This is a genomic window from Maledivibacter halophilus, assembly GCF_900167445.1.
GTDB lineage: Bacteria > Bacillota > Clostridia > Peptostreptococcales > Caminicellaceae > Maledivibacter > Maledivibacter halophilus.
Genome location: NZ_FUZT01000001.1, coordinates 546,666 through 765,202 on the forward strand (window position 1 = coordinate 546,666; position 218,537 = coordinate 765,202).

The 218,537-nt window shown below is 30.4% G+C and carries 190 protein-coding genes and 4 riboswitches (1 of these 194 only partly in view); of the genes, 148 read left to right on the forward strand and 42 right to left on the reverse strand.

Annotation, left to right across the window (positions count from 1 at the left end; translation table 11 throughout):
* The 3 genes in view from B5X81_RS02520 to B5X81_RS02530 are tightly spaced (at most 2 nt apart) and all read left to right on the forward strand, a layout consistent with a single transcriptional unit that may run on beyond the window.
* Positions 1 to 92, forward strand: partial view of a cupin domain-containing protein gene (locus B5X81_RS02520; RefSeq protein WP_079489115.1) — the 3' end only. It extends 235 nt beyond the left edge of the window; only the last 92 of its 327 coding nucleotides appear in the window; its start codon lies off the left edge, out of view; the stop codon is at positions 90 to 92.
* A 2-nt stretch (positions 93 to 94) separates the two neighbouring features.
* Positions 95 to 577, forward strand: coding sequence for a permease (locus B5X81_RS02525; protein WP_079489116.1), 483 nt, complete (start codon positions 95 to 97; stop codon positions 575 to 577).
* Positions 574 to 1,299: a permease gene (locus B5X81_RS02530; protein ID WP_079489118.1), complete on the forward strand. Its 726-nt coding sequence runs from the start codon at positions 574 to 576 to the stop codon at positions 1,297 to 1,299. Before B5X81_RS02525 ends, B5X81_RS02530 begins: the two co-directional genes overlap by 4 nt.
* Positions 1,300 to 1,309: 10 nt before the next feature.
* Here B5X81_RS02530 and B5X81_RS02535 read toward each other — a convergent pair whose 3' ends face one another.
* From B5X81_RS02535 to B5X81_RS02565, 7 genes are all read right to left on the reverse strand, one after another.
* Positions 1,310 to 2,701: an ABC transporter permease gene (locus B5X81_RS02535; RefSeq protein WP_079489119.1), complete on the reverse strand. Its 1,392-nt coding sequence runs from the start codon at positions 2,699 to 2,701 to the stop codon at positions 1,310 to 1,312.
* Positions 2,702 to 2,706: 5 nt separating this feature from the next.
* Positions 2,707 to 3,984 (reverse strand): efflux RND transporter periplasmic adaptor subunit, encoded by a 1,278-nt coding sequence (locus B5X81_RS02540; protein ID WP_079489121.1) that lies wholly within the window; start codon positions 3,982 to 3,984, stop codon positions 2,707 to 2,709.
* Positions 3,985 to 4,042: 58 nt separating this feature from the next.
* The gene (locus B5X81_RS02545) at positions 4,043 to 4,924 is read right to left on the reverse strand and encodes a carbohydrate ABC transporter permease (RefSeq protein ID WP_079489122.1); all 882 of its coding nucleotides are present in this window, start codon (positions 4,922 to 4,924) and stop codon (positions 4,043 to 4,045) included.
* 52 nt (positions 4,925 to 4,976) lie between these two features.
* Positions 4,977 to 5,837 carry a carbohydrate ABC transporter permease gene (locus B5X81_RS02550; RefSeq protein ID WP_079489124.1) on the reverse strand — a complete coding sequence of 287 codons (861 nt, stop codon included), beginning with the start codon at positions 5,835 to 5,837 and terminating at the stop codon, positions 4,977 to 4,979.
* Between the two features lie 18 nt (positions 5,838 to 5,855).
* Positions 5,856 to 9,197: an extracellular solute-binding protein gene (locus B5X81_RS02555; RefSeq protein ID WP_079489125.1), complete on the reverse strand. Its 3,342-nt coding sequence runs from the start codon at positions 9,195 to 9,197 to the stop codon at positions 5,856 to 5,858.
* Positions 9,194 to 9,583 (reverse strand): BlaI/MecI/CopY family transcriptional regulator, encoded by a 390-nt coding sequence (locus B5X81_RS02560; RefSeq protein ID WP_079489127.1) that lies wholly within the window; start codon positions 9,581 to 9,583, stop codon positions 9,194 to 9,196. The genes B5X81_RS02555 and B5X81_RS02560 overlap by 4 nt, the downstream gene beginning before the upstream one ends.
* 124 nt (positions 9,584 to 9,707) lie before the next feature.
* On the reverse strand, positions 9,708 to 13,052 hold the full coding sequence (locus tag B5X81_RS02565; protein WP_079489128.1) for an extracellular solute-binding protein: 3,345 nt from the start codon (positions 13,050 to 13,052) through the stop codon (positions 9,708 to 9,710).
* 388 nt (positions 13,053 to 13,440) lie between these two features.
* Here B5X81_RS02565 and B5X81_RS02570 point away from each other — a divergent pair, with 388 nt between their 5' ends.
* The 6 genes from B5X81_RS02570 to B5X81_RS02595 all read left to right on the forward strand — a co-directional run bounded on the left by B5X81_RS02570 (position 13,441) and on the right by B5X81_RS02595 (position 19,404).
* A complete protein-coding gene (locus B5X81_RS02570; RefSeq protein ID WP_079489130.1) occupies positions 13,441 to 14,496 on the forward strand; it encodes a DmpA family aminopeptidase in 1,056 nt (351 codons plus the stop codon).
* A gap of 169 nt (positions 14,497 to 14,665) precedes the next feature.
* The gene (galE, locus tag B5X81_RS02575) at positions 14,666 to 15,652 is read left to right on the forward strand and encodes a UDP-glucose 4-epimerase GalE (protein ID WP_079489131.1); all 987 of its coding nucleotides are present in this window, start codon (positions 14,666 to 14,668) and stop codon (positions 15,650 to 15,652) included.
* 150 nt (positions 15,653 to 15,802) lie between these two features.
* A complete protein-coding gene (locus B5X81_RS02580; protein WP_079489133.1) occupies positions 15,803 to 16,723 on the forward strand; it encodes an ABC transporter ATP-binding protein in 921 nt (306 codons plus the stop codon).
* On the forward strand, positions 16,716 to 17,450 hold the full coding sequence (locus tag B5X81_RS02585) for an ABC transporter permease (protein WP_170917244.1): 735 nt from the start codon (positions 16,716 to 16,718) through the stop codon (positions 17,448 to 17,450). Before B5X81_RS02580 ends, B5X81_RS02585 begins: the two co-directional genes overlap by 8 nt.
* Positions 17,451 to 17,480: 30 nt before the next feature.
* A complete protein-coding gene (locus tag B5X81_RS02590) occupies positions 17,481 to 18,350 on the forward strand; it encodes a YihY/virulence factor BrkB family protein (RefSeq protein ID WP_079489136.1) in 870 nt (289 codons plus the stop codon).
* 799 nt (positions 18,351 to 19,149) lie between these two features.
* Positions 19,150 to 19,404, forward strand: a complete 255-nt coding sequence (locus B5X81_RS02595; RefSeq protein ID WP_079489137.1) for a hypothetical protein — start codon at positions 19,150 to 19,152, stop codon at positions 19,402 to 19,404.
* A gap of 34 nt (positions 19,405 to 19,438) precedes the next feature.
* On the opposite strand, the gene B5X81_RS02600 is transcribed toward B5X81_RS02595, so the two are convergent.
* Positions 19,439 to 21,139 carry an ABC-ATPase domain-containing protein gene (locus B5X81_RS02600; RefSeq protein ID WP_079489139.1) on the reverse strand — a complete coding sequence of 567 codons (1,701 nt, stop codon included), beginning with the start codon at positions 21,137 to 21,139 and terminating at the stop codon, positions 19,439 to 19,441.
* A gap of 103 nt (positions 21,140 to 21,242) precedes the next feature.
* On the reverse strand, positions 21,243 to 21,647 hold the full coding sequence (locus tag B5X81_RS02605) for a hypothetical protein (protein ID WP_079489140.1): 405 nt from the start codon (positions 21,645 to 21,647) through the stop codon (positions 21,243 to 21,245).
* Positions 21,648 to 21,921: 274 nt separating this feature from the next.
* On the opposite strand from B5X81_RS02605, the gene B5X81_RS02610 reads away from it, so the two are divergent.
* From B5X81_RS02610 to B5X81_RS28315, 21 genes are all read left to right on the forward strand, one after another.
* Positions 21,922 to 26,811: a nicotinate-nicotinamide nucleotide adenylyltransferase gene (locus B5X81_RS02610; RefSeq protein ID WP_079489142.1), complete on the forward strand. Its 4,890-nt coding sequence runs from the start codon at positions 21,922 to 21,924 to the stop codon at positions 26,809 to 26,811.
* A 13-nt stretch (positions 26,812 to 26,824) separates the two neighbouring features.
* Positions 26,825 to 28,069, forward strand: coding sequence for a Rossmann-fold NAD(P)-binding domain-containing protein (locus tag B5X81_RS02615; protein WP_079489143.1), 1,245 nt, complete (start codon positions 26,825 to 26,827; stop codon positions 28,067 to 28,069).
* Positions 28,066 to 29,115 (forward strand): flavodoxin family protein, encoded by a 1,050-nt coding sequence (locus tag B5X81_RS02620; RefSeq protein ID WP_079489145.1) that lies wholly within the window; start codon positions 28,066 to 28,068, stop codon positions 29,113 to 29,115. Before B5X81_RS02615 ends, B5X81_RS02620 begins: the two co-directional genes overlap by 4 nt.
* A gap of 139 nt (positions 29,116 to 29,254) precedes the next feature.
* Complete coding sequence (locus tag B5X81_RS02625) at positions 29,255 to 30,214, forward strand: SH3 domain-containing protein (protein ID WP_079489146.1); 960 nt, start codon at positions 29,255 to 29,257, stop codon at positions 30,212 to 30,214.
* 245 nt (positions 30,215 to 30,459) lie between these two features.
* Positions 30,460 to 30,927: a hypothetical protein gene (locus B5X81_RS02630; protein ID WP_139380227.1), complete on the forward strand. Its 468-nt coding sequence runs from the start codon at positions 30,460 to 30,462 to the stop codon at positions 30,925 to 30,927.
* A gap of 12 nt (positions 30,928 to 30,939) precedes the next feature.
* Positions 30,940 to 31,812 carry a sensor histidine kinase gene (locus tag B5X81_RS02635; protein ID WP_079489150.1) on the forward strand — a complete coding sequence of 291 codons (873 nt, stop codon included), beginning with the start codon at positions 30,940 to 30,942 and terminating at the stop codon, positions 31,810 to 31,812.
* Positions 31,796 to 32,404, forward strand: coding sequence for an accessory gene regulator ArgB-like protein (locus B5X81_RS02640; RefSeq protein ID WP_079489151.1), 609 nt, complete (start codon positions 31,796 to 31,798; stop codon positions 32,402 to 32,404). The genes B5X81_RS02635 and B5X81_RS02640 overlap by 17 nt, the downstream gene beginning before the upstream one ends.
* A gap of 16 nt (positions 32,405 to 32,420) precedes the next feature.
* The gene (locus B5X81_RS02645) at positions 32,421 to 32,561 is read left to right on the forward strand and encodes a cyclic lactone autoinducer peptide (RefSeq protein WP_079489153.1); all 141 of its coding nucleotides are present in this window, start codon (positions 32,421 to 32,423) and stop codon (positions 32,559 to 32,561) included.
* Between the two features lie 230 nt (positions 32,562 to 32,791).
* The gene (locus tag B5X81_RS02650; protein WP_079489154.1) at positions 32,792 to 33,166 is read left to right on the forward strand and encodes a LytR/AlgR family response regulator transcription factor; all 375 of its coding nucleotides are present in this window, start codon (positions 32,792 to 32,794) and stop codon (positions 33,164 to 33,166) included.
* Between the two features lie 339 nt (positions 33,167 to 33,505).
* A complete protein-coding gene (locus B5X81_RS02655) occupies positions 33,506 to 34,597 on the forward strand; it encodes a plasmid pRiA4b ORF-3 family protein (RefSeq protein WP_079489156.1) in 1,092 nt (363 codons plus the stop codon).
* A gap of 432 nt (positions 34,598 to 35,029) precedes the next feature.
* Entirely contained in the window at positions 35,030 to 35,965 is a 936-nt protein-coding gene (locus tag B5X81_RS02660) for a hypothetical protein (RefSeq protein WP_079489157.1), read from the forward strand.
* 184 nt (positions 35,966 to 36,149) lie between these two features.
* Positions 36,150 to 36,746, forward strand: a complete 597-nt coding sequence (locus B5X81_RS02665) for a DUF6199 family natural product biosynthesis protein (RefSeq protein ID WP_079489159.1) — start codon at positions 36,150 to 36,152, stop codon at positions 36,744 to 36,746.
* An 84-nt stretch (positions 36,747 to 36,830) separates the two neighbouring features.
* Entirely contained in the window at positions 36,831 to 37,634 is an 804-nt protein-coding gene (locus tag B5X81_RS02670; RefSeq protein WP_079489160.1) for an REP-associated tyrosine transposase, read from the forward strand.
* A 37-nt stretch (positions 37,635 to 37,671) separates the two neighbouring features.
* Positions 37,672 to 38,817, forward strand: a complete 1,146-nt coding sequence (locus B5X81_RS02675) for a M23 family metallopeptidase (protein WP_079489162.1) — start codon at positions 37,672 to 37,674, stop codon at positions 38,815 to 38,817.
* Positions 38,818 to 38,878: 61 nt separating this feature from the next.
* Positions 38,879 to 39,058, forward strand: coding sequence for a hypothetical protein (locus tag B5X81_RS27705; RefSeq protein WP_079489163.1), 180 nt, complete (start codon positions 38,879 to 38,881; stop codon positions 39,056 to 39,058).
* 107 nt (positions 39,059 to 39,165) lie between these two features.
* Positions 39,166 to 39,789 (forward strand): hypothetical protein, encoded by a 624-nt coding sequence (locus B5X81_RS02685; RefSeq protein ID WP_139380228.1) that lies wholly within the window; start codon positions 39,166 to 39,168, stop codon positions 39,787 to 39,789.
* A gap of 432 nt (positions 39,790 to 40,221) precedes the next feature.
* The gene (locus tag B5X81_RS02690) at positions 40,222 to 41,304 is read left to right on the forward strand and encodes a D-alanine--D-alanine ligase family protein (RefSeq protein WP_079489166.1); all 1,083 of its coding nucleotides are present in this window, start codon (positions 40,222 to 40,224) and stop codon (positions 41,302 to 41,304) included.
* Positions 41,301 to 42,695 carry a UDP-N-acetylmuramoyl-tripeptide--D-alanyl-D-alanine ligase gene (locus B5X81_RS02695; RefSeq protein WP_079489168.1) on the forward strand — a complete coding sequence of 465 codons (1,395 nt, stop codon included), beginning with the start codon at positions 41,301 to 41,303 and terminating at the stop codon, positions 42,693 to 42,695. Before B5X81_RS02690 ends, B5X81_RS02695 begins: the two co-directional genes overlap by 4 nt.
* Before the next feature lie 98 nt (positions 42,696 to 42,793).
* Entirely contained in the window at positions 42,794 to 43,501 is a 708-nt protein-coding gene (locus tag B5X81_RS02700; RefSeq protein ID WP_079489169.1) for a response regulator transcription factor, read from the forward strand.
* Positions 43,491 to 44,597, forward strand: coding sequence for a sensor histidine kinase (locus B5X81_RS02705; RefSeq protein ID WP_079489171.1), 1,107 nt, complete (start codon positions 43,491 to 43,493; stop codon positions 44,595 to 44,597). Before B5X81_RS02700 ends, B5X81_RS02705 begins: the two co-directional genes overlap by 11 nt.
* Before the next feature lie 80 nt (positions 44,598 to 44,677).
* Positions 44,678 to 44,800: a hypothetical protein gene (locus B5X81_RS28315; protein WP_280175240.1), complete on the forward strand. Its 123-nt coding sequence runs from the start codon at positions 44,678 to 44,680 to the stop codon at positions 44,798 to 44,800.
* A 120-nt stretch (positions 44,801 to 44,920) separates the two neighbouring features.
* On the opposite strand, the gene B5X81_RS02710 is transcribed toward B5X81_RS28315, so the two are convergent.
* Positions 44,921 to 46,213, reverse strand: a complete 1,293-nt coding sequence (locus tag B5X81_RS02710) for an aminotransferase class V-fold PLP-dependent enzyme (RefSeq protein ID WP_079489173.1) — start codon at positions 46,211 to 46,213, stop codon at positions 44,921 to 44,923.
* A gap of 30 nt (positions 46,214 to 46,243) precedes the next feature.
* On the reverse strand, positions 46,244 to 47,431 hold the full coding sequence (locus B5X81_RS02715) for a dicarboxylate/amino acid:cation symporter (RefSeq protein ID WP_244281991.1): 1,188 nt from the start codon (positions 47,429 to 47,431) through the stop codon (positions 46,244 to 46,246).
* A 255-nt stretch (positions 47,432 to 47,686) separates the two neighbouring features.
* Here B5X81_RS02715 and B5X81_RS02720 point away from each other — a divergent pair, with 255 nt between their 5' ends.
* A complete protein-coding gene (locus B5X81_RS02720) occupies positions 47,687 to 48,586 on the forward strand; it encodes a LysR family transcriptional regulator (RefSeq protein WP_079489176.1) in 900 nt (299 codons plus the stop codon).
* 813 nt (positions 48,587 to 49,399) lie between these two features.
* On the opposite strand, the gene B5X81_RS02730 is transcribed toward B5X81_RS02720, so the two are convergent.
* The 4 genes from B5X81_RS02730 to B5X81_RS02745 all read right to left on the reverse strand — a co-directional run bounded on the left by B5X81_RS02730 (position 49,400) and on the right by B5X81_RS02745 (position 52,371).
* Positions 49,400 to 50,128: an amino acid ABC transporter ATP-binding protein gene (locus B5X81_RS02730; protein ID WP_170917269.1), complete on the reverse strand. Its 729-nt coding sequence runs from the start codon at positions 50,126 to 50,128 to the stop codon at positions 49,400 to 49,402.
* Positions 50,129 to 50,157: 29 nt separating this feature from the next.
* Positions 50,158 to 50,820, reverse strand: a complete 663-nt coding sequence (locus tag B5X81_RS02735; protein ID WP_244281979.1) for an amino acid ABC transporter permease — start codon at positions 50,818 to 50,820, stop codon at positions 50,158 to 50,160.
* 155 nt (positions 50,821 to 50,975) lie between these two features.
* On the reverse strand, positions 50,976 to 51,806 hold the full coding sequence (locus tag B5X81_RS02740) for a substrate-binding periplasmic protein (protein ID WP_079489180.1): 831 nt from the start codon (positions 51,804 to 51,806) through the stop codon (positions 50,976 to 50,978).
* Positions 51,793 to 52,371, reverse strand: coding sequence for a CD3072 family TudS-related putative desulfidase (locus B5X81_RS02745; protein WP_079489182.1), 579 nt, complete (start codon positions 52,369 to 52,371; stop codon positions 51,793 to 51,795). Before B5X81_RS02745 ends, B5X81_RS02740 begins: the two co-directional genes overlap by 14 nt.
* Before the next feature lie 259 nt (positions 52,372 to 52,630).
* Between B5X81_RS02745 and B5X81_RS02750 the strand changes: the two genes are divergently transcribed.
* The 21 genes from B5X81_RS02750 to B5X81_RS02845 all read left to right on the forward strand — a co-directional run bounded on the left by B5X81_RS02750 (position 52,631) and on the right by B5X81_RS02845 (position 78,351).
* A complete protein-coding gene (locus B5X81_RS02750) occupies positions 52,631 to 53,929 on the forward strand; it encodes a sensor histidine kinase (protein WP_079489183.1) in 1,299 nt (432 codons plus the stop codon).
* Between the two features lie 66 nt (positions 53,930 to 53,995).
* Positions 53,996 to 54,841, forward strand: a complete 846-nt coding sequence (locus B5X81_RS02755; protein ID WP_079489185.1) for a DNA-binding domain-containing protein — start codon at positions 53,996 to 53,998, stop codon at positions 54,839 to 54,841.
* Positions 54,842 to 55,000: 159 nt separating this feature from the next.
* Positions 55,001 to 56,656 (forward strand): Na+/H+ antiporter NhaC family protein, encoded by a 1,656-nt coding sequence (locus B5X81_RS02760; protein ID WP_079489186.1) that lies wholly within the window; start codon positions 55,001 to 55,003, stop codon positions 56,654 to 56,656.
* Between the two features lie 571 nt (positions 56,657 to 57,227).
* Positions 57,228 to 58,313: an iron-containing alcohol dehydrogenase family protein gene (locus B5X81_RS02765; protein ID WP_079489188.1), complete on the forward strand. Its 1,086-nt coding sequence runs from the start codon at positions 57,228 to 57,230 to the stop codon at positions 58,311 to 58,313.
* 144 nt (positions 58,314 to 58,457) lie between these two features.
* Positions 58,458 to 59,828 (forward strand): YjiH family protein, encoded by a 1,371-nt coding sequence (locus tag B5X81_RS02770; protein WP_079489189.1) that lies wholly within the window; start codon positions 58,458 to 58,460, stop codon positions 59,826 to 59,828.
* A 159-nt stretch (positions 59,829 to 59,987) separates the two neighbouring features.
* The gene (locus B5X81_RS02775) at positions 59,988 to 61,151 is read left to right on the forward strand and encodes a pyridoxal phosphate-dependent aminotransferase (RefSeq protein ID WP_079489191.1); all 1,164 of its coding nucleotides are present in this window, start codon (positions 59,988 to 59,990) and stop codon (positions 61,149 to 61,151) included.
* Positions 61,152 to 61,378: 227 nt separating this feature from the next.
* On the forward strand, positions 61,379 to 61,507 hold the full coding sequence (locus B5X81_RS28320) for a hypothetical protein (protein ID WP_280175241.1): 129 nt from the start codon (positions 61,379 to 61,381) through the stop codon (positions 61,505 to 61,507).
* Between the two features lie 4 nt (positions 61,508 to 61,511).
* Positions 61,512 to 62,975 carry a sodium:solute symporter family protein gene (locus B5X81_RS02780; RefSeq protein WP_079489192.1) on the forward strand — a complete coding sequence of 488 codons (1,464 nt, stop codon included), beginning with the start codon at positions 61,512 to 61,514 and terminating at the stop codon, positions 62,973 to 62,975.
* A gap of 151 nt (positions 62,976 to 63,126) precedes the next feature.
* Positions 63,127 to 64,914 carry a sensor histidine kinase gene (locus B5X81_RS02785; protein ID WP_079489194.1) on the forward strand — a complete coding sequence of 596 codons (1,788 nt, stop codon included), beginning with the start codon at positions 63,127 to 63,129 and terminating at the stop codon, positions 64,912 to 64,914.
* Positions 64,889 to 66,271: a sigma-54-dependent transcriptional regulator gene (locus B5X81_RS02790; RefSeq protein WP_079489195.1), complete on the forward strand. Its 1,383-nt coding sequence runs from the start codon at positions 64,889 to 64,891 to the stop codon at positions 66,269 to 66,271. The genes B5X81_RS02785 and B5X81_RS02790 overlap by 26 nt, the downstream gene beginning before the upstream one ends.
* A 168-nt stretch (positions 66,272 to 66,439) precedes the next feature.
* A complete protein-coding gene (locus B5X81_RS02795; RefSeq protein WP_079489197.1) occupies positions 66,440 to 67,678 on the forward strand; it encodes an Nramp family divalent metal transporter in 1,239 nt (412 codons plus the stop codon).
* Between the two features lie 78 nt (positions 67,679 to 67,756).
* Positions 67,757 to 68,548 (forward strand): putative hydro-lyase, encoded by a 792-nt coding sequence (locus B5X81_RS02800; RefSeq protein ID WP_079489581.1) that lies wholly within the window; start codon positions 67,757 to 67,759, stop codon positions 68,546 to 68,548.
* Positions 68,549 to 68,605: 57 nt separating this feature from the next.
* Positions 68,606 to 69,373, forward strand: a complete 768-nt coding sequence (locus B5X81_RS02805) for a LamB/YcsF family protein (protein WP_079489198.1) — start codon at positions 68,606 to 68,608, stop codon at positions 69,371 to 69,373.
* A 73-nt stretch (positions 69,374 to 69,446) separates the two neighbouring features.
* Entirely contained in the window at positions 69,447 to 70,226 is a 780-nt protein-coding gene (pxpB, locus tag B5X81_RS02810) for a 5-oxoprolinase subunit PxpB (protein ID WP_330397323.1), read from the forward strand.
* A gap of 1 nt (position 70,227) precedes the next feature.
* Positions 70,228 to 71,268, forward strand: a complete 1,041-nt coding sequence (locus B5X81_RS02815; RefSeq protein ID WP_079489201.1) for a 5-oxoprolinase subunit C family protein — start codon at positions 70,228 to 70,230, stop codon at positions 71,266 to 71,268.
* Positions 71,269 to 71,350: 82 nt separating this feature from the next.
* Positions 71,351 to 71,455, forward strand: a riboswitch (SAM riboswitch).
* A gap of 85 nt (positions 71,456 to 71,540) precedes the next feature.
* A riboswitch (SAM riboswitch) is annotated at positions 71,541 to 71,644 on the forward strand.
* A 349-nt stretch (positions 71,645 to 71,993) separates the two neighbouring features.
* Positions 71,994 to 73,163 carry a homocysteine biosynthesis protein gene (locus B5X81_RS02820; protein ID WP_079489203.1) on the forward strand — a complete coding sequence of 390 codons (1,170 nt, stop codon included), beginning with the start codon at positions 71,994 to 71,996 and terminating at the stop codon, positions 73,161 to 73,163.
* Between the two features lie 4 nt (positions 73,164 to 73,167).
* Positions 73,168 to 73,569, forward strand: coding sequence for an NIL domain-containing protein (locus B5X81_RS02825; protein WP_079489204.1), 402 nt, complete (start codon positions 73,168 to 73,170; stop codon positions 73,567 to 73,569).
* A gap of 25 nt (positions 73,570 to 73,594) precedes the next feature.
* A complete protein-coding gene (locus tag B5X81_RS02830) occupies positions 73,595 to 74,317 on the forward strand; it encodes a UPF0280 family protein (RefSeq protein WP_079489206.1) in 723 nt (240 codons plus the stop codon).
* A gap of 81 nt (positions 74,318 to 74,398) precedes the next feature.
* Positions 74,399 to 75,295 carry a methylenetetrahydrofolate reductase [NAD(P)H] gene (gene metF, locus B5X81_RS02835; RefSeq protein WP_079489207.1) on the forward strand — a complete coding sequence of 299 codons (897 nt, stop codon included), beginning with the start codon at positions 74,399 to 74,401 and terminating at the stop codon, positions 75,293 to 75,295.
* Positions 75,279 to 76,010 (forward strand): vitamin B12 dependent-methionine synthase activation domain-containing protein, encoded by a 732-nt coding sequence (locus B5X81_RS02840; RefSeq protein WP_208984965.1) that lies wholly within the window; start codon positions 75,279 to 75,281, stop codon positions 76,008 to 76,010. Before metF ends, B5X81_RS02840 begins: the two co-directional genes overlap by 17 nt.
* A complete protein-coding gene (locus B5X81_RS02845; RefSeq protein WP_079489209.1) occupies positions 75,982 to 78,351 on the forward strand; it encodes a homocysteine S-methyltransferase family protein in 2,370 nt (789 codons plus the stop codon). Before B5X81_RS02840 ends, B5X81_RS02845 begins: the two co-directional genes overlap by 29 nt.
* 334 nt (positions 78,352 to 78,685) lie before the next feature.
* On the opposite strand, the gene B5X81_RS02850 is transcribed toward B5X81_RS02845, so the two are convergent.
* A complete protein-coding gene (locus B5X81_RS02850; protein ID WP_079489210.1) occupies positions 78,686 to 79,882 on the reverse strand; it encodes a tRNA-queuosine alpha-mannosyltransferase domain-containing protein in 1,197 nt (398 codons plus the stop codon).
* A 638-nt stretch (positions 79,883 to 80,520) separates the two neighbouring features.
* Between B5X81_RS02850 and B5X81_RS02855 the strand changes: the two genes are divergently transcribed.
* The 13 genes from B5X81_RS02855 to B5X81_RS02915 all read left to right on the forward strand — a co-directional run bounded on the left by B5X81_RS02855 (position 80,521) and on the right by B5X81_RS02915 (position 97,013).
* Positions 80,521 to 81,348: an endonuclease VIII gene (locus tag B5X81_RS02855; protein ID WP_079489212.1), complete on the forward strand. Its 828-nt coding sequence runs from the start codon at positions 80,521 to 80,523 to the stop codon at positions 81,346 to 81,348.
* 589 nt (positions 81,349 to 81,937) lie between these two features.
* On the forward strand, positions 81,938 to 82,165 hold the full coding sequence (locus tag B5X81_RS02860) for a hypothetical protein (protein WP_079489213.1): 228 nt from the start codon (positions 81,938 to 81,940) through the stop codon (positions 82,163 to 82,165).
* A gap of 332 nt (positions 82,166 to 82,497) precedes the next feature.
* Positions 82,498 to 83,667, forward strand: a complete 1,170-nt coding sequence (locus B5X81_RS02865; protein ID WP_139380229.1) for a glycosyl hydrolase — start codon at positions 82,498 to 82,500, stop codon at positions 83,665 to 83,667.
* Positions 83,668 to 83,753: 86 nt separating this feature from the next.
* Complete coding sequence (locus B5X81_RS02870) at positions 83,754 to 86,870, forward strand: sialate O-acetylesterase (protein ID WP_079489215.1); 3,117 nt, start codon at positions 83,754 to 83,756, stop codon at positions 86,868 to 86,870.
* Between the two features lie 467 nt (positions 86,871 to 87,337).
* Positions 87,338 to 88,738, forward strand: a complete 1,401-nt coding sequence (locus B5X81_RS02875) for a PTS mannitol transporter subunit IICB (protein ID WP_079489216.1) — start codon at positions 87,338 to 87,340, stop codon at positions 88,736 to 88,738.
* A gap of 210 nt (positions 88,739 to 88,948) precedes the next feature.
* Positions 88,949 to 91,105 carry a BglG family transcription antiterminator gene (locus B5X81_RS02880; protein WP_079489218.1) on the forward strand — a complete coding sequence of 719 codons (2,157 nt, stop codon included), beginning with the start codon at positions 88,949 to 88,951 and terminating at the stop codon, positions 91,103 to 91,105.
* Positions 91,106 to 91,130: 25 nt separating this feature from the next.
* Entirely contained in the window at positions 91,131 to 91,769 is a 639-nt protein-coding gene (locus B5X81_RS02885; protein WP_079489586.1) for a PTS sugar transporter subunit IIA, read from the forward strand.
* Between the two features lie 19 nt (positions 91,770 to 91,788).
* A complete protein-coding gene (gene pfkB, locus B5X81_RS02890; RefSeq protein WP_079489219.1) occupies positions 91,789 to 92,745 on the forward strand; it encodes a 1-phosphofructokinase in 957 nt (318 codons plus the stop codon).
* Complete coding sequence (locus B5X81_RS02895) at positions 92,735 to 93,988, forward strand: zinc-binding dehydrogenase (RefSeq protein ID WP_079489221.1); 1,254 nt, start codon at positions 92,735 to 92,737, stop codon at positions 93,986 to 93,988. The genes pfkB and B5X81_RS02895 overlap by 11 nt, the downstream gene beginning before the upstream one ends.
* Positions 93,989 to 94,371: 383 nt before the next feature.
* A complete protein-coding gene (locus B5X81_RS02900) occupies positions 94,372 to 94,689 on the forward strand; it encodes an ArsR/SmtB family transcription factor (RefSeq protein ID WP_079489222.1) in 318 nt (105 codons plus the stop codon).
* 26 nt (positions 94,690 to 94,715) lie between these two features.
* Positions 94,716 to 95,777, forward strand: a complete 1,062-nt coding sequence (gene arsB / locus B5X81_RS02905) for an ACR3 family arsenite efflux transporter (protein ID WP_079489224.1) — start codon at positions 94,716 to 94,718, stop codon at positions 95,775 to 95,777.
* Between the two features lie 120 nt (positions 95,778 to 95,897).
* The gene (locus B5X81_RS02910) at positions 95,898 to 96,299 is read left to right on the forward strand and encodes an arsenate reductase ArsC (protein WP_079489225.1); all 402 of its coding nucleotides are present in this window, start codon (positions 95,898 to 95,900) and stop codon (positions 96,297 to 96,299) included.
* A gap of 291 nt (positions 96,300 to 96,590) precedes the next feature.
* Complete coding sequence (locus tag B5X81_RS02915) at positions 96,591 to 97,013, forward strand: hypothetical protein (RefSeq protein WP_079489227.1); 423 nt, start codon at positions 96,591 to 96,593, stop codon at positions 97,011 to 97,013.
* 36 nt (positions 97,014 to 97,049) lie between these two features.
* On the opposite strand, the gene B5X81_RS02920 is transcribed toward B5X81_RS02915, so the two are convergent.
* The 4 genes from B5X81_RS02920 to B5X81_RS02935 all read right to left on the reverse strand — a co-directional run bounded on the left by B5X81_RS02920 (position 97,050) and on the right by B5X81_RS02935 (position 100,832).
* Positions 97,050 to 98,459: a DUF6179 domain-containing protein gene (locus B5X81_RS02920; RefSeq protein WP_079489228.1), complete on the reverse strand. Its 1,410-nt coding sequence runs from the start codon at positions 98,457 to 98,459 to the stop codon at positions 97,050 to 97,052.
* Between the two features lie 27 nt (positions 98,460 to 98,486).
* Positions 98,487 to 98,918, reverse strand: a complete 432-nt coding sequence (locus B5X81_RS02925; RefSeq protein WP_079489230.1) for a DUF6323 family protein — start codon at positions 98,916 to 98,918, stop codon at positions 98,487 to 98,489.
* A gap of 188 nt (positions 98,919 to 99,106) precedes the next feature.
* A complete protein-coding gene (gene prfH / locus B5X81_RS02930) occupies positions 99,107 to 99,721 on the reverse strand; it encodes a peptide chain release factor H (RefSeq protein WP_079489231.1) in 615 nt (204 codons plus the stop codon).
* Between the two features lie 4 nt (positions 99,722 to 99,725).
* Positions 99,726 to 100,832, reverse strand: a complete 1,107-nt coding sequence (locus B5X81_RS02935) for an RNA ligase RtcB family protein (RefSeq protein ID WP_079489233.1) — start codon at positions 100,830 to 100,832, stop codon at positions 99,726 to 99,728.
* A 461-nt stretch (positions 100,833 to 101,293) separates the two neighbouring features.
* Here B5X81_RS02935 and B5X81_RS02940 point away from each other — a divergent pair, with 461 nt between their 5' ends.
* The 6 genes from B5X81_RS02940 to B5X81_RS02965 all read left to right on the forward strand — a co-directional run bounded on the left by B5X81_RS02940 (position 101,294) and on the right by B5X81_RS02965 (position 107,856).
* Positions 101,294 to 101,710 carry a hypothetical protein gene (locus B5X81_RS02940; RefSeq protein ID WP_079489234.1) on the forward strand — a complete coding sequence of 139 codons (417 nt, stop codon included), beginning with the start codon at positions 101,294 to 101,296 and terminating at the stop codon, positions 101,708 to 101,710.
* Between the two features lie 365 nt (positions 101,711 to 102,075).
* Positions 102,076 to 102,894 (forward strand): methyl-accepting chemotaxis protein, encoded by an 819-nt coding sequence (locus B5X81_RS02945; protein ID WP_170917246.1) that lies wholly within the window; start codon positions 102,076 to 102,078, stop codon positions 102,892 to 102,894.
* A 374-nt stretch (positions 102,895 to 103,268) separates the two neighbouring features.
* A complete protein-coding gene (locus tag B5X81_RS02950) occupies positions 103,269 to 103,943 on the forward strand; it encodes a response regulator transcription factor (RefSeq protein WP_079489237.1) in 675 nt (224 codons plus the stop codon).
* A complete protein-coding gene (locus tag B5X81_RS02955) occupies positions 103,940 to 104,974 on the forward strand; it encodes a sensor histidine kinase (RefSeq protein WP_079489239.1) in 1,035 nt (344 codons plus the stop codon). The genes B5X81_RS02950 and B5X81_RS02955 overlap by 4 nt, the downstream gene beginning before the upstream one ends.
* A gap of 159 nt (positions 104,975 to 105,133) precedes the next feature.
* Entirely contained in the window at positions 105,134 to 105,886 is a 753-nt protein-coding gene (locus B5X81_RS02960) for an ABC transporter ATP-binding protein (RefSeq protein ID WP_079489240.1), read from the forward strand.
* Between the two features lie 2 nt (positions 105,887 to 105,888).
* The gene (locus tag B5X81_RS02965; RefSeq protein ID WP_079489242.1) at positions 105,889 to 107,856 is read left to right on the forward strand and encodes an ABC transporter permease; all 1,968 of its coding nucleotides are present in this window, start codon (positions 105,889 to 105,891) and stop codon (positions 107,854 to 107,856) included.
* Positions 107,857 to 107,916: 60 nt separating this feature from the next.
* Here the strand turns inward: B5X81_RS02965 and B5X81_RS02970 are convergent, their stop codons facing one another.
* Together B5X81_RS02970 and B5X81_RS02975 are read right to left on the reverse strand one after the other, a co-directional pair.
* A complete protein-coding gene (locus B5X81_RS02970; protein WP_079489243.1) occupies positions 107,917 to 108,780 on the reverse strand; it encodes a DUF3307 domain-containing protein in 864 nt (287 codons plus the stop codon).
* Positions 108,781 to 109,119: 339 nt separating this feature from the next.
* The gene (locus B5X81_RS02975) at positions 109,120 to 109,749 is read right to left on the reverse strand and encodes a SatD family protein (RefSeq protein WP_079489245.1); all 630 of its coding nucleotides are present in this window, start codon (positions 109,747 to 109,749) and stop codon (positions 109,120 to 109,122) included.
* A 420-nt stretch (positions 109,750 to 110,169) separates the two neighbouring features.
* On the opposite strand from B5X81_RS02975, the gene B5X81_RS02980 reads away from it, so the two are divergent.
* Positions 110,170 to 111,111, forward strand: a complete 942-nt coding sequence (locus tag B5X81_RS02980; RefSeq protein ID WP_170917248.1) for a M23 family metallopeptidase — start codon at positions 110,170 to 110,172, stop codon at positions 111,109 to 111,111.
* Positions 111,112 to 111,174: 63 nt separating this feature from the next.
* Here the strand turns inward: B5X81_RS02980 and B5X81_RS02985 are convergent, their stop codons facing one another.
* On the reverse strand, positions 111,175 to 112,005 hold the full coding sequence (locus B5X81_RS02985; protein ID WP_079489248.1) for a nitrilase-related carbon-nitrogen hydrolase: 831 nt from the start codon (positions 112,003 to 112,005) through the stop codon (positions 111,175 to 111,177).
* A gap of 320 nt (positions 112,006 to 112,325) precedes the next feature.
* Between B5X81_RS02985 and B5X81_RS02990 the strand changes: the two genes are divergently transcribed.
* Entirely contained in the window at positions 112,326 to 113,408 is a 1,083-nt protein-coding gene (locus B5X81_RS02990) for a GGDEF domain-containing protein (RefSeq protein ID WP_079489249.1), read from the forward strand.
* Between the two features lie 70 nt (positions 113,409 to 113,478).
* Positions 113,479 to 115,029: a glutamate synthase-related protein gene (locus tag B5X81_RS02995; protein ID WP_079489587.1), complete on the forward strand. Its 1,551-nt coding sequence runs from the start codon at positions 113,479 to 113,481 to the stop codon at positions 115,027 to 115,029.
* Positions 115,030 to 115,377: 348 nt separating this feature from the next.
* On the opposite strand, the gene B5X81_RS03000 is transcribed toward B5X81_RS02995, so the two are convergent.
* A complete protein-coding gene (locus tag B5X81_RS03000) occupies positions 115,378 to 115,836 on the reverse strand; it encodes a helix-turn-helix domain-containing protein (RefSeq protein WP_079489251.1) in 459 nt (152 codons plus the stop codon).
* 411 nt (positions 115,837 to 116,247) lie between these two features.
* Here B5X81_RS03000 and B5X81_RS03005 point away from each other — a divergent pair, with 411 nt between their 5' ends.
* The 3 genes from B5X81_RS03005 to B5X81_RS03015 all read left to right on the forward strand — a co-directional run bounded on the left by B5X81_RS03005 (position 116,248) and on the right by B5X81_RS03015 (position 117,636).
* On the forward strand, positions 116,248 to 116,421 hold the full coding sequence (locus B5X81_RS03005) for an aspartyl-phosphate phosphatase Spo0E family protein (protein WP_079489252.1): 174 nt from the start codon (positions 116,248 to 116,250) through the stop codon (positions 116,419 to 116,421).
* Between the two features lie 144 nt (positions 116,422 to 116,565).
* Positions 116,566 to 116,976: a Fur family transcriptional regulator gene (locus B5X81_RS03010; protein WP_079489254.1), complete on the forward strand. Its 411-nt coding sequence runs from the start codon at positions 116,566 to 116,568 to the stop codon at positions 116,974 to 116,976.
* A gap of 108 nt (positions 116,977 to 117,084) precedes the next feature.
* Positions 117,085 to 117,636, forward strand: coding sequence for an NADH peroxidase (locus tag B5X81_RS03015; protein WP_079489255.1), 552 nt, complete (start codon positions 117,085 to 117,087; stop codon positions 117,634 to 117,636).
* A gap of 209 nt (positions 117,637 to 117,845) precedes the next feature.
* Here B5X81_RS03015 and ade read toward each other — a convergent pair whose 3' ends face one another.
* Complete coding sequence (gene ade / locus B5X81_RS03020; protein WP_079489257.1) at positions 117,846 to 119,639, reverse strand: adenine deaminase; 1,794 nt, start codon at positions 119,637 to 119,639, stop codon at positions 117,846 to 117,848.
* 30 nt (positions 119,640 to 119,669) lie between these two features.
* A riboswitch (purine riboswitch) is annotated at positions 119,670 to 119,770 on the reverse strand.
* 261 nt (positions 119,771 to 120,031) lie between these two features.
* Here ade and B5X81_RS03025 point away from each other — a divergent pair.
* From B5X81_RS03025 to B5X81_RS03035, 3 genes are all read left to right on the forward strand, one after another.
* Positions 120,032 to 120,466 carry a hypothetical protein gene (locus B5X81_RS03025; protein ID WP_079489258.1) on the forward strand — a complete coding sequence of 145 codons (435 nt, stop codon included), beginning with the start codon at positions 120,032 to 120,034 and terminating at the stop codon, positions 120,464 to 120,466.
* A gap of 253 nt (positions 120,467 to 120,719) precedes the next feature.
* On the forward strand, positions 120,720 to 121,856 hold the full coding sequence (locus B5X81_RS03030) for a stalk domain-containing protein (RefSeq protein ID WP_244281983.1): 1,137 nt from the start codon (positions 120,720 to 120,722) through the stop codon (positions 121,854 to 121,856).
* A 76-nt stretch (positions 121,857 to 121,932) separates the two neighbouring features.
* Positions 121,933 to 122,145 (forward strand): DUF948 domain-containing protein, encoded by a 213-nt coding sequence (locus B5X81_RS03035; protein ID WP_079489260.1) that lies wholly within the window; start codon positions 121,933 to 121,935, stop codon positions 122,143 to 122,145.
* Positions 122,146 to 122,262: 117 nt separating this feature from the next.
* Here B5X81_RS03035 and B5X81_RS03040 read toward each other — a convergent pair whose 3' ends face one another.
* Positions 122,263 to 123,567, reverse strand: a complete 1,305-nt coding sequence (locus B5X81_RS03040; protein WP_079489261.1) for a histidine--tRNA ligase — start codon at positions 123,565 to 123,567, stop codon at positions 122,263 to 122,265.
* A gap of 438 nt (positions 123,568 to 124,005) precedes the next feature.
* Here B5X81_RS03040 and lepB point away from each other — a divergent pair, with 438 nt between their 5' ends.
* Together lepB and B5X81_RS03050 are read left to right on the forward strand one after the other, a co-directional pair.
* Positions 124,006 to 124,524 (forward strand): signal peptidase I, encoded by a 519-nt coding sequence (lepB, locus tag B5X81_RS03045; RefSeq protein ID WP_079489263.1) that lies wholly within the window; start codon positions 124,006 to 124,008, stop codon positions 124,522 to 124,524.
* A 264-nt stretch (positions 124,525 to 124,788) separates the two neighbouring features.
* Complete coding sequence (locus B5X81_RS03050; protein ID WP_079489264.1) at positions 124,789 to 125,652, forward strand: methionyl aminopeptidase; 864 nt, start codon at positions 124,789 to 124,791, stop codon at positions 125,650 to 125,652.
* Positions 125,653 to 126,263: 611 nt separating this feature from the next.
* Here the strand turns inward: B5X81_RS03050 and B5X81_RS03055 are convergent.
* Positions 126,264 to 128,099, reverse strand: a complete 1,836-nt coding sequence (locus B5X81_RS03055) for a hypothetical protein (protein ID WP_079489266.1) — start codon at positions 128,097 to 128,099, stop codon at positions 126,264 to 126,266.
* A gap of 319 nt (positions 128,100 to 128,418) precedes the next feature.
* Between B5X81_RS03055 and B5X81_RS03060 the strand changes: the two genes are divergently transcribed.
* From B5X81_RS03060 to B5X81_RS03085, 6 genes are all read left to right on the forward strand, one after another.
* Entirely contained in the window at positions 128,419 to 129,672 is a 1,254-nt protein-coding gene (locus B5X81_RS03060; RefSeq protein ID WP_170917249.1) for a metallophosphoesterase family protein, read from the forward strand.
* Positions 129,662 to 132,358 (forward strand): AAA family ATPase, encoded by a 2,697-nt coding sequence (locus B5X81_RS03065; protein WP_079489269.1) that lies wholly within the window; start codon positions 129,662 to 129,664, stop codon positions 132,356 to 132,358. The genes B5X81_RS03060 and B5X81_RS03065 overlap by 11 nt, the downstream gene beginning before the upstream one ends.
* 213 nt (positions 132,359 to 132,571) lie before the next feature.
* Entirely contained in the window at positions 132,572 to 132,892 is a 321-nt protein-coding gene (locus tag B5X81_RS03070) for a hypothetical protein (RefSeq protein ID WP_079489270.1), read from the forward strand.
* Between the two features lie 384 nt (positions 132,893 to 133,276).
* Entirely contained in the window at positions 133,277 to 133,978 is a 702-nt protein-coding gene (locus B5X81_RS03075; protein ID WP_079489272.1) for an ABC transporter ATP-binding protein, read from the forward strand.
* The gene (locus B5X81_RS03080) at positions 133,978 to 135,660 is read left to right on the forward strand and encodes an efflux RND transporter periplasmic adaptor subunit (protein ID WP_079489273.1); all 1,683 of its coding nucleotides are present in this window, start codon (positions 133,978 to 133,980) and stop codon (positions 135,658 to 135,660) included. Before B5X81_RS03075 ends, B5X81_RS03080 begins: the two co-directional genes overlap by 1 nt.
* A 33-nt stretch (positions 135,661 to 135,693) precedes the next feature.
* A complete protein-coding gene (locus B5X81_RS03085; protein ID WP_079489275.1) occupies positions 135,694 to 137,049 on the forward strand; it encodes an ABC transporter permease in 1,356 nt (451 codons plus the stop codon).
* A 124-nt stretch (positions 137,050 to 137,173) separates the two neighbouring features.
* Here the strand turns inward: B5X81_RS03085 and B5X81_RS03090 are convergent, their stop codons facing one another.
* From B5X81_RS03090 to B5X81_RS03100, 3 genes are all read right to left on the reverse strand, one after another.
* Entirely contained in the window at positions 137,174 to 137,611 is a 438-nt protein-coding gene (locus B5X81_RS03090; RefSeq protein WP_079489277.1) for a DUF2935 domain-containing protein, read from the reverse strand.
* Positions 137,612 to 137,627: 16 nt separating this feature from the next.
* The gene (locus B5X81_RS03095; protein WP_079489278.1) at positions 137,628 to 137,999 is read right to left on the reverse strand and encodes an ABC transporter permease; all 372 of its coding nucleotides are present in this window, start codon (positions 137,997 to 137,999) and stop codon (positions 137,628 to 137,630) included.
* 139 nt (positions 138,000 to 138,138) lie between these two features.
* Positions 138,139 to 139,557 carry a recombinase family protein gene (locus B5X81_RS03100; protein WP_079489280.1) on the reverse strand — a complete coding sequence of 473 codons (1,419 nt, stop codon included), beginning with the start codon at positions 139,555 to 139,557 and terminating at the stop codon, positions 138,139 to 138,141.
* A gap of 439 nt (positions 139,558 to 139,996) precedes the next feature.
* Here B5X81_RS03100 and B5X81_RS03105 point away from each other — a divergent pair, with 439 nt between their 5' ends.
* Positions 139,997 to 141,094 carry a M24 family metallopeptidase gene (locus B5X81_RS03105; protein WP_079489281.1) on the forward strand — a complete coding sequence of 366 codons (1,098 nt, stop codon included), beginning with the start codon at positions 139,997 to 139,999 and terminating at the stop codon, positions 141,092 to 141,094.
* A gap of 37 nt (positions 141,095 to 141,131) precedes the next feature.
* Complete coding sequence (locus tag B5X81_RS03110; RefSeq protein WP_079489283.1) at positions 141,132 to 142,529, forward strand: sodium:solute symporter family protein; 1,398 nt, start codon at positions 141,132 to 141,134, stop codon at positions 142,527 to 142,529.
* A 71-nt stretch (positions 142,530 to 142,600) separates the two neighbouring features.
* Here B5X81_RS03110 and B5X81_RS03115 read toward each other — a convergent pair whose 3' ends face one another.
* The gene (locus B5X81_RS03115) at positions 142,601 to 142,819 is read right to left on the reverse strand and encodes a PF20097 family protein (RefSeq protein WP_079489284.1); all 219 of its coding nucleotides are present in this window, start codon (positions 142,817 to 142,819) and stop codon (positions 142,601 to 142,603) included.
* A gap of 215 nt (positions 142,820 to 143,034) precedes the next feature.
* Between B5X81_RS03115 and B5X81_RS03120 the strand changes: the two genes are divergently transcribed.
* The 4 genes from B5X81_RS03120 to B5X81_RS03135 all read left to right on the forward strand — a co-directional run bounded on the left by B5X81_RS03120 (position 143,035) and on the right by B5X81_RS03135 (position 148,753).
* Complete coding sequence (locus tag B5X81_RS03120; RefSeq protein WP_079489286.1) at positions 143,035 to 144,750, forward strand: LytS/YhcK type 5TM receptor domain-containing protein; 1,716 nt, start codon at positions 143,035 to 143,037, stop codon at positions 144,748 to 144,750.
* Positions 144,743 to 145,483 carry a LytR/AlgR family response regulator transcription factor gene (locus B5X81_RS03125; RefSeq protein WP_079489287.1) on the forward strand — a complete coding sequence of 247 codons (741 nt, stop codon included), beginning with the start codon at positions 144,743 to 144,745 and terminating at the stop codon, positions 145,481 to 145,483. Before B5X81_RS03120 ends, B5X81_RS03125 begins: the two co-directional genes overlap by 8 nt.
* 172 nt (positions 145,484 to 145,655) lie before the next feature.
* Entirely contained in the window at positions 145,656 to 146,657 is a 1,002-nt protein-coding gene (locus B5X81_RS03130; protein WP_079489289.1) for a TAXI family TRAP transporter solute-binding subunit, read from the forward strand.
* A gap of 128 nt (positions 146,658 to 146,785) precedes the next feature.
* The gene (locus B5X81_RS03135; RefSeq protein WP_079489290.1) at positions 146,786 to 148,753 is read left to right on the forward strand and encodes a TRAP transporter permease; all 1,968 of its coding nucleotides are present in this window, start codon (positions 146,786 to 146,788) and stop codon (positions 148,751 to 148,753) included.
* Positions 148,754 to 148,779: 26 nt separating this feature from the next.
* Here B5X81_RS03135 and B5X81_RS03140 read toward each other — a convergent pair whose 3' ends face one another.
* From B5X81_RS03140 to B5X81_RS26960, 3 genes are all read right to left on the reverse strand, one after another.
* Positions 148,780 to 149,292 (reverse strand): DUF1850 domain-containing protein, encoded by a 513-nt coding sequence (locus B5X81_RS03140; protein ID WP_079489292.1) that lies wholly within the window; start codon positions 149,290 to 149,292, stop codon positions 148,780 to 148,782.
* A 173-nt stretch (positions 149,293 to 149,465) separates the two neighbouring features.
* Positions 149,466 to 149,933 carry an ABC transporter permease gene (locus B5X81_RS03145; protein ID WP_079489293.1) on the reverse strand — a complete coding sequence of 156 codons (468 nt, stop codon included), beginning with the start codon at positions 149,931 to 149,933 and terminating at the stop codon, positions 149,466 to 149,468.
* Positions 149,926 to 150,093, reverse strand: a complete 168-nt coding sequence (locus B5X81_RS26960; RefSeq protein WP_208984966.1) for a hypothetical protein — start codon at positions 150,091 to 150,093, stop codon at positions 149,926 to 149,928. Before B5X81_RS26960 ends, B5X81_RS03145 begins: the two co-directional genes overlap by 8 nt.
* 420 nt (positions 150,094 to 150,513) lie before the next feature.
* Between B5X81_RS26960 and B5X81_RS03150 the strand changes: the two genes are divergently transcribed.
* From B5X81_RS03150 to B5X81_RS03160, 3 genes are all read left to right on the forward strand, one after another.
* Positions 150,514 to 151,413 (forward strand): FMN-binding protein, encoded by a 900-nt coding sequence (locus B5X81_RS03150; protein ID WP_079489295.1) that lies wholly within the window; start codon positions 150,514 to 150,516, stop codon positions 151,411 to 151,413.
* 133 nt (positions 151,414 to 151,546) lie between these two features.
* Entirely contained in the window at positions 151,547 to 152,611 is a 1,065-nt protein-coding gene (locus B5X81_RS03155) for an FAD:protein FMN transferase (protein WP_079489296.1), read from the forward strand.
* 101 nt (positions 152,612 to 152,712) lie between these two features.
* Positions 152,713 to 152,988 (forward strand): DUF3243 domain-containing protein, encoded by a 276-nt coding sequence (locus B5X81_RS03160; RefSeq protein ID WP_208984967.1) that lies wholly within the window; start codon positions 152,713 to 152,715, stop codon positions 152,986 to 152,988.
* Positions 152,989 to 153,125: 137 nt separating this feature from the next.
* Here B5X81_RS03160 and B5X81_RS03165 read toward each other — a convergent pair whose 3' ends face one another.
* Complete coding sequence (locus tag B5X81_RS03165) at positions 153,126 to 154,079, reverse strand: ABC transporter substrate-binding protein (protein ID WP_079489298.1); 954 nt, start codon at positions 154,077 to 154,079, stop codon at positions 153,126 to 153,128.
* 402 nt (positions 154,080 to 154,481) lie between these two features.
* Between B5X81_RS03165 and B5X81_RS03170 the strand changes: the two genes are divergently transcribed.
* The 17 genes from B5X81_RS03170 to B5X81_RS03250 all read left to right on the forward strand — a co-directional run bounded on the left by B5X81_RS03170 (position 154,482) and on the right by B5X81_RS03250 (position 174,430).
* Positions 154,482 to 156,404 carry an NAD(P)/FAD-dependent oxidoreductase gene (locus B5X81_RS03170; protein ID WP_079489299.1) on the forward strand — a complete coding sequence of 641 codons (1,923 nt, stop codon included), beginning with the start codon at positions 154,482 to 154,484 and terminating at the stop codon, positions 156,402 to 156,404.
* Positions 156,405 to 156,751: 347 nt separating this feature from the next.
* Positions 156,752 to 157,291, forward strand: coding sequence for a Gx transporter family protein (locus B5X81_RS03175; RefSeq protein ID WP_079489301.1), 540 nt, complete (start codon positions 156,752 to 156,754; stop codon positions 157,289 to 157,291).
* Positions 157,292 to 157,349: 58 nt separating this feature from the next.
* Positions 157,350 to 158,321 (forward strand): polyprenyl synthetase family protein, encoded by a 972-nt coding sequence (locus B5X81_RS03180; protein ID WP_079489303.1) that lies wholly within the window; start codon positions 157,350 to 157,352, stop codon positions 158,319 to 158,321.
* A 24-nt stretch (positions 158,322 to 158,345) separates the two neighbouring features.
* The gene (locus B5X81_RS03185) at positions 158,346 to 159,785 is read left to right on the forward strand and encodes a menaquinone biosynthesis decarboxylase (protein WP_079489304.1); all 1,440 of its coding nucleotides are present in this window, start codon (positions 158,346 to 158,348) and stop codon (positions 159,783 to 159,785) included.
* Positions 159,772 to 160,626, forward strand: coding sequence for a UbiA-like polyprenyltransferase (locus B5X81_RS03190; protein ID WP_079489306.1), 855 nt, complete (start codon positions 159,772 to 159,774; stop codon positions 160,624 to 160,626). Before B5X81_RS03185 ends, B5X81_RS03190 begins: the two co-directional genes overlap by 14 nt.
* Positions 160,627 to 160,642: 16 nt before the next feature.
* Positions 160,643 to 161,224, forward strand: coding sequence for a UbiX family flavin prenyltransferase (locus B5X81_RS03195; RefSeq protein ID WP_079489307.1), 582 nt, complete (start codon positions 160,643 to 160,645; stop codon positions 161,222 to 161,224).
* Positions 161,225 to 161,242: 18 nt separating this feature from the next.
* Positions 161,243 to 162,010, forward strand: a complete 768-nt coding sequence (locus B5X81_RS03200; RefSeq protein WP_079489309.1) for an ABC transporter ATP-binding protein — start codon at positions 161,243 to 161,245, stop codon at positions 162,008 to 162,010.
* Positions 161,991 to 162,737, forward strand: coding sequence for an ABC transporter permease (locus tag B5X81_RS03205; protein WP_079489310.1), 747 nt, complete (start codon positions 161,991 to 161,993; stop codon positions 162,735 to 162,737). The genes B5X81_RS03200 and B5X81_RS03205 overlap by 20 nt, the downstream gene beginning before the upstream one ends.
* Before the next feature lie 53 nt (positions 162,738 to 162,790).
* Positions 162,791 to 163,144 (forward strand): FMN-binding protein, encoded by a 354-nt coding sequence (locus tag B5X81_RS03210; RefSeq protein ID WP_208984968.1) that lies wholly within the window; start codon positions 162,791 to 162,793, stop codon positions 163,142 to 163,144.
* A gap of 14 nt (positions 163,145 to 163,158) precedes the next feature.
* Complete coding sequence (locus tag B5X81_RS03215; RefSeq protein WP_079489313.1) at positions 163,159 to 164,742, forward strand: ATP-binding protein; 1,584 nt, start codon at positions 163,159 to 163,161, stop codon at positions 164,740 to 164,742.
* Positions 164,735 to 165,427 (forward strand): response regulator, encoded by a 693-nt coding sequence (locus B5X81_RS03220; RefSeq protein WP_079489315.1) that lies wholly within the window; start codon positions 164,735 to 164,737, stop codon positions 165,425 to 165,427. The genes B5X81_RS03215 and B5X81_RS03220 overlap by 8 nt, the downstream gene beginning before the upstream one ends.
* A gap of 251 nt (positions 165,428 to 165,678) precedes the next feature.
* Complete coding sequence (locus B5X81_RS03225; protein ID WP_170917250.1) at positions 165,679 to 167,730, forward strand: transporter substrate-binding domain-containing protein; 2,052 nt, start codon at positions 165,679 to 165,681, stop codon at positions 167,728 to 167,730.
* A gap of 11 nt (positions 167,731 to 167,741) precedes the next feature.
* Complete coding sequence (locus B5X81_RS03230; RefSeq protein WP_079489318.1) at positions 167,742 to 169,097, forward strand: sigma-54-dependent transcriptional regulator; 1,356 nt, start codon at positions 167,742 to 167,744, stop codon at positions 169,095 to 169,097.
* A 620-nt stretch (positions 169,098 to 169,717) separates the two neighbouring features.
* Positions 169,718 to 170,719, forward strand: coding sequence for a TAXI family TRAP transporter solute-binding subunit (locus tag B5X81_RS03235; RefSeq protein ID WP_208984969.1), 1,002 nt, complete (start codon positions 169,718 to 169,720; stop codon positions 170,717 to 170,719).
* Positions 170,720 to 170,777: 58 nt separating this feature from the next.
* Complete coding sequence (locus tag B5X81_RS03240; RefSeq protein ID WP_170917251.1) at positions 170,778 to 171,284, forward strand: DUF1850 domain-containing protein; 507 nt, start codon at positions 170,778 to 170,780, stop codon at positions 171,282 to 171,284.
* A complete protein-coding gene (locus tag B5X81_RS03245; protein WP_079489321.1) occupies positions 171,274 to 173,238 on the forward strand; it encodes a TRAP transporter permease in 1,965 nt (654 codons plus the stop codon). Before B5X81_RS03240 ends, B5X81_RS03245 begins: the two co-directional genes overlap by 11 nt.
* 67 nt (positions 173,239 to 173,305) lie before the next feature.
* Positions 173,306 to 174,430 (forward strand): NAD/NADP-dependent octopine/nopaline dehydrogenase family protein, encoded by a 1,125-nt coding sequence (locus tag B5X81_RS03250; protein ID WP_079489322.1) that lies wholly within the window; start codon positions 173,306 to 173,308, stop codon positions 174,428 to 174,430.
* 189 nt (positions 174,431 to 174,619) lie between these two features.
* On the opposite strand, the gene B5X81_RS03255 is transcribed toward B5X81_RS03250, so the two are convergent.
* Positions 174,620 to 175,555, reverse strand: a complete 936-nt coding sequence (locus B5X81_RS03255) for an AEC family transporter (RefSeq protein ID WP_170917252.1) — start codon at positions 175,553 to 175,555, stop codon at positions 174,620 to 174,622.
* Positions 175,556 to 175,705: 150 nt separating this feature from the next.
* The gene (locus B5X81_RS03260; protein ID WP_079489325.1) at positions 175,706 to 177,316 is read right to left on the reverse strand and encodes a recombinase family protein; all 1,611 of its coding nucleotides are present in this window, start codon (positions 177,314 to 177,316) and stop codon (positions 175,706 to 175,708) included.
* Positions 177,317 to 177,445: 129 nt separating this feature from the next.
* Between B5X81_RS03260 and B5X81_RS27250 the strand changes: the two genes are divergently transcribed.
* Positions 177,446 to 177,613 (forward strand): hypothetical protein, encoded by a 168-nt coding sequence (locus tag B5X81_RS27250; RefSeq protein ID WP_170917253.1) that lies wholly within the window; start codon positions 177,446 to 177,448, stop codon positions 177,611 to 177,613.
* Positions 177,614 to 177,837: 224 nt separating this feature from the next.
* Here the strand turns inward: B5X81_RS27250 and B5X81_RS03270 are convergent, their stop codons facing one another.
* On the reverse strand, positions 177,838 to 178,464 hold the full coding sequence (locus B5X81_RS03270) for an ABC transporter ATP-binding protein (RefSeq protein ID WP_244281985.1): 627 nt from the start codon (positions 178,462 to 178,464) through the stop codon (positions 177,838 to 177,840).
* Between the two features lie 325 nt (positions 178,465 to 178,789).
* Between B5X81_RS03270 and potA the strand changes: the two genes are divergently transcribed.
* From potA to B5X81_RS03290, 4 genes are read left to right on the forward strand one after another with little or no spacing between them, the layout of a single operon-like run.
* On the forward strand, positions 178,790 to 179,839 hold the full coding sequence (gene potA / locus B5X81_RS03275; protein ID WP_079489328.1) for a spermidine/putrescine ABC transporter ATP-binding protein: 1,050 nt from the start codon (positions 178,790 to 178,792) through the stop codon (positions 179,837 to 179,839).
* Positions 179,836 to 180,660 carry an ABC transporter permease gene (locus B5X81_RS03280; RefSeq protein WP_079489330.1) on the forward strand — a complete coding sequence of 275 codons (825 nt, stop codon included), beginning with the start codon at positions 179,836 to 179,838 and terminating at the stop codon, positions 180,658 to 180,660. The genes potA and B5X81_RS03280 overlap by 4 nt, the downstream gene beginning before the upstream one ends.
* Entirely contained in the window at positions 180,654 to 181,445 is a 792-nt protein-coding gene (locus tag B5X81_RS03285) for an ABC transporter permease (RefSeq protein ID WP_079489331.1), read from the forward strand. Before B5X81_RS03280 ends, B5X81_RS03285 begins: the two co-directional genes overlap by 7 nt.
* A gap of 8 nt (positions 181,446 to 181,453) precedes the next feature.
* Entirely contained in the window at positions 181,454 to 182,491 is a 1,038-nt protein-coding gene (locus B5X81_RS03290; RefSeq protein ID WP_079489595.1) for an ABC transporter substrate-binding protein, read from the forward strand.
* A 55-nt stretch (positions 182,492 to 182,546) separates the two neighbouring features.
* Here B5X81_RS03290 and B5X81_RS03295 read toward each other — a convergent pair whose 3' ends face one another.
* Positions 182,547 to 182,720 carry a small, acid-soluble spore protein, alpha/beta type gene (locus B5X81_RS03295; protein WP_079489333.1) on the reverse strand — a complete coding sequence of 58 codons (174 nt, stop codon included), beginning with the start codon at positions 182,718 to 182,720 and terminating at the stop codon, positions 182,547 to 182,549.
* Between the two features lie 194 nt (positions 182,721 to 182,914).
* Between B5X81_RS03295 and B5X81_RS03300 the strand changes: the two genes are divergently transcribed.
* The 5 genes from B5X81_RS03300 to pepT all read left to right on the forward strand — a co-directional run bounded on the left by B5X81_RS03300 (position 182,915) and on the right by pepT (position 187,194).
* Positions 182,915 to 183,442 (forward strand): GNAT family N-acetyltransferase, encoded by a 528-nt coding sequence (locus tag B5X81_RS03300; protein ID WP_079489335.1) that lies wholly within the window; start codon positions 182,915 to 182,917, stop codon positions 183,440 to 183,442.
* Between the two features lie 155 nt (positions 183,443 to 183,597).
* Positions 183,598 to 184,545 (forward strand): cation diffusion facilitator family transporter, encoded by a 948-nt coding sequence (locus B5X81_RS03305; protein WP_330397325.1) that lies wholly within the window; start codon positions 183,598 to 183,600, stop codon positions 184,543 to 184,545.
* 155 nt (positions 184,546 to 184,700) lie between these two features.
* Complete coding sequence (locus B5X81_RS03310) at positions 184,701 to 184,970, forward strand: hypothetical protein (protein ID WP_079489336.1); 270 nt, start codon at positions 184,701 to 184,703, stop codon at positions 184,968 to 184,970.
* A gap of 117 nt (positions 184,971 to 185,087) precedes the next feature.
* On the forward strand, positions 185,088 to 185,930 hold the full coding sequence (locus tag B5X81_RS03315) for an aminotransferase class IV (RefSeq protein ID WP_079489340.1): 843 nt from the start codon (positions 185,088 to 185,090) through the stop codon (positions 185,928 to 185,930).
* Positions 185,931 to 185,970: 40 nt separating this feature from the next.
* On the forward strand, positions 185,971 to 187,194 hold the full coding sequence (gene pepT / locus B5X81_RS03320) for a peptidase T (protein WP_079489341.1): 1,224 nt from the start codon (positions 185,971 to 185,973) through the stop codon (positions 187,192 to 187,194).
* A 27-nt stretch (positions 187,195 to 187,221) separates the two neighbouring features.
* Here the strand turns inward: pepT and B5X81_RS03325 are convergent, their stop codons facing one another.
* The gene (locus B5X81_RS03325; RefSeq protein WP_079489343.1) at positions 187,222 to 187,647 is read right to left on the reverse strand and encodes a universal stress protein; all 426 of its coding nucleotides are present in this window, start codon (positions 187,645 to 187,647) and stop codon (positions 187,222 to 187,224) included.
* A 245-nt stretch (positions 187,648 to 187,892) separates the two neighbouring features.
* Here B5X81_RS03325 and B5X81_RS27255 point away from each other — a divergent pair, with 245 nt between their 5' ends.
* From B5X81_RS27255 to B5X81_RS03345, 5 genes are all read left to right on the forward strand, one after another.
* Entirely contained in the window at positions 187,893 to 188,060 is a 168-nt protein-coding gene (locus B5X81_RS27255; protein ID WP_170917254.1) for a hypothetical protein, read from the forward strand.
* Between the two features lie 406 nt (positions 188,061 to 188,466).
* Complete coding sequence (locus tag B5X81_RS03330; RefSeq protein WP_079489344.1) at positions 188,467 to 189,234, forward strand: IclR family transcriptional regulator; 768 nt, start codon at positions 188,467 to 188,469, stop codon at positions 189,232 to 189,234.
* 226 nt (positions 189,235 to 189,460) lie between these two features.
* Positions 189,461 to 190,312: a 3-methyl-2-oxobutanoate hydroxymethyltransferase gene (panB, locus tag B5X81_RS03335; RefSeq protein WP_079489346.1), complete on the forward strand. Its 852-nt coding sequence runs from the start codon at positions 189,461 to 189,463 to the stop codon at positions 190,310 to 190,312.
* Positions 190,313 to 190,524: 212 nt separating this feature from the next.
* Complete coding sequence (locus B5X81_RS03340) at positions 190,525 to 191,313, forward strand: folate family ECF transporter S component (protein ID WP_170917255.1); 789 nt, start codon at positions 190,525 to 190,527, stop codon at positions 191,311 to 191,313.
* 321 nt (positions 191,314 to 191,634) lie between these two features.
* A complete protein-coding gene (locus tag B5X81_RS03345; protein ID WP_079489349.1) occupies positions 191,635 to 192,435 on the forward strand; it encodes a formate/nitrite transporter family protein in 801 nt (266 codons plus the stop codon).
* 113 nt (positions 192,436 to 192,548) lie between these two features.
* On the opposite strand, the gene B5X81_RS03350 is transcribed toward B5X81_RS03345, so the two are convergent.
* Positions 192,549 to 194,015: a sigma-54 interaction domain-containing protein gene (locus tag B5X81_RS03350; protein ID WP_170917256.1), complete on the reverse strand. Its 1,467-nt coding sequence runs from the start codon at positions 194,013 to 194,015 to the stop codon at positions 192,549 to 192,551.
* 453 nt (positions 194,016 to 194,468) lie between these two features.
* On the opposite strand from B5X81_RS03350, the gene B5X81_RS03355 reads away from it, so the two are divergent.
* The 18 genes from B5X81_RS03355 to B5X81_RS03440 all read left to right on the forward strand — a co-directional run bounded on the left by B5X81_RS03355 (position 194,469) and on the right by B5X81_RS03440 (position 216,797).
* Positions 194,469 to 195,689, forward strand: a complete 1,221-nt coding sequence (locus tag B5X81_RS03355; protein ID WP_079489352.1) for an NAD/NADP-dependent octopine/nopaline dehydrogenase family protein — start codon at positions 194,469 to 194,471, stop codon at positions 195,687 to 195,689.
* 286 nt (positions 195,690 to 195,975) lie between these two features.
* Complete coding sequence (locus tag B5X81_RS03360; protein WP_079489353.1) at positions 195,976 to 197,400, forward strand: trimethylamine methyltransferase family protein; 1,425 nt, start codon at positions 195,976 to 195,978, stop codon at positions 197,398 to 197,400.
* Positions 197,401 to 197,427: 27 nt separating this feature from the next.
* Positions 197,428 to 198,843 carry a trimethylamine methyltransferase family protein gene (locus B5X81_RS03365; protein WP_079489355.1) on the forward strand — a complete coding sequence of 472 codons (1,416 nt, stop codon included), beginning with the start codon at positions 197,428 to 197,430 and terminating at the stop codon, positions 198,841 to 198,843.
* Between the two features lie 51 nt (positions 198,844 to 198,894).
* Positions 198,895 to 200,463: a BCCT family transporter gene (locus B5X81_RS03370; RefSeq protein ID WP_079489356.1), complete on the forward strand. Its 1,569-nt coding sequence runs from the start codon at positions 198,895 to 198,897 to the stop codon at positions 200,461 to 200,463.
* Between the two features lie 507 nt (positions 200,464 to 200,970).
* Positions 200,971 to 201,759: an aspartate/glutamate racemase family protein gene (locus B5X81_RS03375; protein WP_079489358.1), complete on the forward strand. Its 789-nt coding sequence runs from the start codon at positions 200,971 to 200,973 to the stop codon at positions 201,757 to 201,759.
* A 150-nt stretch (positions 201,760 to 201,909) separates the two neighbouring features.
* Positions 201,910 to 203,481: a BCCT family transporter gene (locus B5X81_RS03380; protein ID WP_139380230.1), complete on the forward strand. Its 1,572-nt coding sequence runs from the start codon at positions 201,910 to 201,912 to the stop codon at positions 203,479 to 203,481.
* A 22-nt stretch (positions 203,482 to 203,503) separates the two neighbouring features.
* Entirely contained in the window at positions 203,504 to 204,892 is a 1,389-nt protein-coding gene (locus tag B5X81_RS03385) for a trimethylamine methyltransferase family protein (RefSeq protein WP_079489359.1), read from the forward strand.
* 371 nt (positions 204,893 to 205,263) lie between these two features.
* Complete coding sequence (locus B5X81_RS03390) at positions 205,264 to 206,115, forward strand: bifunctional 5,10-methylenetetrahydrofolate dehydrogenase/5,10-methenyltetrahydrofolate cyclohydrolase (protein WP_079489361.1); 852 nt, start codon at positions 205,264 to 205,266, stop codon at positions 206,113 to 206,115.
* Between the two features lie 37 nt (positions 206,116 to 206,152).
* A complete protein-coding gene (locus B5X81_RS03395) occupies positions 206,153 to 208,132 on the forward strand; it encodes a molybdopterin-dependent oxidoreductase (RefSeq protein WP_079489362.1) in 1,980 nt (659 codons plus the stop codon).
* A gap of 200 nt (positions 208,133 to 208,332) precedes the next feature.
* Positions 208,333 to 209,082: a tRNA threonylcarbamoyladenosine dehydratase gene (locus B5X81_RS03400; protein WP_079489364.1), complete on the forward strand. Its 750-nt coding sequence runs from the start codon at positions 208,333 to 208,335 to the stop codon at positions 209,080 to 209,082.
* A gap of 274 nt (positions 209,083 to 209,356) precedes the next feature.
* Positions 209,357 to 210,655, forward strand: a complete 1,299-nt coding sequence (locus B5X81_RS03405; protein WP_079489365.1) for a peptidoglycan-binding domain-containing protein — start codon at positions 209,357 to 209,359, stop codon at positions 210,653 to 210,655.
* Positions 210,656 to 211,221: 566 nt separating this feature from the next.
* Positions 211,222 to 212,112, forward strand: a complete 891-nt coding sequence (gene sleB / locus B5X81_RS03410) for a spore cortex-lytic enzyme (RefSeq protein ID WP_139380231.1) — start codon at positions 211,222 to 211,224, stop codon at positions 212,110 to 212,112.
* A 14-nt stretch (positions 212,113 to 212,126) separates the two neighbouring features.
* Complete coding sequence (gene ypeB, locus B5X81_RS03415) at positions 212,127 to 213,479, forward strand: germination protein YpeB (protein WP_079489367.1); 1,353 nt, start codon at positions 212,127 to 212,129, stop codon at positions 213,477 to 213,479.
* A 132-nt stretch (positions 213,480 to 213,611) separates the two neighbouring features.
* A complete protein-coding gene (gene sdaAB / locus B5X81_RS03420; RefSeq protein ID WP_079489368.1) occupies positions 213,612 to 214,283 on the forward strand; it encodes an L-serine ammonia-lyase, iron-sulfur-dependent subunit beta in 672 nt (223 codons plus the stop codon).
* A gap of 86 nt (positions 214,284 to 214,369) precedes the next feature.
* A complete protein-coding gene (gene sdaAA / locus B5X81_RS03425; protein WP_079489370.1) occupies positions 214,370 to 215,251 on the forward strand; it encodes an L-serine ammonia-lyase, iron-sulfur-dependent, subunit alpha in 882 nt (293 codons plus the stop codon).
* Between the two features lie 161 nt (positions 215,252 to 215,412).
* Complete coding sequence (locus B5X81_RS03430; RefSeq protein ID WP_079489371.1) at positions 215,413 to 215,919, forward strand: Gx transporter family protein; 507 nt, start codon at positions 215,413 to 215,415, stop codon at positions 215,917 to 215,919.
* A 195-nt stretch (positions 215,920 to 216,114) separates the two neighbouring features.
* Positions 216,115 to 216,483 (forward strand): hypothetical protein, encoded by a 369-nt coding sequence (locus B5X81_RS03435; RefSeq protein WP_079489373.1) that lies wholly within the window; start codon positions 216,115 to 216,117, stop codon positions 216,481 to 216,483.
* 131 nt (positions 216,484 to 216,614) lie between these two features.
* Positions 216,615 to 216,797 carry a hypothetical protein gene (locus B5X81_RS03440; protein ID WP_079489374.1) on the forward strand — a complete coding sequence of 61 codons (183 nt, stop codon included), beginning with the start codon at positions 216,615 to 216,617 and terminating at the stop codon, positions 216,795 to 216,797.
* A 143-nt stretch (positions 216,798 to 216,940) separates the two neighbouring features.
* On the opposite strand, the gene B5X81_RS03445 is transcribed toward B5X81_RS03440, so the two are convergent.
* Positions 216,941 to 217,759, reverse strand: a complete 819-nt coding sequence (locus B5X81_RS03445; protein ID WP_079489376.1) for a YwaF family protein — start codon at positions 217,757 to 217,759, stop codon at positions 216,941 to 216,943.
* Between the two features lie 254 nt (positions 217,760 to 218,013).
* Positions 218,014 to 218,105: riboswitch (cyclic di-GMP riboswitch) on the forward strand.
* Positions 218,106 to 218,331: 226 nt separating this feature from the next.
* Between B5X81_RS03445 and B5X81_RS27260 the strand changes: the two genes are divergently transcribed.
* Positions 218,332 to 218,537 (forward strand): hypothetical protein (locus B5X81_RS27260; RefSeq protein WP_208984970.1); only part of this gene is annotated, 206 nt, incomplete at its 3' end.

The window sequence follows — 218,537 nt, forward strand, 5'->3', positions numbered from 1 at the left end:
ATACAAAAATGAATGTTAATAATTTTCAAGAAGAAGTATTAGAATTTTTTGTTGTTAAATCACCAAATCCTAAGTATTATAAGGGTGAGTAGAAATGGATATTTTTACTTTGTCACTTTGGGCTCTAACAGGTATTGCTTTTTTAGCATCAATAAAGAAAAATAAAAAAAAGACATTAGGTTCAATGAAAATGGCAAGGGGTATGATGAAAAATATGATGGGAGAAATAGTAGGAATACTATTTCTTATAGGTCTAATTTTGACATTTATCCCCCCAGAGTCAATAAATAGTGTTCTAGGTAAATCAAATGCTCTAATTTCAACCATAGCTTCTGCAATTGTAGGAAGTATAACTCTAATACCTGCATTTGTTGCATTTCCACTTGTGGGATCATTTGTAAATGTAGGAGCAAGTATAGTTCCAGCAGTTGCCTTTTTAACTACTTTAACAATGGTGGGAATTGTAACTTTTCCATTGGAAAGACAGGAGTTTGGATTGAAATTCACATTAATTAGAAATGGATTAAGCTTTGTATTTGCTATATTCATTGCACTAGCAATGGGGGTGCTAATGTGAAATTAACAAAAACTATAAAGAAAAACAAACTACTAACAGGAGTATTTTTGACATATGTATTTTTACTTATAGTAATGCCAAATAAAGCAGTTGAATCCTTTAAAAATAGTATGTATTATGTTAAAGAGATGTTAGAGATTATACCTGTTATATTTTTGCTTACTTCATTAATAGAAGCTTGGGTACCAAGGGAAGTTATTATAAATAGCTTTGGAGAAAAATCAGGAATCAAGGGAAGTATATTTTCCTTTATATTAGGAAGCTTTTCTGCAGGGCCTATATATGCTGCTTTTCCAGTGTGTAAGATGCTGGTTAAAAAGGGTGCAAGTATTTTTAATATTGTAATTATATTAAGTACCTGGGCAGTAGTAAAAGTCCCCATGCTTATAAATGAAGCAAAATTTTTAGGGATAGAATTTATGATTGCAAGATGGCTGCTTACTACAATATCAATATTTATAATGGCTTATATAGTGTTTTTAGTTATCAAAAAGGAAAATCTTCCCATTGATAAAGAATTAAAAGATAAAAGCAGTGAAAATAAAATAAAAATAAAGGAAGAGTACTGCATAGGCTGTGGAGTATGTGCAAAATTATGTCCAGATTGTTTTGTTATCATCGATGGTAAAGCTAAAAATATAAAAGAAAAGATAGAACCTGATTATGTAGAAAACTTTGAAAAAGCTATGAAGAAATGTCCAACTAAAGCTATTTATCTATAGATAAATAGCTTTAGCTTTTATAAGTAAATTGTGAGACATCTTTGTTTAACTGATTATGATTCATAGACAATGAGTATGTTTTTAAAAATATAAATATGTAAATGATTATTATTGATTCTATATTCATTACTAATGGAAGTTTACTTATTTTAATGATCACACTAGCAGCTATTAATGATGAAGCATATGTTGTACTGAAAAATAAGAGTATTCTCTCTATTGGAGAATGTATATATTTCAAGAAATAGAAACTTGATAATAATAGAAAGCCTCCCAAGGGTATTCCCAAAATAGATATAAAAGAAATAAGTAATATGGAAAAATAAACTATGGAATCAAGGAGTGATTTTGAATTACCTATTTCAAAAAAAGCATTTAAAATAAAACTTAAATAACTCTTAATAAGATTATTACCTGTATAAGCTATATAAAGATCAAATTTTATAACTTGAACAATTAGATATAGGCAAAAAGCTAAAAATAAGAATTTAAGAATTAAATAAATAAGAATTTTTCTACTTGATTCTATAGCTTTTAAAAAATATTGTAATTTATAATTTTCTCTTATTGTTAGACTAATTCTCTTCACTATTTTTACTTGAATCTTAATAATGTAAAAGATGATTAATATACCAAATATAAATGTAATCAAATGATTCATTTGAAAACCTTGCCTTTGAAAATTTCTATAATCGATTATCTTATAATTAGCTGATGATTTACCCATATTCTCAAGGAGATTAATAACAGATTTTTCACTTTTAATTTCCCCATCTTCATTTGAAATTGATATTTGAAAGCATGGAATCCTTATATCCTTATTTAAAGAAAAAATTGTTTGCAGTGGAATATAAACATTAGGTTCCTTCTTTCTTATTAATCTATTTAGAAATGAAGCCTTATTTTTGTAAATACCAATAATTTTAAAATCTTCCTTCATTAATTGTACATTCATTCCTACAATATCAGTGCTTTTAAACAGTTCTAATGCAGTGTTTTCTTCTATTATTAAATTTCGTTTTTTATTTTTTTCATCCTCTTCAGTAAAAAAACTTCCATTCACAATATTAATGTCAGTAAAGTTTTTATAAGCGGAATTAACAGCTAAAGCTTTAATTAGCATACTATTTGAGCTAGTTTTAATATTTGCCTCAAAGGGGAATGTGAATGAGCAAATATTATTTGTCAAGCTGTTTTTAAGCTCATAAATTTCCTTTTCATTAAATCCAAGCTTTTCATTGTTTATAATATTTTCTTTAGCTTCAATGGATATTCTTTTTGAGCCAACTGTACCTAATAGTTCCATGGTATTTTCATTTATACCTTCAATGAAGAAAATGCAAAGAATTAGAATTAAGATACCACAAGCTTGAAGGATATTCCAAATTTTCACATTATGCATTTTGTTCACTTCCTTTGAGTAGGTCTAACTCTACTATTCTCATAAATAGGCTTGCTAAAGTCATATACAATACTGGCTCTATTATCTAAACCATCTATAATAACAGTGTTTTGATTATCATTATCACCAATAGATAGATATTGTTTTTCAACATAATGCTCTTTTCCCAATGCCCCTTCTCTTTCCTTTACTATAAATATGAAATTACCACTATTGTCCTTACCAAGTGCCGTATTGGGGACAAGAGTATGGAAGGTTTTTGATTTTTTAATTATACGATACCTAAATTTTTCTTCTCCTAAGAATTCTGTTTCATCAATGTCAGCAATAAATTTTTTATTGTTATCTTTAGTAATGATTCTTTTAATTGTAGCATTAATAGTTTTACCCTTTGATTTTAAAGAAATTGATAAGGGGTCTCCGATTGCTACTAAACTTTCATCCTCCTCCTGAATATCAGCAGAAAAAGAAAATCCCTTTTTAGGATTGACAATTAAACAAAAAGGTTTATCATCAAAGGCCAGTTCACTATTTTCATAATAAATTTCTTTAACTATACCATCATAGGGAGAGGTAAGCACTTCCTCATCTTTTAGCTGACTGATTTTTAACTGTTGAATTTGAATATCATATTTTAGAGATTCAATATCTTTTTTTTGCTTATTTAGTGAAACTTCCTTATTCTCTTTTGTGGTTTCAAGCTCTAATTTTTTTTGTTCATATTCATTTTCAGCTATTTCCATATCATACTGAGCTTCATTTAAATTTTCAGTGGCTTCTGCACCTAATTCTACCAGCTGCTTCTTTTGTTTAAAATTTCTTTGTGAATCCTTGAGCTTCTTCATAGCTTTTTCCAATTCTAGTTCAAGATTTTCTATTTCATTGTTCTTATTACTAAGCAATAGTTTTTCTAGCCTTGTTTCTAATGCCTTCAATTTAATTTCTTCCTCTGCCAATTTAGGATCAGAAACCTCATTATAGAAAATCGCAATAATTTGTCCTTTTTTAACTTGTTCTCCAATCTCAGCTTTAATTTCCTTAACTTTCTTTGTGGAATTAGGATATAGCTTAAGTGCTTCCTTTGGAACTATATATCCAAAGCCAGTTATTTCATAAGTTAAAGTACCAGAATAGGGCTGAGATAAAATCACTTTTGGAAGAGAAAGATTTTGGATAGTTTTTGAGAAAAAAGTAATGAAAAGCATTGTACCAAAAAAAATCACAATAGCCCTTCTAAATATTCTTTTTCTCTTTTTATCATTAACTTCCCTATAATTTTCCATAATTCACCTCTTACAATAAATATTAAAGTAAATATAAGCTAAAACTTAGAGCTTACAACTACTTCATCCCCGAATTAAGCTGTATTCCTTCAACAAGATAGCTTTCCCAATATAAAAACATTAAAAGGGGAGGAAGCATGTATATAGTTGAGGCAGCAAAGGCATAGTGAAAATCCTTTTTCCCAATTATTGATAAATATGTAGATAAAGGTCTTTTAACAGCATCATCTATAAACAATAGTGGTTGTTCAACCATATTCCAGTAATCAATAAATAAAAGAATTATAAGTGAAGCAATTGCAGGCTTCAGCATAGGTAAAACAATATGGATAAAAATTTGAAAATATCCTGCTCCATCTACACTGGCAGCTTCTATACATTCCTTGGGAATGTAGTTCATAAACTGTTTCATTAAGAATACACCAAAGGGTGCAAAAATTGCTGGCAGGATTAATGCTGCATATGTATTTGTAATTCCCAGTCTATCAACAACTAAATAATTAGGAACCAAGGTAACCTGAAAGGGCATCATCATTGTAATTATATAAATAAAAAATAATTTGTTTTGTCCCTTAAATGAAATTTTACAAAAAACATATGCTGCCGTAGATGAAACAAATAACTGACCAATTATTATAGCAGCAACAATTCCAGTAGAATTCCAAAACATTCTTAAAAAGAAGGACTGCCGAAAGAGTATATTTATATATTGAGTAAGGTCAAACATATCTGGAATTAATTTGATATTCATATAAGCTTTATTATTCTCATTATTATCTAAGCTTGCAACAAAGGAATAGCTATCTGATATTTCCTCTGATCCCATGAAAGAATTTGCAAAAATTGCAATTACAGGATATATAAAAAACACAGACATAAGAGTCAATAAAATATAAATAGTAATTCTTTTCTTAGTCAGTTTATTTGGCTTTAAAATCATAAATGCACTTCCTTTTCAAAAAATTCTATAGAAGCTAAAAGAATGGCATATTTTATAAATATTTGCTAAATCTATTTTCAAATTTAAATAATACGTAAATTAAAAGGCCTAAAGCTATTGCTATTACATATGCAGCAGCACTTAACTTTTGATAATCAAGGGATGTAAATACATTATTCATATAATGCTGCATTGTATAAATACTTTCATGGGGATAGGGCCCAGCCAGCATATATACCTCCTTAAATATTTTAAAGGAATTTATTATAGATAAAACAAAAACGAAGAATGAAACAGGAGTAAGGTATGGAAGGGTAATATAAATGAATTTTTTAAAAGCTCCAGCTCCTTCAATATCTGCTGCTTCATAATATTCCTTAGGTATTTTCAAAAGACCTCCTAAGAATATAACCATACAATAGCCTATATTTTTCCAAGCATAAAGAAGAACCATAATAAATCTTGCTTTACCTGAATTCAACCAATTTACAGAGGATATGCCTAGAGAAGCAAGGGTTCCATTTAATACTCCATTATTGTGAAAGAGAATATTCCATATAAGTACTACAGATGCCGTTGGAATGACCATTGGCACTATGAATGTAGACCTAAAAATACTTCTACCCTTAATTTTTTTATTTAATAAAATAGCAAGAATTAGTCCCAAGAGCATTGTAAGTGGTACAGCCAATAAAGCAAAATATACTGTATTGGCTGCAGCCATTAAAAATAAATCGTTAGATAAAAGGTTAATGTAGTTTTTAATTCCAACAAAGCTGCCATCTATACATCGATCCAGCAAAGAGTACCATCCACAACCTAAAAATGGAATTACATAAAAGAGGAAAAAACCTGCCAAGCTTGGAAACAGAAAGAAAAATATTGTTAGTCTTCTGTTTAACTTGAATTTCATCAATAATTTGCTCCTTTACTATTCATTTAAATACATTTCTACTTTTCTTTGTATAATCTTAGCTGTTTCTTCTGCAGATTTATTTCCATTAAAGAAATTCTTTATTTCTTCATTCAAAACTTTTTGAATTTGTATATCGTATGTATTACAATTATTTAACTTAGGAACTATTTCATTTATTTTTTCAATATTATTTTTAAATTGATTTTGAATTTTTAGGGGTTCTGTAACATTGTATCCATAAATATTACCAAATTCTTCTGTACTATCCTTAGCTTCTTCAAAATTATGTTGGATTTTATTCTCTCGTGCATTTTTATTTATTGGAATTCCATAGAGCATTTTATAGCTTTGAACTTCTTCGGAAAGCAGAAATTTTATAAATTCCCACGCTTCTTCTTTATGCTTGGTGTTACTATTTATTCCATACATATTATAGGCGCTAAAAGTAGTAACATCATTATCTAAATTAGGGTATTTATATAATGCTACTTTGTCTGTGTTTAAAAATGAATTACTAAAAAAAATTGTAAAATCACTAATTGAATAGGGAACGAAAACACAACCCCTATTATCCATACTAGCTTCTGTTATATCTGAATTCACAAAGGAGCCACTAGACATAGCATCACATATTTTAAGGAGATTTATAAACTCTTTAGATGTAAAGTAAGCCTTCTTATTTTCATAATCGATGAAGCTTTTACTATTTGAAGACAATAGGTAATTAAATAGATTTTCAGGTATAATAGTAGGCATGCTGTACATATCATTTTTCCCATCCCTATCAATATCCATTGTTACTTTCCTTGAAACATCTAAGAAATCTTTCCAGGTCCAATTGTCATCATCAATTTTAAAAGAATGTTTATTTAGAAAATCCTCATTAGCCAAAAAAGCAGAATAATATATTGTTAAGGGTACCGTATATAATTTATCTTTATATTCCATCGCATCGAATATATTTGTATAATAAAGATTTTTATCAAAGGAAGCATCTTTACTCATCAGTTCCTTAAGGTCTAAAAGAAGACCTTTATCGGCATATTTTCTATAGGGTATGCTACTAACTTGAATTATATCTCCACCCTTTCCCGTTAGCATTTGTGTATTAAGCTTTTGGATAAAATCATATTCTTTTTTAAATCCTTCTTCTTCAGCCTTTAAAGATTCTTCATATGTCATATCAGTATTTACAAAGGAAACAGCATCATAGTTTTCCACATTAATTATTACATCGGGATGTTGGTTTTCAAATTTATTTATGGCATATTCAAGGACTGAATCCAAATATCCTACAGTAATTGTAATGGTTTTTATATTGGTGCTGTCAACATTAATTTTATTAGTATTAGCCTTGTATAACAAACTTTCATAATTTGTTGAATCAAGACCACAAAAGTAAATGTTTTCGTTTGAGTCAAAGGTTAAATCTTCAAAAATAAAGGATTCATTATCTACCATAGAATCTATATTTAAATGTGTATTTATGGATTTTCCGTCGGAGGAAATATTTATAATATTATTAAAATTTGCTACATATAGGGATTTTGATTGTTTAGAATAAGCAGCACTTTTTATAGAAACAAATTTACTATCATTCTCTATTTTCCATAATATATTGTCATTTAAAGGGCTTTGCTTTAATACATAATAGTTTTTGTTAAAACCTCCTATATATAAATTATCCTCTTCATCAAGTTCTATAAATAAGCAGCCATTTTTATTTATAGTTTTTATTTTAGAGCCTTTAGAATCAAATATCTGAATGTTAGTATCAGCAGTCATTACATAAATATTACCCTTTGAGTCAACTTCTAAATCCCATCCATATAGATTATCTACATTAGCTATATCAGTATCCTCTAAGTCTATTGCAGCTATTTTATTACCCATTAAATTGAACACATGAACCCTAGGACTTGGAATTGTAGATAATACATACAAGTTATTTTTAGAATCGACAGTAAAAAGGGGACTAGTGCTTTCAGTAGAATCTTCAAAATTAATACTTTTATCCTTGGTTCCATCATTATTTAAAATTACAAATTTGTGATTTTTTCTATCATATGTAAGGAATTTTTCATTGGATATTGACTCAAGTCCTTTAATAGAATCGAGCTCTAAGTTTTCACCAAGTTTCTCTACAGTGTACTTTATTTTTACAACTTCCTTTGGAGGCTCCTTTCCATTAGTCAATAGAAAAGCAGTTAAAGCTATAAAAAGAGCAGCTCCTAATAATGTCCATTTAACATAAGGTTTTTTAAAGTTAATGATGTTCTTCACCCTTTCTATAATAAATTTTTTACCATCTAACATACTCGTGGCACCGGGAATATAATTATAGCCTGAAAATATGTCTAGCATCTTAATCATTGTGCTTCCATATTTTTTATATTCATGGGGCTTAAGACAAGATAATACATAATAATCACAAGCGGCTTCACAGTCCTGTCTAGCTTTATAGAAGGCAAACCAAAGTATAGGATTAAACCAGTGAAGAATTTGCAGGAAAATGAAAACCCATCTAATAATAATATCCTTTCTTTTATAATGGGCTAATTCATGCATGAAAACAAATTTCAATTCTTCATCGGTTAAAAGATCAATATAATTAGGTGAAATCAATATTTTAGGATTAAAGACACCTATTAATGATGGTGTTTTTATTTTAGAGTCCACTATTAAAGGAACTTTCTTTTTTATTTTCATTTGTGATTTACATCTATAATAATTAGAAAGAGTATTCTCCTTGGTACAGCGGTGAAATTTTCTGATTTTTAGATTGAAGGATATTTGCAGCAAAATTATATATGAACTGCTGACAAATACACCAATAATCCATATAATCCCTAGAATATGAGGCAAATTTTTACTATTTGCTCTGGGCACATTTTTATACTTAAAAGGTAGATAGCTATTTTGATTCCTAACTATATTTAATATATTAAAGTTTTCCTTATGTAAATATTGATTTTGGTTATTATGCTTATCATAGAAATTTGTTTGTAGATTTTCTTCATTTGTAGATTTGATTTCAAAAAGCTCAAGGTTATTTGAATCTACCATCGATTGAATATTATTAGAACTAACGCTGTTATAGTTTTTATTATGTATTACAGGTGATTGAATTTCCTGACAAGCTTGATTATAATGGGTAAAAAAATTAAAAATACTAAAAGAGCTTTCAGGAACATAGGGGATAATCAATCTTAATAGCAGAATTATCCAAATGAAATAATGCCAGTTAGGGCTAATGCTTCTTTTGAATATTTTTTTAAAAAAGAGGATTACTAAGGCAGTAATGGTTCCCATAAATGACATTGTTAGTACGGTATGAAACATACTATACAAAGTCATTTCTCATCGCTCCTATGTTGGCTTTTATCTAATAATTTTTTTAATTTGTTTATTTCTTCCTTTGACAGTTTTTCATTTTTTAAAAAATTAGCCATCAGCAATTGTAGAGAACCGTCATAAACCTTTTTTAAAAAGGTTTTAGTTTCTTTCTTCATACAAAGTTCTTCTTCATATAAAGGATAGTAAGTATATGGATTTTCTTCTTTTATACCTAAGACCTCTTTCTTAACAAGTCTTCGTATTAAGGTATGGATAGTTTTTCTATTCCATTTGGTCTCTAGCTGAAGCTTATCGATAATTTTGGCAGCAGTAAGGGGAGATTTCTTCCATAGCACCTTCATAACCTGCCATTCTGCGTCTGATATTTTAGGTATGTTTTCACTCATTTTTTTCGCTCCTTTATTTTAAAAAGTTAATAAATGATTATTTGGTACTACAAATGTAGCACAAGAACATACTACAACTGTAGTACCGAAATGTCAAGCGAAAATATTATTTGTTACTCTTTTATTATTCATTTAAATACATTTCAACCTTTCGCTGAATAATCTGGGATGTTTCCTTTGCAGACTTATTTCCATCAAAGAAACTTTTTGTTTCTTCCTTTAATATTTTTTGTATTTGAATGTCATAGGCATTAAAAGTGTTTAATTTAGGAACTAATTTATTCATTTTTTCTATATTATACTTTAGCCGTTTGTTTATTTCTTTTGGTGATGTCACCTTATATCCATAGAGACTACCAGACTCCTCCATATCGGTATTAGCTCTTTTAAGGTTATATTCAAATTTCTTTTCCCTGGCATTTTTATTTATTGGAGTATCATAGAGCTTTGTATATTCTTGAACTTCTTCTGAAAGGAGGAATTTGACGAACTCCCACGCCTCATTTTTGTATTTGGTATTACTATTTATTCCATACATATTGTATACTGTAAAGGGGTAAATATCCCTATTGGAGGTTGGATATTTATAAAAGGTGATTTCATCTGCATTAATAAGAACATTAGCAGTAAATAAAGAGAAATCATTAACTGGCCACGGGAAAAAAACAAAGCCCCCATTGTGTGAATCAAAGTGTGTAACTTCTGGATTCATAAATTCTTCATTACACATAGTTTCACACAATTTAAGAAGTTCAATAAATTCTTTAGATGCAAAATGAGCCTCTTTATTTTCGTAATCTATAAAGCTGTGATTAGTTGAGCTTAATAGGAACTTAAATATGTCTTTTGGAAAAGTAGTGGGCATTGAATACATGTCATTTTTACCATCTCCATCAATATCCATTGTTACTTTCTTAGAAATATCTAAGAAATCCTTCCAAGCCCAGCTGTTATCATCAAATTCTATGGAATATTCCTTTAAAAAATTAGTATTAGACAAAAGAGCTGGATAAGTTACAGTCAAAGGCATTATATACAATCCATCCTTATATTCCATTGCATCAAATATATTGGAATAATATAGATTTCTATCAAAGGAGGTATCTTTATTCATCATTTCCTTAAGATCTAAAAGCAGACCTTTATCTGCGTATTTTTTATAGGGAATATTATCCATTTGAATGATATCAGGGCCTTTTCCCGTCAGCATTTGAGTGTTAATTTTTTGAATGAAATCATACTCCTTTTGAAATGCTTCTTCTTCAATCTTGCTAGTATCTTCATATGTCATATCACCTTTAATCCATGAAAAAGCACTGTAATCTTCCACATTAATTACTATATTAGGATGCATATTTTCAAATTTATTTATGGCATATTCAAGAGTTGAATCCAAATTTCTTACAGAAATTGTAAGATGCTTTATATCCTCACTGTTGATAATACTTTTACTAGTACTAATCTTATATACTAAACCTTTATTCCTATTATCCCTATTAAATCCACACAAATAAATGTTTTCATTTTGACCAATGGAAAAATTTAGACCAACGAAGGAACCATTCTCTTGTATTATTGAATCTATATGTAAAACTGGATTCATGGATTTTCCATCGGAGTCAATAGTTATGATTTTATCTTTGATTGCTACGTATAAGGATTTTGATTGTTTAGAGTAAGAAGCGGATTTAATAGAAATTAAATTTTGCTCATCCTCGAATTTCCATAATACATTTTCCTCTAGGGGGTTTAATTTTAGTACGTAATCATTCTTATTGTATCCCCCTATATACAAGTCATCATTTTCATCAAGCTCGATAAATGAGCAGCCATTTTCATTTATAGTTTTCACCTTAGAACCCTTGGTATCAAATACTTGAATATTGGTATCGGGTATCAATACATAAATATTATCATTGGTATCGACCTCTAAATCCCAGTCATATACATAATCTGTTTTAGCTATATCTGCATCCTTTAATTCTATTTCATTGATTTTTTTACCCATCAAATCATAAATATCTATTTTTAGAGTTGAAGCTGCAGATAATACATATAATTGATTCTTTGAATCAACAGTAAAAATTTTTTTAGTATCCTTAGGGAGATCTTTGCAGTCAATAATCCTTTCCTTACTACCATCACTATTTATAATTATAAATTGGTTATTTTTAGTATCCTGTATAAGAAATTGACCATTGGATATTGATTTAAGATCTGTGATGGACTCAAGGCCTAAGTTTTTACCAATTTCCTCTGCATCATATTTAATCTTTATAACTTCCTTTGAAGGGTCTTTTCCATTAGTTAATAGAAAAGCAGTTAAAACAGCAAAGAGAGCAATTCCAAATAAAGACCATACGATATAATTCTTTTTGAAGTTCATAATGTTTTTCACCCTTTCTACTATAAATTTTTTATGATTTAACATGCCTGCGGCACCAGGTATATAATTAGAGCTAGAAAAGATATCTAGCATCTTAACCATTGTACTTCCATATTTTTTATATTCATATTCATTGATATAAGATAACACATAGGAGTCACATGCGGTTTCACAGTCTTGTCTGATTTTATAAAAGGCAAACCACAGTACAGGATTGAACCAGTGAAGAATTTGAAGAAAAATGAGAACCCATCTAATAATAATATCCTTTCTTTTATAATGGGCCAGTTCATGCATGAAAACAAATCTTAATTCTTCATTTGTTAAAAGATCAATATAATAAGGGGAAATTAGTATTTTAGGATTTAAAATACCTATCAATGATGGTGCTTTAATTTGATAATCCACTATCAAAGGAATTTTCTTTCTTACCTTCATTTGTGATTTACAGTTATAATAATTAGAAAGAATGCTTTTATTGGTACAATGATGTAAGCTTCTTATTTTAAGACTATAGGAAAGCTGCACCCATATTATATATGTGCTGCTGATAAATACACCCACAAGCCATATGATCCCTAGAATATGAAAAAAATCTATTTTAAGTTTTTGAGAATACTTAACAAATTTTATAGGTAAATCAGCATGTTGGGATTTAATCATATTAAATATATATAGTCTATTTTCGTAAAAGTATTGATTTTTATTATGACCCTTAGAAGAGTCTGTTTTGAAGCTTTTATGTTCTAAATCCTTACTTTTAAGAAAATCATAGCTGGTTGAATCTATCAAAGTCTCAATATCATTAGAATTAAGGGAGTTATAATTTTTATCTTGAATAATAGGTGATTGAATTTCTTGGATTTCTTCATTATAATGGGTAAAAAAATTAAAAATACTAAGGGAGCTTTCGGGAGCATAAGGGATAATCAGTCTAATCAGCAGAATTATCCAAATCAAGTAATGCCAGTTAGGGCTAATTCTTTTTTTAAATATTTTCTTAAAAAAAAGAATTACTAAAGCAGTAATGCTTCCCATAAATGACATTGTCAGTATAGTATAAAACATACTATATAAAGTCATTCTTCATCTCCCCCATATTCACTTTCATCCTCTCCTTTGTTTTCCAGTATTGATAAATAATAGCTTGGTATTACAAGTGTAGTATGGTTACATATTACATCTGTACTACGGAAATGTCAAGAAAAAAGAATATATACTCTTGTATAAACATGGAAAAAGTTTTGTATAGATGGTATAATTTTATAGTGTAAGTAGATTAGTGAACATTAGACACAGCAGCTATTAAGGCTATATTTTCTATAGATATTTATAAGCTTTATACATCAAAAAAACCTAGAAGCATCGATATTTTTAAGATGTATAAATTAACTTGTTGTGCTAGTTCTCATAGCGGGAGTTTTAATATTAGTTATCTTTATATATATATAATTGATGAGGAGATGAAATGATGAAGGGACAAAAACGTATTAGAGACTATGGTATAATTATAGGAAAAATGGATACGGGAGAAAAAAATGCAATCACAGATGTTGAAGGCGTAAAGGTTGGTCATGTTACACTGAATGATGGTGCTATAAAAACAGGAGTAACGGCAATTTTGCCCCATGAAGATAATTTATTTAAAGAAAAGCTTGTTGCTGCAAGTCATGTAATAAATGGTTTTGGGAAAACAGCTGGAACCATACAGATTGAAGAGCTTGGTACTATAGAAACTCCAATTATACTAACTAATACCCTTAGCGTTGGGAATGCCCATGCAGCTTTAGTCCAATATATGTTAAGGCATAATGAAGATATAGGAGTTTCAACTGGTACTGTAAATCCCATAGTTTGTGAATGTAATGATGGATATTTAAATGATATAAGGGGGATGCATGTTAAAAAAGAGCATGTTTTTCAGGCTTTAGAAAATACTGATAAGAACTTTGAAGAAGGAGCTGTAGGCTCTGGTACCGGGATGTCCTGTTATGGATTAAAGGGAGGTATTGGAACGTCATCACGACTCGTTAAAATGGGTGATGAAATCTTTACAATAGGAATATTAGTAATGTCTAATTTTGGAACTAAAGAAGATTTAACAATAAATGGTGTAAAAATGGGAAAAATGATAGTTGAAAAAGAGAAAAGCCGTAAGCCAGAAGAAGACAAAGGATCAATAATAATTATTTTAGCAACAGATATACCCGTCACCCATAGACAGTTAAAAAGGCTATGCAAAAGAACCGCTGTGGGATTAAGTAGAACGGGATCATTTTGGGGAAATGGTAGTGGAGATGTTGTAATAGGCTTTACTACAGCAAATAGAATAAAACATTATGAAAAGGAGGCTGTAGTAAGTATTAAAGCCTTTAATGAAAACAAAATTAATGATATATTCAGAGGAGTATCAGAAGCCACAGAGGAGGCTATTTTAAACTCTCTCATATGTGCAGACACCACTAGGGGAAGAGATGACCATATTAGATATTCATTAAAGGAATATATAGATTTAATAACAGAATAAGTACTTATATGGGTTTAAAGTTTAGCTTTAAGCCCATATGTTGTTTCGACCTTTAATTTCATCATTCATTTTGTAAACAAATGAATCGCTTATTAATATATTGAAAGGGGAGGATTATTAATATCATTACTTTTCATGTATCCTTAAGAGATTATTATGAGGTGATAGAATGCTTTTAGTTTGTGGCGGCGCAGGTTATATAGGTAGCCATACGGTATTTGAACTCATTGATAAAGGAGAAAAAGTTGCTATAGTAGATAACTTACAAACGGGACATAAAGGAGCAATTCATCGGGATGCAAAATTTTACAATGGAGATATACGAGATAAGAAATTTTTAGATAATGTATTCACAGAAAACGAAGTGGAGGGAGTAATCCATTTTGCAGCCAACTCATTAGTAGGTGAGAGTATGGATGAGCCCCTTAAATATTATGAAAATAATATCTATGGGACCCAGGTTTTGCTTGAAACCATGAAAAAATATGATGTAAGAAGGATAGTTTTTTCATCGACTGCTGCAGTATATGGAGAGCCAGAAAATATTCCTATATTAGAAGGGGACAAAACAGAACCGACAAATCCCTATGGAGAAACGAAGCTGGCTGTGGAGAGAATGTTTAAATGGGCAGATAGAGCATATAATATAAAATATATTTCCTTAAGATATTTCAATGTGGCAGGGGCCCATGAAAGTGGATTGATAGGCGAAGATCACAATCCTGAAACCCATTTGATACCATTGATTTTACAAGTTCCATTAAACAGAAGGAACCATATTTTTATATTTGGAGATGATTATGATACCCGGGATGGAACATGTATAAGGGATTATATACATGTGGGGGATTTAGCATATGCCCATATATTAGCTTTAGAAAAATTGAGAAATGACAGTGAGAGCTCAATATATAATTTAGGTAATGGAGAAGGGTTTTCAGTTAAAGAAGTGATTGAAGCAGCAAGAAGAGTAACTGGACATCCAATTCCTGCAAAGGTTGCTAGTAGACGAGCAGGAGATCCAGCAAGACTTATTGCTTCATATGTAAAAGCTAAAAAAGAGTTAGGATGGAAGCCCAAGTTTACTAATATAGATGATATTATTAGAAGTGCATGGATATGGCATCAAAAAAATCCCAATGGATTTGATTTTTAAAATATAAAATCTTATTGATAAAATCTTAATAAAAAGACTGCTTTTAAGAGTTTTGTAAGAATTTATTAACTTTAATGTAAATTTTGTGAATTAAAATATTACTAAGGGATATAGTAAATAAGTATTAGAGATCAAAGGGAGGATAGCTCCGTGAATGCAATTATTAGGACTAAAAATTTAACTAAATACTATGGCAAATTAAAGGCAGTGGACAATATTAATCTGACTGTTAGAAAAGGTGAAATATATGGCTTTTTAGGTAGAAATGGAGCAGGAAAAACAACTACTATAAAAATGCTTCTTGGCATTATAAAACCTACATCTGGAGAAATTGAGATGTTTGGTAATAATTTTAAAGATAGACGAAGAGATGCTTTAGAGCGAGTAGGATTTGCAGCAGAGTTTTCTGGCTTCTATTCAAATCTTACTGGATTAGAAAATTTAGAAATAAATACTAGGCTTTTAGGAGTTCAAAATATGAATGCAATAGAAGAAGCTTTATCTATAGTGGGCATGTGGGATGAAAGAAATAAACTGGTCAAAAAATATTCTTTAGGAATGAAAAGACGACTAGGAATTGCAAGGGCTATTGTCCATAATCCTGAGCTTCTTATTTTTGATGAACCTACTAATGGCTTAGATCCAATAGGCATAAAAGAAACCCGTAGATTAATAAGAGCATTGGCTGAAAAAAGGAAAATTACTATATTTATATCTAGTCATATTTTGAGTGAAATTCAGCAGCTTGCCAGTACAATAGGGATAATTCATAATGGAAAGCTTCTTGAAGAAATATCCTTTGAAGATTTGAGAAAGAAAAACAGAAGGTATATTGAGGTACAAGTTTCCAATGATGCAAAAGCTTGTATGTTACTAGAAAAGAATTTGGAAGTTTATGATTATGAAGTTCATGAAGAAAACACAATTAGAATATATTCTCACTATGATATGATTAGTAAAGTTAATAAAATCCTTGTAGAAAATGATATTGATGTAATAAAATTAGGATTAAGTGAGGATAATCTTGAAGATTACTTTATTAAACTAACTGGTGGTGATAGTATTGTTTAGGACTTTAAATGTAGAAATATTAAAGCTGAAACGCTCACCCATTATATGGTTTAGTATGCTAGGGGTGGCAATTGCTCCTGTCTTAAATTATGTAATATTCTTAAGCTTAAAAACAAATAAACCTTCAGCGATTAGTATGGAAAGATATTTTGAACAATGCTATGTCTTCTTTACGGTTTTAATATCAACCATGATATTTGGACTTATAGCTGCATATATTTTTAATAGAGAATATCAAGAAGGCACCTTAGGAAATATGCTAACTATTCCTACTGGAAGAGCAGAACTTATTATTAATAAAATGATAATATTATTTGGGTGGATTATTTTTCTTGTGTTATTTAACTTTTGCCTATCTATTTTCCTAAATTATATGGGATTATTTATTCAATTTGATAAAGAAATTATAATAAAATATTTAAAAATTTATCTTTTGACCGGGGTATTACACTTTATTTTAATGCCGGTAACTGTATTTATAACTTTAGTATTTAAAAGCTATATTCCTTCGGTCGGATTCAGCATATTTGTTACTATAACAAGTTTAATTTTGACAAATACCAAATATGGAGAATTATTTCCATGGTCATTAATCTATCTCCTTGCAAGGTATCAAGAAGAATTTAATTATTCAAGATTATATTCTATAACCTTAATGATACTAACCTTTATAACTTCTTTGACTGCATGTATAGTATATTTTAACAGGGCAGATGTAGAAGGGTAGTATTTTTTATTAAATTTTGGAGGACAATTTATGAACACAACTAAGAAAAGTATTTTTAAATCTATGACACAAGAAACAATGAATAGATTCAAATACCAAAATGTATCTGCCTTTGGAGCCCAACTGGCATATTTCTTGTTACTGTCTCTTTTTCCATTTCTAATTTTTCTAATATCAATTTTGAGTCTTTTTTCTATATCCATGGAGGGAACTTTTAATATTCTGACTAAGATAGCTCCTAAAGAAGCTATAGTGATTATAAATAATTATGTAAAAGATCTTCTCCCTACCAGAAGTATAAATGTATTATCAATTTCATTTTTAGCAACAATCTGGTCATCTTCTAGAGGCATTAATGCATTGATAAGTGGATTGAATAATGCATATGAGGTTCAAGAAACAAGAGGCTTTTTAAAAAAGCGAATTTTAGCTATGCTTTTCACGGTTTTAGTGGCCTTTTCAATAGTTTTAGCTTTAACAATACCTAATATGGGAATGGATTTCTTATTATGGATATCTAAATTTATTGGATTAACAGAACTAATGATTAAACTTTGGTATTATTTAAGATGGATAATTATAATATTTATACTATTTTTAATGTTAGGTATATTATACTTAGCAGCACCAAATAAAAGATTGAGATTTAAAGAAATAATTCCAGGAACTATTTTTGCGATTTTTGGATGGGTAATTATTTCAATTGGATTTTCATATTTTGTAAATAATTTTAGAAACTATACTATAGTTTATGGAAGTTTGACAGCCATAATAGTCTTGATGATATGGCTGTATCTAAGTGGAGTTATTTTGATCATAGGAGGAGAAATTAATTCATTGTATAGTATGTATAAAGTTTTAAACGGAAAAGAAGATTATACTACACAAGAAGACTTTTGACTATTTTAAAAAAGATAAATATTACCATTATGTTACAAAACGGAAATTGAGTTGTAATTTTTCCCAGTATAGTATATAATAATCATGAACTAAAATAAAAAATATATAAATAAAAAATTTTAAAAAGGAGGTTGTGTAGAAATGGTATTTAACAATATATCTTTACTAAATGAGGGCAAAGCATTATATACAGATTTTTTAATTATCAAGAGTCGAAAAATTAAATATTTACCATACACGATCTATGCCTCCAAAGGGTTTATAGTATAGACTAATTAATATTGGATTTTTTATTTTGAGAATAAATTATTAAAGCCATAGGTTGTGTATAACATGCCTGTGGTTTTTGTATTGCAATATATTTGGTATGCAGAAATCTAATAAAAATATGGGATTTTTATGTTTATTTAAATTTTTACATAATTTTATAAAATTTGGAATAAAATACAATGTAATCTCATATATCAATATAGTGTTATTTAAACTATACCATAGGTATTATTACCTATGGTTTTTTGTGTTCTATTTAGCCCTTTTGAAATATAGTAAAACTTGCAAATTTACGACAATAAGTTGTTAACACCTTTATTTTATAAGGTGATTATATAGATAATTTGTTCATAAGGAGGTTTATAAATATGATGGTGATTAAGAATTAGTTAGTTGAAACTAGAAGGAGCATTAATCATGGAGGTGGTATAAATGATGATAAGAGGAGATATAATAAAATCTTAAAATATATTTTTAAATCACATAATTAAACTATTTGGAATAGAAAGAATAGGGAGGATATAATGCAATGAACCAATATGTATCCATAGAAAAAATTAATAAAGATAGTAATGAATATTTAAAGGAGGGAACCAAGATGTCTTTAGTTAGTAAGGCCGTGAGTATAGGTAATTTTAATATAAATATTTCTATCAAAAAAGATGAGGAAAAGATGAAAGATTCCATAAGAAAAAAAATTGAGTACGAGCAAAGAGTAAAAAAATTACTGGAAGATAGAGATCGTTTACTGAACGAGTATTATATTTATGACTATATGAGATAAGAAGTAATAAGAAGATGGAGAAAATTCCATCTTCTTATCTTGTATTTAACAATCTAAATCTGTTTAAAGCAGCAATTACTTCATGCTTCCTAGGTAATGCAAGGTTTCCCGGATGACCAGAAAAGGTAGAAATACTATCTAAACCCTTATTTTCAATGGTTTTATATATACGATTTATAATATCAGAAATAGATAATTTGTTGGAAGTAAAATTTTCAGCTATATATTGTATTATTACAGCAATACAATTAGTTTGACTGCTATCTACCAGTTGCTCCAGATATTTCAGATCTAAACTGGTTTTATTATAAACGATTGTATGTAGGCCCTTGGCCTTTACCTTTATGCCTTTATAGGTTCTTGGAAAGCTAGAGCTTAGAAGAATCCTTGAGTTAGTATTAATACTATAAGTTTCAGAATCTATATTGAAACTCGTATCTTCAACTATAGATTTTGCTTTATCAGTAACATCATATGGAATGTATTCATCCATCATTATAATATTATCTGCCACATCAAAATATTCACCAGAGCTTCCAGCCACCATAATAGTTGATACATCCAAACCTTCGTACAGATATCTTACCCTATTTATAAAGGGTGTTATTGGCTCTTTATTTTTTTCAACAAGTTTTTGCATTTTCTTATCTCTAATCATAAAGTTTGTTGCACAGGTGTCTTCATCAATTAGAAGAAGATCAGTGCCCAATTCAAGGGCTTCAATAATATTGGCAGCTTGAGAAGTACTACCGCTGGCATTTTCAGTAGAAAAATTTTCAGTATTCTGACCGTTGGGAAGGTTTTTTATGAATGGAGATATATTTACATTTTCAACTCGACGACCATCCTCTGCCCTTATTTTTACAGCATTTTCTGTAGTAATTACAAATTCACGACCATCACCTTTAATATGATTGTAAACACTTCTTTCAAGAGCTCTCAAAATAGTGGATTTACCGTGATATCCTCCTCCGACGATCAGTGTAATACCCTTAGGTATTCCCATTCCTTTAATTATTCCTTTGTTTGGCAAATTAAATTCAACCTCTAAGCTTTTAGGGCTTTTAAAGGTTATAGCTTCCTTGACAAGAGGCTTATCGGAGATTCCGCTTTCCCTTGGCAAAATAGAGTCATTGGAAATAAATGCCACTAATTTTTTTTTCTTAAGTTCATTTCTTAGATAGTGCTGATCTATGGATAAATTCACATGACTTTTCAAATTATCTGTATTTATATTTTTATAAAATAAAGTGTTTTCTGCTATTTTAGGTAATGCATCAAAAAATATTTTTGCAGCTTCTTTTCCAAGAACCTTTCTTCCTGCAGCGGGTAGACCTACTTCAAATCTAATTTCTAAGTGAGTTTCATCTATAACTGAAGAAGTTCTAGGAAGGATTTCTTGTCCAGGCTTGTCTATAGTCAACAGTCCACTTTTTCCTGAGCCTTTAACTTTACTATAATATTTCCATATATTATTTGAAAAAAGTCTTGTTATAAAATCACATACAGCAATATTTTTATAGGGCTTGTTAAATAAATCCTCTGGGAACTTAGAAGCTTCCTGTGATACTATTATTCTTCCCTTAGAAGGTGCTGCGAAGGGGTCACCCTGAACTGAATCAATAGATAAAGTATAATTTTTAAATTTGTATTTTCCCTTTATATCTTTATAAGCTTTATAACCTTTTCCATCGATTCGGAAAAGTAAATTTTGTAAGTTATCTTGTGTTTTCAAAATTAAAATTCCTCCTAAATATCTTTGAATATGGAACAATTATATATACTATTATAACAAAAATCAAAGCCCCTATGTAAATTAGAGGCTTTGATTTTTGTTATTAATAGAATGGAGAACCATAGCCACCATAGCCGCCATAGCCAAATGGCCTTCTACGTCTTCTACGTCTTCTACCTCTTCTTCGTCTCCTACCCAACAATTCTCCAAGCAGTAGTATAGTAATTAAATCCCTTCCAAAACCCCTTCTTTGTCTTGTAAGATTATTATTTTCTCCAAGTTTTTTCAAATCTTCATAATCATTATTATACTCTTCTTCTATTTCTTCTGCCATTCTATTTATCAGTTCTCTATTTGGGAAAGGGTTCATCATCTGATTATATTCGTTGTCATATTCCTCACATTTTCTTTTTACATATGGCGATAGCTTGTAATATATTTCGGGATACATTTTTTCTGCTTCCTGTTCACAATAATACATATAGTTATCATAATAGATATTATCCAATTTTAAACCTCCCTTAAAATTAATATCCTAAAGAATAGTAAAACGTATACAATATCATAATATGTTTAGAATATAAAAAAGTTACATTTAATGTAAAATAAAGATAATGGAAATAACTTAATAATAATTAAAACATGGTATAATAAGACTAGAAATTTACGGGATATATTATTACATGATCTAAAAGGATTCTCAGTGGTCACGGTCGTAAATTAAACATCTATATGAAGTTTCCTAAATTTAAAGGCTCTTACATAAAACAAGGAGGTATAAAATGGCGAGTTCTCTAATTGAAGAATTATATAGGAAAATATCAGATAAACTTTTAGCCCCTGACTTATTAAATGAAACTGCATTATCATCAGATTTTATTAAGGAATATATAAATTTAGATAGTTTTATAAATAAGATTGATGCAATAGTTGTAAATAAAAATTATTCATGTAAAGCAGTTTTATCATTATGTAAAGATATAATGGAAAAGACAGTAAAAACTAAAGTTCCAGAGGATTGGCTTTTTTATATCTATCAGTATGCTCTAAATAAATCCTTTCCCGATGCGGTGACTATAAAACTTTATAAACACCTGGATAATGCTTGTATCATATATTTGGAGATTCTAAGGATTGTATTAGAGATTCATAAGGTTTCCGATGACTATAGCTGGGAAAATAGTTATCCCCTTGATTTTTTAACTTTAGAAGAAGAAAATGAGCTTGAAAGTATTGAAGAATATAGAACATTTAAAAGGGCCTTTCAAGATGAATATATATACGAAATGATGAAGCTAAATGAGGAGATTATGGGATACAGTTCCTTGCAGCATATATGTGGGGTACATTATCTGGCACTTTTCATAGGAAGACAATTGAAAAGTTCAGGTTTACCAATAGATTTGGGGCGAGTTTCCGGTTCTGCTGCAGGACATGATATAGGAAAGTTTGGCTGTAAGGAATCGGAATCAGAAAGAGTTCCATATCTTCATTATTATTACACCGGTGAATGGTTTAAAAAGCATAATATTGTATATATAAGAAATATTGCTATTAATCATTCAACTTGGGATTTAGAGGTTGAAAATTTATCCTTGGAGAATCTAGTATTAATATATTGCGATTTTCGTGTTAAGAAAAAGGATGAAGAAATGCATATCTATAGTCTAGAAGAATCCTTTAACGTAATATTGGAAAAGTTAGATAATGTAGATAAAGCCAAGGAAGATAGATATTCAAGGGTATATGCAAAGCTTAAAGACTTCGAAGATTATATGCTTGATTTAGGTATAGATTTAGATGTTACTCCAGGAAAAAAGAATCCGGAAGAAAAAGTATTAAAGAAAAAGTATTACTCCTTAATGCAGGGAAAAGAGATAATTGAAAATATTAAATATCTTTCAGTAAATCATAACATAAATTTAATGTATAAGCTAAGGGATGAGTTTTCATTAAACTCCATAATAGAAATAGTAAGAAGTGAAGATGATTCAAATAATCTTAGGGGCTATTTAAATGGCTTTCAAGAGTATTCAACATATCTTACCCAAAAACAAAAACTAATTACCATAAGATTTTTATATGAACAATTAATTCATCCTGAAGACGATATTAGAATCCAGTGTGCAGAAATTATAGGGTCACTGATTGCCACATTTGACGAAACATATAAGAAGGAAGTTCCGGATGATGTGAAGCTTGAAACAGCTGAATATGCTTCCTATGAACTGTTCCAGGACTATTTAGACCTGTTTTTATTTCCCAGCAGGCAGATTATACCAAAGCATCAAATGTGGATAGGGAAAAGTGCAAAGGTAATGGTTTTATCTCTTTTTTCAAACTCTCCTGATTATCAAATCAAGGATTTTATAAAAGTATTGTTGAGATATTATAAAAACAGTCAAGATAAAAGCAATGAATACAAGTTAAATACCCTTAATATAGCAAAACATATTCCTATCCATCAGTGTGAAGAAAAAGAAATAGAAATATTAGTGGAATATATAAGAAATAATGTTTATGGAGAAAATAATCTTTTAAGATTATTAGCCCTTGAAACAATATATAATTTAATACCTAAGTTTAATAGAGATTCCAATGTTTTAAAGCATATCAAAAAAGAGTTTTGTTTAAATAGTGAATACTCACAATTTGCAGTTGAGAATTTTTTGAGATTAAAGATTGCCAATATTCTTGAGTTGGATAATGGTACAATTAGTAAATATAAAGAGTTTTGCAGATTAGATGAAGAAAAGATATCAAGTATGTTTTTAAGCAATCTTAAGACAGCAACCGATTGGGTAACAAAGAAATATCAGATAGAGCTTATAATGGAGAATACCTTGGATAATTTGGAGAATACGGGAATACATACGGCAATGCATTTTTGTAATCTTTTAAAGGTCAGTGCCAGTGAAAGTGTGAGAAATAGAGCAGGAGAAGCTTTAATAAAAATAGTTCCCAATTTGCCCTTTGATCAGAGAAATGATATTTTGGTTGAATTGTTAAGATCTTTAGAAATAGAAGGGCATCAATTTACAAAATATATACCAAAATATCTTGGAAAACTTATACTTTACTTAGCTCCCATTGAATTAGATGAACTAATAACGGATTTTATTGAAAAAATAAGACAATCCAGTACTGCGGTCATATCGCTTTTGCTGGAAACTATAGGTATAGTGATAGTAAACTATCCTAAGTATAGGGATTTTTGCACTGAATCTCAAAAATTTTACAGAAATAGATTTAGTAAGATGCTGGGAATACTATTGAATGGACTTGTTAATAATAATCTTCAGGTTAGACAAGTGGCATTTAAGGTTATAGGGATAGATGTTTTTGGATCAAAGGAGCTGAGCTTAGAAGAGAAGAAGAATATATTCAGACTTGCTGCAAAAAAGATTCTTACTCTTTTAGGAAATTCTGAAGAATCTAAGGAATTATATTTTTTAACAAATTCAGCCGGATTGAATCATATCTATAGATTTATATCTGATTACAAATTTTATAATGGTCCTATTAAAATTCAACAACCAAAAAAGATAGCGTTTTTTCCAGGAAGCTTTGACCCCTTTTCATTGAGTCATAAGGAGATTGCTAAGGAAATAAGAAATTTAGGCTTTGAAGTTTATTTGGCTATTGATGAATTTTCATGGTCAAAGAGAATTCAACCTAATTTAATCAGAAGGAATATAATTAGAATGTCTATTGCAGATGAGTTAGGAATATATTTATTTCCCGATGATATTCAAATAAATATCGCTAATAGTAATGATCTTGAAAGATTAAGAAATGTTTTTTCTCCCTGCGATGTTCATGTTGTTACTGGAAGTGATGTTGTTTTAAATGCTTCGGCTTATAAAAAGGAGAGTGGAACTTCTATCACTTCATTTTCCCATATCATATTTGATAGGAGAAGCCTATATTCCTCAGAAAATGATGATTTAGCTCTTGATAAAATTATTAAAAAAATAAAGGGAAATGTATTGAGACTAAGTCTAAAGCCCCAATACGAAGATATAAGTTCAACTCAAATTAGAAATTATATAGATCAAAACAGAGATATATCCAGTTTAGTTGATCCCCTTGCACAAAAATATATCTATGAAAATGGCCTATATAGAAGGGAGCCCCAATATAAGACCCTTATTCAAACAAAATCTATTTCAATAGAGGTTATATATGATATTTCAGAGGCTTTATTGAATGAACTTACCAGTTTTTTAATAAAATATAATGAAAAAGCCTATGATATATTAAAAAATACATTGAAAAAGCTTTCAACTAGAATAATGATTTTGAGAGATATAAAAAACAATGGGAAGATATTAGGCTTTTCGATTTTCCATTGGATACGTTCAAATATGCTATTTGAGGAATTTCAAAACAATAATGTATCTGAATATATTCGTGAAAATTATATAGGAAGAATGATAGTAATTGATGGAATATTTGCAGATAAAGATTTAGATATTCCTAATCTAAATCAAATTATACTTACTGAAAGTCTTGCTTTCTGTCTTGCAAAGGACTATACCTATGGAATTTTTAGAAATGTAGTAGAAGGTTACTTATGTGACGATTTACATGAATATTTGGAATTACAGGGATTTAGGCTAGTACCGGGCTGTGATGAAAATAAACCTGTATTTACTGTGGATATGACGGCTCCATGTACATTATACTTAGGTGTTGAGACCTTTATAAAAGAACCCTTTGTAAGCAATTTAAATGTAATGGAGGCTATAAAACGCTGTAGAAAAAGACTTCAAAAAGCTATTGTTAATCTTTATCCTGGAAACCTTGTATTGGCTATAGATAAACAAATGGTTTTCGAAAATCTCATTAAGAAAATTTGTGATGAAAATGGAGTTCCTACTACACCTGTTACTCCAAGAAAATTAGGTCAGGCTATGTGTGTTCCCTTTGGCCAGATTCTAAAGGGTTATATAATACCAAATACTGTGACAAAGTCTATGCATACTGAAAAATACTTCTGGCCTAATGTTAAAGATTATGAAATAGGGGCTTATCCCTATTATATGAACTTAGAAAATCAAGTGAAAATGATTCGTTCCTTTAATAAGCCTTTAATACTGGTAGACGATTTGCTCCATAAAGGATATAGAATAAAGACCCTTGATCCAGTACTTAAGAAAGTAAATGTAGAAGTTAGAAAGATTTTTGCTGGTATACTTTCAGGTAGAGGCAAGGAGCTTATGGATATTCAAAATAGAGAAGTGGATTTTGCTTATTTTATTCCAAAGCTAAAGGTTTGGTTTAATGAGAGCCTCATGTATCCATTTATAGGAGGAGATACTCTCTGGAGAGGCTTTTATCCAAAAAGAAATTTAGTTCCTTCAATCAATTTAATACTTCCATATACATCACCTACATTTATTAAAGGGACATCTAATAGGGCAATATATAATCTATCAAAGGTCAGCATAGAAAACTCAATAGAAATACTAACAGTTCTTGAATCGGAATATGAGAAAATAAATGAAAGAAGTTTGACTCTGGCTAATTTGGGAGAAGTATTTATTTCACCAAGATGCCCTGACCATGGAGAAAATATGAAGTATGATTTAAAACGCAGTCCATCCCACTATTTGAAAAACGATTTGACTTCTTTAGAGCGGCTTGAATATACAATATGCAAGGAATAAAGGAGATGAAAAAATGTTTTTTTACATGCTGGATGATAAGATATTGCTTTCAAATATCAAATATGATGATTTAGAGGAAATAAGTGAAAATACAGCAAGGGAGAACAAAGAAATTATTTATTATTTGAAAAAGGTAGATCCTTTGAAATCAAGAAGGAGATTTTGTGTATCTGATCCTTTATTATTATTTCTTAAGGAAGAAGGGCTCAATTTAATATATAAGAAGGATTTAGAAGAGTATAATTTACCCAAATGGGTAATAGATAGAATAAATAATAAAAAAGTTACTGGAATAAATACAAACTACCCAAATTGGAAAAATGCTATAAATAATACCCTTCCAAAGAAATGGAAAGTGAATGTTTTTGGATTGGGAGATGTTGGCGGCACTCTAATAACAGGACTTAGATTGTTGGGTGGAGATTGTATTTCTGAAATTGGAATATACGATAGAACAGAAAACAAGAAAAAAAGATGGATTCTTGAAGCCAATCAAATACTTTCAGCCTTTGATGGAAAATCTTATCCTAAAGTTAAAGGCATTGCTTCAGAAGAGCTATTTGATTGCGATATGTTTGTGTTTTGTGCAAGTGTAGGTGTTCCACCAGTAGGAGAGAGGGTTAAGGATGTAAGGATGATTCAGTTTGAAGGGAATTCAAAGCTGCTTTCAGCCTATGCAAATATGGCGAGAAAATGTGGATTTAAAGGAATATTCGCAGTTGTATCTGATCCTGTGGATCTATTATGTAAGTCTGTTTTTATAGATAGTAACACCAATGAAAATGGAAAAATTGACTATAAAGGTTTAGCACCGGAGCAAATAAGAGGCTATGGCCTTGGAGTTATGCATGCCAGAGCGGCCTATTATGCAGGTTTAGCTAAAGATACAGCCCATTATTTAAATGAAGGTAGAGCATATGGGCCCCATGGCATAGGTCTTGTGATAGCAGACAGTATAGAAAACTATAATGAAGATAAATCAATATATTTGACAAAAAAAGCCAAAGAAGCAAATTTACAGGTTAGAGAAACGGGTTTTAAGCCCTATATTGCTCCAGCACTATCCTCTGGGAGCCTATCGCTTTTAGCAACTATTAGAGGACAGTGGCATTATAGTGCCACATATATGGGAGGAGTTTTTATGGGAGCTAAAAATAGATTTATTGAATCCGGTGTTGAGATAGAAATATTAGATATTCCAAATGAATTGCTTCTTCGTTTACAAGAGACCTATAGGAAATTGGAGAGAATAATATGAATAAGATATATTTAATTATGCCCGGGGAAATATCTGACAGGCTTTCTAAAATGACTGATGCAGCCACAGAAGGATTAGATATTGATATAATTAAAGATTCTTATAATATTCCCGATCTTAGAAATAAAAAAATAATATTTGCAGTTCAGTTAAGTGATATCGGATATAATATACCATTATTTGAAATATTGACTAAGCTCTCACAAAGAGGTAGGGAAGCCCTTAGAGGTTCTAATGGGGTTATAATAATAAATAGTTCAAATGAATTATTTACTAAGAGTGCTGCTCAGGATATAATTTTTAAAACAAATCAAATGGGTTGTCGTTTTCCGGGACATCCAATAGTTGAAGCAATAGAGGATTTAAAAAATCTACGTACATGGCAGAAAAATTTGAGTTTACCCCTTGATGATATATGTATTAAATTATGTAGAAAACTACGAAAAAACTTTATTAATGACAATCCTAAGATTATAAAAAATCCCAGGATTATAGTACTTCATGCAAGTACCCATGAAACTTCAAATACTTTAAAGCTTTGGAAGATGACAAAAAAGCATTTAAAAAATTGTGAAATAGAAGAATATCATGTTGAAAATGGAACAATAGTAGATTGTAAAGGCTGTTTATATACTACATGTATGCATTACAGCGAGAAAAAATCATGTTTCTATGGGGGGATGATTACTAAAGAATTGCTGCCTGCAATTGAAAGAGCAGATGCCGTTGTATGGGTATGTCCCAATTATAATGATGCTGTATCTGCCAAGCTTATGGCAGTAATAAATAGGCTGACGGTTCTTTATAGAAGAACAAAATTCTATAAGAAAACATTGTTTGGGATAATTGTATCGGGAAATTCTGGTTCCGATTCAGTTTCCAAGCAGCTAATCGGCGCTTTGAATATTAATAAAAGCTTTAGATTACCGCCTTATTTTTCTATTATGGCTATAGCAAATGATCCAGATGAAATAATGAATATACAGGATATTGATGAAAAAGCTAGGGAATTTGCAAATAATATTATGGGGGAAATTAAGGCATGACATTTTAAATACATTTGGTATATTTGTAAAGGTTTATTGTTTTTAAAATAAGTATAATTAATTTTGTAAGAAATTTTTAAGAAAATACAACTACCAATTAATTACAAAATCAATTATAATAGATTTTGGGTGATGGGATATGAAAAAATTTTATATTATACTAATAGTAACTTTTTTATTGACCTCCTGTTCAAATAATGAGGTTGAGGTGGCTGTGGAAAAACTTGAGTCAGATAACAGTCTTTTAAAGGAACAAATTAAATCCTTAGAAAAGGAAAATCAATTACTTAACAATCAAAATAAGGAATTAGTAGAGAAAAATAAAAGCCTTAATGAGGGAATAAAGAAAAAGGATTCAAAGATTGATACGCTAAAAAAAGAAATAGAAACATTCCAGCAGCACCAATCCTTTTCTGATAATATAAAAAAGACAAAGGTTTTAGATGCTGATCTCAATAATGATGGGGAAAGAGAAATTATTAAACTTGAATCTAGCCAAAATAAATACTATAGACTGTTTACTAATGATATTTCTATAACAAGTATAGGTTTAAATGTAGACTATGATTTTAAAGTTGTAGACATTGATATTGAAGATCATGTAAAGGAAATTGCAATAAGTGAATGGGGATCAAATAGTAAAGAACCAAAAACTAAATTTTACATATACTCTACAGACAATATATATTACATAGGTAAAATTCATGGACATATTAATGATATAACTATTAATGGTGATGGAAGTTTAATAATACCGGCAAAGGGAAATATCCTTTATTCATGGAGCTATTCTAAGAAATATAAGCTATCTACAGGACATATGCTTGTAGAAGAGCCCCAGGAGCTATATCAAATCAATCAAAAGGTTAAGGTTTTAAAAAGCATTCCATTATTAAAATCTACTACTGAAAATGAAATGATAGCTGCTCTTACTGTAGGAGAGGAAGTAACTTTATTATCCAGTGATAATAAAAAATGGTGTCAGGTGGAAAAGGCAAATGGAGTAAAGGGATGGTTTGAAGTAGAAGACTTTGATAAAATCAAGGGAACAGAGTACACAGCAAAGGATGTTTTTGAGGGATTAGATAATAATAGTTGAGAAAATTATAGATAATTCTAATTTCCTCAGTTAATAATTGAAGCCTATTAGTTTTATTTAAAAAACTAGTAGGTTTTTTTGTGCTGAAAAATAGTAGGGAAAAACAGCGTTTGCTATACTTTATATAGGAAAAAAATAAAAAAATTACACAAGTTACAAATTATGACAACATTTTTGGCTGAATTTGTGTATTATATATATTAAGGACATTAATTAGTTTTGTATCGGATTAATAGGGGGAACATATGATGCTAGAATATATATGGGTTGCGGTTTTTGCTTCTTTTCCAGAGGCTGCATTAGCACTTCTTATGGGATTCAATCTATCAAATGTAAGGGATATAAAATTGTGGAAGATTTTAATTGTTGCAGGAATTCAATCTGGAATTGCTTTGTTTGTAAGAATGACTAATGTATATTTCGGACTTCATTCAATAGTGCAAATTATAACATTATATTTACTTGTTATTATATTTTTTAAAATTAAATATTATAAAGCCATTATTCCAGTAGCTATAAGCTATATATCACAAGTGGCACTTCAAAATATTATAATACCGATAATTAGTATAGCTTTTAGAATAGATATAGCTAATTTATATTATAATTCTAAAAAATTAATTTTAGTTAGTATTCCGGTTTCTTTAATATACTTGATTTTCCTGATGATTATTATAAGAAAAAATCTATATCTATGTGATATTAATGATTAGAAGGTGGTAGTTTTGAAGAACAAAAATAAATATATAATTATATTTACCATGTTATTTCAAGCCATTATTATAAGTATACTTAATGGTATAATATGGAATTCTAATACTTTAAATATAATTGAAGAAAATATATTCTTTAATTATATTCTTACAGTAATTATAGTAATAACAACCACTCTTATATTTATTTCCTTAAAAAAATTTAGCTATTATGAAAAAAAGGAAGCAGAATTCAAGTTAATAAAAGCCAATATGAAAAATACAGAAGAGTTAATAAATTTATTACATTCCCAAAGACTAGAATATTTAACCCATATTCAATCTATAGGGGCACTGGTATATTTAGAAGAATATGAAGAACTATCTAAGTATTTAAAAGGTATATCTAAGAATTATAGATTCAATGGTGGTATTATCAGTGCAGGACATCCAGCACTTACTGCATTGATTAATGCTAAAAGAGAAATAGCCCGTGAAAAAAATATATTTTTCTATACTAGAATCAAACAAAAACTGAATTGTATGAATATACCTTCTTGGGATTTATGTATACTTTTTTCAAACCTTATTGAAAATGCAATAGAAGCAGCCTCAATGACGGAGGGAAAAAAGTGGATGAAGGTAGTGATTGATTATTATAATAATAATTTTGTGTTTGAAATTGAAAATACAGGACAAATGGAAAATAATATTATGAAAAATTTATTTAAACAGGGAAATACCTCAAAGGCATCTTCGGGAAGGGGATATGGACTATATATTTCTAAAAAAATTCTGGACAAGTACGATGGTTCTATAGATATCAAAAATACAGATATAGGTACAGTATTATGTACTGTAACATTACCTAGGGAGGTAGGTAATTATAATGAAGAGGTTAGCTGATAGTATTTCAAACTATATGGCAAAGGAATTGAAATATGATGATGAAAAGAGGGAGATACTTTCCTATGGTCTACAGGTTTTTTTAGGAGATTTAGCAAAAACTATAAGTATGTTGGTATTAGCATATTTTTTAAATATTTTTATTACTACTTTAGTTGTAATGATATCATTTGTTTTTTTTAGAAGAATTATTGGAGGAACCCATGCTGATACTTATAATAAATGTTATTTTGTTAGTGTTCTTTTAATACTTTTATTAGGAAAAGTGGGAGAAATAGTTGATCTAAAATTTACACAGATTACGATATTAATTTTAATAGTTTATATATTAGCTGTGATAGCCACAATTTTATGGATTCCTGCAGGGACTGAAAAGAAAATGATAAAAAATAAAGCTACACGAAAAAAAATAAAAATTGAAACAATGATTTTATTAACATTTTGGGCTATATTAATTAGCTATTTAAACAGCTTAGAGCTATTTAAATATGTAATATCAAGCTTATTAGGTGTTGCTCTAGCATTTTTCTTTACAACTCCATTAGGTTATAGATTTATGGACTTTAAATTACTTAAGATAAATATTAACTAAAGGGGGATAATCAAATATGTTTAAAAGCTTAAAAACTTTTTTATTATCATCAGCAGCTTGTTTACTTACTTTAGTAGCTATGAGTGGCGTTAGTACTAGATGTTGGTATTGGACTTATGAACCAGATATTCCAGAAAGCTTAAAGAGGGATTTATAATTCAAGATTTAACTTTTAATGGATGTTTTAATATGTAGCGACGATCAGTATTTAGGAAAAATGCTAGAGAAAATAACACCTTTAGTAAATAAGGTAAAAAATAGTTTACCGTAGATAAGTTTCATCTTTATCACAGTATATATGGAGTACGCAATAAATTCTTATTACGTATTTCCATATATTTTTTTGAAGCCCGTTAATATTTAGGACTTTAAAAGGAGGCAGGGATTATGAAAGCTATTCAAAATGAAATATTAAATGAGAATGATAATAATTTAGATAAACTAGCTATTAAAGAAGAAGGACATATAAATTTTGTAATGGTAAAGGACATATTATATTTTGAAAAAAGTCATAGAAAGGTTTTAGCCCATACAGCTAAAAATACATACACTTTGAACAGCACTTTAAAGGAGCTAGAAGAAAATTTAGACGATAAATTTACTAAAACCCATAGATCCTTCATAGTTAATAAGAAGAAAATCAAAAAGATAAAAGAAGTAGGTGACCGGACATACGAAATTCAATTTTTTGATACTGATAAGAAGGCTAGTTTAAGCAGAAAAAAATATGAGGAACTAATGAAAGGCTTGTCTATTTTTTAGAGAAATAATAGATATGAGATGATTGTACAAAAGAGATTGTGTTCTACATCTTTATTTAGTAATATATTTGTAAATTAATAAATAGGGAAGTGAACTATGAAGTTTAGAAAATATGTGCTTAGATGAAATAATTAGCTTTTTTTGGCAAGAATCTAAAGGAGAGTAAGTTAAAAAGGAGAAATCTTGTTAATATGCTGTCAAAGAAAGTACCAATATAAATGGTTCTACGATGTTACTAAAATTTGTTTATTGAAAGAAGAGATTTTGTTATTAGATTAAAGCCCAAGTACTAATATAATAAGTGCTGTATAAAAAATAAAGAGGGAGGGAATATAAAGGATGCTGATTCAATGTACAAAGAAACTAATGGATATTCTTAAAACTAAGACAACTTTGATTAAAGATGAAAAACCACTCTTTTCATGGCATGCAAACCTGATAAGTATTAATCGTAGAAATACCGTAGTCCTTGTCAATGATAGCAATCGTTATACAATTATTTTGTATGGACTAAAGTCCAAAGACTTTAAAAAGCTTGATGAAATTGCAATCAATGCTATTCGTGAGACTTTACTGGCGGAAGGGATAAAAGCTGAAATTGTAGAAGAATTTATAAATGCTTCGCCTAAAGTTAGCTATGCCAAAACAAAAAATAGATCAATGGTTGCAAGGATGAATAAATCTTGTGATAATGTATATTCTTCTGGAGAAATATTGGATGCAAATTCCATAAATCAAAGCAATGTTAGTATGGTAGTAAGTGCTCTGCTTGTGGGTAATGGGAAAAATGAGTACATATATCCCAATGAAAATATGTACAAGGATTTGGAAAACTTTGTATCTTCATCTATCTTTAGCTGTAGGGCCCTAGAGCTAAAAATATTACTTAATCTTTTAAATCACAAGGTTTGGAGAAGTATCATTGTGCCAGATTATATTACATTTAAGCAGTTTCATCATATACTTCAAATTGTATTTGATTGGAAGGATTATCATCTTCATGATTTTTATGTATTTGATGGTGACAAGCCTGTTGTTAATTTAGTTTGTAGTAATGATGCTTTTGAATATCCAAATGAAGTACCTATGCTGCAAGAAAGCAATATTAAACTATCAGAATATCTTCCTAAATACTCAAGGATAAAATACAACTATGATTTTGGCGACAACTGGGAGCACTATATTACTGTAGAAAAAACAATTGAAAACTATATGAAAAATTATCCTATATGCATAGACGGTAAAGGAAATGCACCACCAGAGGATGTAGGTGGAGAGTTAGGGTATGATGAATTTTTAGAAGCAATATCTGATCCTAAGCATCCTGAGCATCATGATATGGTAAATTGGTCTAAAATGCAGGGGTATAGAAATTTTGATTTTGAATTGGTTAATAGAAGACTTAAAGTATCATTAAAGAGATTGAGCTAGAGAATATTGTAAAAATTTTTATATGAAGAATCAATGAAAGACTTATCTATTCTTCAGAGAAATAATAGATAGGTCTTTGTTATGTTTTTGAATTATTTAATTGAGTAAATTGTATAGTTACTTTTGGCAAAAATTGTCTGCTGTATATAGTTTGAAAATTTTCATAGATATACCATATATATTATGCAACTTAGCCAAATTATAGTTATGCAATTTTTTTAATTATGAATTATCAAATATGTATTGGAAATGGTCAAATATGCCTCAAAAACGGTCAGTTATAGATGAAATATGGACAGTTGTGCAAAAGGGGTTGTGTTTTACATCTATGTTTAGTAATATATTTACAAAGATGTAAAATAGTTTTGTCGGCGGAAAGATTTTGCATTAGAAATTAGTTTTAACAATATATATTATTAAGGAGGTAAATTTATGAAAAGGTCAATTAAAGTATTAACTGTTGCATTAAGTCTTATTATTCTATTTGCATTTCAACCTGTATATGCTTACAATTTAGATAGAAGTGTTGTACAAGATAATATGTATAAATTCTATAAAGTAGATGGAATAGATTTAAAAGCGAAAAAAATAGTTATAAATTTTGAGGAGGCAATTGATAATCTGAATAGTAAAATATGTAAGTATGAAGAAAATATAAGCGAAACTAACGATACTTATAATATCCTTATTGAAAAAGCATATGAAGTAAGTAAAGAAATAGGAATATATAATGCTTTTAAAGATGAAGTTATAAGAAGACAAAAAGAAGGTTTGAAAATTAATAAAATTACTATTTATGAGACTGAGCCTAAAGAAATTTCTGAATATACGTCAAGTGATGATTTCACATATAGGGGTTATAATATGAAAGAAGTTTTTATGGAAATTGATTATGTAGGGTTACCAGATGCAAGATATAAAGGAAAAGCAATAGAAACAGTAATAAATAAAGCTTTTACAATAGGACTTGGATATGGTCCTCCATTAGTATGGGTTCCTGCAACAATATTAGGTGTAGGTAGTCCAATAAGTCCACATACAGATGATATTTTAGTGGTAATGCCTGAATCAACTATTACTAGTAGATATATTCTTGTTGAAGATTCAGATCATATTTATAGTAATTTAGATAATAAATATTATACTTTTTCTGGAGCACAACGTGGTTGGTATGAGATTGACATTTCTTATCAAAGGGCAGGAAGATCGGATATAAATGAATCTCAGGAATTTACGAGAGTAACTGACCATTATTGGGACAGAAACTATTTAATAGAAGAAGCATATGATAGTTACATTAACTACTATACAGATCCATATTATGAAACTTTAGATGTTATTTATTATGATTATCCAGATGAAGACTAAATGAAATTATCCAATTTCTTGTTCTGAAAGGAAAAAAGCTAGGAAATTTCATATGAAATTTCCTAGCTTCTCTAAATCTTTTAATATTTATATCATTGAATTGTATTTATAAATGTAGCATTGAAATAATTAATGGAGTATATTATATAACATATTAAAATTAAATATTGAAAGAAGGAAAAATATGAATACTAAAAAATTAATATTAGCATTGCTGATATTTATTTCAATCATTATCCTGCCATTTATATCTCCAAGGTTTGGAAGAAAGATAGATAATTTTAAATATGAGGAAACGAAAACAATAAAAGAAGATGGAGTTTCTAAAACTAAAGACACATATATTCGCGGAAGTAGTCAAATAGACATCCTGTATGATTCTGAAACAAAGAATCAATTTGATGTTATTATAAATAATGAAGAGATATACAAAGTAAGATACGCTGATAATGATGTGTTTATTAAATTTCCTGACCAAAGAGAATACAATTATGAAACAAAAGGTAAGGATATTTTATTTAGAAGACATCATTATTTTAAGTTTTTAAATATATTAGAAAATGATATAAATAAAATGTATATATCCTATATAATTATAAACGCATTTATTATAATAATAGGATTAGTAATGTTTTTCAATCCCAGCTTAGTTATAAACATGAGAGCTTTATTTCTATATGAAAGCTATGAACCTAGTGTATTTTATATATTTTTTGTTAAATTTATTGGAGCTTGCTTTATTGGTTTAGCAATACTAATAGCCCTTAGATTTATAATATAACAAAAAAAGAATGACAAGGGACGGTTCTTTGTCATTGTTTTGTTGTTATGGTATAAATAAGGTTTAGATGAAGGTGTGAAGCAAATGGTAAGAAAAAGAAGGGAATTAAGTAGTACAGGAATATATCATATAATGATAAGAGGAAATGAAAAAAGAAATATATTTCTTGACGATGATGATAGAGAAAAATTTATTAACATACTATTTGATAAGAAAAAAGATAATGAATATAAGCTTTATGCATATTGTTTGATGAACAATCATGTTCATTTACTATTAAAAGAGGAAAAAGAGGATATATCTAGAAATATGAAAAGAATAAATATAAGCTATGCATATTATTTCAACAAAAAATATGAAAGAGTAGGACATGTATTCCAAGATAGATTCAAGAGTGAAACAGTAGAGGATGATATATACTTATTGCAAGTAATAAGATATATACACAATAATCCAGTAAAAGCTGGAATAGTAAAAAGCCCTTTAAAATATAAATGGAGTAGTTATAGTTCATATACTTCAAAGGGTTATAATAAAAATAGTATAGTAGATAATAATTTTATATTGCTGATGTTCTCAAAAAATAAAAGAGAAGCAGTAAAACTATTTATAGAATATTCATTACAAGAAAACGAAGATGTTTTTATTGATGAAAGAAAAAAAGAAAAGAAGAAAAAAATTATATTGACTGAAAAAGCAGCAAGAGATTTTATAGATAAGTTTTTAAACAAAAATAATTTAAAATTAGATGAAATAAGAAATAAGGAAAATAAAAAGTTAAGAAATGAGTTAATTTTAGAGTTGAGAAAAAAATCAAATTTGTCAATTAGAAATATTTCTAGTTTATTAAAAATCAGTAGGGGCGTTGTGCAAAATGTGAAAACATGACAAGGAACCGTCCCCTGTCACGCGAAGGAGTGTATACATGAATAATAAGAATTTAGCAGGTTTTTTATGGAACTTTGTTCTTTTCCTGGGCTTTTTTAGCTTTGTGAGTAGTTTTATATCTCCTATTAAATTTATCAGCAATACTATAAGTGGAGTTTTTATTATTACTTTATTTTTTATACCCTATCTTAAAAGACCTAATATATGGACTAAGATTATAATGTTAGTTGGTTTTACATATATATTAAGTCTTTTTTTAGATAGAATTTATCCAATAAACTCTTTTATAATAGTTATATTTAAATTAATTTCTATAGTTTTAGCTTTAGGTATCTTTTTTACAAATTTATTTTTTCCAAGGGTTTTTAATTGTGAAGAAAAGATTAAAGATAGTAAGGATAATGAATTTATTTTACCTCCTAAGCCCTACAGAAAACATCCCATTAGAAGCAATATAATATATTTTTTAACACAGTATATATTGATTTTTATAAATCCTATTCAGTTATATCAGAATATATTTGCTTTAATTGGTTCCTTAATAGCCGAATTAAGAAAAATCAAAACAAATTTTTCTCCTAAGGATTTTAATAGTAGTGTAGAATATCATCTCCCTTTTTCTGGAGAATGGATAGTTGTAAGTGGAGGTATAAACCAAGAAGATTCTCATTCATGGAATGTTATAAATCAAAGGTATGCCTATGATTTTGTAAAAATTGATTCTAATAAATCCACCCATACAAGAAGCGGAAAAAATTTAAATGATTATTATTGTTACGGTAAGCCTGTGCTAGCACCAGCAGAAGGAAGGGTAGTTGCTGTAAAAGGAAATGTTTGTAATGCTAAAAATCCTGGAACCATGTGGATCGATTTTTTAGCAAGGGATTTTCGTGGAAACTATGTTATTATAAAACATGCTGAAAAAGAATATTCCTTTATGGGTCATTTTATTCCAGGTAGTATTATGGTTAAAAAAGGGGAATTTGTAGGAAAGCATCAAGTAATAGGTCAATGCGGAAATTCTGGATATTCAACAGAGCCCCACCTTCATTTCCATTTACAGGATCATCCCAATTTTTATCTAGCAATAGGATTACCGATAAAGTTTAAAAACTTAAAAATAGAAGGTGAAAAATTTAAAGAAGCTTATATAAAAAGGGGAGAGAAGGTAGAGATTGAATGACAAAGGACGGTTCTTTGTCATTCTTTTGCTATTATGGTATAAATAAGGTTTAGATAAAGGTGTGAAGCAAAGGGTAAGAAAAAGAAGGGAATTAAGTAATACAGGAATATATCATATAATGATAAGAGGAAATGAAAATAAGAAAAAAATCATATTGACTGAAAAAGCAGCAAGAGGTTTTATAGATAGGTTTTTAAACAAAAATAATTTAAAATTAGTAGGGGAGTTGTGCAAAATATGAAAACATGACAAAGAATCGTCCCCCGTCCCCTAATATTAAGGAAAGGAGCAAATAAAATGAAAAAATCATTATTTGCGACATTAATTCTATGTATGATTTTCATCTCAATGATCGGAGGAAGTGCTTTTGCTGATAACGATACAAAATTAGTGTTAGATATGGGAATACTGCAAATTGAAACAAATTATGATGTCCATAACACAATTGTTTCATACGAAGAATCGTGTAATAAAGTTGTTGCTATTATTAGAGATAGGGAGACTTTTAAAATTATTGATAAATATGAGCAACTTGTAATTGAAGATCCTTTAACACAGGAAATTAATATTTTAAGAAGTGGATACTTAACAGTTCCCTTAAGAAGAGAATATAATCCTACTTCTAGTAATACAACTACTATTACTGCCTTGATAGAAACTAAACTATATAAAGAGACAATACTTGGACAGGTAGTTTACACATTGATTGATGTTAATGATTATGATCATTATTTGTCAGGAAGTAAACCTTTTGAATTAGAAAATAAATATACTAGTATACAAAAGCAAACATCATCATATTGTGATCTTAACATAACTGGTACTATGAAAGCCACAAAACAACAGGCTACATCAGCAGGACTTTCATTTGAATTCTTGGACGGTTTAGGGTTTGGTATGTCAGGTGAGTCAACTAGCCCGTGGCATGCAAGATTAGCATATAATGGTTCTGTGAGAATAACTGTTGATTAAATTTAATTTATATGACAAGGGACGGTTCTTTGTCATTCTTTTGTTGTTATGGTATAAATAAGGTTTAGATAAAGGTGTGAAGCAAAGGGTAAGAAAAGGAAGGGAATTAAGTAGTACAGGAATATATCATATAATGATAAGAAGAAATGGAAAAAGAAAAAAATTATATTGACTGAAAAAGCAGCAAGAGATTTTATAGATAGGTTTTTAAACAAAAATAATTTGAAATTAGTAGGGGCGTTGTGCAAAATGTGAAAATATGACAAAAAACCGTCCCCTATCACGTATCACGTAGAAGCCTTTCTTTGATTTATTTTGTCCCATCTTAATAGAATCTTAAGAAAATCTTCAAGTTTTCCATAAGGATTTTAGGATTTTAAACCTCTATAATAAAACTATAATCAATTAACTAATGAAGGAGGAAAAGGAAATATGAAAGTTGATGTTTATGTACTTTATGGAGGAAAATCTGTGGAGCATGAGGTATCTTTACTAACTGCTTTATCTATTATTAATGCTTTAAATAAAGAGAAGTACAATGTATATCCTATTTACATTACAAAGAATGGGATTTGGTATAATAAAGGACTTGTAAGGGAGACAATAAAGGATGTAGGGGAGTTAAAGAATTTTTCTACAAAATCTATTTTAAAATCTATAGCTGAAGATTTTTTGAAGAAAATAAAAGCTAATACCAGAACTGTTATTTTTCCTGCTTTACATGGAACAAATGGTGAAGATGGAACAATTCAAGGGCTTTTAGAGCTTTTGGATGTGCCTTATGTAGGCAATGGAATTATGGCATCGGCAGTAGGTTTTGATAAAGCCATGACGAAGGAATTATTTTCAAAGGCTAATGTGCCCCAAGCTCAATATGAAATTTTAGATTATCAAGAATGGATAAAAAGTGAAAAAGACAGCTATGTAAGATTAGAGGAGGCAATTGGTTATCCCTGCTTTGTAAAGCCCGCAAGATTAGGGTCAAGTGTAGGTATTAATCGCTGTGGAAACATAGAAGAATTAAAAGAAGCAATTAATGAAGCCTTTTTTTATGATATCAAGCTAGTTATTGAAAAAGAAATCATTGGGAGAGAGATGCAAATATCAGTTATTGGCAATGAAAGCCCTAAAAGCTCTGTAATAGGAGAGTTTATACAGGAAAAACCCTTTATGGATTACTCAGCTAAGTACCTTGATGGAAAGCTTATTCCTGTTATACCAGCAAGGCTGTCAGATGAAATTACTTCTAAAATGCAGGAAACAGCTCTTAAAATCTTTAAACTTTTAAATTGTAATGGTTTGGCAAGAGTAGATTATTTCGTAAGCCATAATGATAAGTTTTTTGTTAATGAAATTAACACCATGCCAGGATTTACAAAGGCTAGTATGACACCTGTTCTATGGGAGAAAACAGATGGAACCTCCTATCAACAGCTTATAGAGAAGCTCATAGAATATGCCTTCGAACGCCATGAGAAAAAAGGAACATTGCTATATGATAGGAGGATAATATGATTAAACGAAAATTAAAAGATATTGAGAGAATGGTTAAGGGTAATGGATTAGATGAAAAAGGAGAAAGTTTCTGGATAGAAGGGGTTTCAATAGATACAAGAAGTATTAAAACCAATCAGCTCTATATCCCCATAAAGGGGGAGAGATTTAATGGCCATGATTTTATTGAAGAAGCGATAAAAAAGGGAGCTGCAGCTGCTCTATGGAGTAAAGATGAACCAACTAAAACAAAAGACTTTCCATTAATTTTTGTAGATGATACATTATTAGCTATTCAAGAATTGGCGAGGCAATATCGAAAGGAATTGCCTGTAAAGGTAATTGGCATTACAGGAAGTAATGGAAAAACTTCAACTAAGGACATTTTAGCTAGTATTTTAAAGACAAAATATAAAACCCATAAGACCCTTGGAAATTTAAACAATCATTTAGGAGTGCCTCTAACATTATTACAAATGAAAGAGGATGCGGAGGTAGCAGTAATAGAGATGGGTATGTCAGCCTTAGGGGAAATAGAAACCTTATCTAATATTGCCTTACCCGATATTGGAGTTATAACCAATTCAACCAATGTACATATCAATACTCTGGGTTCTGTAGAGAATATCCTTAAGGCTAAGCTAGAAATAGTATCAGGATTAAAGGAGGATGGGCTATTGGTATACTTAGGGGATAGCTTACCCTTGCATAAGGGTGTAGAAGGTCTTAATCTGACACAGAGAAAAGAAACCTTTGGAACTAAGCTAAATAATGATTATGCTGTAGAATTTACATCACTTAATAAAAAAGGAATCTGCTTTGAATTAAAAAAGCCTGTTTGTAGAAATTTTTTCTTGTCCATGTTTGGTAAAAACCAGGTTTATAATGGAGCTGCTGCTATTGCAGTGGCTAGATACCTTAATGTCCCCTATAACTTAATTGAGAAGGGATTGTCTATGGTAGATAGTACAGGAATGAGAAATGAGCTGATTCATAGTGCCGGATTTGATATTTTAAATGATGTCTACAAGTCAAATCCTATAAGCTTAAGAGCTGCATTAGAAACCATATATTCCTTCAAGGGATATAATAAAAAGATCGTTGTCCTTGGAGATATGATAGGGACTGGGGAAAATGAAGTGGGGATACATGAAAAGATAGGTGAAGATATTAGATCAGATGAAATAGATTATGTTTTTACAATAGGAAAATTAGCTGAGCATATTGCTGTAAAAGCTAAAATTAGGCTTGGAGATAATAAAGTTTTTTCATTTAATAAGAAGAAGGACTTATTAAAAAACTTAAAGGAAGTGATAAATAAAGATACTATTATATTGGTAAAGGGCTCTAGAGGACTGCATTTAGAAGAGGTTGTGGATAACTTAAAGGACTTTACACCTATAATATCTTAATAGTATAGGTGACAGATAAGCCTTTTACTTATACCTAAAATAGTATAAAATAATGAAGATAAATAATAAAAAATTATTGGAAAGGGTATATGTAAAAAATGGTGGAAAGAAATAAAATATTAATTATAGATGATGAAAAGGAAATTGCAGATTTAGTGGGAATTTACTTGATGAATGAAGGTTATAGTGTATTAAAAGCCTATACTGGCAAAGAAGCATTGGAAACTTTAGAAAAGGAGGCTATTGATTTAGCGATTCTTGACATTATGATGCCAGGGATTGACGGTCTTGAAGTATGTAGAAGGATACGTAAAGATAAGAATATACCTATTTTGATGTTAAGTGCTAAGTCGGAAGATATAGACAAAATTCTTGGCTTGACAACAGGAGCCGATGACTATTTAACAAAGCCCTTTAACCCCTTAGAATTAATTGCAAGGGTTAAATCTCAGCTAAGGAGATATTTATATTTAAATCCTAAAAATTCTAGGGAAACCTATGAAAAGGATGAAATTGTTTGTAAAGGTTTAACTATAAATAAAGCTATACATACCGTAACACTATTTGATAATATTGTAAACCTGACACCTATCGAGTTTGATATCCTACTATTACTGGCTAGTAATCCTGGAAAGGTATATACAGTTGATGAAATATTTCATATAGTATGGAAGGAAGACTATTTAGAGTCAGATAATACGGTTAGAGTACATATTAGGAAAATTCGAGAAAAGATAGAAAGTGACTCCAAAAACCCTTTATTCATTAAAACGATATGGGGGGTAGGCTATAAATTTGAAGATTAAAATGATAAAGAGTATAAGATGGAAAATCCTATTTGTTTTTATTATAAGTATTTTAGCAGCTTCAATTACAGTAGTTGGATTGATATTATTTGCTTTGGCTTTGGGTAGGAATTTTAAACTCTTTTATGATATTCTTAAATTACTATATGATACAATAGGGGTTTTACCTTTAGGAGTATTGGCAGGAATTTTATTTTTTATTATTTACTTCTTTCTATTAAGTCAAAAAACTATTCGTTATTTAGAGGAAATTACTCAAAGCTTAGACTTAATAGCAAAGGGGAATTTTGATGTTGAAATTCCCATCAAGTCAAATAATGAATTAGGAGTATTAGCAGCAAATATTAACCTTATGGCTAGTCAAATAAAGAAGTCTATTGAAGAAGAAAGAAATGCGGAGAAAAAGAAAAATGAATTGGTTACAGGTGTATCCCACGATTTACGCACCCCTTTAACCTCTATTTTAGGCTATTTAGGGTTAATTGTTAATGACCAATATAAAGACGAGATTGTACTTCGATATTATATTGATATTGCCCATACTAAGGCATTGCATTTAAAGGGCTTGATTGACCAACTTTTTGAGTATACCCGTGTAAGCTACGGAGGAATGAAGGTTGAAATGAAGAAGGTGAATCTAGTAGAGCTTATGGAGCAGTTAATTGAGGACTTTGCTCCTTCAATGCAAGAAAAAAATATGAAGTGTCAATTACAGGTTTCTAATGAAAGCATTTTTGTTTGGATAGATCCCAATCTAATGGTTAGAGTATTTGAAAATCTAATTTCAAATGCTATCCGCTATGGCCACAAGGGCAAAGCTATAGATATAGAAATAGATGAGGAAAAAGATACTGTAGTCAAAGTAATTAATTATGGAGAGCTAATAGAGTCCCAGGAATTACCCTATTTGTTTGAAAGGTTTTATAGAGTAGAAAAATCCCGTTCTAAAGAATCCGGTGGGACAGGATTGGGGTTGGCTATTGCAAAAAATATAGTAGATTTACATAACGGAGAAATCAAAGCTTATAGTAGTTTAGAGCGTACAGTTTTTGAAGTAAGGTTAAGGAGAAATAAAAGAAAGTTACTAGTAGTATGATTACATATGACAAGGGACGGTTCTTTGTCATTGTTTTGTTGTTATGGTATAAATAAGGTTTAGATGAAGGTGTGAAGCAAATGGTAAGAAAAAGAAGGGAATTAAGTAGTACAGGAATATATCATATAATGATAAGAAGAAATGAAAAAAAGAAAAAAATCATATTGACTGAAAAAGCAGCAAGAGATTTTATAGATAGGTAATAATTTAAAATTAGCAGCGGCGTTGTGCAAAATGTGAAAACATGACAAAGAACCGTCCCCTGTCACGGTATAGAAAAGTAATAATCCCTAGATCAATAGAACCAGGGATTGGATATTAAATCATATTATGGACCTTTTAGAGATATTAAAAACGATCTTTAGGAAATTTTCAATATCTTCAATATTGTGACAATGTAAAGGTGATACCCTTACACAGCCATCAAACTTAAGTGATTTTAACATACGTGAAGAGTATGGACTTGATATTACCCTTTCAAAGGTAATTACACCTTCCTCTTCTAAAAGACTTACAGCTTTTTTATAATCAATATTATCAAATCCAATTGCCATAATAAAATCTCTTTTTGAAAGGTCTTCATAATCTAGATATACTGTAACTCCTTGGATATCCCTTAGACCTTTACAATTTAGTGTACCATTTAGCATATTATACATTAAGGCTCTTTCATGCATTTTTATACGATTCATGCCTTCAACAAATAACTCTCTTCTATCTTCTACATCTAAAAATTGAGCTCCAATCCAACAAATATAATCAACATATGCACTAATGGCTGCAAAGTGACCTGAAGCTGGGCTTCCCAGCTCCCATACAGAGTGGTCTTTAGATATGAGTTTATCATGGGGGAGCTTTGCAACACGCTCTGAAATATATCCAAATCCAATTCCCCTTGGACAACCCATTTTATATGGTGCAATGTTAATTGCATCAACAGGTGTTTTTTCTAAATCAATAACACCGTGGGGTACATGCTGTACTGCATCGCAGATAATATAAAGATCTGGTTTTATGGCTCTTGCAGCCTTTATGATTTCTTCTATATCTAAAATTGCTCCAGAAATATTAGAAGCATATATAACGCTTAATACACATGTGTCTTTGTCAATGAGCTTTACTATTGATTCAAGATCAACACCACCGGTAACTGGATTAGTCTTGGCAACTCTAATTTCCTTTCCCATTTTTTCACCATAGATTACAGCAGAATCATATGCAGATGGATGTTCAAGGACGGTTGTAACAACATTTGTTCCGGGAACATTTTCTATAATAGCCCTTGCCATTTCAAACATAGCCATTGATGCTGTAAGTGAAGTGACAATACTACCTGATTTGGCATTGAAAATTGTTCTTATATCTTCATAGGCCCTCTGTTGAAGCTCATATAGCTTAAGGGCACTACTATTTGAATGCTCTGGACAATCTGGTAATTCATCGATTTTTTTAAATGCGTCACTTGTACTTTTAAGTCTTAGTGCTCCTCCTGCATTATCAAAAAATAACCTTTTCCTTTGTGTCAATGGATCTACATTGAGATGATAAAATTTATCTCTAATTGATTCCATTAATTCATCATTAAATAACTTTCCTTTTATATCCTTTAAATTCATGGCTCTTTCCTCCATTGATATTCTGTTTTTTTATTTAAACATATTTTCTGAACGGGCAATACATAATGTTGATACAACATCTCCGGTTACATTAAGGGAGGTGTGGCCCATATCAATAATTCTATATATTCCTGCAATAAGTCCCATAATATCTGCAGGTAAACCCATTGTACCTAGCAGCATGACTGTTAGAACAATTCCACCACCAGGGATTCCAGGTGCTCCTACTGCAATCATAGTTGTCATCAGTATCAGCATGGCTTGTTGAGCAATGGGCATATCAATTCCATAGATTTGTGCAACAAATATTGTAGCTACTGCTAAATAACCTACGGCACCATTCATATTCATTGTTGCACCAAGGGGTAAAGTAAAACTGGCCAATTCTTCTTTAACACCAAAATCTTCTTCAGCTACTTTAATTGTGACAGGCAAAGTACCTGAACTACTTGTGGTACTTGCTGTTACTGCCCAAATTTTTGGCATGATTCTATAAAAATCCTTTATACTAACTTTGGCAATGAATTTAAGCATAAGTGAATAAAGAACTAGGATTACTGTAATCATAGCAATATAATCTGCAATAATAAACTTTCCAAGGGGACCAAAAATCTTAAGTCCATATTCACCAACTGAAGATGCAATAAGTGCAGTAACACCGATTGGGGAAAATTCCATAACTATATTTGTTACTTTATACATTGTTTGACTGCCTGCATCAAAAATGTTTTTGAATTTTTCTGCTTTTTTACCTGCTAAAGTAATACCTATTCCTAAAAATATTGAAAATATAATAACTTGCATAAGATCTCCCTTAACAAGGGCTTCAAAGGGATTTATTGGAACCATATTTAAAATTACTTCTGAAAATTTAGGTATTGCTTTCATTTCTACACTGCCCTTAGCAACTTGATCTAGTACAAAACCAGTTCCAGGCTTTAAAGTTCTTGCAACAATAATACCAATTATTCCAGCTATACCAGTAGTGACAATATAGTAAAGAAGGGTTTTCGTTCCTACTTTTTTGAGTTTTTGAATATCACCCATACTTGTAATTCCGCTTATAATTGAAAAGAATACTAATGGAACAACTATCATCTTAATAAGTCTTAAGAACAAATCACCTAGAGGCTTTATAATTAGAATTTTTTCTTTAAAGATTAATCCTAAGAGAATTCCCAAAGCAAATCCAATAAAAACTTTAGTACTGAGCTGCATCTTTTTCAAGTTCATCTCCTCCTTAAGTTTATACAGTAATTGGTATAATGTTTTCTAAAATAGCTATATTTACTATAATTAAACAATATTAAAATTTAATTCCTTTCAACATATCAGTATTGAAAATTCCAATAGCGCTATTGATTAAGTTTCAATTTTCTGATAAATCCATTATAATATATTTAGAAAGATAATAATAATGATAAATTTTAAGATTAAATATCGATATTATCGATATTTAAGAAAGGAGATATTATGAATCTAGAAAATCTCAAAACCTTTTTAACAATAGTTGAAACAAAAAGTCTATCTAAAACGGCCAATGTACTATATTTATCTCAATCAACAATCAGCCATAGACTAAAGCAATTAGAAAAAGAGCTTGAGACAAAACTCATTCAAAGAAATCGAGGAGAGAGAGAAGTAACATTAACCCTAGAAGGAGAAGATTTTGTGGAATTAGCAAAAAAGTGGGTGCTATTATGGGAAGAAACAACTAGATGGAAGGAAAAGGATTTTAGACTCAAGATTAAAATTGGATGCTCAGATAGTTTAAATACCTGTGTATTTCCGCCCTTGTACAAATTGCTTATGAAAAATAATTCTCTACTTACTATAAAGGTGCGTTCACATTGGTCCACAGTTATTATAAAATTAGTTGAAAATTATGAATTGGATTTTGGATTAGTTTTAATGCCTGTAAATAATAATAATGTAATTATAGAACCTCTTTTTGATGAAAGATTTGTGGTAGTATCATTTAAAGAAAAAGGATTACAAGATACAGTTCATCCAAAGGATTTAGACCCAAAGAATGAAATATATTTTTACCATGGTCCAGAATATAAAATTTGGCATAATTATTGGTGGGATCCTGCTACAATCAATCGGTCAACTGTTGATACAGCTTCTCTTTTGCTTTCTATATTTGATTCACCAAATTATTGGGCAATTGTTCCAATGTCTATGGCTAGATTATTTAAAGAAAATATCGATATCAAAATTTCTGAATTGTCCAAGCCTGCTCCTAATAGAATATGTTATAAAGTAAAGCACAGAATGCCTAAGAAAACTGCACTACCTTCTATAGAAATTTTTGAAGAAAAATTGCATGAATATATTGAAAGCAATACAATGAAAAAATTAATTGAATAGTAAATATGGAGGAATTGTTTTGGGTTATTAAGAGATGGAGCATAGAATGTCGTATTATGAAAGTATATAGATAAAAAGCTTGAGGAGAAGCTATTTGCAAATATATTATTGAAAGAAATAATGATATATAATATTATAAAGTTAAATATTGGAATAAAGGAAAAGTATAGAGTTTTAGAAATTAATGTTATTATGTGAGCAAATTGCATAATTACCTTCAGTAAAAACTATCTACTATATATAGCCTTAGAATCTACAAAGATACACCACATATATTATGCAATTTTGCCAAGTTAGAATTATGCAATTTCCTCATATAATATTTAGAATTGTATAATTAAGCTTCATATTTAGTATTCAAATTAAAACTATAGGGAGTGAAGAGATGAAGGAAAAAACAATAAATATAATTTCTTGGACTATAGCTATATTTATGATTTTATTATTATTTTTTAAGAATACAGTAGGAATTCCTCAAAGAAATTTTAATGTTATTATGGCAATTAGTCTTGTAATAGTATCTGTAGTTCTTTTATTAAAGAATTATTTTTTGAATAAAAGGTTTAATATATCATATTTAATACTACCGATATTGTTCTTTTCCCTATCATTTTATTATTTTTTATTACTATAGAAAATAAAATTTAAGATGTAGGAAGATGTTACTTAAAAGTAAGAGGAGGAAAATCAATGAATGGGTATAGTGTTGCTTACAAAGCACTTCATGCTTTAAATGTTTATATAAAGAAAAATGAAATATAAGAAGAAAGGAGAGAAGAGAAATAAATAAAGAAAATTAGCTTTCCCTAGAAGCTAATTATTAAAAATAGTTCTCTTCAAAAATCTTTTAGTCCTCTCATTTTTGGGAGTATTAAATATTTTTTCGGATGGACCTTCTTCTACTATTATTCCGTTATCCATAAAGACAACCCTATCGGAAATTTCTTTAGCAAAATTCATTTCATGGGTAACTATTATCATGGTCATACCATCCTTTGCTAAATCCTTTATGGTTTGAAAAACTTCTCCACACAATTCAGGATCAAGGGCTGAGGTAGGTTCATCAAATAACATTATTTCAGGGTCCATAGCTAAAGCCCTTGCAATGGCAACCCTTTGTTTTTGTCCCCCTGAAAGTTGATGAGGATAATTATTTTTTTTATCGGAAAGTTTTACCTTTTCCAATAAATCTAAGGCTCTTTGCCTGGACTTTGTTTTAGAAGCTTTGTTTACAGTAATAAGTGGTTTAGATATATTTTCTAAAACAGTGTAATGGGGGAAGAGATTAAACTGTTGAAATACCATTCCCACCTTCTTACTTAATATTCTATTTGATTTATCATTTTGAATTTCTGTATCTTCTAAAATTATTTTACCACTATCAATATTTTCAAGTTTGGCTATGCATCTTAAAAGGGTGCTTTTTCCGGAGCCACTGGAGCCTATTATTGATACTATGTCTTTATCCTTCACACTAAGGTCTATATTTTTTAGAACCTTTAAATTTGCAAAGGACTTGTTTAAATTTTGAATTTCTAAAATATATTTTTCCTTCATAATATTTTACTCTCCTATTTTGAATATGCTATATTAATATTTTTTTCAATTTTTTTAGTCAATAGAGATACAATATATGTCATTGAAAAGTAGAGAATACCTAAAAACAGGTATATTTCAAAGGCCCTGTAGGTCCTTGTATATATAAGCTGTCCACTCCTTGTAAGCTCGGTTATAGCCAGTACAGAAATAAGGGAGCTTTCTTTAAGCAATGTGGAAAAGGAATTCATAATTGGAGGTACAGCAATCCTTATAGCTTGAGGATAGATTATGTGTATTAGGGTTTGCAGCCTGCTGTATCCTAATACAAAGGAAGCTTCCTTCTGACCTTTTTCCACCGACAATAGACCTGCCCTTATAATTTCAGACATATAGGCTGCATTATTTAAAGAAAGACCTAATATAGCAGCAGTATAGCTGGACATATTTATACCTATTGAAGGAAGTCCATAATATATAAAGAACAATTGTATTAAAAGGGGTGTACCCCTAAATATTTCTATATAAAATGAAAGTATAAAGTCAACAGATTTTATATTGTTTTTTTCAGATCTTAAGGTCCCAATTATAAAGGATAATATTAAAGAGAGTATAAAAGATATAATAGTAACCTTTATGGTAATGAAGGCTGCTGATAATATATAAGGTAAATTATCCAATATGACTTGAAAATTCAATTTGATTCCTCCCTGTGATAACATTTGATATAATTGTATAATATATATGGTAGTCCTCTAGAGTTTTTGATTATGCAATTTCCTCATTTAACAAAAGGGCAAACGAAATGTTTACCCTTTTTAAATATATTTATTTAAAATAATTACATAAATTTTTATTTAATTGTTAGCCAATTTTCCAAAATTTTATCATATTCTCCATTTTCTTTTATCTTGCTTAAGGATTCATTTAATTTTGCTGTTAAATTATTTTCACCGTTTTTCATAACCATAACTATATCAGCAGAGGCAACAGGCTTGTCAATAATTTTAAATTTATCTCCCTGTTTTAAATGGTTTACAGCATATGCGTATCCAACTATTATTCCATCAATTCTATCATTTTCAAGATCAATAAAAGCTTCGGGATTATAATTGTATCTTTTTATTTCTTTAAGACCTTCCATTTTGTCGGCTACTTGTTCACTTCCAGAACCTAATTGAACACCAACTATTTTATCCTTTAAATCTTCAGGATTTTTTATATTTTCTTCATCCTTTTTCACAACAACCACATTGTTAAGCTGATAATAAACATCGCTCATGTTTACATTTTCTACCGCAGCTTCTTTTTTGGACATACAAGTAATTAATACATCAAAATCTCCTTTGTTTAGTCCCCCTAAAAGGGCCTGCCATTCAGCATCTTTGATTTCAACATCTACATTAAGCTCTTTACCTAATGCCTTTGCCAAATCTATATCAAAACCTTCAAATTCTCCGGTTTTTTCATTTCTTGATTCAAAGGGAGGGTATGCTGCACAAAGCCCTACAACTAACTTGCCATTATCTTCAATTCTTTTCCATGAATTATCTACAGAAGCTTCTTCCTCAGATTTGTTTTCGATAGTATCATTTGTATTGGATTCATTTTGACTGCATCCCATAAGTGAAAAACCAAGGGATAAAATAAGAATAAAAGACATAAGTACTTTAATTTTTTTCATTATCTATTTCTCCTTCATTTAAAAGTTTTTTTACTTCATTTATATTGCTGTTTATGTTTATTTCATCAATTGCTGTAAAGGGGATATCCAGTTTGTTTTCTTCAAATTGTTTTTTTAATTCTTCCATAAATATTCCCGGTTCCTCTAAAGATTTTATATTGTTTATTTTTGATATTATTTTATCATCACCTGATAATTCACCTCCCCAATTGGCAGAGCAGGTTTTATTGACACCACAGCTTGGACTGCCGTCTATCCCAATAACTCCTAATATACTATAGCCATTTTCTTGATAATCAATTACTTGGCTTATGATTGGTTTTAGAAGCTCTCTTGACTTTTCCCTAAAGTAGGGAGTATCAAACTGCTCCTTTACGTGTCCCCATCTTTTAATGCCATACATAATCAGCTCAGGACATGGTAATTGAATAATTCCTATTCCTTTTTGAGCAATTAAATTTACCAATTCATAAAGAATACCTGAATATTGGCTTAGCCCTTCAACCTTAGAGTTAGAATTGAGAATGCAGTGGGAGACCAATATAATTTTTTTATTTCTTTCCAAGACTATCACCCCACGTGTAATTATATAAAAAACCTATAGGAATATCTAATAGAAAAAAATTATAATAATAATTTTAATATAAAGTTTTTAAATAGTTGTAAGGGATAGTTTTTGTTATGATTTTGTTTTTTTAGTATAATAAAGTTAAAATGGAGAAGGAGAACAAATTTCGAGATTGTTTCGTTATAGAAAGAAGTTAAATTTATCAATTATAAGTATTTATTAGTCATTAATGATAGAGTTGCTTATAATGTAAAATATGAAAGAAGTTATCCCATGTCAGTTTGGAAAGAGTGATGCAGATATGAACCAGTTAAAGAAGATGTTTTATATAGCCATTGCAGTTTCCATAGCAGCTCAATTTTATTTAAATTTCTTTGTTGATGGCTTCATTATAACATTTTCAGTTATTTTATTACCTCTTCTTTTATATAAGAATCAAAACTTAAATCCAATTTTGACATGTATAATAACAGGAATAGCTTCTCCTCTTTTTAGAACATTTATTATATTTCTTGGAATAAAGGATTTTAAAGAGGCTTTTTCTTTGGTATCTCCAGATATTGCTTTTTATTTTACATATGGTATTGTTTTTTATTATTTTTACACTAAATATAAAAATAAAAATTTGACAAGGTTTGCACTTGCTGTACTCATCAGTGATTTTTTATCTAATATGGTGGAAATAAGTTTTAGAACTCAAGTAGTGGGTCTTGAAGGGAATATAATAAAGGGACTTTTCATTATAGCTTTAGTTAGAAGTAGTATAGTTGTAATATTAGTTATAGTTTTCAGAAGATATGAGTCCTTTTTAGCAAGGGAAGAGCATGAAGCTAGATATAGAAGACTCATGCTTTTGACATCTATTTTTGAAAGTGAAGCTTATTTTATGAATAAAAACATGAAGAACATTGAAGATATAATGAAAAAAACCTTTAAGGCATATAGGCTTTCAACAGAAAAAGATGTTCCTAAAGAATTTCAAGATATTATTCTTGACTTATCTAAGGATGTACATGAGATAAAGAAGGATTATATTAGAGTAATAAAGGGATTGGAAGAAGTTTTTTCATATAAATTTAATATTGAAAAAATGAGTATTAAGGATATGGTAAATATATTAGCTATCAATACAAAGGAATATTTAAAGCAAGAAAATTTAAATGTAGAATTTAAATATAGGATTAAAAGTGATGTTTCTGTGAAAAATCATTACTATTTAATGTCTATATTTAGAAATTTAATTAATAATGGAATTGAAGCATGTAAAGAAGGTTTCAATCCCATTGTAAGTTTAATTGTAGAGGAAGATGATAAGGAGGTTAAAATCTATGTGACAGATAATGGAATTGGGATAAAAGAAGATCATATAGACTATATATTCAATCCTGGATTTTCTACAAAATTCAATAAAGAAACCGGTGATATAAACAGAGGTATTGGGCTGACCCTTGTAAAGGATTTAGTTAATGAATATTTTAATGGAACTATTGAAGTAAAGTCAATTTTGGGTAGTGGTACTACATTTATAGTTACAATAAATAAAAACAATCTATAAATATTTTCTTTTATAATCTGAAATTGCTTGAGGGTTGAAGGAAATTATGTTTAGAGGGTGGATAAGGTGAAATTTTATATAGTTGATGATGATATTAATATTGTAAAAATACTTGAAGATATCATTGAAGACAGACAGCTGGGAATTGTTGTGGGCTATTCATATGATGGAGATACTGCTTTAAAAGAAATATTTGAAATAAAGCCAGATATAGTTTTAATAGATTATTTAATGCCAAGCAAGGATGGAGCTAGTGTAACAAAGGAAATCCGTAAATCTAATCCAGAAATTTATTTTATTATTATTTCACAGGTATCTGATAAGGAAATGATTGCTGAATCATATACTTCTGGGGTAGAATTTTTCATAACAAAACCTATTAATATTATTGAGGTAGAAAAGGTAATCAAATCGGTATCGGAGAAAATTAAAATGGCTAGGACTATTTCAAATATCAAAGGCATGCTTGATATAAACTCAGTACCTAGAAAAATTAATACATTACAAAGGGAAAAACAAATAAGTAAAATAAAATATATTTTAAGTAATATTGGAATACTAGGTGAAAAAGGTTCCTATGATATAGTTAAAATTTGTGAATATATGATTAAAAATGAAAATAACAGATACATAATCTATGATATAAATAAAATTTGTTCAAGCCTTGGAGAAAATCCAAAAATTATGAAGCAAAGAATTCGCAGGGCTATAATAAAGGGAATTAAAAATATCGCAAATACAGGGATTGAAGACTATATGAATGAGTGCTTTGTAAAATATTCTAACTCTTTATTTGACTTTGAAAATGTAAAGGCTGAAATGGACTATATAAGAGGTAAAAGAAATTCTGGTGGAAAAGTAAATGTTGTTAAATTTATTGAAAATATACTTGTGCAAAGTAAATCCACGTAGCCTTTTTAGGAATTCTACATTATTTACATACCACATAATCCCAAGATAGAATATTCGAATAATTGAAAAATAAAACTGAATTATTTTGAATCTCTATGATTTTTTTTGAAACTCTTCCTTAAAATAATAGTATTAAAGATTAAGGAGGAGTTTTATTTTATGGAGAATTTAGTTGAACATTATGGTATTTGGTCAATAATACCACCTTTGGTAGCCATTATTCTTGCTTTTAAGACGAAACAAGTATTACCATCTTTGTTTTTAGCAATTTTTGTAGGTGCCACTATTATCAGTGGGGGTAACGTTTTCACAGGCTTTGCCAGTACAATTCAGAAATATATTGCTGGCTCCATTGCAAATGAATGGAATGCAGGAATTATAGTCTTTGATATTGCCCTTGGAGGAATGATTGGACTAGTGGCAAAATCTGGTGGAGCTAAGGCTATAGCCCAGTGGCTAGGGAAAAAAGCTAAATCGGCAAAGGGGGCTATGGTAGCCACATGGGCCATGGGCCTTGCAATATTTTTCGATGATTATTCTAATACATTATTAGTTGGAACTACCATGAGACCCTTAACCGATGAGCGCCGTATTTCAAGAGAAAAACTTGCTTTTTTAACTGATTCAACTGCAGCACCAGTAGCTAGTATGGCATTTATAGCCACATGGACAGCTTATGAAGTGGGACTATTAAAGGATGCTTTTAATCAGATTGGGCTAGAAGTAAATGCATATGGAGCTTTTATACAATCTATTCCCTTTAGATTTTACAGTATAATTATGCTATGCTTTGTTTTAATGATAGCTGCAACAGGAAGGGATTATGGCCCAATGTTAAAGGCAGAAAGGAGGGCAAGGAAAACTGGAAAGCTTATCGAAGATGGTGCTATTCCCCTTGCTTCTAAAGAACTTACTGAAATGGAAATAAAGGAAAATATTCCACTAAGAGCTTACAATGCAATTATTCCAGTATTAACTGTTATAGTTATGGTGATTTTAGGATTGTATATAAATGGTCGAGGAGCAATATTAGCAGGAAATGATAGAGAATTAATTGAAGCTGTTAAAGCATCTCCTCTTTCTCCCTATGTATTGAGGCAAGTATTAGGTAGTGCAAATGCTTCGGTGGCAATGATGTGGGCAGCATTTTCTGGCTCAATAGTGGCTTTCATATTAGTGCTTTCCCAAAGAATATTAAATTTTAAAGAAGCTATGGAGGCATGGGTTGATGGTGCTAAGGCATTGGTAATTGCAATTATGGTATTGGTGTTGGCCTGGGCTATAGGGAGTATATGTAAAGACTTAGGCACTGCAAATTTCCTAGTTAAAATATTGGAAGGAAAGGTTCCTGCAGGTATTGTACCTATGGGAGTATTTATTCTTGGATGTATTATTGCCTTTTCAACAGGGACATCCTGGGGAACTACAGCAATTTTAATGCCTATAGCGGTTCCCCTTATATATGAATTGAGTGGAGGAGATACGGGAACAATTTTATATGCAACAATAGGAGCTGTTTTTACAGGGGCTGTATTTGGAGATCATTGTTCACCAATATCAGATACTACTATTATGAGCTCTATGGCATCGGCATCTGATCATATTGATCATGTAAAAACCCAAATAGTTTATGCGATTACGGTGGCTGTTATAGCTATGATTGTTGGCTATATACCTGCTGCAGTTTTAGGAATAAACCCATTAATTTCATTATCGGCTGGACTAGTATTAGCATTTATTGTAATTAAATTCTTTGGAAAGGAAGTAGAAGACCCTGAGTTTATGAAGGATATAGAAAAGAATACTACAGCTTAAATTATAGATATAAAATAGTAAATTTTAATATACTAATGAAATCACTAAGAATCTTTTTATGCCACTCTTATAAATAGAGGGAAGGGTGATAAATGAGTAAGAAAAACAATTGTTTTTCTTGCTCATTTTTTTGTATTTATAAACAATTCGAAACAATGCTTCAGAGTTTTCCCAAAATAGTGATTATATTTAAAAATCTAAGAGATAATAAATGTTTCATGAATATTCATACATTTCATATTAAGAAATATTAAATTTTAAATTTTGAAATCCATAACTATGTGAATTTATGTTTTCAAAAGGATAAAACATAGGGTTCTAAAGGGGAAGAGGCTTTCATAATGAAAGGATCATAGAAAAAAGCAAAATAACTTTCTACAAATTCTCTAAGTTTTAGCTAGAATAAACTTTATATTTATGCATTAAAGTTGTATAATATAGTGAAGCAAAATTTATAAGTTATTTTATGTATCAAAAAATTTTAGATGGTTTGGTGTTTTTATGATTTATAAGATTAAAAATCGCTATAATGGCAAAAGTTTAAATTAGAAAAAATAAAAAGGTGGTTAATATGGGTAAACTTACAGTTACATTTCCTAATTATACAATTGGAGAAGATTCTTTGCAAGATTTGGTAGGGGTATGTACAAATTATGGAAATAGAATTTTAATAGTAGGAGGTAAAACTGCATTACAAAAAGCTAGCCCTAAAATTGAAAATTCAATTAAAGACAGTAATTTAGAAATTGTTGATTATATATGGTATGGTGGAGAATGTACTTATGATAATATGAATTTAGTTGCCAAAAAGGCTAGAGAGAATAAAGTTCATATGATAATTGGAGTTGGTGGAGGAAAAGCCATTGATACTGCCAAGGGAGCAGCTGATAAAATAGATATTCCGGTATTTACTGTTCCAACTATTGCAGCCACTTGTGCAGCAACTACCAGTTTATCAGTAGTTTATAATGAAAATGGAGAATTCAACTCATTTTATTTTCTTAAAAAGCCACCTGTTCATATATTTATGGATAGCGAAATAATAGCAAGAGCCCCTGTCAAATATTTGTGGGCTGGTATAGGTGATACAATAGCAAAATATTATGAGTGTACATTGGCCTCTCGAGGTGATGTTTTGGATCATAGCTCTGGACTAGGTAGAGAAATTAGTGCTATGTGTGTGAAACCTATGTTTCAATATGCAGAAAAAGCCTTAGGAGACTGTGAAAAAAGTATAAGCTCCTTTGAAATTGAACAGGTTATTCTAAATAATGTTGTCAGTACCGGTTTAGTTTCTATGTTGGTTGAAGATAAATATAATGGGGCTCTTGCCCATTCAATATTTTATGGACTTACTATATTAGATCATATAGAAAAAAATCATTTGCATGGTGAAGTTGTTGCATATGGAGTATTGGTTCAATTGGCCATAGATAATCAAGAGGAAGAGTTAAAGAAACTGTATGATTTTTATAAAAAAATAAAACTTCCAACATCTCTAGAAGATATAGAAGTAAAGAATGATAGAAAATATTTAAATAAAGTTCTTGAAAATACAGTAATAGGTCCCGATATGGAATATTTACCATATGAAGTAACCAAGGATATGGTATTTGAAGGTATTCAAAAGCTAGAAAAATTAAATGGAAAAATGTAATTTTAAAAACTGTTTGAGATTATAATATAGTTGCATTATGATCATAAATAACATTGTATAATTATTAAACTACAAAGGAGGGACTTGAGGGCGCTAAAAAGAAGTGATTTTAATCATCATTAATATTGGTGTCCTTGAAAAAACATGAATGTTAAAGTGTATAAAGATGAAAAAGTTAAAATAAATAGTAAAAATATATTAAAATTTTTAATCCCATCGCTCATTGGGATAGCACTATTTTTATTACCAATTCCATACAATGGAGCAATTAGTACGCCAGTAGGAGTTATATCTGAGTGGTTAGCAAATGTATCAAAACCATATTCACCACTTTTTGTAACAACAATAATAGTAATATCAGCAACCATATCAACAATAACATCTTTATTTAAGCCAAAATTTATAATTGAGAATAATCTTTTGAAAAAGCTTTTTGTAACAAATAATTTTTATCTAGTATTTAGAATTTTAGGTGCAATAATTGCTGTATTAGTTTTAAATAAATGGGGTGCAGAATTTATTTACTCAGGTGATACAGGTGGAACTATGATGTCTTTAGTTTCTACTTTAGTTTCTTGGTTTTTTGCGGCTTCATTTTTGTTACCATTGTTAATAGATTTTGGAGGCATGGATTATACTGGAACTATTTTAAGAGGCTTTGTAAAACCACTGTTTAAATTACCTGGGCGTTCTGCTATAGATTTGATAACATCATGGATAGGAAATTGTAATGTTGGAGTAGTACTTACCAGTATGCAGTACGATAATGGATATTATACAGGAAGGGAAGCAGCAATAATAGCAACATGTTTTTCAGCAGTATCTCTTCCATTTTGTTTAGTGGTTGCAGCTTTACTAAAGGTAGATGCATTGTTTTTACAATTCTATCTTACAATATTAGTTGCAGGTATTTTTAGTGTTGCTATAATGGCAAGAATATGGCCACTGAATAAAATTCCAGACACCTATCATCCAGATAGTGGAAAACAAATTAATGAAGTTGAACCTAAAGGTATGAAAAAATCAAAATGGGCCTTGCAGCTTGCAGTTCAAAGAGCTCAAAAAGCAGATAGTTTAGGTAAGCTTATATATCGTGGAGCAGAAACTTTTTTAAGTATTATTTTCTCTCTTACGCCATTGGTAATGGCCTGGGGAACTGTGTCTTTAATCATAGCCACTTATACTCCTATATTTGATTGGTTGTCTTTACCCTTTGGATATTATTTGAAAATCTTAGGAGTACCAGAAGCATTTGAGGCTGCTCCAGCAACAATTGCTGGATTTGCAGATATGTTTATTCCTGCAATTTTAGCTGCAAATATAGCATCGGTCAAAACAAGATTCATTATAGGGGTACTATCCTTAGTTCAAATAATATATATGACTGAAGTAGGAACATTAATTATAACTTCAGATATACCAGTAAAATTTAAGGATTTAATAATAATTTTCGTAGAAAAAACCATTATTGTTTTACCTATAATTGTACTTATGGCTAATATATTTGTAAAATAATACGAATATATTGTAAATTTTAAATTCCTAAGGGATAAAAGCATAATCCTTATAGGGGAGCATATGCTTTGATTGGAATGTAAAAAGATGAAATACGAATGAAATGACGTTCCGATATACTTGCTTTGTTAATATTGTACCAAAAGAGGAGGCTTAAATATGAAGCATAGATTTGTATCAAAACGATATTGGAATGATATTTCCACTCCTATGGGAGAAAGTGGAGATTTGACAAGGAAATATGAGGATCTGATTAATTTTAGTTTGGGAGATCCTGATTTAACAACTGACGAGAGAATTATAAATGCAGCCTTTGAAGATGCTAAAAGAGGACATACACATTATACAGACTTTTTAGGTGAATTAGAGCTAAGAGAAGAAATATGTAAGTATTATAGAAATGAATATGATTATGGTGTAAAAATAGAAGAGTGTATGATAACTACAAGTGGATGTCATGCCATGTGGCTTGTTTTGGAGTCTATACTAGATGATGGAGATGAAGTGATAATACATGAACCCTACTTCACCCCTTATCCTCAACAAATTAAATTAACAAGGGGTAAAGCGGTTGTTCTAGAAACCTATGAAGAAGATGAATTTCAGGTAGATACGGAAAGATTAAAAAAGCTCATTACCAATAGAACTAAAGCCATAATTATAAATACACCAAATAATCCAACAGGCACATGCTTTAGTCGAGAGACTTTGGAGGCTATAGCTGAGGTTGCTATAGAGAATGATATTATTGTTATTGCAGATGATATATATACTGCATTTAGCTATGCCAGCCCTTTTATTCCAATTACAACACTAAAAGGGATGAGGGAAAGGACAATAACAATAAGTAGTTTTTCAAAGGATTATTGTATGACAGGATGGCGTATAGGCTATGTATTAGCCCCATCTTATATAATAAAGACTATGAAGGATGTAAATGAAAATAATGTTTTTACAGCCCCATCTATTTCTCAAAGAGCGGCATTACACGCCATAAGAATGAGGGATGAAGTACAGCCTCCTATGGTAGAAGAATATAAAAAAAGAACTTTCTACGCATATGAAAGAATTAAATGCATTCCCAATATGTCTGTTTTACCTCCTAGGGGCAGTTTATATCTATTTGTTAATATTAAAAAGACGGGTTTAACTTCAATGGAGGTTGCTGATAGGATTCTTCGTGATGCCCATGTATTGGTATTGCCGGGAAATGCATTTGGAGCTTCGGGAGAAGGATATATAAGAATCGCAGTTACAGTGGGGTTAAGGCAGTTAAAGGAAGCCTTCGATAGAATAGAAAAAATGGACATTTTTCAAAACTAATTTAAGGTTTAATAAGTTTCAAATAGTATAATAAATATTTGAAATTTGTAATGCTTTAGAGTTTGTTATCTATATAGATGTATGTCAATAAAATCTGTTTATCCTTTTTAGTAGATAAAATATCTACTAAAAAGGATTTTTTTAATGATTTTAAATATTTAGAGGGGAAATAATATAAAGTGAAGAAATTATTAAGAAATGTTAATATGTATTTATAGGAGGTAAAAATGGATAATGAAAGTTTGTTATTAGGATTACCATTTAGAACATGGATTATAGTAGGTGGACCATTTATTGTTTCTACATTGGCACCATTAATAGTGGCATTTATTTTTAAGCATAAGAAGGTGATTTAATAAAATGAATAAAAGTATGGTTTATTTGATATACTTTGCATTTTATACTTTTGTACTTTTATGGTTTGGAAAGGGTGGGTTTAAAAGGACTAAAGATTTAAGGGACTTTTACGTTGCAGGAAATAGTCTTGGGCTAATTGCAAGTATTTTTACTTTTACTGCCACTTGGTTTAGTGCTGCTTCCATGCAAGGACTGACTGGTATGTTATATGCATATGGATATTCAGTTATTTTATATTCAGTTGTAGGATGGTTTTTAGGAGCTGTAGCCTTGATATTTATGGCAGTGAAGTTAAAGGATTATGATATACTGACTATTCCAGAGTATTTTAGAATCCGATATAATAGTAAAATTCTTCAAGCACTAGGGGGATTAATAATTATAATTTGTTACATACTTTATATTATTATTCAAATTAGAGGTTTTGGCATTGTTATGTCAGAGCTTTTAGATATCAATTATACATTATCAATTTTTCTAGTATACTTATTTGTAATATATACAACCTTTGGAGGGTTGTTTTCCATCGCAAAAACCGATGGACTGAACTCTATATTATTTTTTATTGGAACAATAGTTGCAGCTTCTATTATATTAAAGGAAGTTGGAGGCTTTGTAGCAATAAATCAAAAAGCAGCCCTAATATCCTCAAGACCCTTTCCAGATTTTCCCTATATTATTAAGGAAGGAGGTCTTCTGGATCCCTTTTGTAATGGACTTCAAAGGCCAATAATGATTTTTACAGTTTGCTTGGCCTGGGGATTAGGTCTTGCAACAAATCCACAATATGCCATAAGAGTATCTTCGGCAAAGGATAAAAGAACTGCTGTAAGGATGATATCTTTTTCAGTTTTAATATTAGCTGTTATATACATTGGCATATTGATAATAGGTATAGGTGCTAGAGTTTTAGAGCCTTCGGTTAAAAGTGTACAATCTGTTGATGAGATATTTCCCTATATAATTGATAATGTAATATATTCGCCTCTAAGTGGCTTTATATTAATAAGTATAACGGCAGCAGCCATATCTTCAGCAAATTCACAGCTTCTCATATTAGCAAGTGGTTTTAGCTATGATATTTATAAAAATTTATTTAATCCAGATATAAGTCAGGAAAAGCTATTAAATATAAATAGATTGTTTATTTTTTTAGCTGGAACTATTTCATTAATTCTATCTATAAATCCTCCTAAGAGTTTGTTAATTTATGGGAGTTATGTTTGGGCCATATTTTCTGTCACCTTTTTACTTCCCTTATATGGAGGACTATATTGGAAAAAGGCTACCAAAAAGGCTGCCTTTGCTTCTTTTATTGGAGGTCTTATAACTATAATAATTTTCTCTTTAATTAATATTTTATTTAAAATTTCAGATAGCTTTATACATCCGGTATTACCAGCTGTAGTTGTGGCAGGCATATTATTTTTTGTAGTTGGTAAGATAACTTATAATGAAACAAATTAAAGTTATAGATATAGGCAAATAAAATTTAAAGAAGGAAGTAGCCTCTAAACTATAGATCAAGCTTTGTCAGTGTATATCTATGAATACAACAGATTTTAGAGTAATATAAATTTTGGAGTTATATATATCAAGTAGAAAAAGGTGGTCAATAATGAAATGGGACATAGAGAACAAAATACTTATACCGTTTATGATTTTAATTATATTACCAATTTTAATAATAGGTATAGTTTCATACTGGAACGGGTATCAATTACTTTTAAACAACAAAATTAAAGAGGTTGAAAACAACTTACATGAAGACATGTTGTTAATTGATAAAATAAATGAAGATGCCCGAAAAAATGATATATTAATTGACCTGGCTAAAGACAAGGCTATTAATTACTTTATTGATCTTAATAAAGCTGGTATAATTATTCTTCAAAATAATGAAGTTATTCTAAATAATCTTGATGACAATGAAGCCTTTGCTAAATCTCTTTTTAATAAAGCAATTAAATCTAAAAAGGAAACTTATATTAATGACGATGTGTTATTTATCTATAAAACTTATGATAAATGGAATTGGAAAATAGGATATGGGTTATATAAAAATATTTTTACAAATGAACTAGTGGAATTTCAAAAGAATACTATTCTAATTGCAATTATATTCTTAGTTTTTTCAATGCAGGCCACTATTTTTATATCTCATAATTTGTCTAGGCCCATAAAAAAGCTAGCTGAAATATGTAATAAAATAGGAAAGGGAAACTTAAAGGAAAAAATAAATATAGATAGGGAAGATGAAATAGGAATATTGGCTGATGCATTTAATAATATGGTGAGAAAGCTAGAAAAAAATACAAAAAAGCTTCTAGAAATGAAAAAATTTAATGAAGATATTTTGAGGAGTATTTCTATAGGAATAATGACAATGGATAAGAAAGGAAGGATTCTATCCATAAATCAAGCTGGAGAAAGACTTTTAAAATATAGTACAAATTCAAGGGAGCAAAGGGAAGCCTTTAGGAAAAAAATCATGGATCAGTTAACAGAAACATTATTTAATGAAGAAAGTAAAAATGAAATTTTAGTATTAAATAAAATGGAGGATGGTAATAAATTGTATTTTGATGTTACTACATCTCTACTTAGAAATAAGAATAAGAAAATTAATGGAGCAATTTGCAGTTTTAGTGATATCACAAAGAGAAAAAGAATTGAAAATAATATCGAAAGGATAAACAGATTGACTTCAGTTGGACAGCTGGCTGCTGGATTAGCCCATGAAATACGGAATCCTCTTGCTGGTATGAAGATGAGCATTCAAGTTTTAAAGTCAAGATTATGTAAGCAAAATGATAAATCAAACCTCAATTTGTTTAACGGTACATTATATGAGATCGATAGATTAAATAATCTAATAACGGAGCTTTTGGATTTTGCAAAGCCCCATCAACCTAAATATGAAATGACAAACATATTAGAAATACTAAATAAGTCATTAGAGCTTACAAAAAAGGATATTAATGAAAAGGATATTAAGACAAATATTCATGTAGAAACTCATAATATTTCCATATTTGTTGATAAGGCTCAAATAGAGCAGGTGTTTATAAATATAATTAGAAATGCTGTAAATGCAATGAATATAAAAGGAGTTTTAAATATAACTATAAATACTACTATAAGGGAGAAAATTAATTTTCTAAGGATTATATTTCATGATAATGGTTGTGGCATTAAACAGGAGAATATAGATAAGATATTTAATCCCTTTTTTACTACAGATCCCCAAGGTACTGGTCTGGGATTATCAGTTGTTCATAAGCTGGTAATTGAAAATAACGGTGAAATTGAGGTTCAAAGTGTTGTCGGTAAAGGAACTAAATTTATTATCAAATTTCCTATTTTTGGTGGTGAACTAAGTGAAGAAAAGAATATTAATAATTGATGATGAAAAGACCATATGTTTATCTTTATCTGAAGGATTGAAGGATTTAGGATATAAAGTAGATTATGCTTTAAATGGAAAGAGTGGAATAAGAAAAGCTGATGATTTTAAACCCCATGTTATATTTTTAGATATGAGATTAGGCAATGAAAATGGTCTTGAGGTTTTAAAAACAATTAAAAATATTGATAATGATGCAGAGGTTGTAATTATGACTGCATATGGAAACGTTGAAACAGCTGTTTTAGCAATGAAAAATGGTGCCTTTGATTATATTAAAAAGCCCTTTGATCTTGGAGAGATAGATATTATTATATCCAAAGCCTTTGATAATTTAAAGATGAAAAAGAAAATTTATTTATTAGAAAAAGAAAAAGAATATACAGGTAGTGCTATGATTGGAAACAGTTCTTCAATGAAGGAAGTGCTTTCAAAAATCGATATACTGTCAAAAAATGATAATGTTACGGTACTAATTACAGGGGAAACTGGAACTGGAAAAGAATTAGTGGCAGAAGCAATACATAATAAAAGCACAAGAAGAGATGGACCTATAGTAAAAATAAATTGTGGGGCCATACCAAAGGATCTTGTCGAAAGTGAACTCTTTGGGTATGAAAAAAATGCTTTTACAGGAGCTGCCGCTAGGAAAAAGGGTCTTTTTGAAATTGCAGATGGAGGAACAGTTTTCTTGGATGAACTAGGTGAAATTCCTATGGATATGCAGACAAAACTTCTTAGATTTTTAGAGGAACGTAAATTAAAGAGAGTAGGAGGACTTCAGGATATAGATGTGGATATTAGAATAATAGCTGCAACTAATAAAAATCTTGAAGAAGCCATAAAGAAAAAGAAGTTTAGAGAGGATTTGTACTATAGGTTAAATGTTATTCCTATAAAGCTGCCAGCTCTTAGAGACAGAGGAAGAGATATTCTATTACTTGCAGAATATTTTTTGTCTAAATATAATAAAAAATTCAATAAATCCATTAAAGGATTTGAAAGTAAGGTAAAGGAGAGATTATTAAGCTACAGTTGGCCAGGAAATGTTAGGGAATTAAAAAATGTTGTAGAGAGAATAGTTATTCTACATGATGTAGAGTATATTGATTTACTTCATTTACCAGCTGTGGTTCAAAATCACAATAAAACTAGTGATACAGTATTAGAGAGCTGGAGCCCAAAACAGGATATTTTCAATGAGGGATTTTGTTTAGAAGATGAAGTTCAAAGAATTGAAAAAAAATATATTACCATGGCATTGGATAAAACCGATGGAAATTATTCTAAGGCTTCACAACTATTAGGTATTAGTAGGTTTGCATTAAAGAGAAGAATAGAAAAATATTTTGAATAACGGGAGCGAATTCGCACATATATTGCGGAATCGCTCCGTTTTGGTGTTCATTATCGCACATTATACCTCTTAAAGAATCTTCGAACAATTCAAAATAAACAAAAATTTGTTTGGCATATTAATTGCGATATATATTAGTGAAAAATATTATATAATAGGAGGTATAATATGGAATTAACTAATGCAAAAAAGAAAAGCTTCATGGCAAAAGCAAAAACCATGGGGCCTGCTGCCATTGTAACAGCTGCATTTATAGGACCAGGAACAGTTACAACAGCTTCACTGGCAGGAGCTGGATATGGTTATTCATTGTTATGGGCTATGGTGTTTTCTGTGTTTGCAACAATTATACTACAGGAAATGTCTGCTAGATTAGGGATAGTTACTAGAATGGGCCTTGGAGAGGCTTTAAGGGAGCAGTTTGAGAATCCTTTAATGAAGTATATAAGTATTTTTCTAGTTATTTCAGCTATAGGTATTGGTTGTGCAGCCTATGAAACTGGAAATATTTTGGGTGGAGCACTGGGACTGGAAGCAGTTACTGGTGTATCAATGAATGTTTGGGGCCCTATTATGGGAATTGGCGCATTTATTCTATTATTTACAGGCAGCTATAAATTAATTGAAAAGGTACTTGTTGGATTAGTTGTACTTATGAGCTTGGTATTTATAACCACAGCAATCGTAGTAAGACCTGACTGGGGTCAGATTTTATCGGGGATGTTTATACCTTCTGTACCAAAGGGATCAGTATTTATTGTTATGGCACTTATTGGAACTACAGTGGTACCTTATAATTTGTTTCTTCATTCATCGGCGGTACAGGAAAGATGGAAGGATGCTTCAGGGCTAGGAGAGTCAAGATCAGATATTTTAATTTCAATAATCCTTGGTGGACTAATTACATTATCAATTATTATTACTGCCTCAGCTACATTTTTTACAGCAGGTATAGGAATAGAAAGTGCAGGAGACATGGCAAAGCAGCTTGAGCCTTTATTGGGACCATGGGCTAAATATTTCTTTGCATTTGGATTATTCTCAGCTGGATTGTCTTCATCAATAACAGCGCCACTGGCAGCAGCCTATGCTACATCAGGAGCTCTGGGATGGAAAAAGGATTTAAATGACAGTAAATTTCGATCTGTTTGGATGATAGTATTAATTATAGGTATTGTTTTTTCTGCAATAGGCTTAAAGCCACTTTCAGCAATTATATTTGCCCAGGCGGCAAATGGTGTATTACTGCCAATAGTTGCGATCTTTCTGCTCTATGTAATGAATAATAAAAAAAGACTTGGAGAATATGTTAACAGTAGTAAAGTTAATATATTGGGAGGAATTGTTGTATTGGTTGCTATTGGTTTAGGGCTTAGAAGTATATTGAAAGTTTTGGGAATTATGTAAGATGTTTTGATGTTTTATATGCTGGAGGTTTTAGCCTCCAGTTATATAGTTTATATTGTTTGGAAAGGGGATAAAAATATGGTTGATTTGGCATTTGAAGAGCCTTTTAAAGTTAGGCAGAAAATTAGAGAGGAAAAGTATAAAAGGCCTACAGCTGGACTTTGCAGGGGATATGCTCAAGGGAATTTAGTTATTTTACCCAAAAGTTTAGCTTACGATTTTCTATTATTTGCCCACAGAAATCCAAAGCCATGTCCAATATTAGAAGTTACAGATGTTGGAGAAAAAGAATTAAAAACTATTGCTGAGAATTCAGATATAACCACTGATATTCCTAAATATAGGATATACAAGAAAGGTGAGCTTGAGGGAGAGTATTTAAATATTAAAGACTATTGGAGAGAAGATTTTGTTTCATTTGTATTGGGATGTAGCTTTACCTTTGAATCAGCCCTTCTTGATGAAGGAATTCATATAAGACATATTGAGAATAAAAGTAATGTAGCAATGTATAAGACCAATATTCAGTGTAAGACTGCAGGAGTATTTTCTGGTCCTATGGTGGTTAGTATGAGACCTATACATGTAGATAATATAGTAAAGACTATTCAGATAACATCAAAATATCCTAAGGTACATGGAGCACCTGTCCATATAGGGAATCCAAGTTTAATAGGTATAGAGGATATATATAATCCTGATTTTGGAGATCCAGTGGAAATAAAAGAAAATGAAGTACCGATATTTTGGGCTTGTGGCGTTACACCCCAAGCAGTTGCAATGAATGTTAAGCCGGAAATTATGATTACCCATGCACCTGGATATATGTTTATAACTGATGTGAAAAATAATCAGTTATCTGAGTTGTAGAATAGAAAAACTTCGAAATTTTGGATTTGAAAACAAAAAAATTTGGAAGGTGATATTGTGTTTAGTGTAGATTTAAACAGTGATCTTGGAGAAAGCTTTGGAAATTATATTATTGGAAACGATGAAAAAGTGCTGGACTATGTAACCTCAGTAAATATAGCATGTGGATTTCACGGGGGAGATCCTGTAGTAATGGAAAGAACAGTTAAAATGGCTGTTGAAAAGGGCGTTGCCATAGGTGCTCATCCCGGTTATCCGGATTTAATGGGATTTGGAAGAAGAAATATGAATATAAGTCTGGAGGAAGCAAGATCATATATGATTTATCAAATAGGAGCTTTAAAAACCTTTGTAGAAAGCTGCGGTGGAAGACTTCAACATGTCAAACCCCACGGGGCCCTTTATAATACTGCAGCAAAGGATTATGAGCTTGCTAAAACCCTAGCAAAGGCCGTATATGATGTAGATAAAGATTTGATCTTCATGGGGCTATCAAATTCCGAGCTGACAAGAGCTGGAAAGGATGTAGGTCTTAAGGTGGCAAATGAAGTTTTTGCTGACAGGGCCTACAATAATGATGGAACACTGGTATCTAGAAAAATAAAAGGTGCAGTAATACATGATACAGAGCTTTGTGTAAATCGTGTTCTGGACATGGTGAAAAATGGAACAGTTGAATCTGTAAATGGATCGAAGATAGAAATAGTTGCAAATAGTATCTGTGTACATGGGGATAATGAAATGGCTTTAGAATTTACAAAGACATTAAGAGAAAAGCTTTCAGAAAATGGTGTAATGCTAAAATCATTAAAGAGTAGTAAATAATAATTTTATAGTAAGTTATAATCTTTTTACCTAAGAGAAAGACCAAAAAACTTAGAACTTTGAACTGACAAAAGTGACCTTAGTCATCTTTGTTACAAGGAAAGGGCTGCTTACAATGTATGATAATATTAAATATTATCCTTCAGGAGATAGTGGATTAATTCTAGAGTTTGGCAATAAAATTTCTAAGGACGTAAACAAGAAAATAAGAGCTTTAAGCTATTGCATAGAAAAGGAGAATCTTGATCAAATAATTGAAATCATACCTACCTATACAACAATTTTAATTGTTTATGATCCGATAAAGTCATTATATGGGGAATTGGTAGAAAAGCTAAAGAGTATAGAGAAATCCATGAAAAATATTAAACTTCCTCCAGCTGAGGTAGTTCATATTCCAACATTATATGGTGGCGAATATGGAATGGATTTGGAAAATGTTGCTGAGCATAATGGATTAACTGTAAGTGAGGTTATTAATATTCACAGCTCTACAAAGTATCTTGTATATATGATTGGATTCACCCCAGGTTTTCCTTATCTTGGAGGAATGTCAGAAAAAATAGCTACTCCAAGATTAAAAATTCCTAGAGAAAAAATTCCTGGAGGATCAGTTGGAATTGCCGGAAGTCAGACAGGCATATATCCCATTGATAGCCCAGGGGGATGGCAGATAATAGGAAGAACTCCCCTTAAACTCTTTGACTCCAAGAGAAACCCCTCTGTGCTCTTAAAGGCTGGACAATACCTAAAGTTTGAGTCAGTAAATGAAGAAAGGTATCAAACTATTTGTGAAGAAATTATGAAAAACAAATATGAGCCTAAGAGGACAAAATTGAAAGGAGGGGAGTAAAATGGGAAGCCTAAGGGTAAATAATCCCGGTTTACTTACAACAATCCAAGATGCTGGAAGAATAGGATATGGACAGTATGGAATACCATCGGCAGGAGCTATGGATAGTCTTTCATTACAGTTGGCTAATATATTAGTTGGAAACAATAGATATGAAGCTGCTATTGAAATTACCTTTATGGGGCCAGAAATTGAGTTTTATGAAAATCTTATCATAGCAATAACGGGAGCAAATATTTCCCCGAGGATTAATGGAAGGGAAATTGAGATGTATAGTACTATTTATGTAAATAAGGGTGATGTGCTAAGTTTCACTTCTTTGAAAAAAGGCTGTAGGGCATATTTAGCAGTTTCAGGTGGTTTTAAGCTAAGTTCAATTATGAACAGTAAATCCACATATCTCAGGGGGAAGTTTGGGGGATTGGAAGGTAGAAAGCTTAAAAAGGGAGATATTCTTTTAGTAAATATAGAAAAGGGCTATAAATATTTAGGGGTCAGAAGGATTCCAAGGGATTTTATACCTGATTTTAGAAATCAATATACAGCCAGGGTTATTATGGGTCCTGAGGACCACAGATTCACAGAGGAAGGAATAAATACATTTTTAGCAAGTGAATACACCCTATCAAACCAATGTGATAGGATGGGATATAGATTAAATGGTGCTAAAATTGAACATAAAGAAGGAGCAGATATAATATCAGGTGGGATAACCCTCGGGGCAATACAGGTACCAGGTCATGGTGAGCCTATAATAATGATGGCTGATAGACAAACAACCGGGGGTTACACAAAAATAGCAAATGTTATTTCAGTTGACATACCCTATCTTGCTCAGCTCAAAGCAGGAGATAAGATCAGCTTTGAGAAAATTAGCATTAAAGAAGCTCAAGAATTAGTAAGAAAAAGAGAAGAGAAAATCATTAAGATAATTGATAGATTTGAAGAGATAAAACTAGATGAGCCAATAAATAGCTCAAGAAATTTTAATATAAGGTTAAATGGCAAAGAATTTAATATAGGTGTTCAGGAATTAATATAAAGTAAAAAAATTTCAAAAAAGTCTTGACATTTATTAATAAGGACAGTATACTTATAATCAATCATTTAATTGAATATTTAATCTCTTATCGAGAGTGACGGAGGGGTCTGGCCCTGTGAAGTCCGGCAACCAGTACAATTATGTACAATGGTGCTAAATCCAGCGGTATTACACCGGCAGATGAGAAAGCTTGGGATTTAAAGCCTTTTCCATTGTTGGGGAAGGCTTTTTTGGTATCCAATATCAATATCTTATTTTATAATTTAATAATAAACTTATCCAGAGTGATGGAGGGATCTGGCCCTATGAAATCCGGCAACCAGTACATTATGTACAATGGTGCTAATTCCAGCGGTACTATACCGGCAGATGAGAAAGCTTGGGACTTAAAGCCTTTTCCATTGTTGGAGAAGGTTTTTATGTATATAGAATTATTTATAAAGCTAGATTTATAGGGAGTTAAGTAAAGATTTTAATTTATATATTTGAGGAAATTGCATAATACATGTAGAGAATTTTAAAATTAATAATGTTAATTGAGCAAATTGCATAATTACCTTACCTAAAAATTATCTACTACATGTGGTTTTAAAATCTTCAAAGCCATACCATATATATTATGCAATTGTGCCAAATTAGAGTTATGCAATTTCCTAAATTATACAAGTTTCTCATTTAAAAATAAATAATAAAAAATTAAGTATCGAATCAAGGGGGAAATTGATATGACAATTAAGAAATCCTATGAAGAAATTAACGAGAAAATAAAAAATGGAGAGGCTGTAGTAGTTACTGCTGAAGAAGTAATTGATATTGTAAAGGAAAAGGGGATAAAAGAAGCTACTAAGCAAGTTGATGTTGTAACAACAGCAACATTCGGGCCGATGTGTTCTACGGGAGCATTTTTAAACTTTGGACATTCCGATCCACCTATAAGAATGTCTAAAGTACATCTAAATGGAGTTGAAGCCTATGCAGGACTTGCAGCAGTTGATGTATATATAGGAGCCACTGAAGAATCAGAGGATAGAGGAGCAGAATATGGTGGTGCACATGTTATATGTGATCTTATAGAAGGTAAAAAAATACATTTAATGGCAACAGCCAAGGGCACTGATTGTTATCCCTGTAAGGAAGTGGAAACATATATAACGAAGGATTCTATAAATGAAGCCTATTTATTTAATCCCAGAAACTGTTACCAAAATTATAATGCTGCAATAAATACTTCTGATAAAAGAATTTATACTTATATGGGTATATTGCAGCCCAATAAAGGAAACATAACATATTCAACTTCGGGTCAATTAAGTCCGCTTTTTAATGATCCACTATATAGAACTATAGGCATAGGAACTAGAATATTTTTAGCAGGAACAGTTGGATATGTTTCATGGCAGGGAACACAATTTAACTCGGCTTGTGAAAGGGACGAAAGAGGGATACCATTGGGAGGAGCTGGAACACTGGCAGTAATAGGAGATTTAAAGAATATGAGTACAGATTATATAAGACCCGCAGTATTCGAAAAATATGGTACATCAATGTTTGTAGGTCTAGGAATACCGATACCGATACTTGATGAAGATGTGATGAAAAGTGTATCAATAGAGGATAAAGATATTTATACCAATATTATAGATTATAGTATACAAAGGAGAAGCAAACCAAGTCTTGGTAAAGTGAGTTATGCAGAGCTTAGAAGTGGAAAGGTGATTTTAGAGAATAAAGAAATAAAGACAGCACCTCTTTCAAGTCTTCAAAAAGCCAGAGAAATTGCAGAAGAATTAAAGACATGGATAAAAAATGGAGACTTTTTAATACAGGAACCTGTACAGTCATTACCTTTAAATAATAAATTGAATTCTCTTGAAATAGTAGAAGAGGAGGTTTAAGATAATGAAAAAATTATTACTTTTATCATTTCCATCAAATTTAACAGGAGAACCCATTACCTATACCCTTATAAAAAACTATGATCTGAAAATTAATATTTTGAGAGCTTCTATAGATTACAATATTGAAGGATCTTTATTTCTCGAAGTAGAAGGAGAAGGAGAAAAATTGGATTTAAGTATTGAATATCTAAAAATTAAAGGGATTAAAGTGAAGGTAATAAACACTGCAATAAGAATAGATGAAGATAAATGTGTTAATTGTGGAGCGTGTACAGCTATTTGTGAAGTGGCAGCAATTACTATGGATAAGAATTGGAAGATAAACTTTCACAAGGATAGGTGTTTAGACTGCAAATTATGTATAAAGGCTTGTCCAGTAAGAGCTATAAGAAGTATAGTTTAACTTTAAACTTAGAGCGGGTGATCAAATGTATGAAAAGAGATTTTATAGAGAATATATGAAGTCAAAGGAATTTATAAATTTTACAGTAATATCCAAAGAGTCTGATTTGCATATATCCGCAAAAACTAATCTAAAGAAGGAAGCAAATAAATACCTTAAAAAGTATAGAAGTTCTATTAAAGACTATGGAGATGAAAATACTAATTTCTATAAAAGTTTATCACCTATAGAGGTATCAGATGCAGCAGAAGAAATAGTTAAGCATATGGCCGAGGCTGGAGCCAGTGCCAATGTTGGACCCATGGCAGCCGTTGCAGGTGCAGTGTCACAGTATGTAGGACTTGATTTATTGAATTATACCGATGAAATTATGATTGAAAATGGTGGAGATATTTTTATTAAAACAAATGAGAAGAGAAAAATATTAATTTATGCTGGGAATTCTCCATTCTCAGAAAAAATTGCATTATCTATATCTCCGGAAGATACTCCCCTTGGTATATGTACATCAGCAGGTACTATAGGTCATTCTCTTAGCTTTGGAAGGGCTGATGCAGTCGTAGCTTTATCTAAGGATACCCTGCTGGCAGATGCCACAGCAACAGCAATAGGGAATATTATAAAAAATCCAGAGGATATAAAGAAGGGGATTGAATATGGAAAAGCTATTAAAGGAATTGAGGGAATCTTAATAATTATAAGGGATAAAATGGGTGCATGGGGAAAAGTTGAGGTGATTGCCCCTTAGGCGATCAGCTATTATCTATAAAAATCTAGCTGTATTAGTCCCAGCGTTTTTAAAAATAAATTATTAAATAGGAGGATGACAATGTTAATTAAAGATAAATTTAAAAATAAAAAACCCCTTATTTCATTCGAGATATTTCCACCAAAAAAGGATTATCCTGTAGATACAATTTATAGTACAATAGATGCATTAAAGGATTTAAGACCGGATTTTATTAGTGTAACCTATGGTGCAGGAGGCAGCACTAAAGATACTACTGTGGAAATAGCATCCCACATAAGAAACAAACATAGACTATCATCCTTGGCACATCTTACTTGTCTTACATCAACTAAGGATGAGATCCAGAATACTTTAAATTCACTTAAGAAAAAAGGAGTTAGAAATATATTGGCCTTAAGGGGAGATTATCCACAAGAAGAAGGATGGGATTATAAAGGCCCAAATCATTATAAATATGCAAGGGATTTAATTTCTCAAATCAAAAAAAATGGTGATTTTTCAATAGGTGCTGCTTGTTATCCTGAAAAGCACCTTGAATGTCAAAGCTTAGAAAAGGATTTATTGAATCTTAAGGAAAAGGTAGACGCAGGAACAGACTTTCTAATAACTCAGCTTTTTTTTGATAACGAAATTTTTTACGATTTTAAAGAAAAAACTGCTAAACTGGGAATAGATATACCTATTTTAGCAGGGATATTGCCCGTACTTAGCAAAAAACAGATAGAAAAAATTACTTCCCTTACAGGGTGTAGTTTACCTAAAAAATTCCTAAGAATACTAGATAGATACGAATATGAGCCCCAGGCTTTAAAAGAAGCTGGAATAGCATATGCTATAGAACAAATTATTGATCTTCTTTCATGGGGAGTAGATGGTGTTCATATTTATACAATGAATAGACCCAAGACAACTAGAAGAATATTAGACAATATAAAAACAATAAGGGGAGTATTAACCGATGAAGAAGCCTCTTAATTACAACATGATCAATAGAGAATTTATAGACTTATCAATTGACAAAAACGAAGTTTTACGCTATTTAGGATATGATGATAAAAGAGTAGATGATATTACAGATAAAATTATAGACAAGTGTTTTGAGGAAATACTAAAAATAGCTAGAACAAATTTTGTATATAATATTTTCGAAATAAATAGAGACGATAAAAATGTTTTTCTAAATAATTCAAGAATCAAATTAGAAGGAAAAGATATATATAAGCATCTTGAAAAGTCTAAAAAATGCGCTATTATGGCAGTAACCTTGGGTAGTGAAGTAGATAAAAGAATTAAATATTATAGTAAAATGGATTTAACAAAAAGTATTATACTTGATGCCTGCTCAACTGCAGCTATAGAGGCTCTATGTGATAGAGTAGAAGCTTTAATAAAAAGAATTTCAATAAACAATGGATTTTATACTACAAAAAGATACAGCCCTGGGTATGGTGATTTTCCTATAGAAATCCAGCCTCGTATTCTAAACCTTTTAGATGCACAAAAACACATTGGATTAACTGTTACTGGCAGTTATATTTTGATTCCAAGGAAGTCTGTAACTGCATTGATAGGGATTGGTGAAGAATTTCAGAGCAAGAAGGTGGGATGTAAGGATTGTAATCTCTATAATAATTGTTTGTTTGTAAAGAAAGGGGATAGCTGTGGAAATTCGAAAACTATTGAAAAATAATTTTTTAATATTTGATGGTGCCATGGGCACTATGCTGCAGCGTAAAGGATTAAAGGCAGGTCAGTTGCCTGAGGAATATAATATACAATGTCCTGAAATTATAAGGGATATTCACAGGAAATATTTAGAGGCAGGATCAGATATAATCACTACTAACACCTTTGGGGCAAATAGATTAAAACTAAGGGATTCATCCTATTCAGTAGAGACTATAATTGAAAATGCAGTTATGATAGCTAAAGAAGCTGGTGGAGAAAAGAAAGTAGCCTTGGATATAGGGCCAATAGGGCAAATGATGGAGCCAATAGGTACATTAAGCTTTGATGAAGCCTACGATATTTTTAAAGAACAGGTAATAGTTGGTACAAGGGCAGGAGCAGATATTATCTTAATTGAAACAATATCCGATTTATATGAAGCAAAGGCGGCTATTTTAGCTGCAAAGGAGAATAGTCATTTACCTGTTTTTTGTACCATGACATTTCAGGAAAATATGAGAACTTTGACTGGGACCGATGCTATTACTATGGTTCAGGTTTTAGAAGGACTTGGAGTGGATGTGTTGGGAGTGAACTGCTCTCTAGGCCCCAAGCAGCTTTATCCAATAATAGATAAAATACTCAAATTTGCTACTATACCAGTAATGATACAGCCAAATGCTGGTCTTCCCAAGATAATTAATGATGAAACTATATATGATTTGACTTCTGAAGAATTTTCCCAGGAAATAAAATATATAGCAGATAAAGGCGTTGGTATATTTGGTGGATGCTGTGGAACGGACCCGAATTTTATAAAGGCTGTTAAAGAAAAGCTAGAGAATTTAAGACCCAAAGAATTAAAGAATAAGAGATTAACTACAGCTTGTTCTTCTACAAAGACTGTTATTCTTGGTGAGAATGTAAAAGTAATTGGAGAGAGAATAAATCCAACTGGAAAGAAAAAACTTAAAGAAGCACTTAAAAGCACTAATATTGATTATATAATTTCTGAAGCTATAAAACAAAAGGAGACTGGATCAGATATTTTGGATATAAATTTAGGGCTTCCGGAAATAGATGAAATTGGAATGATGACTAAGGTTATTAAGGAGCTTCAAAGTATTATAGACTTACCACTGCAAATAGACAGTATGAAGAGTGACGTTATTGAAAAGGCTGTAAGAATATACAATGGCAAGCCTATAATAAACTCTGTAAATGGCAAAAGAGAAAGTATGGAAAAGATATTTCCAATAGTAAAAAAGTATGGAACATGTGTTATAGGACTTACCCTTGATGATGCTGGACTTCCTAAGACTGCTGAAAAGAGGCTGGAAATAGCAACAAATATAATAGAAACTGCAAAAAACTACGGAATACCCGAAGAGAATATCATAATAGATTGTCTTGTACTTACTGCATCGGCAGCTCAAGAAGCAGTAATGGAAACATTAAAGGCGATACCTATGATAAAATCAAGATACAATGTAAAAACTGCCCTTGGAGCCAGCAATGTATCCTTTGGTCTTCCCGAGAGAAAGATAATCAATGCCACTTATTTGGCGCTGGCATTGGGCTGTGGGTTGGATGCACCAATAACAGATTCTACATCACCAGTACTTATGGATACTATAAGGGCATTTAAGGTTATTTCCAATCAGGATAAGGAATGCAGAGAGTATATAGACTTTTATAATAGAGGGGCAAAGGAAGATAAAATTAAGAAGGAGAAAATAGAAAAGGATTTAAAACAAATAGTAATAGATGGAATGAAGGATGAAGCAAAGACAAAGACTAAGGAACTTTTAGAGATTACGGATCCTATGAAAATAGTGGATGATTATTTAATTTCAGCACTGGATGTAGTTGGTGAAAATTACGACAATGGAGATATATTCCTGCCCCAGCTTATAAGAAGTGCAGAAACCGTAAAAATAGCCTTTGAAGTAATTAAAGAAAGAATGATAGAAGAAGGTAAAGATAAGATATCTAAGGGAAAGATAATCCTTGCAACGGTAAAAGGAGATATCCATGATATAGGAAAAAATATAGTTAAAATACTCCTTGAAAATTATGGGTTTGATGTTATAGACCTTGGAAAGGATGTAGATATACATGAGATAGTAGAAAGAGCACAGAGGGAAGATGTTAAGCTAGTGGGATTAAGTGCCCTTATGACTACTACAGTTAGAGCAATGGAGGAAACCATAATTGAACTTAAAAAACAAAAACCTAAATGTTCTATAATGGTGGGAGGAGCAGTGCTAAATAAGGAATATTCAAAAATGATAGGAGCCCATTACTATGGAAAAGATGCTAGAGAGTCTGTAAACATAGCTAGGAAGGTTTTTGGAGTTTAGGGAAAATAAAATCACTTAATTTAATAGCAGTTTTTACCTTGACAATGATTGCCAAACGTGTTATAATCAATGATTATCGCATTAATATGAAAGGATGAATTACTATTTACAAAAAATATTATTCACTACGGTTTTTGATTGTTGGAATAGCTGTAGTGCTGTATTATTTAATTTCAACATTGTCTTGGTATAGATAACCAACGTTAAAGCTTAGCATATATTTCATAGAAAATATTGAAAACTTCTATATTTTTTATGGTATTTGTAATGTTTTAAAGTTGGTTATCTCTGAATATACCTTAAGATAAAAAATTTCAAAGTAAATGACGGTTAATCAAATCTGATGGCCGTCATTATTTATTGTCAAATTTCCTATTTTTTCATCATAATAATCTATAATTTTACTCCAGTCATATTTCTGAGCTATTTGGCTGTAATTTTTTCTTCTGATTTCATTAATATTAACTATTGCGAATCTAAGCTTGTCTACTAAATCAATAAAATTTTCATAGAAAATTTCTGGATGTTTATCTATAGTATAAAGATCAGGATAAGTCAAACGCTTAGGTAAAATAGGATAGCATCGGCTATATACTGCTTCCATTACGCTTATTCCAAAAAAATCATGATTGGATGTTACTGGTAAAATATCAGAAGCAAGAAGCCATGATGCGTATTCAGTGCCACTTAGATATCCTGTTTTAATAATATCTTCCTTAAAGATCTCAAATGCCTTTTCAAATATAGGGGGAGAGTTTTTATAGGCTTGTCCTAAAATAGCAAGTTTAAACTTTAAACCTTCCTTTTTCAATATAAAAAGTGCTTTGAAGAAATCATCGGGGTTTTTATCAAATTCCCATCTATGATTCCATAAAATGAGAGGTAAATCTTCTTTATAAATATCTTTATCCCCCTTATTAATCTTTTTCAAATTCATACCAATAGGTAAGACTTCTGACTTCTTATAAAGGATTTCAGTTATATTTGAATGTTTGTAGTCAGGCATTTTTTTCAGCAGTATTTCTAAAGCATTATAAAATGAATTCATGTTATGCTTAGAATTAAAAAATACATGATCAGCTGCTAAAGCAGTGGTATAATTCATGAATCCATAATTGATATCTCTTTTAAGATGTTTATCTTCACTATCTGTCTTCCAAGGATAAGTTAATTGATTCTCGTGAAAGTATACTCCAATAGGTACAGAGGTTTTAAGTTTTTTCCTTATAAGGGATATGAAGGTTGTTAAATCTAACATATCTGTTGCTAGAATTATATCTGGATTAAAATTTGAAGTTAAAAATTCTTTAGCCAAGGTTACAGCACCACCATACATCCTCCACTTCCAAAATCGTCCATCCATACTTAATATTTCAATATTATGAGAGCTGTACTTTTTATACTGCTCCGCCCATGTTTTATGTGAACCGGAAAAAAAGGGTTCAACGATTAAAATGTTTTTAATAATAAAAGCCTCCTTAATATTTAATAGTATTACTAGATTAGCCTGTTGTGCTAGTAAATGAAACAATTTATTTTAAATATAATATAGAATTTTATTTCATAGATATAGTAATCTAAAAGTACATTTTAACATATATAATTACACATTATTCATACAAAGTTCAAAACTGCTTGCATATTTTAAATAATGACTCTTCTAAATTTTGTTTGGAGCCTATTAAAGATCAATGCTGTTTATTTGAGCAAATTGCATAATTACCTTCTGTAAAAACTATTTACTACATATAGTTTGAAAATCTCTAAAGACATACTATATAGATTATGCAACCCAGCCAAGTTAGAATTCTGCAATTTCCTCATTTAAAAAAAGTAAGATAATTAATAAAAAGATAAAGGAGTCCAAAAACTATTGTCGAAATATTTATAATATATTTCATGATAATCTGGGTTTAAAGGTCGATTTTTAAAGTAAAGGAGTATAAAAATGGCATGGGTTATATCTTTAATTATCAGAGGGGTTATTCTCTTTTTAATCATGGTTACAATAATAAAGTTTAATATGAAAGAATCTTCATCAGAATCAAAGAAAAAATTTGATGAGTGAACTTGAAAAATAGAAGAACCGTTGCATGTTTATGAAGGGAACTTTAAATATGTGTGAAGGTGAATTGTCATTGTATATATGAGAAAAATAGGGGGAAGATTATGATTGAAATACCGGAAGCTATTTCCTTATCCGAACAAATTAATCAAACAATAAAAGGAAAAAAGATTAATCATGTTATTGTAAATCAATCGCCGCATAAATTTGCTTGGTTTTTAGGTAATCCAGATGAATATAATTCGAAACTAAATGGAAAGACAATAGAAAAAGCCTATGCATATGGTGGATTAGTTGAACTTAGTTTAGGAATTACAAAGTTATTATTTGGTGATGGAGTCAATTTGAAATACTTTATAGAAGGAGAAAAATTGCCTAAGAAACATCAATTATTAATAAAATTTGATGATGAATCTATACTCACTGCAACGGTTCAAATGTATGGTGGAATGTGGTGTTTTGAAGATGGTAAGTTTGACAATGAATATTATATAATTGCCAAAGAAAAACCTTCACCTTTGTCTAAAGAATTTGATTTTGAATATTATATGAAAATGGTATTAGATGAAAGGTTGCAAAAAAAGAGTGTAAAAGCTCTTTTGGCTACGGAACAACGTATACCTGGTCTTGGCAATGGAGTATTACAGGATATATTATTCAATGCTAAGATTCATCCAAAAAGGAAAGTATCAACAATTTCAAATGAAGAGGTAGAGAGATTATATCATTCTATAAAATCTACTTTGCATGAAATGACCATTAAAGGTGGGAGGGATACTGAAAAGGACCTATTTGGATGCTCTGGAGGATATGCAACTAAATTGAGTAAGAAAACTTTAAATCGACCATGTATAGTTTGTGGAGGAAATATAATAAAGAAAGCTTATCTAGGTGGGAGTATTTATTATTGTGAAGGCTGTCAGGTAGAATAAAAATCGATTAAATTAAATATTCAGGTGTTTTGTATAAAGCCTTTTGTATATTAGTGAACTACTCACCACTTGCTTACGCAGAAGTGGGAGCTTCTAGTATCAAGTACTAGAACTTTTCCTGTTTCCTAGAGTTGAGCCTTCTATATTAGCAAGGTCTTATTTGACTCTCTACAGGCGTAACTTTCCCTTGCACCGAGGGTAGATGCCGATGTTATCGGTTTCTTAAGTGCCTTGGATATTTTACGCAAGGAAGGCAATGCTTGGTTTTCGCTATTGTCGGATTCTCCTTGCAACCTTATATATCCAGTTATCAAAGAACTATCATAGTTACATTATATCATAAAATCAATTATATCAAATCATTGATTTTATAGTGCTTACATATCCCACTTATAGAAGATAGGAGACTTACGCACAGTGGTTAAAAGAAACTGGCTTTAAAAAAGCTTACTTAGATTTAAATGATTATTATGATAAAGATAGAAATACCCAGATTAATCAAGTAGGAAATGAAAATTCAACAAGCTTAGCTGATCTTGTTTTAGGCTCTGGAGCAACAATTGTAAGAGACCGAAGTAAAGCTCCTTTAATGGTTGCAAGTCCTATGGTTAGTGGTATGGGTAGAATGAATGAAGTGGCAGATATTGACTGTAAGGTAGTCGTTGAGGCAGAAGAGAATGATATGGATGATGCAAAGAAGATTATTAAAGATATGGGAGGCATTTTAGATAATCCGAATGTTCGTGAACCTAAAATAACAGGTGATGGAGATAAGGTTTTTGATATGGCATTTGATAGACTTAGAAGGAATTTATAGTTGAATTAATTATATATAAACACTTATAGAATTGTTATAATAAATTGTATTATATAAAACCTAGGATTTAAAATAAATCTAGGTTTTTTTGTTACACATAGATTAAATTAACCTGTTGCGCTAATAAATCAAATTTTTGTTTTGAAATAATACTCCCCATATAGGAACTATCACAACGAGCTAAAATAGTAAAATTTCAAGCTTTTTTATGGCTGAAAATAATGGTGTTTTTTTTATAATGATGATAAAATGTTTTTAGATTGTAGAATATTTTATTCAATCGATATTCAAAGGCAATATTGCAAGTAAATAAATTTACAGAAGGTGAAAATATGTATTCATTTTATAAGAATACAAGTTTACAAAATTACAAAAGGTATATAGTTATAGGATCTCTTGCCTTTATTTGTATTATTGGCTTTTCAATGATTATTGATTTCATTCAGAATGTTAAGGAAGATATTAAAGTAGAATTATCACCCAACAATATTAAAAATATAGAAAAGCCTATTTTAAAAACAAAAAATCCCCATGAAAATGCAGTTAGATTGATGAAATATTTAACAGATATATATGGTAAAAAAATTCTTTCAGGACAACAAATAGATTGGGATTCTGGTTGGGAGTCATTGGAGCTTGATGCTATATATAAAGAAACTGGGAGATTTCCGGCAATAATAGGATTGGATTTTATGGAATACTCACCTTCTAGGGTTGAGAGAGGAGCTTCCAGTGTAGATACAGAAAAAGCCATTAAATGGTGGGAGAAAGGTGGCGTAGTTACCTTTTGCTGGCATTGGAACGCACCTACGGGTTTAATTGATAAAAAACCAGATCAAAATTGGTGGAGTGGTATGTATACTAGATCTACGACCTTTGACTTTACTAAGGGACTAGAGGATCATAAATCCATAGAATATCAGCTTTTAATACGAGATATAGATGCCATTGCTTTACAGCTGAAGAGATTACAAGAAGAAGGGGTGCCAGTGCTGTGGCGGCCATTACATGAAGCTTCTGGAGGATGGTTTTGGTGGGGAAGTAAAGGACCAGAGGCTTATAAGAAGCTTTGGAGGTTAATATTTGAAAGACTTACTGAATATCATCAGCTTAAAAATTTGATTTGGGTATGGAATGGATTAGATAAGAATTGGTATCCTGGAGATGATGTAGTAGATATAATAGGAGAACATGCATACTTAGAAAAGCATGATTATTCACCTTTGGAAGAAGAGTTTAAAAAGGCTCAAACCTATACTGAAGAGAATAAAATGATAGCTCTTACAGAGAATGGACCAATACCAGATCCTGATATTCTCCTTGAAAAAGAGATTGCATGGCTTTGGTTTTGTACTTGGTGTGAATCTACTATTATTGATAGGGATGGAAAAAACTATTCACAAGAATTTACTGAAGGTTGTATGCTAAGGAAGGTTTACAATCATGAATATGTGATTACACGGGATGAACTACCTAATTTAAAGAAGTATCCTATTAATTGAGATTATTGAATGTATTTATTGTAAATTATATTAATAGGGGAGGAATAATTAGAAAGTTATATTAAGAAAGAAGAGGGGATAATATAATGGGAAAAAAAATAACATGCTTTACACTTGTAGGATTAGTTTTTTTATCATATTTTAATTTAACTCAAGCCCTTGAGCTAATATCTGAAAAAGCATCTAAAAGTCAAAATATTAATGACTATAAAGAATATTTTTTAGAGACCTTTGATAACAAAACCTTAAAAAATAATAAAATAAGGGATAGTCGTAATACTATATGGAAAATAAACAAGGTAGAAGGTCAAGAAAATTCTATAACTGATAATGGAGCTCTAGAATTAGGTGGAGCACAATATATGCAGAGGGCTGTTTTAGATGAAAAACTATGGGATAATAAACAGGATTATGCAATGGAATTTACAATTAATGTACAAAGCATGGGAAATGTTGGACATTCAGGACGTCCAATAGCTATTATTATACCTCGGACAAAGGATAAATCCTTTAATAAATATTATGCTGTTACCTATCATATGGAAAACACATATATGGGTGCTATAATTGCTAATATGTATAAATGTAAATGGGCTATAATAAATACTGCAGCTCCAACAAAAACTGAAGCCCTTGTTGAAGGATATTATCTATTGAGAGAAAATGTTGATTATACAGGGCGTTTAGTTATTCACAATACTGATGAAGGAAATGTTAATATCAAATTTTATATAGATGGACCTACAAATCCATCAGAAGAATATAAACCTCTTCTTGAGTATACCGACTCATCATCATATAAAATAATTTCAAGTGAAGCTGGTCCAGCCTTTGGGATGGCAGGCTATTCAGATGATGGATGGGGATATTCTCCTATAGTACGATATGACAACATAAAACTTTATGAACTTGATGAATATAGGAAATATGAAAAACAATTGAAGGAATATAGCAAAATAAGACCCAAGGATATAAAATTACATGAAAAATATGGAGAAATACAATATTTGATTAATAGAGGTATTTTTAGTGCATATTTTGATGGAACCTTTAAACCAGATAGAAATATAGCAAAAATGGAATTTCTTAAAATGCTAATTAGACTAAAAGGAGAAAGGTATCTCAATGATAAGGATTATATAGAAAGAGGAATAAAGCTTGGAATTATTGATAAAAAAGATATTGTTTTTTTAAATAGTCCCATTAATAAATATGATGCTGCCCTCATGATAACAAGATATTTTGGTAATCCATCTGCCGATAGGACCTATATCTCAAATATTAAAGATAGGCGTGATATTAAAGATAAAGAACTGCTTAATTCTGTGCTTTTTACTTATTATGAGGGATATATTAGATTAAATGATGATTTTAAGTTTATGGGAGAGGAATTCATAAATAGATCAAAAGGTGTTAGTATATTAATGAGAATGATAGATGATGGTTATAGAAAAGTCAATTACAGCTTAGAACTTCCACATGTTTTGTCATCTGGTGCAGTACTTCAGAGAAACAAAAAAATTCCTATTTGGGGTAGAGGTGTTTCAGGAGAAACAATCAAGGTCAAGTTTAGGAAACAAGTAAAGACTGCGGTTGTTAAAAATGGTCATTGGTATTTAGAGCTTGAACCAGAATCCCATGGAGGACCCTACACTTTAACTGTGAGTAGTAAGAAGGATAAAATTACATTGAAAGATATATATGTAGGAGAAGTTTTTATTGTAGCTGGACAATCAAATGCGGAAATGTATCTTAATGAATGCAATGATGCAGAAGAAACAAAGAAGAAATTAATGAATAAGGAGCATATTCGTTTCTATGAAACCCAGCAAATAATGGCAGTTAGACCTAATTTTACAACTATTGGAAAATGGGAAGCCTCCTATGAATGGGCTATTGACTGGTCAGCGGCTGTTGGAACCTTTTTTATAGAAAAATTGATAGAACTAAATGATGATCTAGAGGATGTTCCTCTTGGAGTTATTCCAATTACATATGGAGGTTCTACAATTGAATTATTTATGCCAAATACAATTACTGAAGAGAAAAATTTTGTTCAAAAAGATAATGAACCAATAATGTCAGGTTTTTGGAATGGATTTATGGAATCGGTCGCACCCTATGGAGCAAAGGGAGTTATTTATTATCAAGGAGAAAATAGCACACAATTGGGATATAAATATGAACCATTACTTAGGGACTATTTAAGGGGATTTAGGAAAGAATTTAAGGATATAAATCTTCCTTTTATGCTAGTACAGATTTCTGGATATGGAGATAATTCCTATGAAAATGATGTCGATACTTGGCCTATAATTAGAGAAGTTCAAATGAAGGTTGCAAATACTACCGATAATACAGGGCTAGTTACATCAATTGATTTAGCAGATCCAGATCCTATGGAAATACATCCTAAAGAAAAAAAGCCAATAGGGGTACGTCTTGCCTATTTAGCAATGGATATGATTTATGGGAAAGATTTAGGATATAAGAGTGCAGAGATTAAATCCTATAAATTTGCAGATAATAAAGTAATTGTTGATTTTGATTATACCTTTGGATCTCTTTATATTAAGGATAATACAGCAAAAGGATTTCAAATCCTGGACTCTAATGGGAAATGGCATCGGGCTAAGGCAAGGGTAAATGAGATAAATAATACTGTTGAAATTTGGTGTGATAGTATTCCTGTGCCTCAAGGTGCTAGATATGCTTGGAATAATTATCCTTCAAACAGCCTTTATAACAATGTTGATTTACCGACCCTACCCTTTAGAATTGTTAATGCTCCTGATTCTACTACAAGTAATATTTTAAAAATAACTAATCATATGTTAAATAATCATGACGCCATAGTAAATCTTACAAGGGATAATTATTTTAGAGTTGTAAATAGACTAGATAGTAATACACTTTCTCATGAGTACGCAATAAAAGATCAAGCATCTGGAGATACCATAGTGAAGCTATTAAGACTTGAAAATGCAAGGGCTCAAGATGGAACAACAGAAACTAGTATAAAAATATATAATCATGGTCTTTCTGTAGGTGATTGGATAAGAAACAATACCAGACGATGGGAAGCACGAAGAGTAGATGAAGTACTAGATAAGGATACCATAGTGGTAAGAAAAATTACTGATCAAGGATCTGGAGATGATATATCAAGATATCAATTTAATGGAGAAACAATAGCCGAGTAATTAAGATATAAATGGAATAGCAAGTATATTCGTACTATCTTATTCTAATTTATTTAGTAGGAGTAGGTTATAATTTTTACCTACTCTTTTTTGTATATGTAAATAATCAAAATTTCTCCTAATATGATTCTAATATTTAGAAATAAAAATTATTGTAATATATTTTTGCTCTATATAGTCAAGTGTAAAATTTAAGTAAAATATATTGACACAATATAAGAATGGTTTTATTACATAGACACATTTGCATATATCCATATGAATTAAGTAGATTAAATAAACTATTTTTAATTATTCAATGAAATTAAATTTTGTCATTAAAATTGACGACAACGAGTAAATATCTTTATGTTGAAGAATAGCATTTAAAGACATATAATAAACTTAACAGAAAAGTCTGACTAAACCAATGTTAAGTTTTGTCACTATTTAATTATGCCATTCAATAATAATAAGGAGGAGATTTTATGTCTAAGAGTGCTGCTGGAAGCTTACATGAGCCGAACCAAAGGGGTGTAAAGGATACAATTCAAAAATTTGGTGGATTTCTAAGCGGTATGGTAATGCCTAATATAGGTGCTTTTATTGCATGGGGGCTAATAACAGCATTATTTATTCCTACAGGGTGGAAGCCAAATGAAAATTTAAGTGCATTAGTAGGACCTATGATTACGTATTTGCTACCACTATTAATTGGATATACAGGAGGAAAACTGGTTGCAGGTACAAGGGGAGGAGTTATTGGAGCAGTAGCAACTATGGGAGTAATAGTTGGAGTAGATATCCCAATGTTTATGGGTGCTATGATAATGGGGCCTTTAGGAGGCTTTGTAATTAAAAAATTTGATCAAGCTATAGAAGGTAAAGTAGCGTCAGGCTTTGAAATGTTGGTAAATAATTTTTCGGCTGGAATTATTGGCATGATATTAGCTTTAGTGGCTTATTTGGGAATAGGCCCAGTAGTTTTAGGATTAAATAAAGTATTAAAATCAGGGGTAGAAATCATAGTAAATGAAGGTTTGCTCCCTCTAGCATCTTTGTTTATTGAACCTGGAAAAATACTATTCTTAAATAATGCAATAAATCATGGAGTATTAGGGCCCTTAGGAGTCCAAGAGGCAAAAGAATTTGGAAAATCAATATTCTTCCTATTGGAAACAAATCCTGGACCTGGACTTGGAATATTATTAGCTTATTGGGTATTTAGTAAAGGAATGATAAAGCAGTCAACACCAGGAGCAATTATAATTCACTTTTTAGGAGGAATACATGAGATATATTTTCCATACGTTTTAATGAATCCTATATTAGTATTAGCTGTAATAGCTGGAGGAGCCAGTGGAATTTTCACATTCAGTATTTTAGGGGCAGGTTTAGTAGCTACACCATCACCAGGAAGTATATTTGCACTACTTGCTATGACACCAAAGGGAAGCTTTATAGCAGTAATATTAGGAGTGATAGTATCTACGGCAGTTTCTTTCTTAGTTGCTTCAATTTTTATTAAAAGAAAGAACAATAATATGGTGGAACAAGAATTAGAGAGTGCAAAGGAAAAAGTAAAGGAATTGAAGGGAAAAAAATTAAAACAAAACGTTAAGAAAATAGTATTTGCATGTGATGCAGGGATGGGATCAAGTGCTATGGGTGCTTCTGTATTGAGAAACAAATTGGAAAAGGCTGGAGTTGATATTGAGGTGGTAAATAGTTCTGTTGATGAAATACCACAGGATGTAGATATAGTTATTAGTCATAGTAAATTAACTCCAAGAGCTAAATCAAGTGCACCTAATGCTGAACACATTTCCATTGATAATTTTATTAGCAGTCCAGTATACGATGAATTAGTAGCTAGATTATCGAAATGATTAATGATAACCTAAGGATATTGAATAAGCAGTGGAGTTTAATAAGCTTCACTGTTTATTAGTTTTTGATATATATTAAGGAATGTCAGTAATAAATAATGCCAAACAAAATTATGTTTAGCTTGATTTAAAGGATTTTCTAAAGATATAATTAAATTAAGAAAATTATAAATTTACTAATGTCACTATTTAAAATGAGGGTGAGTAAATGTGAATGAGAAACTATTAGCTTTCCGTACAAAACAAATATTAGAAATTATTAATAACTCTTCGGAAACAATCACTACTAAAGAAATAGCAAAGAAGCTAGGTGTAAGTACTAGAACTGTTCTAAGGGAAATGCATTATGTAGAAAAATGGCTAAAAAGCAATAATTTTCAACTTGTTAAAAAACCGAGAATCGGAATTAAACTAATAGCAACATTAGATGATAAAAAAAGACTAAAAGGCTTACTAGAAGATGAGCTTGTGGAACAAAGCTTTACCCCAGAGGAAAGACAGTCTTTGATTATTGGTGAGCTTTTACAACGAAAAGAACCGACAAAATTATATTATTTTTCAAGTAGCTTTAAGGTATCAGAGGGTACTATAAGTCATGATCTTGATAAGATTGAAGATTGGTTTAAAAGGTATGAATTAACTTTAGTTAGGAAGCCTGGTCTTGGAGTCTATTTAAAAGGTAAAGAAAAGGCATTTAGAAAAGCTATGATTAATCTACTTTATGAAAATTTAAGTGAAGATCAAATAATAAACGTAATTCGTAAAAGTTTAACTTCTATTAATACTAATGAAGGAAGAATTGAAATTAATACTAGAAACAGGTTAATGAACCTTATTGATAAAGAAATGATAAAAATAATAGAAAAAACAGTACATGAAGCTGAGGGAGACTTGGAATATAAGCTTACAGATAGCTCATATGCAGGTTTGATTGTACATCTTGCTTTAGCTATCCAGAGAATAAAAAATAATGAAAACATTACTATGAAAGATGATTTATTAAAAAAATTAATTGATAGTCATGAATTTATAATAGCTCAAAGAATATCAAATCAAATTTCTAAATTCTTAGATATAGAAATACCCCAAGAAGAGGTAGGATATATAACAATGCATTTAAAAGGCTCTAAAATGAGAAATGGTGCCTATAAAGATGATGTTAAAGGAATTAATGAGTTTATAATTGGAAACTTTGAATTAACTAAGCTGGCAAGTGAAATGATTAAGATTGCAGAAGAAGAATCAGGGTATTCTTTAAAGAATGATGAAAATCTGTTAGTTGGACTAGTCACGCATTTCAGACCTACTATTGATAGATTAAAGATGAATTTAGATATTAGGAATCCATTACTTCATAAAATCAAAGAAATGTATCCAGAGATATTTAAAATTAGTAAAAAGTGCTCAGAGATTATAAATAAAAGATTTAATGTTATTATGCCAGAAGCCGAAATTGGTTTTATTGCTATGCATATAGGAGCTGCTATAGAAAAGAAACGGCAGCAAGAAGTCAAAAACAAAGTAATGTATAGAGTTATTGTTGCTTGTACCAGTGGAATTGGTACATCAAAGCTTTTAGCAACAAGACTAAAAAAAGAGTTTAATAATCTACTAATTATAGATACTATATCGTCTTTAGAAATAAAGGAAGAATGGCTAAAGGAAAATAAAATTGACATTATTATTTCTACAGTTTATGTAGATGTGAGTACAATTCCAGTAGTAAGTGTAAATCCATTATTGTTAGAAAAAGATGTCATTAAGATAAAAAAGACGTTAGAGAAAATTAATACAGCAGAATTAAGGGATTCAAATATTAATAACAAAAACCATATGGATTTAAGGGATAGAGCCAGTGCCTTAAAGAATTATGGTGAAGGAGTATTAGAGATTATTGATAGTCTTTTTCTTAAAGAAAATTTGGACTTTGATAACCATAATGAACTAATTAAATATGTAAGCACACTAATAGGCGAAAGTAAAGAAGACATAGATATTATTGAAAGGGACCTATTAGCTAGAGAGGAACAAGGAAGTACAGTATTAGAAGGAAAAAGAATGATGTTATTGCATTGTCGTACTAATGGGGTTAATAGCCTTAAGTTTGGGGTAGTTAGATTGTTTGAAGAAAAACCGATTTTTTGTAAAAGTGGTAGGGGAGAAGAAGAAATATTAACTGTTTTAGTAATGATGTACTCTAGTAGTAAAAACAAAGGACATTTAGAAGTTATTAGTGAGATTAGTAGAAATCTGATAGATGAACCTAAGTTTGTTGATATTTTAGCTAAAGGAACAAAAAAGGAAATATTTATTTCAATAAAAAGTATTTTAAACAGCTTTCTTGATCTAAAAATTAATATGATTTAGGGAGGGGGGAATTAATTTGTTTAAAATGATAGATGGTATATATGTGTTATTTCTAGTAGGACAAAATGGGCAATTAACTTTAGGAATAATATTAGCCATAGCTTTAATTTTATTAGTATTATTTGTTATAAAGAAAAGAAAAATTGAGGGTACAGCTGAAAACAAGGATGAGTCAGAAAAAATCAATAGTAATAAAAACGTAATAAGAAATACAGAAGCACAAAATGTTGATAATAAAATTTTGATAAAGGACAATATCGTATTGGGTTTAAAAAATACAACTAAAGAAGAAGCTATAAAAATGGCTGGACAACTTTTAGTTAATAGTGGATATGTGGGAGATGAATATATACAAGCCATGCTTGAAAGGGAAAATGTAATATCAACTTATATTGGTAATGGGGTAGCCATCCCCCATGGAGTTGGGTCAGCTAAAGAACAAATAATAAAGTCAGGAATTGTGGTTCTTCAATTTCCTCAGGGGGTAGATTTTGGAGAAGGGAACATAGCCTATTTAATTATTGGAATAGCAGGTAAAGATAACGATCATTTGAAGCTTCTTTCTAATATAGCAACTACTTTAGAAAACAATGATGTAGTAGAAGAATTAATAAAGACAACTAATGCCGGAGATATTTATAATACATTTACGAAAAATTTATAGATATGAAGGAGGAAATATAGTGATTACAACAGTAACTTTAAATCCTGCAATTGATAAAACTATGGTAATAGATAATTTTAAAGCAGGAGCAGTAAATAGAGAATTGAGCCTAAGGGTAGATGCTGCAGGGAAGGGAGTAAATGTTTCTAAGGTTATACAAAAGCTTGGAGGAAAAAGTAGGGCTATAGGAATCCTTGCTGGAAATACTGGGGAATTTATAAAAAGTGAATTAGATAGAATGAAAATCGAAAATGATTTTATGGTGATAGAAGGCCAAACTAGAACAAATACAAAGATAGTAGATAGATTAAATAATTTAGTAACAGATATAAATGAAAATGGTCCCTTGGTTTTAGAAAAAGACTTAAAAAAATTTGAAGAAAGTTTTATTAAAAATATAACTGAAGATTCGATAGCTGTATTTTCTGGAAGTGTTCCTAGAAATGTTGATAAGAAAATATATAAGAGATTAATTGATGCTGCCAAGGCTAAAGGAGTAAAAACAATTTTAGATGCAGACGGACAGCTTTTTGCAGAAGGATTAAAGGCAGGACCTTATCTTGTAAAACCTAATATTCATGAATTGGAAAGATTTTTTTCTAAGGAAATAAAAAGCTTAGAAGATATTATAAATTATGGGAAAAAAATTTTAGATTATGGTATAGAATATGTTGTTGTTTCCCGTGGTGAAAAAGGCTCTGTTTTTATTACGAATGAAAGAATTGCAATAGTTGAAGGCATAGAAGTAAAGGTGAAGAGTACTGTTGGGGCAGGCGACTCTTTAGTTGCTGCCGTGGCTTTGGCAATGGATAGAGGTTATTCATTTGAAGAAATGATAAGACTTGCTGTAGCGGTAAGTACAGCAAGTGTTATGACAGAGGGAACACAAGCAGGTAATATTGATGATATTAATGGTCTAGTAAAAAGAGTTAAATTTAAATTGATTGAAAAGGGGATGCTTGAATATGAAAACTAAAGCTGTGAGATTGTATGGTAAAGATGATTTAAGATTGGAAGAATTTGAACTTCCTGAAATTAAGGATGATGAAATTTTAGTTAAGGTTATTTCGAATAGTATATGTATGTCTACATACAAAGCTGTAAAACAAGGGTCTAAGCATAAAAGAGTACCTGAGGATGTAGCAATTAATCCAACAATAACAGGACATGAGTTTGCGGGTGAAATCATAAAGGTTGGACATAAATGGAAGGAAAAATATACTGTGGGAAACAGATTTGCTCTTCAACCAGCATTAAATTATAAAGGCAGTCCTTATTCGCCGGGATATTCTTATAAGTATTTTGGGGGAAATGCAACTTATATAATTATTCCTAATGAAGCTATGGAGCTTGGATGTTTAATGAATTATAATGGAGAGGGCTTTTTTGAAGCATCATTAGCAGAACCTATGTCCTGTATAATTGGAGGTTTTCATTCAAATTATCATACTAAAAGTGGAGTATACCAACATGAGATGGGTATAGCTAAAGGTGGCAATATGGCAATATTAGGTGGAGCTGGCCCTATGGGACTTGGAGCAATAGATTATGTTATTCATTGCGAAAGAAAACCAAAGTTTTTAATTGTAACTGATATAGATGAAAAAAGACTACAAAGAGCTCAAAATGTACTTACAGTGGAAGAAGCTAAGAAAAATGGTGTAGAATTAAAATATGTTAATACAAAAAATATTGAAAAGCCTGAAGAGTACTTGTTATCTCTTGTAGATAACAAAGGATATGATGATGTATATGTTTATGCTCCTATTAAAATACTTGCAGAACAAGGAGATAAAATATTAGGTAAAGATGGGTGTTTAAACTTTTTTGCAGGGCCTACTGATAAGGATTTTTCTGCAAAGGTAAATTATTATAATATTCATTATTCTGCAACCCGAATAATAGGTTCAACAGGTGGTAATACAGATGATTTAATTGAATCACTGGAAATGACAAGTAAAGGTTTGATAAATCCTGCAGTTATGGTTACTCATATTGGAGGCTTAAACAGTGTATCTGAAACAATTTTAAATTTACCCAATATTTCTGGTGGGAAAAAGCTAATCTATACTAATATAGATATGGAATTAACAGCTATTGAGGATTTTGAAGAAAAGGGCAAAACAGATGAGTTTTTTTCTAACTTAGCCGAAATAACTAAGAGACATAATGGCTTATGGAGCCTAGAGGCTGAAAAGTATTTGTTGGAAAATAAATAGGAACAAAGGATATGAAATCCTGTGGTTTTGGTTAGATTTTTTAAAAAGAAATAACCTATAATAGAATTGATTTTGTATGAAGATTAGTTTTATTATAGGTTAAATAGTCAATAACCTTCACAATAATATAATTAATAAGCTATCGAAAATTACAATAGGTAAGGGGCTAAACTCAAGGAGTTATCTAATGAGTTAGCCTCTATTTATTTATAGTATTAAATCTTAAGAAATATCCCAGAGCTTAAAACTATAAGAGTATAAAAGTAATTTTGTATAATTTATTGTAAACTTTATGTAAAGTATATTGACACAGGCTATAAGTAAAAGTATTCTATATATAGATATATCTAAATGTATCTATATGTTTTGAAGGGGATGATTAAATGAACGAAAAGATAGAAATATTTAAAGCTTTATCAGATAGTAATAGATTATTAATTATTGATATGCTTTCATGTGGTGAGCTTTGTGCATGTGACATAATGGAAGGGTTAGAGCTTACACAACCAACTATTTCACATCATATGAAAATACTTCAGCATGCAGGACTCGTAAATTCTAAGAAAAATGGTAAATGGACTATATATTCACTTAATAAGGAAGTTTTTAATAATTTGTGTGATTATATTAATCATTTATCATCCTATAAGAAAAATTGTATTTGTGAAAAAATAGCAAAAAAGACATGTAATGAAGATTAATAAGTTAAATAGAAGGAGGATTGTATATGTCTAATGAAGTTAATAAACAAGGTGGAGGCTTAGATTTTTTTGGAAGGTACCTAACAATTTGGGTAGCGTTATGTATTGTAGTAGGGGTTGCTATAGGTCAGTTAGTGCCATCGTTCCCTGAAACTCTAAGCAAATTTGAATATGCACAGGTTTCTATTCCTGTAGCAATTTTGATATGGCTTATGATTTATCCTATGATGCTTAAGATAGATTTTTCAAGTATAATTGAGGCAACTAAAAAGCCAAAGGGTTTAACAGTAACATGTGTTACCAATTGGTTAATAAAACCCTTTACAATGTACTTAATTGCAGGATTCTTTTTTAAGGTAGTATTTAAAGCATTTATACCATCAGATTTGGCAACGGATTATCTAGCAGGAGCAGTACTTCTTGGAGCAGCACCTTGCACAGCAATGGTATTTGTATGGAGTCATTTAACAGATGGTGATCCAGCCTACACATTGGTTCAAGTTGCTGTAAATGACATTATACTACTTTTTGCATTTGCACCTATAGTGGCCTTTTTACTTGGTGTTTCAGATGTGATAGTACCCTATGATACTTTATTTTTGTCAGTTGTACTATTTGTAGTGATACCACTTGCAGGAGGGTATTTTTCTAGGAAATATATTATCAAGAACAAAGGGATTGATTATTTTGAGAATGTATTTCTTAAAAAGTTTGATAATATAACAATAATAGGATTGCTTTTAACACTTGTAATAATCTTCTCATTTCAAGGAGAGGTTATTATGAATAATCCTTTGCATATAGGCTTAATTGCAGTTCCTCTTATTATTCAGACATTCCTTATATTTATCATTGCTTATGGATGGTCTAAAGTATGGAAGCTCCCCTATAATGTTGCAGCACCGGCTTCAATGATAGGGGCAAGTAATTTCTTTGAATTAGCTGTTGCAGTGGCAATATCCTTATTTGGACTCCAATCTGGGGCTGCACTTGCAACCGTTGTTGGTGTATTAGTTGAGGTACCATTAATGCTCACCCTTGTTAAAATAGCCAATAGTACAAGTTATTGGTTTAAAGAGGTGAAATAGATAAAGCAGCGAATATCTGTATAAATATTACGTATATAAGCCAAGAAAATTAATAGAGAGGAAAAAGTATGGTGTTATTAATTTTCAAAATCACTCATTTATATTGTTAAGGAGGTAATCATGAAAAAGAAAGTTGCATTTGTTTGTGTTCATAATTCATGTCGTTCCCAGATGGCTGAAGGTTGGGCTAAAAAATTAGGAAGCGATGTTTTAGAGGTTTATTCGGCAGGAACAGAAGAATATCCACAAGTAAAACCAGGAGCAGTTCAGGTTATGGAAGAAGTAGGGGTGAATATGAGCAAGCACTACCCAAAGCTTCTTAGGGATATACCTGAAGAGATAGATATTCTAATAACTATGGGTTGTAACGTTGTGTGTCCTTATGTTCCTTGTAAACACCTAGAAGACTGGGGACTTGAAGACCCATCAGGAGGTCCCATTGAAGGCTTTAGGAATACAAGAGATATAATCAAAGAAAAAGTTGAAGATTTGATTAAAAGAGTTAAAAAGGGTGAATTATAAAAAGAGATGATATAATTAAAATTGAAGATGTTTTTTGTTTGTGATAATACAAAAAATCGAAAGTATGAAAAGGCTGTTAAGAAGTTTTATAGATGTATGCAATAAAACTTAAGAAAGGAAGTAGACTCTGAGGTTTCCTTTTGAGCGATTTTTATGAACCAGTTTATCCTTCTAATTATTTAATTAAAAACAGGTTCATTACATGAGCCAAAAGGATTCTCAGTGGCTATGCCCGTAAATTAGATTTTACAAGCGCATAGCCATATTAATATATAATAAAGGAGAATTCTATTGGTTCAGTTTATAAAATTTATTGTAGGTATCATTAATGAATTACACGATAAAATAATTGTATTGCTCAGTTTATTGGGACTGAACTTTACTGACAAAGAGCTTCATTTCTGGGTTTTTGGCATAGCTGGGATAATTCTGTTTGTTTTTGTTGACAAAATATTCAAATGGATATCAAAATGGTCCATAACAGCTATCTCGTTTATATACACCATTACCTTTTTAATAATTATGGTTTTAGCAATTGAGATACAGCAGAAAATAACCGGTAGAGGAAATATGGAGTTCAACGATGCTTTAGCAAGTATTTTAGGATTTTTAGCATTTTTTGGAGTATATGTAGCAATGAAGTTTTTACTTAATTTGTCAATAAAATTGTATAAAGGAATGACAGAAGATAAGAGAATGGATGGAGATGAATAGGATATTGGTGAAAGGTCAGAAAGTGGAGTTTGATAATTAAATAAAGTTATCATTAATAATTCTTTCTATATGTTTTAATCTATTATTGTCTAATGAATGTATAAACTCAAATAAATATTCTTTCCATACACTATCTATATACATCTCTTCAAAGGAGTTTAGTATATCAATACACTCAATTCTACCGCCTTCAAATTCATCTCGTAGAACTATTTTGATTAGCATAGCAATCTCAAGATCTTCCATATCGGAATATAAGGCTAGATACTCATCTTGGAACAGACATTCTAAGTTAATGACATCTATAAAATCTCCTAAGGATTTAACATTAGATCTTATTATATTGATCTTATTTGATAATGCACTAGCTTCAAAAACACTATTAATCATACTTCGAAAGCTCTTATCGTCCATTCTATTTCCTTCTTTAAATTGCATATTATTATGCTTGTTCTCTTTATCACAATTTTTTATTATTAAATATTTAAAATCTTCACATTCTACTGCATTTAATATTCTTTGCACTAAGAGTTTCTTATATCGCTTAAGATAGAGCTTAGCTTCTATACTAGTACATGATAAAGCTTCTAACATTTTACAAATAGCTATTTCTACTGTTTTTTGTAGCCCATTAGGCTGTAAATATTTAAACCTTTCACACAAATAAGAATACTGACTGTCGGATATTATAAGATTTTTAGCTGATTTACCAGATAATATAGAGAAGATCGAATTATTAACTACTATTTCAAAAACATTTGAATAAAGATCCTTTGGATTTATTCCATGAAACTGACTATAAAATTTAATTATTTTTTTAATCTCAAGTGTAGAAAAAAAGCTGCAAAAGTAATTTTCTATATCTATATTATTTAGATAATTTCTAATATAGAATACTCCTCTAATATTCATATCATCAAAAACTAATGGATAGTCTATGCTAGTCATAGTATCATGGGCATTAAATTTAATATCATATACTTTGAAAAAATTACTCAAACCACTATCGAGAGTGTCGTTATAAGTGAATAAAGGTATATCTAGCTTTTTTTCTAGCATATTTTTATACTTTATCCGACAATCCTTAACACATTGTTTTACATATTTATATCCTTTGAAATATATTTTTTTAAAATCTTCTGTCTTGATAACTTCTAAAGCATCTTCTGGATTCTTAAAATCTGCGGTGTATGCATCTATACAATATAATATTGAAATTAGAATTCTCTCTGCTGTTTCAACCTTTACCGAGGAACTTTCACCATTAGTATATTGTAGTATCAAGTCCTTTAATATATCTTGAATCTGCATCTGAAATCTATTTATGGTTCCTTCATCTACTAGACCAGCTGCATAACTCTGTTTCAATAATGAGATAGTATATTGATTAATGTCTAATTTATGTCTATTTATTTTTTCATTTCTATTTATTATGATATCATTCATATATATCCTCCCATCCGAGGGCTATTTTTATTTAAGATTATCTCGTCTGAACTTTGTAGCATATCTTTCAATACTAATCCATAATAAATCTAAAGATCCTCTACAGTCATTATTAAATTTTTCTGTCATAAGCTTTATAAGCATATCATCACCTAACTTATCGTCTGTCTCTCTCTTTGCGTAATAGAATATTTCTTGAAGCTCTACTACTGTGTCCATATAGTTTTCTTGAATAATATAAGGGGAGCTACTAAAATTTTTTATAAGTTTTTTTATAACATCAACACTCAGTTCAACTAATCCATAATTCACTAATATGTTATTTCTTTCTGTAATTATTTCTTTAATTTCTGAAATGGTTAATGAATTATGAGACCTATTATTGTCTTGATTTAATTCTAAGTAGAGTTGCTTTGCTTCGATATTGTAATCTTTTTTATTTAATAGTTCTAAAAACATTACTCAGACCTCCATGATTCCCTTATATTTTTCAAAAATCTCTTGACAAATATATAGATGTATGATATGCTTAAGTTTAGAGCGAATATAGTGTTGGGATAATTATTATACACATTAATTTCTTGTTTGTCAACAATCTTTTAAATATAAAATATTAAGCCCCTATGGAATTTCCATAAGGGCTTATATTATTCTCTGAAACCTTTACCTTTAAATACTCTTATCGGGTCACCACGCTTAATGTTTTGATGCTTTTCCCAAAGAGTCTTATTTATATTTCTACTTTTTGTACTATTTATTTCTTTAAGTTTCTTATCTAATCTAATTATAGCAAGCTTTTTATTTTGGTATTGGCTTCTTTCTTCTTGGGCTTTTACTGCCACTCCAGTAGGAAGATGGGTAATTCTAACCCCTGTTTCTAGTTTATTAACATTTTGACCACCCTTGCCACTGGATCTCATTGTTTCGACTTTGATATCTTTTATATCTAGATCAATCTGTTTCTCTTCACTAAAAGCTTCTACTTCTATGAACCAATTCTTTCTTTTGTGATTAGGTCTGAACTCACTTTTACATATCCACAGAATACTTCCTTCTATAGATTTAGCATAATTCTTAGCTGTTTTACCATTTAATCTAAGAAAAGCAGATTTAAGAGTATCTTTCTTAGCTCCCTTAGTACAGGAAAGAAGTTCAACCTTTATATTCTTATCCATACATTCCTTTTCTATTTGTTTTAGAAATAGATAGACAAGCCTACAAGATTCTATTGGCGCCAATCCAGCGCTTATTTGAATCCACATAAAGCTAGGCCTTATAGGTAATTAGAGGATTTAAGCTAGCAACAAGCTTAATCATTTTCTCACCTATCATATCCTCAATTACTCTTTCTATATTTTTATAGGCCTCTGGAGCTTCCTCATATATTAGATTTTTATCTTTATATATGATATTTGACGAAAATTTATTTTGATGTATGGACTTTTTAGAGTAAATTTTTTCAAGTCTTTCCTTGCAGCCTTGACGGGGCCATTTTCTACCTGCACCGTGGGAAACTGAAAAAGCATATTCAAATAGATTATCCATAGGTTTAACTACATATGACTTTGACCCCCTTGATCCAGCTATAACCATATAGCCTATATCAGAAGGAGCTGCTCCCTTCCTGTGAATATAATATGTTTTTCCATCCCATTTCTTTATGCTTATACTATTATGAATACTGTCTAAAAGCTTTCTATTGATTTTAGAATTCAATACAGTTAAAATTCTATGAGCTATTAGTTCTCTATTCAAGTTAGCAAACACTATTGCTTTTTCATGCTCCGTAAGGTATTCATTAAATCCTTTGCTATGGATAGTAATACCAGCTTGGCAAGAATATTCCTTTATATACTTGTTTAAAATATATTCTCCATAGCTTCTAGAGCCACTGTGTACTAGAAGAAAAATATTGTTTTTTTCTATTCCAATATTCTCTATAGCAGCTTTATCATATACTGTATCAATTTCCTGTAGCTCAGCAAAATGATTTCCAGAGCCTATGGTTCCCAGTTTTTCTTTAAAAGGCATATTATCAATATTTTTATCCTTGATTATCTGGTCAATATAATCACTATAGGTGTTGTTTATTTTTTCAAGCTTCTTCATTACCTTATTTATTCTAAATTTACTTCTTTTTATACCTGTAGAAAACAGTGCAATTCCACAGCCTATATCATTTCCTATGATATGAGGGTAAATTACATCTTTTGTCATATAGGCAGCACCAACAGGCGTTTTTCCAGCATGTAGATCCGGTAGTCCTACAGCCTTTACTATACCTGGTAGAGTTGATACTTTTTTTAGTTGGTCTATGGCATTGCTTTCAATCCATGATTTTTTGCTTTTAACTATTTTAATCTTATTATTCATATTCTCTCCTTAATTTAGTTGATTTTAGTAACTTAGCCTATGGAGAGAATATAGTAAATTTATTTTTTAGCGTATTATAATTATACTATCTAACCTTATCTATATTCTCTCACCTTATTTAATATATTCATCATATTAATCACATCCCTTCAAAATAGGTTTTCAAATAATTTGTTTTTTAAAATAATCTTCATATATTATTTTAGCACATTTTACTAAAGGATTACTAGAATTGTATATAATACTGATGTAAAATATATTATAGCTATAATATTGATAAAAAATCCAATGGTATAGGGTTTATATAGGAAATAGAAAATGAGTTTTTATTAAAATAATTAAAATAACTGAGGACATTTCACAATTTTTCAATTTGTTCAATCAATAAAAATAAAAAGTACAGTGAAATAATGCGTATCTTTAATTTATTTTACTATAGTATTTTAAAGGGTGAATTATTCATGATTATTAAAGAAGAGATTTATTTTAAGAAGTATAGAATTCAAGTTGTGTATGAGGATAAAGTTATTCGCATCACTAATGATGAAAATTTAATAGATTATCTTAAGGAGTGGGGCCATGGGGCTAGGGAAATAGCCACTAAATCCAAGGAGAGATATTATTATCATATGAATAAAGAATTAGAGATTTCAACTGATTCTATGACTGTTGAAATACTAGGACATGTATATCCAGGATTAATGGCTGAAGCTATTAGGGGGCTGCCAGCCCCTGACAATATTAAAAAATTTTGCAGAAGAATACTTAAAAGCACATGCGTTATAGACTGTGGAGAGAGTTCTATAGACGATAATAGATGGGTATGGGACAAGCTGGCGCCTTTTAGGAGAGTAATAGAAGCAATTTTGATTGACTAGGAGTATATAAAGGAGAAATAATACTTTTATTATACATTTCCTTGTTAATTGAATCTAAAATTGTAATTTTTATGCAGGATTTTTTAGAAATATGTAGAAATTTAGAGATATTAGTAAGTATAATCATGTGAGCAAATTGCATAATTACCTTCTGTAAAAACTATCTACTACATATAGTTTAAAAATCTCCAAAGACATACCATATATATTATGCAACTTAGCCAAGTTAGAATTATGCAAATTCCTCATGTAACATTAAAACTTAAAATGAATTTTGCTGAAATAATGAAGGCTTTTACTTTCTTTCAGCGAAATTTATTAATCTTTAGAATAGCATTACTATAGTATTTATGGAGGGTGAAAAGATGAATGAGTTATTGAAAAGATATGTTGATATGGCTCCATATGTTAATGATTTTACAGAAGATGATTTAGCCGTTGCAATATGCGATAAAGAAAAAATAGTAAAATGTGTTCCAGGGGAAAATGTGTCACTGCGTGTAGAGGAAGGACAGCTATTGTGGGATGGGTTAGCTTTGGCAAAGGCGGTGAAGCAAAACGAAAAAATTACTGTTTTTATACCAAAGAAAGTACATGGTGATCCTATGACGGCAACTGCAGTACCTATCTTAGATGAAGAAAATAGGGTTATAGGAGGTATTGGCACTGTAAAAAAAATAAGTGATAAAGAAGAGTTACAGGATATTATACGAATATTAGCCAATTCTTTAGCTGAAATGTCAAAAACAACTACACAAATTTCTTCTAGTGCCGATGAAATAGCTTCTTCAGGGGGAGAGATGATTTCCTATGTCAATAGTGCATTAAAAAAGACAGAAGAAACTGATGAAGTGATAAGATTTGTGCAGCAGGTTGCCAAGCAAACAAATTTATTGGGACTAAATGCTGCAATAGAAGCGGCTAGAGCGGGGGAAGCGGGAAAAGGATTTCAGGTTGTAGCACAGGAAATACGAAAACTTGCGGTTTCAAGTAATGAATCGGCAAATAAAATTGCATCGGTACTGAAGGATATACAAAAAAGTGTTACGCAAATACTAGAAATGGTAGAGAAGAATGGAACTTTGACACAGGAGCAAGCTGCAGGGACTGAAGAAATTACAGCAGAAATAAGTGAAATATCCAATTTGGCAAGTAAGTTAAAGGAATTTTCTAATAGATTATAATATGAATTACAAATAAAAGGAAGGGTTAGGTTTGAAATAGGGGGGAGTATTTCAACACCTGATCTTTTTTAGTATGCAAAAAATTAAACTGTTTCTATGATATAGATTTTCCATAGCAAAACTTAATATATATCAAAATGTCTATATACCTGAGGAAATTGCATAACTTTAATTTGGCTGGGTTGCATATGCGAATATTATCCTTAATTTAATTATTTAGAATAAAGTATATTTCGATGGTATAGCTTCGGAGATTTCAAAACAATATGTGGAAGCTAGTTTTTGAAGAGGTAATTATGCAATTTGCTCACCTAACAAAAACGTAAGGTTAGTTTTTACATAGTTTGATATAATAATATCAGGAGTGATGACTTTTGTATAAAATATTAATCGTTGAGGATGATCATACAATATCTTCAATAGTAAGGGATAAATTAAATAAATGGGGCTATGATACGTTAACTATTTCAGATTTTAGTAATGTTATTGCAGAATATACGGCATTTCAACCCCATCTTGTATTAATGGATATAAATTTGCCCTACTATGATGGTTTTTTTTGGTGTTCTAAGATAAGGCAGATATCAAAGGTACCTATTATCTTTATATCATCAAGGGATACAGAAGGTGATAAGATAAGGGGCATAACCCAGGGGGGAGATGATTATATTGAAAAGCCATTTTCTTTAGATATGCTTATAGTGAAGGTGCAGGCAATGCTGCGTAGGGCCTATTCCTATAGCGATGAAAAACTAAATGTACTTGCTTATAGGGATATTATATTAAATATAGAGGATTTAATGGTGTTTTCCGGAGAAAGAGAAATAAGACTAACCCATAATGAATGCAAGATATTATCCTTCCTTATAAGAAATTCCGATAAAATAGTGTCTCGCCCCCGTTTAATAAAGGCCCTATGGGATGATGAAAGCTTTGTAGATGATAATACTTTAACTGTAAATATTAATCGATTGCGCAAAAAGCTAAAGGAATTGAGATGTGGCGATTATATAGAAACTATAAAGGGGGAAGGGTATAAATTAATATGAATTTTATAGATTATATAAGGGAAAAATGGCTTACCTATGTTTTCATTGTAGCTAGTATTGTATTTACTATTACCGTTTATAAATTGGATAAAAAGTTTACTATGTCAAGATCAAATGCTGTATATGTAGTAATTGGGTTATCATTATTATTCATTATATTCGTTTTCATTGATTATATTATATTTAATTCCCGAGTAAAGAAGTTTAAAGGCTATTGCAGTACCAATATTTTATATGATGAAGACTTGGATTTATTTGTATATCCAATTGATAGAGAATATGGAAAGGTCCTTTATAATATTGTTAAGGAATATGAAAAATTCAAATCTGATATATATACAAAATCCTCAGAGGAATCGGAGTTTATTACAAAGTGGATACATGATATAAAAGTTCCTATCTCAGCTGTACGACTAATTTTAGAAAGCTATGATGAGAATATTGGAACAAAACTTTATCGTAGTTTGGATAAGGAAATAGCTTCCATAGAACAATGTACCCAAAGAGTTTTTTATCATATAAAATCTAATTCATTTTATAGTGATTATAGGATTTCTAAAGTTTATACAAAGAAATTAATTGGAAATGCCTTGAAAAATTATTCGAATTTTTTCAGCTATAAAAAGATAAATATATCTTTTTTAGGTGACAATTATGGAGTATTGACCGATGAAAAATGGAGTGGATACATTATATCTCAAATATTTTCAAATGCTGTTAAATATACACCGGAGCACGGTAGTATTTCTATTAATACTATAAAAAATAATAATGAAATTACAATTCAGATAAGGAATAGTGGAGAAGGAATTTTATCTAAGGATATTAACCAGATATTCAATAAAGGATATACATCATCTAAGGATAGAAATGGCATGAAGGCAACGGGCTATGGAATGTATCTTTCTAAGAAGCTTAGCAATATGCTGGGACATAAATTAACAGTAGAATCGGAATATGGCAAGTATGCACAATTCAATTTAACTTTTTTAAATCATGAAAATATCTATAATGTAATGAAAAACTCATAATCTTATAGGCTAATGTATCATGTGTTTCTCCTTATTTAAGGAATGACGAAAATGTAAGATTAAGTACTTAAATTGTAAGGTCAATCGATTTTCCTATAATTTTTTATAGGATATGATTTACTTATACTGGTTAGGTAAATCATATGGAGGTGGAACGCAGTGGAAGTATTAAAAGTAGAAAATATTAGAAAAATATATGGAAGCAAGAAAAGCTCCAAGGAGTATATGGCTTTAAAGAGCATAAGCTTTGATGTAAAGGAAGGTCAGTTTATAGGTGTTATGGGACCTTCGGGTTCCGGCAAGACAACTCTTCTTAACATATTAGGTAGTATTGATAAACCTACTACCGGCAAATTTTTTATGGGAGATAAGGATATTGCAAGCTTTAATAAGAAACAGCTTGCAAAGCATAGAATAGAGAATATTGGTTTTATTTTTCAGGATTATAATTTGCTTGAAACAATGACTATAAGAGAAAATATAATATTGCCTTTAGCATTGTCAGGCCATAAGCCTAAGACTATGGAAAAAAAGCTAATGGAAATCACTAAGAATATGGGTATAACTGGTGTGCTGGAGAAATATCCCTATGAAGTATCAGGAGGAGAACAGCAAAGGGCTGCTGCCTGCCGGGCTCTAATAACAAATCCCAAAATTATACTGGCCGATGAACCTACAGGAAATCTCGATTCAAAATCCGGCAGGGATTTGCTGGAATTATTGACCTATATAAACAATGAATATAAAGCAACGATACTTATGGTAACCCATGATGTTTTCGCTGCCAGCTATTGTCAGAAAATAATGTTTATCCGTGATGGAGAGATATATAATGAGCTGTATGCAGGAGATAACAAGAAGGAATTTTTTGATTCTATTATTGAAACAATGAGCGTTATTGGAGGTGAATAGAAATGAATTTGACTACATTAGCTATCTCCAATATAAAAAGAAATTTTAAGAAATATATTATGTATTTCTTTTCACTAAGCTTTAGTGTTTTTACTGCATATACTTTTTTTGCATTAATGCAAAATCAATATGTATTAATGGCCTTTACATATGACGATAGATATAAAGCCTTATTAAAAAGCTTTGGAATCATTATAATGGTATTTGTAATGTTTTTTTTGATAAGTTCCAATAAAAGTTTTATTAGGGCTAGAAAGAAGGAAATATCCACTTATTCGTTATTTGGAATGACAAATGGTAAGATTGGAAGACTTTTATTTATTGAAACCATGATAGTAGGTATGGTGGCCCTTATCATTGGTATAGTAGCAGGAATATTCTTCTCAAAGCTTATTGCCATGATTTTATTGGATATTTCTTTAGCCTCTTTTACAGGAAATATAGAATTTACCATAGCACCTAAGGCTATTTATATTACAACTATAATATTTATGTCTATATTTGCTGTTATGGGATTATCGGGATTAATAGTTATAAATAGATTTGAATTAGTAGATTTATTCAAAGCCAATAAGATATCTGAGGGTAAGTCCAAGGGGTCAGTGACAATATTAATTATCTCCCTTTTATTAATTGGGGTTGGATATTATAAAGCTTCAATTCCTAATCCAATGAAAGTTGCAAGCTCAGCCATAACCATTTTGATTTTAGTTATCAGTGGAACATATTTGTTCTTTTGGGGTGGCTTTCCAAAGGTGTTAAGTTTAATAAAAAGTAAGAAAAGCTATTATTATAAAGGGGTCAATTTAATATCAACTTCTGCCTTTTCCCATAGAATGAAGTCTATAAGTGCTGTTATGGCTACAATAGCTGTTTTATCTGCCGTTGCCACAACGGCAATTGCCACGGGATATACCTTATATTACAATATTGAAAATAATGTTTATGAACAATTGGGCTATGATATGTATTTTTATGGTGGGCAGGAAGACGTATTGGATGATGTAAGATCTGCCTTCAAAATCCATGGAAATGAAATTATTGATGAATTTACTGCCCAAAGGTATACGACTTCACCGGATATTGAGGTTTCTCAAGTTAAGAATTCCCCATTTGCCATAGGTAAAGATGATTATTTTAGGGTATACCCTGAATCATTATATAATGAACTTATGTCTATGACTAGACTTGATTATAAACCTATAAGTATAAAGTCTGGTGAGGCAGTATATTTTTATCCCTTTTTATCAAATCAAATAGCCGATGCCATGGCTGGACAAGACCTCATATTTACAGATAGATCATTGACTGTAATTGGAGCTATAAGGTCAGATGTACTGTTCTTTGGTGCAATTCATACCATTGCAATCAGCGATAATGATTTTAATGAACTTTTAAAAAAGGGAGATATAAGGGACACTAATGATGGGGGACAGCCCTATGATAAAGTAACGGTATTTAATTATGAAAAAGCCTTGAGTTCACCAGAATTAAATAGTGAACTAACAGAAATATTATCGGGCAAAACAGGAAAATTTAGGACAGCATATAGCCTTTATGATGAATCGTTACAAAGCTTTGGATTAGTTTGTTTTATTGGTTTCTTTATGGGGGCAGTATTCATATTAATGACTGCTAGCTTATTATATTTTAAACAGATAATGGCAGCTGAAGAGGAAAGACATCAATATAAAATCCTTAGAAAAATTGGAATGAATCAGGTTATAGAGAAGGCTGTAATTGCAAGACGGCTTATACCAGTGTTTTTAATACCATTATTAGTGGGAATTGTTCATAGTATATTTGCTATGAAATCGGCAGATACCATGGTTTTTTCAAATATGATAGGAAGTGAAAATTCTTTTATTACAGTACTTTTATCTTCCTTTGTAATGTATGGAATATATGCTGTTGTTTATAGTATTTTTTATTTTATTACAATGAGACAGTATTCAAGAATAGTAAAATAGATTTGAATTTAAAGGCTCTTTGTCAATAGTTGGGGTGGGATTAGTTTTGATCCTGCTCCATTATTTTAAAAATAATACTTTATATAAAAAGCCACAAAAAATAGCAATTGAAGTACTAGTTAAGGTTCCGATTAGAAATTTATCACTGAAAGATTTATCTTTAGTAATTTTATCAAATCTTGCAATGGATTTTGCTGTTATTACAAAGGTTATGGCAACATAATTATTAATAAGTATAAAAGTAAAAATGAGTATTCTTTCTAGAATTCCTATTATTTCTCCTCCAGATTTTGAATTTGACTCGTCTAGAGTGGCGGCAATTTCATGAATGGATGGATTTGTTGTATTGGATATATCGTGAGTTTCTACTGCTTCATTATTTTTTGCTTCACTAGTATATTGGGATGATAATTCTAAAAGGGTTAACTTGGTTATAATGGTCCCTCCATTTATAATAAATAGAAAAAAGGAAATAGATAGGATTAATTGGGTCCATATATTATTATTAATCACTTTTAAAATGGGATAAATATTAATTATCATATTAGAAAGATTTATGTATAATGTGTTTAAATCTAAAAAATGATACAAAGGATAAGCTGCAAAAATGATTAATATATGTAAAAACTGGTCTGTAAAAAACAGTATTAAAGAATATTTATTGTATTTTTTACTCAGACGTATTTTATGTTTATCTACTAGATAATGAGAAAATGCAAATCCAAATAAAATAATTGTTAGTTTGATGCTGAAAAAGGAAATGGTAAGAAGTAGAGAAGTTAAAAAATGATGGATAGAATGTTTAAGCAGTATATTGTCACTATGTATTTTTCCCTTTGCAATTTTATTATTTTGCAAATAGAAGTCTCCTACTATATGACTTAATATAAGCAAGCTAATTATTAAATTTGAGTACATAAACATCTCCTGCTTTCATAATAGTCCTGTTTTATGGGTTTTTTTAGATAGAGAATTTGGTTTATAGTTATCCACAATCCTTATCTGAGCAAATTGCATAATTGCCTTCTCAAAAAATTAGCTACTACGTATTGTACTAAAATCTCTGAAACTATACCATCGAAATATACTTTATTCTAAATAATTAAATTAAGGATAATATTCACATATGCAATTTTGCCAAATTAGAGTTATGCAAATTCCTCATCTTAATAAATACAATATATAGCAATAGTATGATATAATTGCTTATATAGCTTGTACAAGTTATATTTCAAGATATAGCTTGTACAAGCTATATAAAACTTAAATACTATCATATTTTTTTTTAAGGAAGTTAATAATACTTTCTTCAGCTACAAATATTTCATGGAAAAAAGAATTTTTTAGTACTTTACTTACAACGGGCTGTTTAATATCAAGGGTAATAGCTACTTCTTTTTGAGAATCTAAGTTGTTGTAAAGCTCCACAATATGTGATTGACGTTTTGTACGGCTTGACTCACAGGCTTCAATAAAATAAATTAGTGAATTAATTAAGTCATCTTCTATTGAACCAGATTTATAGCAAATAGAAGGTTTTTTCTTTTTTGCTTTTTCAACCATTTCTCTGGCATAGTGGTAGGCTGGGCCATCAGATCCAATTGATATTTCCTTAGAAAAATCAGTATACATTTCTCCAATACCAACACCAAAAACTAAGTTAATAGGATATAATCTTTTCTTTATATCCTTAATGATTTTATAGCTCATATGGGTATTGGTAAGAAGCCCTTGAAATTCATCACCTAGTGTAACAGTAAAATTGGAAGCAATATATTGACTATATTTTTCATTGACATTTGAAATTATTTGTTTAAACTCATCCTGAAAAGCTTGTCTATTTTCTATTTGTCTAGAATGAACAATATCACCAATAATAGCACAGTATATCATTTTACTAACTCTCCTTTAAGTATTAACATTACATTTAACTTCAAAAATTTTAGAGTATTACAATATATATTATCCAATTATTTCAATTATAATAATCTCAATATCATATAATGTAAATTATTCTACATACAATATAGATATCCTTTCAAATTTAAAAATATATTAAGATCACAATAAAAAATACCTGCAGATACATAGCAGATATTGATTAGCTTAAATTAATCATCTTATCACCCCAAATGATTATATCATTATGCCGTCAACGCTAATTGAATAATAAAAAATCTAGTTCTTTAGTACTCTGTTATTGCATATAAGATGTAGTAATGAAAGATTAAAGAATTTTAAATAATGTAGGTAATAATTATTTCTACATATGAATAAAAAAGGGTGAGGAAGATGCTGAGGAGAAAAAGATATTTGTTAAGAGCAAAATTTAGGTGGATGATGGCTAAAAGAAGAAATAGACCAATAAAATTGAAAGCTTTAAAAATTATCTTAACAATGGTTCTTATTATTTTTCTAATAATTTTGATGATAAATATAATAGATTTAAACCCTAATAAAAATTTGACTGAATCACCAAAGAAAATGTACATACCCTATGAGTATTTGAAAAAAGCATATATTAAAGCTAATAACGAAGGATTATCCTTTTCAAAGCTTTTAACCTACTCTGCTAATGAAGCAGATTTTAATGACGAAAAATATACAGATAAAGTATTAAGTAGGGCTGTGAAAATGATAAAACAAAGGAAGAATATGACCAATCAGCAAAGGGCTCTTTATGATATTTATTCAAAGATATTTGATGATTTAAGGGTTGGACCAATACCCGAGAAAAAAGAAATATATAAGTGGAATGAAATAGAAAAAAAGTGGGAACTCAAGGATATTAAGCATTATAGTTATACATCTACTGATGATTTTGGAGCATCTAGAACCTATGGAGGAGATAGGAAACATGAAGGAAATGATTTGATTGCAACTATGGGAACTCCCATAGTTTCCATGACAGATGGAGTAATAACTAGATTGGGCTGGAATGAGTATGGAGGCAAAAGAATAGGGATTACTTCAAATAGAGGAACATATTTTTATTATGCCCATATGGATAGATATGAAGAAGGAATGAAAAAAGGGAAAAAAGTCAAGGCTGGTGATGTAATAGGATATATAGGAGATACTGGATATGGACCTGTAGGAACAAAAGGGAAAATTCCATCCCATCTACATATACAGATAGGCTTTAAACTAGGTAAATACTCTAATGGATATACTTGGTTTAACCCTTATGATATTATTAAATTTTTAGATAATCATAGAATCACATTAGTCCAAAGGATACAAGGAAATGATTAAATATAATCCATTTATTCTTTTGGAAAATTATAATGGATATTTTGTTTTTGAGAGTCATATATATTACAAATATAAATCAGTCCTCCTATCCTTTAGGAAAAAAGGAGTCTTCATATGCTCACTTTTATTTTTTCTTATGTTATCTAATATATCAAAATCAACATCAAAGGATAATATACCTTCATTTTCTTTTGTATATTTTTTTACTAGATTACCAAAAGGATCCCATATTCCAATTCCTCCTCCAAACTTCTTGTATCCATTATTTCCTATTAGATTACAGGCCGCTAAATAAACTCTATTGTCATATGCCCTTGCTCCCATATACTTCTCCCAAATTTCAAACCTTTTTTTTATTGGAATAGGGGAAGCATGGGGAGCAAAAATAATATGAGCACCTTGTATTGATAAGCTTGATACAACTTCAGGAAAATGCAGATCATAACATATTCCAATTCCAAAATTAACGGTTTCTACCTGATATTGGGTGTCTTTAGTTTTGAAAATAGGTAAATTTTGACCTGGTGAATATTTTTTTCTTTCATATTTTCCTAAGTGGGTTTTTCTATATTTTTCAATTTTGCCATCTGGAAAAGCAATAACTTGAGTTATATATGTATTATTTCTGTCTTTTTCCAGCATTCCAGCTATTATAACAATGTTTTTGTCTTTAGACATTTTTAATAATTTTATGGATGTAAAGCCCATTATATTTTCAGATAAGTTTATAGGAAGATTTCGATGATATCCACATGTAGAAAGTTCAGGAAAACAAATTATTTTAGCTTTTTCTTTTGCCGCTTCAGTTACAAATTTGCTTATTTTTTGTAAGTTTAAATCTTTATTCGATGGTATAGCATTTATTTGTGCCAAAGCAATTTTAAAACCTTTCATTAAAAAATCATTCCTTCTTTGCAGAATTTTTTATATAAGAAACTTGTATAATTAAAATTATTCACATGTATTATGCAATTCCCTCATATTAGAAAAAATAGACCTATTTCTTAATTATTTTATCATAAAACATTATGGTGAAATTATATGATTTGCAGTAGATGAAAAATATATTTTATAAGGATATCGCTATTTTTATTTGATAATATTTTATTGATTAAACATTTAGAAATTTGTGATATAATGTGAATAAAATTAAATTCTTCCAAATTTAAATTATACAATTTTTTCAATTATGAATTTGAAAAGAGAGATTTGGTATGTTAGAAGACTATATTTTAAAAGTTATATTAATAGCCGGTGTTATTTTGTCAGGATTATGTATCGTTGGTAACATAATTATAGGATTACCTCTGTCATTAAATATTAAGTGGACGATTTTAATCCTTATGTGCATATTAGCACTGATATTAATCAGAAGAAACAGTATTCAGGAAAAAGTAAAGTTCATTTTTTTTCTCCTTATCATAGTTTTTTTTATACCCTTTGGATGGATAGATTCAGGAGGTAGTGCCAATAATACCATTGCATATGTATTTATAATACTTATTAGCATAATCTATTTGTTTGATTCGTGGAAACGGTCATTTTTAGTATTTATACATATTTCTATGTTCACAGGATTACATATTTTAGAGTACCTAAGACCAGACTTAATGAAAGTACATCCATCACAATCTCAGTTTCTAGATAGATTATTGCAAATACCGTTAACTCTTTATGCTTCCTATTTGTTAATTAAAAAGTTTGCTGTGGCATATAAGCGTGAGAAAAGAAAGCTGGATGAGTATAGTAGAAAATTAGAGGAAGCAAATTGCAAATTAAGAGTTTACGCCACATATGATGAATTAACCGGTGTATATAACAGGAGGATATTTGATGAAAATTTAAATATTCTAATTGATAATAATCAAGATGGAGATATAGAAAAAGCCTATATGGCTTTAATAGATATAGATTATTTCAAAGAAATAAATGATACATATGGGCATTTAGTTGGAGATCAAATACTAAAATCATTTGGTAAGATGGCTAGTGAAGCTATAAAGTCCCCAAATATACTGGCTAGATGGGGAGGAGATGAATTTGCTTTACTTTATTATGGAGATATTGATGCTGTAATGGGTAAGCTTGAATTATTTCAATCATATATAGATGTAGAGAAAGTTGGTAAGTTAGCTGATATTAAAGCAACCCTAAGTATTGGAATTACAGACTTAAGGCATAATGATACAGTTCAGGATGTACTCAAAAGAGTGGATGAAGCATTGTATAAAGCCAAAGCTAATGGAAGAAATAAGATAACAAAGGACATAATTGGGAAAAAGGAGTTCTTTTATTGATAAAATTCCCAAAAGAGATATAATAAAAAGTGAAAGTGGTATATGCCAAAAACTAAAAGGGGGTTTTATAGTGTCTTATAGTCCATCATTAGGAAGTTCTATAAGTAATACTAAAATTAGAACGCCGGAAAATACATCTGATTTTTCTGGTATGTGTACAGTCTGTACAGCTAATTGCACAGGTTTTTGTGAAATAGGTTTATCGGCAATACGTGGTTCGGAAGCTATTTATCCATTTGAAACCAATAAAAATCAGTTTGCATCGGAAAAGGATTACCCATTAGATTTTTCACATTTTAATATCAATGGTAGGGTTTTTGGAGCCTTAGGATGTACAGAAGATACTGAAGCAGCTACTTTTCCTAAGGCTAATATTGATGCGGAGTTTGGTATTGACAATAAAATTAAATTAAAGGCACCTATTATTTTACCTGCTATGGCCAAGCTAAATTGGGAAGATTATTATGCTGGAGCTGCTTTAGCAGGAGTATTAGTAGTTATTGGTGAAGCTGTAGTGGCGAAGGATAAAGATTTAGTTATAGAAAATGGTAAAGTAACTAGTTCTCCCCTTATAGAAAAAATGATTTCGTCCTTTAGAAAATATTATAGAGGATACGGAGATATTATTCTTCAGGCTAATTATGATGATGAAAATATAAGAGTACTCGACTATGCAATTACAAAATTAGGAGTAAAATCTGTAGAATTGAAATTCGGTCAAGGCTCCAAAGGCATCCAAGGTATGGGAAGAGTGAAAAACATTGAAGACGCATTGAAGTTTCAAAAGATGGGATACTTGATTTATCCTGATCCATCAGACCCAGTCGTAGCAGAAAATTATAAAAAAGGTATAGGAAGGGTATTTGAGAAAATAGGCAGATTACCTATGTGGAATAAAGATATATTGGTTAAAAGGGTTGCTGAGCTAAGAGAGCTAGGAGCTGAACATGTATGCTTTAAAACAGGCCCCTATGATCCAAAAGATATTGTTAAGATTTTAAAAATAGCCTCAGAGGCTGGTGTGGATTTAGTTACATTTGATGGAGCTGGTGGAGGCTCCGGAAATAGCCCTACAAAGATGATGAATGAATGGGGAATTCCTACGGTATACATGGAAAGCCTTTTACATGATATTTTAAGGAGATTTAAGGAAAAGGATTACTTTATTCCTCAAATTGCAGTGGCTGGAGGCTTTGCCATGGAAGACCAAGTCTTTAAAGGTTTATCCCTTGGAGCTCCATATATAAATCTTATAGGAATAGGTAGAGCAGCTATGGCAGCAGCATTGGTAGGAAAACATGTTGGAGAATTAATAAATAAAGGAATAGTGCCTAAAGAATACAAAAGATTTGGCTCAACTGTAGAAGAAATATTTGGGGATATAAGAGAACTGAAAGGATTATATGATGATGTGTCAAATATGTCACCGGGAGCTATAGGCTTATATTCTTATATAAATAGGATTTCTACAGGAGTTAAACAATTAATGTCCCTTAACCGAAAGTTTTCTTTAGAATATATTGATAGAAGTGATATAATTCCATTAACTCAGTTAGCTTCAAAGGTTACAGGATTAGATACATATAAGGATAAAACGGGAAAAGCATTAGAGGATATTTAGAGTTATTAGCTTTGTATTAGAAAAACATTTTGCAAGTACTGTTTTTGGTCAAATAGTTATTTTTTCGAGCCTATACTTAGCCAATACGTCAAAGGTATAAAATAGACCAAAGAATGTAAAAATACATAGACGTGTGACTGACAAACTAAAGAGACGGAAGTAGCCACTGAGGTTTCCTTTTGAGCGATTTTTATAAACCTGTTTAACCACTTAATTATTTAATTCAAAACAGGTTTATAGCATGAGCCAAAAGGATTCTCAGTGGTTACTGGAGTTAATTAAATTTCTTAATCACATATCTATAACCTATTAGCTTGTAAATTTGGCTAATGGGTATTCTTATTTATATTAATCTTCATTTTTAGATTTTAATTTATCCAAAGCTTTTTCCAAATCCTTTAACTTTTCTATAACATTATAAAGGGCTTCAGGATCAATATCTTCATCAACCATTTTTTTAACGAATTTAATTTGCTTCATGTTTAGCTTTTTGAAAGCTTGTTTATATTCTTCTGGAACAAGTTTTGCAAGCTCTTCTGCTGTATATATTTCTTTTGCAGATTTGATATATTCATAATATCCAGCTAATTGAAGCAATTCATTCATATTAATTCCATATGCTTCACTTATAAGTTTTAAAGTCTCAAAGGTTGGTTTAATAGGGGAATTGCTTCTGGGGTCATGGGCCTTTTCAATAATGGATAAATAATTATGGCTTATACCTATTAGCTTAGCAGCCTTCCGTAATGAAAATTTTAATTCTAATCTTCTTTCTTTTATTATATTTCCTAATTTAATTAAGTCCATTGTATATAAAGAAGATTGAAGCAGCCTATTTTTATATACTATAGTATTTCCATTAATATCACATAAAAATCACTTTGTTATATAGATGTATAGCTGTAAAGTCTTGTTTACAGTGTTAGCCGATGATAATCATTTTATATAATATTATAAAATCTACTTTTAGACTTTATAAAATTTTTAATAGAAAATATTAAATCTAGATTGAAAAGGCATACCAAGTATGTTAAAATATACCATGGTAGAGTTAGAACGTTTGTTCGAAAATTATCAAAATATATTTTAATGTAAAAGGATAAAGTAAAAATTTATGTATTCTAAATATCATAATAAGCTTTTTATAAGTTTAATAAAAATATTATTAATCTCAGATAAATTATTATAAATGGTATGGAATTATGGGAGGTGATATGAATGAAAATAAATGATAAAAAAGATATAAACAGTCAGATTGATCAATTGAGGCTAAAATTAAATAGAGCTTACGAAGCACAGGGTCATACAGAAAAGGTGGTAAAGTTAAGTCAAGAGTTAGATAAATATATTTTATCTGAGCAGCAAAAATCATTAAAAAGAAAGAATAAGTGAACACCATAGTAAAAAAACAGCTGAAAACTATTGACAAAATTATAGTTATGTATTATTCTATTATTGTAATCATTACAAATAAGAAATGATTACAATTTTATCTTTGGTGGCTTGAATTTCGAAAAATTGAAAGGTTGATGTTTTATGGAAATAAAAGTTAATGAGATAGATGAATATCTAAAAAGAAATGACATAAAGCCATCCTATCAACGAATAAAAATTTTTCATTATTTAATGAAATATAGAAATCATCCAACAGTAGATATGATCTATCAAGAGCTAGTTAAAGAAATACCTACACTTTCAAAAACTACTGTATACAATACCTTAAAATTATTTATAGAAAAAAAAATTGTATCATTAATTAATATTGAAGATAATGAAACAAGATATGATGCAGATACATCATTTCATGGGCATTTTAAATGTAGAAAATGTAATGAAGTATATGATATAAAAACAAATATGCCTATTATTGAAGAACTTGATGATTTTAATGTTGAAGAATACCATTTATACATAAAGGGTATTTGTAAAAAATGTGTAAAAAGATAACTTATATTAAAATCCAATTATAAAACTGGAGATATAGTTTTATGTTTGTTATCTTTAATTAAAATGTAAATTTTGAAATAAAAAACATTATAAATGGAGGAATGAAAAATGAAGAAATTTGTATGTACTGTATGTGGTTATGTTCATGAAGGAGAAAATCCACCAGAGAAATGTCCACAATGTGGAGTGGGACCTGATAAGTTTGTAGAACAAACATCAACTGAAGATTTGAAATGGGCAGATGAACATAAAATAGGTGTTGCAAAGGGTTTAGATCCAGAAGTAGTAGAAGGATTGAAAGCTAACTTCATGGGTGAATGTACTGAGGTAGGAATGTACCTAGCAATGAGCAGACAGGCAGATAGAGAAGGATACCCGGAAGTTGCAGAAGCATATAAAAGAATTGCTTTTGAAGAAGCAGAGCATGCTGCAAAGTTCGCAGAGCTTCTTGGAGAAGTAGTGACAGCTGATACAAAAACAAATTTACAGATGAGAGTAGATGCAGAGCATGGAGCATGCCAAGGTAAAAAAGACCTTGCAACAAGAGCAAAAGAGTTAAATTATGATGCTATCCATGATACAGTACATGAAATGTGCAAGGATGAAGCAAGACACGGAATGGCATTTAAAGGTCTTTTAGAAAGATATTTTGGAAAATAGGAATAGTAATAAAAAATAGTGTTTGACAATGGTTAAATCAATGATTTGATGATTGTCAAGATATGAAATATTTATAATAGAAAAAGGGAAATGTATATGTCATGTATATTTCCCTTTTTTATTTTTATGTTTTTGAAAATCACAAGGGAAAGTTCCCTTGTGATTTTATAGATTGAAAAAAGATTTAAAGGAGAATATATAAAAATTTTCTACTTGGCAAAAATATCTATTGGCTTAAAATTCACTGTATCAAAAAGCCCTCTATTCGTCAATCTAAGCTCTGGAAGAACAGCTAATGATATAAGGGCCATTGTCATAAAAGGCGATACAAGTTCACAGCCTAATTCCTTCCAAGCCCTATCTAGTTTGGCTACAGATTGTGAAACAGTTTCAGCATTTTCTTCAGATATGAGTCCCGCTATTGGAAGTGGATTAAGGGCTATAACTTCACCATTTTTAACTGCAACCATACCTCCACCTACTTCTGCCAATGTGTTTCCAGCTAAAGCCATATCTTTATCATTTGTTCCCACAATTAATAAATTATGGCTATCGTGGGCAACAGTAGAAGCTACTGCTCCTTCTTTTAATCCAAATCCCGTTACAAAACCTTTACCTATGGTACCAGTAGCATTATGTCGTTCAATTACTGCTGCTTTTATAATATCCTTTGATAGATCATTTTTAACAATTCCATCTACAATAGGAAGATTATATTTTCTAGCATAAGTACCTACTTTGGCCTCAATAATTTCCATAATATTGACTAAAATTTCATCTTTTTTAGCATTTGGAGCTAAAATATTAAAATCACTTTCTTCTAATATTTTGCCTATATTCATTGTGTTTTTAGCAAAATCAGGATAGCTTGATTTTTTTATATCTACACACAGTTTATTATTCTCTGCAACTAGTTTTCCATTTATTAATACCTTATCTACTTTGACTCTTGTTAAGTCTTCAATTAATAAAATATCGGCCCATTTACCTGGGGAAATACTGCCAAGGTCACGGTTCATATTAAAACAGTCAGCCACATTGATAGTTGCCATTTGAATGGCTGTAATTGGGTTAACACCTTCTTCGATAGCACGTCTAACAATATGGTCCATATGCCCCTTTGTAATTAATGTATCTGGATGAGTATCATCGCTAACTAAGGTTGCAAATCTTGTATCAATATTATTTTCAGTTATGCTGCGAACAGTCTCTTTAACATCATGCCATGCAGAACCTTCACGAAGTTGAACATACATGCCTAGACGCATTTTAGCAAGGGCATCTTCTTTTCGCACCGATTCGTGACAACAGCGAACTCCCGATGCTATATATGCATTTAGTCCCATGCCTGTTTCAGGCATAGAATAATGTCCAGTAATTGTTTTATTAGCTTCTAAAGTGGCTATAAGTTCTTCATGTATTCCATCATCACCCGATAATACACCGGGGAAGTTCATCATTTCTCCTAGTCCTGCAACGCTATCCCATTCCATAGATTCTTTAATATCTTTAGCATTTATTAAGGCACCGTTATCTTCAAAGCCAGGAGTTGCAGGGACACATGAAGGCATAGCAGTATATACTCTAAGAGGAATATCTTTACCGTCTTCTATCATTAACTTAACGCCTTTGACTCCTAATACATTTCCAATTTCATGGGGGTCCATATATATAGTAGTAGTTCCATGGGGAATAACTGCTTTAGCATATTCTTTTACTGAAAGCATACTGCTTTCAACATGTATATGACCATCCATAAAACCTGGTGATATATAGAGTCCTGTGGCATCAATAATTTTAGTGTTTTTACCAATTGTGTGGCTTGCATCACCAACCAAAGCGATTCTACCATGTGTAATAGCCACATCTATATTTTCTAAAATTTCTCCAGTGTTTACATTGATTAAATTACCATTTTTTATTACTAATTGGGCTTTATTTCTTCCTTGAGCAACCATGACCAATTCCTTTGTAACTTCACTTAATTTATATCTTCTATTCATTTTATATTCCTCCTATTTTGTTATTAAATTAAAGGAGATAAACTCACTTTAGCTGAATAATTTACGGTTATTCCGTAGAAACTTCTAAGCAATATTCTTAGAATTATAAGAGTGTGATTTTAATATTATCATTTAGAAAAAATGTTTTCAATATGTAGTTGAGGATACTTTTTTTATTCAGATAATAAAATATAAATTTACTATATATACATATTAATATACATATTATTTTGTTATATAAGTTTTTTATAATTCATAAAATGAAATATATGACGATTGATAGTTTGTTTTTTATACAAAAGAATAAGTGTAAAGAACTGCAAGGTAGACTTAATATTAAATAATTTTAAAGATTATATAACTAAAACAAGAAATTTAAGAGGAGGAATGTTATGAAGACAAAAAATAATTTATTAAATTTAGGGAAAAAATTGGGTTTAAATGTTAAATTGGATGGAATAATTTTAAAAAAAGGTCGTCTTAAATCTAAGGCTGTAGCAGAGGCAAAAGAAGTTCTTGGATTTGACTATATTCTGTATTATGACGGTGTTTGCTATGCGTGCTATATAGCAAATCCACCATTACATGGTGCAACACAGCCAGTACCAACTCCTTGTCTTTTAGGACTTGAAATTATTAAAGAATATAAGATTGATTATAAAGAAGCTATTAAAATTTTCCATACTGGGAATTGGGGTGGACAGTTTACATCAATAGAGCTTAAAAAACCTTTACATCCTAATATAAAAGAGCCATATTGGTATTTTATGTCACAATTAGGGGTACAGGTTATGATTGGGGCTGATTCAGGAAAAGTCCTTATATAATGATAATAACATTATTATATTATGAAAAAGTTACTTAATGTCATATAAACATTGTAAAATAGAGAGTTGAAAATCAAAGGATTTATCAATAGTGGTGAATCCTTTGATTTATTTGTGCATGGCATGAACTTTAGCTCGACGATAAAAGAATATTTTAACAAATTTATATTTCTTTATCGACAAAACATGGTATAATATTCCTTGGAGATTAAAAAATTTAAAAAGATATTATAAAAAAGGAGAGCAGAAACTTATGAAAAAGACAATGAGAAAAAGCGAAGTAAGCAAAATTTTAGTACTAGTACTGGTACTATCAATGGTATTATCAACAACTGCATTTGCGGTAGATAGCAAAACAGTTGAAGTAAAAGGCTATATAGTGGAAGGAATGTCAGAAGAAGATATAGCTAATAGTGAGTCTCATTTTTCTGTATCAAATGTAATAGATACATTAGATGCACAGGAAATTGATCTGGAGGTAAATGCTGGATTTATTACAGAAGCACCTGCAACTATTGAGCTATTAGTAGATGATGGTGTTATATTTGATGTATATAAATTAACTAAAAAAGATGATAATACATATGATTATGGAGAAGCACTACCGGTATCAGGTCAAGTTAAAGTATATGTGCCTGATGAATCTGGTGCATTAGACGAATCAGAAAATCCTGAATATGTAGAAAAAAATATAGAAGCATCAGAAATTGAAAACTATGAAGTTGAATTGCCCTATTATTTATCTGGATGTAGTGTTACATTAACTGAACCAGGAGATTACTATGTAATTTTTAGATATGAAGCTATTGCTGGAGCTGCTGAAGCATTTATTACTGTTAAAGATTCAGCAAAGACAGAAGATGTAGCAAAGATAGAAGATGCAGTGGAAGTAAAAGATACAACAGAGGTAAAGGATACTGAAGAAGCAAAAGACACAGAAGAAGCAAAGGATGAAGAAGCATTAATAGCGCAACCAATTGCTTCAAAGGTTTTAGTAAATGGTACTGAAACTTCCTTTGATGCTTATATGATAGAAGGTAATAATTACTTTAAACTTCGTGATCTTGCAAAGGCTGTTAGTGAAACGGAAAAACAATTTGAAGTAGAGTGGGATGGAGAAAAGAACGCTATTAATTTAATTTCAAACAAAGCTTATACTGAAGTTGGTGGAGAAATGGCTGCAGGAGATGGTACAGAGAAAACTCCTATTCTAACTACTTCTAAGATATACAAAGATGGTGAAGAAATATCTTTAACAGCATATACAATTGATGGAAATAATTATTTCAAACTAAGAGATATGGCAAAGGCCTTTAATATTGGAGTAACTTGGGATGGAGAAACAAGTACTATAGGCATTGATACAGCTATTGAATATGTAGAAGAGTAAATATAGTATAAATATTATTATATAAGCAGCATCTATTGGGATGCTGTTTATTTTTATGAAAAAAGGAGGAAATAATATGACTGGACTAAAATTTGGAATTGTAGATATAAATTTTACATTTATATTTCAAATAATCAATACAGTACTTTTAATTGCTTTTGCTTGGTTTATTATTTATCTAATTAGAAATTTAGTTAGTTTGCCAAGAAAAATCAGTGAACACCATGAAAAAATTGATAGTCTGGAGAAGAAGGTGGATGAAATTTATAAAAAATTAAATGGGGAATAAAGATAGATCATATCTAAATATCAGCTAAAGAAAAATTATTAGGAGATATTTTATTTTTATAGAAAAGTAAAAAATAGAACTTTTTAGAAGGTAAAAGATAATCCCAAATAGACAGGATTACCTTTTAGAGTTCATAATTTCTTTAAGGACGTTTTCAAGATCACAGATTTCACATTCTTTAACTTCTCCAGTAGCCATTATTTTGATGGATACTTTATTAGATATGATCTCATTTTCTCCAACAATAATCACATAGGGGATATTATTTTTATTTGCTGTATTTAAGACTTTGTTCAATTTTCTTCCACTCATGTCTATATCAACTTTTATACCAGCTTTTCTAAGGTTATTAGCAATTGCAAGGCAATTTTTTTCAGTTTCAAGAGGAATTAATAATAAATCTATTATAGGTTTTCTATTGGCTGGATCCTTCATAGTAAGGGCTGTATAAATAACATCGAGTCCAAATGATATACCAACAGCGGGATATTTTTTTTCATCATCTAAGAAGGCACCAATTATTTTATCGTATCTGCCACCGCCTCCAATGCTTGATCTTATGCTGTTATCACTTAAAAACACTTCGTAAACAGTTCCAGTATAGATATCTAATCCTCTTGCTAAAAAAGGATTTAATTTGACTTTGTCTGATAGTCCCAATACATTTAAGAAGCTATTTAGCTCCTTCAGTTCTTCAATACCTTCTGTAATTAGAGAATTTTGAAAGTTTTCAAGTAGGACATCTAGAATATTGTTTGCATCAATATTTAAAATATCAAAGAATTTATCTATGGTAGTACTATTAATTTTTTTTTCTTCCAGTTCAGCTCTTACACCGTTGAAACCGACTTTTTCAATTTTATCAAGGGCTAATATTACACTATTAATCTTGTCATTTCTAATACCTATTGAAGAGAGTATTCCAAATAAAAGCTTCCTGTTATTATAAGAGATATAAACATCTAAATTTAATTTTTCAAATACTTCAAAAGCCATTGACATTAGTTCTGCTTCCGCCAGCATGGATTGTATTCCTACTACATCAACATCACATTGGGTGAATTCTCTAAGCCTGCCTGTTTTAATAGGACCATCTCTAAATACCTTTCCCATTTCATACCTTTTAAAGGGCATAGATAGGTTTTGATTCATACCTATAACCTTTGCAAAGGGAACAGTTAGATCATATCTTAATCCCAGCTTCCGTTTTCCCTGATCACTAAGCTTATAAACTTCCTTAAGTATTTCGTCACCACCGGCGTACTTAGATGCTAAAAGGTCATAATAACATATTATTGGTGTTTCCAAAGGCATAAAACTAAATCTTTGGAAGGTTTCTTCCAAAATTCTTTGTACTTTGTTCCTGATTTGTTGTTCTGCTGGGAAAAAATCCTTTGTTCCCTTTAAATTTTTTAATTTCATAAGTAATACCTCCTAAGTTTTAAATTTAAAAAGCCATATAGGCTTTTACACCTATATGGCTTATAATTTTAATTCTATCACCATTAGATGCAAGCTCTTTAAATAAAACACAATCAGAGCTTGCATCTATGGTTATATGTCCATAGTCACAAACTCTACTCTAATGATGATGAAGTTGTGATAATTTTTTTGATATAAGTATGATATTCATATTTCCACCTACAAATTAGTTGAATTAGAATTTAATGAAGATTAGAATTTAATATTAATGAAATTAATTTCATTAATATTAACACATATATAGGAATATTTCAAGGAGAATTAAATAAAAATACATTTGTAAACTTGTTAAATTCTATAATAAAGAATATAATTAATAAATGGAAGAGAAATGAATTCTCAATTATATTCATCAGGTGCTAGAAAGGAAGATAGAAAATGAAGAAAGAAATGGTTGAATGGATAAAGACTATTGTCATATCGGTATTAATTGCTCTTTTTATAACTACATTTATAGCAAGACCCACCCTTGTTAAGCAGCACTCAATGTACCCTACATTGGAGCCAAATAATTATTTAATACTTAATAAGGTATCCTATAGATTTCATAAACCTGAAAGAGGAGATATTGTAGTATTTAAAACTTCCTTGAAAACCTCAGAAGGAACCAGTAAGAACCTAATTAAGAGAGTAATTGCTGTAGAGGGAGATAAAATTGTTATTGAAAATGGAAAAGTTTATGTTAATGGGAAAGAGTTAAATGAAGACTATATAAAAGGAAACACTACTCCTGGAGATAACAATTTAGTAGTTCCTGAAAATAATGTTTTTGTAATGGGAGATAATAGGCCAGGAAGCTTTGACAGTAGAGATATGGGTACAATAGAAATTGATAAGATAGAGGGTAAGGCTTTTTTAAGATTATTTCCATTTAATAAAATAGGAATAATTAATTGAGCAAATTGCATAATTACCTTCTCAAAAAACTAACTACTATATATTGCTATAAAATCTCTGAAGATATACCATCGAAATATATTTAATTCTAAATAATTAAATTAGGATAATATTCCCATATGCAATTTTGTCAAATTAGAGTTATGCAATTTCTTCAATTGATTTTATAAATGAAATTATAGTTTATTATATATTTGCTAGTCAATTTAATAAAGGTTTTGAATATATTTTAATATAGAAATATAAATTAAAGGGGTAATATAAATGAATAAGCTTTCGAGGAATGATTTATGTTGGTGTGGAAGTGGGAAAAAATATAAGAAATGCCACTTGGAAAAAGATAAGATGCTTGAAAGGTATGAGTCCAAGGGTTATAGTATACCTTCAAGAAAATTAGTCAAATCACCTTCTCAAATAGAGAGTATAAAAAAAAGCGGAGAAATAAACAAAAAAATTTTTGAAAAGCTGGATGAATATATAGGTGAAGGGATTACTACCAATGAAATAAATGAACTAGTCCACAAGTTGACAATTGAAAATGGAGGGAAACCAGCTCCATTAAATTATAATGGATTTCCTAAAAGTGTATGCACATCTATTAATGATGTGATTTGTCATGGTATACCCGATGAAACTGCATTACAGGAAGGCGATATTATAAATATTGATATCACAACAATTTTAGATGGATATTATGCTGATTCAAGTAGAATGTTCACTATTGGGAAAATATCTGAAAAAGCAAAAAAACTGGTGCAAGTGGCTAAAGAATGTCTTGAAATAGGTATAAGAAGTATTAATCCATATAAGACCCTTAAAGCCCAGGGGGAAGCAATAGAAAAACATGCTGAAGAAAATGAATTTTCCGTTGTTCGAGATTTAGGTGGTCATGGGACTGGGTTAAATTTTCATGAAGAACCCTTTGTTCATCATTATAATACCGAAGAAAATAACATGATTATAGTTCCAGGAATGGTTTTCACAATAGAACCAATGATAAATGAAGGAATATTCAGCTGTAAACAGCTTGATGATAATTGGACAATAAAAACTGTAGACGGTGGCTTGTCGGCCCAATGGGAGCATACAGTAGTAGTTACAGACACTGGGGTAGAAATATTAACTTAACTCTTTGTGCCAGTTTTTATATCAGAAGCTTTAATATTTTATTTGGATGATTTTTATAAACCTGTTTTTCTCTTTTTAGTTATATGAAAAACAGGTTTATAGAATGAATGAAAAATAAATAAGTATATAATCTGAACTTTCTGAATAATAATATGGATATTTTATTAAAACTGTGGTATAATATAAACAAGAAGATTAATCTTCTTAGAGGATTCTAATTCGCTATTTTTAAATATTAGTTTAGTTAGATTAGAATTTAAACGTAATGGGTATGAAATTTTTAGATTGGAAATTTAATAGCTTTGCTAAGTAACAATAAATAATTTGCTTTTAAGTAGTTTACGAGTTTTTTGAATAAATAGGTAACATAATAGAGGCAATAAAGTAAACATAGTATTGCACAATTGGGTTATTTATGAGAAAGGAATGAGGCAACAATACAGTTAGACGATTCAAAGTTTTTAAGTGAATTAGAATCCAATTAATAACCGGTTCTTATTGATTATATAGGAATCGGTTATTTAAATTTTTGGATTATAAACACAAGCCTTCTAAAGATATTAGAATGTTTTATTATTCTAACAACAAAAGCGCCTTTTGGCGCTTTTATGTTACTTATATGATATTATTTCAATATCATCTAACCATATTGGAGAAGTAAAGCCTTCAAATGTGAATTCTATTTTATCTATATTTTTAGATATTTTATTGAATTTAACCATTTCCCAAGAGTCTACTTCTTGTGGAATAAAAGATAATTGATCTTCAAATTGAAGTTTATCATTTTTATAGCCCTTTAATGATATTTGTATTTCTTCCTTTGCCTCTGTGGCAAGCCATATTGAAATAGCAGGATTATATTTAGTATTTATATTATTTATGGTGATTTTTTCTAAATTGTTTTTCCCATTTTCTCCGAGCTTTAGGGAATAACTTCCACTTCTAAAAGCTCCATAATCTTTTGAGATATTGTTGCTGGAATAATTTATAGCCAAGTTCTCAAGCTTTTCTATGAAGTTTTCATTGTTTTCAAGGTCATCTAATTCTAAATGATTTTTATTAATGATTTCGCTATATTGGTCAGTATTTTCATATTTGTCTTTTACACTTAGAACCACCTTATACTGTCCTTCACTTTCAAATTTGATTTTCAATCTTTTTTTATTAAGGACCTTATGGATTTCTTCATCACCTTTATAAATTTTCCATGATATTTCTACAATATCATTGTTTTTTCCTAAGGCTATACTTCTATCTTCAAAATAGTAAGTACCCGAAGGATTTCTATTGTATTCAAAATAAGCATCTAGTTTAGGCGTTGCAGATTCTGTGTTGGATTTAAAAGTATTTAGTATGGGTTTATATAATAGACCAACTAAAAGAATAGATACTAATATTGCGCCTATGGCTATTTTGAAATTATTACTTTTTTTCTTTTTCTTATATCTTTTTTTCTTATAAATTTCAAAATCATCATTAAATTCTTCATTACTTATTATGATTTCAGATGAGTTCATAATAGGGTTGTCTTTGTCTTTAGAATCATTGTCTATGGCATCTGAAATTAGACCATCAATGCTTTCTAAAGATTGGTCTTTTTCTAAATAATTTTCTTCAACTTCACTATTTTTATCTATATTTATTTCATCATCATTATGTATTGTTTTTCTACTGCCTATGATTTCATTATTTAAATTATTTTTATACGTATTGATTTCTTTTTTACTATTTTCATGTTTTTTAAATTCTTTATTTTCTTTGCTTAATAGCATTCCTTTATCTTCCATGAAAAGATCATAGATATATATTTTTCTAAAATTATCATAGACTTCTTGTATGCTATTGAAGCTATGCTGCTCATTTTTTAGTTTGTTTATAAAATTTAAAATCTTTTTTGAAGCTAGATCCTTGTTTTTGTCATTTGTTGACTTATTGACAAATACAATTTTTTCTATTATATTTCCTATTTTTGAAGCAAGGGCATTAAAATCTGTTGAAGCTGATACACTTTCATCTAAAAAAAATAATTCATTAAAGTAAAGCTGGTCATTAGTTATATTTACTTGTGATTCGTCAATTAAGATTTCTTTTACGGGGTTTTGAAAAATATCATATTTAACTATTTTTGTCATATATTCATAGGCTAAATTAATTCTATGCTTTAAAGTTGTATTAGAATAGCTTAAGTAGGACTCTAAAGGAGTTCCTTCTTTATATTCTGTTATTACAATAAGTTCATTATCGTGTTCTTCTAGATGTACTAAATTATTTAGGCCATTTGAGAATTGAGACTTTGATAAAAATCTTGCTGCTTTATACTTATTAAAAATATTAATAACAACAACATCTTCTGGTTGTTCTTTATTGGATCCAATAAGTACAGTTTGAAACTCATCCTTTTTAAAGGTTTTAAGTATTTCATATTTATCAGTATATGAGTTACCCACAATAATTACCTTCCTTTTACAAAATTTAATTTTCTTAGTGTTTAGTATCTACAGTGAAAAAATGTTAGAACTTAATTTATACATCCTAAAAATATAGATGCTTCTCCTATTTTTTTAGGATGTATAAATTAACTTTCCAATTTGTTTCACTATATATGATAAAAAAATTTATGAAAAGACAAAAATCTCCATATAAACAGAAATAATTCACTCTAAAAACAAATTCTTCATTTTTCCTTAAATTCCTGCTATTATACAAAAAATATTTTAAATTTGATACAATATAGACACAGTAATCTATAGATATGGAGGGATAAAATTGTTGAAATTCTTACATATAGCCGATGTTCATCTGGATACAAGCTTTTATGCAAAAAATGAGGTTTTAAGAATAAAGCTAAGGGACGGAATAAGAAATGCCTTTAGTAATGCTGTGGATTTATGTATAAATGAAAAGGTTAATGCACTTTTGATTGCTGGAGATTTATTTGATAATGATAAGCTATCATTTAGAACAGAACAATTTTTAATTAATGAATTTAATAGACTAAAAGAAAATGGTATTAGGGTATTTTATGCAACTGGAAATCATGATCCGGGAGATTTAAGCTATAGAGCTAATTCTATAAAATGGCCTGATAATGTTTATATATTTAAGGAAGATAAGATAGAAATAATTGAAGTGAAAAATTACGATAATAATTTAGAATATAAAATAATCTCATGTGGTCATAAAACAAACAATGAAGGCAGGAATTTAGTTAAAAAATTCCCCTATAAAGAAGGAGAAATTCCCCATATAGGTTTATTACATACAATGGTTAATAACAGTAAGGAAGCCGAAAAACACGGCAAATATCTTCCTTGTTCTAAAGAAGATTTAAAGGCTAAAGGATATGATTACTGGGCACTAGGGCATATACATAAAGCACAAAAAGTTTGTGAAGAAAAAAATATATATTACCCGGGGAATATACAAGGAAGAAATCCAAGGGAAATAGGAAAGAAGGGAGGGATTCTTGTTACTATAGATCAAAATAATAGTATAGCTACAGAGTTTAAAGCCCTTTCTATGATTCAATGGTATACATTAAATATACAAGGGATAGAAAACATAAAAAATTATTCGGAGCTTAAAGAATATATTATTAATAAAATAGAAAATTTTATTGAAAAGAATAGATTAATTAATAGAAAGCTTATATTGAGAATAGAGCTTGAAGGTAGAGCTTATTTAAAGAGTGAACTGGAAGTGAAAGAAAACATAGAAGAGATAGCCTTGGAATTGGCTTTGAATTTGGATTTGATGGATTTGGAAATTAAATCAGATAATCTATTAAGCAATTTAGATATTGAAGAATATAGAGAAGGTGATCATGTACTTTCATTAGTATTAGAACTTCTAGAGAATCTTGAAAAAAATGAAGAGCTTTTAAATAGATTAATAGATACTCATTTGATTAAGAAGGGGATAAGGAGAAAAGAGAAAAAAACAAATTATATAAAACAGCTTTTAAGTGGATTAGATGAAGCCGCTGTTAGCTATATGATAGGTGATAAATATGAGGATTAATAAATTTGAGATTAAGGATTTTGGTAAATTTACTGAAAGTAAAATAATAGATAATATAGATTCAAGAGTGGCGTTATTTTTTGGAAATAATGAAGCCGGAAAAACGACAATATTTAATTTAATAAAATCATTTTTATATGGTTTCTTACCTGCTAAAGCCCAGTCTCATCCATATGCATCATGGAAAAATGATAGAATCGAATTTACTGTTTTTTTTAAAACCGATGATGGGAAGGATGCAATTGTACATAGGAAATTATTAAGTAGACCCCAGGGAGAATACATGTCTGAAGAAAAACACTTAGATATAAAGAATAATTCTTTACCTATTAGCAGACATATTTCCAGTGAAATTTATGATAAAATTTATTCTCTCAGAGTAGAGGACCTTATAGCTATACAAGGAAAGGCATGGGAGGAAGTAGAGGATAAGCTTCTTGCAGGCTATGGTACATCTGCAATAAGGAGTACAAGAGATGTTTTAAAGGATTTGAGGGAAGAATATGAAAAAATATGGCGTGAAAGCGGTAGAGGTAAGTATTTAATAAAGGAGTTGGAAAAAGAAATAAGGGAATTAAAACAAAGAAAAAAAGAAGCTTATTCCAGAGAAGAAGAGATAAGGAGGGCTGACCAGAGAATAAATGAAATAGATTTAGAGATTAGAAAAATAAAAGAGAAAAAAATAGAAATGAAGGCTTTATTAAATAAATTTAGAAAACTCATTCCTATTAAGAAAAAGCTTGATCAAGTGGAAATACTTAAGAGTAGACTTATAAAAGAAAAGCTTAGTAAGGCCATTCCTTTTAATATTAGAGATAAAATATCTGAGCTAAAGAAAAGATTAGAAGATATTAGAAAAGAAAGAAATGAAAATGAGGAACTTCTAAAGGAGAAAGAAAATGAAAAATATATTCTAAGTTCCATGGATGGTTTAATATTAAAAAACAAATTAAAAATTAACTTGTTCTTTAATCAGTATACAGATATGAAAAATCTAAAGGAGCTTATAAATAGAGTTAGAATCGATATTGAGAAGTTAAAGGCTAGACTTTATCATGAGTCGGGGAATTTTCTAGCTGAAAAGTGGAATGACGAGATCAGAAATAAATTTGAGTTAATAAATAATTCAGAGTTGAAAATCTTAGTTGACAATTATAGAAATATTGTTAAAAAGCTTGATGAAATGAAATTAAAAAGAGATTTAAAAACTTCAAATACTATAGAAATTAAATTGTCCAAGGTCTATTTAAATTCTTTAATATTAAGCTTGTTTGTCATAGCTATAGGCTTTGTATTAGATAATAATACAATCAAGATAGTAGGTCTTGGAATATTAATTTATGGTATCACAGGCTATCTTAGCTATATAAATATGAAAAAGAATTTAAAAGATAATTCTACAGAAAATGAACTAGATAAAATAGAAAATGAGATTTATAAGCTTGAAAATAGATTAATAGAAGATAAGAAACGATTAATTGATTATTTAAAAGGAATACCTATTTCAACATTAACAATAGAGAATATGGATGAAATGTTTCTTCCTAATATTATACAAATCAAGGATATGGTTTACAAGTTAAATGAGCTGGAGAAAGAATTATCCATTTATAATAGAGAATATAATCAAAAAAAGGAAATAATGGATGGTTTCATACAGCAATTTTACTTTGATTCATATACTAATTGGGATGAAAGGGTTATTGTATTAAAGGATAGATTGGATAATTTGGAAAATAAGGTCAAAGGTAATGAAAATATAGATAAGGAAATAATACAAATAAAGAGGCAGATTAAAACTTTAATGGAAAAAGAAAAAGAAACAGATATTAGTTTTCAAAATTACTTAGAAAAGTTAAAGAATATAGGGGATGGAGATATAGAAAAAGGACTAGAGGTAACTGATAATAACTATAGGTTGAGAACAAAAATAGATGCAATAGAAGAAGAGTTATATGAAACTTCTAATATCGATAATTTAATTAAGGAAATTAAAGAAAATGAAATTGAAAAAAAGTGGATATTCTCAGATTATGAAGTTTTAAGAACAGAAGAAAAATCTGAAGAAATAAATCAATATCAAAAAGAACTTGAGGTTGAAAAGGCAAGATTGGAGGAAAGTATTAATAAATTATCCAAGGGCTATAGATTAGATGAAATCGAAAGTAGAATAAATGTATTAGAGGATGAACTTGAAAGGGCATGTGAAAAAAGAGATAGATTAGTTCTTTTATCGGAGGTAATAAAATTTGCTGACCAAAAATTTAAAGAAGAAAATCAGCCCCAGGTTTTAAGAAATGCAGGAAAGTATTTTAATATTATTACAGGGGGAAAATACGGGGATATCTATCTTGAGGAGGAAGACGGAGGAAATATAATCATGGTAAAAGAAGCTGCACAAATAATACCAAGGAGAGTAGTAGATACATTTAGTAAGGGGACCTTAAATCAGCTATATTTATCCTTAAGAATGGCTCTTATAGATTATCTGGACAAGGATAAAGAAGCTCTACCTGTATGCTTTGATGAGCTCTTGGTTAATTGGGATGATAAAAGACTAAATAATAGCCTTGAACTTATAAAAGAATGGAGTGAAAATAGGCAAATATTTATTTTTACTTGTCATGATTGGATGGCAGATAAAATAGAAAGTTTTTTGGGTGTGAAAAGGAATGTACTAGAGTAGAAATGAGTTATCTAACTTTATTTAACAAAAATTCTATTAGTATAAATTTAATTAATACTAATAGAGTTTTTTATTTATAGGACTTTATTCCCAATTAAGTAAAAACATGAAAAGATACAAGAAATATGAAGGGAAAAAGAAGAATATGTAGAAAATATAAGTTAGATGTAAATAAGTTTTGATATTGGTTATATACAAGTAGGAGTGGTTAAGTTGGGTAGGTTATTACATGAAGATAAAGAATTTGAAAAAAACAAAAAAGAAATACTTAGAAGAATAAAATCGTCTAATTTCAATTTAGCACTGTCAGATAGTAGGAATGATATTGTAAATAAAAATTGTAGCAATGTAGGAAAACAAAAATATGCCTGGGAATATGAAATAGAGGAATATAGGAAGAAGAAGAATCTTGAGAAATTTTACAAGATTGGTGCTATATCGGGAATAATAAGCCTTATAGTAACTATCTTTGACAAATTTATACCTGCGAAAGAAATTACATCTGCTGCAATTGCCTATATACTAAAGTTATAATATAATGATAACAAATCTTAGAAGAGCCTTAACAAGGCTTTTTTTACTGCTTAATTCGTAATCGTTTTGTAAGAACTTTTTCAATAAAAATATGTTATAATTTACAGTGGAAAATGTATTATTAGTTGAGATAATTGCATAATTGAAGTTTGGGACAATTGCATAATATAATATGGTAGTTTTTTAGAGCTTTTAAAGATGTATGCAGTAATTAGTTTTTGCAAGAGGTAATTATGCAATTTCCTCAATTTGTAAAGTTTCTTTGTCTAACCTTGGCATTTTATATATTTTTTATAAAAAATATATTGTTTTGTGGAACAAAAACTATGGAATATTTGTCTAATAATAATAGGACATATTTCTCATATAAAGGGGGGAATAATTTTGACACTATTAAAACTAAAGGATATACGTCACAGCTATAAAATGGGACAAATTAGTCTTGAGGTATTAAAGGGAATTGATTTGCAAATTGACAAGGGGGAGTTTGTTTCAATAATGGGTCCATCGGGGTCAGGAAAATCTACACTGCTTAATATACTAGGGTGTTTAGATATACCTACATCTGGTACATATGAGATCGGTGAAAATAGAGTTGAGAAGCTAGGAGATTCTAAGCTTGCTGATATTAGAAATGAATTTTTAGGATTTGTATTCCAGCACTTTCATTTATTATCCCATTTGAGTGCTAGAGAAAATGTAGAATTGCCCCTTGTATATAGAGGAGTATGGGGAAAGGAACGAAAAAAGAAAGCCACTGAAGCCCTTGAAATAGTGGGTTTAGGCGATAGATTGAATCACTTGCCTTCCCAATTATCTGGTGGTGAAAAACAAAGAGTTGCAATAGCAAGGGCTATAACAATGGAGCCTGCAGTGATATTAGCCGATGAGCCAACAGGAGCATTAGACTCCCATTCCAGTGGTAATATTATGGATATATTTAAAAAGCTGAATAGGGAATTGGGGATGACTGTTGTCCAGGTAACCCATGATTATAATGTTGCATTGCATGGACAAAGAATATACCATATTTTAGATGGTGTAATAGAGAGAATAGAGGAAATAGAATCAGGAGGTGTAGCATAATGGTTCAAAGAATTGTTATGATAGTTTTAATATTGGTAGTTATACTAGGTGGAGGATTTTATGCATATAATCAGCTTATGCCAGCTGAATCTGAGGAAGCTGCTGGGCCTGTATATTCGACTAAGGAAGTAACCCGTGGGGATATTTCTGTAGGAGTTGAAGTTAATGGAACCTTAGAAGCTTCTAGATCCAATGGAGTTAGGGTTCCAGGAGAAAGAAGATACTATAGTTGGGGGAGCACAGAATATAAAATTGATGAGATTTTAGTTGAAGAAGGGGATAGTGTAAAAAAAGATCAAGTTATTGTAACCCTTGATGCTTCAAATATAACTTCAAAGGTTAAAGAAAAGGAAGAAGAATTAAGGGCAGAGGTAGAGCAATTGGCTAATATGGCCAGTGTAAAGCCAGAAGAAGTATATGATCTTAATCCAGCAGAGGGAATTACATTAAAGGCTCCTATTGATGGTACTATTATAGATATTAGAGCTAAGGAAGCAGAGGAAATTGAGCTTGGCCACGTTATAGGAAGGATCGTTGACGATTCAAAATTCAGAGTGAAAGCCAGACTTACTATAAATGAATTTAATAGAGTTAAAATTGGAGATGAAGTTGCATTGAGATTTAATAATTTTGATGAATTTTATACAGGTAAAATCTCTAAAATTAACCCTAATCCAATACCCAATAATGAAAAATCAGAGGATGGAGAATATGCACAAGGTTTTGTGCATATAGCTGAAATAGTGGCTGATAACCCTGGTTTAGTTCAAAATGGTATGGAAGTAAGTATTGGGATGAAGAATGAAAGTGGCTTTGTTAATTTTTTCAGTAATAAGGGATTAGTAGAAGGGTTTGTAGATGAAAAGAAGGTATCTAATACAGCAAAGGCGGTAGTAACAGAAATCCATGTGGATGAAATGGAAAATGTAAAAAAAGGTGATCCAATAGTAACAATGGCAAGTAAAAACATACAGGATATAATAGAAGAAAAACTTTATAAAATAAAAAGATTCAAGGAAGAAATAAAAGAACTTGAGGAAGGACTGCAAAATCTTGAGGTGAGAGCCCCATCCAATGGAATAATTGCGTGGATGGATATACAAGATGATCAGACTGTGCAACCGAGGGATTATATATGTGACTTGTTTAATGTAGATTCTATGGAAATATTTACTCAGGTAGATGATATTGATATATTAAATGTTAAAATGGATTCTCCCGTTAGAGTTACATTTGATGCCCTGCCAGGAGAAGTATTTAAGGGAAAGGTAATAGATATAAGAACATCATCTTCCCGTGGCGGCGGTGGTACTGGTGTAACGAAATATCCAATACGTATTAATGTTGAAGGAAGTGCTGATTTGAAGCCTGGTATGCAGGCAAAGGGATATATAGATGCTGGGAGCGCCGAGGGTGTATTGTTGGTACCAATGGAAGCTGTATTTGATGAAGAAGGTAGAACAATGGTAGAAATACTTGATGAAAATGGAAATCCAAAGGCTGTACCAATTAAGCTAGGACTAATGAATGCTAGATTAGCTGAGGTAAAGGAAGGTCTTGAAGAGGGAGATAAAGTTATAACAGGAAGTACTGCCGACTTGCTTCCAAGTCAGCGCTTGGGAGATAAAGACAGTATACTTCCAGCAAAAGATGAATCAAATGATAATGGTGAAGGTAATTAGTTTACCACTAGTATCTAAAAGGAGGAATATATTATGCAAAGTAAAAGGAAAAGAGGCTCCTTTTTAGTAAGATGGTGGTTTACTACAAAAATGGCCCTTCATGGAATTTTGGCCAATCCTTTGCGTTCTGCCCTTACTATACTGGGGGTGGCAATAGGTGTAGCTTCGGTTGTAAGCTTAATGGGAATCGGAGAAGGAGCAAGAAGAGCGGTTGTAGAGCAGTTTGAAAGCTTAGGCTCCAATGTTGTTACCATTACAGCCAATGACCCATCTGTAGAGTTTGACCCCGACTATGGTGAGGAGCTTGTGGAAAGAGTTCAAGGACTTGAAGCTGCTACTCCTGTAGTAAATACAAAGGCCAATATAAAATGGAGAAGAACAAGGGGCAAAATAGATGTTGTAGGTGTAGGTAATGAATTTCCTTCCATAAGAGACCATGAATTAGCTATGGGACATTTTTTTACAAAGGCCCATGTAGATCAAAGGATTCCCGTAGCAGTTTTGGGTTATAATGTAGGGACTAGTTTACTGGGAGGAAGAAATCCTATAGGAAAGTCTATAAGCTTAAATGGTAGTACCTTTAGGATTATAGGAGTTCTTAATTTTAAAGGTGAAGGAAAGGCCAATGATATAGATAATAAAATAGTAGTTCCATATTCATCAGCACTAAAAATAGCTGAAAAAAGAACGGTGGATGCAATATGGGGAAAGGCAGCCTCAGAAGAAGATGCAGATTTAGTTATTGTGCAGTTAGGTAGAATTTTTAGAAGAAAGCTTGGGCTGGATCAAAATGCTCCAAGCCATAGCTCTAGTGGCCAGGAGCAAGGACCATCTGGAAATAGTGAGATGGGTCCAGATTCTATGGAGTCAATGGAACCAAGTGGGCCACCAATGTCATCTCCGGAACCTGCAGCTCCAAATCCGATTTTACAGAGCTCAGGGGATGAGCTTATAAGTATAACCAGTCTTAACCAACTTGTACAAGAAGCTGATAAGGCCAATAGGGTAATGACTTTATTACTTGGAGGAATTGCAGCAGTATCTCTTTTAGTTGGAGGACTTGGTATTATGAATATAATGCTTGTTTCAGTCACTGAAAGAAGAACTGAAATAGGCGTTAGAAGGGCATTAGGTGCAAAACAAACAGACCTTTTATTACAGTTTCTTTTGGAAGCCCTATATGTAAGTGTAATAGGTGCAATATCAGGTATTGCAGCAGGAATTTGGGGATTAAGCATATTTGAAGGGCAAGGATTCCAAACTGCTGTTAGCTTAAATGCAATAAAAATAGCAACAGTTGTTGCATTGTCTTCAGGACTGCTCTTTGGAGTATATCCTGCCATATCTGCTTCATCAGTACCACCAGTAGAAGCTTTGAGGAGTCAATAAAAATAATAGTTTAAAGCTATATTAAAATAAAAGAATTGATTTATAAATTAGGCCTTCTAAATTCATTTAACACTGGTTATTCTAGGTGCTTGCTTTAGAAGGCCCTAAATATTGCTCAAAATCTTTATCTTCTTTCAAGTTGTTTTTTAAAGCCTTTCATCAATCTTAATGCATATTGCTGCTCATCAATTAGATGTTTAATAAATGTTTGCCAAATATCATCTCTTAGACCTATTTGCTGTAATTTGTATAAAATTGATAGAAAATATTTGTTACATTTTATAAATTTACGAACTAAATGTCTTATTTCTCTAATCAATTTTGAATATTGATGTGGTGAGGTTTTATCATATTCTGCTATTAAATCATTTACATCTTCAGATAGTTTTTTAAAACTTCGTCCACATTTTTGAATTTCTAAGTTTAAATCATAACCTAATCTTTTATTCCTGCAATCGGCAAACTTAAGTATAAAAGAATTATGTTCCATGGATCCATCAGACCAAAATTTTAGTTCTTCTAAAACACATTTTAAGTTATTGATAATAGTAAAACAGTACAACTTCACACCTCCTAAATTACTGCCTCCAGTTTAGTAATTTTTTTTCGATATAAGCCACGCCTTGGTACATTAGACCAGCTAGAACTGCTAGTATAATTACACTGGTCATAACAAGATCGAGTTGGAAGATTTGACTACCATAAACTATCAAGTGACCTATACCAGCTCTTGAAACCAGAAATTCTCCTACGATTACACCGACCCATGATAATCCTACATTTATTTTAAGAGCATTTATTATTGTAGGAATACTTGCAGGAATGATTACTTTTTCAAGAATCTGATACTTAGTAGCTCCAAAGGTTTCAAGCATCTTAATTTTGTCTGAGTCAACCTCTTTGAAGCTGCCATATACACCTAAAATAGTTACTACTAAAGAAACAGCCAGTGTATTAAATTACAAACAAAACCAGAGCAGTTATTTATGCTCTGGTTTTCTCTTTTGTTTTTCTTGCTTTTTAGCGATCCGTATAGCAATTTCTAATAATAATTTATATAGATCATCCATACTAATATATATTCTTGTTTTATATATTCCATTCGACTTCAACTGAATCTGTAACAATAATTTTTTTAATCAACATATTTAATACTCTTTTTTTTTCTTCTTGTGTTGCTTCTTTCCAAAGAATTTCAAAGTTACTGAATATGTTTAATAAGATATCAAGAGGAATTTTTTTATCCTTGTTTTCTTTGTTTACTTTCGACATTTTAATATTGTTTTCAATCATTTTTTTTTCTTCGTATAATTTTTCAACGCGATGAGAAATAGTATCAATGGAGATTTGGTTAATTTGATACAGATCCACAAGCTTATCAATTTTTTTATTAATATTAGTAATTTTATTTTTAAGTATTTCTATTTTATTAAAACTATTTTTATTTGTATTGTAATAAATTTCATATTGATTTATAAATTTATATTTATCAAGCTTTATTTTTTTTATCTGATCAAGGACTTTACTTTCCAAATCAGACATTTTCCAATATATACCTATACAATTAGGATCTTTAACCATATGAAGGGGTCGTTTTGATACAGAATAGCAAAGATAGTAATAATATCTAGTACCGTTTTTACGATTTATTGAAAAGGAAGATTTAAGTCTTGCGCCGCAATAACCACACCAAAGTAATCCACCTAATAGATATTTAGATTGTGTTTTCTTATTTTTAGACCTTCCACTTATTATACTTTGAATATTTTTAAATTCTTCTTTTGATATTATTGAATCGTGCACTCCTTCATAGAGGTCATCCTTGTAATGAATCATTCCAGTATATATAGGATTACTCACTAATCTGGCAATGCTTCTACCATGCCATTTACCATATTTAGTTTTATATCCTTTTTCGTTCATAATTGTAGCGGTTTTATTCTGTCCATATTTTCTATACAGCTTCAATACTTCTTTTACCTGCATAGCTTCATATTCATTTATAACTAACCTGCCATCAATTAGATCATATCCAATAGGAGCTGGACCACCATTCCAGTAGCCTTCCTTTGCTCTACGTTCCTTTCCAAGTTTAGTACGTTCTACTATAGTATCACGTTCAAGTTGAGCAAATACTGCAAGTATTCCCATCATTGCACGGCCAAAAGGAGTAGAAGTATCAAAATTTTCTAGTATAGAAACAAAATCTATGCCCCTTTCAAGAAATTTTTCTTCTACTAGGAATAATATATCTCTTTGGTTCCTTGAAAGTCTATCGAGTTTATATACAAGGACAATATCTATTTCATCTAAATTTTCAAGAAGTTTTTGTATTCCTGGTCTATTCATATTTGTGCCTGTAAATCCTGCATCTACATAGGTATCCTGTATAGCCCAATCCCTAAGATTGCAATAACCTATTAATTTATCCTTCTGTGCAGCAACAGAGTAACCTTCTGCTGCTTGTTCTGTTGTAGAAACCCTTATATATATAGCAGCTTTTTTCATTTCTATCGTCCTCTACTATATTGATGTTATTATAATTATATTGTTTATTATAGAAAAAAATGAAAGCTGCTTAAATAAAATAATAATTTTTTGATCTACTCTTGTACTAAAACAAAGACAACAGAAAAAAAATAGTCATCCCCTGTCTTGAATTTGGGACGTTTTTTATTTTTAGATATGAAAGACTTAAAACAGATATAAAAATTTTTTGTGGAAAGTATGTAAATATATGCCATGCACCTATATTTACATATAATGATATATTTTGGTATAAATATTGCATTTTTATTAAGATATTGTTAAGGAGAGATAATTGCATAATATATATGGTAGGTTTCTAGAAATTTTAAAGCTAGATATATAGATATTTTTACAAGAGGTAATTATGCAATTTCCTCAGGTGAGTAAAAATTTATTTTATTGAAAAGGGGAATTTTAAATGTTAAATGAAAAGTATGTGGAAAAGCTATGTAATTTAATGAAAAAAAACAAGGTAGATGCTATGATGATTGGACCTTCCGATGATTTACAATTTTTAATGGGGTATTCACCACATCCCGATGAAAGGTTCCAATCAATGTTTTTACTATCGGATAAGAGATATTTCTATATATCTCCAGAGTTAACCTATGAAGAAATTAGTGAAAAATTAGAAGAAAAGGCTGATATACATACATGGGGCGATCATGAAGGCTTTATAGACAGTACAATTGCAGCAATGAGAAAATATGAATTAGAAGGAAAGACTATAGGTATAAACAATGGAATAGTTGCAATAAGATTATTAGATATTAAAGACAATATAAAAGCTAAATTTATAAATGGTCATGAAATAATGGAAAATTTGAGAATAGTAAAAGATGAAAGTGAAATTGAAAGATTAAGAGAAGCAGCTAGATTAGCAGATGAAGTGATGATGGAAACTATTGATTATATTAAACCTGGCTTGACAGAGAAGAATATAAAGGAAAAAATAAAGGAATTATTTATGGAAAAAGGTGCGGATGGACTATCCTTTGAACCTATAATAGCTTCTGGGGAAAACAGTTCAAAGCCACATTATACTGGTGATTCAAGAGTGATACAGGAAAAGGATATCATAATTCTTGATTTAGGATGTAAATATAAGGGACTTTGTTCCGATATTTCAAGGACAGTTTTTGTTGGTGAAATCACCGATGAACAAAAAGAAATTTATAATATTGTTAGAGAAGCAAATGCTTCTGGAGAAAAATATGCAAAGAAAGGAGTTAAGTCAAAGGATGTAGATAAAGCAGCAAGAGATGTCATTAAGAATGCAGGATATGGAAAGAATTTTATTAATAGAACAGGGCATGGTATTGGCTTTAGTGTTCATGAAGCTCCAGATATTAAAGGGGGAAGTGAACAAGTATTAGACATAGGAATGGCATTTAGCATAGAACCTGGTATTTATATACCAAATAAATTTGGTATGAGGATAGAGGATATTGTTGTTATTGGTGAAAATGGCCCTGAAATTCTTAACAAATCCACTAAAGAAATTATTATTAAATAGATTATTATTTTTTAGCTAAATATAGGGAGGTCATAGAATGAAGACTAGCTATTTAATTATAATATTATTATATTTGTTCGGAGTTTCATTATATGGATGGTATTTAAAGAAAAAATTGGTTAAGAGCAATGATGATTTTGTGGCTGCTGGACGTAGGCTGCCTTTTCCTGTTTTAGTTGGTACTTTATTGGCAACTTGGATGGGAAGCGGTATGATTACTGGTACTGCTAATTTCATTTATCAAAATGGACCATTTGCAGGGATGTTACATCTAATAGGTGAACCATTAGGATTATTACTTATTGCACTATTTTTAGCAAAGCGTATAAGAGAGAAAACAAAATACACAATTCCCGAGCTTATGGAGAAAAAATATGGATCAGTGGCAAGAACACTAGTGGCTGTTTGTATTATTTTAGCTTATGTTGGAATTGTTTCTTATCAATTTAAAGCTGGAGGTTACATATTGAATCTTGTAACAGGTATTAGTGTAGAAGCGGGAACTATAATAAGTGCAATATTTATTGTTTATCTAGCTGTTGTAGGGGGTCTGGTTTCCGTTGCTTATACAGATGCAATAGGAACATTAATTATATTTGTTGCAATGATAATCGGATTACCCCTTGCAATTTCTCAGGCTGGAGGATTATCCCATATGATGGCATCTATTCCAGCAGAAAAGCTTACAGTTTCAGGAGGATTAACTGGGATTCAGATGCTTGGATACATGTTACCTGTAATTTTTCTAGTATTAGGAGAACAAAATATATATCAGCGTTTTGGTGCCGCCAAAGATCCGAAAGAAGCTACTAAATCTGGTTTTGGATTATTTTGGCTGGCTGTTTTATTAGATGTTTTAATTATTGCCATTGTTACTACAAGTATCGTACTTTATCCAAATTTACAAGATGCAGATACAGCATTTTTCCAAGTTGCCATGGGACTTCCGTCAATTATCGGTGGACTTATAATGGCTTGTTCTGTTGCACTATTTATAACAACAGCTGATTCCTATTTGTTATCAGCTTCAACAAATATTACCTTTGATTTATTAGTAAAATTTGTTAAACCAAATGCAACTGACAAAGAACAATTGAAAATGATAAGAATCTCAATTATTGTGTTAGCTGCATTAGCATTGCTTATCGGAACCTTTTTCCCATCTATATTAAGTATGCAGATGTATGCCTATTCAATGTATGGAGCTGCGATCACACCAGCTTTGCTAGGCTCACTGTTTTGGAATAAAGCAACAAAACAAGGGGGGCTTGCTTCTATAATTGTGGGAGGAGGCACGGTACTCATTTGGGAAATAGTACTGAAAACCCCTATGGGTTGGAATAGTATATTAATTGCTGGACCTTTAGCAATTATAGCTTTAATTGTAATAAGTTTATTAACACAAAAGAATAATGAAAAAATGGAAACGGTATAAAAATAATTTTAAACAGCTAAAACTCCATATTTTGTGGGCTTTAGCTGTTATTTTTCGATTTGAGTTAATAATCATATATTATCTAGATCTATGATTATTTTATTACAGTCTTTGCAGGTATAACATTCTACTTTGGAATTCATAGTTTGTTTTAATGTTTTTCCGCCGAATACAGTAAATTTATTCAACAAATTCAAATTATCATCATACCATTTGAGATTACCATAATGGAAATTACCTATAAAACCTTTTATCAAATTACCTTCACAATAAGGGCATTCCAATTTCATATTTATTCTCCTTTATGTAAATTTTTCAAAAGAGCTAATATTACTAATTTTATATTTACATGATATTTTATATTATATCATAAATTATTGTAATATTTGGAATATAGATTGTATGTTTTTGCCAATTTATATAAAGAGACTTTACCCCATATGCTAAAATTTTAATTAATGATAAAATAGAAATATGTAATTTTACAAATCTTCTAAAGTGGGTGATGAAATTGTATCTTATAATGAGCTTAGGAAATAGATTTGGAAATTTATTTGTATTTGCTTTTATTTTATCTAGACTTAAGGCGGTTAGGAATTTGCTGGGAAAAAAGCCAGTAAAATTATTTGATAAATTGGTATTATCAATAATATTTGGAGTTTTTGGTATAGTTGGTACTTACTTTAGTGTAGAGTTTAATGGCGCCCTTGTAAATACACGGGTTATAGGTGTAGTCACGGGAGGTCTTTTAGGAGGTCCTTTGGTAGGGCTTATATCAGGACTTATAGCGGGAATCCACAGAGGTCTTATAGATTCTGGAGAATTTACTGCCATGGCTTGTACTATATCTACAGTTTTTGAAGGATTAATGGCTGGTTATATGGGAAAAATAGTACAAAATAAGAATAAAAAATGGGCTTATGCTGCACTGACGGGAGCTATAGCTGAAAGTATGAGGAAGGTTTCTGTACTTATATTTTCAAAACCATTTCCTGCTGCTTTGGATTTAGTTAAGGAAATATGGATACCTATGGTATTCATAAACTCTGTAGGTTTGGCATTGTTATTTGTAATCATAGAAAATATGCTTAAGGAGCAGGAAAAAATGGGGGCCTATCAAGCTAACCTTACCCTTAAGATAGCAGATAAGGTTTTACCTTATTTAAAAGAAGGGATTTATTCAAAAAATATAGAAAAAGTAGTGAAAATAATATATGAAATGACAGAATTTGATGCCGTTAGCATTACAGATAGAGAAAAGATTGTGGCCCATATAGGAATGGGTGCCAGTTATTATGATAAGGGTAATAATTTGAATTTAAAATATACAAAACAGGTACTGGAAAAGGGAGGACATATAATAATAAATGATTGCAAAGAAATGAAATGTAAAATTAACCAGTGTCCCCTTCGATGTTTTTTAATACTTCCATTAAAGGAAAATGGTAAGATAATAGCAACTCTAAAGCTGTACAAAAAAAGTCCCCATGCTATGACTGCTATTGATTTAGAGTTTGGAACTGGTATGAGCAAATTGCTTTCTACTCAACTTACTCTAGGAAAACTTGAGCAAAATTCAAAATTATTGGCCACAGCAGAGTTTAGAGCTCTCCAATCCCAGATAAATCCTCATTTTCTATTTAATTCATTGACTGTTATTGCTTCAATGTGTAGGATTGACCCTATAAAAGCTAGAAAACTAATAATTCATTTGAGCAATTTTTTTAGAAAAAGTTTAGCTAATAATAGAGAGTTGGTTGAACTAGATACGGAAATAAATCATGTAAAATCCTATGTAGAAATTGAGCAGGCACGATTTGAAGATAAGCTGGTTGTGGAATATGACCTAGAAGATAATTTAGATTGTCATCTTCCTCCCCTTACTTTACAGCCTATAGTTGAAAATGCTATAAAACATGGGATACTTCCCAAAAAGAAAGGGGGAACAGTTAAAATTATAGGCAAAAGTATAGGTGAAGAAGTAGAAATAAAAGTAGTTGATAATGGCGTTGGGTTAGATAAGGAGAGTATAATCGATATATTAAATAATCATAATCGATATAGAAATTCTATAGGAATAAATAATGTGAATCAGCGCCTTAAAGGAATATTTGGAGAAGAATATGGACTCCAGATATTTGGTGAATTAAATGAAGGAACATCGGTCATTTTAAAAATTCCGAGAAAAATTTCGGTTTTAGAAGGTGATAGAATTGCTTAATGTTCTAATAGTAGATGATGAAAAATATATAAGAAATGAGCTTAGGTATTTTTTAGAAAAGCATGAAGATATAAATATATGTGGAGAATGTAGTGAGGGGGAAGAAGCTATGGAATTGGTTAAAGAGCTAAATCCCCATATAGTATTTTTAGACATTGAACTTCAGGATATGAATGGACTTTTAGTAGCAAGGAAAATACTAGATGATGTTAATCCTCCTTATATAGTTTTTGCAACTGCTTATGATGATTATGCACTTCAGGGTTTTGAAATAGATGCAGTAGATTATATAGTAAAACCTTTTATAGAAGAAAGGATAGAAAAGACCTTAGATAGGTTGAGAAATAGAATTGAACTAAAGGAGGTTGATGGAAGAAAAACAAAGGATAAGGATAATATCAAATTAAACAAATTATGTTTAACAAAAAATAACAAATTATATTTAGTAGATATATGGGAAATTAAGTTTATTCAATCCCAGAATAATGAAATTATTGTCCATACAAAAAGGGGAACATATGGATGCAATTATACTTTAAAAGAGCTTGAAGATAGATTTAAGGAAAACAATCTAATAAGAACTCATAAAAGTTATATAGTTAATATAGATTTTATAGATGAAATAATACCTTGGTTTAATTACACATATAAAATAAAGCTGAAGGGAGAAGAAACAGAAATACCGGTTAGCAGGAATTATCTGAAAAAGTTTAAAAGAAGATTAAGCATTTGATGCAGGTTTTATAGACCTGCATTTTGTATTTTAATATAAAAAAATGTATCTTAAGCTCATATAATGTAACAAAGATTCAAACAATTTCTTATTTTAATAAAATGTAATACAATTTTAATAAAGAAATGAAAAGCTAATAGAAATATAAATACTTTAAGGAGGATGTAGAGGTATGAAGAAAAGAATGTCGTTATTGCTGGCACTTATGTTAATTTTTGGCACATTGTTAGCTGGGTGTTCAGATTCACAGGAATCTGGAAAAGATTCAGCTGGAGGTAATTCTTCATCTTCAGAGAAAACGTTTCTTACAATAGCAACTGGTGGAAGCTCAGGACCATATTTTGCACTAGGAGGAGCTTTATCAAATTTATTTAATGAAAAAATTGATGGGGTAAATGCTTCAGTTCAGTCAACGGGAGCTTCTGCAGTAAATGCAACTTTATTGGGGACTAAGAAGGCGGAAATAGCTTTTGCAATGAATGATGTTATTAGCTATGCCTATACTGGAGAGGAAGTATTTAAAGATAAGGGTAAAGTAGAAAATTTAAGAGGTATTGCATCCCTTTATCCTAATTTTGTACAGGTGGTTACAGTAGAAGGTACGGGAATTAACGAAATAAGCGACTTAAAAGGTAAAAGAGTTGGAGTTGGAGCGCCAGGTAGTGGTACCGAGGTAAATGCCCGCCAAATTTTATCTGCCCATGGTATAACATATGAAGATATAGACGAAGACTTTTTATCTTATGCTGAATCAATTGAACAATTGAAAAATGGAGCTGTAGATGTGGCATTTTTAACTTCAGGCCTTCCAAATGCTACAATAATGGATCTTTCAACGACTCATGATGTAAAGATAGTTCCAATAAGAAAAGAGCCTATAGAAAAGCTAGCAGAGGAATATCCATTTTATTCTTCAGAGATGATTCCTGCAGGTACCTATGATAATGAAGAAGATGTAGAGACAGCAGCAGTTATGACATTACTTGTTACAAGGGAAGATTTACCTGAGGAGCTTGTATATAATATAACAAAAACCATATTTGAAAATTTAAACGTGTTAGTAGAAACCCATTCTACAGCTAAGAAAATTACTTTAGACACTGTAGAAAAGGGTATGTCTGTACCCCTTCACCCTGGTGCAGAAAAGTACTATAAGGAAATAAATAATAAGTAGGTAGAAAAATATAATTATATAACCCCTTTGTAATATACATTTTCCCCCTAGTCCAATAGTGATGTAATGATAATAAATTATGGATAGGGGGAATTATAAAATTTAAAAGAAAGGAGAAAAATGACAATATGGAAGAAATAAAAAAGGAAAATAAAGAAGGTACAGTAGAGCAGGAAACTCTATTGGAAAAATATGATACAGAAGCAAGATTTAGAAAGTTTGATAAGAATAGTATTCCTGGAATAATTGTATTTATTGTTTGCATAGGACTTTCCCTATTCCATCTCTATACTGCATGGAGAGGCCCTCTGGTTACTTTAATGCATAGAGCAGTTCATACATCTATAATAATGGCCCTTGTTTTCATATTATATCCCTTTGGTAAAAAATCATCTAAGAAGGCTCCGTCAGTATTGGATTGGATATTTGCGTTGGGGTCTGCTGCCCTTGGAGGATATATTGTTTTAAATTATAAAGCTTTGGTTATGAGGGCTGGTATGCCTAATAATGTAGATGTAATCTTTGGAATTGTGGCAATATTACTTGTATTGGAAGCTGCAAGGAGAATTACAGGAAAAGAAATATCTTTACTTGCAATATTATTTTTACTTTATGCCTATTTAGGGCCAAAGCTTCCTAACATTATTGCCCATAGAGGATATAGTATTACTGATATTGCTGAATATATGTACCTGACAACAGAAGGTATATTTGGTATAGCCATAGGAGTATCTTCAACCTATATATTTTTGTTTGTTCTATTTGGAGCTTTTCTGCAAAAATCAGGGATGGGACAGTTTTTTAATGATCTAGCTATGGCAATAGCAGGGTCTGGAAAAGGAGGACCAGCTAAGGTTGCTGTTATTTCAAGTGGATTTTTAGGATCGATAAATGGTAGTGCCGTTGCAAATGTTGTAACAACAGGTGCATTTACAATACCTCTTATGAAAAAGATAGGATATAAAAAGGAGTTTGCAGGAGCCGTTGAAGCTGCGGCTTCATGTGGTGGACAAATATTACCTCCAGTTATGGGTGCAGCGGCCTTTATAATGGCAGAATATTTGGGAATTCAATATATTAAAATTGCTGTTGCGGCTATAATACCTGCATTACTTTATTATTTAGGTGTTATTGTTATAATACATCTTAGGGCTTCAAGAAGAGGTTTAACAGGTATGCCGAAGGATCAACTGCCAAGGGTTTGGGATGTTCTTAAGAGTAGAGGACATCTATTACTGCCCTTAATTGGATTATTATATTTACTAATAAGTGGTAGAACACCAATATATGCAGCATTCTTTTCAATATTGTTTACTATAGCTGTTAGTGCAATAAGAAAAGAGACAAGAATGAGTTTTAAAGATATTATTGATGCACTGGAAAATGGAGCACGTACAGCCTTAGGGGTTGCTATGTCATGTGCAGTTGTAGGATTGATAATAGGTGTGGCAACTCTTACGGGCTTTGGTCTCAAGCTTGCTGGTGCAATTTTATTCCTTGGAAAGGGAAATTTATTTATAACATTGATATTGACAATGGTAGCATGTATAGTTTTGGGAATGGGACTTCCTTCAATACCTGCTTATATCATTACTGCTACTATGGCAGCTCCTGCATTAGCTAGAATGGGTATACCTCCCCTTGTTTCCCATATGTTTGTATTTTACTTTGGTATGCTTGCAAATCTTACCCCACCCGTTGCACTGGCCGCATTTGCAGGGGCAGGGATAGCAGGAGGAAAGCCTGCTCAAACTGGATTTCAAGCCGTCAAACTCGCTTTAGCTGGTTTTGTGGTGCCCTATATATTTGCATATTCCCCAGAATTATTGCTTATAGATGTTACTCCTTTAAATATTGTAATAGTAGTAATAACAGCTGTAATAGGAGTTGTAGCATTAGGTGCTGCGGCTGAAGGCTATTTATTTAATGAATTGAATATTTTCTTTAGAGCAATAATGCTGGTATCTGCTTTAATGTTGATGCTGCCAGGATGGCATACGGACTTAATAGGTATAGTTCTATTTAGTATCATTTTTACTTTTACAAAAATAAAAACAAGGAAAAGTGAAGTTTTGAGTGTGGATGTAAACCAATAGTGCCTAAGAAAAAATAACTGTTTCCATTAAGAATAAAGGGAAACGGTTATTTTTTTTATAATATAATTTATTAGATTTGTTTCTAATATATAAATATTTATTGGATTACCATCCTCTATTTTTTTATAGAGTTTAATTTCTTTATCTTTGAAGGAGAAGGTATGCTTTGCAAAGCTAGAAATTCCATAGGAGAGATTATCTATTTTTCTATTTATACCTTTAAAGATAATATAACCATCTTTAATTTCAGTTTTGTTACCTCCGTAGTCGGGAACTCCCGCACCAAATTGTTTAAATTTGGTTCTATATAGTATAATATTATAATTGCTATCTATTCTAAAGATTTCTTCCCATGGTTGTAGTTCAACAGAATGCATCCACTTTATGGAAAATTCATCTTCAGGCTTTACATGGTTAATAAAAATTACTTTATTGGTTTCTATGGATTTTATGACTAAGGTATTTATATTAATTGTAAAAGGAAGTGTAAAAGAGATTAAAACAAAAAATAGAATTATGATTTTTTTAGAAATTTTCATATGCTTATTAGTTCAACTCCTTTTATGGTGTCAATGAAGAACTTTTTATACTATGAAAAAATGGAATCTGGATTAAAGTCTCATGTATAGATATTTTTATAAAGAGGAAAAATCCTTTAATATAAGCATTTACATTATATCAGCAATCATAATAAGTGTAAATATTTATTACTTTATTTGTAATATGATACATTGGCTACCATTAGTGCTGTAACGATTATTCCTGATATGCCAGCTCCAGCCCAAACTATTATAATTGGTGCCAATGCAGTTTTTGGTAGAGCATTTAATATAACCATATATGGATCTAAAACCCTAGAAATAAAATCTGACCACCATAAAAGTATAGCTACTAATGTTCCAAAAAGAGTTCCTAAAACAAATCCTACAACAGTTTCAAATACACTTATTCCTATATGCATAAATAATGAACCATTAGCAGCAAGCTTTAAAAACAGTTTCCACATTTGAGATGGATAACTTGTGAGAAAAGTGTCTATAGCTCCAATCCTAGCTAATAATTCCCATAAGGTAAAAAAAATAATAAGTATTGATATTTGTGTAATTAGAATAATTTTTCTTTTTCTTTTAATGCTTTGTAAATATTTTATATGTTCTTTAGAATATTTATTATTAGACATGTATATCCAGCTCCTTCCATATCATATTAAAATAGTTCCTAAATTCTGGAGCTTTTCTAGAGGTTAAAGGTGTTCTTTCTACATCTAAAGTTAAGTCTATTTTGTATATAGATTTAACTTTAGCAGGTCTATTTGAAAGTACAATAACTCTATCGGCCATAGATATAGCTTCTGCTATATCTACAAAAAGACATAACGAAAATTATAATTATATATAAATTAACTGTTTTACTTGAATATTATAATATTCAAGTTAAGCATTTAACGACTATAAGATAGTTTATATTATTTTATACATTATTGAAAATATATGTATTTTCAATGTTTTAGCATAAAAATATATTGAGAATTTAGTGGGGCAAAACTAATTTAAATTATAAACAATATGACCAAAATGACCAAAAAACCCTCTCTCATTGACAATAATTTGTCATATAATTATAATCAGTTATATAGGTAAATGATTCTAATATGTAAAATAAATTTGAAAAAATACACATTTTTATTTTTATTTCAAATTTATAAAACATTAGAATGTTTATGGTTTTAGTTAAAATTAAACAAAGGGAGGAAATACTTTATGAAAAAGCTTATGAATTTAGGCTTAATCCTTATTTTAGTACTATCTTTATTGGCTGGTTGTGCTGGAAACGAGACTGCAGAGGAACCTGCTTCTAATGAACAGGAGAACCAGGAAACAAATTCTACTGAACAAACAAATGATGGATCTGAATATAAAGATGGAATTTATTTTGCACAGGAAGATAAATTCAACCCAGAATCAGGATGGAAATACATGGTAACTCTAGAGGTTAAAGATGGAAAAATAGTGTCTGCTGACTGGAATGGAGCTAATATAAATGCTGGAATAGATAAGAAAACTACATCTAAAGAAGGAAAATATCAAATGGTGGAAAAAGGTGGGGCACAAGCTCCATGGTATGAGCAGGCAGAAAAGGCTGAAGCTTTCTTAATAGATACTCAGGATCCAACGGCTATTGAATACAAAGATGATGAAGGACATACCGATGCTATTTCTGGTGTATCAATCCATGTAAAGGAATTCTTTACTTTAGCTAAAGAAGCTTTAGAAAATGGACCTGTAGGAAAAGGGCAGTATAAAGATGGTGCTTACCATGCTGAAGAAGATTCATTTGATGAAAATAGTGGCTGGAAATATACTGTTGACTTAACTGTTATAAATGGAAACATCGTTGCCGCTAATTGGAATGGAGTTCATAAAGATGGTGGCGATGATAAAAATACTCAATCTATGAATGGCGAGTATGTTATGAAAGAAGGAGGAACACCATGGCATGAGCAAGCTATGGCGGCAGAAGAATTTTTAATTGATTCTCAAGATCCTACTGCTATTCAATATTCAGATGATGAAGGACATACCGATGCTATTTCTGGTGTTTCTATACATGTTAAGGAGTTTTTTGAATTAGCACAAAAAGCTTTAGCTGATGCTAAATAGTTAGAGTAATATATGAATAAATATAGAAGAAAAAAACAAATATAATATTACTTAAAAAGCTTTAGAGACTCTGCTCTAAAGCTTTTATTTGTATGATATAATAAATGAGTATATATTGGATGGAGGAATCTATATGATAAATAGAAATAGAGTTATCTATGCTTTATTAACGGTTATATTTTCTTTTATGCTGCTTTCAGGATGTTCAGATGAGGTAGAGGAAAAAAATAATGAAGCAATTTCAAGAACAGAATTTGTATTAGGTACTGTGGTTACCATTAAAATATATGATGATAATGTTTCAGAAGAAGTATTTAATAAAGCATTTAAAAAGCTTAGAGACATAGAAAATAAAATGACCATTAATAGTGAAGAAAGTGAAGTTATTGATATTAATAAAAAAGCAGGAAAAGATTTTGTAAAGGTGTCCGAGGATACTTTTTATGTAATAGGCAAAGGGAAATATTTTTCCAAGCTGTCTCAGGGAAGATTTGATATTTCCATTGGCTCACTAGTTAAATTGTGGAACATAGGAACTGAATACGCTAAAGTTCCATCTGAAGAAGAAATTGATGCTAGAAAGAAATTGGTAAATTATAATGATGTTATTTTAGATGAAAAAACTAGATCAGTTAAGTTAAACAAAGAGAATATGGTTTTGGATTTAGGGGGAATAGCCAAGGGATATGGAGCCGACGAAGTTGTAAAAATCCTTAAGGAAAATAATGTTAATCATGCAATTATAAATCTTGGGGGGAATGTATTTGCTTATGGGAATAAGAAAGATGGTAGTCCATGGAGGATTGGAATTCAGAGTCCCAATTCATCGAGGGGAGGATATATTGGTATAGTTAAGATATCCAATAAGACAGTGGTCACCTCTGGAATATACGAAAGATTTTTTGAAGAGAATGGTAAAAGATATCATCATATATTAGATCCGGATACAGGCTATCCTATAGAAAATAAATTATCAGGAATTTCAATAATTGCAGACAGTTCAATAGATGCTGATTCACTTTCCACATCGGCTTTTGCTTTAGGGTTAGATAAAGGTATAGACCTTATTGAATCCTTGGATAATGTAGAAGCTGTGTTTATAACTGAAGATTCAAAGGTTTATATAACCAGTGGACTTAAAAATAAATTTGAATTGGAGGATTCTAATTTTGAGTTAATAAATGAAACTCACCAATAAAGGGGTGGGCTTCATTTTTTTATATGTTATTTAGAACAAAAGATGTATTAATATATTTTTAAGGCAAATACTAGGGTTAAATACTATATGGAGGTTTACATATGGATTTAAAAAACATAGACATCATAGAAGATTGGGACAAATGGAAAAAAACTTTATCAAAGGCTGTATCTATAGGTGAGAATGTAGGTTTATCTCATGAGAATGTAAAAAACTTAGGAGTAAAGGTAGGGGAGTTTTTAGCTTCCAATGTAGACCCTGAAAATCATGAACAACGTGTACTAAAGGAGCTTTTTGATGTTGGAAATAAACAAGAGAAAGAAGCATTGACAAGTATGATTATAAAAATGGTACAAGAAGATAGAGATAGAAAATAGTTAAAAGGTATATTAAAGCTTTTCTAAAGATTAATAAATTTAGCTGAAATAATATAGAATCCTTTGTTATTTCAGCTAAATTTATTTTAAGTTTTGCTGTAATATCCATGTATGAGGAATTTTATTAAAACAAAATATTACTTTTCTATAAAAGCCTTATCACATAGCTTATCAAAGGAATAGTCACTACTTGTTAGGTCTTTAGATTTTAGCCAGTCTAATACTTGAGTGAATTCTTCTTCGGAAGGCATTGTGGCTTTAACATAATCGGGAAGAACTAATGTTTCTTTAATTATCTCTGGAAAGCCAGCCTCTTCAATTAAAATATCCACATAATTATCTAAATTTTCTTTTTCTAAATATTCAACAGCTTTATTATAAGCTCTATAAAGTGCTTTTATTTCTTCAGGTTTTGATTTTATGGTATCTTTAGTGAATAGCATAACTCCTGGGTTAATTTCTAGTTTATCAGAGCTGCTTAATACTTTACCTCCCTTAGCTATAGCCACACTAGCTAAGGGTTCAGGTAAAGTGGCCATATCTATCTTTCCATTTTCAAGCATTTCTAAGCGTGTAGGAATTTTAGGTATTGCAACCTTTTTAGGAACGTCAATATCTATATTAGAGTCTTTCATTATCCTATCAGTTAAATATTCAATAATGGTATTACTAGATATGCCTACACTTTTTCCAGCAACATCTACAAGTTCAGATATATCAGAATCTTTACTGGCAATCAATTTATAGCTGCCATCGGTTTTAGATGTGATTTTTACATTAAAACCATTATCATTTAGGAATACTACAGAAAGCATATCAGATATTACTCCATCAATATTTCCTGTCTGCAAAGCAGTATCTCTATCGATAGCACTCTTGAACTGCTCAATTTTTACATTTATTCCTTCTTGTTCAAAATAACCATTGTGCTTGGCAATAACAAATGGAATTGAGTCTACATCAGGCATTACACCTATAACTAGGGGTTGAAGAGTATTTAAATTGGTTTTTTGTTTTTCCTCATTAGAGCAGCTTATAAGGCCAAAAAGTATAAAAACAGATAAAATAATAAATAGAATTTTTTTATACATAAAGTTACCTCCTAGCAAAATTATCTGTATTGTCTACATAATAATTGTCTTTTTACTGTTTTTTTCGAAAGCAAAAAAGTTTCAAAATAAATATTGGATGGGCCAGTTAAGAAAAAATACATTTTAATTATAGCATAAAAACCAGAAATTATATGAATTATAAGCAAAAAATTAACAAAGCTGGATTTTAATCATTTTTTTAGGTAAATGAACATCTATAAACCGTGAACAAAATTAACAAAATGTATTATTAATGACCAAAAACTCGATATATTTAAATACTATGATAAAATTTTATCTAAGAAGGTAAAGTAAGTACGCAAAAAATATTGGACAAAAAATTTTTAAGTATAATTGTTAACAAATAAATTTTGAAAGATAATTTTAAGGAGGTTAAAAATTATGGGCAATAAGAAAAGGATTGTATTGCTTGGTGGTGGATACGGTGGTATTTTAACTGCAAAAAAGCTTTCAAGAAAGCTCAAAAAAGATAATGATGTTGAGATAACACTTATTGATAAAAACCCATATCACACAATGCTTACAGAGCTCCATGAGGTTGCAGCAGGCAGGGTTCCAGAGGATTCAATAAGGATTGATTTGAAAAAAATATTTGCAAAGAGAAAGGTTGATGTTGTACTTGATGAAGTAACGGATATAGATTTCGATAAGAAGGTATTAAGGTCAGAAAAGAATTCCTATGAATATGATTATCTAGCTGTAGGCACTGGTTCTAAACCAACATTTTGGGGGGTAAAGGGTGCAGAAGAATTTACCCATCAACTTTGGTCCTATGAAGATGCTGTTAATTTAAAAGAACATATTCTTAATATGTTTAGGAAGGCAGCCAAAGAAACTAACAAAGAAAAAAGGCAAAAAATGCTAACCTTTGTTGTTGTTGGTGGTGGCTTTACTGGTATAGAAATGATCGGTGAACTCGGGGAATGGAAGGATAGATTATGTAAGGAATTTTATATTGACAAGGAAGATGTAAAGCTATATGCAGTAGATGCATTAAGTAAAATTTTACCAATTTTTCCCGATAACTTAGTTAGAAAGGCTGAAAAAAGACTTAACAAATTAGGTATTGAAATAATAACTGATGCTGGAATAACTGAAGTTTCTAAGGACTTTGTTGTATTGGGGGATAAGGGAAGAATAGACACAAATACGGTGGTATGGGCTGCTGGTGTTGAAGGCTCTGATATCATGGATAAAATGGATACTGAGCAAAAGGGAAGAAAAAGAGTAGTTACTAATGATAAATTGCAGGCGATAGATCATGAAAACGTTTATGTAGTTGGTGATAATATATTTTATATTCCAGAAGGGGAGGAAAGACCAGTTCCTCAGATGGTTGAGAATGCAGAACATTCAGCTCCAATTGTGGCGCACAATATATATACGGATATAAAAGGTGGGGAGAAGAAATCCTATAAGCCAGTCTTTCATGGTGCCATGGTATGTATTGGTGGTCGTTATGGGGTTGCACATATTGGAATGCCCGGTAAATTCTTTGGATTAACTGGCTTCTTTGCCATGTTTGTTAAGCACTTTATAAATTTAGTATATTTCTTTCAAGTTGCTGGATTTAATAAATGTTGGTCTTATTTAATACATGAAATATTTCATATTAAAGACAATAGAAGTTTTGTTGGGGGACATTTTGCAAAGGCTTCTCCAAACTTCTGGTTAATACCCCTTAGGATTTTTATCGGCTATAAATGGTTAGAACAAGGACTTCATAAGTTACCTGGTATATTGAAGGATCCATCTAATATCTTCTTAATACCAGCACCTCCAGTGGCAGATGCAACATCTGCAGCTTCAGCGGTGGCAGATCAGGGAGCAAATGCGGTAGTAGATGCTACTAGTGCTGCTTCTGCTGCTGCGAGTACAGCAGGTGCTGCCGATGCTGTGGCTGAAACTGCTTCAGCATGGGGAGAGGCTTTACCGGTACCAGATTTTATTGAAAACATGGTTAAATGGTCTATGGATAACTTTTTCTATACCAGTGATGGAGGCTATACTGTTTTAGCAGAAATTTTTCAAGCTGGTATGGTAATAGGAGAAATAATAGTTGGGCTATTATTAATAGTAGGATTATTTACAGCAGTTGCCTCAATAGGCTCAATCATTATGGGGATTATGATATGGTCTTCTGGCATGGCTCCTGCTGAAATGCTTTGGTATTTAAGTGGAGGGGTGGCACTAATAGGAGGTTCAGGAAGCACCTTCGGCTTAGATTATTATGTATTACCCTTCTTAAAGAAAATATGGAAAAAGATAGGCATTGCTAAAAAGTACTATTTATATACAGACTAATTCCTTATTTAATATAAATTTTCCCCTTTAACATAAACAAATGTCCTTTTAAAGTTCTTTAAAAGGACATTTGTCTATGGAATTTAAGTAAAATTTTTAATATTGTTTAGTTTAAGATTTAAAAAATTTATATTACCAAATAAAATAAATATTATATATAATATTAAGTGAGACAGGCATGAAAAATCAGTAGAGAAATTCGAAAAAAATAGTAATACAATTTTCGTTATGTGTTTCATCAAAATCTACATTTAAAAACTATGAAGAAGAAGATTTTGATTAATTCTTGTTGGATTGAAGGTTCTTTTTATTAATTTTGAGAATCACAAATCTAAAGGAGGAAATAAATGGATTATCTAGTTTTAAAGGAGTATAAATTTACTAAAACTCAAAAGATAATATTTATAGCACTACTAGTATCTCAGGCTATGGTACTTAGCTTTATTGAAAGAATGATTCCACTTAATTTTAGTATCCCCGGTGCAAAACTAGGCCTTGCCAATATAGTCACATTGACTGCTATATACCTTTTTTCTTTTAGAGAATCTTTATTTATTGTTATACTTAGAACAATTATGACATCCTTTATAATAGGCTCTTTCTCTAGTTTTTTATATAGTTTTTCAGGAGCATTACTTAGTTTTTTGGTAATGTATATGTTAACTTCAGTAAGTTCTGAAAAAATTAGTGCTATAGGAATAAGTATTGCTGGAGGAGTTTTTCATAATTTAGGACAATTATTAATGGCAGCATTTATTATAAGAAATATTAAAATTGTATATTATTTACCATTTTTAATGTTAACGGGAGTTGTAACGGGATTTATTGTCGGTATAAGTGTAAAACATTTATTAGGATATCTCGGAAAACTCAAATATTTTAATTGATTAGAGAAATTGTATAAGGAATATTATCCTTGATCAAAATACTGGAAAAGGTGATGGTATGAGCACATTTTGGAAAGAATATCCTGAAATTACTGAAGAGTTAACTGATATAAAAAAAATTATTAAGGAAAGTATTAAGTCTAGAGAAAAATATTTAGAAGAATCCATTTATCCTATGGTTGATGCTGGTGGTAAAATGTTAAGACCTGCTTTTTTATTGCTGTCTGGAAAGTTTGGAGACTATGATTCTAAAAAAATGCATAATTTAGCTGCTGTTATAGAAATGCTCCATATAGCAACATTAATTCATGATGATATTATAGATGATTCCAAACTTAGAAGAGGTGTAGATACAATACAATCAAAGTATGGTAAGGAATATGCAGTATATATTGGAGATTTTCTTTTCTGCCAGTGTATTACTATGCTTTCAAAATATGATTATACTACAGAAAATTTAAGGGAAATATCAAAGACTATATCCAGAATATGTATGAGTGAAATAAGTCAATATCATCTTAGATATGCTAAAAATATGAATATAAGAAAATATATTCGTATAATATCAGGCAAGACAGCTGCCCTTTTTGCCATTTGCTTTTATGCAGGAGCAAGGGAAGCAAATTGTAATGAAGCTATGCAAAAGCTTTTAGGTAAAATAGGATATCATATAGGTATGGCATTTCAAATTATAGATGATTTATTGGACTACAGAGGTGATACTAGGGTGCTGGGAAAAAATGCTTTGAAGGATCTTAAAAGAGGATATTATACTCTTCCACTTATTTATGCCTTAAAAAATGATAAGGAAAAAGAGATTTTAAAACTATTAAATAGGCCCTCCTTGGTAGATAACTATGTAGACGAAATAATAAGGCTTGTAAAAAAATATGAAGGAATAGAAAGAGCTGAAAAAGTAGCAGATAGATATACTGAAAAAGCTATCTACTATACTGAAAAATTGCCGGATTGCAATAGTAAAAAAATTCTTAGAGAAGTTATACCTAAATTATTGAAGAGAAGTTATTAATGTTTTTTTGGGGAGATGATTTTTTTGGCCTTTAAAGATTTACAGGATTTCACAAATTGTCTTAAAGAAAAAAATTTGTTAGATGAGATTAACGTTGAGGTTGACAGCAATCTGGAGATCACAGAAATAACCGATAGAGTATCGAAGGGGTATGGGAATGCTTTACTTTTTAAGAATGTAAAAAATTCATCATATCCAGTTTTAATAAATACATTTGGCTCCTACGAAAGACTTAATATGGGGTTAGAAGTTGAAAGTTTAGATGAAATTGCTGATAGTATTATGGATTTTATGGATATAACAAATTATATTACTTTAATGAATAAGATAAAATCCATTCCTAAACTAGCTAGATTGGCAAATATATTTCCAAGGAAGGTAAAAAAAGCCCTTTGCCAAGAGGTAATTGAAGAACCTAATTTGGATAAAATACCGATTTTAAAGTGCTGGCCTAAGGATGGTGGAAGATATATTACTTTGCCCCTAGTTATAACAAAGGATCCGGAAACAGGGCAGCAGAACATGGGGATGTATAGACTTCAAGTATATGATAAGAAGACAACGGGTATGCATTGGCATTTGCACAAAGATGGAAGAGAAATATATGAGAAATATAGAAAGTTTGGAAAGAAAATGCCTGTGTCTGTGGCCTTAGGATGTGATCCTGCCACAATATATTCTGCTACGGCACCGCTGCCAAAGATGATTGATGAAATGATTTTTGCTGGGTTTTTGAGGAAATCTCCGGTAAATATAGTTAAATCCATAACTAATGATATTTATGTGCCTGCCAATGCGGAGTTTGTGCTGGAGGGTTATGTTGATTTGGATGAAATGAAATTAGAAGGTCCCTTTGGAGATCACACAGGATATTACTCATTAGCAGATATGTATCCGGTTTTTCATATTGAAAAAATCACAAGAAGAAAAAATCCCATTTATCCTACTACCATTGTTGGTAAGCCCCCTATGGAAGACTGTTATTTAGGAAAGGCAACTGAAAGAATTTTCTTACCCCTTATTAGAGTGCAGTGTCCTGAAATAGTAGATATGAATTTTCCTTTGGAAGGAGTATTTCACAATTGTGTAATTGTTTCTATAAAAAAATCCTATCCAAAACATGCTCACAAAATTATGAATTCTCTATGGGGAATGGGACAAATGATGTACACAAAGATGATCATAGTTGTGGATGAAAATGTAAATCCCCATGATTTGTCTACTGTGGCCTGGAAGGTATTTAATAATATAGATGCAAAACGGGATTTAGTAATATCTGGGGGACCTTTAGATGCATTGGATCATGCTTCTGATACAGCCTATTATGGGCATAGATTAGGTATAGATGCAACGAAAAAATGGACTAGCGAGGGACATAAAAGACCTTGGCCCGATGATATAGATATGACTAAGGATATAAAAGACTTAGTAGATAAGAGGTGGAAGGAATATGGTATTGGATAGGATTAGAAGATATGGTGAGCTTGTTATGTTTTCCCATACTTTATTTTCCCTTCCCTTTACACTGATAGGAATGATTTGGGCTGCTGATGGATTTCCTTCATTAAATACGTTTTTTTGGATATTGATTGCATTAATCGGAGCTCGAAATGGAGCTAATGCCTTAAATAGATTGGTGGATAAGGATATTGATAAAAAAAATCCCAGAACAGCCAATAGACATATGCCTCAAGGGATTGTAAAGGATTTGGAAGTATGGGGAATTGTGATTTTTTGTTTCTCTATTTTTGTTTTAGCTGCATATAAATTGAATCCTCTGTGCTTAAAATTAACACCAATTGCTCTTTTCCTTTTTATAATATACTCCTACACTAAAAGGTTTACCTGGGCTTGTCATATAGTACTGGGTACAGCCTGTGCTGGTGCTCCAGTAGGAGCTTGGCTTGCGGTAACAGGAGAATTTGCTTTGCCTCCTTTTATTTTGGGCTCAGTAGTAGCTTTATGGGTGGCTGGTTTTGATATAATATATGGGACTCAGGATATTAACTTTGATAGACAAAATGGATTACATTCTATACCTGCAAAATTTGGCTTAGATGGAGGACTTTTTATAGCTAGAGTTTTTCATTTTTTTATGATTTTACTATTAATTGTTTTATATTTTGTTATGAATATGGGCTTTTTTTATTTGACTGGCATTTTTATAAGTGCTGTCTTATTGACCTTAGAGCATTATATTATATCACCCTCAAATGAAAAGAAAATGAAGATAGCTTCATATAATATTAATCAAATAATAAGTCCATTAATATTATTTTTTACAATTTTTGATATGTATCTATAAATGGGAGGTTAAGGTTTTGGGAAAATATATAGTTGGAATTACAGGAGCCAGTGGAAGTGTCTATGGAGTAAGACTTGTAGAGGAATTATTGAAAAAAGATAATGAAGTTTTTTTAGTTGTAACTGCTAATGGGGAAAAAGTTTTGGAATATGAACTGGATATTGATTTTATAAAGTGGACAGAAAAGTTGGCTAAAGATTATGGAAGGATTAATATATGCAATATAGATGATATGTTTTCTAAAATAGCCAGCGGCTCTTTTAGAACAGATGGAATGGTCATAGCTCCCTGTTCAATGGGAAGCTTATCTAAGATAAGTAATGGAATTACAGATAGTTTACTTATAAGGGCTGCTGATGTAATGATTAAAGAAAAGCGTAAATTAATTTTGGTTCCTAGAGAAACTCCATTTAATTCTATACATCTTAAAAATATGTTATTTTTAAGCAAATTGAACGTGACTATTCTGCCACCTATTCCTGGTTTTTATAATAAACCTAAAACTTTAAGTGATATAATAGATAATATGGTAGGAAGAATTCTTTGTAGTTTAAATATAGAAAATGATTTATACTGTCAGTGGAATGGTGATAAATAGGAAATAAGGGGAATTGCAATGATCAAAATAGAACATTTAAATGTTCAATATGGTGGAAAGGATAAAAAATTTACTGCCATTGATGATATTAACTTAGATATAGCAAAAGGAGAGATTTGTTCCATCATTGGTCCTTCAGGAGGGGGAAAATCAACTCTTTTAAAGGTGTTGGCTGGAATAATAAAGGATTATAAAGGGCAGATTTTAATTGAGGGAGAGAATATTAATCCAAAGATACATAGAATCGGATTCATACCTCAAAATTATGGCCTAGTTGAATGGAAAACAGTAGAAGAAAATATATTATTATCTGCAAAGATTAAATATGGTAAGAGAAATATAGATAAGGAATATTATGAAGAAATTTTAAATAAATTAAAAATAGATAATCTGAAGAATAGATATCCAAAGGAATTAAGTGGTGGTCAAAAACAAAGAGTTTCTATAGCAAGAGCCTTTCTATTAAAACCTAATTTACTTTTAATGGATGAATCCTTTTCTGCTTTGGATGCTATGACTAGAGAGAAAGTTCAAGAATTATTTTTGGAAGTTTGGAGGGAGCATAAGGTTACTACGGTTTTAATTACCCATGATATTAAGGAAGCCATTTATTTAGGTGAAAAACTAGTTGTTTTCTCATCGTCTCCCGGTAGAATAATAAAAATAATTAGAAATCCTTTATTTGGTGAATCTGACTCAGAATCAAGTGAAGACTTTAGGAAACTTAGTAATGAACTTATTAGAATTTTAAAAGAGGTAAATACAAATGAGATTAAAGGAATATAACAGTTTACAATTAATTTTTACTTTTATATTGATATTTATATTATGGCAAATTATTAGTGAGATTTTTCGGCTTCCAATACTTCCATCGCCTTTGGATATTTTAATAAATATAGTGGGAAGTATTGAGAGTGAAATTAGTATTCATGTTTTATATAGTTTAAAGAGGATTGTAATAGGAATTTTCTTTACTTTGCTTATTGGTGTTCCCCTTGGAATTTTAATGGGATATTTTGAAAAAATTGATATGCTGCTTTCGCCGATTTTGTATTTTAATTATCCGGTACCGAAGATTGCTTTGCTGCCTATAGTAATGCTTCTATTTGGATTGGGAGATATAACCAAGATGATTATGATATTCCTTATTACTTTTTTTCCAATAGTGGTTAATATAAGGGATGAGGTTAAAAATATACCTAGGGAAGTTTTTTATCCAATGTATTCTTTAGGGGCAAATAAGCTTGAAATTATTAAGGAAATTATTTTACCGGGAATCATACCTGCCCTGCTTACATCCTTGAGAATAGGAATAGGGACTGCTATATCTGTTTTGTTTTTTACAGAAAACTTTGGAACCCAGTATGGTATGGGATATTTTATAATGGATTCATGGATGCGTATAAATTATATCCAAATGTATTCAGGAATTTTAATTTTAAGTATTATTGGACTTATATTTTTTATAACTATTGATATTTTAGAAACTATTTTATGTCCTTGGAGGGGCTAGATGTTAAGTTGTTTATTTCAAAATTTATTTAAATATTCTGGGGGATGATTCGATTGAAAAGAGCTAATATTTTAGTTTTAGTTATTTTAATAACAATAATCCTGATTGCATGTTCAAATAGAAGGGTAATATATACAGAAGGGGTCTTTAGAGGAACCGGACAGGGTCATCACGGAGAGATTGTAGTAGAAATAACAACAAGCCAATATAGAATAAAAGAAATAGACATAATAGAACAGCAGGAAGTACCTGTTCTTAGTGATATAGTATATGAAAAAATTCCACCTAAGGTTATAAAAAAGAACAGTACAGATGTGGATGTAGTAGCTGGAGCAACTCTTACAAGCGACGGCCTGCTGGAAGCCATTGAAGATGCACTGAATAAAGCTAAGGTGAAGAATGATTAAGAGGTGATTTGCTTTTGAAGCTACAATATAAAATTACTCTTTTTATGACTATTATATTAATTGTTTTAATTGGTGGTATTGGATTTTTAACTTATCAACAGGTTCAGGATACTGTTGAAACTCAAATGGGCAATAATGCCATGGATTTAGCAGTTACAGTGGCGTCTATTGACATAATTCAGGAAACCTTAGGAACTACAAAGGATTATAGGGTAATTCAGGATACTGTTGAAGACCTTAGAGAGAAGACTAGATTTCAGTATATAATAGTTATGGATATGGAAGGAATAAAGTATTCTTATCCCTATGAAAACGGTTTAGGGAAAAAATATAGAAGTGGTGGTGAAAAAAGGGTATTAGAGAAGGGGCAGTCATATGTATCGGCAGATAGAAATGTTTTAATTTCTGCTATTAGAGCCTTTGTTCCTATTTACTATAATGACCGGCAGGTAGGGGCTGTTTTGGTTGGACTTTTAACCGATACAGTATATAAAGAAATTAGTGCTTATCTTTTTAATTTTAGGGTAACTGTGATCTCAGGACTAATTATTGGAATAATAGGAGCCTGGGCCTTATCACATACCATTAAAAAAACCATTTTTGGATTAGAACCTAGGGAAATAGCTTTACTTTTAGGTGAGCGTGATCTGGTATTACATAGTTTAAGAAATGGAATTTTATCTATAAACCAGGAAGGGAAAATAACTTTTTTTAACAAGGCGGCACGAGAGGTATTTGGTTTTGAGGATAAAGATAAAGGTAGAAATATATCGGAGTTTAATTTTACTTATACAAATCAAATTATGAATGTTTTAAAAACAGGTAAAGCTATATATAATCAAGAGATGAAGATATGTCCTGACAAGACTTTATTATGTAGCCATAAATTGCTTAAAAATCATAAGGCTGAGGTTATTGGAGTAGTATCAAGTTTTCAGGATTTAACTGAAGTTAAACAAATGGCAGAGGAATTAACGGGAATAAAAAAAATGACCAATGCTCTAAGGGCCCAAAATCATGAGTTTATGAATAAGTTACATACAATTTCAGGTTTAATGCAATTGGGAGAATATGATAAGGCTGTAGATTATATTTCCTATATATCTCAGCAAAGAAATGAAATTTTGGGAGTATTAAGTAAAAAAATAAAAAGTGATCATATATCGGGTTTGCTTTTAGCCAAATATAATAAAGCCATGGAATCTAGAATAGATCTTGAAATTGATCCTAGTTCAAGTTTAGAAGAAATTCCTAAGAGCATAACCGAAGATGAAATTTGTTCAATCATTGGTAATTTAATAGAAAATGCCATAGATGAATTGATAAAGAACGAAGATGGAAAAATAGTAGTAAGATTAAATTCTGATAATGAGGGTTTAAATATATGGGTTAAAGACAATGGACCTGGAATAAGTAGAGAAATAAGAGAGAGGATTTTTGATAGAGGCACAACAACAAAGCCGGGGAATAGAGGTCTTGGACTTAGTATAGTAAAGGAAATTGTTGATTGTGCTGGAGGAAGAATTAAGCTTATACAGGATAATGGAACTATTTGGGATATATTTATACCAAAGGAGGGGGAAAAATCATATGATTAAAGTACTTATAGTAGAAGATGATCCAATGGTTAGAGAAATAAATGAAAGATTTTTAAATAAAATAGATGGCTATAAATTATATGATAGTGTTAGTTCCATAGAAAAGGCAAAAAAATCTATTTTAAAAGAAAAACCGGATTTGATATTATTAGATATCTTTTTCCCACAGGGGAAAGGATTAGAGCTTTTAAAATGGATACGCAGTGAAAATGTTAAGTGTGATATTATATTAATTACTGCCGATAAAAGCATGGACACTGTTGAAGAAGCATTTCGATATGGGGCAGTAGATTACCTGGTTAAACCTTTTAAATTCAATAGGTTTAGAGAAGCCATGCTTCAATATAAAGATAGAAAGAATAGATTTGAAAATGTTGAGAGTGTAAATCAAGAAATTATAGATAAATATACATTAAGTGAAAGAAATGATAACAATAAGGACAAAGACGATATAAGTGATACAAAGGGCTTTAGTCAACATACCTATGAGAAAATTTTACAGGGTATAAAAGATATGAAAGGGCAGACCTTTACTGCTCAGCAGATTGCAAAACAGGTAGGTGTATCTAGAATTACTGCAAGAAGATATTTGGATCTCTTGGAAAAAGAAGAGAAGCTTGTTATTGAATTGGAATACGGAAAAGTTGGCAGACCTAAAAATAAATATAGACTTAAAGAAGACTAAGGAAATTCAATAATACATGTAAAGAATTTTAAAATACAAAATGTAGCAGAGAGAGTCAGGTGAGTTATGCAAGTTTCTCGAATAATTAAATATTTTTTTAAGTAGTAAGGGAATGTCTTATGGATGTTCCCTTATTTGCATATATAAATAGAACTTTGACGAAAAATAAACACAATTAAACAAATTTGAAATATTATGATAGAATTTATATGTACAATTGGACTTTAATAAATATTAGAGAAGGAGTATTTATGAAAAAAACAATTCTGGTAGTAATAATTTTATTTGCTGGACTATTATTAAATATAGATAATTATATCAACGACCCTGGAAGAGAAAATAGTATAAAATATGTAGAAGAATATAGGTCTCCAAATGTATATCCTGATTTTATATCAGAAAAAAAGGTTGAAAAAACTATTAAAATTGGAGTTGATAATCATTTGCCACCCTATTCTTATGTTAATGACAATGGGATTGTAAAGGGCTTTTATATAGATATAATGAGAGCTATTTCCATAGAAATAGGAGTAGATGTTGAAGTTTATCCTATGCCATGGTATGAGGTTGAAGAATATCTAGAAAATGGCAAAATTGATGGTGCACTTGCAATGAGTATTGAGAATGAAAACACTTCAATTATCTTATCGGATTATTTATTAAAAAGTTCCAAAGCCATTTTTGTTCGAAAAAACAATAGATATATAGTTAATCTTGAGGATTTAAGAAATGTAAAAATTGCTGTTCATAAAGGTAATATTTCTCCCTATTTGTCGGAATATCTAGATGCAGATAATATAACTTTTATTGAAAATCAGCAGCAGGGAATTCAGATGCTAATGAATGGAAAAGTCGATGCCTTTATAGGAGATAAGCTTTCGGGGTTTTATACTATACAAAAGTGGAAGCAGGAGAATTTTATTAAAGTAGTTGGTGACCCAATAAATGAAGAAAGCTATGGAATTGCATTATTAAAAGAGGATGAAGAATTAAGAGATTTATTTAATATAGGGTATCGAATTGTTAAAGATAACGGAACATATGATAAGATATACAAAAAATGGTTTGGTGAAACCTTTAATAATTCCTATGTAATTATAATAAAAAGAATATTATATGTTTTAGGTATTTTATTAATTTTAGTTGTTATAATTATTCTATTTGTCCTTAGATGGAATACATCACTAAAAAAAGAAGTTCAAAAAAGAACTAAGCAGCTAAGTATAGCAAATAAACAACTCTTATATCAAAAAGAACAATTGGAGAGTAATGATAGATTTAAGGAAGAAATATTGAATAGTTTATTATCTGGTATAGTTACTTTAAATAGAAATAAAATAATTACTTTTATTAATTTGAAAGGAATTGATATACTAAAATTATTAGGAAAGGACATAATAGGTAAATCCTTTGATGAAACAATTTTTATAGAATTTTTTAAAGCTTTAAAGCTTACAAAGGTTTTAAATGAAGGGAAATTTTATAGGGGCCAAGAAATAGAGATAAAGCAGAATAAAGGTATTAAAACCTTCAACTGCAATCTTTATCCTCTTAAGGATAAAAATGAAAATATAAATGGTGCAATATTAAATTTTAGAGATATAAGTCAAGAAAAGAAAATAAAAGCAGAATTGTCTAGAAAAGATAAAATGAGGGCATTAGGTTTAATGGTAGCTGGACTTGCCCATGAAATAAGGAATCCATTGACGTCTATTAAGACCTTTGTAGATTTAATTCCCCAAAAAATTGACAATCCTACATTTAAAAATAAGTTCATGGAAATTGTGCCTAATGAAATAAATAGATTAAATAATTTAATAACAGACTTATTGGAATATTCAAAACCAAGGGGATATAATCCAGAGGAAATATATATAAAGGAAATGTTTAACAGTATATTAATATTATTTTCTAAAAACTTTAAAGATAAATGTGTAAGTACTACTATAAAAATAGATGATGATCATAAAGTCTTTGCTGATAAGCCTCAAATAAAACAGGTTTTTATTAATTTAATATTAAATAGTATTGATTCTATTTCAAATGGTGGAATTATAAAAATCTATTCAAAGAAAATTAATGATAATACCCATATAATAATTGAGGATAATGGGAAGGGGATAGCAAAAAAGGATTTAGATAAAATAATGGATCCATTTTTCACTACTAAAAATAGTGGTACAGGATTAGGACTATTTATATGCTATCAAATTGTTCAAGAAAATAATGGTGATATTAACATAGAAAGTAAGATAGATCAAGGAACAAAAGTTAGGATAATATTGCCAAATAGAAGGATTTGAGGTGCTTAATAATGAAAAAAATATTAATTATTGATGATGAAAAAAATATTGCCACTTCCTTAGAATTTGCATTAGAGGATAATTATGAGGTTTTTAGTTGCCAAGATCCATTTAAAGGCTTTGAAATAATTGAAAATGAAGAAATAGATTTGATTTTGTTAGATTTAAAAATAGGAGAATATGATGGGATTTCAACCCTTAAGAAAATAAAAAGAAAGAATAAAAATATAGCTGTTATTATTATGACAGCTTATGGAAGCATCAAGTCTTCCGTAGATGCAATGAAAGCCGGAGCTTATTATTATGTCACAAAGCCAATTGATATTGAGGAATTGAAGCTTTTGATTTCAAATGCTATAGACTATAAAAACTTAAATAATGAGGTTAAAAGATTAAATGAGAAATTGAATGATAAATTTGGAATAAAGGGTATTATAGGTAGATCTAAAAAAATGAGGGAAGTTTTTGAATTTATTGATAAAGTGAAGGATATAGATACCAATATTTTGATAACTGGAGAAAGCGGAACAGGAAAGGACCTTGTGGCAAAGGCAATTCACTATCAAGGGAAAAGAAGGGAGAATCATTTTGAGGCAATAAATTGTGCTGCTATTCCTTCACAATTATTAGAAAGTGAACTTTTTGGATATGAAAAAGGTGCATTTTCTGGAGCTGTTAAAAGTAAAAAAGGAAAATTTTCTATAGCTAATAATGGAACAATTTTTCTTGATGAAATTGGTGAAATGGATGTTATGATGCAGTCAAAATTATTAAGAGTACTTCAAGAAAAAGAAATTACTTCATTAGGCTCAAATGAAAAACAAAAAATTGATATTAGAGTTATTGCTGCAACTAATATAGACATGGAAAAAGCTATTGAGGAAGGAAGATTTAGAGAGGATTTGTATTATAGGCTAAATGTAATAACGATAAAGTTACCTTCTTTAAGGGAAAGAAAAGAGGATATTCCTCTTTTGGTTGAGCATTTTATAAGAAAATATAACAATATTTTAAATAAAAATGTAATGGGAATTGAAGCTAAAGCATTAAGTTTTCTTGAAAACTATAATTATAAAGGAAATGTACGAGAACTTGAAAATATAATTGAAAGAGCAATAGCACTTACAAATTCAAATAAAATTATTTGTGATGATTTACCGCAAAATGTGTTATCTAATACAAATAAATATAATAATGATGATATGCTTCATATTCCTATTGGAGAAAATTTAAAGACAATTGAAAAAAGAGTTATTTTGAAAACTTTGGAAAAAAACAAGGGAAATAAGCATATAACATCTAGTATTTTAGGAATTACACAAAGAACTTTAAGAAATAAACTGAAAGAATATAATGAAGCAAAGTGAAAGGTAGATTTATATATTACAGAAATAAAGAAAAAATTTCCGAGTATAGGGGAAAAAATTTCATAATTTTATGTATTGGGAAAAAATTTCTTCCTAATTCTTTAAAATCGAAGGAAAATAAAGTAATAAAAGGATTTTTGTGATCGCAGAAATCCTTTTCCTTTTTCAAAAGAAAATTCAGTATTTTCAACCTCTTTAAAAGATTCCAAGAAATTAACAAGAGTATTAGTTAATAAAATTTAATAATTGGCATATATGTTGCTTTAATAAAAGATAAAGAAATATAGTTTTTTAAAAGTTGAAAAGTAGTAAAGTTTTTTTTATCTAGAGTTGTAATTAGTGGAGGTGATTAATGGATAAAATAGTAGCTATATTATGTAGTGAAACAAATTGAAAGATATATAAATTAAATTTTGAGATTGTTTCACTATAGATGTTCCAGTAAAATAGTTAATTTATACATCTCAAAAATCCTTAGAAACACTGGATATTTTGATACGTATAAATTAAGTTTTACTATGGGAAATCTATATAGATATTCCAGTAAAATAGTTAATTTATTAAACTTTAAAGTTGTTTATCTTTATAAGAAAATTTAAAAAATAGAGGAGGGTTTAACTTTGAAAAAATTTAGTAAGATGTTTTCATTTGCTATAGTAATTTTATTAGTTATTGGCTTATTAGCTGGATGTGGTCAGGGTTCTCCTGCTGATGAAGGAAAAGAAGAAGCTAAAGAGGAGATCGTTAGGGTTTCTTTAGCCACTGGGGGAACAGCAGGAACATATTATCCTATTGGTTCTGGTATTACTGCAATTGTTACTAAATATGTAGAGGGCGTAGAAGCTACTGCGGAATCAACAGGTGCTTCAGTGGCAAACAGTAAAATGTTAAGAAACGGGGAAATTGAATTCATACTTTGTTCTGCAAGTACAGCTTCATCTGCTTACAACGGGAAAGAAACCTTTGAAGGAAAACCAGTAGATAATATGAGAGGTATTGCATCTTTATATCCGGAAGTATTTCAATTTGTGGTATTGGAGTCTTCAGGATTAGAAAAAGTTACTGATTTAAAAGGTAAAAAGGTTGCTGTCGGGGCAGCTGGTAGTGGAACTGAAAGAATATCAAAATTATTATTAGAAGCCCATGGTATAACCTATGATGATATTGAGCCACAGTTTTTAGGATTTGGTGAAGCCGTTACAGCTTTAAAGGATAGATTGATAGATTGTGCAATTGTTGGTTCAGGACTTCCTACATCTGCTGTTGTAGATGCCTCAGCAAGCTTGGATATTAATTTATTAGAAGTTGACAAGCAATCTATGGAAAAAGCGACTGAAGAATATAAATTTCTTAAATTAGAAACCATTTCTGAAGGCACTTATAATGGAGTTAATAAAGATGTATTGACTGTGGCCACTCCTGCCTTATTTATAACTAGTGAAGATATGGATGAAGAAATTGTTTACAAAATTACAAAGGAATTGTTTGAAAACATTGAAGAACTAGAAAGAGTACATGCTCAAGGTAAAAATATAAAATTAGAAACTGCTGTAGAAGCAATGTCAGTTCCTTTGCATCCTGGTGCTGAGAAATATTATAAGGAAAAGGGTATTTTAAAATAATTTAATAGTGCACCTCTAATTATGAGGTGCCTCCTAACATTATCAGGAGATGGTTTATTTGAAGAAAACAAAAATACTAACAGCATTAATATTGATAATATTTGTAGTAATTATACTAATTAGACCAGTTAATGTTTTTACTATTAAAAACTATCATGATGATGAAGTTCTTTTAAGAAAAAAGATTCATGCCGGGTATGAATTTGCCACATTAATTAAGCATTCAGTTCACAAAACCCCGGTATATGAATATTACAAAATAGATAAAAACGGAAAAATGCTTATTACAGGTACTGCTTTAATGGATTTAGGATGGGGCGTTCCATCAACATTTGATTATGATTTTAAATTTGAAAACAATATGATAGTTATAGAAAATATAAATAAGATAATTGAATTCCTTCCCTTTAGGATTAGTTATATAGCTAAGCCCCGTCTAATTCTAAATAATAAATTAAAGATTGATTTGACTAAGTATGTGGATAATTATGAAAGAATTGATGTTTCTGTTCAAAAAATGCCTTATATAACATATTTGATAAGGGGTGAAGTTAATGTTTTTTAAAAAAAAGAATAAAGAAGAAAACTTAAGCTCAGAAGAAAAACTAGAAAAAATGAATAGTAAGTTTGAACGGACAAGGGAGCTTAAGGGAATAGCTTTAAAAATATTCACAGCAATGGCTATATTTATGTCATTATATCATCTATATTCTTCAGGAATTAAGATGCTGCCTCAAATACAGCATAAAGCCATTCATTTATCATTGGCTTTAGCATTGACATACTTTATATTTCCTGGAAGTGCTAAGCAAAAGAAAAGATTACCTTGGTATGATATTTTATGTATTGTTTTAAGCATTGCTATTGGTCTATATATAACCCTTGATTATCAAAATCTGATTTACCGAATTGGTGAGCCCAATACTATGGATCTATTTTTAGGGGCAGCAGCAATAATACTTGTACTGGAAGCTACTAGAAGAACAATGGGATGGCCTTTGGTTAGTGTGGCATTAGTTGCTCTAGGCTATGCTGCTTTTGGTCATTTAATTCCAGGACAATTAGGTCATAAAGCATATTCTATTTCAAGAATAATTGAACATATGTTTATGACTTCTGAAGGAATCTATGGTGTTGCTATATATGTTACATCGACCTTTGTTTTTATATTTATTCTCATGGGGGCCTTGTTAGGAGAAACAGGAGGTGCTCAAGCCTTTATCGATCTTGCTTTTTCTTTAACCGGTCGTTTTAGGGGTGGACCAGCAAAAGCAGCAATAATTGGTAGTGGATTTATGGGAACCATTTCAGGGAGCTCCTTTGCAAATGTTGCTGGGACTGGTACATTTACTATCCCCCTTATGAAAAGCGTTGGATATAAACCAAGTTTTGCTGGAGGTGTAGAAGCAGCAGCTTCTTCAGGAGGACAGATAATGCCTCCAATAATGGGAGCAGCAGCCTTTATAATGGCTGAAATGACAGGAGTTGCATATAATAAGCTTATTATTTATGCAATTATTCCAGCAGTTCTATATTATATATCTGTTTTTTTAATGGTAGATATAGAAGCAGCTAAATTAGGTCTTTCGGGATTATCAAAGGAAGAGCTTCCTAAAATTTCTGAGGTTTTTAAAAGAGGCGGACTTTTATTATTGGCTCCACTTAGTATATTTTATATGTTATTAGTTGGATATTCACCTATAAAAGCTTCATTTACTGCTGTTATTATTGTTCTTGTAGTTAGTACCCTAAGAAAAGAAACAAGATTGAACCCTAAGCAGTTGGCTATTGCTTTAGAGAAAGGAGCAAGGGGAGCTCTTAGTGTAATAGCAGCGTGTGCTGTTGCAGGTTTGATTGTAGGAACCGTAACTTTAACTGGTTTAGGATTAAAATTTGCAGATTTAATAGTTATGTTAGCAAATGGCAATTTATATATGGCCCTTGTACTTACAATGGTTGCTTCCATTATTATGGGAATGGGTATGCCTACTACAGCTTTATATATTATATTAGGATCAATGGTAGCTCCAGCATTAGTACAATTAGATGTGCCAATAATTGCAGCCCATTTATTTATTTTCTATTTTGGATGCATGGCTGCTGTTACTCCTCCAGTGGCACTTAGTTCATATCTTGCAGCGGCAATTGCCAAGGCTGATTCTGTTAAGACTGCATTATCTGGACTAAAATTAGCTTCATCAGCTTTTATCTTACCCTTTGTTTTTGCACTGTCACCTGAATTAATATTGATAAATACTACTCCAGGTAAAACAGTAAAGGTAGTTATTTCGGCTTTAATAGGTATTTTCGCTTTAGCAAGTTCACTTGAGAAGCATTTATTTACCAAAACAAATAAATACGAGAGTATACTTTTGTTTGCTGCTGCTCTTATGTTAATTATACCTGGTATTATGACAGATATAATTGGACTTGCTTTAGTTGCTGTAATTGGTTTAAAGAAATATTATCAAAGAAAAAGTATAAAAGAAAATTCCATGTTAGAAGCCAATGAGATTTGATCTATTGAGTGGATATTAGAGATAAACAGTTTTAAGTTAAAATTTTGATTGAAGAGGTGATTAAAAGATGAAGAAAGTGGCAATTATAGGTGCAGGTAATGGTGGAGTTTGCATGGGAGCCTATATATCTCTAAGAGGAGGTAAGGTTAATATTTATGACAAATTTCCCCAGGCCTTAGAAAGTTTGAAAGAAAATAAAGGAATTGAATTGAGGGGTGTATCTTTAAATGGCTTTGCAGAATTTGATATAATATCTGAAAATATTGAAGATGTTATAAGAGATTGCCAGCTTATAATGGTAGTTACGCCAGCCTTTGCCCATAGGGATATTGCTAAGTCTTGTGCTGAATTTTTAGTGGATGGACAGACTATAGTATTACATCCAGGTAGAACAGGTGGTGCATTGGAATTTTATAAAACAGTTAAAGATATAAATCCAACTGTTAATGTAAATATAGCTGAAGCTCAAACATTGGTATATGCATGTAGAAGAACGAAGCCAGATCAGGCCAGTATATTTGGAGTTAAAGAAAAAGTTTCAGTTGCTGCTATACCTAGTAAGGATACTAAAAAAGTTGTCCATAAATTAAATGAGTATTATGAACAGTTTGTATCAGCAGAGGATGTTTTAGAAACAAGCTTATTGAATATTGGAGCAATTTTTCATCCAACTCCAAGTATATTAAATGTTGCTAGAATGGAATGTAAAGAGGATTTTGAATATTACCATCAAGGAATTACACCTTCAGTTGGAGAAATTTTACAAAAAATTGATGAGGAAAGAATGAAAGTAGCTAATGCTTTTAAAGTAAACACAATATCTACCATAGAGTGGCTAAAACAAGTATATGGTGTAGAAGGTAATACAATATATGATTCAGTAAAATTAAATAAAGCATATTCAGGTATTGCTGCTCCTAAAAATTCATCTACAAGATATATAACTGAAGATGTTCCAATGAGCTTGACTCCCATTTCAGAACTAGGAAAATTAGTTAAAGTAAAAACCCCTGTAATAGACATGATAATTAGGGCAGCATCAATTATTCATAATGTGGACTACAGAAGCACTGGAAGAACGATGGAAAGAATGGGTATATCAGGAATGAGTAGTAAAGAAATCAAGTTATATGTAAGAGATCCTGATATTTATAATTTTAAGAAATTAGAAGAAAGAAAAGTAGCCCTATAGTGTAAGGGCAAAAAAACAAATAAAAAAATAAAATAAGAAATCTCTCTCATTAATAAAAAAGAAATACAGTATAAAATATATTAATTTTTATACTGTATTTTATTATGATTAGTTTTATTATCCTTTATATCATATGTTTTGTCAAATTAGAATTATGTAATTTCCTCACCTATATAAGGTTCATATAAATTATCTAACTAAAATAAGAGAATAAACAGGAATTATCAAAATCATTAAAACAGTAGACAGTCCAACCATATATGAAACATATTTTGAATCGGCTCCATAAAACTCTGATACTAAAGCAGCCTGGGTTATTATTGGCATGGCAGCTTCTATAATAAAAACTTTTCCTAATAAAATAGGTAATTCAAAAAGTTTAAGGCATAAAAACATTACAAATGGCGTTATTAAAAGCTTACCAATTAATATCAAGGAACTGGTAAGATCCAGTTTCATCTCTTTAATATTAATTGAAGAAATTACAATACCAATAAAAAACATTGATAGTGGAGTAGTTAGGTTTCCAATATATCTAAAGGAATTCACCATAAATCCAGGCAATTCTATTTCTAATAGTACTAGAATGATTCCAATTAGGAAACCTAGAAATGGTGGAGAGAATATTTTTCTAAGAGAATCTAGTTTAGAGAATGATTTTTTAGCATTTGAACCGCTTTTCTTTATGTAATATATTCCCAATGTCCAAAATAAACATGTATTGGCAAGATAAAATAAAAAAACATATATTGCGCTATCTTCTCCAAATAGTGAAATATTTACAGGAAGACCTATAAATATTGAGTTTGAAAAAGCAAACATCACATAGAAAATGCCTTTTTTATTATTATCTATCCTAAAAATATTGGCTGTAATCACAGCAATAATATAAGCAATTAAAATAGATAGAAATGCCACAATTATTCCATTTAGGGATTCAAACAGCTTTTCCTTACTAAACCTCATAGGAATATTTATAATCATCATTAGGGGAAGGGAAATGTTTACTACAATTTTAGAGAAAAGTTTACTGGTATCTGTATTAAACACACCCTTTTTTGTAAGAATAAATCCTGTTCCTATCATTATAAAAATAGTTAGTACGCTGTTTAAACCATTAAACATTTGTATTCCTCCTGTCATAAGTATAAGATTGATTATATCATATTATGGCAGATAGTGAAGCATGTATTTTAATAAACTATTTGTTATTTATAAAGTATAAGTTATAGGATTTTACGGGGATACCAAATTACAAATTTAAATTTCTAATCCTTAATCTATAGTTACTAATAGAGTAGTTCCATCCCATTCTAACTTACTTATAATGGCGTTGACAAGCTCTTTTCTTTCTTCAAAATTAAGTTCTTCGATATTATTTTTAAAATCTAATAAAAGATTCAAGGTATTCTCTATAGTTAGATTTAAAGATTTTGAGGATCCAATGCTTCTATTGAAATTTTCTTTTTCCAATTTTAGATTTAGAATTTTATTATCGAGCTCTTCTATTTGATTTATTATATACTTAGAGACAGTAGAATTTTCTATTTTGCTAAGCTGTATGGTTAAATTTTTTATGGAATTTTTATGGTTTTCTATATTTTTTTCTATTTTAGATATATTATTTATATCTCTTTCAGTTATTGGAAGAGAATTTTTATTGATTTCGCTTAGTTGTTTATATATTTTTTTTATACTAAATTTTAATTTCTTTATTTCATTTATAACTAGTTTATCGGCTGCTTTACCGTTTAAATTATCTATACTACATTTTATCCCCTTTGACTTTTCTTTTTTTAAACATTTGTAGTAGTAATAAACTCCACTTTTTCTGCGAGATACGGATATCCTCATTTTTGAGCCACAATTCTTACACCTGAGAAGGTGAGTTATTAGACCGATTTTTCCTGTGCCGGCTCGAGGTGATTTTATTTTATTGTTTTTTAATAGTTCTTGTACCCTTATCCAATGGCTAGAGGATATCACACCTTCATGTGAAGCAACAGCAACTATCCAATGGGATGTATCCTTTTTTATAATTCTAGTTTTTCTTTCATCGTGTTTATTGTAGACCATTAATCCATGCAAACCATCAAAATCTTCCTTTTTATTAGATATCTGAGCATTAAGAGAAGAAAAATAATCGTATATTTTCATATCAGCAGTGACATATACGGGATTTGACAAAATGAATTTTAATATACTTTTATCAAAGGGTTTATTATTTCTTGTTTCTATATTATTTTTTAAGGTCCAATTTTCTAGTTTGGTTAATGAGCCCAATTCAAGATATTTTGTATATAGAGATTTTACCAATTCTAAATCATCTGGTACCGGTGAAAGTTTGTATATTTTTCTTGTGTTATTAGCCTCATCGTAATATTTAACCATTTTACTTTCAAAGCCAGTAGGAGTTTTACCTCCGAGCCATCTTCCAGTTTTAGCTAGCTGATACATATTGTCCTTTATTCTTTCTGATATTGTTTCTCTTTCTAGTTGGGCAAAAACCGAAGCTATAAACATCATAGCCCGTCCCATAGGAATTGAAGTATCAAAATTTTCACTAATAGAAATAAAATCTATATCATTGTTCATTAGTAATTCTACAATGTATGAGAAATCTGAAATATTCCTACTTATACGGTCTAGACGATAGCATATTAGTATGTCAAATTTCCGGTTTTTAGCATCTTCAAGCATTTTGTTATACATAGGGCGATTAGTATTACCACCAGAATAGCCTTCATCTTCAAAGATAAGAAATTTTTCTACGGTGAAATGCTTTTGCGCATATTCTTTACACAGTTTAATTTGATTTTGAATAGAGTTACCTTTATCAGTTAGTTTTGACTTACGAGAATATATAGCTATTATAGAAATAGCCATCACCTCTTTGCATTTTAAATTTATATATTATCTATATTAAAGGATACAAATTTAAATGTGATAATATTACTTGAAAATGAATTGGACGGCCTTATTTTAGAATATTATTTAGCAAAGGGGGAAGGAATGGTGGCAAAGAAAATAGATATTAAGGTAAATATTTTAGATAGAAGGAAAACCCAAGAAGTGTTAGAAGAGGCTTTAAGTGAAATAATCATAGGGAGAATAAATAAACTTCCAAAAAGAGAGAGACAATATGTGATTCAGGAAGTTTTAAAAGGTTTAGAGAAAAAGTAGAATAAATACTTGAGGAAATTGCATAATACATGTAAAAAATTTCAAAATACAAAATATAGTAGAGAGTGTCAAGCAAGTTATCTATATATTGTATTTAAAAATTAATAGTGTTAATTATGCAAGTTTCTCACTTAATTAATTTTTAATATTTATAGTTTTTGAAGGTATATTTTTTTCTTTATTGAATGTGTATTTAAAGACAAATGTGTCATAGAATGCAAAGTTCACTTTTTCTGCCTTTTCATAGATATAGCTTCTGCTATATCATGTGTCACCATAATAGCTGTTTTCTTTTCTTTTTTTAGTATTGTTCCGACTTCATCTGCCACTTTAAGTCGTGTTTGATAATCCAGTGCGGAAAAAGGCTCATCAAGGAGTAATATTTCCGGCTCAGTTGAAAGAGTTCTTATAAGAGCAACTCTTTGGCGCATACCTCCTGAAAGCTGGCTTGGATAGTGATTCTTAAAATCCTTTAGCCCATAGATATCTAGTAGATTTTCAGTCTTAGAAATATTTTCTGGTGTAAGATTATTTTGTACTTCTAGACCTATAAGAACATTTTTTAGAATGGTTCTCCATTCAAAAAGGTTATCATTTTGAAACATATAACCAATTTTTTTATCGTATTTCTTTATTTCTATACCATCGATTAAAATTTTTCCAGAGGATGGTTTTATAAGACTTGCAATCAAAGATAAAAGTGTTGTTTTACCACAACCGCTAGGACCAACTATAGAAACTATTTCACCTTTAAATACAGATAGAGAAAGGTCATGCATAGCCAGGGTTTCTCCATCTAATGTGTGATAAATCTTGGATACATTTTGTATGTCCACTACTTTATAAGCCAATTCTATATCCTCCCATCAAAAAAAATTCATAATATATTTTATTCCCAGAATTAAAATTTGTGATTAACATATTTCTAAAAGCAATTATATAGATATACGCCAATAAAAGTTAAATGGAATATAGTTTTATATAGAGTTTGTATAAAAAAGCTAAATTTATATGTATTTAAAAACTTATAAATAAAATCCTATTTTATATTGACAATACCTATATGAATCATATATAATTCTTCTGGAATATGTTTAGTTAATCTAAACAAAAAGTTTAGTATAAATGTGTATTTTGTATTTAGGTATTAAAAATTTATAAGTAGGAGGTAGATAAATGACATTAAATATTATTGAACTTAGAGATGTTTGTAAAGATTTTGGAGAACATAAGGCTTTAATTGATATGAATTTTAATGTTCGTAAAAATGAATTTGTGACTCTCTTAGGGCCTAGTGGTTGTGGGAAAACTACAACACTTAGACTTATAGGAGGATTTGATCATCCTACCTCTGGCGAGATTTTATTTGAAGGGGAGAATATTGAAAATCTTCCTCCATATAAAAGAAAAGTAAATACAGTATTTCAAAAATATGCTCTGTTTCCTCATATGAATGTTTATAATAATATTGCCTTTGGTTTAAAAGTAAAAAAAATGAATAAAAGGCTTATAGATAAAAAAATTAATGAGATGTTATCTCTAGTAAATTTAAAGGGATATGAAAGTCGTTCAATAGACTCTTTAAGTGGTGGACAGCAGCAGAGAATTGCTATTGCTAGAGCTTTAGTCAATGAACCGGAGGTGCTTTTATTAGATGAGCCCTTAGGGGCATTAGATTTAAAGCTGCGAAAGGGAATGCAAATGGAGCTTAAGCGTATACAGCAAAGCCTTGGTATTACTTTCATATTTGTTACCCACGATCAGGAAGAGGCACTAACTATGTCTGATACTATTGTAGTTATGAAGGATGGAAGACTTCAGCAAATAGGAACTCCGGAAGATATCTATAATGAACCTCAAAATGCATTTGTGGCTGATTTTATTGGAGAAAGTACAATAATTGATGGAATTATGCATGAAGATTATTTAGTTGAATTTGACGGAAAAAAATTCAAATGTGTAGATAGAGGTTTTGATAAAAAAGAAGAGGTAGATGTAGTTATTCGTCCTGAGGATATTAAAGTTGTATCTCCTGAGGAAGGGATGTTAATAGGAGTTGTAAAATCAGTGATATTTAAAGGTGTTCATTATGAGATGATTATAAAAACAGGAGAACACTCCTTTAAAATACATAGTACTAAAATGGCGCCTCAGGGAGAAAGGGCTGGACTTATAATAGAGCCAAATGATATACACATAATGAAAAAGGGGGAAAGTGAAATATGAAGAATAAGTGGATAGCTTATCCCTATATAATATGGATGCTGATATTTATAATAGTTCCTATATTATTAATATTATCCTATAGTATAACCTATAAGGATGAAGCAGGATTAAATTTCACATTAGAACATTTTAAACGTTTTTTTGACCCCCTTTATATAGGTGTATTAAAACATTCAATAAACCTAGCCCTTATTAGTACATTCATATGCTTGGTTTTAGGTTATCCTATGGCTGTGATTATATCAAGAGCTTCTGCTAAATATAGGAATATTCTCATTTTGTTTTTTGTTATTCCTATGTGGATGAACTTTTTACTCAGGACATATTCATGGATGGCTCTTTTAGAACGTAGTGGACTAATAAATAAGTTTTTGAGCTTTTTCAATTTACCAACTTTAAATCTTATATATAATAATGGAGCTGTGATTTTGGGAATGGTATATAACTTTTTACCCTTTATGGTTCTTCCAATATATTCAGTACTTATTAAAATAGATAAAAGCTTGGTTGAAGCAGCCCAAGATTTAGGTGCAAGTGAATTAGAAGTATTTTTAAAAATCACATTGCCTTTAAGCTTACCCGGTGTATATTCTGGATTTATTATGGTTTTTATGCCGGCTATTACAACCTTTGTAATTTCAAGATTGCTGGGGGGAGGTCAGTTTACCTTAATCGGGAACTTAATTGAGCAACAGTTTTTGAGTTCAGGGGATTGGAATTTTGGATCTGCAATATCTATGCTTATGCTTATACTAATACTTGTTAGTTCAATGGTTATGGGAAAATACGATAAAAATAAGGAAGGAGTTGGATTATGGTAATTCGCATTTTAAAAAGACTTTATAGTTCCTTAATTTATTTGTTTTTATATGCTCCTATTCTTATTTTAATTATATTTTCCTTTAATAATTCCCGTTCTCGAGGCAGCTGGGGGGGCTTTACATTAAAGTGGTATGGTGAATTATTCAAGGATTCTCAAATAATGTCGGCTCTCTATTATACCATATTGATTGCAGCCTTTTCTTCTTTGATTGCCACTATTATAGGCACTGCAGCAGCTATTGGGATAAATGGAATGGGCAGAAGAGGAAAAAACCTTGTTATGAATTTATCCTATATACCAGTATTAAATGCTGATATTGTAACTGGAATTTCTCTTATGCTTTTATTTATTTTAATAAAATTACAATTGGGATTTGTAACACTGCTTATTGCCCATATTACATTTAATATACCCTATGTAATTTTATCGGTGCTTCCAAAGCTAAAGCAGCTGGATAATAATTTGTATGAAGCAGCATTAGACCTTGGGGCTACTCCCTGGTATGCGCTATTGAAGGTTATAATACCTGAGATTATGCCCGGGATAATTACAGGAGCCCTCCTTGCTTTTACCCTTTCCATTGATGATTTTGTTATAAGCTTTTTCACAACGGGTTCTGGAGTTTCAAATTTATCTATTACTGTTTATTCAATGGCTAGGAGAGGTGTTAATCCTAAAATCAATGCTCTTTCAACCTTAATGTTTATTGCTGTTTTATCATTGCTCTTTGTAATAAATGTAAGGGCAAATAAAAAACCACAGAGAAAGGGAGATGTAAATTGAAAAATACTATGAAAAAAAGCTTTTTGATTTCTTTTGTTATACTTATGCTAATTTCTTTGGCAGCCTGTGGCGGTGAAGATAAGGTAACCCTTAATGTTTACAATTGGGGAGATTATATTGGAGATGGAGTTATTGAGGAATTTGAAGAAAAATATGACATTAAAGTAAATTATGAAATGTTTGATACCAATGAAGGCATGTATCAAAAGATAAAGCCTGGTGCTGTTAGCTATGATGTGGCTATCCCATCGGATTATATGATTAGTAAGATGATTGAAGAGGATATGCTTTATAAGATTGACTTTAATAATATACCAAATTACAAATATATTGATGAAAAATTCAAAAATCTTGAATATGATCCTAATAATGAATACTCTGTACCATATATGTGGGGAACAGTAGGGATATTATATAATAAAACCATGGTAGATGAACCCGTAGATAGTTGGGAGATATTATGGAATGAAAAATATGAGAAGGAAATTCTTATGCAGGATAGTCAAAGAGAAACAATAGGAGTTGCCCTGCAAAAACTGGGATATTCTTTAAATACAAAAAATTTGGATGAATTAGAAGAGGCAAAGCAAGAGCTTATTAAACAAAAGCCTTTAGTTCTTGCCTATGTTGTTGACGAAGTAAAGGATAAAATGATAAGTGGAGAAGCGGCTTTAGCTGTAGTTTGGGCTGGAGATGCAGTTACTATGATAGAGCAAAATCCTGATTTAGCTTATGCTATTCCTAAAACTGGAAGTAATGTATTTGTTGATGGCATGGTTATACCTAAGACTTCAAAAAATAAAAAGGAAGCTGAGATGTTTATTAATTTCATGTGTGAAAGCGAAATTGCATTAAAGAATACAAATTATATTGGATATTCAACACCTCATACTGAGGCTAAGAAAATGCTTGAGCCAGAAATTGCAAATGATCCAGTAGCTTATCCTAGTGATGATATTTTAGAAAAATGTGAGGTTTACAGAGATTTGGGAGATATGGTAAAGGTATATGATCGTATTTGGACGGAAATAAAAGCTTCAAAATAGCATTTGACATAAGAAACCTCTAGCAAGATTAATTTTGCTAGAGGTTTGCTTTTTATTAAAAATCATCTGTCATACTGTTTCCCATTTGTTTATTTTTAGATTTTCTTTTTTTGTTTGTATTAGTATTATAGTTATTTGAAGATTTATTTGCAGCTAATTCCTCTGACATTTCATATTTAAATTCATTTAAAGCTTTTCTAGCATTTCTATCGCTTTTTTTGCGGCCCACAAAACCATCTCCTCTTCAATTGATTTTAAAATAATTTAAAGAAATATTATTTTAGAATTAGTATTATTTTCTCCAATTGGTCTTATATAATGCATCTAAATATTATTTATTTTTAGTAAAAAAATTGACCTTGAAGTAATATTATTGAATTAATATAATATTACTTAAGTGAGCCGAAAAATGGAGGGATATTAATGTCAAGTATTTCAATACGTTTATTGAAGGAAGAAGATAGTGATGAAATTTTTGAATTTGAAATAGAAAATAGAGAATTTTTTGAATCTATAATACCTGCAAGATGGGAAGGATATTATATAAAGGAAAACTTTGAAGAGATTATTAAGGAGATTATTGAGGAGCAGGAATTAGGAATTAGATATATGTATATTATCAGAGATCAGTCTAGCCGTATGGTGGGAAGAGTAAACTTGTTTTCTGTTGTCAGGGGAATTTTTCAAAAAGCTGAATTGGGATATAGAATTGGGTCTAAGTATAATAAAAAAGGATATGCCACTAAAGCAGTAAATCTTATTTTAAAAGAAGCTTTTAAAAAATATAAGCTCCATAGAGTAGAGGCTGCTACTTCACCTAAAAATATAGGGTCTCAAATAGTTTTGATTAAAAATGGGTTTCAATTTGTTGGAAAAGCTCATAAAAATATAAATGTTAATGGAACTTGGACTGATAGCGTTTATTTTGAAATATTAAATGGGGATGAATAAATCAATTATTATATTGAGTTGTTTATCTGTAAACTTTAAAGAGTAAGATTAAGTTAAAATTAATAAATATTATTATCAATTGATAAGTTGTATTGATTTTAAAAATGTGTTGACAATCAGAATATATGGCAATATAATAATATTTGAAGTTGTAGATGTTATTATCAATTGAAAAAATATTATATATGCTAATAAATGAATTTAGGGGAGTATGGGGTGGAAAAGTGGATAGTAAAGAAATAATAAAAATGGCGAATAGAGTATCTTTAGTTTCTATAATTGGTAATATTATATTATCTATTGCAAAGGTTTTTATAGGATTTGTAGGAAGGAGTAATGCAATTATTGCCGACGGAATTCATTCATTATCTGATGTGTTCAGTACAATAATTGCATTGGTAGGGATTAGACTTGCTAATAAGAAAGAAGACGAAAGTCATCCATATGGGCATGAAAGAATTGAGCCTGTTATGGGAAAAATCCTGGCAAATATACTCCTTATAACAGCTATATTTATGGGGTACAATGGAATAAAGAGTATAATTAAAGAAAGTTATGAAATACCGAGTACAATTACCATATATGCGGCTGCTTTTTCTATTTTTCTAAAGGAATGGATGTATAGATATACTGTTAAGGCTGCAAAGAAAATAGAAAGCTCGGCACTTATGGCTGATGCATGGCACCATCGTACCGACGCACTATCTTCAATAGGTAGTTTGCTGGGAGTTACTGGAGCAATATTGGGATATCCTATATTAGACTCTTTAGCTGCAATTGTTATCAGTGTTCTTGTGGCAAAGGTTGCTGTTGATATTTATCTTCAATCTGTTAAAGAATTAATTGATTCTGCAGCTGATGAAGATACGATAGAAGATATTAAGAAAATAATACTAGCTACGGAAGGCGTTATTCAGATAGATGAATTAAAAACTAGAATCCATGCAAATAAATTGTATGTGGATGTGGAAATTGCTGTAAATAGGGATTTGTCTTTATCTACAGCCCATGATATTGCTGAGGATGTTCATGAAAAAATTGAAAAATATATAAAAAGGGTAAAACATTGTATGGTACATGTAAATCCCTTTGGTGAAGAATAGCCCGCCTTAAATATAGGCGGGCAATTTATTTTTAAAATGAGGAAATTGCATAATTCTAACTTGGCTAAGTTGCATAATATATATGGTATGTCTTTGGAGATTTTTACTAATAATAATTATATGAAAAAGACTTATTAAAAAGGAGATTTAGATAAATGAAGTTAAATACACTCATAAATGAAGGAGAGAAAATACAAGAATATATTGGTGGGGAGAAATCTTATAATAAGAAAGCATTGAATGATAGAGGGAATAGATGGATAAATAAGAGTATAACATATCTACAGGATAATTATCCGGAGAGTGTTTTGACTAGTGATTTTATATCAAAAAGTGGAGAATCCCATAAGAATTATCATGATATGGTTTCAATTTTGAAAGGTCTAAAGGATGTTGAAGGAGAACTTGGTTTACTTGATTATTGATTAAAAGAAGAAATTAATAAATAAAGGGTTCTGCTTAAATTGCAGTACCTTTATTTTATGTAAATATGTATTGTGGAATAGGTATTAAAAGAATATAATAGAGACGGAGGTGTATTTATGGTAAAAGAAACTATTTTAAATTATTATATATATAATAGTAAAGTTTATTCTACTAAAGAAATAGAGATATCCAGTAAAGTTTCAAAAGCCTCTATTTACGAGGTTATAAGAATAATTGATGGAGTTCCATTATATTTACAAGAACATCTTGATAGACTTAGGAAATCTGCTGAGCTTCTTGGGGTAGGTATAGATAAAACAGATAAGGAACTTATTGAAGAAATAATGAAGCTTTCAGAAATAAATAATGAATATAATTTAAATATAAAATTATTATGCCTTGTGGGAGAAAAAGGTATTAAAGATATTTGTCTATACTTTATTAAAAGCTCATATCCTTCTAAGGAAACATACAAAAAAGGTGTACATACTATAATTTATGAGAGTGAAAGAGAAAAACCCAATGCCAAAACCTTTAATAAACAGCTTAGGCAAAGGGTAAACAAACAGCTTAGGGAAAAACAAGCATTTGAAGCTTTACTTGTAAATAATAATAGGCAAATCACTGAAGGAAGTAGATCAAATGTATTTTTTGTAAAGGATGAAAAATTATTTACTCCTCCTTCTAATAAGGTTTTGCTTGGAGTCACAAGAACTAAGATAATAGAATTATGTAGGCAAAATAATATAGAAGTTATAGAACAGGGAATAGAAGTGGATAGTTTACAAAAATATGAAGGGGCTTTTATAACAGGAACTTCTATTAATGCATTGCCTGTAAGAAGTATAGATGGAATAAAATTTGAGTCATCTAAAAATAATACTATTATTGAGGTAATGGAAGTATATGAAAAAAATAAAGATGATTATATAAATAGAAGGAAAAATGGATTTAATTAATTTATTATTAGTGATTATATAGGAAGGAGATCTATATAATATGGAAAAATTAGTAGAGAGGTTTTTAAAATATGTAAAGATTGATACAAAATCTGATCCAAATTCAGATTCATGTCCAAGCACAAAAAAACAATTGGATCTTGCAAGGGTGCTTGTAGATGAGCTTGAGAAGCTTGGGCTTAAGAATGTAAGTATGGATGATAATGGATATGTAATGGCAACCCTTCCATCTAATATTGATAAAGAAGTTCCTACAATAGGCTTTATAGCCCATATGGATACAAGTCCTGATATGACGGCAGAGAATGTAAAGCCTAGGATAGTTAAGAATTATGATGGGGAAGATATTGTATTAAATGAAGAAAAAAATATAGTTTTATCACCAAAGGATTTTCCAGAGCTTAAAAATTACAAAGGAGAAGATTTGATTACTACTGATGGAACTACTCTTTTAGGAGCCGATGACAAAGCTGGAATAGCTGAGATTATGACTGCTATAGAATATCTTTCAAAAAATCCCCATATAAAGCATGGAACCATTAAAGTAGGATTCACTCCTGATGAAGAAATAGGTAGTGGTGCCGATAAGTTTGATGTAGAAAAATTTGATGCTGACTTGGCCTATACTGTAGATGGCGGTCAAATAGGAGAATTAGAGTATGAGAATTTTAATGCAGCCTATGCTAAGATTAAAATAAATGGAAGAAATGTTCATCCTGGTACGGCTAAAAATAAAATGATTAATGCCATCACTATTGCCATGGAGTTTAATTCAATGCTCCCTCCGAGCCAAGTACCTGAATATACTGAGGGATATGAAGGTTTTTATCATTTGCATGAAATCAAAGGAAATGTAGAAGAAGTTACATTAGAATATATTATTAGAGACCATGATAATGAGAAATTTGAAGAAAAGAAAGAAAAGATAAGCAGGATTGTAGATTATTTAAATGAAAGTATTAGAGAAGGTACTGTAGAATTAGAAATGAAGGATCAGTACTATAATATGAAGAAAAAAATAGCACCAGTAATGTATATAGTAGAAACTGCTAAAAAGGCTATGGAAGAAAGTGATGTTAAACCAATAATTAAACCCATAAGAGGGGGAACAGATGGAGCAAGACTTTCATATATGGGCCTTCCATGTCCAAACCTTTTTACTGGAGGGCATAACTTCCATGGGAAATTTGAATATATTCCCATAGACTCTATGGGAAAGTCAGTTGAAGTAATACTTAAAATAATTGAGCTTTATACAAAGTAGATAAAGGCGCCTTAAGGCGTCTTTATCTTATCTAACAACTAATACGGGAATCTTAGAGTATAGAACAACCTTATTTGTAACACTTCCTAGAAGGAACCTTTTACTCTTTGACATTCCATGGGTACACATAATTATTAAGTCACATTCTTCTCTTTCAGATATTTCTAAAATAGTAGTTGCAGGATCTCCTAGAGATGTTTTTGTGATTACATTTATTCCTGTACCTTCAAAGGCTTTTTTTCCTTCTTCGACGATTTCCTCTGTAATTTTTTCAGGATTATGTTTCTGATTTTTTGGAATAACTGGATCATACAGCCATCCAAAGGGTGGTGTTAGGTCCTGTGAATTGAATAGAATTATTTTAGAATTGAACTTTTCAGCTATTTTTTTAGCGTATTCAAAGGCTTTGCAGCAAATCTGGGAACCGTCTATGGGTAATAATATTTTTTCCATACTGGTACCTCCTTATTTTTTTTATTTATCATTTATTATGAATTATTTAGATAATAGTTATTAGAAAAGTTATATATATTCACAAATGTATCCTATTATTGATTGTTGTAGTTATAAAATAAAAAATTCAATAAAATTTACAGAAAAAAGAAGGAATTCTAAAATATGTGTATAATATTAAATAATAAGAAACTTGATTATATTGTAGCCTGTATTATAGTATTTTCTATTGGGGGACTTATACAATGATTAATAAAAAGGATGAATTGAGGGAATTGGTATCTTTAGTAGAAAAATTTTTAGAATTTGCAGATGAATTAAAAAGGAATGGAAAAATAGATGAAGACCAGTATATCTATATTACTAAAAATAAAGTTGAATTTTTAAAAGATGCACAAGAGAAAATTAAGTAATAAAAAAGAGCTGTCTCAAAATGATTTTTTAAATCATTTTGAGACAGCTCTTTTTTATTACTTAAAAATCAAACAATAATAATTTGTTCTTATGGTATCAATAATGGGAATGCAATTAAAATAATCATAAAGTTTATTTTTGATGGATGAATTCTAGTGAATAAATTATTTGAGTCAAATTTATTTTCTTTAGTATTCATAATTAATGGGCCAGCAATCAAGCCTCCTAAAAAACGATCTTTATGTATAAGAGGGTTTATTCTTTCCTGGAGAAATTAACTATATAAATATGATTAAATTTTCTAAAAATGTATTGGAATTATTTTAAGTATAATGTTATAATAATAGTGTACTACAATAATAAACGGTGTACGATAATATAAAACAGATTTGGGTGATTAATAAAATGAAAAAACAAAATGTTAAAATTATTCAATCGGTTAGTAGAGCAATAGAAATTATAAGATGCTTTGATAATAATGAGGAATTAGGAGTTACTGATATTAGTAAGATTTTAAATCTTCATAAAAGTACTGCCTTTGGTTTGATATCCACCCTTGAAGCGTATAATTTATTGGAAAAAAATAAATATACTGGAAAATACAAACTGGGAATAGAACTTTTTAGACTAGGTACAAAGGTAAATTCAAATTTGAGAAATATTTCGACTCCTTATTTAGAGAAATTGCTAAAAAGGTATGAAGAAACAGTAAATCTGGTTGTAAGAGATGGTAATTTTGCTATGTATTTAGAAAAAATTGAAAGCCCACATTCTATGAGAATATGTACTAAAGTTGGTCAGAGGCTGCCTCTATATTCAACGGCTGTAGGGAAAACTATTTTAGCTAGTTTATCAAAAGAAGAAACAGAAGATATTTTAAATACATCAGAGATAAAAAAATATACTGAAAAGACTATTTCTGATAAAGAACAATTATTTGAGCATATTAATATGATTAGAGAAAAGGGTTATGCTGAGGATTTTGAAGAACTAGAGGAAGGTTTAACCTGTGTTGCTGCCCCGATAATAAATCACACAAAAAAAGCCATAGCTGCAATTAGTATATCAGGCCCTACATCTAGAATGAATAAAGAATTACGTTTAGAGATTGGCAGAACTCTTGTTAAAGTTACAAAAGAAATATCTGAAAAATTGGGTTTTATAAATATCTAAAAGGCTAGTCATAATTAGCATATATACAATTAATAGGTTTCTGTTTTAATTATAAAATGAAACTTAATATTGTATATTTGTATAGTGAAACAAATTGAAAGGGAGGTTTATACATCATAAAAAATCATGGAAATACAAATGTTTTCAAGATGTGTAAATTAAATTTTCAGATTGTTTTATTATAGCTAATCTTAAATATAAAATTATTTTAAAGGGGGATTTCTTTATGGCTAAGAAGAAAAGTGTTTTAGATTTTATGAAAATGAAGAAAAATGATGAAAAAGTTGCATGGGTTACTGCTTATGATTTTCCTATGGCATCATTTTCTGAGCAAGCAGGAATGGACATGATTTTAGTAGGGGATTCTTTAGGTATGGTTGTTTTAGGATATCAAGGGACTGTTCCAGTTACTATGGATGATTGCATTTCCCATTGTCAGGCTGTAAGAAGAGGAGCACCAAATACTTTTGTTATAGGAGATATGCCCTTTGGTTCATATCAGGCTTCTGACGAAGAAGCAGTCAATAATGCATGCCGTTTTCTTAAAGAAGCAGATGTTGATGCTATTAAATTAGAAGGTGGAATAAGGATTCTAAGTAAAATTAAAGCAATAAGCGATGCGGGAATAGTTGTGGTTGGGCATATTGGATTGACACCTCAAAGTTCAGGGCAACTTGGAGGGTTTAAAGCCCAGGGAAGAGATGTTAATAGCGCTAGAGAATTAATTAAAGATGCAATTGCTATTGAAGAAGCTGGTGCTAGAATGTTATTATTAGAAGCTGTACCACCAGAGTTAACAGAATTTATTGCTAAGAAATTAGAAATTCCCGTATACTCAATTGGGGCAGGTCTTCCCTGTGATGGACAATTAATTATTTGTGGAGATATGTTGGGGATGTTCCAGGCTTTTACACCTAAATTTGTTAAAAAATATGCCAATGTGGCAGAGGTTGTTATAAAGGCTTTTGAAGAATATAAGGAAGATGTAAAAGCAGAGAGATTCCCTGAAGATAAGCATGTATACCATATAAAAGATAGCATTGAAGATTTTGAAAAGTTATTTAAAGAATTTGAGTAATACATAAAAAAAGAGAAATATAATGCAAAGGTTTTACCTTGGTATTATATTTCTCACAAAAATAATATAAACCTATGAATATAATATCAAAAGCTATATAAAAAAGCAATTAGCAAAGTGAGCTGAAAAAATATTAAAATAATTATTGACGAATTAGAGACTTCCTTTTAGTATGATATAATATATCAATACTAAAGAAGAGGAGGAAAATGATGAAAGAACAGTTAATAACACGCAATAATAGATTATTGAGTACAAAAGCTTTGGTAGGCTCAGGATTACTTGTTGGATTAAGTGTTGTTCTAACGAGGTTTTTCGGAATAATGCTTCCAATAGCAGGCATTCCAGGACTCAGAATAAGCTTTGGATCCATTCCAATATATACAGCTGGAATTTTATTTGGGCCATTAATTGGTGCGTTAACGGGAATAGCAGCAGATCTGCTGGGATTTATAATAAATCCAATTGGAGGTGCATATTTTCCTGGCTTTACATTAAGTGCAGCAATTAGGGGTGCAATACCCGGAATGATATATATTGGAATTAAATCTAATAAATTTAATAAATTAAGGTTTAATTTTAATATTATAAATACAGTTGTAGTAATGGTGCTGGCCGCTGGGGTTGTGAAAGCTCTGTTTATAAAGCAGGTATTAGTTTTACAAAATGGATGGATATATTACCAGGATAAGAAGCTGTCTGCTATATTTATTGCTTTATATATCATAATAATATTTGCCTATGTGTCAATTCCAATATTAATGGGTAAAAAAAATATGAAGTTACAACAAAAATATTCTTTAGATAAAATATTTTTTGTTGTAACTATTTCTACTTTAATTGTATCTATAGTTTTAAACAGCTTATGGCTTTCCATTCTTTTTGATAAAGGATATATGATTTTTCTGCCAACTAGAATAATTTCTAGTTTTATTACTATCCCGGTGAATACGTTTATATTATACTCTTTTATAAGACTTTCAAATAATATTAATTATTAAATTTTTTTAAAACTTAAGAGAAACATCAATAAGCAGCCAATTGAATGCTCTTATAAATAGTAACTCAATCAAGTATGGAATAATGGTTATTTATATTCAAACTAACTCGTTGTGCTAATTTTGATAGCAGAGTTTTAATATTTCCTTTATAATTTGGTAAGATTATAATTTCCTATGTGTTATAAAAATCACTCAAATGAAATATTAAAACTCCCTAAACTGCATTTAAAATAAATTATTTGATTTACTAGCACAACAGGTTAAATAAATATTGTTGATAGAAGATTAATATATGAACTTTGATTTCGGGAGAGGTGCTTAATGGATAAAAAAATGCTATCACCTAAAGAAATTGCAAAGGCTACTGTCAATGTAGGATATGAAAAAGTTAATAAGTCTTCAACAACATTACTATTCTTAGGAGTATTAGCAGGTGCTTTTATTGCTTTTGGAGCAGTTGGGTCAACAATCATGGGTGCTTTAGTAAAAGATGAAGGCTTAGCCAAATTTATAGGAGCATCTGTTTTTCCTGTTGGACTGATACTTGTTATTATGGCTGGTGCTGAACTTTTTACGGGAAATAATCTAATGACTTTGGGCTTAATGACAAAGAGATATGGTGTAAAAGACATGTTTAGAAATTGGATTATTGTATATGCTGGAAACTTTATTGGATCATTGGCAGTGGCATTATTAATTGCAAAAAGTGGACTTTATGAAGGAGTAGTTGCTGATACAGCTATATCAATAGCTGTAAAAAAAACCACAATTATAACAAATTTAGGTTTGGGTGCAGTACTTTCAAGAGCAATTCTTTGTAACATTATAGTTGTGCTTGCGGTTTGGCTTGCCACAGGAGCAAAAGATATGATTGGAAAGATATTTTCTTGTTGGTTTCCTATTATGCTATTTGTATTATCGGGGTATGAGCATAGTATAGCCAATATGTTTTTTATTTATGTAGGTAAATATATAGGTGCTGAGATTACCCAAGCTGAGATTTGGATTAATAATTTAATTCCCGTAACCGTAGGGAATTTAATTGGTGGAGCCATAATTGTACCGGTATGTTATTACCTTATTTTTTTCAAGGATAGTGAAAAAGCTCTGTCTACAAAGTAGTAAATAATATGTCTTAGAGCTATAAAAATACTAGCTGCCATCTATATGATTTTTAAATTATATAGATGGCAGCTAGTATTTTATTTTAATCATCTATAGGGCATTGATTCTATTTATTTTTTTATTTTTAAAATCTTTAACCGATATTGAAGATGTTGTCTAGAAATTCCTAATTTTCTAGCTGCTTGACTATAGTTATTATTACTATTTTCTATTTCTCTGGTAATTATTTTTTTTTCAATTTCTTTTAATGTTCTTTTTAAATTACCGGTTTGATACTTGTCATATGTATTAAAAATTTTTTTTGATTTAGAATTTTCAATTATATATTGAGGTAGATGATTGGGCTCTATGAAGATATCCTTTGAATCAGCTATACTCATAGCATAATCCATAGCGTGACGCAGTTGCCTAACATTGCCTGGCCAGTTAAAATTTTTCAAAAGCTCCAGGGCTTTGTTTGAGATTCCCTTTATATTTTTCGCCATGATTTTATTATTGACTTCTATAAAGTTTGTTACTAGCTCATCTATGTCATCAAGACGAAGACGTAGTGGAGGAATTTCAAGTGTTAGGACAGCTAATCGATAATAGAGGTCGGATCTTAATTTATTTTTTTTAATGGCTTCTATAGGATTGATATTTGCAGCACTAATAATTCTAGTATTCACTAATAGTTCTTTATTACTTCCAATTCTACGAATTTTTTTGGTTTCTAAAGCTCTTAATAATTTAGTTTGTAGAGATAACCCCATAGAATTAATTTCATCTAAAAATAAAGTTCCATTTTGGGCTTCTTCAAAAAGTCCCGGCCGGTCTGTAGCACCGGTAAAAGCCCCCTTGGTAGTTCCAAAAAGAATACTTTCTAATAGTTGTTCAGGAATTGCCCCGCAATTTACAGCTACAAAGGGACCATCCGATACAGAGCTGTGGTTATGCATGCTTTGAGCAAATAGCTCTTTTCCAGTTCCCGTTTCGCCAATTAAAAGCTTAGGATAATGACTTTCACATATTTTTTTTGCCGTTTCTATTGTTTGGGTTAGAATATCGCTGGAACCAATTATATCTTCAAAATAATAGTGGGTTCCATTTTTGTTGTCAAGTTTTTTTTGATTTATAAGTTCATTTTGTAAGTTTACGATAGACCTAGAAAGTTGTTTTAATTCACTTATATCTTTAAATACAGATATGGCACCTATAATTTCATTTTTAAAATATATAGGATAAGTACTATTAATTATATCTATGTGTTTATTTCCAGAAACCATATAATTCATATGTTTTTCTTTAATGGCTTTTCCGGTTTTTAGTACTTTTAAATGCATGCTATTATTTGTATCTAGTTTTGTACATTCGTCTATTCTGTATAATTCACTTATATGTTTCCCAAAAACATCTTTCTTTCTATATCCCTCTACATTTTCACAACCTTTGGAATAGTAGATGGTACGACCTTCTTTATCGACAACATGAATGCAAAAATCTTCAATTACTTCTATAGATTTTAGAGGTAATTCATTTTTATGAATATTGTTAAAATTTAAATTTAAAACACAAGAATCATCATTTGTTTCATTCATAATAAAACACCACCCCTTCATGACAAAAATTTAGATTTTGCGACAAAATATTACTTAATATCCTATTAATACATATTATACTATTTTGAAAGAAAAATTTTAAGAGGGCTATTATACGAAAATTAAAAATATGCTGTAAACAATGTAAAAAAATATTGCAAGCAAAATTTTTTTACAAATTAGCCATAAGAGAATTGATTTAATATGTATAACTCTTTTTTTATAGTCAAGATGTAATAATCTTTTTACAAAATTTCTATAAAAAGAAGGATAGATAGGATAAAATATTTTTTAAAAATCAAATAAATAATTTATAGTTTATTAAAACTTAGACTATTCCTTGGATACAAGGAAGGGATAAATATATAAATGAAATTTTTAGAAAATATGGCATATGGGTTGCTATATATAATTATGTAAAAACAATTACTTTTAAAGGTGAGGGGGATAAAAATGAGAAAGATGGAGTATTTAAAAAATAAGCCAATAGCAGTTTTAGGAGCAGGAGCAGTAGGAAAGGCTCAAGCAGCAGATTGTGCATTAGCTGGGGCAAAGGTACGAATATGCGATCTACAACCTTTTGCCGAAAGAACTTTATTTGGGATAGAAAGACAGGGTATTAAGTTTTATGGTCAACAGTTAAATTTATATGGCTTTGAAAGAACAGGTGTTGCAAAATTTGATAAGGTTACTACGGATGTGGCAGAAGCTGTTAAGGGTGCAGGGATAATAATAATAGCTACACCATCGGCAGGCCATCGTCCATTTTTTGAAAAACTTATACCAGTTTTGGAAGATGGACAGGTAATTCATATTTTTCCGGACAATTATGGTTCACTTTTATTGAGAAAAATGATGCGTCAGGCAGGATGCAACAAGGATGTTATAGTAGGTGGGTGGTCCAGTTCTCCCTATGGAAGTAGGGTAGATGTTAAAGGAGGAGTGGTACTTCCACAAATCCGTGTATACTATAGAGCGATAACTTTAAGAGGAGCATCATTACCATCAAAGGATCAGGAAGCATTTTTAGAAAGTACAAAATATATGGGATCAATGGATGCCATAACAAATGGGGATGGAGTAGTAGGAGGAAATACAGTTTTTGATACTGGCTTTAGTAATGTTAACCCAATACTTCACTGTCCTGGAACATTATTGGGTGTTGGAACTATGGAAAATTATGGTGTAATTTTTGGTGAAAATAAATATGATTTTTCTATTTATACCCATGCATATTGTCCATCTATTTCTCAAGTTCAATATACTTTATATAAAGAAGAATGTGAATTAGCAAAGGCTATGGGAGTTGGAATACAACATTTCGATAAAAAACAATTCTTCTCAAGGGAAAATATATTAGGATGTGAATATATGGGTAAAGATTATGAAATTCCCTTTGAAGAAATAGATGAAATTCAAATAGGAACTGGACCTCATAATATTAGCCATAGATATATAACAGAAGACATACCAGTAGGTTGCCATGTATATCATGAAATTGGTAAAAAATTTGGAGTAAAGACTCCAATAATTGATTCTATGATTAATATTGCTTCAGCAATTTTAGAAAAGGATTTTTATAAGGAAGGATATACGCTAGATTATTTAGGTGTTGGACATATGAATAAAGAGCAATTGTTAGATTATTTACACAATGGAGTTTATGTAGACTAGGAATCCAAATACTGAAAGTTTAAGGTTGTATACTTATATATAAGCGTCAGATTAAGTTAGTATATTTCATGGGAAAAGGCAGATATTTTATTTGATTTATATATAACTAACTCTAAAGTATTATAAATCCTAATGTTGCTTATCCATAAGTAAATTTTTCTATAATATAAAAATTAGAAATTAAATCGTTGACTATAAATTAGTATTAATCTGACGCAGATGTTTTTATCTTTTGAATAGAGTATTTTACAAAATATGTATTGTTTTATGTAAAGGAGGTTTGGAAATGAAAAATGTTACGAATCGTAATATAAAATTTTCTATTCTTGATGAAAGGAAGATTCAAAAAATACATGAAGCCAGTATTGATTTAATTGAAAGAGTTGGTATGAAAATAATGGGTGAGCGCAGTTTAAAATTATTGCATAAAAGGGGAGCTAAAACCGATAGTGCTGGGATAACAAGAATACCTAAGAAGATAGTAGAAAATGCAATTAAAACTGTTCCTAAAAATATAAAACTTTATACTAGAGATGGAGAACCCTATATAAATGTAGATGGAGGAAATCAAATTTATTTTGGAACCCATGCAGATCAATTGGAATACGTTGATCCAATTTCAGGAGAAATAAGAAAGTTTTTAAAGAAAGACACAAAAACCATGTGTAAAATAGCTGATTATTTACCAAATATAGATTTTATATTATCGGTAGGGATGTCTGCAGATGTAAATCCGGAGGTGCAATCTCAAATAACATTTTTAGAAACAGTGAAAAATTTTAAGAAGCCCATTAATTTTTCTACTAATGATATCAAAGGCCTTCAAGACATAATAGATATGGCTTCAGTAGTGGCCGGGGGTTTAAAAAATTTACAGGAAAAACCATTTATTTTTAATTATTGTGAGCCAATACCACCATTAACTCATCCCATAGAGAGTACAGAGAAATTATATATTAGTGCAAAAAATAGAATTCCTGTAGTTTATATGCCCTATTCTATGATGGGAGGGACTTCTCCATTGAGTTTTGCAGGAGCATTAACTCAAAATAATGCAGAAATATTAGTGGGGTTGGTAATTACACAATTAGTAAATGAAGGAGCGCCTTTCATATATGGCTCTATGCCAACAATTTTTGACATGAGGACAACAATAGGATCATATGGGGCACCGGAATTCCATATGCTTATTGCAGCGGCATCGGAAATGGCAGATTATTATGGAATACCTTTTTATGGTACAGCAGGATGCACTGATGCAAAAGTAATTGATGAACAAGCAATATCAGAGGTTACAATGGAAATATTTTCAACAATGCTTAGTAAGGCAAATATTGTTCATGATATAGGAGTAATGGATCACTGTAACAGTGTTTCACCAGAACTGGTTGTATTATCAAATGAATTTATTGAAAGCTGTAAGTATTATAATAAAGGAGTGAATGTAAGTAAGGAAGATATTGCAATGGATGTTATAGAAAAGGTAGGGCATGGAGGGCATTATCTTCAGGAGGAGCATACTATGCTTAATTTTAGAAATATATGGTATCCTGAATATTTTAGCCGAAAAATTCAAAATCCTGATAAATCAGAAATTAAGAATTTAGTTAAAGAAAAGATAAAATATATAATTGAAAAACATGAGGTGCCCAAGTTGGATGATAATATATTGAAGGAACTTGATAAATGGTATAAAAAATGTGGTTATTAACTAAAACAAACAAGGGAGGAAAATATTTTGCACCACAATCTAAATCAAATACATGAGGCTTCAATGAAAATATTGGAGAATACAGGTATAAAACTATATCATCCTGAAATTTTAAAAATAGTTAAAGAAAAGGGAATAAAGGTATGGGGGGATACTGTATATTTTTCTAGAGGGCAGATAATGGAATGGGTGAGTAAGGCTCCTAAAAATTTTAAAATTTATGCTAGAAATCCACAGTACGATATGTCTATTGGCGGTGATAATGTAGAATATTGTAGTGGCTATGGATGCACATCTATAATAGAAAAAGATGGAAATGTTCGTCAAGCTTCATTAAATGACTATATAAAATTTCTTAAAATAATACATCAAAGTAAATATTTTAATATTAATGGTGGAATACCTATACAACCTACGGATTTAAAAGAGAATGAAAGTTATTTGCTTATGGTATATGCCACTATACTTTATTCTGATAAATGCATTATGGGCATACCGGGTAAAGAAAAAGAGATTAAAGATATTATGGAGATACTTAGTATACTTTTTGGTGGAAGAGAAAAATTTATTGAAAAGCCTAGGAGCATTACATTAATAAGTACTACAAGTCCACTGCAAATTGACAAAGTTGCATCAGATACTATGATGACATGTATAAATTATAATCAGCCTATTATTGTTACTCCTGGACCTATTTCAGGGAGTACAGGTCCGATTACTTTGGCAGGTAATATAGCTTTGGGAAACGCTGAAACATTAGTAGGGATAGCATTGTCTCAAATGATCAAAGAGGGGACTCCAGTTGTTTACGGAATGCTTCCAACAACTACTGATATGAGAACAGGATATGTGTCTATTGGTTCTCCAGGTTTTGCAATTCAATCAAAATATAGTTCAAGATTAGCTAAAATGTATGGTTTACCTAACCGTAGTGGGGGCGCAGTTACTGATGCTAAGGGGTTATCGGTTCAAAGTGGATATGAAAGTATGTTGTCAATGTTTGCCTGCCATCAAGAAAAGTCCAATTTGATTATTCATAGTGCAGGAATTATGGATGGATTTGGGGCAATGTCATATGAACAGTTTATGGTTGATTTAGAAATAATAAGCATGCTTAACTACTATTTTCAAGACATTGAAGCAGATGATGAGTCTCTTGCAGTTGATATCATAAATGAAGTAGGACCAGGTGGTCAATTTTTGTCTCATGAACACACATTTTCCAGATGTCGTACAGAGCCCTGGGTATCTACTATAGGTGTTAGATCAATATTAAAGGGAGAAACAGCAAATGAAAGGATATTTAAAAATATTACTAAAAATGTGAAATATATGTTAGATGCATATGAAAAACCTTTCCTTGATCATAAGATTAAAAAAGAGCTCATTAATTATTTAGAAAGTAAAGGGATAGAAAAGGAAAAAATAGAGAAGATCGGATAAGTAGTAATTATTGTACCTAAAAATTAGATTTAAACAGGGGGATTTTATTTAATGAACGGGAAAAAAGAAAGTATAAGTTGGATTGATAGAATAGATAAGCTTATTGTATTTTCTACATTAGGTGTATTGGCAATATTTTTTACATGGGCCTTTACTAATACAGATCAAATGGGAAATGCAATGAATAAAGTATTTGTATTTGCTACACAAAGCTTTGGTTGGTTTTATTTGCTTATGGGCTTCTTATTTGTGGTTTTTGCCATATGGCTAGCTTTCGGGCCCTTTGGAAATGTTAAATTAGGTAAAGAAGATGAAAAGCCAAGATATTCTTTTTTTTCATGGTTTTCTATGATAATTGCTTGTGGATATGGTGTTGGACTAGTATATTGGTGTGTTGCTGAGCCCTTAAGCATTTTTCAAAATCCACCCTTTGGACTGGATACAGGTACTGCTGAGGCTGCTGAGATATCATTGGCATATTCGTTTTTCCATTGGGGTTGGACACCTTGGGCAATATATATGGCAATTGCAGCACCGGCAGGATATTTTATATTTAAAAAGGGAGAACCACCTAAATTTTCTACCTGCTTGAGACCTCTATTTGGAGATAGGGTAGATGGGACAGGATTTAAATTTTTAGATGTATTTTTAGTTATAGGTGTAATTGGTGGAGTTACAACAGCCACTGGGTTAGGAATCATGCAATTAGCCGGCGGATTAAATAGAATTTTTGGTATTCCCGAGACTAAATTTGTTTATTTAATTATTGCAATAGTTTGGGCTTCAATATTTACAGCCAGTGCTGTTAGTGGAATAGATAAGGGGATCAAAATATTAAGTAATATAAATATACCATTATGTATAGTTATATGTATAATTGTTTTTATATTAGGACCAACAGCATTTATATGTAATATGACATCTGGTTCCTTTGGTACCATGTTGTCGGAATTTTTCAAAATGAGCTTCTGGACTGATCCCATTGATAAGGGAGGATTTCCCCAAAATTGGACTATATTTTATTGGGCGTGGTGGATAGCTTCTGCCCCATCAACAGGGTTGTTTGTTGCTGCTGTTTCTAGAGGTAGAACATTAAAAGAAATTGTTCTTGTTCATATGGGATTTGCGCCAGTTGCAACATGGCTATGGTATGGAACATTCGGTGGAACAGCTTTCCATTTTGAATTGATGGAAAATGCGGGCTTGATCGAATCAATGAACTTAAATGGTACTGGAAGTACAGTATTCACTTTACTGGAAATGTTACCATTAGGTAGAGTATTATCAATTGCATTTCTGTTATTGGTGATAATATTTTTGGCAACTACTGTTGATTCATACTCTTATGTTTGTGCACAGGTTTCTACCTTGAAAGAACACAATCCCCATATTCCTCCAAAGGGAATTAGAGCTTTATGGGCTTGCTGTATTGCGGCTTTAGCAGTTACCCTTGTTATGGTTGGTAAAGGAATTTCTGGTTTGCAATTATCCTCTATTTGTGCTTCTACAGCTATAATGTTTATAATGGCTGCAATGATAATATCTATGATAAAGGATCTTTATAGTGAAAAACGAAAAAAGGAAAGAAGCAAAAAATTATATACAAATTATAATGAATAAAAAATCTTGCTTGCAAGGTTTTTTATTTAGCACATATTGTTAAAAAACAACAAAATTATAATTATCTAATACATCTATCTAAAGATAAAAGAAATTAATTACATCTAGATCAAAACAAGTACAAAACTAGTAAAAAAAATTTGCATGAAAAAATTTTTTACAATTTTATTATAGAAAAGTATTTATAATAAAGACAGTAAGATTTTATTTTAAATGTAAAGAAATTTTTAAATAATTTAATATAAATTGTAATATTTTTTTATAATATTATCGTTTGCAATTTAACAATATTAATTGTTATATGACATATGTATTGGAATTACTATATTTCCAAGAAAGATATCAAATGTATATTCTGCTTAAAAAATTGGCATGAGTGTTGCAATATAAAATTATAGAATTTTAAATATTACAAATAAAGAATTTGCTTAGTTAATTATGCAATTTTCTCAACTAAAAAATCCAATAAATTTCAAATTAAAAATATATAACTAAGGGGGAGTTTTTGTGTTTTGTTGTAATCGTGATTATGAAATTAATCACATTAAAACCAGAAAAAATCATACATGCTATGGAATGGGGCTAGGAATTATAGTTCTTGATGATGCTTATCCAGGTTTTCCAGGGGATCTGCGGAATGCCAGCGGATTTGGATACCCTATCCAGTATGAGATAGCAAAGGGGGTGGATAATTATACTTTAGTTTGGGAAGAAGACAAAAGTCCATGTCGTGAACCTATTTTAAGAGCTGCTAAAAAATTAGAAAGCATGGGCTGCAGAGCTATTGCGGCAGAATGCGGTTATTTTGCTTATTTTCAAAAAGATGTTGCTGGATATATAAATGTTCCGGCATTTATGTCTAGTTTACTTCAAGTTCCATTTATTCAACAGGTTATAGGACCTAAAAATTCTGTGGGTATCGTTTGTGCACAAAAAAGATTTTTAACAAAAACACATTTAACTAATGTTGGTATTGATTTAAATAGCAATTATCATATAGCAGGTGCACAGGATGAATATGGTTGTCCTCAATTTGATAATTTATGGGATCATGAAAAAAGACCAGAGATACCTGAAAGCTATTATAATGAATCGGAAAAAGATATGATAAGAATTTGCAAGGAATTTACTGAAAAAAATCCCGATATTAAGGCTATAATGCTGGAATGTACAGGTATGCAACCCTTTGCAAGGGCTATACAAAGAGAAATTGATATGCCTGTTTTCAGCTGGGGGACTTTATTGGATTACGCTTATTCAGTTGTGGTACATAGAGACTATTATGGACATGTATAAAAGAAAAACGGTAATGTCGTTATCATTACCGAAGAATTAAGAAAAATATATAAAATTGTTACAATTATATGAATAACTAGAGTATAAATTTTTCACAAAAAAATGTCAATATGAAATTTAGAAATAAAAGACAATTTAGGAGGAAATTTAATGGAAGAAAAAAGTATTATAAAGAAATTTAGACTTGGACCAGCAGCTTTTCCTATAATAATTTTTGGAATCTTAATTGTTTTAGGTTTTATGAATTCTGAAGCATTTGTAAAAATATTATGGAATGTATTTGAATGGCTTATGATTAATATTGGATGGGCAGTAAGTTTAGGTTGTCTAGCCTTTGTTATTTTCCTATTAGTTCTTTGTATTCATCCTGTTGGAAAAATTAAATTCGGAGGTCCAAATGCTAAACCTAAATACAGCACATGGAACTGGTGGGCTATATCTTTATGTGCTGGTATAGGTACAGGAATAGTTTTTTGGGGAGCAGTAGAACCTTTACAACATTCATTTCAACCAGCAGGAGGGATGAATTTAGAACCTGGAAGTTTAGAAGCCATAATTTGGGCTATGCGAACTTCGTTTTTGCATTGGACATTGACTCCATATGCAATATATGTGACTGCTGGAGTAGCAATAGGTTATGCTTATTATAATTTGGGGAAACCATATGCTGTAAGTTCAGGTCTTGTACCTCTATTTGGGAAAAAGGTATTAGGTAAAAAAGCAATAGATATTATTGATGGTTTCACATTATTTGCTATTACCGGTGGTGTGGCAGGGTCTTTAGGCTATGGTTTATTACAAATTGGTAGCGGTTTAGATTTTGTATTTAATATTCAGCCAGGGCCAATAGTATGGGTTTTAACTGCAACAATAATTATAATAACGTATATTATTTCAAGTGCAACGGGTTTAGATAGAGGAATAAAATGGCTGAGTGATAAAAACGCCTGGATATTTGTTGGGTTATTAGTATTTACTGTTGTTTTAGGTCCGACTGCCTTTATTTTTAACTTGACTACCCAATCTATAGGTTCATTTATTACAAATTTTGTTGAAGCTATGACCTTTACAGATCCTTTACCAGGAGGTGATTTGTGGCCCCAATGGTGGGATATGTACTGGTTTGTTGATTGGTTGTCCTTTGGACCCATTTTGGGATTATTTCTTATAAAATTATGTTATGGACGTACAATAAGAGAATTTATAGTAGTTAATTTGTTACTTCCTTCATTATTTGGGGTAATATGGTTTGGAGCGTTTGGAGGATTGGCTCTTGATTTACAATTAGTACATGGGGTTGACTTGTTATCGTTTATGAATGAACATGGTCAAGAAAGTTTGATGCTTAAGATATTTGAATATTTACCTTTAGTTAATATAATTAGACCTATTATGATAATTACTATCTGTTTATCTTTTGTTACACTTGCAGATTCAATGACATCAACGGTATCTTTAATGTCTTTAAAAGATAATAAGAATATAAATGAAGCTCCCATTGGAGTTAAGTTGTTTTGGGGTCTATTAATGGGTATTACATCAATCATATTTGTTCTAAATGGTGGCTTAGAAGGTGTAAAGGTTGTCAAAACAATAGCAGGATTTCCAATATTATTCATAGAAGCTGCAATGATGTTCGGATTCATCAAGTATATGTATAAAAATGGTAAAAAGGAATTGATTCAATATGAAGAATCTAATTTAAATGTAACAGAAAAATAGAATAATTGGAAGGAAAGATACTATGAAAATAAAATGTGATTTTTTAGATAGAGCAGAAATTCAATCGATACATGAAGCTTCATTAGAAATATTATCTAAGGTTGGAGTGGTATTTAAACATAAAGATGCTATAAAAGTTTTTAAAAAACATGGAGCTAGGGTGGAAGGAAATAAGGTATATATAGATAAAAAATTATTTCAAACTGCTTTATCCAGTATACCAAAATCTTTTATATTAAAGGGGAGAACTTCAGATAGGGATATTGAAATAGGTTTAAACAATACTGTTGTAGGAACAGCATCGGGTCCAGTATTTATAAGGGAAGGGAATTCAAGAAGGCTTACTACAGCTGAGGATTTTAAAAATTTTACTAAGCTATGCGAGAGCAGTAGTGTAATAGAAGTTATGAATGGAAATATGACTGAGCCCCAGGATATTATTCCAGAAAAAAGAAATAAATTTAGAATGGCTGCCAGTTTAAAATATTCAACTAAGCCTTTAATGGGATTTACTGTAGGAAAATCAGATGCACAGGATAGTATATATATGCTTCAAGAGTTTGTTGAATCTAGAGAAAAAAACTTAATAATGGGGATAATTAGTGTTATCTCACCTTTAACATATGATTTTGGAATGCTGGATGCTATGTTTGAGTATATTAAAGAAAATCAGCCATTAATGTTTGCTTGTTGTTCGTTACCTGGAGCAACGTCTCCCGTTACGATTGCAGGAACTATTGCTGTAAATAATGCTGAAGTCTTAGCTGGTATAATATTAAGTCAATTGATAAAACCTGGCTTTCCAGTTATATATGGAAATACTACTCCTTCGTGTGATTTGAGGTATGTGTCTCCAGCAATAGGCTCAGCAGAAACAGCGTTGATTACTTTAGTTACAGCTTCTCTAGGAAAGTTTTATGGTATTCCAAGTAGATCCGGAGGCTCATTAACAGATTCAAAAATTCCTGATATCCAAGCTGGTATGGAGTCTACATTAACTATTCTTTCCCCAATTATGTCTGGAATCAGCTTTATTCTTCAGTCTTGTGGAATCCTCGAGTCTTTTAATGTATTGTGCTATGAAAAATTTGTTATTGATGAACAAAATATTGAGATCATAAAACGGTATTGTTCAGGTTTTGATATAAATAATGATTTATTAGGTAAAAAAGCTATAGAGGGGATTGGTCCTGGAGGCCATTTCCTTCAGGAAATCCATACAATGAAATATTTTAAAAAAGAGCATTATATACCACGTCTATCCTCAAAGGAAGGCTATGATATATGGGTAAATAATAAGTCAAAGGATATGGTTTTTAATGCAAAGCAAGAAGTTAATAAAAGATTAAAGGAATTTGAAGAAATTAAAATTACGAAAAGACAGGAAAAATTCATATCACAATATATGTAAATCTATATTCTTCTATTTTTCCTTGTTAACTTATATAAAAATATATTGAGATTCTATAAGCCATCGTGATACAATAAAATGTAAAGGATAAAACATAATCAATATGTTATGATATTAAATAAAATTTTTAGTTTTAAAATATAATATAAGGACTTTAATATTTCATTGGAATGATTCTTATAAACCTTTAGGAAAATATAAAAAGGCAGGTTTATGGGATTAATAGATAAAGAAGTATTAGAGTCCTTATATAAGAATTGGTACAATAAGTTAATTAAGTGGGTAAATTGCATAATTGCCTCTTGTAAAAACTAACTATTATATATATTATGCAATTTGCTCAAGCAAATTAAAAAGTTGGGAGGTAAATTATGTCTAGAATAATTAAAGGAAAACCAGTTGCTGATAAGATAACTGAAGAATTAATTGAGGAAGTAAAAGAGCTAAGGAATAAAAAAATATACCCTAAGCTTGCTATTGTAAGGGTTGGAGCTAGAGAAGATGATTTGGCCTATGAGAGAGGTGCTGTTTCCAGATGCAAGAAAATTGGAATAGAACCTGAAGTTACACAGCTTCCTGTAGATATATCCCAAGAAGATTTTATTAAAGAATTAAGAAAACTAAATGAAGATAATAGTGTTCATGGTATATTGATCTTTAGGCCTCTTCCAAAGCATTTAGATGAAACGGTTATTAAATATGAAATCAATCCTGAAAAGGATATAGATTGTTTTAGTCCAGTGAATGAAGGGAAATTATACGAAGGAGATGATTCAGGATTTCCTCCTTGTACACCTAAGGCGGTAATGGAAATATTGAAATTCTATGACGTAGAAATTAAAGGAAAAAATGCCACTATAATAGGTAGGTCTAATGTGGTTGGTAAGCCTGTGGCATTAATGCTTTTAAATGAAAATGCTACTATTAAAATATGTCATTCAAAGACAAAGGATATTGCAAAGGCTACAAGGGAAGCTGATATTTTAGTTGCTGCTGTTGGTAGAGCCAATTTTGTAAAGGAAGATTTTGTAAAGGATGGATCTGTAGTAATTGATGTTGGGATTAATGTTATAGATGGAAAAGTTTGTGGAGATGTTGATTTTGATGAAGTGAAAAATAAGGCAGCCTTGATTACTCCAGTTCCAAGAGGGGTTGGTTCCGTTACCACTTCAATATTGGCCAAGCATCTTGTGAAGGCATGTAAAATGCAGAATAATATATAATTTGTATATTATTTTGCTTTAACAAAGGAGAATTATAATGGCAGAAAAAAAGATAAGATTTTCATGCCCTCTTGACTGCTTCGATGCATGCTCGATGATAGCAACCATAAATGAGGGAAAAGTGGTAAAAATAGAAGGCGACAAATCTCATCCTCTTACCCAGGGCTTTGTATGTAAGAAGGGGAAAAAGCATTTAGAGAGATTATATCATCCAGATAGAATATTAAATCCTAAGAAAAAATATAAGGAAAAATGGATAGATATAAGTTATGATGAGGCGATAGATGAAATTAGTGAAAAATTTAAAAAAATAAAAGCTCACTATGGATCAGAGGCTGTATTGCATTTTTATGACAGCGGTTATGGAGGTCTTAGTAAAACAGTAGATAAGATGTTTTTTAACTATTATGGTGGAGCAACTGTTCATACTGGCAGTCTATGCTGGGGAGCTGGGATTGAAGCCCAAAAACTTGATTTTGGTGATAATAAAAGTCATTCTCCAGAGGATTTAGTTAATTCAAAAACAATAATTATATGGGGGAGGAATCCTGCTGATACAAATATACATTTGGTGAAATATCTGACTAAAGCCAAGAAAAATGGTGGATATATATATCTTATTGATCCAATTAATACTAATACAACTAAAATAGCTTCGGAGCACATACATATAACCCCATCTACGGATGGAGCACTGGCTTTAGGAATTGCAAATTATATAATTAATGAAAATTTAATTGATCAGGAGTTTATTAAGAACCATGTAAAGGGATATGAGGAGTATAGAGAATATGTTAAAGATTTTACATTAGATTATACTGAAAAAACTACAGGAATTGATAAAGAAAAAATTAAGGAACTTGCAGAAAATTACTCTAGGAATAAGCCATCGAGTATAATTATTGGTTACGGACTACAGAGGTATAAAAATGGTGGAAATAATATTAGGGCCATTGATGCCCTAGGAGCTTTAACTGGAAATATAGGAATTGCAGGTGGAGGAGTTAATTATTCTAATAAGCTTATTGATGAGTATATAGACGGAGAGGTTGAGAAAAGTAAGCATTACGTAAAGAATAGAAGAACATATTCTAAAACAAAATTGGCTGATTTTATTATGAAGGCCGGTAATCCACCTATTAAATGCTTATTCATTACTAAATCAAATCCTTTGGTTCAAGTTCCAAATATAAATAAGACTATAGAAGCCTTTAATAAGGTGGATTTTAAGGTTGTTATAGATATATTTATGACTGATACGGCTAAGTATGCAGATATAGTATTGCCTGCAACTAGTATTTTAGAGGAGGAGGATTTTATTTATTCTTCTATGTTTTCTCCCTATCTTAATTATTCAGCCAGAGCAGTAAAACCTCTTAATGGAATTATTGGAGAATATGATCTTTTTAGAATATTGGCTAAGAAAATGGATATTAGAGAATATCCAGATATTGAAAGGGAAGAATTCTTTAAAAGAGCATTAAAACCAATAATGGAAAATTTTAAGGTGAGTTATGAATATTTGAAGAATGAAATCTTCACAATAAGAGATAGGGATATCCCATGGAAGGATAAAAAATTTAATACTCCATCGGGTAAGTATGAGTTATATTCAGAGAGGGCTGAAAAACAAGGGATAAGTCCTATTCCTATATATATACAAACTGAGAATGAAAAGAAGGATTATAATTTGAGATTAATCACACCACATTTTAAGGATTCTCTTCATTCTCAACACTTTGCTTTTGAAGAAAATATACCAGTCGTATATGTAAATAGAAATACTTTGAAAAAGAATAATGTACATGTTAATGAAATAGTTAAAATAAAATCCAAATACGGAGCTTTAGAGGCAAAATTAGAAATCAGTTCAGATATTGGAGACGATATCATAATGATATATGAAGGCTGGTGGCATAAAAGTGGTTCTGTAAATTTTCTAACTCCTGATAGTATAAGTGATATAGGAGAACAAGCAGCATATTATGAATGTTTTTGTAAAATTGAAAGGGTATAGTTTTGATATCAATATATTGCTTGGAAAGTTTGATTTACGGTGTACCCACTAAGAATCCTTACTTAATTATTAACGTAACTTGTTGTGTAACTTCCTAAGTTATATTTTAGAACAAAAAATTTCATTTACTAGCACAACAGGTTAACTATCTATAAAGACTATGTTTTATAATAATGTTGATCTAATAGGAGGCAGTAAAAATGGCATTACATTCTTTTTCGCGGACAGAATTATTAATAGGAGAGGAAGGATTAGAGAAATTATCGAAGCAATGGGTAGCCATATTTGGAATTGGAGGAGTGGGAGCCTTTGTTGCAGAAGGTTTGGCCAGGACTGGAGTTGGAAAATTCACATTAGTAGATGATGATGATATATGCTTGACAAATATAAATAGACAAATCCATGCCCTTAGAAGTACAGTTGGAAAGCCAAAGGTCGATGTTATGAAGGAAAGAATACTAGATATTAATCCTAAAGCCGAGGTTATTACCAATAAGATGTTATATACATCGGAGACTGCTGAAAAGCTTTTGGACAATAAATATAATTATGTAGTTGATGCAATAGATATGGTGAGTTCTAAACTGGATTTGGCAGAAAGATGTTATAAAAGAAATATTCCTATTATGAGCAGTATGGGAGCAGGTAATAAGCTAGACCCTACACAATTTGAGATAGTAGATATTTTTGATACATCTATATGTCCATTGGCAAAGGTTATGAGAAAAGAATTAAGAAGAAGAGAGGTAGAAAAACTAAAGGTCGTATATTCTAAGGAGATACCAATAAAACCAATTGAAGCTAATTCTAGCTGTAAAACTGATTGTATTTGTACGAATAAGGAAAGGACTTGCATAACTCGTAGACAAATACCTGGAAGCGTAGCATTTGTTCCTTCAGTGGCAGGTCTTATAATAGCATCTGAGGTTGTAAAGGATCTATTGAGGTAGAATATTTATACAATTTTCTCAATTGGTAAAAAATATAAAAAGGATTTTGTAGATTTTCATAGAAAAGTTTATAGGGATAATTTATTTAAAGGAAATTTAAATCATTTCCTTTTTTCTTTGTCTTAAATTGTTAGATTATGATTTATTTACCTTTGTCAATATAGAGTTACTAATAAAATAGTGTCAAGTTTCTACAAATACTTGATTTTCAGTATTTGAAAATGATATAGTAAATTTAGAAAGTTTGTCCAAAAACTGTTGGGAGGGAAATTTTGTGAGGAGAACAGTTGCTGCGGTTTTAACTTCAATTTGTTTAATAGGTACTACCTCAACGGCTTTAGCAGTAAGTCAGAATCTCAATTTTTCAAATTATAAAGTTGGGATGGAGCATGAAGATATAAAAGTAATCCAAAAAGCTCTTATGAGGGATGGTGTGTTTGATCATGGTGAAATAACTACATACTTTGGTTCTATAACAGAAAAATCTGTAATAGAATTTCAAAAGAAATATGGATTAACTGCTGATGGTATAATAGGAAAGTCAACAATAGATAAAATGAAGTCGTTAGGACTTTTTACATATGGGAATCTTTCTATGAAGGCTTATAAAAAAGGCATGACCCATTTAGATGTTAAAATTATTCAAGAGGCCTTAAGAGATATTGGTACATATAAAGGAGATGAGATCACTACATATTTTGGAACAATAACAGAAAGTGCAGTTGAAGATTTTCAGAAAAAATATGGACTAGCTGTTGATGGGATTGTAGGAGGAAAAACCATAGAAAAGATGCAGGATCTAGGATTAGTAACTCATAATATTGGCGTAATAAAGTTAATTGGTAAACTAACATTACCTAAATATGAAAAAGGAATATCTCATCCGGAAGTAAAAATAATTCAAAAAGTTTTAAAACAATGTGGAGAATTTAAGGAAGATGATTTTACTACATATTTTGGACCAGTAACAGAAAATGCAGTTAAAAATTTTCAGAAAAAATATGGACTAGCTGTTGATGGAGTTGTAGGGGGTAAGACTTTAGAAAAAATGAAGACCCTTGGATTAATTTCTCATACTGTTAGTAGAGGAGCTGTAAAAAGAGGATATGGAGAGTATTTAGATTGGAAAAATGTAAAGAAAATGCTTAAAAGAAATAAAACGGTCCTTACGGTAAAGGAGTTAAAAACTGGTTTGCAATTTAAAGTGAAGGTAACTGCAGGGTCTAATCATGCGGATGTAGAACCTTTGACAGAAAATGATACTAAAATCATGAAAAAAATATGGGGTGGTTTTAGCTGGACAAGGAAGCCAGTATTGGTATATGTAAATGGAAGAACTATTGCTGCTTCCATGACAGCAATGCCTCATGCCGGTGTAGAAGGTAAAGCGGCTGGTAAGTATGTATCTGGTAGAAGTGGTGGATACGGGTATGGCTATAATTTTGACTTTGTAAAGGGAAATGGGATTTCTGGACATGTAGATATACATTTCAAAAATAGCAGGAGACATAAGGATAATAAAGAGGATTCAAAACATCAGAATTGTGTAAAAATAGCTGCGGGTTTAAAATAATACATATAATTTCATATTATATCCTATAAGATTATTTCCTTTGGTATGTGAAGAAAAGTTTGAACTTTTTATAAAGGATATTTTGTATATTTATGTCTAAGATATTAAAAAACTATTACAAAAGTTATTTTATGATTAGAATATTATGTTTTGTGGTATAATCTACAATAAGGGAAAAGGGATTATATACTATAATATACTACAATTAAGAAATTAGTCTTATAGGGGGTAGATAAAAATATGAAGAACATTAAGGCTTTAATTGTTGGAGCCACATATTTTTCAATTATTTTTGGAATAGCTGGTTTTATTCTAAATATTGGTAATCATGTTATTAATATAAGATAGCTGTTTGTAGCTATCTTATATTAATAATTATTATAATAAAAGCTTTTGAGTTTATTAAATGAGAAATATTGAAATTTTGAATTAATGGAAAAGCTAGTTAGAACCTTAATGAAGGTTTTAACTAGCTTTTTTTATTATAATAAGGAATAAAAGAGTAATAGATAACAGAAAATATTAACAAAATCAATTGAATTTTATAAATTTCAAGGAGGATTAAAATGAAAAAAGAGTATATGACTATCATATCAATGATACTGATTTTCATGCTCGTGGCTGTATTTTACATAGATATATGTTATGCAAGAACATTATATTGGGGGACAAGGGGAGAAGATGTCAAAGAGGTTCAAGAAAAACTAAGGAGTTGGGGATATTATAAGGGGGCAGTAGATGGAATATATAAAACTCAAACCTATGAAGCGGTAAAGTTATTTCAGCGAAAAAATGGTTTAAGGGTAGATGGAGTTGTTGGAGGTGAAACTAAGAAAGCTTTAGGAATTAGTAGTAGGAAAGTAGCTTCTAAATATAATAAAACTGTGGAGATAGCTCAAAGAAAATTAAAGCAGTGGGGTTATTACAACGGTTCAGTAGATGGAATTTATGGTCGAAATACTTATTCTGCAGTTATAAAATTTCAAAGGAGAAATGGCTTAAAGGTAGATGGATATATCGGCCCTGAAACTGAAAAAGCACTTGGAATAACAGGAAAAACTAAAGCACAAAATTATACAGCAACTAGTAAAGGCGTTTCAAAAACTGATGATTTAACTCTTTTAGCCATGGCAATAAATGGAGAAGCTAGAGGAGAACCTTATGTGGGACAAGTGGCAGTAGGTTCAGTAATATTGAACAGGGTGAAGAATCCTTCTTTTCCTAATTCAATTGCTGGAGTTATATATCAGCCCCTTGCTTTTGAAGCGGTATCTAATGGACAGATATATGAGCCGATAGAATCAAACTCATATAAGGCTGCTAGGGATGCAATGAATGGCTGGGACCCAACTGGAGGAGCATTGTATTATTGGAATCCTGTAAAATCTACAAGTACATGGATTTGGAGGCTTAATCCAACTTTGAGAATTGGAAGGCATGTTTTTGCCAAAAGATAGTAGAGGTGATATAGGTGAAGAATATTCTAATTGGTATGGTTGTTTCCCTTCTAATAATAACAGGACTTACATTTAACTGGGGATATAATCAATATAATGATCTTAATAATTATAGTATATATATTGAAAATCAATTTAGAAGAATGTTTTATAATTTAGTAGGTAATGTTGAAAATATTCAGTCTAATTTAGCTAAGGTTATGATTTCAGGAACTCCCAAGCAAAATGTACTCTTATTTACAGATTTAATGTATAAATGCTATGTTGCTCAAGAAGAATTAAGTCAGCTTCCTATTAGACATAGTGATGTCAGTAAAACTCAAAAGTTCTTAAGTCAAGTTGGAGATTTCAGTATGGCTATGTCACGTAAATGCTTAAAAGGGACACCACTTACTGGTGAGGAAATAAGAACATTAGAGGAATTACATAATTATTCCAACTATTTAGCTCAAAGTCTTTTAGAGCTTCAAGATGACATAGCAGAAAATGGTGTTGAACTTGATGGTCTTATAAAAAAGACAAGTAAAGATATGGATAAGACAAATGAGCATATGCTTAATAAAAGTTTTGTAAACGTTGAAGAGAGAATGCAGAAATATCCTGAATTAATCTATGATGGACCATTTTCAGAACATATTAAAAAAATGGAACCTAGGTTAAAAGGTGAAGAAATATCAAAGGATAAAGCAAAGAAAATTGCCACTGAGTTTTTGAAGAATAATCAAAAGTATGTGGCCAATGTAATAACTGAAACAAAGAACACAAGGTTTCCATCTTATATAGTTGAGCTAAAGGAAGAAGGAAAAGAAAATAGCTATATAACCTTAGCTATAACAAAAAAGGCGGGAAAAATACTGTGGATGTTAAACACTAAACCTATTGGGAAAAAAGAATTAAGTACTGAAGAAGCCACCGAGAAGGCTAATCAGTTTCTTCAAAAAAATGGATATAGAAATATGGTTGCAACATATTCTGAGGAATATGATGGGCAAGTGGTTATAAATTTTGCTTATAAAGAAGATGATATAATAGTTTATACAGATTTAATTAAAGTAAAGATAAGTTTGGAGGATGGAAGTATAGTAGGTTTTGAAGCCGATGGGTACCTATCAAACCATCATGAAAGAAAGATTGAAAAACCAAAAATTTCTTCTGATGAGGCTTCAAATATGATAAGTATTTATGCTGATATAGAGAAAACGAAACTAGCTATTATACCAACCGAGGGTTCAAAAGAAATTTTATGCTATGAAATTACAGCCAAATATAAAGAGGATACATTTTTAATATATGTCAATGCTGAAACTGGAGAAGAGGAAAAGATACTTCAGATGATTATCAAGGAACAGGGGGTATTGATGATATAAAGTTAAAAGCTCATTAGTATATTTACTAAGGAGCTTTTAATTTATGAAATAATTTAAAATAAAAGAATAGAAAAATTAATATAAATATGGTAAAATTAATATTTACATTCAACAAAGGAGTTGGAGAAAAATATGAAAAATTATAGTGCTTTTGAAATAATTGGGCCTAAAATGATTGGGCCTTCAAGTTCACATACTGCTGGTGCAGCTAGATTGGGGAAGATTGCAGGAAGGTTAGCTGATTATGATATAAAAAAAATAAAATTTATACTTCATGGATCATTTGCAAAAACATATAGGGGTCATGGAACTGATAGGGCTCTTATGGCTGGAATTCTGGGTATGAAGGAAAGTGATGAAGAACTTAAAAATTCATTAAAAATTGCCAAGGAAAAAGGGATAGAGTATGAATTTATTGAGGATGATTTAGGGGAAGTTCACCCAAATACAGTGAAATTTAGAATTGAAAAGTCCGGTGGAGAAGAAATAGAGCTTATGGGATCATCTATTGGTGGAGGAAATATAAAGATTATAGAGATTAATGGATTAAGACTTGAATTTACAGGGCAATACCCCACTCTTATAACTAGACATTTAGATCATCCAGGGATTATATCGAAGATTACAAAGATTTTAGCCTATTATAAAATTAATATTGCTTTTATGAGTGTTTATAGACAAGATAAAGGCCAAGATGCTTTTATGGTTATTGAATCCGATAATAAATTAGAACCTAAACTTGTGGAATATATAAAAAAATCTATAGGGGAAATTAAAAATATCTATTTGATTAATTCTATATAAATATAAATAACTTCAAAACTTAATTTATACAGACTAGAAATATCTATGCTTCTGGGATGGTTTTATATAAAAGAAAGGAAGATATAATGAAATATAAATTTAGTAATGGAAAAGAATTAATTGAGCTTTGTCAAAAGCACAATAAAAAAATATGGGAAATTATGCTTTTGAGAGAAGTTGAGAATTCAGAGAAAAGTGATGAAGAAATATTAGATTTAATGAAGGATAATCTTAATGTTATGAAGAAAGCAGTTGAGAAGGGGCTCAAAGAAGATATAAAGTCTGTAAGTGGACTGGTTGGAGGAGATGCAAAATTACTTAGACATAGATATGAGAACATTAAGACTCTTTCAGGAAGTAGAATGCTTAAGGCTGTGGCTAGTGCTATGGCAGTTTTGGAAGTAAATGCTTCAATGGGACAGGTAGTGGCTGCCCCAACAGCAGGTTCCTGTGGAATTTTACCTGGAGTTTTAATTACAGTAGGAGAAGAGTTCAACACTAAAGAAAGTGAATTGGTAGAAGCACTATTTACAGCTTCGGCCATAGGGCTTATTATATCTCAAAATGCAACTGTTTCAGGAGCTGAGGGAGGGTGTCAAGCTGAAACCGGGACTGCTTCGGCTATGGCTGCTTCAGCTATTGTTGAGCTTTTAGGAGGAAATTCTGAAGCTGCTCTTCATGCTGCTGCCATGACATTAAAAAATATTTTAGGATTAGTATGTGATCCTATTGCTGGGCTAGTAGAATGTCCATGTGTTAAGAGAAATGCCATAGGTACAGCCAATGCTTTAATATCAGCGGATATGGCTTTGGCAGGGATTAAAAGTATAATTCCCTTTGATGAAGTGGTGGATGCTATGTTGAAGGTAGGGAAAGCTTTACCCAATTCTTTAAAGGAAACGGCCTTAGGAGGATTGGCAGCCACACCAACAGGTAAAAAAATAATGGATGATGTTTTTAATAAATAGATTGTGGCGATATTAAAAGATACAATAAATTTAATAATAAATATAAAGAGGAAGGCCCAAGTTTAGATTCTGCTGAAGAAAACATTGGGTCTTTGATATTTCATTTTGTTTCATTATGTTAAAATACATATTAGGACAAGGCTTAATATTGGAGGGAAAACATGAAGAAAACGAGGAAATTAGTAATTATGGGATTATTTGTGTCTATGGCTTTAGCTCTTCATATATTTGAAAAAACCATACCTGTGCCTTTCATAACTCCTGGAGCTAAATTGGGACTTTCAAATATAATAACATTAACTGTACTAATATCTTTAGGTTTTAAGGATGCAGTTATTGTCTTAATAATTAGAATAATATTAGGCTCAATATTTGGTGGAGGATTATCTGGATTTATATATAGTATTTCAGGAGGTATGCTAAGCGTTGTATTTATGGAATTTATTAGAAGAATAGGAAAAGAAAATGTTAGCGTAATAGGTATAAGCATAGTTGGAGCAGTGTCTCACAATATAGGACAGTTGTTAGCAGCAGCTTTTGTTATAAATAATATTAATATATTCGTATATTTACCTGTTTTATTTTTGGCAGCTATAGGAACTGGATTATTTGTTGGATTAGTTACAAAGTACCTTTTGTTTTCATTAAATAGAATTATAGATATTTAATATTTAGGAAAATAAAATAGTTATTACAACAATTTTTCCTTAGGCCTTCTATCTAGACAGTTGAATTTTTGGTAAAAATTTAAAATATGATGAGATTATAAAGGCAAGCTAGGTTAATTCTACTAATATATCCAAAAATATTGCATTGATTAACCCCCTTACCCTTTGATAAGGTATAATAAAGGGGGTATTTTGGTGGAAAAAATAATAAAGCTTTTAACAAGAAATAAAGTGATATCAATTTCTATTGGGATCATTTTTCTTATAGCGGGGATATTATCAAGGATTCAATTTGCAAATGGGAATATGGCTATAGGGTATATAGTGCCAATGATATTTGTTTCCTTAAGTTTTGCAACCATATTCTCTTCCGTGTTTAAAAAAGAAGAAGGGAATGCCAAAGGTTTATTTGTAAAATCAGTACTTGCACCATGGGTGATAGTAATTGCCATTACATTGTTTAATAAACTTGGGATTCAATCTCCTATGATTAAGGCGGGATCATTATTTCTAATAAATATAGCATTTTTTAATAAAGAAATTAGTAGATCATATAACCAATAAAGATAGCTTTGGGATAAAACCCAGGCTATTTTTATATTCAAATTAATGAAAAAATTTAATGTGTTTATGAATATAAAAAAGATAAAGAGAAATTCTAATTAATAAGAATGCTTTTAAGAAGGAGATTAAAAATGGATAAAAAATTTGTTGTTGTAAGAAAAGACAATTCTATATCTACACCAATGAGCAGAAAAGAAGCAGTGAATAAAGTTAAAGAATATGAAAATCAAGGAATATCAGCCTATATTGTTTCTGAAAATGAAGGAAAAAGAATAGAAGCAAGTGGCAAATTTAATACTCCTAAGTGGGAGTAAAATAAAATTTAACAGTTATTTTATAAAAGTGTAATATATTAAGAATATTGATTTTTAAAGATATTTTTAATATATAAAAACCACTAAAAGCATTTAACTATATTAATGCTTTTAGTGGTTTTCATATATTAAAAGAATTTTGATCAGTTTGAGGTATTGATTATATTATGCAGCTTTTTTCTTTTATTATCGTATATATAAAAGGGTATGTAAAGAAGAATAAAAATGAAAAACATACCTGCTATTAGTATAGGAATATAATATGGATATTTTGGAAAAAAGTCAAGTACGGATGATGTTAAGGGCTTTCCTCTTAAATATGAATAATTTCCATCTACTAAATAATTAAACATTCCAACAACAATCAAATAGATATAACTCCAGTGAAATGTCTTTTTCAATGATTTTATAGTTGGTCTATATCCGTATGATAAAATCATAAAGAAGATAGAAATTAAAATTCCTCCATGTCCAATGAAAAACTGAATATACATCCAATGGGGAAAAATAAAACCACCAGTATCAGGAGTTATAAGTGCTTGAGTTGCACCGCCTAAGCCCCAAAAATAAACAATCTCAAAAAGAGAATAGCTTTCCTTTAAAAGCATAAAAATACATAGTAAAACTGTAATTCTGCATAAATATAGTGGTAAAGATTCCTTTAAAGTGAAGACTTTTCTTTCGATATACCAAAAATGTTGAAAGAAAGATTGTAACAATAGAATAAATGCAATTATTCGACCAAATTTTATTCGAATATTAGGTCTTTTTAGAATTTCCTTATAGACAAACATTAAAAAAATCATACTAAATATGAAACCTAGTATCAATAAATGAGCTTTAGAAAAAAGATTGAACTCATTGTTTCCTAAGGTTTCATTCCAAAACAAATCCATATTTATAATTATACTTTTTACAAATAATTTAGATTTATTTGTAATTAGAGATGATACTATAGACAAATTTACTTACTCCTTTCAGGACGACAAAATAATTTGTTTTATCGTCATATTACCACAATTTATATTATAGCAATATTTTCAGATAAAAAAAAACCCTTTTTATATTTTTAAGATAAGTTTAAGAATTTTATTAGGCAGATAAAAATATATGGAATTGTATAAATTGATTTAGGATAATTTTACTAAAATCGACAAAAATCGATTTTTTATTTAAAATATACATAAATTTATGATATAATAAAGAAAACTTAATATTTCGACAATAGCAAACTTATCTAAAGGTAAGGACGCAAAGCCATGGGTCTAAGGAACAAATATGTTGTTCTATGATTGCCAGACTGCCGAAAAATATTCATGGAAAATTTCCAATCTATATGGTTATATGTAGATTGATATATTTTAATAGGCAGTTTGAATATGAATACCTATGATTTGTAGGTGTTTTTTCTTTTCTTAGGAAAATTATAATACGAATAAAGAAAGAGGGGGGGTTATGGTTAATATTGTAAGAAAATAATAAAAATGATTTAGGAATATTTTAAAATTTTACATAAGTTTAAGGAGTGAGAAATATGTTTAAAAAACTTTTATCAATAATATTAATTTTAACATTAATTTTGACAAGCTTTGGATTTGCATTTGCAGCGGGAAAAGGTAATGTGGAAAAAAATAAAAGCAAAACTAATATTAAAGAAAAAGTAAAAGATGAAAAAGACGAAGATAAAGAAGTAGAAGACGAAGATAAAGAAGTAGAAGACGAAGATAAAGAAGTAGAAGA

Bases quoted from the DNA above. Each gene is read 5' to 3' on its own strand.
- B5X81_RS02525 (WP_079489116.1), top strand. From the start codon at position 95: ATGGATATTTTTACTTTGTCACTTTGGGCTCTAACAGGTATTGCTTTT.
- B5X81_RS02535 (WP_079489119.1), bottom strand. From the start codon at position 2,701: ATGCATAATGTGAAAATTTGGAATATCCTTCAAGCTTGTGGTATCTTA.
- B5X81_RS02540 (WP_079489121.1), bottom strand. From the start codon at position 3,984: ATGGAAAATTATAGGGAAGTTAATGATAAAAAGAGAAAAAGAATATTT.
- B5X81_RS02545 (WP_079489122.1), bottom strand. From the start codon at position 4,924: ATGATTTTAAAGCCAAATAAACTGACTAAGAAAAGAATTACTATTTAT.
- B5X81_RS02550 (WP_079489124.1), bottom strand. From the start codon at position 5,837: ATGAAATTCAAGTTAAACAGAAGACTAACAATATTTTTCTTTCTGTTT.
- B5X81_RS02555 (WP_079489125.1), bottom strand. From the start codon at position 9,197: ATGACTTTGTATAGTATGTTTCATACCGTACTAACAATGTCATTTATG.
- B5X81_RS02560 (WP_079489127.1), bottom strand. From the start codon at position 9,583: ATGAGTGAAAACATACCTAAAATATCAGACGCAGAATGGCAGGTTATG.
- B5X81_RS02565 (WP_079489128.1), bottom strand. From the start codon at position 13,052: ATGACTTTATATAGTATGTTTTATACTATACTGACAATGTCATTTATG.
- B5X81_RS02570 (WP_079489130.1), top strand. From the start codon at position 13,441: ATGAAGGGACAAAAACGTATTAGAGACTATGGTATAATTATAGGAAAA.
- galE (WP_079489131.1), top strand. From the start codon at position 14,666: ATGCTTTTAGTTTGTGGCGGCGCAGGTTATATAGGTAGCCATACGGTA.
- B5X81_RS02590 (WP_079489136.1), top strand. From the start codon at position 17,481: ATGAACACAACTAAGAAAAGTATTTTTAAATCTATGACACAAGAAACA.
- B5X81_RS02595 (WP_079489137.1), top strand. From the start codon at position 19,150: ATGAACCAATATGTATCCATAGAAAAAATTAATAAAGATAGTAATGAA.
- B5X81_RS02610 (WP_079489142.1), top strand. From the start codon at position 21,922: ATGGCGAGTTCTCTAATTGAAGAATTATATAGGAAAATATCAGATAAA.
- B5X81_RS02615 (WP_079489143.1), top strand. From the start codon at position 26,825: ATGTTTTTTTACATGCTGGATGATAAGATATTGCTTTCAAATATCAAA.
- B5X81_RS02620 (WP_079489145.1), top strand. From the start codon at position 28,066: ATGAATAAGATATATTTAATTATGCCCGGGGAAATATCTGACAGGCTT.
- B5X81_RS02625 (WP_079489146.1), top strand. From the start codon at position 29,255: ATGAAAAAATTTTATATTATACTAATAGTAACTTTTTTATTGACCTCC.
- B5X81_RS02630 (WP_139380227.1), top strand. From the start codon at position 30,460: ATGATGCTAGAATATATATGGGTTGCGGTTTTTGCTTCTTTTCCAGAG.
- B5X81_RS02640 (WP_079489151.1), top strand. From the start codon at position 31,796: ATGAAGAGGTTAGCTGATAGTATTTCAAACTATATGGCAAAGGAATTG.
- B5X81_RS02645 (WP_079489153.1), top strand. From the start codon at position 32,421: ATGTTTAAAAGCTTAAAAACTTTTTTATTATCATCAGCAGCTTGTTTA.
- B5X81_RS02650 (WP_079489154.1), top strand. From the start codon at position 32,792: ATGAAAGCTATTCAAAATGAAATATTAAATGAGAATGATAATAATTTA.
- B5X81_RS02655 (WP_079489156.1), top strand. From the start codon at position 33,506: ATGCTGATTCAATGTACAAAGAAACTAATGGATATTCTTAAAACTAAG.
- B5X81_RS02660 (WP_079489157.1), top strand. From the start codon at position 35,030: ATGAAAAGGTCAATTAAAGTATTAACTGTTGCATTAAGTCTTATTATT.
- B5X81_RS02665 (WP_079489159.1), top strand. From the start codon at position 36,150: ATGAATACTAAAAAATTAATATTAGCATTGCTGATATTTATTTCAATC.
- B5X81_RS02670 (WP_079489160.1), top strand. From the start codon at position 36,831: ATGGTAAGAAAAAGAAGGGAATTAAGTAGTACAGGAATATATCATATA.
- B5X81_RS02675 (WP_079489162.1), top strand. From the start codon at position 37,672: ATGAATAATAAGAATTTAGCAGGTTTTTTATGGAACTTTGTTCTTTTC.
- B5X81_RS02685 (WP_139380228.1), top strand. From the start codon at position 39,166: ATGATCGGAGGAAGTGCTTTTGCTGATAACGATACAAAATTAGTGTTA.
- B5X81_RS02690 (WP_079489166.1), top strand. From the start codon at position 40,222: ATGAAAGTTGATGTTTATGTACTTTATGGAGGAAAATCTGTGGAGCAT.
- B5X81_RS02695 (WP_079489168.1), top strand. From the start codon at position 41,301: ATGATTAAACGAAAATTAAAAGATATTGAGAGAATGGTTAAGGGTAAT.
- B5X81_RS02700 (WP_079489169.1), top strand. From the start codon at position 42,794: ATGGTGGAAAGAAATAAAATATTAATTATAGATGATGAAAAGGAAATT.
- B5X81_RS28315 (WP_280175240.1), top strand. From the start codon at position 44,678: ATGGTAAGAAAAAGAAGGGAATTAAGTAGTACAGGAATATATCATATA.
- B5X81_RS02710 (WP_079489173.1), bottom strand. From the start codon at position 46,213: ATGAATTTAAAGGATATAAAAGGAAAGTTATTTAATGATGAATTAATG.
- B5X81_RS02715 (WP_244281991.1), bottom strand. From the start codon at position 47,431: ATGCAGCTCAGTACTAAAGTTTTTATTGGATTTGCTTTGGGAATTCTC.
- B5X81_RS02720 (WP_079489176.1), top strand. From the start codon at position 47,687: ATGAATCTAGAAAATCTCAAAACCTTTTTAACAATAGTTGAAACAAAA.
- B5X81_RS02740 (WP_079489180.1), bottom strand. From the start codon at position 51,806: ATGAAAAAAATTAAAGTACTTATGTCTTTTATTCTTATTTTATCCCTT.
- B5X81_RS02750 (WP_079489183.1), top strand. From the start codon at position 52,631: ATGAAAGAAGTTATCCCATGTCAGTTTGGAAAGAGTGATGCAGATATG.
- B5X81_RS02760 (WP_079489186.1), top strand. From the start codon at position 55,001: ATGGAGAATTTAGTTGAACATTATGGTATTTGGTCAATAATACCACCT.
- B5X81_RS02765 (WP_079489188.1), top strand. From the start codon at position 57,228: ATGGGTAAACTTACAGTTACATTTCCTAATTATACAATTGGAGAAGAT.
- B5X81_RS02770 (WP_079489189.1), top strand. From the start codon at position 58,458: ATGAATGTTAAAGTGTATAAAGATGAAAAAGTTAAAATAAATAGTAAA.
- B5X81_RS02775 (WP_079489191.1), top strand. From the start codon at position 59,988: ATGAAGCATAGATTTGTATCAAAACGATATTGGAATGATATTTCCACT.
- B5X81_RS28320 (WP_280175241.1), top strand. From the start codon at position 61,379: ATGGATAATGAAAGTTTGTTATTAGGATTACCATTTAGAACATGGATT.
- B5X81_RS02780 (WP_079489192.1), top strand. From the start codon at position 61,512: ATGAATAAAAGTATGGTTTATTTGATATACTTTGCATTTTATACTTTT.
- B5X81_RS02785 (WP_079489194.1), top strand. From the start codon at position 63,127: ATGAAATGGGACATAGAGAACAAAATACTTATACCGTTTATGATTTTA.
- B5X81_RS02795 (WP_079489197.1), top strand. From the start codon at position 66,440: ATGGAATTAACTAATGCAAAAAAGAAAAGCTTCATGGCAAAAGCAAAA.
- B5X81_RS02800 (WP_079489581.1), top strand. From the start codon at position 67,757: ATGGTTGATTTGGCATTTGAAGAGCCTTTTAAAGTTAGGCAGAAAATT.
- B5X81_RS02815 (WP_079489201.1), top strand. From the start codon at position 70,228: ATGGGAAGCCTAAGGGTAAATAATCCCGGTTTACTTACAACAATCCAA.
- B5X81_RS02820 (WP_079489203.1), top strand. From the start codon at position 71,994: ATGACAATTAAGAAATCCTATGAAGAAATTAACGAGAAAATAAAAAAT.
- B5X81_RS02825 (WP_079489204.1), top strand. From the start codon at position 73,168: ATGAAAAAATTATTACTTTTATCATTTCCATCAAATTTAACAGGAGAA.
- B5X81_RS02830 (WP_079489206.1), top strand. From the start codon at position 73,595: ATGTATGAAAAGAGATTTTATAGAGAATATATGAAGTCAAAGGAATTT.
- metF (WP_079489207.1), top strand. From the start codon at position 74,399: ATGTTAATTAAAGATAAATTTAAAAATAAAAAACCCCTTATTTCATTC.
- B5X81_RS02840 (WP_208984965.1), top strand. From the start codon at position 75,279: ATGAAGAAGCCTCTTAATTACAACATGATCAATAGAGAATTTATAGAC.
- B5X81_RS02855 (WP_079489212.1), top strand. From the start codon at position 80,521: ATGATTGAAATACCGGAAGCTATTTCCTTATCCGAACAAATTAATCAA.
- B5X81_RS02860 (WP_079489213.1), top strand. From the start codon at position 81,938: ATGGTTGCAAGTCCTATGGTTAGTGGTATGGGTAGAATGAATGAAGTG.
- B5X81_RS02865 (WP_139380229.1), top strand. From the start codon at position 82,498: ATGTATTCATTTTATAAGAATACAAGTTTACAAAATTACAAAAGGTAT.
- B5X81_RS02870 (WP_079489215.1), top strand. From the start codon at position 83,754: ATGGGAAAAAAAATAACATGCTTTACACTTGTAGGATTAGTTTTTTTA.
- B5X81_RS02875 (WP_079489216.1), top strand. From the start codon at position 87,338: ATGTCTAAGAGTGCTGCTGGAAGCTTACATGAGCCGAACCAAAGGGGT.
- B5X81_RS02885 (WP_079489586.1), top strand. From the start codon at position 91,131: ATGATAGATGGTATATATGTGTTATTTCTAGTAGGACAAAATGGGCAA.
- B5X81_RS02895 (WP_079489221.1), top strand. From the start codon at position 92,735: ATGAAAACTAAAGCTGTGAGATTGTATGGTAAAGATGATTTAAGATTG.
- B5X81_RS02900 (WP_079489222.1), top strand. From the start codon at position 94,372: ATGAACGAAAAGATAGAAATATTTAAAGCTTTATCAGATAGTAATAGA.
- arsB (WP_079489224.1), top strand. From the start codon at position 94,716: ATGTCTAATGAAGTTAATAAACAAGGTGGAGGCTTAGATTTTTTTGGA.
- B5X81_RS02910 (WP_079489225.1), top strand. From the start codon at position 95,898: ATGAAAAAGAAAGTTGCATTTGTTTGTGTTCATAATTCATGTCGTTCC.
- B5X81_RS02920 (WP_079489228.1), bottom strand. From the start codon at position 98,459: ATGAATGATATCATAATAAATAGAAATGAAAAAATAAATAGACATAAA.
- B5X81_RS02925 (WP_079489230.1), bottom strand. From the start codon at position 98,918: ATGTTTTTAGAACTATTAAATAAAAAAGATTACAATATCGAAGCAAAG.
- prfH (WP_079489231.1), bottom strand. From the start codon at position 99,721: ATGTGGATTCAAATAAGCGCTGGATTGGCGCCAATAGAATCTTGTAGG.
- B5X81_RS02935 (WP_079489233.1), bottom strand. From the start codon at position 100,832: ATGAATAATAAGATTAAAATAGTTAAAAGCAAAAAATCATGGATTGAA.
- B5X81_RS02940 (WP_079489234.1), top strand. From the start codon at position 101,294: ATGATTATTAAAGAAGAGATTTATTTTAAGAAGTATAGAATTCAAGTT.
- B5X81_RS02945 (WP_170917246.1), top strand. From the start codon at position 102,076: ATGAATGAGTTATTGAAAAGATATGTTGATATGGCTCCATATGTTAAT.
- B5X81_RS02955 (WP_079489239.1), top strand. From the start codon at position 103,940: ATGAATTTTATAGATTATATAAGGGAAAAATGGCTTACCTATGTTTTC.
- B5X81_RS02965 (WP_079489242.1), top strand. From the start codon at position 105,889: ATGAATTTGACTACATTAGCTATCTCCAATATAAAAAGAAATTTTAAG.
- B5X81_RS02970 (WP_079489243.1), bottom strand. From the start codon at position 108,780: ATGTTTATGTACTCAAATTTAATAATTAGCTTGCTTATATTAAGTCAT.
- B5X81_RS02975 (WP_079489245.1), bottom strand. From the start codon at position 109,749: ATGATATACTGTGCTATTATTGGTGATATTGTTCATTCTAGACAAATA.
- B5X81_RS02985 (WP_079489248.1), bottom strand. From the start codon at position 112,005: ATGAAAGGTTTTAAAATTGCTTTGGCACAAATAAATGCTATACCATCG.
- B5X81_RS02990 (WP_079489249.1), top strand. From the start codon at position 112,326: ATGTTAGAAGACTATATTTTAAAAGTTATATTAATAGCCGGTGTTATT.
- B5X81_RS03000 (WP_079489251.1), bottom strand. From the start codon at position 115,836: ATGGACTTAATTAAATTAGGAAATATAATAAAAGAAAGAAGATTAGAA.
- B5X81_RS03005 (WP_079489252.1), top strand. From the start codon at position 116,248: ATGAAAATAAATGATAAAAAAGATATAAACAGTCAGATTGATCAATTG.
- B5X81_RS03010 (WP_079489254.1), top strand. From the start codon at position 116,566: ATGGAAATAAAAGTTAATGAGATAGATGAATATCTAAAAAGAAATGAC.
- B5X81_RS03015 (WP_079489255.1), top strand. From the start codon at position 117,085: ATGAAGAAATTTGTATGTACTGTATGTGGTTATGTTCATGAAGGAGAA.
- ade (WP_079489257.1), bottom strand. From the start codon at position 119,639: ATGAATAGAAGATATAAATTAAGTGAAGTTACAAAGGAATTGGTCATG.
- B5X81_RS03025 (WP_079489258.1), top strand. From the start codon at position 120,032: ATGAAGACAAAAAATAATTTATTAAATTTAGGGAAAAAATTGGGTTTA.
- B5X81_RS03030 (WP_244281983.1), top strand. From the start codon at position 120,720: ATGAAAAAGACAATGAGAAAAAGCGAAGTAAGCAAAATTTTAGTACTA.
- B5X81_RS03035 (WP_079489260.1), top strand. From the start codon at position 121,933: ATGACTGGACTAAAATTTGGAATTGTAGATATAAATTTTACATTTATA.
- B5X81_RS03040 (WP_079489261.1), bottom strand. From the start codon at position 123,567: ATGAAATTAAAAAATTTAAAGGGAACAAAGGATTTTTTCCCAGCAGAA.
- lepB (WP_079489263.1), top strand. From the start codon at position 124,006: ATGAAGAAAGAAATGGTTGAATGGATAAAGACTATTGTCATATCGGTA.
- B5X81_RS03050 (WP_079489264.1), top strand. From the start codon at position 124,789: ATGAATAAGCTTTCGAGGAATGATTTATGTTGGTGTGGAAGTGGGAAA.
- B5X81_RS03065 (WP_079489269.1), top strand. From the start codon at position 129,662: ATGAGGATTAATAAATTTGAGATTAAGGATTTTGGTAAATTTACTGAA.
- B5X81_RS03080 (WP_079489273.1), top strand. From the start codon at position 133,978: ATGGTTCAAAGAATTGTTATGATAGTTTTAATATTGGTAGTTATACTA.
- B5X81_RS03085 (WP_079489275.1), top strand. From the start codon at position 135,694: ATGCAAAGTAAAAGGAAAAGAGGCTCCTTTTTAGTAAGATGGTGGTTT.
- B5X81_RS03100 (WP_079489280.1), bottom strand. From the start codon at position 139,557: ATGAAAAAAGCTGCTATATATATAAGGGTTTCTACAACAGAACAAGCA.
- B5X81_RS03105 (WP_079489281.1), top strand. From the start codon at position 139,997: ATGTTAAATGAAAAGTATGTGGAAAAGCTATGTAATTTAATGAAAAAA.
- B5X81_RS03110 (WP_079489283.1), top strand. From the start codon at position 141,132: ATGAAGACTAGCTATTTAATTATAATATTATTATATTTGTTCGGAGTT.
- B5X81_RS03115 (WP_079489284.1), bottom strand. From the start codon at position 142,819: ATGAAATTGGAATGCCCTTATTGTGAAGGTAATTTGATAAAAGGTTTT.
- B5X81_RS03120 (WP_079489286.1), top strand. From the start codon at position 143,035: ATGAAATTGTATCTTATAATGAGCTTAGGAAATAGATTTGGAAATTTA.
- B5X81_RS03130 (WP_079489289.1), top strand. From the start codon at position 145,656: ATGAAGAAAAGAATGTCGTTATTGCTGGCACTTATGTTAATTTTTGGC.
- B5X81_RS03135 (WP_079489290.1), top strand. From the start codon at position 146,786: ATGGAAGAAATAAAAAAGGAAAATAAAGAAGGTACAGTAGAGCAGGAA.
- B5X81_RS03140 (WP_079489292.1), bottom strand. From the start codon at position 149,292: ATGAAAATTTCTAAAAAAATCATAATTCTATTTTTTGTTTTAATCTCT.
- B5X81_RS03145 (WP_079489293.1), bottom strand. From the start codon at position 149,933: ATGTCTAATAATAAATATTCTAAAGAACATATAAAATATTTACAAAGC.
- B5X81_RS26960 (WP_208984966.1), bottom strand. From the start codon at position 150,093: ATGGCCGATAGAGTTATTGTACTTTCAAATAGACCTGCTAAAGTTAAA.
- B5X81_RS03150 (WP_079489295.1), top strand. From the start codon at position 150,514: ATGAAAAAGCTTATGAATTTAGGCTTAATCCTTATTTTAGTACTATCT.
- B5X81_RS03155 (WP_079489296.1), top strand. From the start codon at position 151,547: ATGATAAATAGAAATAGAGTTATCTATGCTTTATTAACGGTTATATTT.
- B5X81_RS03160 (WP_208984967.1), top strand. From the start codon at position 152,713: ATGGATTTAAAAAACATAGACATCATAGAAGATTGGGACAAATGGAAA.
- B5X81_RS03165 (WP_079489298.1), bottom strand. From the start codon at position 154,079: ATGTATAAAAAAATTCTATTTATTATTTTATCTGTTTTTATACTTTTT.
- B5X81_RS03170 (WP_079489299.1), top strand. From the start codon at position 154,482: ATGGGCAATAAGAAAAGGATTGTATTGCTTGGTGGTGGATACGGTGGT.
- B5X81_RS03175 (WP_079489301.1), top strand. From the start codon at position 156,752: ATGGATTATCTAGTTTTAAAGGAGTATAAATTTACTAAAACTCAAAAG.
- B5X81_RS03180 (WP_079489303.1), top strand. From the start codon at position 157,350: ATGAGCACATTTTGGAAAGAATATCCTGAAATTACTGAAGAGTTAACT.
- B5X81_RS03190 (WP_079489306.1), top strand. From the start codon at position 159,772: ATGGTATTGGATAGGATTAGAAGATATGGTGAGCTTGTTATGTTTTCC.
- B5X81_RS03200 (WP_079489309.1), top strand. From the start codon at position 161,243: ATGATCAAAATAGAACATTTAAATGTTCAATATGGTGGAAAGGATAAA.
- B5X81_RS03205 (WP_079489310.1), top strand. From the start codon at position 161,991: ATGAGATTAAAGGAATATAACAGTTTACAATTAATTTTTACTTTTATA.
- B5X81_RS03220 (WP_079489315.1), top strand. From the start codon at position 164,735: ATGATTAAAGTACTTATAGTAGAAGATGATCCAATGGTTAGAGAAATA.
- B5X81_RS03225 (WP_170917250.1), top strand. From the start codon at position 165,679: ATGAAAAAAACAATTCTGGTAGTAATAATTTTATTTGCTGGACTATTA.
- B5X81_RS03230 (WP_079489318.1), top strand. From the start codon at position 167,742: ATGAAAAAAATATTAATTATTGATGATGAAAAAAATATTGCCACTTCC.
- B5X81_RS03245 (WP_079489321.1), top strand. From the start codon at position 171,274: ATGTTTTTTAAAAAAAAGAATAAAGAAGAAAACTTAAGCTCAGAAGAA.
- B5X81_RS03250 (WP_079489322.1), top strand. From the start codon at position 173,306: ATGAAGAAAGTGGCAATTATAGGTGCAGGTAATGGTGGAGTTTGCATG.
- B5X81_RS03255 (WP_170917252.1), bottom strand. From the start codon at position 175,555: ATGTTTAATGGTTTAAACAGCGTACTAACTATTTTTATAATGATAGGA.
- B5X81_RS03260 (WP_079489325.1), bottom strand. From the start codon at position 177,316: ATGGCTATTTCTATAATAGCTATATATTCTCGTAAGTCAAAACTAACT.
- potA (WP_079489328.1), top strand. From the start codon at position 178,790: ATGACATTAAATATTATTGAACTTAGAGATGTTTGTAAAGATTTTGGA.
- B5X81_RS03280 (WP_079489330.1), top strand. From the start codon at position 179,836: ATGAAGAATAAGTGGATAGCTTATCCCTATATAATATGGATGCTGATA.
- B5X81_RS03285 (WP_079489331.1), top strand. From the start codon at position 180,654: ATGGTAATTCGCATTTTAAAAAGACTTTATAGTTCCTTAATTTATTTG.
- B5X81_RS03290 (WP_079489595.1), top strand. From the start codon at position 181,454: ATGAAAAAAAGCTTTTTGATTTCTTTTGTTATACTTATGCTAATTTCT.
- B5X81_RS03300 (WP_079489335.1), top strand. From the start codon at position 182,915: ATGTCAAGTATTTCAATACGTTTATTGAAGGAAGAAGATAGTGATGAA.
- B5X81_RS03305 (WP_330397325.1), top strand. From the start codon at position 183,598: ATGTTATTATCAATTGAAAAAATATTATATATGCTAATAAATGAATTT.
- B5X81_RS03310 (WP_079489336.1), top strand. From the start codon at position 184,701: ATGAAGTTAAATACACTCATAAATGAAGGAGAGAAAATACAAGAATAT.
- B5X81_RS03315 (WP_079489340.1), top strand. From the start codon at position 185,088: ATGGTAAAAGAAACTATTTTAAATTATTATATATATAATAGTAAAGTT.
- pepT (WP_079489341.1), top strand. From the start codon at position 185,971: ATGGAAAAATTAGTAGAGAGGTTTTTAAAATATGTAAAGATTGATACA.
- B5X81_RS03325 (WP_079489343.1), bottom strand. From the start codon at position 187,647: ATGGAAAAAATATTATTACCCATAGACGGTTCCCAGATTTGCTGCAAA.
- B5X81_RS27255 (WP_170917254.1), top strand. From the start codon at position 187,893: ATGATTAATAAAAAGGATGAATTGAGGGAATTGGTATCTTTAGTAGAA.
- B5X81_RS03330 (WP_079489344.1), top strand. From the start codon at position 188,467: ATGAAAAAACAAAATGTTAAAATTATTCAATCGGTTAGTAGAGCAATA.
- panB (WP_079489346.1), top strand. From the start codon at position 189,461: ATGGCTAAGAAGAAAAGTGTTTTAGATTTTATGAAAATGAAGAAAAAT.
- B5X81_RS03340 (WP_170917255.1), top strand. From the start codon at position 190,525: ATGAAAGAACAGTTAATAACACGCAATAATAGATTATTGAGTACAAAA.
- B5X81_RS03345 (WP_079489349.1), top strand. From the start codon at position 191,635: ATGGATAAAAAAATGCTATCACCTAAAGAAATTGCAAAGGCTACTGTC.
- B5X81_RS03350 (WP_170917256.1), bottom strand. From the start codon at position 194,015: ATGAATGAAACAAATGATGATTCTTGTGTTTTAAATTTAAATTTTAAC.
- B5X81_RS03355 (WP_079489352.1), top strand. From the start codon at position 194,469: ATGAGAAAGATGGAGTATTTAAAAAATAAGCCAATAGCAGTTTTAGGA.
- B5X81_RS03360 (WP_079489353.1), top strand. From the start codon at position 195,976: ATGAAAAATGTTACGAATCGTAATATAAAATTTTCTATTCTTGATGAA.
- B5X81_RS03370 (WP_079489356.1), top strand. From the start codon at position 198,895: ATGAACGGGAAAAAAGAAAGTATAAGTTGGATTGATAGAATAGATAAG.
- B5X81_RS03380 (WP_139380230.1), top strand. From the start codon at position 201,910: ATGGAAGAAAAAAGTATTATAAAGAAATTTAGACTTGGACCAGCAGCT.
- B5X81_RS03385 (WP_079489359.1), top strand. From the start codon at position 203,504: ATGAAAATAAAATGTGATTTTTTAGATAGAGCAGAAATTCAATCGATA.
- B5X81_RS03390 (WP_079489361.1), top strand. From the start codon at position 205,264: ATGTCTAGAATAATTAAAGGAAAACCAGTTGCTGATAAGATAACTGAA.
- B5X81_RS03395 (WP_079489362.1), top strand. From the start codon at position 206,153: ATGGCAGAAAAAAAGATAAGATTTTCATGCCCTCTTGACTGCTTCGAT.
- B5X81_RS03400 (WP_079489364.1), top strand. From the start codon at position 208,333: ATGGCATTACATTCTTTTTCGCGGACAGAATTATTAATAGGAGAGGAA.
- sleB (WP_139380231.1), top strand. From the start codon at position 211,222: ATGAAAAAAGAGTATATGACTATCATATCAATGATACTGATTTTCATG.
- sdaAB (WP_079489368.1), top strand. From the start codon at position 213,612: ATGAAAAATTATAGTGCTTTTGAAATAATTGGGCCTAAAATGATTGGG.
- sdaAA (WP_079489370.1), top strand. From the start codon at position 214,370: ATGAAATATAAATTTAGTAATGGAAAAGAATTAATTGAGCTTTGTCAA.
- B5X81_RS03430 (WP_079489371.1), top strand. From the start codon at position 215,413: ATGAAGAAAACGAGGAAATTAGTAATTATGGGATTATTTGTGTCTATG.
- B5X81_RS03440 (WP_079489374.1), top strand. From the start codon at position 216,615: ATGGATAAAAAATTTGTTGTTGTAAGAAAAGACAATTCTATATCTACA.